General features: G+C 69.0%; 209 protein-coding genes and 2 tRNA genes (1 of these 211 running past the window's edge). 106 read left to right on the plus strand and 105 right to left on the minus strand.

Annotated features, from left to right (window positions below; genetic code table 11):
- Positions 1-519: 519 nt before the first annotated feature.
- Together FO470_RS00005 and FO470_RS00010 are read right to left on the minus strand one after the other, a co-directional pair.
- Positions 520-723, minus strand: a complete 204-nt coding sequence (locus FO470_RS00005; protein WP_144340891.1) for a DUF1737 domain-containing protein — start codon at positions 721-723, stop codon at positions 520-522.
- Positions 724-738: 15 nt separating this feature from the next.
- Complete coding sequence (locus FO470_RS00010) at positions 739-1638, minus strand: HpcH/HpaI aldolase/citrate lyase family protein (RefSeq protein WP_144340892.1); 900 nt, start codon at positions 1636-1638, stop codon at positions 739-741.
- 111 nt (positions 1639-1749) lie between these two features.
- Between FO470_RS00010 and FO470_RS00015 the strand changes: the two genes are divergently transcribed.
- Together FO470_RS00015 and FO470_RS00020 are read left to right on the plus strand one after the other, a co-directional pair.
- Entirely contained in the window at positions 1750-2919 is a 1170-nt protein-coding gene (locus FO470_RS00015) for an NAD(P)/FAD-dependent oxidoreductase (protein WP_144340893.1), read from the plus strand.
- Positions 2870-3694 (plus strand): DUF429 domain-containing protein, encoded by an 825-nt coding sequence (locus FO470_RS00020; protein WP_335880501.1) that lies wholly within the window; start codon positions 2870-2872, stop codon positions 3692-3694. Before FO470_RS00015 ends, FO470_RS00020 begins: the two co-directional genes overlap by 50 nt.
- 57 nt (positions 3695-3751) lie before the next feature.
- On the opposite strand, the gene cysC is transcribed toward FO470_RS00020, so the two are convergent.
- Positions 3752-5704: an adenylyl-sulfate kinase gene (gene cysC / locus FO470_RS00025; RefSeq protein ID WP_144340894.1), complete on the minus strand. Its 1953-nt coding sequence runs from the start codon at positions 5702-5704 to the stop codon at positions 3752-3754.
- Positions 5705-5713: 9 nt separating this feature from the next.
- Positions 5714-6520: a sulfate adenylyltransferase subunit CysD gene (gene cysD / locus FO470_RS00030; protein WP_144340895.1), complete on the minus strand. Its 807-nt coding sequence runs from the start codon at positions 6518-6520 to the stop codon at positions 5714-5716.
- Between the two features lie 140 nt (positions 6521-6660).
- Here cysD and FO470_RS00035 point away from each other — a divergent pair, with 140 nt between their 5' ends.
- From FO470_RS00035 to cysW, 7 genes are all read left to right on the plus strand, one after another.
- Positions 6661-6969, plus strand: coding sequence for a DUF2849 domain-containing protein (locus FO470_RS00035; protein WP_144340896.1), 309 nt, complete (start codon positions 6661-6663; stop codon positions 6967-6969).
- 29 nt (positions 6970-6998) lie between these two features.
- Complete coding sequence (locus FO470_RS00040) at positions 6999-8654, plus strand: nitrite/sulfite reductase (protein WP_144340897.1); 1656 nt, start codon at positions 6999-7001, stop codon at positions 8652-8654.
- Complete coding sequence (locus FO470_RS00045; RefSeq protein WP_144340898.1) at positions 8641-9147, plus strand: DUF934 domain-containing protein; 507 nt, start codon at positions 8641-8643, stop codon at positions 9145-9147. Before FO470_RS00040 ends, FO470_RS00045 begins: the two co-directional genes overlap by 14 nt.
- 2 nt (positions 9148-9149) lie before the next feature.
- The gene (locus FO470_RS00050) at positions 9150-9896 is read left to right on the plus strand and encodes a phosphoadenylyl-sulfate reductase (RefSeq protein ID WP_144340899.1); all 747 of its coding nucleotides are present in this window, start codon (positions 9150-9152) and stop codon (positions 9894-9896) included.
- Between the two features lie 372 nt (positions 9897-10268).
- The gene (locus FO470_RS00055; RefSeq protein WP_144340900.1) at positions 10269-11303 is read left to right on the plus strand and encodes a sulfate ABC transporter substrate-binding protein; all 1035 of its coding nucleotides are present in this window, start codon (positions 10269-10271) and stop codon (positions 11301-11303) included.
- A gap of 115 nt (positions 11304-11418) precedes the next feature.
- On the plus strand, positions 11419-12297 hold the full coding sequence (cysT, locus tag FO470_RS00060) for a sulfate ABC transporter permease subunit CysT (protein WP_186291847.1): 879 nt from the start codon (positions 11419-11421) through the stop codon (positions 12295-12297).
- Entirely contained in the window at positions 12294-13133 is an 840-nt protein-coding gene (gene cysW / locus FO470_RS00065) for a sulfate ABC transporter permease subunit CysW (protein WP_144340901.1), read from the plus strand. The genes cysT and cysW overlap by 4 nt, the downstream gene beginning before the upstream one ends.
- 12 nt (positions 13134-13145) lie before the next feature.
- Here cysW and FO470_RS00070 read toward each other — a convergent pair whose 3' ends face one another.
- Together FO470_RS00070 and hisE are read right to left on the minus strand one after the other, a co-directional pair.
- A complete protein-coding gene (locus tag FO470_RS00070) occupies positions 13146-13727 on the minus strand; it encodes a YqaA family protein (protein WP_144340902.1) in 582 nt (193 codons plus the stop codon).
- A 61-nt stretch (positions 13728-13788) separates the two neighbouring features.
- On the minus strand, positions 13789-14274 hold the full coding sequence (gene hisE, locus FO470_RS00075; protein ID WP_144340903.1) for a phosphoribosyl-ATP diphosphatase: 486 nt from the start codon (positions 14272-14274) through the stop codon (positions 13789-13791).
- 237 nt (positions 14275-14511) lie between these two features.
- On the opposite strand from hisE, the gene FO470_RS00080 reads away from it, so the two are divergent.
- Together FO470_RS00080 and FO470_RS00085 are read left to right on the plus strand one after the other, a co-directional pair.
- Positions 14512-15870: a D-alanyl-D-alanine carboxypeptidase family protein gene (locus FO470_RS00080; protein WP_244616786.1), complete on the plus strand. Its 1359-nt coding sequence runs from the start codon at positions 14512-14514 to the stop codon at positions 15868-15870.
- Between the two features lie 77 nt (positions 15871-15947).
- Positions 15948-17075 (plus strand): CobW family GTP-binding protein, encoded by a 1128-nt coding sequence (locus FO470_RS00085; protein WP_144340904.1) that lies wholly within the window; start codon positions 15948-15950, stop codon positions 17073-17075.
- A gap of 27 nt (positions 17076-17102) precedes the next feature.
- On the opposite strand, the gene FO470_RS00090 is transcribed toward FO470_RS00085, so the two are convergent.
- From FO470_RS00090 to FO470_RS00105, 4 genes are all read right to left on the minus strand, one after another.
- The gene (locus tag FO470_RS00090; protein WP_144340905.1) at positions 17103-17729 is read right to left on the minus strand and encodes a CAP domain-containing protein; all 627 of its coding nucleotides are present in this window, start codon (positions 17727-17729) and stop codon (positions 17103-17105) included.
- A 44-nt stretch (positions 17730-17773) separates the two neighbouring features.
- On the minus strand, positions 17774-20269 hold the full coding sequence (locus tag FO470_RS00095; protein WP_246659424.1) for a DUF3772 domain-containing protein: 2496 nt from the start codon (positions 20267-20269) through the stop codon (positions 17774-17776).
- A gap of 183 nt (positions 20270-20452) precedes the next feature.
- The gene (locus FO470_RS00100; protein WP_144340906.1) at positions 20453-21109 is read right to left on the minus strand and encodes a GNAT family N-acetyltransferase; all 657 of its coding nucleotides are present in this window, start codon (positions 21107-21109) and stop codon (positions 20453-20455) included.
- A 195-nt stretch (positions 21110-21304) separates the two neighbouring features.
- Positions 21305-22183 carry a trypsin-like peptidase domain-containing protein gene (locus FO470_RS00105; RefSeq protein ID WP_144340907.1) on the minus strand — a complete coding sequence of 293 codons (879 nt, stop codon included), beginning with the start codon at positions 22181-22183 and terminating at the stop codon, positions 21305-21307.
- A 339-nt stretch (positions 22184-22522) separates the two neighbouring features.
- On the opposite strand from FO470_RS00105, the gene zapE reads away from it, so the two are divergent.
- From zapE to lpdA, 7 genes are all read left to right on the plus strand, one after another.
- Entirely contained in the window at positions 22523-23743 is a 1221-nt protein-coding gene (gene zapE / locus FO470_RS00110) for a cell division protein ZapE (RefSeq protein ID WP_144340908.1), read from the plus strand.
- 99 nt (positions 23744-23842) lie between these two features.
- Entirely contained in the window at positions 23843-24559 is a 717-nt protein-coding gene (locus FO470_RS00115) for a DUF1003 domain-containing protein (RefSeq protein ID WP_144340909.1), read from the plus strand.
- A gap of 159 nt (positions 24560-24718) precedes the next feature.
- Positions 24719-25684 (plus strand): malate dehydrogenase, encoded by a 966-nt coding sequence (gene mdh, locus FO470_RS00120; RefSeq protein WP_144340910.1) that lies wholly within the window; start codon positions 24719-24721, stop codon positions 25682-25684.
- A gap of 335 nt (positions 25685-26019) precedes the next feature.
- Entirely contained in the window at positions 26020-28998 is a 2979-nt protein-coding gene (locus tag FO470_RS00125) for a 2-oxoglutarate dehydrogenase E1 component (RefSeq protein WP_144340911.1), read from the plus strand.
- A gap of 63 nt (positions 28999-29061) precedes the next feature.
- Entirely contained in the window at positions 29062-30300 is a 1239-nt protein-coding gene (gene odhB, locus FO470_RS00130; protein WP_144340912.1) for a 2-oxoglutarate dehydrogenase complex dihydrolipoyllysine-residue succinyltransferase, read from the plus strand.
- Positions 30301-30328: 28 nt separating this feature from the next.
- Positions 30329-30970, plus strand: a complete 642-nt coding sequence (locus FO470_RS00135) for a LysE family translocator (protein ID WP_144340913.1) — start codon at positions 30329-30331, stop codon at positions 30968-30970.
- A 40-nt stretch (positions 30971-31010) separates the two neighbouring features.
- Positions 31011-32414, plus strand: a complete 1404-nt coding sequence (gene lpdA / locus FO470_RS00140) for a dihydrolipoyl dehydrogenase (RefSeq protein WP_144340914.1) — start codon at positions 31011-31013, stop codon at positions 32412-32414.
- Positions 32415-32646: 232 nt separating this feature from the next.
- Here the strand turns inward: lpdA and FO470_RS19760 are convergent, their stop codons facing one another.
- The 3 genes from FO470_RS19760 to FO470_RS00150 all read right to left on the minus strand — a co-directional run bounded on the left by FO470_RS19760 (position 32647) and on the right by FO470_RS00150 (position 34336).
- Complete coding sequence (locus FO470_RS19760; protein ID WP_272482958.1) at positions 32647-32778, minus strand: hypothetical protein; 132 nt, start codon at positions 32776-32778, stop codon at positions 32647-32649.
- Between the two features lie 114 nt (positions 32779-32892).
- On the minus strand, positions 32893-33324 hold the full coding sequence (locus FO470_RS00145; protein WP_144340915.1) for a VOC family protein: 432 nt from the start codon (positions 33322-33324) through the stop codon (positions 32893-32895).
- A 25-nt stretch (positions 33325-33349) separates the two neighbouring features.
- Positions 33350-34336: a tyrosine recombinase XerC gene (locus FO470_RS00150; RefSeq protein ID WP_144340916.1), complete on the minus strand. Its 987-nt coding sequence runs from the start codon at positions 34334-34336 to the stop codon at positions 33350-33352.
- A 171-nt stretch (positions 34337-34507) separates the two neighbouring features.
- Between FO470_RS00150 and FO470_RS00155 the strand changes: the two genes are divergently transcribed.
- The 3 genes from FO470_RS00155 to FO470_RS00165 all read left to right on the plus strand — a co-directional run bounded on the left by FO470_RS00155 (position 34508) and on the right by FO470_RS00165 (position 38197).
- Positions 34508-36736, plus strand: a complete 2229-nt coding sequence (locus FO470_RS00155; protein ID WP_144340917.1) for a primosomal protein N' — start codon at positions 34508-34510, stop codon at positions 36734-36736.
- 219 nt (positions 36737-36955) lie between these two features.
- Positions 36956-37249 carry a hypothetical protein gene (locus FO470_RS00160; RefSeq protein WP_144340918.1) on the plus strand — a complete coding sequence of 98 codons (294 nt, stop codon included), beginning with the start codon at positions 36956-36958 and terminating at the stop codon, positions 37247-37249.
- 3 nt (positions 37250-37252) lie between these two features.
- A complete protein-coding gene (locus FO470_RS00165; RefSeq protein WP_144340919.1) occupies positions 37253-38197 on the plus strand; it encodes an AEC family transporter in 945 nt (314 codons plus the stop codon).
- Here the strand turns inward: FO470_RS00165 and FO470_RS00170 are convergent.
- From FO470_RS00170 to sdhC, 7 genes are all read right to left on the minus strand, one after another.
- On the minus strand, positions 38194-38892 hold the full coding sequence (locus FO470_RS00170) for a DUF2161 domain-containing phosphodiesterase (protein ID WP_186291849.1): 699 nt from the start codon (positions 38890-38892) through the stop codon (positions 38194-38196). The genes FO470_RS00165 and FO470_RS00170 overlap by 4 nt on opposite strands.
- Before the next feature lie 55 nt (positions 38893-38947).
- A complete protein-coding gene (locus FO470_RS00175; RefSeq protein WP_144340921.1) occupies positions 38948-39664 on the minus strand; it encodes a spermidine synthase family protein in 717 nt (238 codons plus the stop codon).
- Positions 39665-39757: 93 nt separating this feature from the next.
- Positions 39758-40654 carry a tRNA glutamyl-Q(34) synthetase GluQRS gene (gene gluQRS / locus FO470_RS00180; protein WP_144340922.1) on the minus strand — a complete coding sequence of 299 codons (897 nt, stop codon included), beginning with the start codon at positions 40652-40654 and terminating at the stop codon, positions 39758-39760.
- 19 nt (positions 40655-40673) lie between these two features.
- Positions 40674-41456: a succinate dehydrogenase iron-sulfur subunit gene (locus FO470_RS00185; RefSeq protein ID WP_144340923.1), complete on the minus strand. Its 783-nt coding sequence runs from the start codon at positions 41454-41456 to the stop codon at positions 40674-40676.
- A 73-nt stretch (positions 41457-41529) separates the two neighbouring features.
- Entirely contained in the window at positions 41530-43371 is a 1842-nt protein-coding gene (gene sdhA, locus FO470_RS00190) for a succinate dehydrogenase flavoprotein subunit (protein WP_144340924.1), read from the minus strand.
- A gap of 7 nt (positions 43372-43378) precedes the next feature.
- Entirely contained in the window at positions 43379-43777 is a 399-nt protein-coding gene (gene sdhD / locus FO470_RS00195; protein ID WP_144340925.1) for a succinate dehydrogenase, hydrophobic membrane anchor protein, read from the minus strand.
- A 3-nt stretch (positions 43778-43780) separates the two neighbouring features.
- Complete coding sequence (sdhC, locus tag FO470_RS00200; RefSeq protein WP_144340926.1) at positions 43781-44173, minus strand: succinate dehydrogenase, cytochrome b556 subunit; 393 nt, start codon at positions 44171-44173, stop codon at positions 43781-43783.
- Between the two features lie 309 nt (positions 44174-44482).
- On the opposite strand from sdhC, the gene FO470_RS00205 reads away from it, so the two are divergent.
- From FO470_RS00205 to FO470_RS00220, 4 genes are all read left to right on the plus strand, one after another.
- The gene (locus FO470_RS00205; protein WP_144340927.1) at positions 44483-45721 is read left to right on the plus strand and encodes a CE1 family esterase; all 1239 of its coding nucleotides are present in this window, start codon (positions 44483-44485) and stop codon (positions 45719-45721) included.
- A gap of 270 nt (positions 45722-45991) precedes the next feature.
- Positions 45992-47956, plus strand: coding sequence for a M23 family metallopeptidase (locus FO470_RS00210; RefSeq protein ID WP_144340928.1), 1965 nt, complete (start codon positions 45992-45994; stop codon positions 47954-47956).
- Positions 47957-47967: 11 nt separating this feature from the next.
- Positions 47968-48627 carry an alpha/beta hydrolase gene (locus FO470_RS00215; RefSeq protein ID WP_144340929.1) on the plus strand — a complete coding sequence of 220 codons (660 nt, stop codon included), beginning with the start codon at positions 47968-47970 and terminating at the stop codon, positions 48625-48627.
- A 164-nt stretch (positions 48628-48791) separates the two neighbouring features.
- Complete coding sequence (locus FO470_RS00220) at positions 48792-49349, plus strand: HNH endonuclease (protein WP_186291783.1); 558 nt, start codon at positions 48792-48794, stop codon at positions 49347-49349.
- 128 nt (positions 49350-49477) lie between these two features.
- On the opposite strand, the gene FO470_RS00225 is transcribed toward FO470_RS00220, so the two are convergent.
- Positions 49478-50005, minus strand: coding sequence for a disulfide bond formation protein B (locus tag FO470_RS00225; RefSeq protein ID WP_186291784.1), 528 nt, complete (start codon positions 50003-50005; stop codon positions 49478-49480).
- A gap of 114 nt (positions 50006-50119) precedes the next feature.
- A complete protein-coding gene (locus tag FO470_RS00230) occupies positions 50120-50947 on the minus strand; it encodes an alpha/beta hydrolase (RefSeq protein WP_144340930.1) in 828 nt (275 codons plus the stop codon).
- 285 nt (positions 50948-51232) lie between these two features.
- Between FO470_RS00230 and FO470_RS00240 the strand changes: the two genes are divergently transcribed.
- Both FO470_RS00240 and FO470_RS00245 read left to right on the plus strand, forming a co-directional pair.
- Positions 51233-52288, plus strand: a complete 1056-nt coding sequence (locus FO470_RS00240; protein ID WP_144340932.1) for a FecCD family ABC transporter permease — start codon at positions 51233-51235, stop codon at positions 52286-52288.
- Positions 52289-52308: 20 nt separating this feature from the next.
- Positions 52309-53085: an ABC transporter ATP-binding protein gene (locus FO470_RS00245; RefSeq protein ID WP_246659425.1), complete on the plus strand. Its 777-nt coding sequence runs from the start codon at positions 52309-52311 to the stop codon at positions 53083-53085.
- Positions 53086-53214: 129 nt separating this feature from the next.
- Here FO470_RS00245 and FO470_RS00250 read toward each other — a convergent pair whose 3' ends face one another.
- The 8 genes from FO470_RS00250 to FO470_RS00285 form a co-directional block, all read right to left on the minus strand.
- Entirely contained in the window at positions 53215-53991 is a 777-nt protein-coding gene (locus FO470_RS00250; RefSeq protein WP_144340934.1) for a 2,3-dihydro-2,3-dihydroxybenzoate dehydrogenase, read from the minus strand.
- Positions 53973-57935 (minus strand): non-ribosomal peptide synthetase, encoded by a 3963-nt coding sequence (locus FO470_RS00255; protein WP_144340935.1) that lies wholly within the window; start codon positions 57933-57935, stop codon positions 53973-53975. Before FO470_RS00255 ends, FO470_RS00250 begins: the two co-directional genes overlap by 19 nt.
- A 4-nt stretch (positions 57936-57939) precedes the next feature.
- Positions 57940-58227, minus strand: a complete 288-nt coding sequence (locus FO470_RS00260) for a phosphopantetheine-binding protein (RefSeq protein ID WP_144340936.1) — start codon at positions 58225-58227, stop codon at positions 57940-57942.
- Complete coding sequence (locus FO470_RS00265; protein ID WP_144340937.1) at positions 58227-58871, minus strand: isochorismatase family protein; 645 nt, start codon at positions 58869-58871, stop codon at positions 58227-58229. The genes FO470_RS00260 and FO470_RS00265 overlap by 1 nt, the downstream gene beginning before the upstream one ends.
- 2 nt (positions 58872-58873) lie before the next feature.
- The gene (locus tag FO470_RS00270) at positions 58874-60502 is read right to left on the minus strand and encodes a (2,3-dihydroxybenzoyl)adenylate synthase (protein WP_144340938.1); all 1629 of its coding nucleotides are present in this window, start codon (positions 60500-60502) and stop codon (positions 58874-58876) included.
- Positions 60499-61713: an isochorismate synthase gene (locus tag FO470_RS00275; protein ID WP_144340939.1), complete on the minus strand. Its 1215-nt coding sequence runs from the start codon at positions 61711-61713 to the stop codon at positions 60499-60501. The genes FO470_RS00270 and FO470_RS00275 overlap by 4 nt, the downstream gene beginning before the upstream one ends.
- Positions 61714-61765: 52 nt before the next feature.
- On the minus strand, positions 61766-62956 hold the full coding sequence (locus FO470_RS00280) for a YncE family protein (RefSeq protein WP_144340940.1): 1191 nt from the start codon (positions 62954-62956) through the stop codon (positions 61766-61768).
- A gap of 67 nt (positions 62957-63023) precedes the next feature.
- Positions 63024-64157: an ABC transporter substrate-binding protein gene (locus tag FO470_RS00285; protein ID WP_144340941.1), complete on the minus strand. Its 1134-nt coding sequence runs from the start codon at positions 64155-64157 to the stop codon at positions 63024-63026.
- A gap of 387 nt (positions 64158-64544) precedes the next feature.
- Here FO470_RS00285 and FO470_RS00290 point away from each other — a divergent pair, with 387 nt between their 5' ends.
- On the plus strand, positions 64545-65861 hold the full coding sequence (locus tag FO470_RS00290) for a UDP-glucose dehydrogenase family protein (RefSeq protein WP_144340942.1): 1317 nt from the start codon (positions 64545-64547) through the stop codon (positions 65859-65861).
- 121 nt (positions 65862-65982) lie between these two features.
- On the opposite strand, the gene FO470_RS00295 is transcribed toward FO470_RS00290, so the two are convergent.
- Positions 65983-66058 (minus strand) — tRNA-Ala (locus tag FO470_RS00295).
- Positions 66059-66228: 170 nt separating this feature from the next.
- On the opposite strand from FO470_RS00295, the gene FO470_RS00300 reads away from it, so the two are divergent.
- Positions 66229-66513, plus strand: coding sequence for a YggT family protein (locus FO470_RS00300; RefSeq protein ID WP_144340943.1), 285 nt, complete (start codon positions 66229-66231; stop codon positions 66511-66513).
- Positions 66510-66830, plus strand: a complete 321-nt coding sequence (locus FO470_RS00305) for a DUF167 family protein (protein WP_144340944.1) — start codon at positions 66510-66512, stop codon at positions 66828-66830. The genes FO470_RS00300 and FO470_RS00305 overlap by 4 nt, the downstream gene beginning before the upstream one ends.
- 36 nt (positions 66831-66866) lie before the next feature.
- On the opposite strand, the gene FO470_RS00310 is transcribed toward FO470_RS00305, so the two are convergent.
- From FO470_RS00310 to FO470_RS00320, 3 genes are all read right to left on the minus strand, one after another.
- A complete protein-coding gene (locus tag FO470_RS00310) occupies positions 66867-67376 on the minus strand; it encodes a GNAT family N-acetyltransferase (protein WP_144340945.1) in 510 nt (169 codons plus the stop codon).
- A 168-nt stretch (positions 67377-67544) separates the two neighbouring features.
- Positions 67545-69371, minus strand: a complete 1827-nt coding sequence (gene typA / locus FO470_RS00315) for a translational GTPase TypA (RefSeq protein ID WP_144340946.1) — start codon at positions 69369-69371, stop codon at positions 67545-67547.
- A gap of 116 nt (positions 69372-69487) precedes the next feature.
- Complete coding sequence (locus tag FO470_RS00320; RefSeq protein ID WP_144340947.1) at positions 69488-69721, minus strand: hypothetical protein; 234 nt, start codon at positions 69719-69721, stop codon at positions 69488-69490.
- Positions 69722-69917: 196 nt separating this feature from the next.
- Here FO470_RS00320 and FO470_RS00325 point away from each other — a divergent pair, with 196 nt between their 5' ends.
- A complete protein-coding gene (locus FO470_RS00325; protein ID WP_144340948.1) occupies positions 69918-70166 on the plus strand; it encodes a hypothetical protein in 249 nt (82 codons plus the stop codon).
- A gap of 12 nt (positions 70167-70178) precedes the next feature.
- Here FO470_RS00325 and FO470_RS00330 read toward each other — a convergent pair whose 3' ends face one another.
- Positions 70179-71294, minus strand: coding sequence for a site-2 protease family protein (locus FO470_RS00330; RefSeq protein WP_144340949.1), 1116 nt, complete (start codon positions 71292-71294; stop codon positions 70179-70181).
- 144 nt (positions 71295-71438) lie between these two features.
- Between FO470_RS00330 and FO470_RS00335 the strand changes: the two genes are divergently transcribed.
- A complete protein-coding gene (locus FO470_RS00335; protein WP_144340950.1) occupies positions 71439-71936 on the plus strand; it encodes a pyridoxamine 5'-phosphate oxidase family protein in 498 nt (165 codons plus the stop codon).
- Between the two features lie 104 nt (positions 71937-72040).
- Here FO470_RS00335 and FO470_RS00340 read toward each other — a convergent pair whose 3' ends face one another.
- The 5 genes from FO470_RS00340 to FO470_RS00360 form a co-directional block, all read right to left on the minus strand.
- Positions 72041-73270, minus strand: coding sequence for an argininosuccinate synthase (locus FO470_RS00340; RefSeq protein WP_144340951.1), 1230 nt, complete (start codon positions 73268-73270; stop codon positions 72041-72043).
- A 118-nt stretch (positions 73271-73388) separates the two neighbouring features.
- A complete protein-coding gene (locus FO470_RS00345) occupies positions 73389-73922 on the minus strand; it encodes a hypothetical protein (protein ID WP_144340952.1) in 534 nt (177 codons plus the stop codon).
- A gap of 2 nt (positions 73923-73924) precedes the next feature.
- Entirely contained in the window at positions 73925-74323 is a 399-nt protein-coding gene (locus FO470_RS00350) for a VOC family protein (protein ID WP_144340953.1), read from the minus strand.
- Between the two features lie 9 nt (positions 74324-74332).
- Positions 74333-75580, minus strand: a complete 1248-nt coding sequence (gene rlmN, locus FO470_RS00355) for a dual-specificity RNA methyltransferase RlmN (RefSeq protein ID WP_144340954.1) — start codon at positions 75578-75580, stop codon at positions 74333-74335.
- Positions 75581-75662: 82 nt separating this feature from the next.
- Positions 75663-76445, minus strand: coding sequence for a GyrI-like domain-containing protein (locus FO470_RS00360; RefSeq protein WP_144340955.1), 783 nt, complete (start codon positions 76443-76445; stop codon positions 75663-75665).
- 204 nt (positions 76446-76649) lie between these two features.
- On the opposite strand from FO470_RS00360, the gene dapF reads away from it, so the two are divergent.
- Genes dapF through FO470_RS00380 form a run of 4 tightly spaced genes read left to right on the plus strand, consistent with a single transcriptional unit; the run spans position 76650 to position 80388 of the window.
- Positions 76650-77549, plus strand: a complete 900-nt coding sequence (gene dapF, locus FO470_RS00365; RefSeq protein WP_144340956.1) for a diaminopimelate epimerase — start codon at positions 76650-76652, stop codon at positions 77547-77549.
- 3 nt (positions 77550-77552) lie between these two features.
- Complete coding sequence (gene mtaB, locus FO470_RS00370; protein WP_144340957.1) at positions 77553-78839, plus strand: tRNA (N(6)-L-threonylcarbamoyladenosine(37)-C(2))-methylthiotransferase MtaB; 1287 nt, start codon at positions 77553-77555, stop codon at positions 78837-78839.
- Positions 78836-79786, plus strand: a complete 951-nt coding sequence (gene ftsY / locus FO470_RS00375; protein ID WP_144340958.1) for a signal recognition particle-docking protein FtsY — start codon at positions 78836-78838, stop codon at positions 79784-79786. The genes mtaB and ftsY overlap by 4 nt, the downstream gene beginning before the upstream one ends.
- A 2-nt stretch (positions 79787-79788) precedes the next feature.
- Entirely contained in the window at positions 79789-80388 is a 600-nt protein-coding gene (locus FO470_RS00380) for a septation protein A (protein ID WP_144340959.1), read from the plus strand.
- A gap of 7 nt (positions 80389-80395) precedes the next feature.
- Here the strand turns inward: FO470_RS00380 and FO470_RS00385 are convergent, their stop codons facing one another.
- The 3 genes from FO470_RS00385 to FO470_RS00395 all read right to left on the minus strand — a co-directional run bounded on the left by FO470_RS00385 (position 80396) and on the right by FO470_RS00395 (position 84421).
- Entirely contained in the window at positions 80396-81442 is a 1047-nt protein-coding gene (locus FO470_RS00385; RefSeq protein WP_144340960.1) for an aldo/keto reductase, read from the minus strand.
- A 102-nt stretch (positions 81443-81544) separates the two neighbouring features.
- Entirely contained in the window at positions 81545-83584 is a 2040-nt protein-coding gene (locus tag FO470_RS00390) for an acyltransferase family protein (RefSeq protein ID WP_144340961.1), read from the minus strand.
- A 186-nt stretch (positions 83585-83770) separates the two neighbouring features.
- Entirely contained in the window at positions 83771-84421 is a 651-nt protein-coding gene (locus FO470_RS00395; RefSeq protein ID WP_186291785.1) for an arylesterase, read from the minus strand.
- 100 nt (positions 84422-84521) lie between these two features.
- Between FO470_RS00395 and FO470_RS00400 the strand changes: the two genes are divergently transcribed.
- The 6 genes from FO470_RS00400 (at position 84522) to FO470_RS00430 (ending at position 91586) form a co-directional block, all read left to right on the plus strand.
- Positions 84522-85250 (plus strand): ABC transporter ATP-binding protein, encoded by a 729-nt coding sequence (locus FO470_RS00400; protein WP_144340962.1) that lies wholly within the window; start codon positions 84522-84524, stop codon positions 85248-85250.
- Entirely contained in the window at positions 85247-87859 is a 2613-nt protein-coding gene (locus FO470_RS00405) for an ABC transporter permease (RefSeq protein WP_144340963.1), read from the plus strand. The genes FO470_RS00400 and FO470_RS00405 overlap by 4 nt, the downstream gene beginning before the upstream one ends.
- Before the next feature lie 160 nt (positions 87860-88019).
- Positions 88020-88802: a Bax inhibitor-1/YccA family protein gene (locus FO470_RS00410; RefSeq protein WP_144340964.1), complete on the plus strand. Its 783-nt coding sequence runs from the start codon at positions 88020-88022 to the stop codon at positions 88800-88802.
- Positions 88803-89163: 361 nt separating this feature from the next.
- The gene (locus FO470_RS00420) at positions 89164-89523 is read left to right on the plus strand and encodes a DUF1428 domain-containing protein (protein WP_144340965.1); all 360 of its coding nucleotides are present in this window, start codon (positions 89164-89166) and stop codon (positions 89521-89523) included.
- Between the two features lie 42 nt (positions 89524-89565).
- Positions 89566-90042, plus strand: a complete 477-nt coding sequence (locus FO470_RS00425) for a VOC family protein (RefSeq protein ID WP_144340966.1) — start codon at positions 89566-89568, stop codon at positions 90040-90042.
- Positions 90043-90143: 101 nt separating this feature from the next.
- Positions 90144-91586 (plus strand): NAD-dependent succinate-semialdehyde dehydrogenase, encoded by a 1443-nt coding sequence (locus tag FO470_RS00430; protein ID WP_144340967.1) that lies wholly within the window; start codon positions 90144-90146, stop codon positions 91584-91586.
- 73 nt (positions 91587-91659) lie between these two features.
- Here the strand turns inward: FO470_RS00430 and FO470_RS00435 are convergent, their stop codons facing one another.
- Complete coding sequence (locus tag FO470_RS00435) at positions 91660-92637, minus strand: SDR family oxidoreductase (RefSeq protein WP_144340968.1); 978 nt, start codon at positions 92635-92637, stop codon at positions 91660-91662.
- A 92-nt stretch (positions 92638-92729) separates the two neighbouring features.
- On the opposite strand from FO470_RS00435, the gene FO470_RS00440 reads away from it, so the two are divergent.
- The gene (locus FO470_RS00440) at positions 92730-93617 is read left to right on the plus strand and encodes a LysR family transcriptional regulator (RefSeq protein WP_144340969.1); all 888 of its coding nucleotides are present in this window, start codon (positions 92730-92732) and stop codon (positions 93615-93617) included.
- 33 nt (positions 93618-93650) lie between these two features.
- On the opposite strand, the gene FO470_RS00445 is transcribed toward FO470_RS00440, so the two are convergent.
- The 3 genes from FO470_RS00445 to FO470_RS00455 all read right to left on the minus strand — a co-directional run bounded on the left by FO470_RS00445 (position 93651) and on the right by FO470_RS00455 (position 97133).
- The gene (locus FO470_RS00445; protein ID WP_144341989.1) at positions 93651-95858 is read right to left on the minus strand and encodes a xanthine dehydrogenase family protein molybdopterin-binding subunit; all 2208 of its coding nucleotides are present in this window, start codon (positions 95856-95858) and stop codon (positions 93651-93653) included.
- A gap of 5 nt (positions 95859-95863) precedes the next feature.
- On the minus strand, positions 95864-96316 hold the full coding sequence (locus FO470_RS00450) for a (2Fe-2S)-binding protein (RefSeq protein ID WP_144340970.1): 453 nt from the start codon (positions 96314-96316) through the stop codon (positions 95864-95866).
- Between the two features lie 193 nt (positions 96317-96509).
- Positions 96510-97133 (minus strand): TetR/AcrR family transcriptional regulator, encoded by a 624-nt coding sequence (locus FO470_RS00455; protein ID WP_144340971.1) that lies wholly within the window; start codon positions 97131-97133, stop codon positions 96510-96512.
- Between the two features lie 138 nt (positions 97134-97271).
- On the opposite strand from FO470_RS00455, the gene FO470_RS00460 reads away from it, so the two are divergent.
- From FO470_RS00460 to FO470_RS00500, 9 genes are all read left to right on the plus strand, one after another.
- On the plus strand, positions 97272-98351 hold the full coding sequence (locus tag FO470_RS00460; protein WP_144340972.1) for a putative urea ABC transporter substrate-binding protein: 1080 nt from the start codon (positions 97272-97274) through the stop codon (positions 98349-98351).
- A 96-nt stretch (positions 98352-98447) separates the two neighbouring features.
- Positions 98448-99266 (plus strand): ABC transporter permease, encoded by an 819-nt coding sequence (locus tag FO470_RS00465; RefSeq protein ID WP_144340973.1) that lies wholly within the window; start codon positions 98448-98450, stop codon positions 99264-99266.
- Positions 99267-100103, plus strand: coding sequence for an ABC transporter ATP-binding protein (locus FO470_RS00470; RefSeq protein WP_144340974.1), 837 nt, complete (start codon positions 99267-99269; stop codon positions 100101-100103). It abuts the gene before it with no gap.
- Between the two features lie 5 nt (positions 100104-100108).
- Positions 100109-101422: an NtaA/DmoA family FMN-dependent monooxygenase gene (locus FO470_RS00475; RefSeq protein ID WP_144340975.1), complete on the plus strand. Its 1314-nt coding sequence runs from the start codon at positions 100109-100111 to the stop codon at positions 101420-101422.
- A 73-nt stretch (positions 101423-101495) separates the two neighbouring features.
- Positions 101496-102029, plus strand: coding sequence for a flavin reductase (locus FO470_RS00480; protein WP_144340976.1), 534 nt, complete (start codon positions 101496-101498; stop codon positions 102027-102029).
- A gap of 203 nt (positions 102030-102232) precedes the next feature.
- The gene (locus FO470_RS00485; RefSeq protein ID WP_144340977.1) at positions 102233-102466 is read left to right on the plus strand and encodes a hypothetical protein; all 234 of its coding nucleotides are present in this window, start codon (positions 102233-102235) and stop codon (positions 102464-102466) included.
- A gap of 224 nt (positions 102467-102690) precedes the next feature.
- Entirely contained in the window at positions 102691-103467 is a 777-nt protein-coding gene (locus FO470_RS00490; RefSeq protein WP_144340978.1) for an SDR family oxidoreductase, read from the plus strand.
- A gap of 80 nt (positions 103468-103547) precedes the next feature.
- Positions 103548-104192, plus strand: coding sequence for a TenA family protein (locus FO470_RS00495; RefSeq protein ID WP_144340979.1), 645 nt, complete (start codon positions 103548-103550; stop codon positions 104190-104192).
- Positions 104193-104602: 410 nt separating this feature from the next.
- Positions 104603-105067, plus strand: a complete 465-nt coding sequence (locus FO470_RS00500) for a Ros/MucR family transcriptional regulator (RefSeq protein WP_144340980.1) — start codon at positions 104603-104605, stop codon at positions 105065-105067.
- A gap of 133 nt (positions 105068-105200) precedes the next feature.
- Here the strand turns inward: FO470_RS00500 and FO470_RS00505 are convergent, their stop codons facing one another.
- The 6 genes from FO470_RS00505 to FO470_RS00530 form a co-directional block, all read right to left on the minus strand.
- Positions 105201-105962, minus strand: coding sequence for a glutamine amidotransferase (locus FO470_RS00505; protein ID WP_144340981.1), 762 nt, complete (start codon positions 105960-105962; stop codon positions 105201-105203).
- Positions 105963-106110: 148 nt separating this feature from the next.
- Entirely contained in the window at positions 106111-106572 is a 462-nt protein-coding gene (locus tag FO470_RS00510) for a tellurite resistance TerB family protein (protein ID WP_144340982.1), read from the minus strand.
- Between the two features lie 310 nt (positions 106573-106882).
- Positions 106883-107614: a GntR family transcriptional regulator gene (locus FO470_RS00515; protein ID WP_144340983.1), complete on the minus strand. Its 732-nt coding sequence runs from the start codon at positions 107612-107614 to the stop codon at positions 106883-106885.
- A 333-nt stretch (positions 107615-107947) separates the two neighbouring features.
- Positions 107948-109456, minus strand: coding sequence for a tripartite tricarboxylate transporter permease (locus tag FO470_RS00520; protein ID WP_144340984.1), 1509 nt, complete (start codon positions 109454-109456; stop codon positions 107948-107950).
- Positions 109457-109510: 54 nt separating this feature from the next.
- The gene (locus tag FO470_RS00525) at positions 109511-110005 is read right to left on the minus strand and encodes a tripartite tricarboxylate transporter TctB family protein (RefSeq protein WP_144340985.1); all 495 of its coding nucleotides are present in this window, start codon (positions 110003-110005) and stop codon (positions 109511-109513) included.
- Positions 110006-110261: 256 nt separating this feature from the next.
- The gene (locus FO470_RS00530; RefSeq protein ID WP_144340986.1) at positions 110262-111272 is read right to left on the minus strand and encodes a Bug family tripartite tricarboxylate transporter substrate binding protein; all 1011 of its coding nucleotides are present in this window, start codon (positions 111270-111272) and stop codon (positions 110262-110264) included.
- A gap of 731 nt (positions 111273-112003) precedes the next feature.
- Here FO470_RS00530 and zwf point away from each other — a divergent pair.
- From zwf to edd, 3 genes are all read left to right on the plus strand, one after another.
- Positions 112004-113479 (plus strand): glucose-6-phosphate dehydrogenase, encoded by a 1476-nt coding sequence (gene zwf / locus FO470_RS00535; protein WP_144340987.1) that lies wholly within the window; start codon positions 112004-112006, stop codon positions 113477-113479.
- A 211-nt stretch (positions 113480-113690) separates the two neighbouring features.
- The gene (pgl, locus tag FO470_RS00540; protein WP_144340988.1) at positions 113691-114383 is read left to right on the plus strand and encodes a 6-phosphogluconolactonase; all 693 of its coding nucleotides are present in this window, start codon (positions 113691-113693) and stop codon (positions 114381-114383) included.
- A gap of 69 nt (positions 114384-114452) precedes the next feature.
- Positions 114453-116291, plus strand: coding sequence for a phosphogluconate dehydratase (gene edd / locus FO470_RS00545; protein WP_144340989.1), 1839 nt, complete (start codon positions 114453-114455; stop codon positions 116289-116291).
- Positions 116292-116364: 73 nt separating this feature from the next.
- On the opposite strand, the gene FO470_RS00550 is transcribed toward edd, so the two are convergent.
- On the minus strand, positions 116365-117465 hold the full coding sequence (locus tag FO470_RS00550; protein WP_144340990.1) for a DUF2125 domain-containing protein: 1101 nt from the start codon (positions 117463-117465) through the stop codon (positions 116365-116367).
- A 241-nt stretch (positions 117466-117706) separates the two neighbouring features.
- Between FO470_RS00550 and FO470_RS00555 the strand changes: the two genes are divergently transcribed.
- On the plus strand, positions 117707-118249 hold the full coding sequence (locus FO470_RS00555; protein ID WP_144340991.1) for a gamma-glutamylcyclotransferase: 543 nt from the start codon (positions 117707-117709) through the stop codon (positions 118247-118249).
- A gap of 19 nt (positions 118250-118268) precedes the next feature.
- Here the strand turns inward: FO470_RS00555 and FO470_RS00560 are convergent, their stop codons facing one another.
- The 4 genes from FO470_RS00560 to ftsE form a co-directional block, all read right to left on the minus strand.
- Complete coding sequence (locus tag FO470_RS00560) at positions 118269-118595, minus strand: hypothetical protein (RefSeq protein WP_144340992.1); 327 nt, start codon at positions 118593-118595, stop codon at positions 118269-118271.
- Positions 118596-118690: 95 nt separating this feature from the next.
- A complete protein-coding gene (locus tag FO470_RS00565; RefSeq protein ID WP_246659426.1) occupies positions 118691-119362 on the minus strand; it encodes a YdcF family protein in 672 nt (223 codons plus the stop codon).
- Between the two features lie 10 nt (positions 119363-119372).
- Positions 119373-120401, minus strand: coding sequence for a cell division protein FtsX (locus FO470_RS00570; protein ID WP_244616791.1), 1029 nt, complete (start codon positions 120399-120401; stop codon positions 119373-119375).
- Positions 120394-121053 carry a cell division ATP-binding protein FtsE gene (gene ftsE / locus FO470_RS00575; protein ID WP_144340994.1) on the minus strand — a complete coding sequence of 220 codons (660 nt, stop codon included), beginning with the start codon at positions 121051-121053 and terminating at the stop codon, positions 120394-120396. Before ftsE ends, FO470_RS00570 begins: the two co-directional genes overlap by 8 nt.
- A 205-nt stretch (positions 121054-121258) precedes the next feature.
- On the opposite strand from ftsE, the gene hpt reads away from it, so the two are divergent.
- Positions 121259-121861, plus strand: a complete 603-nt coding sequence (gene hpt, locus FO470_RS00580; protein ID WP_144340995.1) for a hypoxanthine phosphoribosyltransferase — start codon at positions 121259-121261, stop codon at positions 121859-121861.
- A gap of 284 nt (positions 121862-122145) precedes the next feature.
- On the opposite strand, the gene FO470_RS00585 is transcribed toward hpt, so the two are convergent.
- The 10 genes from FO470_RS00585 to FO470_RS00630 all read right to left on the minus strand — a co-directional run bounded on the left by FO470_RS00585 (position 122146) and on the right by FO470_RS00630 (position 135703).
- Positions 122146-124980: a TIGR02302 family protein gene (locus FO470_RS00585; RefSeq protein WP_335880505.1), complete on the minus strand. Its 2835-nt coding sequence runs from the start codon at positions 124978-124980 to the stop codon at positions 122146-122148.
- Between the two features lie 165 nt (positions 124981-125145).
- Positions 125146-126414, minus strand: coding sequence for a diaminopimelate decarboxylase (lysA, locus tag FO470_RS00590; protein ID WP_144340996.1), 1269 nt, complete (start codon positions 126412-126414; stop codon positions 125146-125148).
- 10 nt (positions 126415-126424) lie between these two features.
- Entirely contained in the window at positions 126425-126637 is a 213-nt protein-coding gene (gene lptM, locus FO470_RS00595; RefSeq protein WP_144340997.1) for an LPS translocon maturation chaperone LptM, read from the minus strand.
- A 90-nt stretch (positions 126638-126727) separates the two neighbouring features.
- Positions 126728-127546, minus strand: a complete 819-nt coding sequence (locus tag FO470_RS00600) for an exodeoxyribonuclease III (protein ID WP_144340998.1) — start codon at positions 127544-127546, stop codon at positions 126728-126730.
- A 220-nt stretch (positions 127547-127766) separates the two neighbouring features.
- Positions 127767-128498, minus strand: coding sequence for an outer-membrane lipoprotein carrier protein LolA (locus FO470_RS00605; RefSeq protein WP_144340999.1), 732 nt, complete (start codon positions 128496-128498; stop codon positions 127767-127769).
- 142 nt (positions 128499-128640) lie between these two features.
- Entirely contained in the window at positions 128641-131280 is a 2640-nt protein-coding gene (locus FO470_RS00610) for a DNA translocase FtsK (RefSeq protein ID WP_272482959.1), read from the minus strand.
- A 26-nt stretch (positions 131281-131306) separates the two neighbouring features.
- Positions 131307-132572, minus strand: a complete 1266-nt coding sequence (locus tag FO470_RS00615; RefSeq protein WP_144341000.1) for an aminotransferase class I/II-fold pyridoxal phosphate-dependent enzyme — start codon at positions 132570-132572, stop codon at positions 131307-131309.
- 183 nt (positions 132573-132755) lie between these two features.
- A complete protein-coding gene (locus FO470_RS00620; protein ID WP_144341001.1) occupies positions 132756-134120 on the minus strand; it encodes an ammonium transporter in 1365 nt (454 codons plus the stop codon).
- 51 nt (positions 134121-134171) lie between these two features.
- On the minus strand, positions 134172-134510 hold the full coding sequence (locus FO470_RS00625) for a P-II family nitrogen regulator (RefSeq protein WP_144341002.1): 339 nt from the start codon (positions 134508-134510) through the stop codon (positions 134172-134174).
- 299 nt (positions 134511-134809) lie between these two features.
- The gene (locus FO470_RS00630; protein WP_144341003.1) at positions 134810-135703 is read right to left on the minus strand and encodes an acyl-CoA thioesterase; all 894 of its coding nucleotides are present in this window, start codon (positions 135701-135703) and stop codon (positions 134810-134812) included.
- 107 nt (positions 135704-135810) lie between these two features.
- Here FO470_RS00630 and FO470_RS00635 point away from each other — a divergent pair, with 107 nt between their 5' ends.
- A complete protein-coding gene (locus FO470_RS00635) occupies positions 135811-137079 on the plus strand; it encodes a ubiquinone biosynthesis hydroxylase (protein WP_186291786.1) in 1269 nt (422 codons plus the stop codon).
- Positions 137080-137100: 21 nt separating this feature from the next.
- Here FO470_RS00635 and FO470_RS00640 read toward each other — a convergent pair whose 3' ends face one another.
- Complete coding sequence (locus FO470_RS00640; RefSeq protein WP_246659427.1) at positions 137101-137328, minus strand: Trm112 family protein; 228 nt, start codon at positions 137326-137328, stop codon at positions 137101-137103.
- 138 nt (positions 137329-137466) lie between these two features.
- Here FO470_RS00640 and FO470_RS00645 point away from each other — a divergent pair, with 138 nt between their 5' ends.
- Positions 137467-138141 (plus strand): GntR family transcriptional regulator, encoded by a 675-nt coding sequence (locus FO470_RS00645; protein ID WP_144341005.1) that lies wholly within the window; start codon positions 137467-137469, stop codon positions 138139-138141.
- A gap of 145 nt (positions 138142-138286) precedes the next feature.
- Here FO470_RS00645 and FO470_RS00650 read toward each other — a convergent pair whose 3' ends face one another.
- Positions 138287-139090: a gamma-glutamyl-gamma-aminobutyrate hydrolase family protein gene (locus FO470_RS00650; protein ID WP_144341006.1), complete on the minus strand. Its 804-nt coding sequence runs from the start codon at positions 139088-139090 to the stop codon at positions 138287-138289.
- A 301-nt stretch (positions 139091-139391) separates the two neighbouring features.
- Here FO470_RS00650 and FO470_RS00655 point away from each other — a divergent pair, with 301 nt between their 5' ends.
- The 5 genes from FO470_RS00655 to FO470_RS00675 all read left to right on the plus strand — a co-directional run bounded on the left by FO470_RS00655 (position 139392) and on the right by FO470_RS00675 (position 144311).
- Positions 139392-140807 carry an MBOAT family O-acyltransferase gene (locus tag FO470_RS00655; RefSeq protein ID WP_144341007.1) on the plus strand — a complete coding sequence of 472 codons (1416 nt, stop codon included), beginning with the start codon at positions 139392-139394 and terminating at the stop codon, positions 140805-140807.
- Between the two features lie 13 nt (positions 140808-140820).
- The gene (locus tag FO470_RS00660) at positions 140821-141930 is read left to right on the plus strand and encodes an alginate O-acetyltransferase AlgX-related protein (protein ID WP_144341008.1); all 1110 of its coding nucleotides are present in this window, start codon (positions 140821-140823) and stop codon (positions 141928-141930) included.
- A gap of 97 nt (positions 141931-142027) precedes the next feature.
- Complete coding sequence (locus FO470_RS00665) at positions 142028-142567, plus strand: prolyl-tRNA synthetase associated domain-containing protein (RefSeq protein ID WP_144341009.1); 540 nt, start codon at positions 142028-142030, stop codon at positions 142565-142567.
- 76 nt (positions 142568-142643) lie between these two features.
- The gene (gene trxA / locus FO470_RS00670) at positions 142644-143573 is read left to right on the plus strand and encodes a thioredoxin (RefSeq protein WP_144341010.1); all 930 of its coding nucleotides are present in this window, start codon (positions 142644-142646) and stop codon (positions 143571-143573) included.
- A gap of 60 nt (positions 143574-143633) precedes the next feature.
- On the plus strand, positions 143634-144311 hold the full coding sequence (locus tag FO470_RS00675; protein ID WP_144341011.1) for an LON peptidase substrate-binding domain-containing protein: 678 nt from the start codon (positions 143634-143636) through the stop codon (positions 144309-144311).
- A gap of 57 nt (positions 144312-144368) precedes the next feature.
- Here the strand turns inward: FO470_RS00675 and FO470_RS00680 are convergent, their stop codons facing one another.
- The 11 genes from FO470_RS00680 to FO470_RS00730 form a co-directional block, all read right to left on the minus strand.
- The gene (locus FO470_RS00680) at positions 144369-147557 is read right to left on the minus strand and encodes an efflux RND transporter permease subunit (protein ID WP_144341012.1); all 3189 of its coding nucleotides are present in this window, start codon (positions 147555-147557) and stop codon (positions 144369-144371) included.
- A complete protein-coding gene (locus tag FO470_RS00685) occupies positions 147557-148816 on the minus strand; it encodes an efflux RND transporter periplasmic adaptor subunit (protein WP_144341013.1) in 1260 nt (419 codons plus the stop codon). Before FO470_RS00685 ends, FO470_RS00680 begins: the two co-directional genes overlap by 1 nt.
- Positions 148813-149550, minus strand: a complete 738-nt coding sequence (locus tag FO470_RS00690) for a TetR/AcrR family transcriptional regulator (protein ID WP_144341014.1) — start codon at positions 149548-149550, stop codon at positions 148813-148815. Before FO470_RS00690 ends, FO470_RS00685 begins: the two co-directional genes overlap by 4 nt.
- 415 nt (positions 149551-149965) lie before the next feature.
- Positions 149966-150478: an RNA pyrophosphohydrolase gene (locus FO470_RS00695; RefSeq protein WP_144341015.1), complete on the minus strand. Its 513-nt coding sequence runs from the start codon at positions 150476-150478 to the stop codon at positions 149966-149968.
- 98 nt (positions 150479-150576) lie between these two features.
- Positions 150577-151104: a hypothetical protein gene (locus FO470_RS19455; protein ID WP_186291787.1), complete on the minus strand. Its 528-nt coding sequence runs from the start codon at positions 151102-151104 to the stop codon at positions 150577-150579.
- A 146-nt stretch (positions 151105-151250) separates the two neighbouring features.
- Entirely contained in the window at positions 151251-152600 is a 1350-nt protein-coding gene (locus tag FO470_RS00705; protein ID WP_144341016.1) for a S41 family peptidase, read from the minus strand.
- Positions 152597-153907, minus strand: a complete 1311-nt coding sequence (locus FO470_RS00710; RefSeq protein ID WP_144341995.1) for a murein hydrolase activator EnvC family protein — start codon at positions 153905-153907, stop codon at positions 152597-152599. The genes FO470_RS00705 and FO470_RS00710 overlap by 4 nt, the downstream gene beginning before the upstream one ends.
- Before the next feature lie 156 nt (positions 153908-154063).
- Positions 154064-154546 carry a 23S rRNA (pseudouridine(1915)-N(3))-methyltransferase RlmH gene (gene rlmH, locus FO470_RS00715; protein WP_144341017.1) on the minus strand — a complete coding sequence of 161 codons (483 nt, stop codon included), beginning with the start codon at positions 154544-154546 and terminating at the stop codon, positions 154064-154066.
- 6 nt (positions 154547-154552) lie between these two features.
- Positions 154553-154966 (minus strand): ribosome silencing factor, encoded by a 414-nt coding sequence (gene rsfS, locus FO470_RS00720; protein ID WP_144341018.1) that lies wholly within the window; start codon positions 154964-154966, stop codon positions 154553-154555.
- Positions 154967-155230: 264 nt separating this feature from the next.
- Complete coding sequence (locus FO470_RS00725) at positions 155231-155812, minus strand: nicotinate-nucleotide adenylyltransferase (RefSeq protein ID WP_144341996.1); 582 nt, start codon at positions 155810-155812, stop codon at positions 155231-155233.
- Positions 155813-155877: 65 nt separating this feature from the next.
- Positions 155878-157233, minus strand: coding sequence for a glutamate-5-semialdehyde dehydrogenase (locus FO470_RS00730; protein WP_144341019.1), 1356 nt, complete (start codon positions 157231-157233; stop codon positions 155878-155880).
- Positions 157234-157463: 230 nt separating this feature from the next.
- On the opposite strand from FO470_RS00730, the gene FO470_RS00735 reads away from it, so the two are divergent.
- From FO470_RS00735 to FO470_RS00780, 10 genes are all read left to right on the plus strand, one after another.
- A complete protein-coding gene (locus tag FO470_RS00735) occupies positions 157464-158297 on the plus strand; it encodes a YihY/virulence factor BrkB family protein (RefSeq protein WP_144341020.1) in 834 nt (277 codons plus the stop codon).
- 145 nt (positions 158298-158442) lie between these two features.
- Entirely contained in the window at positions 158443-158898 is a 456-nt protein-coding gene (locus FO470_RS00740) for a baeRF12 domain-containing protein (protein WP_144341021.1), read from the plus strand.
- A 71-nt stretch (positions 158899-158969) separates the two neighbouring features.
- Positions 158970-159926 (plus strand): hypothetical protein, encoded by a 957-nt coding sequence (locus FO470_RS00745; RefSeq protein WP_144341022.1) that lies wholly within the window; start codon positions 158970-158972, stop codon positions 159924-159926.
- Positions 159927-160162: 236 nt separating this feature from the next.
- Positions 160163-160639, plus strand: coding sequence for a TspO/MBR family protein (locus tag FO470_RS00750; protein ID WP_144341023.1), 477 nt, complete (start codon positions 160163-160165; stop codon positions 160637-160639).
- Between the two features lie 31 nt (positions 160640-160670).
- Positions 160671-160874 (plus strand): twin transmembrane helix small protein, encoded by a 204-nt coding sequence (locus FO470_RS00755; protein WP_144341024.1) that lies wholly within the window; start codon positions 160671-160673, stop codon positions 160872-160874.
- 17 nt (positions 160875-160891) lie between these two features.
- A complete protein-coding gene (locus FO470_RS00760; protein WP_144341025.1) occupies positions 160892-161512 on the plus strand; it encodes a cob(I)yrinic acid a,c-diamide adenosyltransferase in 621 nt (206 codons plus the stop codon).
- 11 nt (positions 161513-161523) lie between these two features.
- Positions 161524-162243, plus strand: a complete 720-nt coding sequence (locus FO470_RS00765; RefSeq protein ID WP_144341026.1) for a rhomboid family intramembrane serine protease — start codon at positions 161524-161526, stop codon at positions 162241-162243.
- Between the two features lie 196 nt (positions 162244-162439).
- Positions 162440-163189 (plus strand): electron transfer flavoprotein subunit beta/FixA family protein, encoded by a 750-nt coding sequence (locus FO470_RS00770; RefSeq protein WP_144341027.1) that lies wholly within the window; start codon positions 162440-162442, stop codon positions 163187-163189.
- 13 nt (positions 163190-163202) lie between these two features.
- On the plus strand, positions 163203-164168 hold the full coding sequence (locus tag FO470_RS00775; RefSeq protein WP_186291850.1) for an electron transfer flavoprotein subunit alpha/FixB family protein: 966 nt from the start codon (positions 163203-163205) through the stop codon (positions 164166-164168).
- Positions 164169-164217: 49 nt separating this feature from the next.
- Positions 164218-165099 carry a 3-hydroxybutyryl-CoA dehydrogenase gene (locus FO470_RS00780; protein WP_144341029.1) on the plus strand — a complete coding sequence of 294 codons (882 nt, stop codon included), beginning with the start codon at positions 164218-164220 and terminating at the stop codon, positions 165097-165099.
- 32 nt (positions 165100-165131) lie between these two features.
- Here FO470_RS00780 and FO470_RS00785 read toward each other — a convergent pair whose 3' ends face one another.
- Together FO470_RS00785 and FO470_RS00790 are read right to left on the minus strand one after the other, a co-directional pair.
- Entirely contained in the window at positions 165132-165713 is a 582-nt protein-coding gene (locus FO470_RS00785) for a hypothetical protein (protein ID WP_144341030.1), read from the minus strand.
- Positions 165714-165906: 193 nt separating this feature from the next.
- A complete protein-coding gene (locus FO470_RS00790; RefSeq protein WP_144341031.1) occupies positions 165907-166803 on the minus strand; it encodes an SDR family oxidoreductase in 897 nt (298 codons plus the stop codon).
- A gap of 120 nt (positions 166804-166923) precedes the next feature.
- On the opposite strand from FO470_RS00790, the gene FO470_RS00795 reads away from it, so the two are divergent.
- Positions 166924-167853 (plus strand): AraC family transcriptional regulator, encoded by a 930-nt coding sequence (locus FO470_RS00795; RefSeq protein WP_144341032.1) that lies wholly within the window; start codon positions 166924-166926, stop codon positions 167851-167853.
- On the opposite strand, the gene FO470_RS00800 is transcribed toward FO470_RS00795, so the two are convergent.
- Positions 167850-168749 carry a DMT family transporter gene (locus tag FO470_RS00800; protein ID WP_418655036.1) on the minus strand — a complete coding sequence of 300 codons (900 nt, stop codon included), beginning with the start codon at positions 168747-168749 and terminating at the stop codon, positions 167850-167852. The two genes, FO470_RS00795 and FO470_RS00800, sit on opposite strands and share 4 nt — an antisense overlap.
- Before the next feature lie 217 nt (positions 168750-168966).
- On the opposite strand from FO470_RS00800, the gene FO470_RS00805 reads away from it, so the two are divergent.
- Entirely contained in the window at positions 168967-169269 is a 303-nt protein-coding gene (locus tag FO470_RS00805; RefSeq protein WP_144341034.1) for a hypothetical protein, read from the plus strand.
- Here FO470_RS00805 and tlpA read toward each other — a convergent pair.
- The gene (gene tlpA / locus FO470_RS00810; RefSeq protein ID WP_186291788.1) at positions 169266-170087 is read right to left on the minus strand and encodes a thiol:disulfide interchange protein TlpA; all 822 of its coding nucleotides are present in this window, start codon (positions 170085-170087) and stop codon (positions 169266-169268) included. The two genes, FO470_RS00805 and tlpA, sit on opposite strands and share 4 nt — an antisense overlap.
- A 27-nt stretch (positions 170088-170114) precedes the next feature.
- Between tlpA and argH the strand changes: the two genes are divergently transcribed.
- Complete coding sequence (argH, locus tag FO470_RS00815; RefSeq protein ID WP_144341035.1) at positions 170115-171500, plus strand: argininosuccinate lyase; 1386 nt, start codon at positions 170115-170117, stop codon at positions 171498-171500.
- 200 nt (positions 171501-171700) lie between these two features.
- On the opposite strand, the gene FO470_RS00820 is transcribed toward argH, so the two are convergent.
- Positions 171701-174076, minus strand: a complete 2376-nt coding sequence (locus tag FO470_RS00820; RefSeq protein ID WP_144341036.1) for a heavy metal translocating P-type ATPase — start codon at positions 174074-174076, stop codon at positions 171701-171703.
- 78 nt (positions 174077-174154) lie between these two features.
- Between FO470_RS00820 and FO470_RS00825 the strand changes: the two genes are divergently transcribed.
- The 3 genes from FO470_RS00825 to FO470_RS00835 all read left to right on the plus strand — a co-directional run bounded on the left by FO470_RS00825 (position 174155) and on the right by FO470_RS00835 (position 176803).
- Positions 174155-174628, plus strand: a complete 474-nt coding sequence (locus FO470_RS00825; protein ID WP_144341037.1) for a MerR family transcriptional regulator — start codon at positions 174155-174157, stop codon at positions 174626-174628.
- Positions 174629-174647: 19 nt separating this feature from the next.
- Positions 174648-175700, plus strand: coding sequence for an aldose epimerase family protein (locus FO470_RS00830; RefSeq protein WP_186291789.1), 1053 nt, complete (start codon positions 174648-174650; stop codon positions 175698-175700).
- A gap of 296 nt (positions 175701-175996) precedes the next feature.
- Positions 175997-176803, plus strand: a complete 807-nt coding sequence (locus FO470_RS00835; RefSeq protein WP_186291790.1) for a Bug family tripartite tricarboxylate transporter substrate binding protein — start codon at positions 175997-175999, stop codon at positions 176801-176803.
- Here FO470_RS00835 and FO470_RS00840 read toward each other — a convergent pair.
- On the minus strand, positions 176719-177693 hold the full coding sequence (locus FO470_RS00840; RefSeq protein ID WP_246659429.1) for a LysR family transcriptional regulator: 975 nt from the start codon (positions 177691-177693) through the stop codon (positions 176719-176721). The two genes, FO470_RS00835 and FO470_RS00840, sit on opposite strands and share 85 nt — an antisense overlap.
- Before the next feature lie 119 nt (positions 177694-177812).
- Between FO470_RS00840 and FO470_RS00845 the strand changes: the two genes are divergently transcribed.
- The 3 genes from FO470_RS00845 (at position 177813) to FO470_RS00855 (ending at position 180639) form a co-directional block, all read left to right on the plus strand.
- Positions 177813-179303, plus strand: coding sequence for a CoA-acylating methylmalonate-semialdehyde dehydrogenase (locus FO470_RS00845; RefSeq protein WP_144341040.1), 1491 nt, complete (start codon positions 177813-177815; stop codon positions 179301-179303).
- A 172-nt stretch (positions 179304-179475) separates the two neighbouring features.
- Complete coding sequence (locus FO470_RS00850; RefSeq protein ID WP_144341041.1) at positions 179476-180186, plus strand: helix-turn-helix transcriptional regulator; 711 nt, start codon at positions 179476-179478, stop codon at positions 180184-180186.
- A 78-nt stretch (positions 180187-180264) separates the two neighbouring features.
- A complete protein-coding gene (locus FO470_RS00855; RefSeq protein WP_144341042.1) occupies positions 180265-180639 on the plus strand; it encodes a VOC family protein in 375 nt (124 codons plus the stop codon).
- 21 nt (positions 180640-180660) lie between these two features.
- Here the strand turns inward: FO470_RS00855 and FO470_RS00860 are convergent, their stop codons facing one another.
- Genes FO470_RS00860 through FO470_RS00870 form a run of 3 tightly spaced genes read right to left on the minus strand, consistent with a single transcriptional unit; the run spans position 180661 to position 183663 of the window.
- Positions 180661-181596, minus strand: a complete 936-nt coding sequence (locus tag FO470_RS00860) for a prephenate/arogenate dehydrogenase family protein (RefSeq protein WP_144341043.1) — start codon at positions 181594-181596, stop codon at positions 180661-180663.
- Positions 181586-182713, minus strand: a complete 1128-nt coding sequence (gene hisC / locus FO470_RS00865) for a histidinol-phosphate transaminase (protein ID WP_144341044.1) — start codon at positions 182711-182713, stop codon at positions 181586-181588. The genes FO470_RS00860 and hisC overlap by 11 nt, the downstream gene beginning before the upstream one ends.
- A 47-nt stretch (positions 182714-182760) precedes the next feature.
- The gene (locus tag FO470_RS00870; RefSeq protein WP_144341045.1) at positions 182761-183663 is read right to left on the minus strand and encodes a chorismate mutase; all 903 of its coding nucleotides are present in this window, start codon (positions 183661-183663) and stop codon (positions 182761-182763) included.
- 132 nt (positions 183664-183795) lie between these two features.
- Between FO470_RS00870 and metX the strand changes: the two genes are divergently transcribed.
- Both metX and metW read left to right on the plus strand, forming a co-directional pair.
- Positions 183796-184995 carry a homoserine O-acetyltransferase MetX gene (gene metX, locus FO470_RS00875; protein ID WP_246659430.1) on the plus strand — a complete coding sequence of 400 codons (1200 nt, stop codon included), beginning with the start codon at positions 183796-183798 and terminating at the stop codon, positions 184993-184995.
- Positions 184995-185663 carry a methionine biosynthesis protein MetW gene (gene metW / locus FO470_RS00880; protein ID WP_144341047.1) on the plus strand — a complete coding sequence of 223 codons (669 nt, stop codon included), beginning with the start codon at positions 184995-184997 and terminating at the stop codon, positions 185661-185663. The genes metX and metW overlap by 1 nt, the downstream gene beginning before the upstream one ends.
- Positions 185664-185669: 6 nt before the next feature.
- Here the strand turns inward: metW and FO470_RS00885 are convergent, their stop codons facing one another.
- Positions 185670-186398 carry a class I SAM-dependent methyltransferase gene (locus tag FO470_RS00885; protein WP_144341048.1) on the minus strand — a complete coding sequence of 243 codons (729 nt, stop codon included), beginning with the start codon at positions 186396-186398 and terminating at the stop codon, positions 185670-185672.
- A gap of 296 nt (positions 186399-186694) precedes the next feature.
- Here FO470_RS00885 and FO470_RS00890 point away from each other — a divergent pair, with 296 nt between their 5' ends.
- Positions 186695-188401 carry a DEAD/DEAH box helicase gene (locus FO470_RS00890; RefSeq protein WP_144341049.1) on the plus strand — a complete coding sequence of 569 codons (1707 nt, stop codon included), beginning with the start codon at positions 186695-186697 and terminating at the stop codon, positions 188399-188401.
- Between the two features lie 135 nt (positions 188402-188536).
- On the plus strand, positions 188537-188818 hold the full coding sequence (gene infA, locus FO470_RS00895; protein WP_144341050.1) for a translation initiation factor IF-1: 282 nt from the start codon (positions 188537-188539) through the stop codon (positions 188816-188818).
- Between the two features lie 30 nt (positions 188819-188848).
- Here the strand turns inward: infA and FO470_RS00900 are convergent, their stop codons facing one another.
- The 9 genes from FO470_RS00900 to ccmA all read right to left on the minus strand — a co-directional run bounded on the left by FO470_RS00900 (position 188849) and on the right by ccmA (position 197045).
- A complete protein-coding gene (locus FO470_RS00900; RefSeq protein WP_144341051.1) occupies positions 188849-189577 on the minus strand; it encodes a GntR family transcriptional regulator in 729 nt (242 codons plus the stop codon).
- A gap of 72 nt (positions 189578-189649) precedes the next feature.
- Positions 189650-190339 carry a thiaminase II gene (gene tenA, locus FO470_RS00905; RefSeq protein WP_144341052.1) on the minus strand — a complete coding sequence of 230 codons (690 nt, stop codon included), beginning with the start codon at positions 190337-190339 and terminating at the stop codon, positions 189650-189652.
- Positions 190340-190417: 78 nt separating this feature from the next.
- A complete protein-coding gene (locus FO470_RS00910; protein ID WP_144341053.1) occupies positions 190418-190834 on the minus strand; it encodes a F0F1 ATP synthase subunit epsilon in 417 nt (138 codons plus the stop codon).
- A 68-nt stretch (positions 190835-190902) separates the two neighbouring features.
- Complete coding sequence (gene atpD, locus FO470_RS00915; RefSeq protein ID WP_144341054.1) at positions 190903-192336, minus strand: F0F1 ATP synthase subunit beta; 1434 nt, start codon at positions 192334-192336, stop codon at positions 190903-190905.
- Between the two features lie 25 nt (positions 192337-192361).
- A complete protein-coding gene (locus tag FO470_RS00920; protein ID WP_144341055.1) occupies positions 192362-193246 on the minus strand; it encodes a F0F1 ATP synthase subunit gamma in 885 nt (294 codons plus the stop codon).
- Positions 193247-193284: 38 nt separating this feature from the next.
- Complete coding sequence (gene atpA, locus FO470_RS00925) at positions 193285-194814, minus strand: F0F1 ATP synthase subunit alpha (protein WP_144341056.1); 1530 nt, start codon at positions 194812-194814, stop codon at positions 193285-193287.
- Complete coding sequence (locus FO470_RS00930) at positions 194814-195368, minus strand: F0F1 ATP synthase subunit delta (protein WP_144341057.1); 555 nt, start codon at positions 195366-195368, stop codon at positions 194814-194816. The genes atpA and FO470_RS00930 overlap by 1 nt, the downstream gene beginning before the upstream one ends.
- Positions 195369-195711: 343 nt before the next feature.
- Positions 195712-196383, minus strand: coding sequence for a heme exporter protein CcmB (gene ccmB, locus FO470_RS00935; RefSeq protein WP_144341058.1), 672 nt, complete (start codon positions 196381-196383; stop codon positions 195712-195714).
- Between the two features lie 35 nt (positions 196384-196418).
- Positions 196419-197045 (minus strand): heme ABC exporter ATP-binding protein CcmA, encoded by a 627-nt coding sequence (gene ccmA, locus FO470_RS00940; RefSeq protein WP_144341059.1) that lies wholly within the window; start codon positions 197043-197045, stop codon positions 196419-196421.
- A gap of 216 nt (positions 197046-197261) precedes the next feature.
- Here ccmA and acnA point away from each other — a divergent pair, with 216 nt between their 5' ends.
- The 5 genes from acnA to aguA all read left to right on the plus strand — a co-directional run bounded on the left by acnA (position 197262) and on the right by aguA (position 203839).
- Entirely contained in the window at positions 197262-199946 is a 2685-nt protein-coding gene (gene acnA, locus FO470_RS00945; protein ID WP_144341060.1) for an aconitate hydratase AcnA, read from the plus strand.
- A gap of 325 nt (positions 199947-200271) precedes the next feature.
- The gene (locus tag FO470_RS00950; RefSeq protein ID WP_144341061.1) at positions 200272-201099 is read left to right on the plus strand and encodes a DUF1223 domain-containing protein; all 828 of its coding nucleotides are present in this window, start codon (positions 200272-200274) and stop codon (positions 201097-201099) included.
- 372 nt (positions 201100-201471) lie between these two features.
- Complete coding sequence (locus FO470_RS00955; protein WP_144341062.1) at positions 201472-201813, plus strand: DUF2794 domain-containing protein; 342 nt, start codon at positions 201472-201474, stop codon at positions 201811-201813.
- A 24-nt stretch (positions 201814-201837) separates the two neighbouring features.
- A complete protein-coding gene (gene aguB / locus FO470_RS00960; RefSeq protein ID WP_144341063.1) occupies positions 201838-202728 on the plus strand; it encodes an N-carbamoylputrescine amidase in 891 nt (296 codons plus the stop codon).
- 19 nt (positions 202729-202747) lie between these two features.
- Positions 202748-203839 (plus strand): agmatine deiminase, encoded by a 1092-nt coding sequence (gene aguA / locus FO470_RS00965; protein WP_144341064.1) that lies wholly within the window; start codon positions 202748-202750, stop codon positions 203837-203839.
- A gap of 24 nt (positions 203840-203863) precedes the next feature.
- On the opposite strand, the gene FO470_RS00970 is transcribed toward aguA, so the two are convergent.
- The 4 genes from FO470_RS00970 to FO470_RS00985 all read right to left on the minus strand — a co-directional run bounded on the left by FO470_RS00970 (position 203864) and on the right by FO470_RS00985 (position 208888).
- Complete coding sequence (locus FO470_RS00970; RefSeq protein WP_144341065.1) at positions 203864-205906, minus strand: acyltransferase family protein; 2043 nt, start codon at positions 205904-205906, stop codon at positions 203864-203866.
- Between the two features lie 68 nt (positions 205907-205974).
- Positions 205975-207036, minus strand: a complete 1062-nt coding sequence (gene selD / locus FO470_RS00975; RefSeq protein ID WP_144341066.1) for a selenide, water dikinase SelD — start codon at positions 207034-207036, stop codon at positions 205975-205977.
- A gap of 137 nt (positions 207037-207173) precedes the next feature.
- Complete coding sequence (locus tag FO470_RS00980; protein ID WP_144341067.1) at positions 207174-208301, minus strand: transglutaminase-like domain-containing protein; 1128 nt, start codon at positions 208299-208301, stop codon at positions 207174-207176.
- 14 nt (positions 208302-208315) lie between these two features.
- Entirely contained in the window at positions 208316-208888 is a 573-nt protein-coding gene (locus FO470_RS00985) for a TlpA family protein disulfide reductase (RefSeq protein ID WP_246659432.1), read from the minus strand.
- A 274-nt stretch (positions 208889-209162) separates the two neighbouring features.
- Between FO470_RS00985 and fdnG the strand changes: the two genes are divergently transcribed.
- The 13 genes from fdnG (at position 209163) to FO470_RS01050 (ending at position 226312) form a co-directional block, all read left to right on the plus strand.
- Complete coding sequence (gene fdnG / locus FO470_RS00990; protein WP_144341069.1) at positions 209163-212249, plus strand: formate dehydrogenase-N subunit alpha; 3087 nt, start codon at positions 209163-209165, stop codon at positions 212247-212249.
- Positions 212250-212264: 15 nt separating this feature from the next.
- Complete coding sequence (gene fdxH / locus FO470_RS00995; protein ID WP_144341070.1) at positions 212265-213260, plus strand: formate dehydrogenase subunit beta; 996 nt, start codon at positions 212265-212267, stop codon at positions 213258-213260.
- Positions 213257-213976: a formate dehydrogenase subunit gamma gene (locus FO470_RS01000; RefSeq protein ID WP_186291791.1), complete on the plus strand. Its 720-nt coding sequence runs from the start codon at positions 213257-213259 to the stop codon at positions 213974-213976. The genes fdxH and FO470_RS01000 overlap by 4 nt, the downstream gene beginning before the upstream one ends.
- Before the next feature lie 228 nt (positions 213977-214204).
- A complete protein-coding gene (fdhE, locus tag FO470_RS01005; protein ID WP_186291792.1) occupies positions 214205-215116 on the plus strand; it encodes a formate dehydrogenase accessory protein FdhE in 912 nt (303 codons plus the stop codon).
- 7 nt (positions 215117-215123) lie between these two features.
- A complete protein-coding gene (selA, locus tag FO470_RS01010; RefSeq protein WP_144341071.1) occupies positions 215124-216566 on the plus strand; it encodes an L-seryl-tRNA(Sec) selenium transferase in 1443 nt (480 codons plus the stop codon).
- A complete protein-coding gene (gene selB / locus FO470_RS01015; RefSeq protein WP_144341072.1) occupies positions 216563-218572 on the plus strand; it encodes a selenocysteine-specific translation elongation factor in 2010 nt (669 codons plus the stop codon). Before selA ends, selB begins: the two co-directional genes overlap by 4 nt.
- A gap of 29 nt (positions 218573-218601) precedes the next feature.
- Positions 218602-218697: transfer RNA gene (locus FO470_RS01020), tRNA-Sec, on the plus strand.
- Positions 218698-218934: 237 nt separating this feature from the next.
- Entirely contained in the window at positions 218935-220182 is a 1248-nt protein-coding gene (locus FO470_RS01025) for a cupin domain-containing protein (protein ID WP_144341073.1), read from the plus strand.
- 56 nt (positions 220183-220238) lie between these two features.
- Positions 220239-222536: an FdhF/YdeP family oxidoreductase gene (locus FO470_RS01030; protein ID WP_144341074.1), complete on the plus strand. Its 2298-nt coding sequence runs from the start codon at positions 220239-220241 to the stop codon at positions 222534-222536.
- Positions 222537-222538: 2 nt separating this feature from the next.
- Positions 222539-223948 carry a cytochrome ubiquinol oxidase subunit I gene (locus tag FO470_RS01035; RefSeq protein WP_144341075.1) on the plus strand — a complete coding sequence of 470 codons (1410 nt, stop codon included), beginning with the start codon at positions 222539-222541 and terminating at the stop codon, positions 223946-223948.
- 2 nt (positions 223949-223950) lie between these two features.
- A complete protein-coding gene (gene cydB / locus FO470_RS01040) occupies positions 223951-225039 on the plus strand; it encodes a cytochrome d ubiquinol oxidase subunit II (protein ID WP_144341076.1) in 1089 nt (362 codons plus the stop codon).
- A 121-nt stretch (positions 225040-225160) separates the two neighbouring features.
- Entirely contained in the window at positions 225161-225346 is a 186-nt protein-coding gene (locus FO470_RS01045) for a hypothetical protein (RefSeq protein ID WP_144341077.1), read from the plus strand.
- A 129-nt stretch (positions 225347-225475) separates the two neighbouring features.
- Positions 225476-226312 carry an alpha/beta fold hydrolase gene (locus FO470_RS01050; RefSeq protein WP_144341078.1) on the plus strand — a complete coding sequence of 279 codons (837 nt, stop codon included), beginning with the start codon at positions 225476-225478 and terminating at the stop codon, positions 226310-226312.
- Between the two features lie 61 nt (positions 226313-226373).
- Here the strand turns inward: FO470_RS01050 and FO470_RS01055 are convergent, their stop codons facing one another.
- Positions 226374-227396 (minus strand): LysR family transcriptional regulator, encoded by a 1023-nt coding sequence (locus FO470_RS01055; protein WP_144341079.1) that lies wholly within the window; start codon positions 227394-227396, stop codon positions 226374-226376.
- Positions 227397-227636: 240 nt separating this feature from the next.
- On the opposite strand from FO470_RS01055, the gene pucL reads away from it, so the two are divergent.
- On the plus strand, positions 227637-227681 hold the 5' portion of the coding sequence (pucL, locus tag FO470_RS01060) for a factor-independent urate hydroxylase (RefSeq protein WP_144341080.1). 795 nt of this gene lie beyond the right edge of the window; 45 of the gene's 840 nt are visible here — the first part of the coding sequence; the start codon lies at positions 227637-227639; its stop codon lies beyond the right edge, outside the window.

Genomic DNA, 227681 nt, shown 5'->3' on the forward strand with positions numbered 1-227681 from the left:
AGCCGGAGCACGCAGGCCCCATGAGACCGAAGTCTCGAAACGAGGCCGAAGCCTCAATTCGCGCATCCGACCCGAAGGCCAGACGTCAGGGACTTGCGCCCCTTACCCTATGGGTTACACCCTTAGGGCAACCGACACCTCTTCGTCCGGCGACTTGCCGGTCGCTTGAACGACCATCTCGTCGAGAAGAACATCAGAGGAGCGCCGAACCCGCCGTTGCGGTGGCGCCGCGTCGATGGGCGCTTTATAGGGGGAGCCCCTCGGATCTGTCAACGGGCTTTTTTCAGAAAAATGACAGATCGGCGACGCTGTTCATAACTCGGCCAAGAACGAGAATAATAACTTACCTATCAATAGGTTAGAAGCACTGACCCAATTTCCGGGCTCGTTCGGACGGTCTCTTTTCGCCGGTCGCGGGCGACATTCCTGAGCCGCCCCGCATCCCCTCCCGGAAGGCCCCGCGAACCGCCCGAACGCCCCGAAACCCTTGCTCCCGCTCGCCTTACGGTCGCTCGTCCGTCAGTGGTCGGACAGCACCACCTCATCCGACCACTCGCCTTCCACCTCCTTCACGATGGCCTGGCCGCAGATCACGCGCCCCTTCACCGGGTCGAAAGTGAGGGTCGGATCGCCGTGCAGCTGCCAGCCCTTGTTCAGTGCGGCCGACACCCGCTTGCAGAAGGACACGTCGTCCGGTCCGGTCAGATAACGATAGAGCTTCATCCGCGTTCTTCCTCTTCAACCACGCGCCGCGATCGCATCCGCGAGCGCCACCGTCCTGCGGGCGATGTCGGCATGCATGCGCTCGACCATCCGCCCCTCGATCTGCACCACGCCCTTGCCGGCATTCTCCGGCCGGTCGAACAGCGCGATCAGCGCCCGCGCGGCCTCGACCTCCCCCGAGGGCGGCGTGAAAGCCGCGTTGCACGGCTCGATCTGGCCGGGATGGATCAGCGTCTTGCCGTCGAACCCCATCTCCGCTGCCTGCGCGCATTCGCGTGCGAAGCCGTCCAGGTCGCGGAACGCATTCCACACCGCGTCGAGCACCTCGACGCCGCCGGCCCGCGCCGCCAGCACGCAATGCGACAGCCATCCCATCATCGGCGCCCGCCCGGGCACGACACGCGCGCCAGTCTCCTTGGAGAGATCGTTCGTGCCGAGCACCAGCACCGCGAGCCGCGTCACCGGGTTGCGCGCGGCCAGCGCGATGTCGAGCGCCCGCAGCACGGCGAGCGGCGTCTCGATCATCGCCCACACCCGGAGCGCGGGCGCGGCGCCGAGCGCATCGAGCCGCCGCCCGATCGTCACCAGCGTCTCCGCGTCGCTCACCTTCGGGATCAGCACCGCGTCCGGGCCCGCGCCTTCCGCGCTCGCCCACGCCACCACGGCGAGATCCTCCTCGAACCACGGCGTGTCGACCGCGTTGGTGCGCACCACCACCTCGCGCGGGGCGAATCCGCCGGCGCGCAACGTCGCCGCCACCTGCGCGCGCGCATCCGCCTTGGCGTCGGGGGCCACCGCGTCCTCGAGATCGATGACCACGCCGTCGGCCGGCAGCGTGCGGGCCTTCTCCAGCGCGCGGGCATTCGAGCCGGGCATGAACAGCACGCTGCGGCGCGGTCGGACGATTGTGGACATGATTCGCTCGGCTAATTGGCAGGAAAGGGCGATGAGCCTATCCCGCTGAAGGACGGGCTGCCAATCGGGCACGCGCGTCCCTCGAGGCGGCGCTTCAGCGTGGAAGAGACCATGGACGAGACTTTCGATGTGCTCATCGTCGGCGGGGCGATCATGGGCGCGACGGCGGCCTATTTCCTCACCCTCGATCCGGCCTTCCGCGGCCGCGTCGCCGTCGTCGAGCGCGACCCGACCTTCACCTACTCCTCCACTACCCTCTCCGCCGCCTCGCTGCGCCAGCAGTTCTCCATCCCCGAGAACATCCGCATGTCGCTGTTCGGGCTGGAGTTCCTGAAGAGCGCGAAGGAGCGCTTCGGCGACGTCGACCTCGCCTGGCACGAGGGTGGCTATCTCATCCTCGCATCCGAGGCCGGCCTGCCGGTGCTCCAGGCCAATCACCGCGTGCAGAAGGCCGAGGGGGCCGATATCGACCTGCTCGATCCGGCGGCGCTGAAGGCCACCTTCCCCTGGCTCAATATCGAGGATCTCGCCGCCGGCGCCTATGGCCGCTCCGGCGAAGGCTGGTTCGACGCGCATGCGTTCCTGCAGGCCGTGCGCACGGCGGCGAAGGCGCAGGGCGCGCATTTCATCACCGGCGAAGTGGTGGCGATCACCCGCGAAGGGGATCGCGTCACCGGCGCCACGCTGGCGGACGGGCGGCGCATCGGCTGCGGTGTCCTCGTCAACGCCGCCGGCCCGCGCGGCGGCCGCGTCGCCGCCATGGCGGGGATCGAGCTGCCGGTGGAGGGGAAGAAGCGCTGCGTCTTCGTCGTGCATTGCCGCACGCCGCTGCCGAAGCTACCGCTGCTGGTCGACCCCTCCGGCTTCTACATCCGCCCCGAAGGCGCCTACCAGATCTGCGGCGCCCCGCCGGCGGAAGACAACGATCCCGACGCGGACGGGGATTTCGAGGTCGACTGGTCGATCTTCGAGGAAGGCATCTGGCCGCACCTCGCCCACCGCATCCCGGCGATGGAGGAACTCAAGGTCGTCCGCGCCTGGGCCGGGCATTACGAGATGAACCTCCTGGACCACAACGCCGTCATCGGCCCGCATCCCGAAGTGACGAACTTCTATTTCATGAACGGCTTCTCCGGCCACGGCCTGCAACAGGCCCCCGCCGCCGGCCGCGCCATCGCCGAATGGATCGTGCACGGCCGCTCCGTCTCGCTCGATCTCGGCGTGTTCTCCTATGAACGCATCGCCGCCGGCCGGCCGCATGCCGAACTCAACATCATCTGACCCCGCGCCCGTCACCGCTCCCCTGCGCGTCGCGGGCGTCGATGGCTGCAAAGGGGGCTGGGTGGCGGTGATCGTCGAGCCGGACGGCACCATGCGTGCCGAACGGGTCGCCGCCATCGCGGCGCTGTTCGAGCGCCCCCTCGCCCCTGATATCGTCGCCGTCGACATGCCGATCGGCCTGCCCGAGCGCGTGGAGGCAAGAGGCCGCGCGCCGGAGCGACTGGTGCGCCCGCTGCTCGGCGGGCGGCAGTCGAGCGTCTTCTCCATCCCCTCGCGCGCGGCGGTGCATGCCGGCGTCGATGCGGCAGTGCCCGAGGAGGAGCGCTATCGCCACGCCTGCGCGGTCTCGCGAGGGACCTCGCTGCCGCCCAAAGCCATCGCCAAGCAGGCGTTCCACATCTTCCCGAAGATCGTCGAGATCGATCGGCTGCTGCGGGGCGATCCCGCGCTTCAGTCGCGCCTCTACGAGTGCCACCCCGAGGTAGCCTTTTGGGCGATGAACGGCCGGACCGCGCTGGACCAGCCGAAGAAGGTGAAGAACGCCCCTCACCCGCCTGGCCTCGCCCTGCGGCGCCGTTTGCTCGAAGACGCCGGCTTCCCGCTCGAGCTGATGTCGCCGTCCAGGGCGCGCGAGCTGCGGGTCGGCGAGGACGACCTGATCGACGCCTGCGCCGCCGCCTGGACCGCAGGCCGCATCGCGCGGCACGCCGCGGTCAGCTTCCCCTCCCCGCCCGAGCGCGACGCCCACGGCCTGCCCATCGCCATCTGGGCGTAAGAATGAAATGGCCGGGACGAGCCCGGCCATGACGTCGTTCTGGGTGTGCAGGCGCGGTCAAAGCCCCGCGCCGTCCGCCACCGCCGTCTCCGGACGGTGGAACACGCCGGCCTGCGCCAGCATGGCCTCCAGCCGGTCGACGCCGGCCGCCGGGTCTAGCTTGTCGTTCTCGATCACCAGCTCCGGCGCAGAAGGCGCCTCATAGGGCGCGTCGACACCGGTGAAGCCACGGATCTCGCCGGCCCGCGCCTTGGCGTAGAGCCCCTTGGGGTCGCGCGCCTCGCACACGTCGAGCGGCGTGGCGACGTGCACCTCGAAGAAACGGTCGCCGACGATGGCCCGCACCCGTGCCCGCGCCTGCGCCGAGGGCGACACCGCCGCCACCAGCACGATGTGCCCGAGCCCCTTCAGCAGGTTCGCCACCTCCGCCAGCCGGCGGTTGTTCTCCGCCCGGTCGGCATCCGAGAAGCCGAGATCGCTGTTCAGCCCGGCGCGCAGCGTGTCGCCGTCGAGCAGCGTCGCCATGCCGCCGCGATGGAACAGCCGCCGCTCCAGCGCCCGCGCCAGCGTCGACTTGCCCGAGCCGGAAAGCCCGGTCAGCCACACCACCGCGCCGTCATGGCCGAAGCGGCCGATGCGCTCCTCGCTGGTCATGGCGGAGGAGACCGGGGTGATGTTGCGCGCGGCCGGCGCCGGCCGCGCGGCCTCCTGGTCAAGCACCGAAATGACGAGGCCGCCGCCGGCGATGCGCCCGCCGACTTCCAGCGCCAGGCGCCCGGTCCGCGGGTTCACCCCCTGCGGGTCGACCGCGACCGGCCGCGACAGCACCAGTTCCACCTCGCCGACCTGGTTGCGGCCGATGCGGTTCTCCTGCGACGTCGAGAGATGGCCGGGGTCGACGACCTGATACACCGTGCCGACATGGGCCCGCGCCTCGGAGGTGGCGAGCCGCACGATCACCGGCGTTCCCGTCTCCAGCGGCTCGTCGGCCAGCCAGAAAAGCCGCACCCTCAGGCGCCGCGCCGCGTGCGGGCGCGAGGCCGGCGTCGAGATGATCTCGCCGCGCTCGACGAAGATCTCGCGGTCGAGCGTGATCGCCGCCGCCGCGCCGGCACGAAGCGCCGTCCGCTCCTGCCCGGCCGGAGGCACGGGCCAGCTTTCGATGGTCTTCACCACGGCCGTCTTGCCCGAAGGCTGGAAGACGATCTCCTCGCCGACCTTCAGGCTGCCGGTCTCGATGCGGCCGGCGACGATGCGCCGGTCGTCGAACTTGTAGACCGCCTGCACCGGCAGGCGCAGCGAGAGGTCGCCCGGCGCGCGCGCCGGCTCGAAGCCGTCCAGCGCCTCCAGCACGGTCGGGCCGGCATACCACGGGGTGCGGGCGCCGCGTTCCGACACGCCGTCGCCCTCGCGGGCGGAGATCGGGATCACCGCGCTCGCCCGGACGCCGAGATCGGCGAGATAGGCGGAGATCTCGGCCTCGATGGCGCGGAAGACCGGCTCGGCGAAATCGACCCGGTCCATCTTGTTCACCACCACCGCCACCTGCTTCACCCCCAGCAGGTGCAGGAGGTAGCCGTGCCGGCGCGTCTGGTCGCGCACGCCCTCGGCGGCGTCGATCAGCAGCAGCGCGGCGTCGGCCTGCGCCGCGCCGGTGATCATGTTGCGCAGGAACTCCGCATGGCCCGGCGCGTCGATCAGGACGATATCGCGCGAGGCGGTGCGAAAGCGGATCTGGCTGGTGTCGATGGTGATGCCCTGGTCCCGCTCGGCCTGCAGGCTGTCGAGCAGGAAGGACCATTCGAAGGGCATGCCGCGCCGGGCGGAGATCGCCTTGAGCTGGTCGAGCTTCTGCTGGGGGATCCCGCCGGTCTCGTGCAGCAGGCGGCCGATCAGGGTCGACTTGCCGTGGTCGACATGGCCGACGATGACGATGCGCACCAGCGGGCGGTCGGCGGCCGCCACCGGCAGCGGCGTGACGTTGGAGGCGGTCGCTATATTAAGAGACATGGCGCGACCTCACAGATAGCCGGCGACGCGCAGTCGCTCGAAGGAATCCTCGGATTCATGGTCCATGGCGCGACCGGAGCGCTCCGGCACCTTTGTCGTCGCCAGTTCGACGAGGATGTCGTCGATCGTCGCCGCCTCGGACGTCACCGGGAAGGTGATGTCCTCGTCGCCCAGCGAGCGGTAGCGCTTGCCGTTCTTCGAGAAATACAGCGGAATGACGGGAATATTCTCGCGCTGGGTGTAGGCCCAGATGTCGAGCTCGGTCCAGTGCAGGATCGGGTGCACACGCAGATGCGCGCCCTGCGGCAGCGTCGCGTTGAAGTGATCCCAGAACTCGGGCGGCTGCTCGCGCACGTTCCAGTCGCCTTCCAGCCCGCGCGGGGAGAAGACGCGCTCCTTGGCGCGGGTGGCTTCCTCGTCGCGGCGGATGCCGGCGACCAGCGCGTCGAAGCCGTATTTCTCCAGCGCCAGCTTCAGCCCTTCCGTCTTGCGCGCCGCCGAGCGGGTGGCGGGCGGCAGGGTCGGGTCCATCTGCTCCAGCGGCGGGCACGGGTCGACCCGCAGATCCAGCCCCCACTCGACCGCGTAATGGTCGCGGAAGGCATACATTTCCTTGAACTTCTTGCCGGTGTCGACGTGAAGCACGGGGAAAGGTACGTGGCCGAGGAACGCCTTCCTCGCCAGCCAGATCATGACGTTCGAATCCTTGCCCAGCGACCAGAGCAGCGCCATCCGCTTCATCCGCGCGAAGGCCTCGCGGAAGATGTAGATGCTCTGGGCCTCGAGCTCGTCGAGCCGTTCGTCGGCAGTGGACATTGGTGAGAGACCCGTTCTGACCTCCCCGAGTATCGTCCGGGGACTAATTACACGTCAAATCCGTGCATTTATTTCTTTTGCACGTTCTAAATTGGTGTTATGCAGGCTCAACCCATCCGTCAACAGGAATTTGAGGACCCATGGCGGCCCCCCAGCAGCAGAAACTGAAGGTCAACGGCCCCGTCGCCGTCACCGCCAACCGCTTGACGGACGGCGCGGTGGTGTGGCGCACCAGCGGCGAAGGCTGGTCGGTCGACCTCGCCGAAGCCGCCATCGTCACCACGGCGGATGACGCCATCGCCCTGCTGGCGGCGGCACAGAAACGTGATCTCGACGCCGTGGGCGCCTATGTCGCCCCGGTGGTGATCGAGGCCGACGGCTCGGTGAAGCCGGGAAACCTGCGCGAGCGCATCCGCGTCGCCGGCCCCACTTTCGAGCTGCCGCACTGAACTGACGACATACAAGGCCAAGTTCGACGATGTATGCCTACGATGAATTCGACCGTGCCTTCCTGGCCGAACGTGTCGACGAATTCCGCGACCAGGTGGTGCGGCGCCTCTCCGGTGCCCTGACCGAGGACGAGTTCAAGCCGCTCCGGCTGATGAACGGCGTCTACCTGCAGCTGCACGCCTACATGCTGCGCATCGCCATTCCCTATGGCACGCTGAACGCCGATCAACTGCGCCGCATGGCCCATGTCGCGCGCACCTATGACCGCGGCTACGGCCATTTCACCACCCGGCAGAACATCCAGTTCAACTGGATCAAGCTGGAGGAACTGCCCGAGGCCATGGCCGCCCTCGCCGAGGTCGGCGTGCACGGCATCCAGACGTCGGGCAACTGCATCCGCAACGTCACCACCGACCAGTGGTCCGGCGCCACGCCGGAGGAATGCGACGACCCGCGCATCTGGGCGGAGATCCTGCGCCAGTACTCGACGTTGCACCCCGAATTCACCTACCTGCCGCGCAAGTTCAAGATCGCCATCACCGCCGCCGCGCACGACCGCGCCGCGACCAAGGTGCACGATGTCGGCCTGCGCCTGCACCGCAACGCGCAGGGCGAGCTGGGCTTCGAGGTGCTGGTCGGCGGCGGCCTCGGCCGCACGCCCTTCGTCGGCAAGTCGATCCGCCCCTTCCTGCCGGTGCGCGACCTGCTGAGCTACATCGAAGCCATCATGCGCGTGTACAATCAGTACGGGCGCCGCGACAACATCTACAAGGCGCGCATCAAGATCCTCGTCCACGAGATCGGCGCCGAGGCCTTCGCCAAGGCGGTGGAAGCCGAATGGGAAGCGATCCGCGGCGGTGCGCTGCACCTCACCGACGAGATGATCGCCGAGATCCGCGGCCGCTTCATCTATCCCGCCTTCCAGGCGCTGGAGGATGATCCGGCGGAACTCGTCGAGGCGCTGAAGGATGCGCGCTTCGCCACCTGGTACCGCAACTCCGTGCACAAGCATAAGGTGCCCGGCCACTCCATCGTCACCATCTCGCTCAAGCCCGTCGGTGCCCCTCCGGGCGACGCGACGGCGGACCAGATGGACGTGGTCGCCGACCTCGCGGACGACTACGGCTTCGGCGAGATCCGCGTCGGCCACGAGCAGAATCTCTGCCTGCCCAACATCGCGCAGAAGGACCTGCCGGAACTCTGGCGGCGGCTCGACGCGGCCGGGCTCGCCACGCCCAACGTCAACCTCGTCAACGACATCATCGCCTGCCCTGGCCTCGATTATTGCGCACTGGCCAATGCCCGCGCCATTCCGGTCGCGCAGGAGATCGCCAAACGCTTCTCCGACCTCGACCGCGCCCGCGGCATCGGCCGGCTGCACATCAACATCTCCGGCTGCATCAATGCCTGCGGCCACCACCATGTGGGCCATATCGGCATTCTCGGCGTCGAGAAGAACGGCCAGGAATTCTACCAGATCACGCTGGGCGGACGCGCCGACGAGCATGCCCAGCTCGGCACCCTGCTCGGACCAGCCGTGTCCTACGAGCAGGTCCCGGGCCTCATCGAGGACGTGGTGGATACCTATATGGAACTGCGCGCCGGCCCGCATGAACTCTTCATCGACACCGTGGCCCGGCTTGGCGTCGAACCCTTCAAGGAGCGCGTCTATGCCGCTCATTGAGAACGGAAAGATCATCGAGGACCGCTTCGTCCGCGTCGGCGACGACGAGGCGCTGCCGGAAGGGGCGGCCGTGCTCATCGGCGTCGATCGCTTCCTCAGGGAAGCCGAGACGCTGAAGGGCCGTCAGGCGCCGGTCGGTGTGATCTGGCCGAACGACCGGCCGATCGCCGAGATCGCGCCCTATCTCGACCGCCTCTCGCTGATCGCGCTGGTGTTCCCGATCTTCCGCGACGGGCGCGCCTACAGCCAGGCGCGGCTGCTGCGCGAGCGGCTGGGCTGGCGCGGCCCGCTGCGCGCCACCGGCAATGTGCTGCGCGACCAGTTCCTTTTGATGGAGCGCTCCGGCTTCGACCAGATCGAGGCCGTCAAGGGGGCGGATGCCGACGCCTTCGACGAGGCGGTCCACCGCTACACCGTCTTCTACCAGCCGGCCACCGACGAGCGTCCGAGCCTGCTGCGCCAGCGTCTCGGCCGCACGGTCCGGGGAGTCTGACCATGACCATCGCCCAGCGCGCCGATACCGGCCCCATCCCCATCGTCCCCTGCACGGACGATGTGAGCGGGCTCGCCTGCGCGCTGGCGGATGCCGGCCCGACCGAGATCATCGCCGAGGCGGCCCGCTTCGTCGGTTCGGGCAAGCTGTGCGTCGTCTCCTCCTTCGGTACGGAATCGGCGGTGCTGCTGGCCTTCGCCGCCGAGGTCGACCGTTCCATCCCGGTCGTCTTCCTCGATACCGGCTGGCTGTTCGAGGAAACGCTCGCCTATCGCGACTCCCTCGCCGCCCATCTCGGCCTCACCGATGTGCGCACCATCCAGCCCGACGCCGCCCGTCTTGCCGCGCTCGATGCGGATCGCGACCTCTGGTTCTCCGATCCCGATGCCTGCTGCCGCATCCGCAAGGTGGAACCCCTCGCCCGCGCGCTGGCCGGCTTCGACGGCTGGCTGAACGGGCGCAAGCGCTACCAGGGCGGCCTCAGGGCCAATATCCCGGTGGTCGAACGCGACGGCGCGCGGCTGAAGTTCAACCCGCTCGCCAATCTCGATCTCGCCGAGGTCGAGGAGGCGCGCAGGCGCTTCGCCCTGCCCGACCATCCGCTGGTGGCGAAGGGGTTCAACTCGGTGGGCTGCATGCCCTGCACCAGCCGCGCCGCTCCCGAGGAAGGCGTGCGTGCCGGCCGCTGGCGCGGCAAGGCCAAGACCGAGTGCGGCATCCATACCCTGCTGAACACGATCGACCGCTAAGCCGGCCGCGCCGGATCGGGCCAGGCCCAAAGGCAGGCCCCGTCGCCCCTCATCCACGCCGAGTCAACCGGCCGCCCCGCCGCATGCCCGTCGATCGAGCGCCGCGTCATGCCCGGCCCCGAGCCGGGCATCCACGCCTTCCCCCGGCACCGAAGAAACGCGGATGAGTGGCGCAAGGCCCGCCGCAACGCCGCGCGGTGCCGCGCTCTGTGCCAGCCCGGAAGCCCTGCGTCCCCATTTCACACGCCGATAATGTATCGAAACTCTATTTTCTATCTTTAATGTATTTTTATATTGACCACGACATATCGACGTGAAAACCTCCCTCCATGGAATTCATCGGCGCAGGAGCGCCGCCGGGGAGAAGTCGTCATGTCCTTCCATTTCAAACCTGCGGTCACGGCCGCGCTCATTGCCGCCCTCGCCGTGCCGGTCGGTCTGGCGCCTATCGGCTTCACGCCGGCCGCCCGCGCCGCCGACGTCTCGCTGCTCAACGTGTCCTACGACCCGACCCGCGAGCTCTACCAGCAGTTCAACAAGCTCTTCGCCGATAAGTACAAGGCCGACACCGGCAAGACCATCGAGATCAAGACCTCGCATGGCGGCTCGGGCAAGCAGGCCCGCTCGGTGATCGACGGCCTCGAGGCCGATGTCGTCACGCTGGCGCTCGCCTATGACATCGACGCCATCGCCGACAAGGGCTTCCTCGCCCAGGACTGGCAAAAGCGCCTGCCGGACAACTCGTCGCCCTACACCTCGACCATCGTCTTCCTCGTGCGCAAGGGCAATCCGAAGGACATCAAGGACTGGGGCGACCTCGTGAAGCCGGGCGTGCAGGTCATCACCCCGAACCCAAAGACCTCGGGCGGCGCGCGCTGGAACTACCTCGCGGCCTGGGCCTATGCGCTGAAGAAGGAAGGCTCCGAGGACAAGGCCAAGGACTTCGTCCGCAACCTCTTCAAGAACGTGCCCGTGCTCGACACCGGTGCGCGCGGCTCGACCGTCACCTTCACCGAGCGCGGCGTCGGCGACGTGCTGCTCGCCTGGGAGAACGAGGCCTTCCTGTCGAAGAAGGAATTCGGCGACGACAAGTTCGACATCGTCGTCCCCTCGCTCTCCATCCTCGCCGAACCGCCGGTCGCCATCGTCGACAAGAATGTCGAGCGCAAGGGCACCCGCGACGTGGCCGAGGCTTATCTCAAGCTGCTCTACAGCAAGGAAGGCCAGAAGCTCGCGGCCGAGAATTTCTACCGCCCGCGCGATCCCGAGGTCGCCAAGGAATATGAGAAGGTGTTCCCGAAGGTCGATCTCGTGACCATCGACGACGCGGCCTTCGGCGGCTGGCGCAAGGCCCAGAAGACCCACTTCTCCGACGGCGGCGTGTTCGATCAGATCTATTCGAACTGACCGCCCCGCCGGTCGCGCCACCCATCGACACTTCCCATCGACACCGCGCCGGGCCTTTCGCGAGGTCCGGCGCTCGCCGTAACATGACGTCTCCGGGAGCCGGGCCTTGAGCGATATGACCTTGGATCGAACCACGCTGGTGGGAACCGCGCCGCCGACAGCCGCCAGGCGTCAGCACAGCGTCATTCCCGGCTTCGGGCTGACGCTCGGCCTCACCCTGCTGTGGCTCTCGCTCATCGTGCTGATCCCGCTCGCGGCCCTGTTCGTGAAGACCGCCGAACTGTCGGTGGAGCAGATCGCCGCCATCCTCACGGCCCAGCGCACGCTCAACGCGCTGAAGATCTCCTTCGGCCTGTCGCTGGCCGCCGCGGCGATCAACCTCGTCTTCGGCGCCGTCATCGTCTGGGCACTGGTGCGCTACGATTTTCCCGGCCGGCGCATCCTCGACGGGCTGATCGACATTCCCTTCGCCCTGCCGACCGCCGTCGCCGGCATCGCCCTGACGACGCTCTACGCCGAAAACGGCTGGATCGGCTCGCTGCTGGCGCCGCTCGGCATCAAGGTGGCCTTCACGCCGCTCGGCATCCTTGTCGCCCTCGTCTTCATCGGCCTGCCCTTCGTGGTGCGCACCGTCCAGCCCGTGCTGGAGGATCTCGACCACGAACTGGAGGAGGCCGCCGCCACGCTCGGCGCCGGCCGCTGGACCACCATCCGCCGCGTCGTGCTGCCCGCCGTGCTGCCCGCCTTCCTCACCGGCTTCGCCCTCGCCTTCGCGCGGGCGGTGGGCGAATACGGCTCGGTGATCTTCATCGCCGGCAATCTGCCGAACATCTCGGAGATCGCGCCGCTGCTGATCGTGATCCGGCTGGAGGAGTTCCGCTACGCGGACGCCACCACCATCGCCGCCACCATGCTCGTCGCCTCCTTCATCTTGCTCTTTATCATCAATGGCTTGCAGCGCTGGTCGCAAAGCCGCACCGGGAGAACCGCATGAGCAACGCCTCGCCCGTGCGGGACGAGCCCGCCGCCGTCAAATGGACAGTCATCGGCCTTGCCGCACTCTTCATCGGCCTGTTCATCGTGCTGCCGCTGGTCAACGTCTTCGCCCAGGCCTTCGTGAAGGGCTGGCAGGCCTATCTCGACGCGCTGGTCGAGCCGGACGCGCTGGCGGCGATCCGCCTGACCCTGCTCGTCACCGCCCTGTCGGTCACCGCCAACACGGTGATGGGCCTCGTGACGGCATGGGCGATCACCAAATTCTCCTTCAAGGGCAAGAGCTTCCTCATCACCCTCATCGACCTGCCCTTCTCGGTGTCGCCGGTGGTCGCGGGCCTCATCTTCGTGCTGCTGTTCGGCGCGCAGGGCTATTTCGGGCCGTGGCTGATCGACAATGGCTGGAAGATCATCTTCGCCTGGCCGGGCATCACGCTGGCGACGGTCTTCGTCACCTTCCCCTTCGTCGCCCGCGAGCTCATCCCGCTGATGCAGGAGCAGGGAACGACGGAGGAAGAGGCGGCGGTCACGCTGGGCGCCGGCGGCTGGCGCGTCTTCTCCCGCGTCACCCTGCCCAACATCAAATGGGCGCTGCTCTACGGCGTGCTGCTCTGCAACGCCCGCGCGATGGGCGAGTTCGGCGCGGTCTCGGTGGTCTCCGGCCATGTGCGCGGCGAGACCAACACCATCCCGCTGCAGGTCGAGATCCTCTACAATGAGTACCAGTTCCAGGCGTCCTTCGCGGTCGCCTCGCTGCTGGCCCTGCTCGCCATCGTCACCCTGCTGGCGAAGACCGCTCTGGAAGCCCGGCTGGTCAGCCGCAGCGGGCGGCACTGAGGCGCCCGTTCCTCAGAACAGATAGACCGCCGCGATGAAGCCGCCGACCAGCACGATGACGAACACGGCGGTCACCAGACCCAGCCGCTCCTCGATGAAGCTTCGCGCCGACGGCCCGATCCAGTAGAGCAGGCCGGCGACCATGAAGAAGCGCAGGCCGCGGGTGATCAGCGACAGCACGACGAACCAGAACAGGCTGTAATGGGCGAAGCCCGAGGTGATCGTCACCACCTTGTAGGGAATCGGCGTCAGGCCCTTGATCAGGATGATCCAGTGGCCGTAGCGCTGATAGGCCTCGGTGAAGGCCTCGACCTTCGATCCGTAGCCATAGAGCTGGATCAGGAACTGCCCGACCGATTCGTACAGCAGCGCGCCGATCGCGTAGCCCGCGAGGCCGCCCACCACGGAAGCGAGGGTGCACAGCGTCGCGTACCACCAGGCGAGCTTGGGCCGCGCCAGGCACATCGGTACCAGCATCACATCCGGCGGCACGGGGAAGAAGGAGCTCTCGGCGAAGGAGACCCCCGCCAGCGCCCACGGCGCCGAGCGCCGCTCGGCAAGGTCGATCACCCATTGATAGAGGCGGCGCAGCATGATGGTCCGGTGGTTTGGTGGGAGATGAAAGGCGTAGCTTAGACAGGCCGATTGCGGCCGCTCAGCGGCGGCGGCCGGCGCCCTGGGCCTTGCCGGGGCCCCCGCCCGGGTCGGCCCCCTCGCGGCGGGCGACCGAAAGGAAATCGGCCGGCAGGTCGGTGTGCGACCGGCTGTCGCGCGAGCGGCTGTCCTGGAAGAGATCGCCGTTGAGGACGCCGGGGCCGTGCTTGCCGCCGCGCTTGGGCAGCTTCTCGGCCATGCCCATCAGTTCCTCGCGCCGGCGCATCTCCGCCCACACATCCTCCGGATCGATGCCGAGCTCCACCCACAGCACGACGAGATTGTAGAGGAGGTCCGCGCTCTCGCGTACCGTGCCGGCCGTGTCGCCGGTTACCCCGTCGAGCGCGACCTCGACGGCCTCCTCGGCCACCTTCTTGGCGATGAACGACCGCCCCTTGGCAAACAGCCGCGCGGTCCGCGGCGAGGGGTTCCGACCTCGGCGCGTCGCGACCACGGCAGCATGGAGGCGGCGAATCGAATCACTCATGCTGCGATCTTAAATCCACATTCATGAAGAGCTTGTAGCGAAAGTCGCCCCCGCGCCCGTCCCCCGGAGGATGGGCCGGCGCGGCCTTCGGGAAGCCCTTCCGCACCGGTGGTATCCGGTGCCGGTGCGGGTATTACGGATGGCTTTGCCTTTTGCGCCGCCGGGGGGATCGGAGTAAGTAGGGAGGTGATGAGGGGGGCTCATCGCCGGCCCATGCTGGAAACGGATGCTCGAAGCGTGTTGAACCTTCCCCTGTTCCGCACCCGCAATTGCCTTGCCTGGCTTACCGCGGGTCTCGTTGCGACCGCCTTGCTGGTTCCCGCCGCGGCGCGGGCCACGCCGTCGCTCGTCATCGAGGTCGAAAGCGGCAAGGTTCTGCTGGCCGACGACGCCACCAAGCCGTGGTACCCGGCCTCCGTCACCAAGCTGATGACGGCCTATGTGACCTTCAAGGCGCTCCGCAGCGGCCGCCTCACGCCGCAGACTCTGATCACGGTGTCGGAGAACGCGGCGGCGCAGAAACCCTCCAAGATGGGCTTCCGGGTCGGCACGCAGGTGACGGTCGACAACGCCCTCAAGATGATGCTGGTGAAGTCGGCCAACGACATGGCCGTGGTGCTCGCCGAGGGCGTCAGCGGCTCGCTGCCGGCCTTCATCGCGGAGATGAACGCCACCGCCGCCGAGCTCGGCATGACCGGCTCGCACTTCGCCAATCCCAACGGCCTGCCGGACCCGGACAACGTCTCCACCGCGCGCGACCTCGCGGTGCTCGCCCGGCACATCCTGCTCGACTTCCCCGATCAGTCCGACCTGTTCCGCATCCCGGCGATGAAGCTCGGGCCGTCGGTGATCCGCAGCTACAACAAGCTGATCGACCGCTATCCCGGCGCGGACGGCATGAAGACCGGCTTCATCTGCGCCTCCGGCTTCAACCTCGTCGCCAGCGCCAAGCGCGGCAACCGGCATCTCATCGCCGTAGTTCTGGGCACCAATTCCGGCCGCGACCGCACCGAGCAGGCCGCCCTGCTGCTGGAGCGCGGCTTCCAGCAGTCCTGGAACATTTTCGGCAACATGTCGCCGACGGTCGATTCGCTGCGCAACGAGGGCGGCGCCCCGGTCGACATGCGCAAGCTGGTCTGCGGCCCGCAGCGCAAGACGGTCGCCTCCGAGGCCGATGACGACAGCGGGCCCGCCGCGAGCGGCTATGTCGCCGCCGGCATGGCCAGCCTTGGCGACGGTGTGACCGGCGCCAGCCTGCTGCAGCAGCTTCCGCCCTCCATGGCCCCGGTCGAGGTCTGGGTCGGCCCGGTGCCGAGCGCCGAGGCGCTCGCCGCCGCCTATCCCCCGCCGCCGGAGAAGAAGAAGCCCGCCGGCACGAAGACGACGGTCAAGAAGAACGCCAAGGGGCAGACCACGGCGGTGATCGATCCGAACGATCCGGCGGCGAAGCCGACGCCGAAGCCCGCCGCCAAGCCGGCCAAGCCCGCCCAGAAGCCGGCCAAGCCGAGCGCCAAATCGGCGAGCGCGCAGCCCGCGCCATTGCCGAAGCCGGCTCCGGCGCCTAGCTATCCACTCGTTCCCCCGCCCCCGCAGTAGCGCCACCGGCGCGCGGCGCGGCGACCATTCTCTCTCGCGCGGCACGGCTGTTCCGCGCGACGGCCAGGATTTCGACCATGAGCGAGGAGCCCCGCCTCCCGCCGGAGCCCATTCCGGTCACGCTGCTCACCGGCTTTCTCGGCGCCGGCAAGACGACGCTGTTGAACGAGCTGCTCCAGCAGCCCGGCCTCGCCGACACCGCCGTGCTGATCAACGAGTTCGGCGAGATCGGCCTCGACCATCTGCTGGTCCAGCATTTCGACGACGCCACCGTGCTGCTCGCCTCGGGCTGCCTGTGCTGCACGGTGCGGGGCGATCTGGTCGAGGGGCTGGAGCAGCTCCTGCGGCGCATGGACAACGGCGTCATTCCGCCCTTCCGCCGCGTGGTGATCGAGACCACCGGCCTGGCGGATCCCGCGCCGATCCTGCACGTGCTGATGATGCACCCCTATCTGGTGATGCGCTTCCGGCTGGACGGCGTGGTGACGGTGGTCGATGCGGTGAACGGCGCCGCGACGCTGGACGAGCATCCCGAATCCGTGCGCCAGGCGGCGATCGCCGACCGCATCGTGCTGACCAAGACCGATCTCGTCGACACGCCGGAGCGCCGGGCCGGGCTCGATGCGCTGCTGGCGCGCCTTGCCCGTCTGGCGCCGGGCGCCCCGGTGCTCGACGCCGCGAAGGGCGAGGCCACGCCGGCCGCCCTGTTCGAGGCCGGGCTCTACGATCCCTCGACCAAGATCCCCGACGTCTCGCGCTGGCTGGCCGACGAGGCGGTGGCGGCGGCCGAGGAAGCCTCCCGCACCCACGCCCATGACGAGAACCGCCACGACGAGCGCATCCGCGCCTTCACCGTGGCGACGGACGCCCCGGTCTCCGCCGCGGCCATCGACATGTTCCTGGAGCTGGTGCGCGGCACCCATGGCTCCAAGCTGCTGCGCCTGAAGGGCATCGTGAAGCTCGCCGAGGACCCCGAGCACCCGCTCGTGCTGCACGGCGTCCAGCACGTCCTGCACCCGCCGAGCCAGCTTCCCGCCTGGCCGGACGACGACCGGCGCACCCGTCTGGTGATGATCGTGCGCGATGTCGAGCCGGCGGTGATCAAGCGCCTGTTCGACGCCTTCATGGGCCTGCCGGCCCCGGACCAGCCGGACGGCCGGGTGCTGGCCGACAACCCGCTGGCGCCAGCCACGATGCGGCGCTGAGACGCCGCCCGCGTGCCGCCGGCCGGGTCACTGGCCCGGCGCGGGCGCCCCGTTGATCAGCACCTGCGTCTCGCCGGAGGCGGGCGCTCCCGCCGGTGCGGCCGCGGTCGTCGAGGCCGCGGCCTCCGCCTTCGGGTCCGGCACGGCGAGCACCATCGCCCAGTAGACGCCGTACTTGCTGCGCGGCGCGCGCGCCGCCGCGATGCCGAGCCGGGTCGCGCCGGGCATCAGCATGTTCTTGTTGTGCGAGGGCGAATCCCGCCAACCGGAGAAGGCTTCGGCCAGCGTGTGATAACCGGCGCCGACATTCTCCGAGGCGCGCAGCCCGCTGAAGCCGGCCGCCTTCAGCCGCGCGGTCAGGCCGCGCCCGCCGATATTGTGGGAGAGCTGGTCGGCCGCCGCCATCGACTTCGCCTGCCGTTCCGCCACCGCCATCAATACCGGATCGATGGTCACCGCCGGCAGGCCGCGCCCGCGCCGGTAGTCGCTCAGCAGCGAGGCCGCCGCCTGCGGATCGAGCGCACCGCCCTTCGCGATATTGGCATAGAAGGTCTCGTCGACCGGCCCGCCGGAAGGCGGCGCCGCCGCGCAGCCGGCGAGCAGCACGGGCACCAGCAGGAGACCGGCGAGACGCTTCAGCAGGAAGGACTTCATGGGGTTTCTCGACTGAGAGGAGAGCGCCGGCGCCGCGCCGGACGCTACGAATCGGCGGGAGCGTCGTCGTCCTTGCTGTCGGCCGCGCCGATCGGGCCGCCGCGATAGATGCTCCACGGCGTGTAGGGAATGCCGATCTTCGCCGCCTTGAGCCGGTCCAGCACGGCGAAATGCAGGTCGCTCTTCACGGTGAGCGCATAGTCGACATTGGCCACCACGCAGCGCAGCTCGAACTGCAGATAGCTGTCGCCGAACCCCATGAGGAAGACGCGCGGCGGCGGGCTGCGCAGCACCTGCGGATGATCGCAGGCGCAGCCGATCAGGATGTCCCGGATTTCGTCCGCGTCGGCGTCATAGGCGACGTTGACCTTCACGATCACCCGGCCGGTGGTGTTGGCGTGGGTGAAGTTCTTCACCATGCCGGTGATCAGGTCCGAATTGGGGATCAGCACCGCCGCGCGGTCGAAGGTCTCGATCTCGGTGGCGCGCACGCTGATGCGCCGGACATAGCCTTCCTCGCCCTTCACCGAGATGGTGTCGCCGACGCGGATCGGCCGCTCGGCCAGCAGGATCAGCCCCGAGACGAAGTTCGAGACGATGGACTGCAGGCCGAAACCGATACCGACCGAGAGCGCACCGGCGACCAGCGCGATGTTTTCGAGGTTGAGCCCGATCTGTCCCATCGCCATGGCGATCACGGCGATGGAGCCGATATAGCCGATGATGGTGGCGATGGAGTTCTGCAGGCCCTGGTCGAACGCCGTCTTGGGCAGGATCGCCACCGCGAACCAGCGCTGCACCGCGCGGGCGATGACGATGCCGATCACCAGGAACAGCACGGCGCTCAGCACGTCGCCGATGGCGATGGTGGAGTTGCCGATGGTGAAGCCGAAGGTGACGCGGCTCACCAGGTCGCGCAGGTCCGCCGTCGAGGTGCCGAAGGTTCCCACGACGACGACGACGATCACGATCACCGCCATCGCCTTCAGCACGCCGGCGACCAGCACCGACAGCAGTTCGAGGCTGGCCGGGCGCACGCCGAGCGTCTTGGCGACGCTGCGCGCCCGTGGGCCGCTGGCGATGGCGTCGATGAAGAAGGCGTTGATCAGCGCGATGACGAGATAGAGCGTTCCCGCCATCACCACCGCGATGAGCGAGCGGGAGGACAGGAAGGCGGCGAAGCTCACATAGCCGCCGATCAGGGCGCCGGCGATGGTCAGGTTCAGCACCCAGAAGGGGAACCGGATCCATTGCAGCGCCGTGGAAGGGGCACCCGTACCCGCCTCCTTGGCCTCCGGCTTGCTCTCCGACACGGCGGGCGCGCCGTCGCGGGCGGCCGCGCCGTCGCCGTCATCGCCGTCCCCGTCGCCCATCTCGGCGTTGAGGGCGCGCATGGCGCGGGCGGCGACGAGAACGAGACCGATGGACATGGCGGCGCTGGTCGCCACCGTCAGCGGAACGGGCGCCACCAGCACCCGGTGCAGCGTGTTGAGCAGCGCCCCGGCGGCGAGGATCCACAGGCCGGTCGCGGCGTGGCCGTAGATCAGCCGCGCCATGTTCTCCGACAGCGGCACCGCCCGGCGCCGCGCCTCGCCCGGCGCCAGGGCGCCGGCGAGCAGGCCCCGGCCGATGGCGACGATGGAAACCGCCAGCAGCACGCCCTGCGCCAGCTCGTTGATGCGTTCGGGGACGAGATCGAAGGCATTGAACAGCGTCAGCACCGCGAAGGTCGCCACCGGCGCCGCGGCCATGCGCAGGATCGCGACCAGCGCCGACAGCGAGCAGGCCCTCAGCCGGGGCAGCGGTTCATCGTCGCCGCCGAGATCGGCGCGGCGCAGCGGCCGCGAGAACATGTTCTGCGCGGCGACGACCAGCCCGATGATGACGAGCGCGCCGAAGGCCACGCCGAGCTGGCCCCAGATCGACATGCGCGCGCCCGCATAGGCGTTCCAGTCGTTCATCAGATAGCGGACGCCGCGCCACTCCACCGGCACGGCCGCCGCCGCCTGAAGCCAGAGCGTGGGATCGAGCGCGCTGTAGGAGCGCGCGAACAGCGTGTCGGTGAACATCGCTCGCCGGCGGCCGGTGATGCGATCGGAGAGCTGGTCGGCGCGCACGTTCAGCAGCTTGGCCTGCTTCAACACCGCATCGAGCTCGCTCGCCCGCGCCGCCAGCGCCTCGCGCTCGCGGGTGATGGAGGCGTCCTCCGGCGGCGCGTCGTCCGCCGGCTTGGGGCCGATCTCCTTCACGCGATTGGTCATGTTGGCGAGCAGCGGCTCCAGCAGCGTGATCGCCGCGCCGAGCTCGGTGCGCACCGGGTCCAGCCGGTTGCGCAGCTCGTCCAGATCCACCGACCGCAGGCCGTCCCGGCCCAGCGCCGCCTCGACGCCGTCGACGATCGCCCGCTGGCCTTCCAGCTTCTCCTGTACCTGCGATTGCTCGGGGGGCGCCTGCGCATGGCCAGCTCCGGCCGGCAGCAGCACCATGAAGGCAATGAGAAGCGCGGCGAACCACGAGAACAGGGCGCGCGCCGGCATCATCGCGCGGCCCCCTGCGGCGGCGCCTGCGCGCCGCGCATCAAGGGGTTCGCCGATGGCAATATCGGTGACAATGGAATGAGAAAGCATCATCAGGGGGCGGATTCGAACCGGACCTCCCCTGTCTCAGGCCCGATAAAGGCCAAGTCAAGGCGCATCCGCCGCTTGCACCGGGCGAATGCCGCCTCAGTTGCCGCGCATGGTCGGCGGCAGCAGGCGCTCCTGCAGGTCGAACGCCGAGGAGAAGATGGCGAAGACGTCGCCGAGGAATTCGCGCGTCTGCGAGAACAGCGTGGCGCGGGGCGCGCGCATCCGGCCGATCATCTCCTCGTCGTCCAGCGACAGCTCGGCCGCGTGGTGGATGGCGAGGTTCTTCATCGGGCCGTTATTGGGCAGGAAGACCACCTGCAGTTCCTCGATGCCGCGGTTCTGCGCCAGCAGCACGAGATGGCGCATCAGCGCCGAGCCGATGCCCTTGCCCTGCCACGGCCGCTCGACGCTGAACGCCGCCTCGGCGGCGACCGGCTTGCCGGGCCTGCGGGTCAGCGGGTGCAGCTCGGCGACGGCACGCAGCTCGCCCTCGACGAAATAGCCGAGCGCGCTCGCCTCGCTGGAGACGACACGGGTAGCGTGGCGCGTCAGGGCGGCATCGGAAACGACACCGCCGAAACGCATGAAGCGGCTCAGCGGATCGAGACGCAGAAGATGATCGACGACAAGCTGCCGTTCCGCCGGCACCAGCTTGCGGATATGGCCCTCCAGCCGCTCGCCCGCATGCTCATGCGGAGCCGCGACGGCGGGGGCAAGGTCCTCCTTCACGGAGGTGGATACGGAATCGGTCATGGCGTCGGCCTCGTCTGGACCGCCCCTGTTGCGTTGCAGCAGAAATATGCGCACCGCAAAACAATACAACTCCCGCGACTGCATGGCTCGCATGCGGCGCGCGAGCCGGATGCCCGATGACTGCCCGACAACGCTCTTTTCTACGCCGCAATCGGCCGCCGGCCAATGCGTATCCTCGCCGAGGAGCGCCCTCGTTCAGCGGCTCACGCTCGCCGACTGGTTGCGGCCTACCATCTCGGTGATCGCCTGCCGCAGCGAGCCCTCGGCGGTGACGCCGAAATTGTAGTGGCTCATCGAGAACGGCCCCACCTTGCCCGGATGCGCCGACCGGAAGCCGACATAGACGCCGAGGAAGCCGCCATTCGGCGCCAGCAGCGCCGCGCCGGACACGCCGCCCTCCGCGTCGCAGTCGATCGCCACCTCGCGCAGGCCGCTCGGCGTCGTCGCCGTCACCTGCCGCGCGCGGCAGCCCTGCAGCGAATAATTCTCCTCGCCTCCCGCACGGGCGGCGGCGGCCAGCACGATCTCGCCCGGCACGCTCATCGCCTTCGCCGGCATGTAGGGCTTGGCGCCGATGACGGCGTTCGCCAGCGGCACCACCGCCCAGTCCTTCACCGCCGGCTCGGCATAAGGCTCGCGGGCGCCGCAGATCACCTCCTCGACGTCGATGGGCACCACCTGCCGGCTGCCGCCCGCCTCGATCTCGAAGGTGCAGCTATCCCCCGTGCCGCGCGGCTCGCCGCCGGGCGCGAACAGCACATGGGCGGCGGTCACCAGCACGTTGCTGGCGCCGACGAGCTGGCCGGTCCCCACCGCCGAGCCGCAGCGCACCAGCCCGGTGGCGCCGAAACGGGTGGAAACCGTAGACGCGGAGAGACCTTTCGACCGGGCATATTCATCCCGCGTCTGGCGTCCGTCCTCGTCGATGATGATGGCGGAGGAGGGAAGATCGCCGGCCGCCGCATTCTTGCGCTCCAGCGCACCGGCGGGCGTGGCAAGGTTGCAGGCGGCGACAAGGGTCAGGCACAGCGCGGGGAGTGCCCGGCTACTCTGGAACACACGCTGCAACTGCATACGGTCCCCGCTCCCGCTCGTGAGAGGGGAAACATTGCGGGAACGACTGAGGCCGCGTCAAGGCGGAAGACGGGTCGCGCCATGGCCGGTGGCGAATCGCGGCCTCGCGCGTCGCAGCCCTGCCATGCGAATCCCTCATCCGGCGCGCCGGCCTTGCGGGAACGTCGCCTCCCCGCCCCTTACGTTTCGGCAGATTCCGGCCTTCTCCGGCACCTTCCGCGGCCTCGGCCGCCGGCCTGGCACCCGGCCCCGACCTTCGCATGAGAAGGCCCCGTCGCGCTTGCTGCCGCGCGCCGCTCCCGCTAAGCGTGCGCTGCAATATGGCAGGAGTGGTCCGAGATGGCGGACATGGTGACGGCGGAAGCCGGCGGCTCGGTGCTCGCGGCGCGGTATGTCGCCCGCATGGCGGTCGGCGATCTGACGCCGGATTCCGGGCAGGCCCGGGTCGTCGCCGCGCTGGCGGCGCTGGAACAGCGCATCGCCGCCCGCCGCCTCGCCCGCAAGACCTCGGCGCTGGGCTGGCTCTTCGCCCGCCGCGAGGACACCGTGCCCCGCGTGCGCGGCCTCTACATCCACGGCGCGGTCGGCCGCGGCAAGACCATGCTGGTCGACCTGTTCTACGAATGCGTCGCGGTGCGCAAGCGCAAGCGCCGCGCCCATTTCCACGAATTCATGGCCGACGTTCACGCCCGCATCTTCCAGGTGCGCGCCGACATGAAGACCGGCAAGATCAAGGATGGCGACCCCATCGCCCTGGTCGCCGCCGCCCTCTACGAGGAGGCCTGGCTCCTCTGCTTCGACGAGTTCCACGTCACCGACATCGCCGACGCGATGATCCTCGGCCGCCTGTTCGAGAAGCTGTTCGACCTTGGCGTCGTCATCGTCGCCACCTCCAACGTCGCACCGCAGGATCTCTACAAGGGCGGCCTCAACCGCGCGCTGTTCCTCCCGTTCATCGGCATGATCGAGGAGCACATGGAGGTGGTGCGCATCGATTCCCCCACTGACTACCGCATGGAGAAGCTCGGCGGCGCGCGCATCTGGTACGTGCCCGCCGCGTACGAGAGCATGGCGGATGTCGACCGGGAGATGGACAAGGTCTGGCACCGCATCGCCGGCATCGACGGCGGCGCCCCGGCGACGCTGGTTTCCGCCGGGCGCACCATCCCAGTGCCGCGCGCGGGCGGCGGCGCGGCGCGCTTCTCCTTCCACGACCTGTGCGGCGTACCGCTCGGCGCTTCCGACTATCTGCGCCTCGCCCGCGCCTATCACACGCTGGTCATCGACCACATCCCCCGGCTCGACCAGGACCGCCGCAACGAGGCCAAGCGCTTCATCACGCTGATCGACGAGCTCTACGAGAAGGGCGTGAAGCTGGTCGCCTCGGCCGAGGCGGAGCCCGAGACGCTCTACACCGGCACCGAGGGGGCGGAAGCCTTCGAATGGGCGCGTACCGTCTCGCGCCTGCACGAGATGCGCTCGGAAGAGTATATTGCACGTCCGCATGGACGCGGTGATTCCGAGGCTAGCGGCGACACGACGGGCCTTGTCGAAACCTGATCGGGCGAAAGCGTGCCCAACGCCGTTTTCGGGGTTGATCGGCCGGGCGCGACGCCCAAATCTGGAGCCTGACCTCCCCCTCTCACGGACGCTCCCGGCATGAGCAGCCGCCTTCACAAGAACGACGCGCCGACACACACCTGCGCCCTCACCGGCCGCATCGTCTCCTCCCGCGACGGCGTGCGGCTCGACATGCTCCGCCCGGCGCTGGCGGACCACATCCGGGCGCTGCATCCAGCCATCCCGGCGGACGCCTATATTTCCCGCGCCGCGCTGGCCAAGGAGCGCGCCGCCTACATCGCCGCCACGCTTCAGGCCGAGCGCGGCGACCTGAGCCAGCTCGACCACGAGGTCATCGACAGCCTCGCGGCCAACGACATCCTGACCGAGAATGTCGAGCTGTCGATCGAGGGCAACCGCACCTTCGGCGAACGCGCGGCGGACACCATCGCCTCCTTCGGCGGCAGCTGGACCTTCATCATCTCCTTCATGGTGTTCATCAGCATCTGGATGGCGCTGAACATCGCCGGCCTGCTCGGGGCCTTCGATCCCTACCCGTTCATCCTGCTGAACCTGGTGCTGTCCTGCATCGCCGCCCTTCAAGCGCCCGTCATCATGATGAGCCAGAAACGGCAGGAGGCGAAGGACAGGCTGCGCTCGGAGAACGACTATCGCATCAACCTGAAGGCCGAACTCGAGATCCGCCATCTTCACGAGAAGATCGACCACATGCTCACGCGCCAGTGGGAGCGGCTGGCGGAGATTCAATCGATACAGATCGATCTCATGGAAGATCTCGCGCAGAGAAGGCGCTAGGCATCTTGTATTTCGTATACCAATACAGTGTCCGAAAGTCGTAGTGGCGGGGAAATACGCACGTGACCTTCATCGCTTGAACCCCACGACGATAAGGTTTATCGGAAGCCGCGCGCGGCGGACCGCCGCACCCTCCCCCTCGGAAAGTCAGGAAATCTCATGGCTCGAGCAAAGATTGCACTGATCGGGGCCGGTCAGATCGGCGGTACTCTCGCCCTTCTCGCAGGCCTCAAGGAACTCGGCGACGTCGTTCTCTTCGACGTGGCGGAGGGTGTTCCGCAGGGCAAGAGCCTCGACATCGCGGAAGCCGCGCCGGTTCTTGGCTTCGACGCCAAGCTGGTCGGCACCAACGGCTATGAGGCCATCGAGGGCGCGGATGTGGTGATCGTCACCGCCGGCGTGCCGCGCAAGCCGGGCATGAGCCGCTCCGACCTTCTCGGCATCAACCTGAAGGTGATGGAGCAGGTCGGCGCCGGCATCGCCAAGTTCGCCCCCGACGCCTTCGTCATCTGCATCACCAATCCGCTCGACGCGATGGTGTGGGCGCTGCAGAAGGCTTCCGGCCTGCCCACCCACAAGGTGGTTGGCATGGCCGGCGTGCTGGACTCCGCGCGCTTCCGCTACTTCCTCGCGGACGAGTTCAACGTCTCGGTCGAGGACGTCACCGCCTTCGTGCTGGGCGGCCACGGCGACGACATGGTGCCGCTGGTGCGCTATTCCGGCGTCGCCGGCATCCCGCTGCCGGACCTCGTCAAGATGGGCTGGACCACGCAGGAGAAGGTCGACGCTATCGTCGAGCGCACCCGCAAGGGCGGCGGCGAGATCGTCAACCTGCTCAAGACCGGCTCGGCCTTCTACGCGCCGGCCGCCTCGGCCATCGAGATGGCGACCTCCTATCTGCGCGACAAGAAGCGCCTGCTGCCGGCCGCCGCCTATCTCGCCGGTCAGTACGGCGTGGACAAGCTGTATCTCGGCGTGCCGGTGATCATCGGCGCCGGCGGCGTCGAGCGGATCGTCGAGATCAGCCTCGACGGTGCCGAGCAGGCCATGCTCGACAAGTCGATCGCCTCCGTCCAGGAGCTGGTCGCCGAGTGCCGGAAGATCGCTCCCGACCTCGGCAAGTGAGGCGGGGCCTCGCGCCGGCGGGCCGCCGAGGCGGTCCGCAAGGTCGCGAGGACGTGATGGCCTCCGGGCCGGAGAAAGACCGGCGGGGCTCGCCCCGCCGCCTGCGATGCCCGACAGTGGCGTCGATATTGCTTTGCGTATCCAGCGATGCGTTTTCGCATCCCGGTGCCGCATTCCTGCGGCATTCCTGACGTGAATACGGGACCCTATATAGAAGCCTACCGACTTTCGCTCCCGATCCCGGAGCACCGCAGGCAGCCCGACCCGCAGGTTTCGGGCGATCTACGGCAAGAAAGCACTGCCACCGGACCGCAACGGTCCCCCAGGAGCCGACTATGTCGCGCGCGGACGTGAACGAAGCTTTCCTCAACACCTCCTTCCTCTACGGCGCCAATGCGGCCTGGATCGAGGACCTCTATGCCCGCTACGAGGCCGACCCGGCCTCCGTCGATGCCGAATGGCAGGCCTTCTTCGCCGGGCTGAAGGACGTCCCGGCCGATGTGGAGAAGAGCGCCCGCGGCGCCTCGTGGAAGAAGCAGGGCTGGCCGATCCACGCCAATGGCGAGTTGGTCTCGGCGCTGGACGGCAACTGGATCGAGGTCGAGAAGGCGGTCGGCGACAAGCTCAAGTCCAAGGCTGCCGAGAAGGCGCAGAAGGCCGGCGTCGAGCTGACCAGCGCCGACGTGCAGCAGGCCACCCGCGATTCCGTCAAGGCGCTGATGATGATCCGCGCCTACCGCATGCGCGGCCACCTGCACGCCAAGCTCGACCCGCTCGGGCTGGAGCCGGTGCGCGCCGCGCCGGAGCTCGATCCCGCCTCCTACGGCTTCCGCGAGGCCGATCTCGACCGGCCGATCTTCATCGACCACGTGCTCGGCATGGAGTTCGCCACCGTCCGCCAGATGGTCGCGATCCTCCAGCGCACCTATTGCGAGACGCTGGGCGTCGAATTCATGCACATCTCCTCGCCCGAGGAGAAGGCCTGGATCCAGGAGCGCATCGAAGGGCCCGACAAGGAGATCACCTTCACCCGCGAGGGCAAGCGCGCCATCCTCAACAAGCTGGTGGAGGCCGAGGGCTTCGAGAAGTTCCTCGACGTGCGCTACACCGGCACCAAGCGCTTCGGCCTCGACGGCGGCGAGAGCCTGATCCCGGCGCTGGAGCAGATCATCAAGCGCGGCGGCAATCTCGGCGTGAAGGAGATCGTGTTCGGCATGGCCCATCGTGGCCGCCTGAACGTGCTCACGCAGGTCATGGGCAAGCCCCACCGCGCACTATTCCACGAGTTCAAGGGCGGCTCCTGGGCCCCCGACGAGGTGGAAGGCTCCGGCGACGTGAAGTACCACCTCGGCGCCTCGTCGGACCGCGAGTTCGACGGCAACCAGGTGCACCTCTCGCTCACCGCCAACCCCTCGCACCTCGAAATCGTTGACCCGGTGGTGCTCGGCAAGTCCCGCGCCAAGCAGGACCTGCTGCACGACAGCGAGCGCACGCAGGTGCTGCCGCTGCTGCTGCACGGCGACGCCGCCTTCGCCGGCCAGGGCGTGGTGGCCGAATGCCTCGGCCTGTCCGGCCTGAAGGGTCACCGCACCGGCGGCTCGATCCACTTCATCATCAACAACCAGATCGGCTTCACCACCTATCCGCGCTTCTCGCGCTCCTCGCCCTATCCCTCGGATGTGGCGAAGACCATCGAGGCGCCGATCTTCCACGTGAACGGCGACGACCCGGAGGCCGTGACCTTCGCCGCCAAGATCGCCACCGAGTTCCGCCAGCGCTTCAAGAAGCCGGTGGTGGTGGACATGTTCTGCTATCGCCGCTTCGGCCATAACGAGGGCGACGAGCCGGCCTTCACCCAGCCCTTGATGTACAAGGCCATCAAGCAGCACCCGACGACGCTGGAGCTCTACGCCAGGAAGCTCGAGGCCGAGGGCGTCATCGAGGCGGGCGAGATCGACGCGATGCGCGCCGACTGGCGCTCGAAGCTCGATACCGAGTACGAGGCGGGCCAGGCCTACAAGCCGAACAAGGCCGACTGGCTGGACGGCCGCTGGGCGGGCCTCAAGGCCGCCGCCGGCGAGGACGATCCACGCCGCGGCAACACCGGCGTCGAACTCGACACGCTGCGCGAGATCGGCGACCGGATCACCTCCGTGCCGGAAGGCTTCCACGTCCACCGCACCATCCAGCGCTTCCTCGACGCGCGCCGCAAGGCGATCCTTGAGGACGGCGCCGGCCTCGACTGGTCGACGGCGGAGGCGCTCGCCTTCACCACGCTCCAGATCGAGGGCAACCCGGTCCGCCTGTCCGGCCAGGACTGCGAGCGCGGCACCTTCTCGCAGCGCCACTCGGTGCTGATCGACCAGGAGAACGAGGACCGCTACACCCCGTTCAACCATGTCCGCGAGGGGCAGGCCCATTACGAGGTCATCAACTCGATGCTCTCGGAAGAGGCGGTGCTCGGCTTCGAGTACGGCTACTCGCTGTCCGAGCCCAACGCCCTCACCCTCTGGGAGGCGCAGTTCGGCGACTTCGCCAACGGCGCGCAGGTGGTGTTCGACCAGTTCATCTCCTCGGGCGAGCGCAAGTGGCTGCGCATGTCCGGCCTCGTCTGCCTGCTGCCGCACGGCTATGAGGGCCAGGGTCCCGAACACTCCTCCGCCCGTCTGGAGCGCTACCTGCAGATGTGCGCCGAGGACAACATGCAGGTCGCCAACCTGACGACGCCGGCGAACTACTTCCACGCCCTGCGTCGCCAGCTCAAGCGCGACTTCCGCAAGCCGCTCATCCTGATGACGCCGAAGAGCCTGCTGCGCCACAAGCGCGCCGTCTCCAGGCTCGACGAGATGGCCGCCGGCACCTCGTTCCACCGCGTGCTGTGGGACGATGCGGACGCCACCTCCGGCCACCGCACGCCCGAGGCTATCAACCTGAAGGCCGACGACAAGATCCGCCGCGTCGTGCTGTGCTCGGGCAAGGTCTATTACGACCTCTACGAGGAGCGCGAGCGCCGGGGCATCGACGACATCTACATCCTGCGCGTCGAGCAGCTCTTCCCGTTCCCGCTGAAGACGCTGGTTCAGGAGCTCTCGCGCTTCAAGCAGGCGGAGATCGTCTGGTGCCAGGAGGAGCCGAAGAACCAGGGCGCCTGGGCCTTCGTGCAGCCCTATCTGGAATGGGTGCTGGAACAGACCGGTTCCGCCTCCAGCCGTCCGCGCTACACCGGCCGCCCGGCCTCCGCGGCGACCGCGACCGGCCTGATGTCGAAGCATCTCGCACAGCTCAAGGCGTTCCTCGCGGACGCGCTGGGCTGACGTTTCACGAAACTCGAGGGAGTGCCGGCCACGAGGGTCGGCGAACGGTGAGGAAAAACGAGCATGGCCACCGAGATCCGCGTTCCGACGCTGGGCGAATCGGTCACCGAGGCGACGATCGGCAAGTGGTTCAAGAAGGCGGGCGAGGCGGTCGCCGCCGATGAACCCATCGTCGAGCTGGAGACCGACAAGGTCACCATCGAGGTGCCCGCTCCGGCGGCCGGCGTGCTCTCCGAGATCATCGCCAAGGACGGCGAGACGGTCGGTGTCGGTGCCCTGCTCGGCTCCATCGGCGAAGGCGCCGGCGCGAAGGCGGCCCCGGCCGCCGCGCCTGCGGCGGTCAAGGCGGAAGCGCCCAAGGCCGAGGCGCCCAAGGCGGCTCCCGCCCCTGCGGCTGCCGCCGCGGCCCCGGCCGGCGCCAACGGCCCGGCGGTGGCCAAGCTCGCCGCTGAATCCGGCCTCAACCCGGCCATGCTCGCCGGTTCCGGCAAGGACGGCCGCGTGACCAAGGGCGACATGCTCGCCGCCATCGCCACTGGCGCCGCCGCGGCTCCCGCCCCGGCCCCGGTCGTCGCCCGCGCGCCCTCCGCGCCGGACGATGCCGCCCGCGAGGAGCGGGTGAAGATGACCAAGCTGCGCCAGACCATCGCCAAGCGGCTGAAGGACGCGCAGAACACCGCTGCCATGCTCACCACCTTCAACGACGTCGACATGACGGCGGTGATGAGCCTGCGCGCGCAGTACAAGGACGTGTTCGAGAAGAAGCACGGCGTGAAGCTGGGCTTCATGGGCTTCTTCACCAAGGCGGTGATCCAGGCCCTGAAGGACGTGCCGGAGGTCAATGCCGAGATCGACGGGCAGGACCTCGTCTACAAGAACTTCTACCACATCGGCATCGCCGTCGGCACCGACAAGGGCCTCGTGGTGCCGGTGGTGCGCGACGCCGACCAGCTCTCGGTCGCCGGCATCGAGAAGGCCATCGCCGGCCTCGGCCGCAAGGCGCGCGACGGCAAGCTCGGCATCGAGGACATGCAGGGCGGCACCTTCACCATCACCAATGGCGGCATCTACGGTTCGCTGATGTCGACGCCGATCCTCAACGCGCCGCAGTCGGGCATCCTCGGCATGCACCGCATCGAGGAGCGTCCCGTCGTGGTGAAGGGCCAGATCGTCGCCCGCCCGATGATGTATCTGGCGCTGAGCTACGATCACCGCATCGTCGACGGCAAGGGCGCCGTGACCTTCCTCGTCCGCGTCAAGGAAGCGCTGGAAGACCCGACCCGCCTCGTGCTGGACCTGTGATCCGGGGGTCTTCCCGGCGGAGGACGCAATGACCTATCTGAGCGAATTCGCGGCCCTGATGGCCGTATTCGCGGTGGTGATCGTGGCGCCGGGGGCGGATTTCGCCCTCGTCGTCCGCCAGAGCGTGGTCCATGGCCGGCGCGCCGCGCTGGTCACCAGCTTGGGCATCGGCGCGTCGCTCCTGTTCCACATCAGCTACACGCTGCTGGGCATCGGCCTCATCGTCTCGCAGTCGCTGGCGCTGTTCGCGCTCATCAAGTGGCTGGGCGTCGCCTATCTCGTCTATCTCGGCGTGAAATCGTTCTTCGAGAAGCCGCTGGAGATCGACGAGGGCGAGCTCGCGGCCGGCGCGCATTCCCGCCGGCCCCTCTCCCTGCCGGCCTGCTTCGGCATGGGCTTCCTCACCAACGCGCTGAACCCGAAGCCCGTCCTGTTCTTCCTGTCCCTGTTCACCGCTCTGGTGAGCCATGAAACCCCGGCGGCCGTGTCGTTCCTCTACGGCATCGGCATGGCCACCGCGCTCGTCGCATGGTTCGCCGGCGTCACGCTGTTCTTCACCAATCCGGTCGTGCGCGCCCGTTTCAAGGCGTGCGGGCGCTGGTTCAACCGGGTGACCGGGGCGACCTTCGTGCTGCTCGGCCTGCGCCTCGCCGTCCAGAAGGCCGGCTGACGATCCCCGACATTTCCCGGAAGTCTCCAAGGAACCGCCCATGTCCTCCTACGATCTCGTCGTCATCGGCACCGGCCCCGGCGGCTATGTGTGCGCCATCCGCGCCTCCCAGCTCGGCCTCAAGGTCGCGGTCGTCGAGAAGCGCGCGACCTTCGGCGGGACCTGCCTGAACATCGGCTGCATTCCCTCCAAGGCGCTGCTGCATGCCTCGCACCTGTTCGAGGAGGCCGGCCACGGCTTCGCCAAGATGGGCATCGGCGTGGGCACGCCCAAGCTCGACCTCAAGGCCCTGCTCGGCTTCAAGGACCAAGCGGTGGAAGGCAACACCAAGGGCGTGGCCTTCCTGATGAAGAAGAACAAGATCGACACCTATCACGGCACCGCGTCGATCCCCGCCCCCGGCAAGGTCGACGTCGCCATGGCGGACGGCTCGCAGAAGGCGCTGGAGACCAAGGCCATCGTCATCGCCACCGGCTCGGACGTGGCCAAGCTTCCCGGCATCGAGATCGACGAGCAGCGCATCGTCTCCTCCACCGGCGCCATCGCGCTGGAGAAGGTGCCGGGCAAGCTGCTCGTGGTCGGCGCCGGCGTCATCGGGCTGGAGCTCGGCAGCGTGTGGCGGCGCCTCGGCGCCGAGGTGACGGTGGTCGAATATCTCGACCGCATCCTGCCCGGCATGGACCTCGACGTGGCGAAGTCCTTCCAGCGCATCCTCGAAAAGCAGGGCATCGCCTTCAAGCTCGGCTCGAAGGTTACCGGCGTCGACGGCAAGGGCAAGACCCTCAAGGTCTCGGTCGAGCCCGCCGCCGGCGGCACCGCCGAGGTCGTGGAGGCCGACGTCGTGCTCGTCGCCATCGGCCGCGTGCCCTACACGGAAGGGCTGGGGCTGGAAGCGCTCGGCGTCGAGAAGGACAAGCGCGGCCGCGTCGTCACCGACCATTACTACCGCACCAGCGTCCCCGGCATCTTCGCCATCGGCGACGCCATCGTCGGCCCGATGCTCGCCCACAAGGCCGAGGACGAGGGCGTGGCGCTGGCCGAGTTGCTCGCCGGTCAGGCCGGACATGTGAATTACGACGTGATCCCGGCGGTCGTGTACACCTCGCCGGAGGTCGCTTCGGTCGGCAAGACCGAGGAAGAGCTGAAGGAAGCCGGCATCGCCTACAAGGTCGGCAAGTTCCCCTTCCTGGCGAACGGCCGCGCCAAGGCGAACGACGAGACCGACGGCTTCGTGAAGATCCTCGCCGACGCGGCCACCGACAAGGTGCTCGGCGCCCACATCGTCGGCGTCGAGGCCGGCGAGATGATCCATGAATGCGCCGTGCTGATGGAGTTCGGCGGCTCGTCCGAGGACCTCGCCCGTACCTGCCACGCCCACCCCACCCGCTCCGAGGCGGTGAAGGAAGCGGCGATGGCGGTGGAAAAGCGCGCCATCCACATGTGAGGCGGCGCGGCAGAACCGCTGGTTCGCCGTCATGGCCGGGCTTGGCCCGGCCATCCACGCCCCCTCCTGCACATGCCGGGGCTACGTCATGCCCGGCCCAAGGCCGGCATGACGTAGCCCCGGCATGATGTAGCCTTGGACGCCAAACCTGAGATCTCAAATGAAACGGCCCGGAAGTCGCCTTCCGGGCCGTCGTCATGTTCGGGGGAAGAAAGCCTGCGAGCTCCGGGCGTCAGGTACCCTTGGAGTCGGTCTGCGTGGTCGGCTGCGCCGAGGCATGGCCCGGCGAGCAATCCGCGAGCGCGGCGCCGGAAAGCGCGGCGGCGAAGGACAGGGCACAGAGAGCGGTCACGATACGCTTCATCGAACGGTCTCCTCTCAGGGTGGATTCCCAAGGGGAAGTGTGTCCCAGCCCGGCCATGGTGAAAACCCCGGCAGCGGTTCCCCGGTGCCTCAATAGGCGGCAATCCCGGCGATCTCACGCACCCGTGTAGGTGAGAGCCTCGATCTTCCACCCGTCCGGATCGGACAGGAACGCCGCGTAATAGCCCTCGCCGTAATGCGGGCGCAGGCCCGGCGCGCCCTCGTCCCGGCCGCCCGTCCCAAGCCCGGCGGCATGGAACGCCTGCACGGCCCGGCGGTCGGGCGCCATGAAGCAGAAATGGCAACCGGCGGGCGCAACGACGGTATCGGCGCGGTGCTGGATCCAGAACGGCGCGGCGCCCGGCGTCCCCTCGGGCGAGGGCTTCTCCCCGGCCGGGCCCCAGCACGCGGACCCTTCCGGCTCATCGAAGGACGCCACCCGCACGAGGCCCAGCGGCGCCAGCACCGCGTCGTAGAAGGCGACCGAACGGGCGAAGTCCGAGACCCCGATCGACATATGCTCGATCACCGGGCGAATGAGCGTCATCGCGTTCCCCTTGGCGGCGGCGGGATCATCGGGCGCGCGGATGCGCCGCCTTCCAGGCGGCCATCAGCGCGGCCGAATCCACCGCCGCATAGATCTGCGTGGTGGAAAGCGAGGCGTGGCCGAGAAGTTCCTGGATCGAGCGCAGGTCGCCGCCGCGCCCGAGCAGATGGGTGGCGAAGGAATGGCGCAGCGCGTGCGGCGTCGCGCTGTCCGGCAGGCCGAGCCCGCCGCGCATGCGCTCCACCGCGAGCTGCACGATCCGCGGCGAAAGCGGCCCGCCCTTCGCCCCGCGGAACAGCGGCGCCGCCGGCTCCAGCTCATAGGGGCAGGCGCGGGCGTAGTCGTCGATCATCTCCAGCACCGGGCGGAGCACCGGCACCATGCGGGTCTTGCCGCCCTTGCCGTGAACGACGATCTGGTCGCCCCGCCCGGGCTCGGGCATGTCGCGGCGCGTCAGGCCCAGCGCCTCGGAGATGCGCAGGCCGGAGCCGTAGAGCAGCGCGAGCACCGCCGCGTCGCGGGCGAGGATCCACGGCTCGCGCGCCTCCCCCGCCCGCGTGGCCGGATCGGCGAGCGCGCGCGCGTCGCCCGGCGTCAGCGGGCGCGGCAGGGTGCGGGGAATGCGCGGCGCGCGCACCGCCGTCAGCGCCCCGACCTTGCCCAGCCCCTCGCGTTCCAGATGCCGGCCGAAGGAGCGCGCGGCGGCGAGGAAGCGCATCTGCGTGCGCGCCTCGATGCCCTCCGCCCGCCGCGCGGCGATCACCGCCCGCACGTCGCGCGGCTGAAGGGCGGCGATGTCGGCCACGCCGGGCTGCCGGCCGAGCTGGCGGGCGAGCAGGCCGAGAAAGCCCGCCACGTCGCGCGCATAGGCCTCACGGGTCTTGGGCGAGAGCCGGCGCTCATGACCGAGCCGGGCCAGCCAGTCGGCCAGCGCCTGCGCGACATCCGGCGCCGCCCCGGCGAGCAGCGCTATCTCCGCCCGCGCCGCCTTCTGCGCATCCGTGCTGGCCATGGCCGTGCTCCCGTCCCGCGATGACGCGCAATCGTGCCGCATCTTCCTTAAGTTTCGTAGACCGATGCTACCCCTTGCGCCGTCATGCCCCGGGCTTGGCCCGGCCATGACGTTGTCTTGCTCAACGGGCCGTCATCCCGCAAGGCGCCCCGATGCGCTATGAAGCCTCCCATGCCGGATACTCGCCCCGCCGATTCCCCCTCCCTCTTCCCGTCGCACGTGCGCGTCGTCGACGTCCTGCTGCCCGTGGCGGTGGGCTCGGCCTATTCCTACCGGGTGCCGGAGGGCATAGAGGTGGCGGTTGGCGATATCGTGGTGGTGCCGCTCGGCACCCGCCACATGCTCGGCTGCGTGTGGCCGCGGACGGAAGACCCCAGGGAAAGCCCGAAGCCCGTCGATCCGGCCAGGCTCAAGCCGATCCAGCGCAAATACGACGTCGCCCCGCTCCGACCCGCGATGATCGCCTTCATCCGCTGGATCGCCGATTACACCGTGACGCCGCCCGGCATGGTCCTGCGCCTCGCCCTGCGCCATGACGAGAGCGCCGGCATCGCCCGCGAGCGCACCGGCGTGCGCCTCACCGAGCGTCGCCCGGAGCGCCGCACCAGCGCGCGCGAGAGGGTCATCGCCGCGCTGCTCGACGGCTTCGTGCGCTCCAAGAGCGACGCCGCGCGCGAGGCCGGCGTGTCGCCCTCGGTGGTGGACGGGCTCGTCGACGACGGCGTGCTGGAGACCGTCGTGCTGCCCCCCGAGCCCGCCGCCGAAGCTCCCGATCCCGATCATTCCCGCCCCGAGCTGCTGCCCGCGCAGGCCGAGGCCGCCACCCGCCTCGTCGCGGCGGTGAAGGCCCGCGCCTTCCAGCCCTTCCTGATCGACGGCGTCACCGGCTCCGGCAAGACCGAGACCTATTTCGAGGCGGTGGCCGAGGCCATCCGCCAGGGCCGGCAGACCCTGATCCTGATGCCGGAAATCGCCCTCACCCAGGCGTTCCTCGACCGTTTCGCCCGCCGCTTCGGCGTGCGCCCGGCGGAATGGCATTCGGCGGTGTCGACCAAGCGGCGCGGGCGCGTCTTCAAGGGCGTCGCCTCCGGCGAGGTCCGCGTGGTGGCGGGCGCGCGCTCGGCACTGTTCCTGCCCTTCGCCGACCTCGGCCTCATCCTCGTCGACGAAGAGCACGACAACGCCTACAAGCAGGAAGACGGCGTGCACTACCATGCCCGCGACATGGCGGTGGTGCGCGCGCGGCTGGAGGCGGCGACCGTCGCCCTCGTCTCCGCCACCCCTTCCATCGAGACCGAGGTGAACGCCCGGCGCGGCCGCTACACCCGCCTCGCTTTGCCCGAGCGCTTCGCCGGCACGAAGGTGCCCCGCCTCGAGCCCATCGACCTGCGCCGCGAGGGGCCGCCGCGCGGCCAGTGGATCGCCCCGCGCCTCGCGCAGGAGATGGAGCGCACCATCGAGGCCGGCGGGCAGGCGCTGCTGTTCCTCAACCGGCGCGGCTATGCCCCGCTCACCCTGTGCCGCGCCTGCGGCCACCGCATCAAATGCCCCTCCTGCTCGTCCTGGCTGGTCGAACACCGCTTCCGCCGCCGGCTCGAATGCCACCAGTGCGGCTACGCCACGCCCGTTCCCACCGAATGCCCGAACTGCCACGAGCCCAATTCGCTCATTCCCTGCGGCCCCGGCGTCGAGCGGCTGCACGAGGAGGCGGCCAAGCTCATGCCGGAGGCCCGCCTGCAGGTGCTCTCCTCGGACCTCGCCGGCGGGGTGGAGCGGCTGCGCGCCGAGCTGAAGGCGATCGAGGATGGCGAGGTCGACATCATCATCGGCACCCAGCTCGTCGCCAAGGGCCACAACTTCCCCGGCCTCGCGCTGGTCGGCGTCATCGACGCCGATGTCGGGCTGGGGCACGGAGACCCCCGCGCGGCCGAGCGCACCTTCCAGCTCCTGCATCAGGTCGCCGGCCGCGCCGGCCGCCACGAGATGGAGGGCCGGGCCTTCCTGCAGACCTACATGCCGGAGCATCCGGTGATGCAGGCGCTGGTGGCGGGTGACCGCGACGCCTTCTACGACCGCGAGATCGGCGTGCGCGAGGAGGCGCATCTGCCGCCCTTCGCCCGCTTCGCCGCCCTCATCGTCTCCGGCACCGATCCGCACGCCGCGCAGGCGCACGCCCGCGCGCTCGCCGCCTGCTCGCCCTTCACCGGGGAGGTGCGCGTGCTCGGCCCGGCCGAGGCGCCGCTGGCGCTGGTGCGCGGGCGCCATCGCTACCGCCTGCTGGCGCGCTCGGCCCGCCTGTTCGACCTTTCCGCCTATGTCCGGGCGTGGATGGCGGGCGCGCCGCGCGCGACGGGAAATCTGCGCGTCGAGATCGACATCGATCCGCAGAGCTTCCTCTAGCCGGCGCCCGCCCTGGCCCCGTGCCCGCCCTGCCCCATACCCCTTGCCCGAAGCCATTGACGAACCGGCGGCCGGCGCCTAGCTTCCCCCTCCATGATGAAGGTCACGAACGAGAGCGCGCTCATTCGCGCGGGACGGCGAATTCGTCGCCCGGCCGACAGGCTCGGCCGGGATTTCTGAACGCACGCCTTCCCGAATTCTCGTCATCGGACGCTAGCCATGAACGCCGGCCTTTATCGCCATCGCCTCGTCGTCGAGGCCGATGCCCATCCCAATCTCATGCTCCGCCTGCTCGAACCCTTCGCCGTCCACGACGTCCAGCCGACCCGCATCCGGCTCGACGGTCCGCCGGACGGCAGGATCGACCCGGCCGATCTCGGCGACATGCGGGCGGAGATCGCCTTCGTCGCCTCCCCCGAAATCGCCGAGCGCCTGTGGGCGCGCATCGACGTGATGGTGCCGGTGCGCACCTCCCATCTCGTCTCGAGCGCCATTGTGGAAGCGGCAGCCTGAACCATGCTGACCCAGCTCGGCGCCATCGCCCTCGTCGTGGCGCCGGTCTTCGGGCTCATCGGCCTCGGCTTCGTCGCCTCGCTCTCCGGCCACCTGCGTGAACGCGCGGCGGAGGGCCTGTCCGAATACGTGTTCGGGCTGGCCGTGCCGGTGCTCATCTTCAAGACGCTGGCCGAGGCACGGCTGCCCGAGGAAGGCCAGCCCTGGGGCTACTGGATCGCCTATTTCACCGGCGCCTTCATCGTCTTCGCCATCGGCATGACGGTGGCGCGCCGCGTCTTCGGGCGCGCCCACACCGAAGCGGTGATCCACGGCTTCACGTCGGGCCAGGCGAACACCGTGTTCGTCGGCGTGCCGCTGATCCTCCAGGCCTTCGGGCCGGAGGGCGCGGTGCCGCTCTTCCTGCTCATCGCCATCCACCTGCCGATCATGATGGTGGTGGCGACCGTGCTGGCGGAAGGCGCCGCGGCGGGCGTCTCGCTCGCCACGCTGCGCCGGCTCGGCCGGATGCTCGCCTTCAATCCCATCCTCATCGGCATCTATGCCGGCGGCATCGCCAAGGTCGTCGGCTATGTGCCCGGCGGCGTGCTCAAGCAGACGCTGGACATGCTCGCCGCCTCGGCGGTGCCCTGCGCGCTGGTCTCGCTCGGCCTCGCCCTGCATCGCTACCCGATCCGCGGCGACATCGGCCCCGCCGTGGTCATCACCGCGCTGAAGCTCGTGGTGCACCCCGCCATCGTCTATGTGCTGACACGCCTGCTGCCCATGCCGCCGGTCTGGGCGGACGTGGCGGTGGTCTTCGCCGCCATGCCCTGCGGCATCAACGCCTATCTGCTGGCGCAGCGCTACAAGGCCGGCGTCACCGCCTCGGCCAGCGCCGTGTCGCTATCCACTGCCGCGAGCCTGTTCACCGTGACGGTCTGGTTCCTGATTCTCGGGGTGAGCTAGGTCGCGGAATCGTCGCGCGGGGGCGTGGCCGCCGTGAGCGCATCGTCCGGCTGCGGCCAACGCGCCAGCGCCTCATGTCCCGCCGGCGTAAGGGCATAGACGCCCCGCTCGGTGCGCGCGAACCAGCCATAGACGTTGTCGAGCAGGATTTTCCCGGCATCCGGCGCCTGCGCGCGCAGCTCACGCGGACGCCGCGGCCCCGCCGCCATGGCCGCCGCACAGGCCAGCGCCTGCTGCCGGTAGGCGGTCATGATCGGCGCGCGCGAGCCGCCGCCGGCAACCGGATCCCCCCGCCGCCGCCGATGCTCCTCCACCAGCCGCGAGCGGCGGCGCGGATCCTTGCGCGGCATCGGTGCGACCGGGCTGACGACGATCTCCACCTCGCCGGCGGGCGATACGGCGAGCATGCCGAACCCCAGCCGGCGGCACAGGTTGCGGAATCGCGAGTCGCTCTCGCGCCCCTTTCCGCGCAACGAGGCACGCGCCGCCAGCCACACCTCGTCGCAGGCGGCGGCCCGATCGACCGCCTGAAGCACCAGCTCCAGATTGAAGCTGAGCTTCATCTCGCCGATGACCACGAGCGGCGTGCCGTCCTGCGGGAGCGCGACCAGATCGCAACTTCCGATCTCCCCCTTGACGGAGAAGCCGAGCCCTTCGAGGAACCGTTTGACCGGCAGATAGAGAGAGGTCTCCAGGATCGGAACTCCGCTCGGGCCGGCCGGCAATCCGGCCGACAAGGATGAAGAGGCGTCAGCCGTGGGTCGGGGAGGATCTTCCGCGGCCCGCCGATGCGGTCTTCCGGGTGGCGAGCCAGATCACATGGCGCGCGCCGCCGCCCCGGCCATTGGCCCGCACGCGCGCCTCCTCCACGCCGAACCCCGCCCGCCGAAGCCGCGCGGTGAAATCATGGTCCGGCGCCGAGGACCAGACCGCCAGCACGCCGCCGGGGCGCAGCGCCGCGCGGGCCGCGCCGAGCCCGGCCGGGCTGTAGAGACCGTCATTGGCCGCGCGGGTCAGCCCGCCCGGCCCGTTGTCGACATCGAGCAGGATCGCGTCATAGGTCGCGCGGCCGTCGCCGATCAGGCCGGCGACATCGCCCTCGAACAGGCTGACGCGCGGATCGCTCAGACTTGTCCCGAAAATCTCCGCCATCGGCCCGCGCGCCCAGGCGACGACCGCCGGCACCAGCTCCGCGACCACGATCTGCGCATCGCCGCCGACCTCGTTCAGGGCGGCGCGCAGCGTAAAGCCCATGCCGAGCCCGCCGATCAGCAGCCGCAACGCCGGGCGCGGCCCCAGCCGCGCGCAGACCAGCGTGGCGAGCGCCTGTTCCGAGCCGCTGAGGCGGCTGTTCATCAGCTCCGTGGCGCCGGCCATGATGGAGAACTCGTCGCCGCGCCGCTTCAGGCGCAGCTCGCCGAACCCGTCCGGCACTTTCGCGGTATCGAGCAGGGTCCAGGGAATCATCGGGCAACCCGTTGCGGCATGGCCCGTCTGGGTAGCGCCGATCGGGGGGACCGGACAAGTCCATCCCACCCGCCCTTCCGGCCGGCGGCGCCGCTACCCGGAGCGAGAGCCGGCGCCGCTCGGGCAGACGTCCGCCAGCCGGCGCACCTCATCCGGCTCCATCCCGCCCTCCCGCAGCGCGCGCAGCGATTGCGAGCCGATCGACTTGGACAGCTTGCGCCCCTCGCCGTCGAGCAGCAGCCCATGATGGGTGTAAAGCGGCGCGGGCAGGCCGAGCAGGCTCTGCAGCAGCCGGTGCACGGACGTCGCCGCCCTCAGATCCGCGCCGCGCACCACATGGGTCACGCCCTGCAGCGCGTCGTCCACCACCACGGCGAGGTGATAGCTGGTCAGCATCTCCTTGCGGGCGATGACCACGTCGCCCCAGGCCAGCGGATCGGCCGCGACCGTCGTCTCACCCGCTTCCCGCCAGCCGATCTCCCGCCAGTCCAGCGGCCCGGCCAGCGCCGCCGCCCGCTTCATGTCGAGCCGCAGCGCATAGGGCTCCCCCGCCGCCTGCCGCCGCGCCCGTTCCTCCTCGCTCATCGTCGCGCGGGAGAACGGAAACAGCGGCGCCTCGTCCGGGTCGCGCGGCCAGCCCGGCCGCTCCGCCACCGCGCGGCGGATCGCGCTCCGGCTCTCGAAGCTCGCATAGACGAGGCCCATGCCGGCGAGCCTCTCCAGCGCCGCCCGGTAGTCCGCCATGTGCTCGGACTGCCGGCGCACCGGCGCCTCCCAGGCGAGGCCCAGCCAGGCAAGATCCTCAAGGATCGCCGCCTCGTATTCCGGCCGGCAGCGCGCGGCGTCGATGTCCTCGATGCGCAGCAGCAGCCGCCCCCCGGCGGCGCGCGCCATCGCGTCGTTGATCAGCGCCGAACGCGCATGGCCGAGATGCAGCAGCCCGTTCGGGCTCGGCGCGAAGCGGAAGGTGGGGCGGATGCTGTCGTTCATCGCCCGCTGGTGTAACGCCTCAGAACTGGCGCGCCACCATCATCTTCTTGATCTCGGCGATCGCCTTGGCCGGGTTCAGCCCCTTCGGGCAGGCCTTGGCGCAGTTCATGATGGTGTGGCAGCGATAGAGCCGGAACGGGTCTTCCAGGTCGTCCAGCCGGTCGCCGGTCGCCTCGTCGCGCGAATCGATCAGCCAGCGATAGGCCTGCAGCAGCGCCGCCGGGCCGAGATAGCGGTCGCCGTTCCACCAGTAGCTCGGACAGGAGGTCGAGCAGCACGCGCACAGGATGCACTCGTAGAGCCCGTCGAGCTTCTCGCGGTCGCCGCGCCCCTGCCGCCATTCCTTCTCCGGGGCCGGCGTCTCGGTGTGCAGCCAGGGCTCCACCGAGGCGTGCTGGGCGTAGAACTGGGTGAGGTCCGGCACCAGGTCCTTCACGACGGGCATGTGCGGCAGCGGGTAGATCTTCACCGCCGAGGCGTCCACGTCGTCCATGCTCTTGAGGCAGGCGAGCGTGTTGGTGCCGTCGATGTTCATCGCGCAGGAGCCGCAGATGCCCTCGCGGCAGGAGCGGCGGAAGGTCAGGGTCGGATCGACCTTGTTCTTGATGTAGATGAGGCCGTCCAGCACCATCGGGCCGCAATCGTCGCGGTCGACGTAATAGGTGTCGACGCTCGGGTTTTTCCCGTCGTCGGGGTTCCAGCGATAGATGCGGTACTCGGTCAGCCGGTTGGCGCCGGCGGGCTTGGGCCACACCTTGCCTTCGGTGATCTGCGAGTTCTTCGGCAGGGTCAGCTGGACCATGGCGGAAGGTGTCCTTCGAAGACGGCTCTCGAAAAGCGAAGTCCCGCCCGCGCCGGATGCGCGGGCGCTCGGGTCAGTAAACGCGCTTGCGCGGCTCGATGTACTGGATGTCGTTCGACAGCGTGTAGGTGTGCACCGGGCGCTCGTCGAGCGTCACCGCCTGCTTGTCGAAATCGACGAAGGCCAGCGTGTGCTTCATCCAGTTGGCGTCGTCGCGCTCGGGGAAGTCCTCGCGCGCATGGGCGCCGCGGCTTTCCGTGCGGGCGGCCGCGCTTTCCATCGTCACCGTCGCCAGCGCGATCAGGTTGTCGTACTCCAGCGTCTCGATGAGGTCTGAGTTCCAGATCAGCGAGCGGTCGGTCACGTCGATGTCGCTCGTGCCGGCGAACACCTCGGCGATCAGCTTGCGGCCTTCCTGCAGCACATCGCCGGTGCGGTAGACGGCGCAGTTGTTCTGCATCACCTTCTGCATGGAGAGGCGCAGCTCGGCCGTCGGCGTGCCGCCATGGGCGTTGCGGAAGTGGTCGAGGCGCGAAAGCGCCAGCTCGGCGGAGTTCGCCGGCAGCTCGGGCTGCTTGTCGCCGGGGGTGAGGATGTCGGCGCAGCGCAGCGCCGCCGCGCGGCCGAACACCACGAGGTCGGTCAGCGAATTCGAGCCGAGCCGGTTGGCGCCGTGGATCGACACGCAGGCGCATTCGCCCACCGCCATCAGGCCGGGCACCACATGGTCCGGGTTGCCGTCCTTCTTGGTGACGACCTCGCCGTGGAAGTTCGTGGGAATGCCGCCCATGTTGTAGTGCACGGTCGGCAGGACCGGGATCGGCTCCTTGGTCACGTCGACGCCGGCGAAGATCTTCGCGCTCTCGGAAATGCCCGGCAGGCGCTCGTGCAGGATCGCCGGGTCGAGATGGTCGAGGTGCAGGTAGATGTGGTCCTTGTTCTTGCCGACGCCGCGTCCCTCGCGGATCTCCATGGTCATGGAGCGGGAGACGACGTCGCGCGAGGCGAGGTCCTTGGCGGAGGGGGCGTAGCGCTCCATGAAGCGCTCGCCCTCGGCATTGGTGAGGTAGCCGCCCTCGCCGCGCGCGCCCTCGGTGATCAGGCAGCCCGAGCCGTAGATGCCGGTCGGGTGGAACTGCACGAACTCCATGTCCTGCAGCGGCAGGCCGGCGCGCAGCACCATGGCGTTGCCGTCGCCGGTACAGGTGTGCGCCGAGGTGGCGGAGAAATAGGCGCGGCCATAGCCGCCGGTGGCGAGGATCACCGTCTGCGCGCGGAAGCGGTGCAGGGTGCCGTCGTCCATCTTCAGGGCGACGAGGCCGCGGCAGCGGCCGTCATCGTCCATGATCAGGTCGAGCGCGAAATACTCGATGAAGAATTCGGCCGAGTGCTTCAGCGCCGCGCCGTAGAGCGTGTGCAGGATGGCGTGGCCGGTGCGGTCGGCGGCGGCGCAGGTGCGCTGCGCCGGGCTCTTGCCGTAGTCGATCGTCATGCCGCCGAAGGGGCGCTGGTAGATCTTGCCTTCCTCGGTGCGCGAGAACGGCACGCCCCAGTGCTCCAGCTCGTAGACGGCGGCCGGCGCGTGGCGCACGAGATATTCGATGGCGTCCTGGTCGCCCAGCCAGTCCGACCCCTTCACGGTGTCGTACATGTGGTAGCGCCAGTCATCGGTGCCCATGTTGCCGAGCGAGGCGGCGATGCCGCCCTGCGCCGCGACGGTGTGTGAGCGGGTCGGGAAGACCTTGGTCACGCAGGCGGTGCGCAGCCCGGCTTCCGAGCAGCCCACCACGGCGCGCAGGCCCGCGCCGCCGGCGCCCACCACCACGACGTCATAGGTGTGATCGGTGATCGGATAGGCGGCGCCGTTCACCGAGGCGCCGTCGGCGGCGCCATTGGCGGAGATGGTCTCGGCCATCGGTCCCTCAGCCTCCGAAACTAATCTTGAGGATGGCGAACGCCCCGGCGCTGCCAACCGCGATGGTGAAGAAGGTATTGGCGATGAGCGCGAGTACCTTCACGCCCTCGGAATGCACGTAGTCCTCGATCACCACCTGCATGCCGATGCGCATGTGGAACGTCACCGAAAACAGCAGCAGCAGCAGCACGATCGCGACCAGCGGGTGGCCGAGCGTCGCGACGGTCGCCGCGTGCCCCTGCCCCGCCACGCAGATGACGATCGGCAGCGCGATGAGGATCAGGATGAGATTGGACAGCGCGGTCACGCGCTGCAGCCAGAAATGGCCGGTGCCGGAGCGCGCCGAACCGAGGCCGGCAACCCGCCGGCGCGGGGTGCGCATGGAAGAACCGGAAGAGGTGCTCATGCTTCAGCCCTTCACCAGCCAGATGGCGATCCAGAGCAGCACGGTCAGCCCGATCGAACCGCCGATCGTCAGCTTGGCCATAAGCTCGCGCGCCTCCGGGCCGAAGCCCGCGCCGGTGTCCCAGATGAAATGACGTATGCCGCCGATCGCGTGATGGATCAGCGCCCAGCTGTAGCCGACCAGCACGATGAGGCCGATCCAGCTGCCGTAGATTCCGTTCACGAGGTCGAATGCCTCGGGAGAGCTCGCGGCGGCGATGAGCCAGATCACGAGCAACAAGGTGCCGAAATACAGCGCCACGCCGGTGATGCGGTGCACGATGGACATCATCATCGTCAGCATCGGGCGGTAGATTTGCAGATGCGGGGAAAGAGGCCGCTCGGCCGCTCCTGCCATGTCGGTGTCCCAGATCACTCAGGAATATGTTGTGTGCGTAGCGGAAACGATTGCAGTTCGCAATCATTCCAAAGGTGGCGTCTATCGTTCCTCCCGCAGCGCCCATTGTCCCGGTTGCGCCGCAGCAACCCACCCTAGCCCAACGGCCGGGTGCCGCGCATCCCCCTATCGTCGGTATTCGGACGCCGGGCCGGACCGGCGCCAACCGGTGCGATGACGGGGCGTTAACCATCTTCGCCATTTAATTGGCGAAAATCCGCCGTCTGAATGGGTTTCCGCGAAACCCGCCGTGTCGAGGTTGCGTAGCTTATGCATTTCGCGAAACCCAGCTTCCTGATCGGCGCATTGTTCGCGGCCTCCCTCGCGCTCGTCTGCGCCGCCGCCCCGGCACGGGCCGCCGACACGGTGCGCACCGTCGTCTCCGGCGGCATCAAGCGCGAATACATCCTGCACATCCCCAAGGGCGCGCCGGAGGGGCCGAAGCCGCTGGTGATCGCCCTGCACGGCGCCCTCCAGCCGGCCGGCATGATGCAGCGCTACCTCGACCTCGACGCGGTAGCCGACCGCGAGGGCTTCGTCGTCGCCTATCCCAAGGGCCTCAATCTCCTGTGGAACGACGGGCGCAGCTCCATCGCCGGCTTCCTGCCGCTGCTGCACCGGCGCGACGACGGCCGCTTCGTGCTCGACGTGCTGGACCGGCTCGCCGCCGAGGGCATCGCCGATCCCGGCCGCGCCTATCTCATGGGTTTCTCGAATGGCGGCTTCCTCACCGCCTTCGTCGCCTGCCGCTATGCCGAGCGATTCGCCGCCTATGCCGCGCTGATGATGACCGTGCCGGTCGGCTACGCGCAGTCCTGCAAGCCCTCGAAGCCGGTGCCGATCCTGCTGATGAACGGCACCTACGACCCCATCGTGCCGATGTTCGGCCGCCCGACGCCCGGCGCCCGGCTGATGTCGGCCTCGTCCACCGCCTCGCTGTTCGCCCGGCTCGACGGCTGCGCCGCCCCCCAGCAGACCAGCGCGCCGCATGCCCGCATCTGGCGCTGGGAGCGCTGCGCGCCGGGCGCGGCGGTCGCCTATTACGAGATCGCCGGCGGCCACCAGCCGCCCTCGCAGTCGACCGGCGCGGTCGACGCCCTCGCCAGCGTGCTGCTCGGCCCGCGCCGCAGCGGCCTCGACGCGCCGCAGGAGATCTGGGCCTTCTTCAAGCGCTTCGGCGCTCCCAGATCCGCGCCCGACCGGGCGCCCGAAGCCGCCGAGCCGCGGGTCGCCGCCACGGCTGCCCCGTCTGTGGCGCCCATGGCGTCCCCGCCCACTACCGCCCTCGCCATGGCGCCGACGCCGGCTCCCGCCGCCGATGCCGCGCCCATCCTGCGCAACCCGGATTCGCCCGCCACCGCCTGGCAGGGCATCGCGCCGCAGGATGGCGGCGAGCCGGCCGGCAATGGGCAGGCCGTCTCCCACACCTCTGCCGTCTCCCGCGTCGCCACCGCGGTACCGCTGCCGCCCCCTTCGCCCCTGCGCGAGCGCACCACGATCCCCCGGTAAAACCCCGCACACCCCGGTCAATCGCCCGTCCCGCCATGCTTTTGCCGTGAGCCGCGGTCTAGATCGCCGTCCCGTCACCGGCGCCGGGCGATTCGTCGTGCCGGCGGGTTGACGGCATCGGCCGTGGACGGCATCGTCGCCGCCCTGCCCCGCCCGGGGGTAAGACCGAACCACACATCGTCGCGTCCGCCCCGGCGGACGCCAAGTCGCACAGGCGCCCGGAGCCGGCATCGGCCGCCACCGGGACGTTGGGGAACGCGGGGAAGCTTGTTGGAGACCAGACGCGGACCAGCAGGCGGAAGACATTCGCATGTCGCGGCGTTCGACCTCGGCGACGAGCCCCCGCTCGGCGTCGACGGCGATGCCGAGGAGCCGATCAACCGCCGCCGCATCTCGATCCGCTGGCTGATGGCCACGCTGCTGACCGGCATCTGCGGCGCCGCCCTGATGGGTGGCGCGGTCTATGCCGCGCTCGACGGCGAGTACCGTTTCGCCCAGACGCCGGAAACCGTGCGCTCCGCCCTGCGCGGCGCGCTGGCCGCCGGCGAGCGCCCCTCCAACGTCGCCCGCAAGGGCGACCGTATGTCGATCCTCTCCGAGAGCTTCAGCGCCCGCCAGACGCTGCGCCTCGCCACCACGGCGAAGGACGGCGACCGCGAGGTGATCAAGGTCCGCGCCGTCACCAAGGTGGCGAGCAACCTCGCCCAGTCGGTCACCTCCGCCTCGGTCGACGTGCCGCGCTTCAACCCGGCCAAGCTGATCGCCGAATCCTCCGACGCCGGCGACGCCGATGCCGGGCAGGCCGAGCCGACCGGCGACCTCACCATCGTCGTGCGCGACATCTCCGACCTGCCGCCGAGCACCCGCTTCGCCGCCGAACTGCCGATGGAAGACGTGCTGATGAAGGTGCGCGAGAGCGCCGAATTCAGCCTGCCGGCCGCCGACAGCCGGGCGCCCGTCCTGCCCGGCCTCGGCGCCATGGCCTACGCGCCCTCGGGCGCCGCCGATCCGCTCAACGCGCTGCAGCAGCCCGAGAACGTCTCCTCGGTCGGCAAGTCGGCGGAGGACACCTCCGGCGGTAATGACTGGTCCGAGCGCACCGTCGTCGCCAAGGCGGGCGACACCGTCGCCTCCATCCTCGCCGATCTCGGCGTCTCCCGCGACAATGCCCGCGCCGCCGCCGCCGCCTTCGGCCCGCGCGAATTGCAGGGCCGCCTTGCCGCCGGCCTGCGCCTGAAGGTGCTGCTCGACAACACCAGCGGCGAGGTGATGCCGGCGCGCATCGCCGTGTTCGGCGACAGCGGGCATCAGGGCACGGTCGCGCTCTCCGATCTCGGCCGCTACCTGCCGGTGCAGGAAACCGCCGACATGCAGGTCGCCGACGTCGCCCCGGACGACGCCGACGAGGAAGGCGGCGGGCGCATCACCCTCTATGACAGCATCTGGGAGACCGCGCTGCGCCACGAGGTGCCGCGTCCCGTCATCGAGAGCATGATCCGCGTCTATTCCTTCGACGTGGATTTCGAGCGCCCGGTGCGCGCCGGCGATTCGTTCGAGGTGATCTACGAACCGGACGAGGCGGGCGGCGCCGGCGGCGTGCTGTTCGCCGGCCTCACCGTGGGCGGCGAGGAGCGGCGCTATTACCGCTACCAGACGCCCGACGACGGGCTGATCGACTTCTATGACGAGAACGGCAAGAGCGCGAAGAAATTCCTCGTCCGCAAGCCGCTCTCCGGCGGCATCATGCGCTCGGGCTTCGGCATGCGCCGCCACCCGATCCTCGGCTACAGCCGCCTGCATTCGGGCGTCGACTGGGCCGACCGCACGGGCACGCCGATCTACGCCGCCGGCAACGGCACCATCAAGAAGGCCGCCTGGACCTCCGGCTATGGCCGCCGCATCGAGATCCAGCACGCCAACGGCTACGTCACCACCTATTCGCACCAGTCCGGCTTCGCCAAGGGCATCCGCGAGGGGCTGCGGGTCCGTCAGGGCCAGCTCATCGGCTATGTCGGCTCCACCGGCCTCTCCACCGGCGCCCATCTGCACTACGAGGTGCTGGTGAACGGCCGCTTCGTCGATCCCATGCGCATCCGCCTGCCGCGCGGCCGCGCCCTCGACGGACGGATCCTCGTCGGCTTCGAGGACGAGCGCGAGCGCGTCGACACGCTGCTCAACCACGGCCCCGCCGCCCGCGTCGCTTCCGGCGGCTCGAGCGACGACGGCACCAACTGATCCGGCCGCCGATGCTCGACGGCCCGCGTGTCTCCCCCCGTTCCGGCAAGCCGGCAACGTCCCTCGTCGTGCTGCTGCACGGCTACGGCGCCGACGGGCGCGACCTGATCGATCTCGCGGACTACTGGGGCCCTCTGGTACCCGACGCCGCCTTCGTCTCCCCCCACGCGCCCGAGCCGCTCGCCATCGGGCCGGTCGGCCGGCAATGGTTCGGCTATGTGGAGCGCGACGACCGCGAGCGCTGGATCGGCGTGCAGGCCGCCCACCCCGCGCTCGACGCCTTCCTCGACGCCGAGCTGGCGCGCCTCGGCCTTCCCGGTTCGCGCCTCGCGCTGGTCGGCTTCAGCCAGGGCACGATGATGGCGCTCCACACCGGCCTGCGCCGTAAGGTCGCCCCCGCCGGCATCGTCGGCTTCTCCGGCATCCACGTGCTGGCGCCGGAGCGCGCCATGGCGGAGTTCGACGCGCAGATCACCAGCCGCCCGCCGGTGCTGCTGATCCATGGCGATCTCGATCAGGTCGTGCCGCCGGTGGCGCTGCCCCGGGCGGTGGAAAGCCTTCAGGCGCGGGGCATCACGGTCCGCGCGCACCTGTCCAACGGCCTCGCCCACGGCATCGACCGGACGGGGCTGACGCTCGCCGGCAACTTCCTCGCCGAAATCCTCGCCTGACCGGCGCCGGCGTCCCGCTGCGTCCCGCACGCCTCACCTCGGCGCGCATCGCGACGGAATGCATGCAGGCGCTTCACAAGATTGACACGCTACATATAGACTATCGCCGTGCGTCGAGCGGCGCCGATTCAGCCGTTGGCGGCGCTTCAAGCAGGGAGCGAGCGTTGACGGCGACTTTGTCTCCGGGTGCCTGGCCTGCCCTCGTGCTCAACGCCGATTACCGGCCGTTGAGCTACTACCCGCTGTCGGTCTGGTCCTGGCAGGACGCGATCAAGGCCGTGTTCCTCGACCGGGTGAACATCGTCGAATATTACGAGCGGCAGGTCTCCAGCGCCAATTTCCAGATGCGCCTGCCGAGCGTCGTCTCGCTCAAGGCGTTCATCCGACCGGCGCGCCAGCCCGCCTTCACCCGGTTCAACGTCTTCCTGCGCGACCGCTTCACCTGCCAGTACTGTGATTCGCGCGACGACCTCACCTTCGATCACGTCGTCCCGCGCTCGCGCGGCGGCCAGACCACCTGGGACAACGTCGTCGCCGCCTGCTCGCCCTGCAATCTGCGCAAGGGCAGCCTGATGCCGGCCGAGGCGCACATGATCCCGCGCCAGCGCCCCTTCCAGCCGAGCGTCTTCGACCTGCACCAGAACGGCCGCCACTTCCCGCCGAACTACCTGCACGACAGCTGGGTCGACTATCTCTACTGGGACACCGAGCTGGATCCGTGAGGCTCGCCGAGCCTCCCCGCGAAGGAACAACGTCATGGCCGGGCTCGTCCCGGCCATCCACGTCTTTCAGTCGCTGGCCAGTCCCTGATCGTGGATGCCCGGGACGAGCCCGGGCATGACGGCGAGCCTCAATCGCGCGCGGCGGCGCCCCACATGGCGACCACGGTCAGCGCGGCGGCGATGAAGGCGTTGTAGCCCGCCAGCGACAGGCCGAAGAGCCGCCACGGCGCCTCGTCGCAGCGCACCACGCGCGCCTGCTGGAGCTGGGAGAGCAGGTCGCCGGACTGCAGCGCCGGGCCGGCGCCGGAGCAGGCGGTCGGCCCCGCCCACAGCCCCCATTCGACGCCGGAATGATAGATGGCGAGGAACGTCCCGAGCGCCATCAGCATGCCGGCAAGGCCGAGCGCGACGCGCGCCAGCCCGGCCCGTCCACCGGCCGCCGCCAGCACGCCGAGCAGCGCGACCGGCACGCCGACATAATAGGGAATGCGCTGTTCGAGGCAGAGCGGGCACGGGGCGAGCCCGACCACGAGCTGGAAATACCAGGCCCCCGCCAGCGTGCCGGCACCCATCACCGCGACGATGAGCCCCGCCGTGACCAGCCGGTTGCGCACCGCGGACGAGGGAGGGGAAATGGCGGACGGCGTATTGGTCATGGCGGGCCCCGGTCTGGAACGTTCGCGCTACAACTAGCCGCTGCCGGCTTCGGCGCAAATGACGAAGATCATCACGTGTGAGCCATCTCCGGCCGGGCGCCGTCCCGGCAGCCGTCAGTCGGCCAGCGCGAAGCGCAGCGCCCGCGCCATCGCCGCCGGCAGGATGGAGGCGTGGTCCTCGCCCGCCATCAGCTCGAAGCACACCTGCGCTCCCGGCCCCAGTTCCTTCGCCGCCCGCGCGGAATAATCCCGTGCCCGGTCCACCATCGCCCGGCGCGCCCGGCGCGCCGCCATCTCGCCGGCCTCCGGCCGCGCCGCCTGCCAGGGCGAGAGCGCTTGTTCCCATTCGCCGACCATCACCGCGAGACGGGGCGGCGCCGCACGTTCCGCCGCGAGCCCGGCGACCAGCCGCGCCTCGTCCCACCAGATGGACGGGCTGACCGCGACGTAGTTGCGGAAGGCATGGCCGTCGCGCGCCATCACGTCGAGCGTGAACCAGCCAGCCAGCGAATGGCCGAACAGCGTGTATCGCGCCGGATCGACCGGCAACTCGCGCGCGATGCGCAGCTTCAGCGTGTCCTCGATGAAGGCGAGGAAGGCGTCGCGCCCGCCGGTCGCCCGCTCGCCGCCCCGTCCGCCCTCGGCCCCCGGCCCGGCCGTGTAGTCGAAGCTGCGGCGGGCGCGATGGTCCTCGCCCTCGGGATAGCCGATGCCGACGATCACCGCCTCGCCGATGCCGGTCGCCTGCGGACGCACCGCGCCGCGCCGCATCACCTCGGTGAAGGTGGCGAAGCCCGCATTGGCGTCGAGCATGACGACGACCGGAAAGCCCGCCGCCGGCGCCGCCCCGCGCGGCCGGGCGAGGAAGATCCGCCACGCCTTCCCCCCGCCCTCCGGCGCAAGGTCGAACCATTCGGCATCGGGCAGTGTGACGGGGTTCATCGGCTCGGGTCGCGCTGGGAGACGGAAGCTTCGGGCGGATCGACAGCAAACAGACGCACGTCATGGCCGGGCTCGTCCCGGCCATCCACGTCTTTGCCCCAATACCACGCCGCCGCCAAGGCGTGGATGCCCGGGACACGCCCGGGCATGACGGTGTTGATGCAGCTGCGGACCAAAGGACCGCAGCCGGACAGGAGACGTCCGCCAAAATGGAACCGCTCTAAGGAATTTCCTTTCCGTGGCAGGAACTTGACCCCTCCTCCGGGGTCATGCAGAACCCTTGTCATGAGCGAGCTTTCCCCACACGCGCAAGAACTCGCCGCCTATGCGCGGCTGGTGCGTCGGCGGGTCGCCATCGTCGCCGGGCTCGGCGCCCTCATGCTGGTGGCGCTGCTCTTCGACATCGCCACCGGTCCCTCAAACCTGCCGCTCGGCGACGTCGTCACCGGCATCCTCCACCCCGCCGCCCTCGACGCCCCCGCCCGCGTCATCATCTGGGACGTGCGCCTGCCCTATGCGCTGATGGCGGTGCTGGTCGGCGCCGCGCTGGCGCTCGCCGGGGCGGAGATGCAGACCATCCTCAACAACCCGCTGGCGAGCCCCTTCACGCTCGGCGTCTCCTCCGCCGCCTCCTTCGGCGCGGCGCTGGCACTGGTGCTCGGGGTGGGGCTGCCGCTGCTGCCGGCGGACTGGAACCTGCCGGCCTTCGCCTTCCTCTTCGCCTTCGGCTCGGTGCTGCTGCTGCAGTCGCTGGCCGGCCTGCGCGGCACCGGGGTGGAGACGCTGGTGCTGTTCGGCATCGCGCTGGTCTTCACCTTCAACGCGCTGGTGGCGCTGGTGCAGTTCGTCGCCAGCCAGGAGGCGCTGCAGCAGCTGGTCTTCTGGAGCATGGGCAGCCTGTCGCGGGCGAGCTGGGGCAAGCTCGGCGTGCTCGGCCTCGTCACGCTCGCCGTGGTGCCCTTCTCGCTCAAGGCCTCCTGGCGGATGACGGCGCTGCGCCTCGGCGAGGACCGGGCCCGCTCCTTCGGCATCTCGGTGGCGCGGCTGCGCTTCTTCTCGCTGCTGCGGGTGAGCCTGCTGGCGGCGACCTCCGTCGCCTTCGTCGGCACCATCGGCTTCATCGGGCTGGTGGCCCCGCACATCGCCCGCCTGCTGGTCGGAGAGGATCACCGCTTCTTCCTGCCGGCCTCGATGCTGGCCGGCGCGGTGATCATGTCGCTCGCCTCGGTGGCGTCGAAGACCCTCGTGCCCGGCGCGCTGCTGCCGGTGGGCATCGTCACCGCGCTGATCGGCGTGCCCTTCTTCATGGCCCTCATCTTCTCCCGGCGGGAGCGGCTGTGATGCAAGGAACTGGTGAAACCTTGCCGCAGCTCCACATCGGCGGGCTCCACGTGGGCTATGGCCGCCGCCGGATCATCGAGGCGCTCGACCTCCCCGCCCTGGAAGGCGGCACGGTGACGGCGCTGATCGGCCCCAACGCCGCCGGCAAGACCACGCTGCTGCGCGCGCTCGCCGGCCTCGTGCCGGCGAAGGGCTCGATCCGCCTCGACGACGTCGAGCTCACCGGCCTCTCGGTCGCCGGCCATGCCCGCCACGTCACCTACATGCCGCAGGCGCTGCCCCAGCGCGTAGCGCTCACCGTGTTCGAGGCGACGCTCTCGGCGCTGATGTCCTCGCGCGGCGGCGCGCTGTCGACGGCCGACGCCCATGCCCGCGCGCTCGACGCGCTGGCGCGGCTCGGCATCTCCGATCTCGCCATGCGCGGCCTCGACGAGCTGTCCGGCGGCCAGCGCCAGCTCGCCAGCCTCGCCCAGTCCATCGTGCGCGAGCCGGCCGTGCTGCTGCTGGACGAGCCGACCAGCGCGCTCGACATCCATCACCAGCTGCGCGTCATGCAGCTCGTCGCCGAGCTGGCGCGCGAGCGTTCGATCATCGTCGTCATCGTGCTGCACGACATCGCCCAGGCCGCCCGCTACGCCCAGCGCGTCGTCGTCCTGCAGAACGGCGCCGTCGCCGCCGACGGTACGCCGGAGGCGGCCATCACCCCGGAGACGCTGGCCCGCGTCTACCGGGTGGAGGCCCGCGTCGAGCGCTGCTCGCACGGCTTCCTGCAGGTGATCGTGGATCGCGCGGTGTAGGTTCAGTACAGCGCGCCTGGATGGGCATCCTTCGAGGCCCGGCAAAACGCCGGGCACCTCGGGATGACGGCGCTCGAGAAAACCCTGTCAGCCCTCTTCTTCCCCTCTCCCCGACGGGGAGAGGGCCGATCACCCCCGCAACGTCGCGCCGCCGTCGATATAGAGGTCGGCCATGGTGACGTGGCCGGCCCGGTCGGACAGCAGGAACACCACCGCGTCGGCGATGTCGTCGGGTGTCGCCAGCTTGGCCAGCGGGATGCCCGCCTTGAAGGTCTCCGGCGAGCCGGCGATCACCCTTGCCGCGCCGTTCCCGTCCGCCCACATGCCGGTCTGCATGGGCGTCAGCGTCGAGCCCGGGGCGACGATGTTGCAGCGTATGCCGAGCGGCGCCAGCTCCAGCCCGAGGCAGCGGGTGAACATGGTCGCCGCCGCCTTGGAGGCCGCATAGGCCGACATGGCGTGGCGCGGAATGCCCGCCGCGTTGGAGCTCACCGTCACCATGGCGCCGCGCTTGCGTGCCTGCATCGCCCGCGCCACCGCGCGGCTCACCCGGAAGACGCCGGCGGCGTTGATGTCGAACACCCGCTCCCACTCGGCGTCGGAGAGCCCCACCACCGGCTCGTAGGAGAGCACGCCGGCGACATTGGCGAGCAGGTCGATCGGCCCCACCTCGCGCTCGACGTGCCCCACCAGAGCGTCGACCGCCTCGGTCGAGCGCACGTCGAGAAGGGCCGGGACGACGGCATCGCCGAGTTCCGCGGCGAGCGCGCTCACGCCCGCCTCCGCCACGTCGCCGGCCACCACCCGCACGCCCTCGGCGTGGAGCTGGCGCACCACCGCGGCGCCGATGCCGCCCGCGGCTCCCGTCACCAGCGCAACCTTGCCGCTCAGACCGCTGTCGCGCATGTCGCGTCTTCCTTCCTGTCGGCGTCGTCGAGCAGGCCCGAGACGACCGGCGCGATGAGCGCCGTCGCCTCCGGCCCGGTAAGATAGGCGTGCAGCGCCGGCACCTCGACCACCTCGACGCGCCCCGCATAGGGCCGCCACTGCTCGGGCGTCAGGTCGCGCCCCTGATGGTCCAGCGCCGCGCGGAAATGGGTGAGCGTGCCGTCAAAGCGCCGGTGGAAATGCCCGCGCACCAGCCGGTTGTTGCCGGCCACCACCCGCACCACGCCGTCGAGCACGGCAGCCGGCAGCCGGCCGAGCGGGCTGTCGGAGGCGCGCAGGAAGGCGAGCACGGAGGCCCGGTTCAGCGCCAGCGCCGGCAGCCGGTCGGGGTCGTGGCCGGCAATGGCGAGCAGCGCCTTCAGCGCGCCGTCCTCGCCGGGGTCCGGCTCGCCCCGCCAGACGTCGGCGGGGTAGGAATCCAGCATCGCCACCACCCCGACCGCCGCGCCGAGCTCGCGCAGGCGCACCGCCATCGCCTGCGCGATGATGCCGCCGACCGACCAGCCGAGAAGGTGATAGGGGCCGTGCGGGCGCACCGCCCGGATGCGCTCCACATAGTCGGCGGCCAGCGCCTCCAGGCTTTCCGGCGTCGCGATATTGGGCGCCAGTGCCGGCGCCTGCAGGCCGTGGACCGTGCGCCGGGGATCCAGCGCCCGCGCCAGCCGTCCGTAGCACCAGGAGATGCCGCCCGCCGGATGGATGACGAAGAGCGGGGGCCGCGAAACATCGCCCTCCGCCAGCGTGACAAGCGGCCCGAGGCCGGCATCGCCGGCCCCCTCCTCGGCGTCGATCAGCCGGGCGAAGCCGGCCAGCGTTGGCTGGGCGAAAAGCGCCCCGAGCCCGGGGTCGCGACCCCATTCCTCGCGCACCCGCAGCAGCAGCGCGACCGCCGCCAGCGAATCCCCGCCGAGGGAGAAAAAATCGTCCTCGGCGAAGACCGGCGAGGCGAGGCCGAGCTGCTCGGCGAACAGTGCGGCGAGCCGCGTCTCGGTCGGCGTCTGCGGCACGCGCGCGCCGGTGCCGGAAAAATCCGGTGCCGGCAGGGCGGCGCGGTCGAGCTTGCCATTGGCGTTCACCGGCAGCGCGTCGAGCATGACGAAGGCCGCCGGCACCATGTAGTCCGGGACGCGCGCGGCCACATGCGCCTTCAGCGCGGAAAGGTCGGCGCCCGGCTCGGGCACGACATAGGCGACGATGCGCTTGGCTCCCCCATCCTCGCGCGCGAGGATGCCCGCCTGCCGCACGAGGCCGGAGGACATAACAGCCGCCTCGATCTCGCCCAGCTCGATGCGCAGGCCGCGGATCTTCACCTGATGGTCGGAGCGGCCGAGGAACACCACCGCCCCGTCCGGTCGCCACAAAGCGAGGTCGCCCGTCGCATAGATGCGCTCGCCCGGCCGGAAGGGATCGGGAAGGAAGCGCTCGGCGGTCAGGTCCGCCCGGCCAAGATAGCCGCGCGCGAGCTGCACCCCGCCGAGATGGAGATGGCCGGGCACGCCCGGCGGCTGCGGCCGGTTCCGCTCGTCGAGCACATAGAGCCGCGTGTTCCACACCGGGAATCCGATCGGCACCGGCAGCGAGCGGTCCCCCTCGCCCGCCGGCCAGTAGCTCACATCCACCGCCGCCTCGGTCGGCCCGTAAAGATTGTGCAGCTCGGCCGTGAGGGTGCGGTGGAAGCGGTCGCGCAGGTCCGCCGGCAGTTCCTCGCCCGAGCAGAAGACGCGTTTGAGCGACAGGCCCTGCACGCTCGGCTCGGCGAGGAAGGCGGCGAGCATGGACGGCACGAAATGCGCGGAGGTGATCGCCTCCTCGCGAATGATCCGCGCCAGCGCCACCGGGTCGCGATGCGCCTGCGGCGGCGCGACGACGAGGCAGGCCCCGGTGAGCAAGGGCAGGAAGAACTCCCACACCGAGACGTCGAAGGTGGCGGGCGTCTTCTGCAGGATGCGGTCGGCGGGGGAGAAGCCGTAATGCACCCGCATCCATTCCAGCCGGTTGACGATGGCCCGGTGCTCGATCACCACGCCCTTCGGCTCGCCGGTCGAGCCGGAGGTGTAGATCACATAGGCCGCGTCTTCCGGCGCGGGACCGGCGAGCGGCGTGCCGGCAAGCGAGGCGCCCGAGGGAGACGTCGGCCAGTCGCCGGGCGTCAGCATCTCGGCCTTGCCGGCGAAGCGGGCGGCGTCCTCCGCCCGCGCCAGCACGAGGCGCGGCCCGGCCGAAGCGAGGATGCGGTCGATCCTCGCGTCGGGCTGGGCGAGATCGAGCGGGAGATAAGCGAGCCCGGCGCGCAGGATGGCGACCAGCGCCACCACCAGCTCGAAGGAGCGCGGCAGTGCGACTGCAACGATGCTACCCGTCGCATTGCTACTGTCGCTGCTACGCTTTTTGCTACTGTTTTTGCTACCCTCCCGGAGCCGCTCCGCCAGCGCCCGGCTGCGCGCATCCAGCGTCGCATAATCCATGGTCGCGCCGGCGAAACGCAGCGCCGGCGCGTGCGGCGTCGCCCGCATCCGCGCCTCGATCAGCGCCGCCAGCGTCGTGTCGGGCACCGGGTGATCCGTCGCGTTGAGAGCGAAGATATGCCGGTGCGCCTCCTCCGGCGTCGCCGTCGGCACCTCGGCGAGCGAGCCTTCCGCAGCGCTCGCCGCCTCGATGAAATGCTTGAGCCGCAAGGCGTTGGCCTCGACGACCTCCCGCGGATAGAGGTCGGGATTGGCGTCCACCTCCAGCCGCAGCCCGTCCGCGCCGTGCAGGCGGAAGGTGAAGGTGATGTCCTCCACCGGCCCGGTCGAGAGCACCTCCAGCCGGCTCTCCAAGCCCTCGAAGCGCGGCGTCTCGTCGAAGGGCAGCAGGTTGATCAGCGGCCCGTGCAGCCGCCGCTGGCCGCCGATCAGCTTCAGGTCGCGGCGCAGCTGCTCGGAGCGGTACCGGCCATGCCGCCGGGCACGGGTGAGGCTCCTCGCCACCGAACCAAGATATTGATCTATATCGTCTTCTTGGGCATCGACGCGCAGCGGCAGCACGTTCATCAGCATCGCCGGCACCCGCGCCGCCGCGCTGCCGAGCCGCGCCATGAACGGCACGCCGAGGATCACCTCCGGCGTTCCGGCATGCCGCCGGACATAGGCGGCGGCGAGCGCGGTGACGACATCCGGCCAGGGGATGTTCGTCCGCTCTCCTATCGCCCGCAGCCGGGCGAAGGCGTCGGCGTCGATTTCCACCGCCCGGCGATGGAAGCTCGGCGCGCTCACTGGATTACCCGCGGCGAGGCTCGCCACCTCCGGCTTGTCGGCGAACAGTTCGCGCCAGTAATCGCCGTCCTTCACCCGCTTGTCGGAGGCCCGATAAGCCGCGTCCTCGGCGAAGGCCGTGGCGATACCGGGCAGCGGCGCGCCGGCCTCTCCCCCGCGCTGGCGGGCGTTGTAGAGGTCCGCCACGCGCTGGGTGAGCAGGATCATCCCGTAGCCGTCAATGGCGAGGTGATGGATGCGCTGCTGCCAGATGAAGCGCTCCGGCCCGAGCACGAAGAGCCGCTCGGCGGCCAGCTTCTCGCGCGTCGGGTCGAGCGGGGTGGCCATGTCGCGGGCGATGTCGGCTTCCGCCGCTGCGAACGGATCGGCAGCGCCAGAAACGTCAACGATTTCCAGCATCGGACGCTGCGCGGGATCGACGACCTGCAGCGGCCCGGACGGGTCGTCGACCATGCGCAACGCCAGCGCATCCGACTCCGCCACCGCCTGCGCCAGCGCCGCCTCGAAAGCCGGCCGGTCGAGCGGGCCCCTCAGCTCGATGTATTGCCCGGTGTTGAACAGCGGGTTCGCCGGATCGAGCCGCTGCGCGTACCACAGGCCCGACTGCGCCTCGGTGAGCGGATGCGCCTCGCCGGGCCGGTCACGCATGATGTCAGCCGCCCCGCGCGCTCTGCTTGGCGCTGACCAGTTCCCACCAGCCGTCGAGCGTCGGCTTCTCCGCAAACTCGGAGAATTCGAGGTCGAGCCCGCCTTCGCTCCAGGCCAGCACGAGGTTCATCGCCCGCATGGAATCGAGGCCGAGATCGATCAGGCTGTCCTCGCCGCCGATCTCCTCGGGGTCCTCGTGCAACATCCTTGCGATATCCGCGCGCATCTTCTCGCGCGTAACCGCCGCCGCAGGGGCGACAATGCGCTTGATGTCGCCGGGTTCGATGGCCATCACAGCACCTCCAGTATCTGCGCGGTGGCGAGCGGCACGCCGCACACATCCGCGACATAGGACAGAGCGAGGTCGTGCCGGGCGCGCGAGAAGTCGGCCAGCGCGTCCGCCGCCAGGAAGGGTTCGATGTCGCGCATGAAGGCGTCGGCCGCGGTGAGCGTGCAGCCGATATGGGCGTAGACGCCGCAGATGATCAGCTGGTCGCGGTCGCGCGCGCGCATCAGCGTCTCCAAATTGGAGCGCTGGAAAGCGCTGTAGCGGTGCTTCACCAGCGTGAAGTCGCCCGGCTCCGGCGCCAGCGCGGTGACGATAGGCTGGTGCTCGGGCGCCGCGCTCATGCCCGGTCCCCAGAGGTTGGCCTGAAGGCCGCGGTCACGGCGGTCCTGATCGCCTTCCTGCGCGGTGTAGAACACCGGCACGCCCGCCGCCCGCGCCGCTTTCGCCAGCGCCGCGATATTGGCGATCACCAGCGCGATGGGCGAGGCGTCCGGCGGGAAGACCCGCAGGAAATAGTTCTGCATGTCGTGGATCAGCAGCGCCGCCCGGTCGCGCTCCAGCTTCCACGGCGCACGCGGCTTCGGCAACTCGTCCGCACGCGGCAGCTCGTAGGGGGCAACTGTCGGCAGCCCCGGTTTGGCAGCCATGCTCACTTCTCCGCCTCGACGGCTTCGAGGAAACGGCGGCGCAGGCTGGCGCGCAACTCCTTGCGGCTCACCTTGCCCACCGCCGTGGTCTCGAAGGCGTCGACGAACACCACCTGGTCCGGCACCTTGAAATCGGCGAGCCCGCGCGTGCGCATCCACGCCTTCAGCGCCGCCGCCTTCGGCTTGTCGCCTTGCGGGATCACGAAGGCGCAGGAGCGCTCACCGAGGAACTCATCGGGGAGAGAGACCACCGCCGCGTCGAACACGCTCGGGTGCGCGAGGAGATGGTCCTCGATCTCCTCGGCCGAGATCTTCTCGCCGGCGCGGTTGATGTGGTCGGTCGCCCGCCCCTGCACGACGAGATAGCCCTCTTGCGTGCGCTTCACCACGTCGCCGGTGCGGTAGAAGCCGTCGGCGGTGAAGGAGCGGGCGTTGGCGCCGTCATTGTTGTGGTAGGCGCGGATCGTATAGGGCCCGCGCGTCAGCAGGTTTCCCGCCTCGCCCTCGGGCACGGGGTTGCCTTCATCGTCGAGGATCAGCACCTCGTCGTCGGCGCTGATCGGCCGGCCCTGCGTGGAGACGATGATCTCCTCGGGATCGTCGAGACGTGTGTAGTTCACCAGCCCCTCGGCCATGCCGAACACCTGCTGCAATGTGCAGCCGAGCACCGGCTTTACCCGGCGGGCGGATTCGGTGAGGAACTTGGCGCCGCCGACCTGCAGCACCTGCAAGGACGAGAGGTCATGCGTCGTGCTCGGCGCCGCCTGCAGCCAGAGCAAGGCGAGGGGCGGCACCAGCCCGGTAATGGTCACGCCCTCGCGCGCGATCAGCGGGAAGGCGGCTTCGGGGCTCGGCGAAGGCGAGAGCACCACACGCGAGCCGGCATGGAGCGCGCCGAACACGCCGGGCGAAGACATGGGGAAATTGTGCGCGACGGGGAGCGCGGCAAGATAGACGCTGTCAGTGTTCAGCTTGCAGATCTCGGCACTGGCGCGGAACGAGTAGATGTAGTCGTCATGCGTGCGCGGGATGAGCTTGGAGAGCCCCGTCGAGCCACCGGAAATCTGGAGAAAAGCCACGTCGGACGGATCGGCGTCTTCCGGCAGCGGCGCGGCGCTGTCGGGAAGGGCATCGAGCGCGGTGAACGGCCCGCCGTCGCCGACAACGACGATGTGTTCGACCTCCGGCACCTCGCGGCGCACCTCTTCGGCCAGCCCGCGATAGTCGAAGCCGTCATGCCGGTCGGCGACGATGTAGCCGCGCGCCTCGGCGGTGCGGGCGAAATGGACGATCTCGACGATGCGGTGGGCCGGCAGCGCGTAGACCGGGATGAGCCGGGCGCGGAACAGGCCGAACACCACGGAGAGGAACTCCGGGATGTTGGGGAGTTGCACGATTACCCGGTCGCCAGGCTTGAGGCCCAGCGCCAGCATGCCGCGCGCGACTTTTTCGGCGCGTTCCTCAAGCTCGCTGAACGTCCAGCGCTGTCCACCGCCGACCACGGCGATATGCTCCGGCAATTCCCGGCCACGCTCGCGCAGGAAGGAGGAGAAGGTCTCGCCACGCCAATAGCCCCTGGCGCGATAGCGGGCGGCGAATTCTTCCGGCCAAATCTGCGACAGCGGCTTCACGCCTGCTCCTCCGAACGCACGCGGCCATGCTCGTCGATGCCGAGCGCACCCAGCAGGGCGGTGAACTTGGCCGAGGTCTCCTCCCCTTCGGCCACGGGGTCCGAGCCGGCCACGATGCCGGCCCCGGCAAAGAGCCGCGCCTCGCGACCGGCGATCTCGGCACAGCGTATGGCGACGTGCCAGGCACCATCGCCCGCGGCATCGCACCAGCCGACCGCGCCGGCATAGAAGCCGCGCTTATAGCCTTCCAGCTCGGCGATGGCACGGGCGGCGGCGGCGCGCGGCGTGCCGCAGACGGCGGGCGTGGGATGCAGCAGCGCGGCAAGATCGAGGGCCGATGTGGCGGCGTCGCGCAGCCGGCCCACGATGCGCGTACCGAGGTGCCACATGCTGGCGGTGGCGGCGAGCGCAGGCGCCTCGGGCGCGGCGAGCTCGGTGCAGTAAGGGGCGAGCAGGTCGAGGATGGCGGTGACCACCTCCCGGTGCTCGCGCCGGTCCTTCTCCGAGGCGAGCAGCCCCTCGGCGGCGGCGCGGTCGGCGGCATCCTCACGGGCCCGCCGCGCCGAGCCCGCCAGCGGGTGCGAGACGACCCTCGCGCCTCGCTTGGACAGCAGCAGCTCTGGCGTCGCCCCGACCAGCGCCCGAGACGCTTCGCCGGAGCCCGCCGCCACCAGCGGCACGCAGAAGGCGGTGACGCTCGCATCCTCCGACAGCGCGCGCAGCAGGGCGCTGGCGTCGATCGCCCGGTCGGCCAGAAGCCGCAGGCTGCGCGAGAGCACGATCTTGCGTAGCCCTTCCTCCCGCCGCGCCATGCGCGAAAGGGCCTCGGCGACGGCGGACTCATAGGCCACGAGAGACGGTTCGGGCGTCACCTCCCAGCGTGGCGGCGGAGCCGCCCCACGCACCAGAGAAGGCGGCGGGAAGGCCGCGGCGAAGCAGGAGCGGCCGGCGCTGCGCGACAGCTCCGCCGGCCGGTAGAGATGGGGCGCAGCCGCTCGGTCGAAGGGCAGCGCGCCGACCACGAGGCGCGGACCGGCGCCCTCGGCCTCGATGAGGGCCCGCGCCCGCTCGCCGAGCGGCGACGGACCGTCCTCGACAAGGCCGAGGCAGCCCCGCCCGACGAGAGTCTCCTCACCGGAGACGAGCGCGAACGGCAGGGCGGGGGCGAACGGTGCCGCCTCGGCAGCCGCCTTCTCCGCCGCATCACACATCCGCATCGCTCCGTGGGGGACCGTCATCGGGCATCCGCGCTCCGGCCGGCCGTCAGGGCTTGATCAGCGTGACGGTGTCGCCGAAGGGATCGACCATCGGCACGGGGCGCGGGCGCTGCCCCTCGCCGCCGGGACCGGCCGGCGGGGCACCGGCAGGCGCGGCCGCCTGCGGCGCGGCGGGAGCCGGCGCGGCGCCGGGGGCGGCAGCGGCACCGGCGGGCGGAGCCGGCGGACGCGGGCGGCCGGCGGTCTTCAGCTTATTGGAGACATAGGCGTTGCCCGAAGCGGCATCGACGGTGACCGTCTGCGGCATCGAGCCGGTCACGACATTGGCGACCGGTTCCAGCGTCTTGGTGTCGACCAGCGTGACGAAGCCGCCCTGCCGGTTCGCGACATAGAGGATGCTGCGCCCGGAATCGATGGCGAGGCTGAGCGCGCCGGCGCCGGTCGGGATCTTCTTGACCACCTTGCCGTCCTTCGCATCGAGCACGGCGACCTCGCCGGAGCCCTGATGCGCGACGAAGATCTGATCGCCCGACGCGTCGTAGGCGAGATTGATCGCCCCTTCGCCGCCCGACGGGAAGGTCGTCACCTTCTTGCTGCCGAGATCGACGACATGGACCTCGTTGCTCTCCAGGGCGGAAAGGAACAGGCGGTTGCCCTTCGCATCGAGAGCGATGCCGGTGACGGCGCCGGGCAGATCGTCGATCGTGTCGACGATCTCGTTCTTGGCGCCATCGATCACCCACACGGAGGAGGACTTGTCGCGGCGGCCGGTGACGGTGACGTAGGCGCGGTTCGCCGCCTCGTCGACGGCCACCTCGCGCACATGCGCCTTCTCGCCCTTGGCGAGCTTGGTGACGACCTTGCCGCTGGCGAGGTCGATCACCGCGAGCGAGCCGTCGCGGGTCTGCGTGCCGTAGAGGGTCTTGGTCTTGTTGTTGATGCCGAGGCCGAAGACCGGGTCGTCGCCGAGCGCGATCGTCTCCTTGGTCTCCAGCGTCGCCGGATCGAGCGCGTAGACGAAGGTCTCGCTGGCACCGCGCGCGCCGGCGGCGGCGACATAGACGCGGTTCATCGGCGCGCTGAAGACGAGCTCGTAGAGCCCCGCGCCCGGCTTGGCCGACTTCACATATTCCGGATCGGCGAAAGCCGCGCCGGCAAGGCCGAACACCGCCACCGTGGCGAGGGCAATGGAGCGCAGGCGCAGGCGGGGCCGGGCAAAGGTCGCGTCGTTCGGCATGACGTTTCTCCGTTGATGAATGAGGTCGGGTTGCGATGCGCGGGCGGCCCCGGCTTGCCGCCGCGTATCAGTCGAGATCGATCCAGTTGGGCCCCTCGACCGGCACGGCGAGGAAGCGCGCGTTCACCTCCTCCACCGTCCGGCCGACATCGAGCCCGGCGAAGCGCTCGGGGTGAATCCATTTCGCCAGGATCTCGACGGTGAAGAGGTCGAGCGGCGAGTTGAGCATCTGGTGCGACAGGCCGTGGACGCGCTTGTCGCGCACCGCCGCCAGCCCGCCGAAGCCCGGCCGGGCGACGACGCGTGCCAGCGTCTCGCGCGCCCGCTCCAGGCTGTATTCCGGCCCGATCAACAGGCCGCCGGTGCCTTCCATGTGGCTGCCGCCGGTGGCGATGTAGACCTGTGGGTCCTGGGCGATGACATATTCGAGGTTGAGCTTGCCGAAGGCGCGCGGGATCACCGCCGCGCCGATATTCGTGCCGCCCACCGCCTCGATGATGTCGCCGACATTGCCCCGCCCCGGCGAATTGCAGCAGTCCGCGGTCATGGCGGCATGCGGCTCGAGGAAGACGCGCGGGCGCTCGCTATCCGTGAGTCCCTCGACCTTCGCGCGCACCGCGTCGATGCGGGCGCGGCGGAAGGCGAGGAAGTCCTCGGCCTGTGCCTGACGGCCGGTCGCCGCGCCGAGGAGGCGCAGGCTCGGTTCCAGATTGGCGAGCGGATGGGTGAAGAAGTCGATCACCACCACGGGGATGCCGGCCGCCTCGATGCGCGCGCGCTCCTCGTCGGAGGGCTGCGAGCCGAGAGAAAACACCGCGAGGTCCGGCCGCGCCGCCACCACCTGCTCGACCGAGAGCGAACCGGCGGAGCTCGCCACTTTGGCGAGGCTGTCGATGGCGGGGAACTTGGCCTTGTAGGCGTCGAAGGTGCGCTTACCGATACGGTTGATGTCGCGCGGCCAGGCAGCGAGCACGCTCACCGGGTCGGGATGGATCAGCGAAAGCGCGATCAGGAAGCGCCCGTCATCGATGAGCAGCCGGCTCGCCGGCCGGGCAAGGCGCACCTCGCGCCCGGTCACGTCCTTCAGCGCGATATCCGCCATCGCCGGATGCGCCATCGCCAGAAGAACGAACGCCAGCACCAGCAACGCGCTGCGGCGGACGGACCAGAGGACGGCATTATGGTGGAGGCCGAGGCGCATGGGCGGGAAGCACCGGACGGAAGACGATGTTGTCGCCGCCTAATCCCTCCCGGATGACCGATATGTCAACTAAACATTTTGTAATTGCTTGTTTTTAATTAGTCTAATGTATGATTATTGAATATCTGCATTCTGTTTTACTTGCTCATGAATGTTACGTCTTGACGTCAGGTCATCAATTCGCCGTGCGCGCGCCTCGGACGGCGTGTCGCGAAACCGACGCAGAACTCTGGCAAGGCACGGCATGTGCTCTCTGCCTCTCGCGCCGCTTTGCGCGCCCCCTCTCGAAATGGGACGCGCGATTGGATAAAGGGGGCACGAAGCCCTCGCCGAAGGCCCGGCGCCCCCCGCGCCGCGTGCTGCCGGAAGCCAGACTGAGAGTTCTCCATGCGCGTTGCGATGATCGGTACGGGCTATGTCGGTCTCGTCTCCGGCACCTGCTTCTCGGATTTCGGCCACGAGGTCGTCTGCGTCGACAAAGATGCCTCGAAGATCGAGCGCCTCGGCCGGGGCGAGATTCCGATCTTCGAGCCCGGGCTCGACGATCTCGTCCGCCGCAACGTCGCGGCCGGTCGGCTCCGCTTCGCCACCGACCTCACCCAGGCCGTCCGGCAGGCGGAGGTCGTGTTCATCGCGGTGGGCACGCCCTCGCGGCGCGGCGACGGGCATGCCGACCTCTCCTATGTGCACGCGGCCGCCCGCGAGATCGCCCGCGCGGCGAACGGCTTCACCGTCGTCGTCACCAAGTCGACCGTGCCGGTCGGCACCGGCACCGATATCGAGCACATCATCCGCGAGGAAGCGCCGGAGGCGGACATCGCGGTGGTCTCCAACCCGGAATTCCTGCGCGAGGGCGCCGCGATCGAGGATTTCAAGCGGCCGGACCGCATCGTCATCGGCACGGAGGATCCGCGCGCCCGCGAAGTGATGACGGCGCTCTACCGCCCGCTGTCGCTCAACGCCGCGCCGCTGCTGTTCACCGAGCGCAACACCGCCGAGCTGATCAAATACGCCTCCAACGCCTTCCTGGCGATGAAGATCACCTTCATCAACGAGATGGCGGACCTGTGCGAGAAGGTCGGCGGCAATGTCCAGGAGGTGGCCCGCGGCATCGGCCTCGACCGCCGCATCGGCCCGAAATTCCTGCATGCGGGCCCCGGCTATGGTGGCTCCTGCTTCCCCAAGGACACGCTCGCCCTCATGCGCACCGCGCAGGAGGCCGGCGCCCCCCTGCGGCTGATCGAGACCGTGACCACGGTGAACGAGAGCCGCAAGGCCGCCATGGGCCGCCGGGTGATCGAGGCCATGGGCACGCCGCCACGCGGGGCGACGGTGGCCGTGCTCGGCCTCACCTTCAAGCCGAACACCGACGACATGCGCGACAGCCCGGCGATCAACATCGTCCAGTCGCTGCTGGACCGGGGCGTGCAGGTGCGCGCCTACGATCCCGTCGGCATGGACGAGGCCCGCAAGGTGCTGCCGGCGGAGGTCGAATACGCGGCCAGTGCCTATGCCTGCGCCGAGGGCGCGGACTGCCTCGTCATCGTCACCGAGTGGGACGCCTTCCGGGCGCTCGACCTCGACCGGCTGAAGACGCTGCTGCGCCGCCCGATCGTGGTTGACCTGCGCAACATCTATCCCCCGGCCGACCTCATCGGCCGCGGCTTCAAATATGTCGGCGTGGGACGCCCCAACGGCGAGTGAGCTCCCGGAGCTTCGTTCTTACCGGGAGCGGGCGGTTCCATCACCGCCACGACGACGCGCGGCCCGGCCGGGAAACGTCCGGCAGGGCTGAATTTCAGAGGATTGGGGATTTTGGGAAGCCTGGTGGAGCCGAGGGGATTTGAACCCCTGACCTCTGCAGTGCGATTGCAGCGCTCTCCCAACTGAGCTACGGCCCCACGCTTCAGGCCGCGCCTTGTACGGTCGCCGCCCGCCCGCTGTCAAGGCGGCTCGACACCCCGAAGCGACCGGCCTGTGAATCAGGGTTGCCGCAATGCGGCGGCGCCATTAAGCATCTTTGCGGCAGGTCGTTTCCGCGCCGCCGCAGGCCCTTGTTCCGAGGCTCCCGATGTATTCGATACTCTGGCTGTTCGACACGCTGATCACCCTCTACGTCTGGATTCTCATCGGCTCGGCCATCCTGTCGTGGCTGGTGGCGTTCAACGTCGTCAACCCGCACAACCAGTTCGTCCGCAATGTCGGCGAGTTCCTGTGGCGGGTGACGGAGCCGGTACTGGCGCCCATCCGCCGGCTGCTGCCCAATCTCGGCGGCATCGACATCTCGCCGGTCATCCTGATCATCCTGCTCTACTTCATCCGCAACCTCGTCTTCGAGGTCGTGGCGGGTACGTGAGCGCGTCCCCGCCCTGGACCGTCACCGCCGACGCGGTGGTGGTGACGGTGCGCGCGACGCCCCGCGGCGGGCGCGACGCGATAGACGGCCTCGTCGAGCTCGGCGACGGCCGCTCAGCCCTGAAGGCGCGTGTCTCGGTGGCGGCGGAGGACGGCAAGGCCAATGCGGCGCTGGCGAAGCTGCTCGCCAAGGCCGGCGGCATCGCGCCGTCGCGGGTCGAGCTGGTGTCGGGCGCGACCGGCCGCACCAAGAGCTTCCGGCTGAACGGCGACGCCGCCGACATCGCCGCCCGCCTTCAGGCGTTGGTTATCACCTGACGAAGGCCGTCATCGAAGAATGTGAGGCGGCGGGTCTCAGCCGTTCCAGCCGAAGGCCAGCTTTTCCAGCGAGCGACTGCCGAAGGTCTCGGTGGAGCGGGCGACGCCGATGCCGCCCATGGCGCGGTAGAAGCCCAGTGCCGGCTCGTTGGCCGCCAGCGCCCACACCGCCAGCCCGTCGAAGCCGGCATTGGCCAGTTCCTTGCGCGCATCGGAGAACAGGCGGCGGCCGAAGCCCAGCCCCTGATATTCCGGCCGCAGATAGAGCTCGTAAATCTCGCCCTCATAGGGCAGGCCGCGCGCCCGGTTGCGCCCGACATTGGCGTAGCCGGCCACCGCGTCACCGAAGGTCAGCACGACCACGCGCGAGCCGCGCTTCAGGGCGGTCTCCCACCAGGCTGGGCCGCGACGCAGGACCATCTTCTCCAGCTCGGCGCCGGGAATGAGGCCGCGATAGGCGAAGCGCCACGCCGAGTCATGGATCTCGGCGATGTCGGCGGCATCGGCCGGTCGAGCCCGGCGCGTCTCGACAAGAAGCGTGCTCATGTTCCGATGGGAGCAAAAGCGCCCCGTCGGATCAAGGTCTTTCCGCGACAAAAGCACGATCGTTCCACCGGGGCGTGGCGCGGACGCCACGCCGGGCGCCCGCATGCCGTCGCGTCAGGGCTCCAGCGCCCTGACGACGGGAGGCCGCGCGGCCGCAACCCGGACGGCTCAGACGCCCTCGGCTTCCTTGCGGCGCTCCTCGCGCTTGCGCTCGTTGGGGTCGAGCAGGCGCTTGCGCAGGCGGATGGACTTGGGCGTCACCTCGACCAGCTCGTCGTCCTGGATCCAGGCCAGCGCCCGCTCCAGCGTCATGCGGATCGGCGGCGTCAGGCGCACCGCCTCGTCCTTGGAGGTGGTGCGGATGTTGGTGAGCTTCTTGCCCTTGAGGACGTTCACCTCGAGGTCGTTGTCGCGCGTGTGCACGCCGATCAGCATGCCCTGATAGACCTTCCAGCCCGGCTCGATCATCATCGGGCCGCGATCCTCGAGGTTCCACAGCGCATAGGCCACCGCCTCGCCCGCCTCGTTGGCGATCAGCACGCCATTGGTGCGGCCGGCGATCTCGCCCTTGTAGGGCGCGTATTCGTGGAACAGCCGGTTCATGATGGCGGTGCCGCGCGTGTCGGTCAGCAGCTCCGACTGGTAGCCGATGAGGCCACGGGTCGGGGCGTAGAACACGAGACGCACGCGGTTGCCGCCGGAGGGCTTCATCTCCACCATCTCGGCCCGGCGCTCGGACATCTTCTGGACGACGACGCCGGAGAATTCCTCGTCGACGTCGATCAGCACTTCCTCGATCGGTTCCAGCGTCTCGCCGGCCTCGTTCTTGGTGAACACCACGCGCGGGCGCGACACGGCGATCTCGAAGCCCTCGCGGCGCATGGTCTCGATCAGCACGGCGAGCTGAAGTTCGCCGCGGCCGGAGACGTAGAAGGAGTCCTTCTCGGTCGATTCCTCGATCTTCAGGGCGACGTTGCCCTCCGCCTCGCGCAGCAGGCGATCGCGGATGACGCGGCTGGTCACCTTGTCGCCCTCGGTACCGGCCAGCGGCGAATCGTTGACGATGAAGGTCATGGTGACGGTCGGCGGGTCGATCGGCTGCGCCTTCAGCGGGGTGTCGACCGACAGGTCGCAGAAGGTGTCGGCCACCGTGCCCTTGGAAAGGCCGGCAATGGCGACGATGTCGCCGGCGACGCCTTCCTCGATCGGCTGGCGCTCGATGCCGCGGAAGGCGAGGATCTTGGAGACACGGCCCTGCTCGACCAGCGAGCCGTCCTGCGCCAGCACCTTCACCGCCTGGTTCGGCTTGATGGTGCCGGAGGTGATGCGACCGGTGAGCATGCGGCCGAGGAAGGGGTTGGCCTCCAGCAGCGTGCCGATCATCTTGAACGGCGCTTCCTCGACGGTCGGCTCCGGCACATGCTTGAGCACGAGATCGAACAGCGGCGCCATGCCCTCGTCGCTCGGGCCTTCCGGCGAATGGGCCATCCAGCCGTTGCGGCCGGACCCGTAGAGGATCGGGAAGTCGAGCTGCTCATCGGTGGCGTCGAGCGCCGCGAAGAGGTCGAACACCTCGTTGATGACTTCCTGCGCGCGGGCGTCCTGCCGGTCGACCTTGTTGATCGCCACGATGGGACGCAGGCCGACCTTGAGCGCCTTGCCGACCACGAACTTGGTCTGCGGCATCGGGCCCTCAGCGGCGTCGACCAGCACGATGGCGCCGTCCACCATGTTGAGGATGCGCTCCACCTCGCCGCCGAAGTCGGCGTGGCCGGGCGTGTCGACGATGTTGATGCGGGTATCCTTCCAGACCACCGAGGTAGCCTTGGCGAGGATGGTGATGCCACGCTCCTTTTCGAGGTCGTTCGAATCCATCACACGCTCGGCGACGCGCTGGTTCTCACGATAGGAGCCGGACTGCTTCAGCAGCTCGTCCACCAGCGTGGTCTTGCCGTGGTCGACGTGGGCGATGATGGCGATGTTGCGCAGCTTCATATGAAAACAACCAAAAAGCGGGCCCGAAGGGCTTCGGACCCGCGATGAATTTTGCGGCGCACTATACTCAGAACGCCTCGAATATCAACGTTGCAAGGCGGATGCCCCGCCGAAACCTAGTCCGGCTGGCGCAACTCCCACAGCCGCCGGATCTGCGGCGGCTTGAGGATCTGGCCATCGGCGGTACGCAGCCACGCCAGCTCGCGGTTGGCGGGCGACTGGGTCATGGCGAAGGCGACGGCGTCCTCCACCGTGCCGAACTCGTATGAATCGGGCCAGCCGTCCGGGGCATCGACGGCATGGGATGGCGGCCAGTATTGCAGCCGGACGGGTTCGTGATCAGGCGTCATGAACCTACCTCCTCAGGATTCCGCGACAGGCAGCTTGGACCGCGCCCGCGCTTCCGACGGACGCGGCAACTGGTAGGAACGCTGCTGGCGAAAAAAGGTTCCGGCCTGTCGAAAACAATCGGGTCTTCAGGCGTTCGACACTTGAACGCGCCGCGCCGCCAGCCCAGTTTGAGAGAACGCACGAGGAGGGATCGAGATGGCGCAGAACAACGGCAAACCCGGTTCTCCCGAATACACGGAGCGCGAGGTCGACGAATCCGTGGAAGAGACCTTCCCCGCCAGCGATCCGCCGGCCCTGAGCGGCATCACCGGCAAGGTGCCCCCGCCCACCGCCGAGGAAAACCTGCCGCCGACCGAGGAAGAGGTCGACGAGACGCTGGATGAATCCTTCCCGGCGAGCGACCCGCCCTCCTTCACACCGGTCACCGGCGTCAAGGAAGGCTGACGCCTCGCCTCGTCAGGCGGTCGGCCGCTTTGCCCAGGGGCCGAAGCGCGCTTCCGGCTGGGCGGCGCGCAGCAGCATCATCTCGCCGACATTCTCCGGCGACAGCAGGCCGACCAGCCGGCCCTCGCCGTCCAGCACGCCCACCACCGGCGCGCCGCTTTCGGTGATCAGCTTGAGCGCCCGGTCGAGCGGCGAACGGGTCCCGACGGTCGGCACCTCCCCCTGCATGGCCTCGATCGCCGGAGCCGTCGGCCCCTGCGCCTGCAGCGCGTGGATCATGGCGTCGCGCGTGAGCACGCCACGCAGCTTGCCGGCGCTGTCGACGATGGGAAACTCCTTCTGCGTGGTGCGGATCAAAGCCTCGGCGGCGTCGCCCACGCTCGCCTGCGGCCCCAGCGTCTCGAACTGGGTGATCATCGCGTCCTCGACCAGCAGCCCCTGAGCCGCCTGCTTCATCTGCACCGCGCCCGCCTCGCTGGAGGCGGCGAGGAAGACGAAGACGGCGATGATGATCAGCATCGGGTTGCCGAAGATGCCGAGAATGCCGAAGCCGACGGCCAATGCCTGACCGATGGAAGCGGCGGTCTGCGTCGCCTGGGCATGGCTCATGTTCATCGCCAGGATCGCCCGCAGCACCCGCCCGCCATCCATGGGGAAGGCGGGAATGAGGTTGAACACGACGAGGAAGATGTTGGCCGCCGCCAGCTTGGCGGCGAGGCCGATCTGCGGGTTCTCGATGTTCTCGATGTGCTCGACGCCGACATTGCCGCCGAGGAAGAGCAGCAGCACCGCCGCGATCACCACGTTCACCAGCGGCCCGGCAATGGCGACGACGAGCTCTTCGGAGGGCTTCTCGGGGATGCGTTCCAGCCGGGCGATGCCGCCGAAGGGCCAGAGCGTCACTTCGGGCGTCTTCACCCCATAGTGCCGCGCCGCGAAGATATGGCCGAACTCGTGCAGCAGCACGCACAGGAACAGCAGCGCCACGAAGGCCACGCCCTCCCACGCCGCGCCGGTCCCTCCCTGCTGGTAATAGGCGGCCCAGATCCAGATCAGGAACAGCAGGAAGGTAACGTGAATGCGGACCGCGGTGCCGTAGACATGTCCGACGGTGAGCGACCAGGGCATGGGAATCTCCTCGGGCGGGCTTTCGCCAGCATACCTCCATCGTCATGACAGCACAGCGGATTTACCCGCATGGCTCCCAACTCCGGCGAGGACGGGAACCGCCGGCGCCGCGCCGTGTTGCCCCTTAAGACGAGGAGGTACACCATGGACGAGAAGACCACCGCCGGCGCCGTCGACCATGTCTGGGAGATGATGGACGCCATCCGCACCTGCATGCTGGTGACCAAGCAGGGCCTGACCCTGCGGGCCCGGCCGATGCACGCCTTCCCCTCGCGCGAGGAAAACTGCGTCTGGTTCCTTTCCGACCGGCGCGGCCACAAGGACGAGGAACTGCGACACGATCCGCAATCGGCGCTGGTCTTCTCGGACAAGACCGGCCGCGACTTCCTCTCGCTCTCCGGCGAGAGCGAAGTGATCGAGGACCGTGCCAGGATCGACCAATTGTGGAACGACGCGGCTGCCGTCTGGTGGCCTCAGGGCCGCAACGACCCGAACATCCAGGTGCTGCGCTTCCTTCCCGAGCAGGCGGAATACTGGGACGGCCCGTCGAGCTCGATCCTCGTCGGTCTCAGGCTCGCCGCCGCGCGCCTTGCCGGCCGCCCACCCGAGTTCGGCGAGAACCGCAAGGTGCCGCTGGATTGACGGTTTCATAGGTAGCCGGGCGCGCCGCCGATAAAGAAATATGGCCGGGCAGAGCCCGGCCATTCATCTCTTGAGCGTGTCCGGTCCCGACGCTGCGGGGGCTCTCACACGCCGATGCGCCGGGTGCGGTTGGCCAGCGTGCGCAGGCGCAGCGCGTTGAGCTTGATGAAGCCGGCCGCGTCGCGGTGGTCGTAGGCGACCGCGCCTTCCTCGAAGGTGACGAGGTCCTGGTTGTAGAGCGAGTAAGGCGAGGAACGCCCCACCACCTCGACATTGCCCTTGTAGAGCTTGAGCCGGACTTCGCCGGTGACGAACTCCTGGCTCTTGTCGATCAGCGCCTGCAGCATCTCGCGCTCGGGCGAGAACCAGAAGCCGTAATAGACCAGCTCCGCATAGCGCGGCATCAGGTCGTCCTTGAGATGCGCCGCGCCACGATCGAGCGTGATGCTCTCGATGCCGCGATGCGCCTGCAGCAGGATGGTGCCGCCGGGGGTCTCGTAGACGCCGCGCGACTTCATGCCCACGAAGCGGTTCTCGACGAGGTCGAGACGGCCGATGCCGTTCTCCTTGCCGAGTTCGTTCAGCCGGGTCAGCAGCGCCGCCGGCGAGAGCGAGAGGCCGTCGACGGAGACCGCGTCGCCCTTCTCGAAGCCCACGGTGATGTAGGTCGCCTTGTCGGGCGCCGCCTCGGGCGAGATGGTGCGCTGATAGACGTATTCCGGCGCTTCCTCGGCCGGGTTCTCCAGCACCTTGCCCTCGGAGGAGGAGTGCAGGAGGTTGGCGTCGACCGAGAACGGCGCCTCGCCGCGCTTGTCCCTGGCGATCGGGATCTGGTGGCTCTCGGCAAATTCGAGCAGCTTCGTGCGGGAGGTCAGGTCCCATTCGCGCCAGGGCGCGATCACCTTGATCTCCGGCTCCAGCGCATAATAGCTCAGCTCGAAGCGCACCTGGTCGTTGCCCTTGCCGGTGGCGCCGTGGGCGACCGCGTCGGCACCGACCTTGCGGGCGATCTCGATCTGCTTCTTCGAGATCAGCGGCCGGGCGATCGAGGTGCCGAGCAGGTACAGCCCCTCATAGAGCGCGTTGGCGCGGAACATCGGGAAGACGTATTCGGAGACGAACTCCTCGCGCACGTCCTCGATGAAGATGTGCTCGGGCTTGATGCCCAGCAGCTCCGCCTTCTTGCGCGCCGGCTCCAGCTCCTCGCCCTGCCCGAGATCGGCGGTGAAGGTCACCACCTCGCAGCCATAGGTGGTCTGCAGCCATTTCAGGATCACCGAAGTGTCGAGACCACCGGAATAGGCGAGGACCACCCGCTTGATGTCGTGAGCCATGATGCGTTCCGCACGAGAGAAGGGCCGAAGGCCGAGAAAGCGCGCGGACTATAGGCATGGCGCCGTCCGGCGCAACCCCGTCATCCCGTGCGCGCGTGCGGAATCCCCTCCTGCCGGCTCAGGCGGCCGGAGGGGGCGGGGACGGCGGAAGCGGGGGCGTCGGGGAAGACGGTGGCAGGGCGGCGGGTGGCTCGCCCACGCGAGCCGCGCCGACCGGCTTCCAGAAGCCCGCGCTCCACCCGGCCACCAGCCAGTAGACGAGCCCGCCAGCCAGCCCGGCGCCGACGATGTAGAGGTCGCCGTCGAACGGCACCGGCGTGTCGGGATAGGGCGTGAAGAGCGAGGCGGCGAGCCAGGCCGAGACCGCCCCGTTCGCCGCGTGGAAGATCCAGGAGCGCACCGCGAAGGCTTCGGCAAACAGGATCCCGACGAAGGCGATGGCCCACATGGTCATCGCCACCGCCGACAGCGCCATGGAGGCCGCCGAGAGCGTGTCCGCCAGCGCCAGCGCCTGCACTTCCGTCGCGCCGCTGATGAGGTCGCCGAGCTGCCAGTAGCCGAACACGACCACGACAAAGGTGGCGATGAAGCCGGCGATCATGCCGAACGGCACCACGACAAAGCGCAGCAGGAGACGCAGAAGGTTGTCCATCCTCACACCGGCTTGTGGCAGACCGCTTCGATGTTGTGCCCGTCGGGATCGAGCACGAAGGCGGCATAGTAATCCGGGTGATAGTGCGGGCGCAGCCCCGGCGGCCCGTTATCCCGCGCGCCGGCCGCCAGCGCCGCCGCGTGGAACGCATCGACGCTCGCCCGGTCCAGCGCGGCGAAGCACACATGCAGGTGCCCGTCACCGGTCGCCGCCAGCGCGCCGCCCGAGCCGATCCAGAAGAACGGCTTGCCGTTCACGCCGAAGCCGGCATGCGCCGCGCTGCCGGTCTCCTTCGCCGTCACCTCCATCACCACGTCGATGCCGAGCGGAGCGAGGGCGGCGCGGTAGAAGGCGCGCGAGCGTTCGAAATCCGCGACGGGGAAACCGACATGGTCGAGCATCGCCGTCCCCTATTCGGCCGATGCCGCCATGGCGCGAAGCGCCAGGCGCTCGCGGGCGGAGAGCTTCTCGGTCTCGCTCTTGAGCTGGCCACAGGCGGCGAGGATGTCGCGCCCGCGCGGCGTGCGCACCGGGCTCGAATAGCCGGCGCGGAACACGATGTCGGAGAACTGCTCGATGGTCTCCCAGTCCGAGCACTCGTATTTCGTGCCCGGCCACGGGTTGAACGGGATCAGGTTGATCTTCGCCGGTATGCCGGCGAGCAGCTTCACCAGCGCCTTGGCGTCGGCCGGGCTGTCGTTCACGCCCTTGAGCATGACGTATTCGAAGGTGATGCGCTTGGCGTTCGACGCCGCCGGGTAGTTGCGGCAGGCGTCGAGCAGCTCTCTCAGCGGATACTTCTTGTTGATCGGCACCAGCACGTCGCGCAGGTCGTCGCGCACCGCGTGCAGCGAGATGGCGAGCATCGGCCCGACCTCGCGCCCGAGCTTCTCGATCTCCGGCACCACGCCCGAGGTGGAGACGGTAATGCGACGCTTGCCGATGCCGAGCCCCTCGCCATCCGCCAGCACTTCGATGGCCTTGGCCACCGAGTCGTAGGCGTAGAGCGGCTCGCCCATGCCCATGAACACGATGTTGGTGACGAGCCGGTCACCCTCGGTCGGCAGGCCGGGGCCGACGGCGCGCTCCATGCCGGGATAATCGCCCAGGCGATCCCGCGCCACCATCACCTGCGCCACGATCTCGGCGGCGGAAAGGTTGCGCACGAGGCGCTGCGTGCCCGTATGGCAGAACGAACAGTTGAGCGTGCAGCCGACCTGAGAGGAGACGCACAGCGTGCCGCGGTCGCTCTCGGGGATGTAGACCATCTCGACGTCGTGCGGCTTGTCGCCGGCGATGTCCGGCGGCAGGCGCAGCAGCCATTTGCGGGTGCCGTCGTTCGACACCTGCTCGACCACCACCTCCGGGCGATCGAGGGTGAACGCACCCGCGAGCTTCTCCCGCAGGCCCTTGCCCACATTGGTCATGGCGTCGAAGGAGGCGACGCCGCGCAGGTAGATCCAGTGCCAGAGCTGTGCAACGCGCATGCGACGCTCGCGCTCAGGCACGCCGATCGCCGCCAGCGCCTCGGCGAGGCCCGCGCGGTCGAGCCCGGCGAGCGAACGCCTCACTGGCGTGCGCGTCGTGTCCGGGCGGTGCGCTTCGACGGCGGCACCCGCCCCGGCGGCGGTGGCCGCAGTGGTATCGATCAGGTTCATCGCTTTATCGAGGATATGTGTTTACGCGCCTCATAGCACAGAGCGGCGGGCGAGGCGAATGCCGGCTCCGCGCCCTGCCTCTTCACTTCAGCGGCACCCAGATGTCGATGACGAGATCGTCCGGCGAGGTCGTGCGCGGGTCGGAGCGGTATTCCTCGATATAGAGATCCTGCGCCTCCAGATCCTTGGCGTCGAGCAGGTTGGCGATCTGCTCATAGGTCGGGTCCATCGCGTCATAGGGGCCGCGATGGGTGAAGCGTAGCGCCTTGCCGGCCGGCGAGGCGGAGAAGACGACCTCGTTCTGCGGCTTGTCCGTCGTCGCTCCCTCGAAGGGCACCGCCGCCTCGAAATCGAAGCCCAGATCGTCCGTCGACGTGTAGATGATGAAGGGCGCGCCGTTCGGCTTCAGCTTCAGCCGCGCGATCTCGGCGTCGATCTGCTTGAGCGTGGCGACGATGGTGGCGAAGGCCTCGTCCCAGCTCGCATGCGCCTTCTTCATCAGCACAGGGACCGGCTTCAGCTCCGCCTCGTCGCCGAATCCGTCCGGCCGCTTGAGCGGATCGGTGGCGGGGGCGATCGACTGGGTATCGACGGCCTTCGGATCGACCACCGGGGGCGCCACCATATCGTCATCGTCGAGCGGCGCCGGATCGGCCGGTGCGCCGGCCGGCGGCGTGGTCGGGGCATCGGCCGGAGGGGATTCTGACGCAGCAGCAGGCGGGTTCGCGGCCGGCGGAGTTGCAGCAGGCGGTTCGGCGGGCGCCGTCTGCGCCAGAACCGGCGCCGGCACCGAAAAGGCCGCGAGCAGGAACAGCACACACAGCCGTCGCAGGAGGACGCGAGCGGTCGAGATCTCGAATGTCATCGGTTCACCAGCGCGGGCGCGAGTCGGGTATTGGCGCGGGTCGAGTACTAGCATTGTCCGCCCCCGCCCGCGACGGCCCGCGCCTCACCCCGGGAATGGACCGAGTTTGGCCATCGAGTCTGGCCAATCCTTGGCGCTTCGCCATATAAGGACGGCAACCCTGTCCCAACCCCCGTCCCACGGTCGGAAGCCGCGAACCGGATCATGGCAGCGCTGGAAAACCGCCCCTTCGTGAAGATGAACGGCCTCGGCAACGAGATCGTCGTGCTGGACCTGCGCGACGCCCCGCTCGCCGTGCCGGCGGAGGAAGCACGCGCCTTGGCCCGTCCGCAGGCCCTGCCCTTCGACCAGATCATGGCGCTCTATCCGCCGCGGAGCGAAGGCACGGCCGCTTTCGTGCGTATCATCAACGCCGACGGGTCGGAAGCCGGCGCCTGCGGCAACGGCACGCGCTGCATCGCCCTCTATGAGGCCGGCCGCACCGGCGAACACCACATCGTGTTCGAAAGCGTGGCGGGCCTTCTCGACTGCACGGTCTCGGCCACTCGCGCGGCCTCCGGAGCGACGGCCGCCGTCACCGCGGATATGGGCGTGCCGCATTTCGGCTGGCGCGACATCCCGCTGGCCGGCCCCGTCGCCGACACCCGCGCCATCGAGCTGCAGGCGGGCCCGGCCGACGCGCCGGTGTTGCGTGCCCCCTCGGTCGTCAATGTCGGCAACCCGCACGCCATCTTCTGGGTGGAGGACGTCACCAGCGTCGATCTCGGCCGCTACGGGCCGGAACTGGAGCATCACCCGGTCTTCCCGGAGCGGGCCAATATCTCCGCCGCGCAGATCGTCTCGCCCCAGCACATCGTGCTCAAGGTGTGGGAACGCGGTGCGGGCCTCACGCGCGCCTGCGGCTCGGCCGCCTGCGCCGCCGCCGTGGCCGCCGCCCGCAACGGCCTCACCGGCCGGCGCGTCACCGTCACCCTGCCCGGCGGCGATCTCGTCATCGACTGGCGCGAGAGCGACGACCACATCCTCATGACCGGTCCGGCCGAGTTCGAGTTCGAGGGCCGGCTCACGGCCGCCATGCTCGGCGCGCCGACCGGCGTCGCCTGACCCATGCCCGATTCCCGCTCCGTGGAGGTCGTGACCTTCGGCTGCCGGCTGAACGCGCTCGATTCGGCGACGGCGAAGGCCATGGCCGCCGCCGCCGGGCTGGAGCGCACCGTGGTCGTCAACACCTGCGCGGTCACCGCCGAGGCGGTTAAGCAGGCGCGTCAGGCGATCCGCCGCCTCAAGCGCGAGGATCCCGCGCGCCGCATCGTCGTCACCGGCTGCGCCGCCCAGACAGAGCCGGCCGCCTTCGCCGGCATGGCGGAAGTCGACCGTGTGCTCGGCAATGCCGAGAAGCTGCGCCCGGCGAGCTGGACAGCCACCCGCACCGCCTTCGAGGCCGGCATCGGGCCTGACGGCAAGATCGCTGTCGGCGATATCATGAGCCTGCGCGAGACCGCGCCACATCTCCTCGACGGCCCGGCGGACACCATCGAGGGCCACACCCGCGCCTTCGTGCAGGTGCAGGATGGCTGCGATCACCGCTGCACCTTCTGCATCATTCCCTACGGCCGGGGGAATTCGCGCTCCGTGCCGATGGGAGCCGTGGTCGAGCGCGTGCGCGCCCTCGTCGGACAGGGCTCGAACGAGGTGGTGCTGACCGGCGTCGACCTCACCTCCTATGGCGGCGACCTGCCCGGCGCGACGCGGCTCGGCACGCTGGTGCTCACGCTGCTGCGCCATGTGCCGGAGCTGCGCCGCCTGCGGCTCTCCTCCATCGATTCCGTCGAGGCGGATGACGAGCTTCTGCGCGCCATCGCGGAGGAAGAGCGGCTGATGCCCCATCTGCATCTCTCCCTGCAGGCCGGCGACGATCTGATCCTCAAGCGCATGAAGCGCCGCCATCTGCGCCGCGACGCCATCGCCTTCTGCGAGGAGATCCGCCGCCGCCGCCCGGACATGGTGTTCGGCGCCGACATCATCGCCGGCTTCCCCACCGAGACCGAGGCGCAGTTCCGCGCCTCCCTGGACCTCGTGGACGATTGCGGGCTGACGCATCTGCACGTCTTTCCCTTCTCGCCGCGCACCGGCACGCCCGCCGCGCGCATGCCCCAGGTGGAGGGCGAGACGGTGAAGGAGCGCGCCCGCCGCCTGCGCGAGAAGGGCGCGGACGCCCTGCTGCGCCACCTCGCCGGCGAGATCGGCGGGCGCCGCGAGGTGCTCGCCGAGCGCGGCGGCATCGCCCGCACCCCCGGCTTCACACCCGTGCGCCTCGCCCGCCCGCTGGCCCCCGGCACCCTGACCCACATACGCATCGCCGGCCATGACGGCGCGCGGCTGATCGCGGCATGAACGACATGAACGACACCACCGTCTCCCGCCCCGGCTTCTGGAAGCGCCTGACGCAGGGCCTGACCCGCACCGCCTCCGGCCTCTCCTCGGGCATCACCGACCTCTTCACCAAGCGCAAGCTCGACGCGGACACGCTCGAGGACCTCGAGGACGTGCTCATCCGTGCCGATCTTGGCGTGGAGACGAGCACCCGCATCGCCGAGGCGGTCGGCAAGGGGCGCTACGACAAGAGCATCGAGCCTGACGAGGTGCGCGCGCTCGTCGCCGACGAGATCGAGGCGGTGCTCAGGCCCGTCGCCCATCCGCTGGTGTTCGCCGCCGACATCAAGCCCTTCGTACTGCTGATGGTCGGCGTCAACGGCTCGGGCAAGACCACCACCATCGGCAAGCTCGCCTCAACCCTGAAGGCACAGGGCAAGAAGGTCGTGCTCGCCGCCGGCGACACCTTCCGCGCCGCCGCCATCGAACAGCTCAAGGTGTGGGCGGAGCGCACCGGCGCCTCCATCGTCGCCCGCGCACCGGGCGCGGATGCCGCCGGCGTTGCCTTCGACGGCCTGCAGCAGGCGCGCGCCGAGGGTGCGGACGTGCTCATCATCGACACCGCCGGCCGGTTGCAGAACCGCGCCGAACTGATGGCGGAACTCGAGAAGATCGTCCGCGTCATCAAGAAGCAGGATCCCACGGCGCCGCACGCGGTGGTGCTCACCCTCGACGCCACAGTGGGGCAGAACGCGCTTCAGCAGGTCGAGGCGTTCAAGCGGGTGGCGGGCGTCACCGGCCTCGTCATGACCAAGCTGGACGGAACCGCGCGCGGCGGCATCCTCGTCGCCATCGCCGCCCGGCATAGCCTGCCGGTGCATCTCATCGGCGTCGGCGAGGGCATCGACGACCTGCAACCTTTCGAGGCGCGCGACTTCGCCCGCGCCATCGTCGGACTGGAGGGCTGACCATGACCGACACCCCGTCCGAGACGCGCCTGCGCACCATGCATCCGCTGCTCAAATTCGCGCTGGAGCTGGGCCCGCTGGTGGTCTTCTTCATCGCCAACGGGCGCGGCGGCATCTATGTCGCCACCGGCGCCTTCATGGTCGCCACCTTCGCGGCGCTGGCGGTGATGTGGATCGTGGCGCGCAAGATCGCGGTCATGCCGCTGGTGTCGGCCGGCGTGGTGCTGGTGTTCGGCACGCTCACCATCGTCCTGCAGGACGACCACTTCATCAAGATGAAGCCGACCATGGTCAACGCGCTGTTCGGCCTCGCTTTGCTCGGCGGCCTGTGGCTCCGCAAGCCGCTGCTGCCCTATGTGCTGGGCGACGTCTTCGTGCTGACCGATCAGGGCTGGCGCGAGCTGACCATACGCTGGGGCGTGTTCTTTCTCGTCATGGCGGTGCTCAACGAGGTCGTCTGGCGCACGGTGTCGACGGATATGTGGGTCGCCTTCAAGACCTTCGTCTATCTGCCGCTGACGCTGGTCTTCGCCATGGCGCAGGTGCCGCTGATGACCCGCCACGGCGTCGAGCCGCCGGCCGACAAGCCGGCGGACCGCTGAACCGCCGTCAGGGGCAGGGATTGCCCCGCAGCTGGTGCACGGCGTCGATACGCTCCAGCACCTCGGGCGAGAGCGTGATGTCGGCGGCGGCGATATCGGTGACAAGCTGCTCCATGCTCGTCGCCCCGATGATCACCGAGGTGACGAAATCGCGCGACAGGCAGAAGGCGATGGCCATCTGCGAGGGATCGAGCCCCGCCTCGCGGGCGATGGCGAGGTAATCCTCGATCGCCGCCTCGGCGCCCGGCACCTGATAGCGGAAGGCCCGCTGGAACAGCGTGGTGCGCGCGCCCGGCGGCAGCACACCGTTTTGGTACTTGCCGGTCAGGTAGCCCTGCCCCAGCGGCGAATAGGCGAGCAGGCTCACCTTCTCGCGCAGACTGACCTCCGCCATCGCCGTATCATAGGTGCGGTTCAGCAGGTTGTAGGCGTTCTGCACGGAGGCCACGCGCGGCCCGCCCGTGTGCTCCGCCTCGGCCAGAAACTTCATGGTGCCCCAGGCGCTCTCGTTGGAGAGGCCGACATGGCGCACCTTGCCTTCCTGCACCAGTTCGCCGAAGGCGTCCAGCGTCTCGGCAATCGGCGTATCCTCGCCCGCCACCGTCTTCCAGCGGGTCGGGTTGGAGCCGAACTGCGGCACCGGCCGTCCGGGCCAGTGCAGCTGGTAGAGGTCGATATAGTCCGTCTGCAGCCGCTTCAGGCTCTTGTCGACCGCCTCGCGGATCTGCCCGCGGGTCGGACGGGCGGGCGAGCCGTCATCGCGGAACCAGGTCATCTCGGACAGCCCGCACACCTTGGTGGCGAGGATCACCTTGTCGCGGTTGCCACGCGCCTTGAACCACGTGCCGATGACGCGCTCGGTGGAGCCCTGCGTCTCGGGCTTGGGCGGGATCGAATAGAGCTCGGCGGTATCGATGAAGTTGATGCCGTGGTCGAGCGCGTAGTCGAGCTGCGCGTGTCCCTCGGCCTCAGTGTTCTGCTGGCCGAAGGTCATGGTGCCGAGACAGATGGAACTGACCTCGAGGCCGGTGCGGCCGAGCGGGCGATACTGCATGTCGATTGTCGGGGATTGGGACGCGGGGAGACCGAATGTTAGGCGGCCAGCCACCGGCCGGCAAGCCGTGCCGGTGGGTAAGCCGTTCCCGACGGCAGAAGCCTAGAGACCGCCCTCGGGACCGCGCAGGCGGCGCGAAATCTCCGCAAACACCTCCGTCATGGCCGGCTCCAGCAGCGTCCCGCCATAGCCCGACAGATGGTCGCGGTCCATGTAGAAGCTGCCGTTGCGGTCGCCCCACACATAGCGGCCGTCGCGCTTGAACACCTCGTCGAAGGACAGCACCCAGAGCTTCTCGCCCTTCAGCTGGCCGAAGATGCCCTGCACATAGGCCTGGCGGCCATCCTCCTCCTCGATGGTCGGCGAGGTCTGCCAGATCTCGGCCTCGAAGCGCTCCTCGGTAAGCGCCGTGCCGACCCCCAGCAGTGCCGCCTGCTGCAGGATCTTCTGCGGCAGCACCAGCTGTTCCGGCATCTGGTCGACGACCACCACCGCCACGCCGAGGTCGAGATAGTCCTGAACCGTCTGCGGCAGCAGCGTCGCGAAGGTCTCCTGCGAGGAGGCGCGCGAGGGATAGTAGCTGTCGCCCTCGCGCGACAGCATGAAATGGTTGTCCTTGCCTATGGGGTAGAGCGTCCACCGGGCCGCCAGCACGACCACGTCGAAGCCGCCCTTCTTCACCAGCTCCAGCTGGCGGCGCGCCAGTTCGGGGCAGACGCCGTCGTCGAACACGCCGCCGCGCACCGAGGCGCCGTTGATCGGCGGGCAGCTTCCGAGCCCCATGCGGTAGACGGCGTTTTCCTTGCCGATCTCGGTGAAGGCCGGAAGGATCGTGTAGGAATGGCTGTCGCCGATGATCAGGATCCGCAGCTTCGGATCCTTCGGCTCGAAGATCGGGCAAAGCTGGCCGCGCTCGTCGGCGTCCTGCAGGCTGCTGCCGGCATAGCACTTGTTGCCCAGCACGTTCGGCAGCACCGTCGCCAGAAGATAGGCCTGCCGGCTACCGAGCTCGGGATTGGCGAGGCGGCTCGGAATCCCCTGCGTGATGCTCGCATAGAGCCCGAAGGCGACGAAGGGCACCCCGGCGACAGCGCTGGCGGCGAACACCGCCCGCCGGCTCGGCATCAGAGGAATCGGTCGCCGGCGGAAGGGCTGCTCGACGAACCGCCAGCTGAGATAGGCGAGGACGAGCGACACCCCGGCCAGCGCCAGCATCAGCCAGGCGGGCGGTTCGCCCATGCTGCGGATGCGCGCGAAGGCGAAGAGCGGCTGGTGCCAGAGATAGGCGCTGTAGCTGATCAGCCCGATGCCGACGAAGACCCGCGCCGACAGTAGCCGGGCGACGAAGGTGCCCTTGTGCGCGAACAACAGGATCAGCGCCGTACCGACCACCGGAGCGAGCGCGTAGAGGCTCGGGAAAGGCGTGCTGCTGTCGTAATAGAGGATCGCGAACACGATCAGCGCGAGGCCGGCGAGGCTGAGCACCTGGTTCGGCCGTGGGGCACGGCCGGAGGCGAGGAAGCCGCAGATCGATCCGGCGAGCAGTTCCCAGATCCGGAACTGGGGCAGGTAGAAATTCGCCCGCGGCGCGTAGCGCCAGCCCCATTCGGTGGCGAGCAGGCTGGCAACCGCCGTGGCCACCACCAGCCAGAACACCCTCCGGCGACCGAAGCGCCAGAGCACGGCCAGCGAGAGCGGAGCGAATAGATAGTACTGTTCCTCCACCGCGAGGCTCCAGGTGTGGAGCAGCGGCTTGAGCTCGGCAGCGGCGGCGAAATAGCCCCCCTCCTCGCGCCAGAACAGGAAGTTCGAGACGAAGAACACCACCGCCACGAGGCTGCGGCCGAAGTCGCGCAGTTGCTCGGGAATCATCCAGAGCCAGGCGAAAGGCACGCAGGCAGCCATGACGAGAAACAGCGCGGGAAGAATACGCCGCGCCCGCCGTTCGTAGAATTTCTCGATGGAGAACGTGCCACCCTCGATCTCGGCCAGTAATATGGCCGTAATCAGGTAGCCACTAATAACAAAAAAAACGTCAACGCCGACGAATCCGCCGCCGAAAACGCTAAATCCCGCATGAAACAGAATAACGGGAACGACAGCGACGGCCCGCAACCCGTCGATCTCGCTTCTATACTTCATATTACCTCAGGTTAGGCAATAAGCACGTCAAACAATTTGGAACTGCCCCAATGTGTCAATAGCGCAACCGTCCGCGCGCGTCGAGAGCCATGCTCGCGCCGCGTCGATGCCACATTGTCGCCGCTTTGCGACAGCCGGCCGCTCGCCGGACGATGGTCGGACCCGAGAAGCGGATATGAACGGCAATCAGCCGGGCTTGCCGGTCGGCAGGGTCGCGATGAAAGCCTCGACCGTCGGCAGGATGCGCTCGACGATCACGTCGACTCCGGCGGCGGTCGGGTGAATGCCGTCAGCAAGGTTGAGCTTGGGCTGCCCGGCGACGCCGTCGAGGAAGAAGGGGTAGAGCGGCACGCCGTATTTCTGGGCGAGGCTCGGATAGATCGGGTCGAAACGCTCCTTGTAGGCCGCTCCCAGATTGGGGGGCGCCTGCATACCGATCAGCAGCACGGGAATGCCCCGCGCCTTCAGCCGGGCGAGGATGGCGTCGAGCGACGCCTCGGGGATCGCCGGATCGAGGCCGCGCAGCGCGTCGTTGGCGCCGAGTTCGAGGAGCACCGCATCCGTCCCGTCCGGCACCGACCAGTCGAGTCGGGCGAGGCCGGCACTCGTCGTGTCGCCGGAAACACCGGCATTCTCGATCACAACATCGTGTCCCCCGGCCTTCAGCGCGTCCTGCAGCCGGGCGGGAAAGGCCTGCCCGGCGGGAAGCCCGTAACCGGCCGTAAGACTGTCGCCGAACGCGACGAGGCGCAGCGGCTCGGCGCTGGCCGGGCCCGCCCCAACAAGGGCAAGGGCGCCGAGGGCGAACAGGAGGTGGAGCAATCGTGACAAGGCCATACCCTTTCGGAAGCAGTGCAGCGCAGCATATGTTGCCGCGAGCCCGCCCCGGAAGGGGCCGCCGCGTTTGACGCTGCGCACCGACGCGCGAAAGGACGACATGCCGCCGCATTCCCAGGCCCAGCCGGCCGCTTCCTCGCCCGCCATCCGTCTCCATGACGTGGAACTTTCCCTCGGCGCCGGCGCGGCGCGCGTCCACATCCTCAAGGGCGTGTCGCTGGAGATCGCCCAGGGCGAAGCGGTCGGGCTGATCGGACCGTCCGGCTCAGGCAAGTCGAGCCTTCTGATGGTGCTCGCCGGCCTCGAGCGCGCCGATTCCGGCCGGGTGACAGTGGCGGGACAGGAATTGACCGGGCTCGACGAGGACGCCCTAGCCCGCTTTCGCGGCCGCCATGTCGGCATCGTCTTCCAGGCCTTCCATCTCATCCCCACCATGACGGCGGTGGAGAACGTCGCCGTGCCGCTGGAACTGGCCGGCCGCAACGACGCCTTCGAGCGCGCTGCCGCCGAACTCGCGGCGGTCGGCCTCGGCCATCGGCTCGACCATTATCCGGCCCAGCTTTCCGGCGGCGAGCAGCAGCGCGTGGCGGTCGCCCGCGCCCTCGCGCCGGAGCCGCGCATCCTCGTCGCCGACGAGCCGACCGGCAATCTCGACGAGACGACCGGCCGGCAGATCATGGACCTTCTGTTCGCGGCGCAGGCACGGCATGGCTCGACGCTGGTGATCGTCACCCACGATCCCACGCTCGCCCGCCGCTGCGACCGCACGGTGCGGCTGCGCTCCGGCGTCATCGAGCCCGAGGCCGTGCTCGCGGGAACGCCCGCATGAGCACGGACCTCTCCTCCGCCGCGGATTCCGTGCGCCCGGATTCCGGCCCGATCCCGGCAAGCCGCCGCCCGGCGCGTTGGCCCGTACCTCTGCGCTTCGCGCTGCGCGAGCTGCGCGGCGGCCTGCGCGGCTTCGCCGTCTTCCTCGCCTGCCTCGCGCTCGGCGTCGCGGCCATCGCCGGCGTCGGTGCCTTCTCGCGTGCCCTCACCGACGGCCTCGCCCGCGAGGGCACCACGCTGCTCGGGGGCGACGCCTCCTTCACCCTCGTGCAGCGCGAGGCAACGCCGGAGGAATACGCCCTCGTCGCCGCCGGCGGACGGGTCTCCACCATCGCCACCCTGCGTGCCATGGCACGCGCCGGCGAAGGCGACGCGCTCAACGCCGCCCTCGCGGAGGTGAAGGCGGTCGACGGCGCCTACCCGATGGTCGGTACGCTCGATCTCGATCCGCCGAAGCCCCTGTCCGCCGCCCTCGCGGCGAACGGGAGCGCCTATGGCGCGGTCGCCGATCCCGCGCTCGCCGATCGCCTCGGCCTGAAGCCGGGCGACCGCTTCCAGCTCGGCGAAGCCCAGCTGACGCTCACCGACCTGATCGCCCGCGAGCCGGACTCGCTCTCCACCGGCATCGGCTTCGGCCCGCGCCTCATGGTCTCGCTCGACGCGCTGCGCGCCTCGAACCTGCTGCAGCCGGGGAGCCTCGTGCGCTGGCAGTACCGGGTCCGGATGAATGATCCGGGCAACCTCGCCAGCTTCGTGGAGACGGTGCAGAAGGACGCCCCGGACGCCGCCTTCGAGGTGCGCACCCGCGAGGCCGCCGCGCCGCGGCTGGAGAACAACGTCCGGCGCTTCACCGAGTATCTCACCCTCGTCGGCCTCACCGCGCTGCTCGTCGGCGGCGTGGGCGTCGCTAATGCGGTAAAAAGCCATCTCGATGCCAAGCGCGGCGTCATCGCCACCTTCAAGAGCCTCGGTGCGCCGGGCGCCACCGTCTTTGCCATCTACCTCACCGAGGTCGGGCTGATCGCGCTGGTCGGCATCGGCATCGGCGTCGCGGTGGGCTCTGCCCTGCCCTTCCTCGCCGATGCCGCCTTCGGCCACCTGCTGCCCATTCCCATCGAGCCGAGCCTCCAGCCGGCGGCACTGGCGCTCGCTGTCGCTTATGGCGTGCTCATCGCGCTCGCCTTCGCGCTCTGGCCGCTCGGCCTCGCCCATGACGTGCCGGTCTCGGCGCTGTTCCGCGAGCGGGTGGAAGGGGGACGGCGCCGGCCGCGCCTGCTCTATATCGGCCTGACAGCGCTGGCCGTGCTGGCCCTCGCCGCGCTGGCCGTCCTCGCGTCGGAAGACAGGCGCATCGCGCTCATCTATCTCGCCGCCGCCGCGAGCGTGCTGATCCTGCTGCGCCTCGTCGGAGCGGGCATCATGGCGCTGGCCCGCCGCCTGCCGCGCCCGCGCTCCACCGCGCTGCGCCTGGCGCTCGCCAACATCCACCGGCCCTCGGCGCTGACGCCGACCATCGTGCTGTCGCTTGGCCTCGGCCTGACGCTGCTGGTCACGCTGGCGCTGATCGACCGCAGCCTGACGCGCGAGCTCACCGCCAACCTGCCGGAACAGGCGCCGAGCTTCTTCTTCCTCGACATCCAGAGCGCCGATGCCGACCGCTTCGCCGCCTATCTCGGGCAGAAGGCCCCGCGGGGCGAGGTGGAGACCGTGCCGATGCTGCGGGGGCGGATCATCTCGCTCGGCGGCAAGCCGGCCGAAAGCCTCACCCCGCCGCCGGAATTCGCCTGGGTGCTCTCCTCCGACCGCGGCGTCACCTATGCGCAGACGCTGCCGGAGGGCTCGCGCCTCGTCGCCGGTGACTGGTGGGCGGCCGATTATGCCGGCCCGCCGGTGGTCTCCTTCGAGCGCGAAATCGCCGAAGCCTTCGGCTTGAAGATCGGCGACGAGGTGACGGTCAACGTGCTCGGACGCACCATCACCGCCACCATCTCCAACCTGCGCGACGTCGAATGGGAGCGGCTCGCCATCAATTTCGTGATGGTGTTCTCGCCGAATACCTTCGCCGGCGCACCCCACACCTCGCTCGCCACCCTCACCATGCCCAATGGCGGCGACGAGGCGGCGGAGCGCTCCATCGGCCGGGCCGTGGCGACCGATTTCCCCGCCGTCACCGCGGTGCGGGTGAAGGAAGCGCTGACGCAGATCGGCGAGATCGTCGCCAATCTGCTGACGGCGATCCGCGGCGCCAGCCTCGTCACCCTGCTGTCGAGCGTGCTGGTGCTGGCGGGGGCGCTGGCGGCGGGCCAGCATCATCGCGTCTACGACGCCGTGATCCTGAAGACGCTCGGCGCCACCCGGACCCGGCTCGTCGCCGCCTATGCGCTGGAATACGCGGCGCTCGGCCTCGTCACCGCCGTCGTCGCCATCGGTGCCGGCACGGCCGCGGCCTATGTGGTGGTGGTCTATGTGATGAAGCTCACCTTTGCCTGGTCGACGGGTGCGGCGCTCGGCGCGGTGGCGGTAGCGCTGCTGCTCACGGTCGGCTTCGGGCTGATCGGCACCTGGCGGGCGCTCGGCCAGAAGCCGGCACGCATCCTGCGCAACCTGTGAGGCGCACGGCAACCGCTGCGTGCTGCTACGGCATTCCTGTCGCAAACTTCACTTGCGGCAGGGCGATACGGCCCTCATATTCCCGGTGACTTCCCGCGAACCGCGCCGGCATTCCGCCTGCAGCGTGGCGGGACAAGGGGTTATCGGGAGAAGATCCGCCATGTCCGACTATGACCGCAACGTCTCCGTGCCGCGCTTCGGGGCGACCGCGGCGCGGACGCAGGCCGAGATCGACCAGGGCCTGCGCGCCTATATGCTGCGCGTCTACAACTACATGACGCTCGGCCTCGCAATCACCGGCGCGGCAGCGCTGGGCATCTTCATGCTCGCCGTCTCCGACGTGCCGACCCAGGCCGCCATCGCGCCGGGCGTCTACCTCACCGATCTCGGCGTCGCGCTGTTCTTCAGCCCGCTGCGCTGGGTGGTAATGCTCGCCCCGCTCGCGGCGGTGTTCTTCCTCAGCTTCCGCGTCGATCGCCTGAGCGTCAGCGCCGCGCAGGGCATCTTCTGGCTCTATGCCGCGCTCGTCGGCGTGTCGCTCGCCAGCATCTTCCTGGTCTACACGCATGAGAGCATCGTCCGGGTGTTCTTCATCACCGCAGCGGCGTTCGGTGCGCTGAGCCTCTACGGCTACACCACCTCGCGCAGCCTGTCCGGCATGGGCTCCTTCCTGATCATGGGCCTGTTCGGCATCATCATCGCGGCGGTGGTGAACATCTTCCTCGCCTCCTCGATGCTGCAGTTCGTCATCTCGGTGGCGGGCGTGCTGGTGTTCGCGGGCCTCACCGCCTACGACACCCAGCGCATCAAGGAGATGTACTTCGCCGGTGACGACGACGTGATCGCCGGGCGCAAGGCCATCATGGGCGCGCTGTCGCTGTATCTGGATTTCATCAATATGTTCCTGATGCTGCTCCAGCTCTTCGGCAATCGGAACAACTGACGCGGCTCCAGCCCTCACCGAATAAGGAAAGCCCCGGCGCGAGCCGGGGTTTTTTGTTTGTCTGCCCGCCGTCTCGCGCGGCGGCGATGTCCGCATCAGATATTTTGATTGGCGACGCCGGTTGTCTCAGCAGGCCGCCGCCCTTAATCCATTTACGCATGCCGTTACGGCAGGCGCGCCAGCGAGGTGTCCCTATGCCTGACAGCCCACGCAGCCTTGGCGGACCTCGGCTTCATGTATTCGCGCCGCTTCGAGGATCCCGAAGGACACATCTGGGAAGCGTTCTGGATGGATACGCAAGCCGCGGACACGGACACGGCCGAGACATTCTGATCCCAGCCAGGAACCGGAGGAGGAAAGCATGAGCTACGTTGACGGATTCGTCCTCGCCGTACCGACCAGCAACAAGGACGCCTACCGGGCAATGGCGGAGAAGGCGGCGCCGATCTTCTTCGACCACGGCGCCCTCCGCCTGATGGAATGCTGGGGCGACGACGTACCGGACGGCAAGGTCACCGACTTCCGCATGGCGGTGAAGGCGACCCCGGAGGAGACGGTGGTGTTCTCCTGGATCGTCTGGCCCTCCAAGGAGGTGCGCGATGCCGGCATGAAGTCCTTCATGGAGGATCCCCGCCTGAAGGAGATCACCGACATGCCCTTCGATGGCCAGCGCATGATCTTCGGCGGCTTCGCGCCGCTCGTCGACATGGCGAAGAATTAGCGTGGGCCGCAGCCAAACTCCGCATTCGGCAAGGAGACCGCGATGCACCCCATCCGCACCTGCCTCTGGTTCGACGGCAAGGCCGAGGAAGCCGCGCATTTCTACGTCTCGCTGCTCCCGAACTCGCGTATCGAATCCGTCAACGCCTCCCCCGTCGATACCCCCGGCAACAAGGCGGGCGAGATCATAACGGTGGAGTTCACGCTCAACGGCGTCGCCTATCTCGGGCTCAATGGCGGCTCGCACTACCAGTTCACGCCGGCCGTCTCCCTCATCGTCCCCTGCGACACCCAGGAAGAAATCGACCGGCTGTGGAGCGCGCTGTCGGACGGCGGTACGCCGGTGCAATGCGGGTGGATCACCGACCGCTACGGTCTGTCCTGGCAGATCACGCCGCGCGTGCTCCTCGCCATGATCAAGGACCCCGACACCGCCAAGGCCAAACGGGCGATGGAAGCGATGTTCGACATGGTGAAGCTCGACATCGCCGCGCTGGAGACCGCCTATCATCGAAGCTGATGCGCGCCGGCAGCGTTGTCCCCTCCCGGCGCGGGCGCTACATAGCCTCACCCGGCGCCGGCCATGAGGGCCCGCACCGTGCGTTGCGGAGGCAGGCCTACATGAACTGGTCGGATTTCAAGCGCGAGGCGAACTTCATCGGCGGCCAATGGGTGCCGGCCGACAGCGGCGGCGCCATCGACGTGACCAACCCGGCGACGGGCGACGTCATCGGCACTGTGCCGAATGCTGGCGCCGTGGAAGCGCGCCGCGCCATCGAGGCCGCCGACAAGGCTTTCGCGAGCTTCTCGCGCACCACGGCGGACGAGCGCGCCAAGCTGCTGCGCCGCCTCCACGCCGCCATCATGGACAACCAGCGGGCGCTGGCCGAGCTTCTCACCATCGAGCAGGGCAAGCCGCTCGCGGAATCGATGGGCGAGGTCGGCGCCAGCGCTGCCTATGTGCTGTGGTTCGCCGAGGAGGCGCGCCGGGTCTATGGCGACGTCATCCCCTCGCCCTGGGGCGAGCGGCGCATTCTCACCCTGAAGCAGCCGGTCGGCGTGGTCGCCGCCATCACCCCGTGGAACTTCCCCTCCTCCATGCTGGCCCGCAAGATCGGCCCGGCGCTGGCGACGGGCTGCACCTCGGTGGTGAAGCCGGCGACGCAGACGCCCTATTCCGGCCTCGCCTGGGGCGTGCTCTGCGAGCAGGCCGGCTATCCCGCCGGCGTCGTCAACATCCTCACCGGTTCCGCCTCGGCCATCGGCGGGGAAATGACCGCCAGCCCGGTGGTGCGCAAGATCACCTTCACCGGCTCCACCCCCATCGGCAAGATCCTGATGAAGCAGGCCGCCGACACGGTGAAGCGCGTCTCCATGGAACTCGGCGGCAACGCGCCCTTCCTGGTCTTCGACGACGCCGATCTCGACAAGGCGGTGGAAGGCGCCCTCGCCTCCAAATACCGCAACTCCGGCCAGACCTGCGTCTGCGCCAACCGCTTCTACGCCCAGGCCGGCATCTACGACGCCTTCGTCGAGAAGTTCGCCCAGGCCGCCGCGAAGCTGAAGGTCGGCCCGGGCCTGGAGGAAGGCGTGGTGCAGGGCCCGCTGATCGACGACAAGGCAGTCGCCAAGACCGAGAGCTTCGTCGCCGACGCGCTCGCCAAGGGCGGCAAGGTCGTCGCCGGCGGCCAGCGCCACGCGCTCGGCGGCCAGTTCTTCCAGCCGACGGTGATCGCCAACGCCACCTCCGAGATGAACTTCGCCCGCGAGGAGATCTTCGGCCCGGTGGCACCGGTGTTCCGCTTCGAAACCGAGGAAGAGGCGGTGAAGCTCGCCAACGACACCGAGTTCGGCCTCGCCTGCTACTTCTACACGCGCGACCTCGCGCGCGCCTTCCGCGTCTCGGAAGGGCTGCGCTACGGGCAGGTCGGCATCAATGCCGGCGTCATCACCACGGAAGTAGCGCCCTTCGGCGGCGTGAAGGAATCCGGCGTCGGCCGCGAGGGCTCGAAGTACGGCATCGACGAGTATCTCGACATCAAATACGTCTGCGTCGGCCTCTGAGCCGGCCGGAAACGGAAAGGGCGCGCCGACGGCGCGCCCTTTCTTCATCAACTGCCATGCCGCCGGACATCTCTCAGGTCGCCATGCCCATCGCCGCCGACCCCTCGAGACACCCCAGCCCGACGAGCGATGCGCGCACCGCAGCGTCGAGCGGGGTATGCGGTTCCCCGCCGAGCCTTTCGACCAGCCGGCGATTGTCGAGCCGCACCGGCTCCTCCCAGAGATAGCGCATCTCCGCCAGTTCGCGGAACAAGGGCACGAAGGGGCTGGCGAGGCGCATCGCGCCCCAGGGCAGGCGGCGCACCGGCAGGCCGGGTTCACCGAGGACACGGCGGAGCGCGCCGATCATCCGCCGGCCATCCGGATCCCACTGCCCGTCCATGTGGAAGCTCTCGAACGAACCAAGGTCGTCGCGCTCCGCCAGCCGGGCCATGGTTTCAGCCACATCCGGCACATAGGCCCATTGATGGCCGATGCCGTCCCGGCCGGGATAGGTGAGCACACGGGGGCGGCTGCCGGCCTTCACCAGCGCCTGCCCGAACCAGTTGTTTCCGGCGCGTGGACCGAAGAAGTCGCCGGCCCGCACGATCAGCACGCGGATGTCCCCGGCCTGCGCCGCGGTATGCAGCCGCTGCTCCATCTCGACGCGGATGCGCCCCTTGCGGGTAAGCGGGTTCTGCGCCGCCGCCTCGCCGATGCACGGAAAGGCGTCCGGTCCGTAGTTGTAGACCGTACCCGGCAGCAGCACCCGCGCCCCGACGGCTCGGGCGGCGCCGATGGTGCCGTCCAGCATCGGCAGCACAAGCCTGTCCCAGTCGCGATAGCCGGGCGGGTTCACCGCGTGCACGATGAGCGACGCTCCCTCGGCGGCCCGCTCCACGTCGGGCGCGTTCAGGGCGTCGCCGCGCTCCCATTCGACGCCGTCGCGCCGCCCGACCTCGCCCGAACGCGAAAGTGCCCGGACGGTCCAGCCGCGCCCGACCAGATTGCGCGCGACCTCGCCGCCGATCCCGCCGGTCGCTCCGAGTACCAGTGCCGTCTTCGCCATCATTTCAATCTCCTTCGTGCTGGTGAAGGGAAAGATGGCGTCACATCGAACTAAACGAAATTGCGCAATATCGTACATCCGATATACATGAATAGATGAACACGGAACCGAGCTGGGACCTTTACCGGAGCTTCCTCGCGGTGCTTGAGGAACGCTCGCTCTCCGGCGCGGCGCGGCGGCTCGGGCTGACCCAGCCGACGCTCGCGCGCCATCTCGACGCGCTGGAAGAAGCGGTGGGGGCGCAGCTTTTCCTGCGCTCGCCGCGCGGCCTCGCGCCGACGGAGACGGCGCTGGAGCTTGGCCCCTATGCCCGTTCCCTCGCGACCACCTCGGCCGCGCTGCTGCGCACCGCATCCGGCCGCGCGGACGAAGTGCGCGGCGTGGTGCGGGTCAGCGCCTCCGACGTGGTGGGAGCCGAGCACCTGCCCCCGATCCTCGTGCAATTGCGCGCGCAGCATCCCGAACTCGTCATCGAGCTGGCGCTGTCCAACGCGGTGGAAAACGTGCTGGAACGCGCGGCGGACATCGCGGTGCGCATGGTGGAGCCGGCACAAGAAGCTCTGGTCGCCCGGCATTTGCCGCCGATCCGGCTCGGCCTGCACGCGCACAGGCGCTATCTCGACCGGAAGGGCATTCCCGCGAGCCTCGACGCGCTGAAGGAGCACGACCTCATCGGGTTCGATCGCGAGACGCCGGCCATTCGCGCCGCAATCGGGCGTTACCCGATGCTGGGGCGTCCCGCCCTCGCGTTGAGAACCGACAGCGATCTGGCTCAGCTTGCCGCCATCCGCGCCGGGTTCGGCATCGGAATCTGCCAGCGGCCCATTGCGCGACATGAGCCGGATCTGGTCCACCTACTGCCGGACGACTTCGTGCTGGACCTGCCGGTCTGGATCGTGATGCACGAAGACCTGAAGACGAGCCGCCGCTCTCGCGCCGTGTTCGACGCGCTGGTCGAGGGCATGCGAACGGCCACCGCCTAGAAGAGAGGCCGGCTTTCGCCAGCCTCTCCATTCTCACGCCTTGAAGTCTTCCAGCCGGAACGGCAGCGAGCGCAGCCGCTGGCCGGTGGCGTCGAAAATGGCGTTGGACAGTGCCGGGGCGACGCCGGGGACGCCGGGCTCGCCGATACCGGTCGGCGCGTTGGCCGAGGGCACGATGTGGACCTCCACCTTCGGCATCTCCGACATGCGCAGCGGAATGTAGCCGTCGAAATTCGCCTGCTCGACCACCCCCTTGTCCAGGGTGATCTCGTCGTGCAGAGCCGCGCCGAGGCCGAAGCCCACGCCGCCTTCGACCTGCGCGGCGATCACGTCGGGGTTGACGGCGATGCCGCAATCGACCGCGCAGACCACCCGGTCGACCTTGATCTGGCCGTTCACCACCGACACGTCGATCACGCTGCCGACCACCGTGTTGAAGCTCTCGTGGAGCGCGATGCCGCGGCCCTTGCCGGCGCCTGCCTTCTCGCCCCAGCTAGCCTTCTCGGCCAGCAGCTTCAGCACACCGGTATGGCGCGGCTTGTCCTTCAGGAGTTCGAGGCGGAACTCCACGGGATCACGCCCCGCCGCACGGGCGAGCTCGTCGATGGTCACTTCCACCACATGGGCGGTGTGGGTGTGGCCGACCGAACGCCACCACAGCGTCGGCACCTTCACCTGCGTGGTGTGCAGGTCCACGGCGAAGTTGCCGATGTCGTAATTGGTGTCGGCCGCCCCTTCCACCGAGGTGCCGTCGACCCCTTCCTTGATGGCGAAGGCCTCGAAGGGCGTGCCGGCCATGAAGGACTGGCCGACGATCTGCTGCTCCCAGCCGGCGATCTTGCCGTCCGCCGTCAGGCCGGCACGGACCTTGTGGTAGAACATCGGACGGTAATAGCCGCCCTTGATGTCGTCCTCACGGGTCCAGACGAGATGGATCGGCGCCTTGCCGTCGGTCGCCTTGAGGATGGTGGCCGCCTCGGCGACATAGTCGGCGGGCGGATTGGCGCGCCGTCCGAAGGACCCGCCAGCCCAGACCGTCTCGATCTTCACCTGCTCCGGCTTGAGGCCGAGGACCCCGGCCGTCACCGCCTGCTCGATGGTCTGGAACTGCGAGCCGGCCCAGATCGTCACCCCGTCGCCGGTCTTCTCGATCACGCAGTTGAGCGGCTCCATCGGCGCGTGGGCGAGATAGGGGAAGGCGAACTCGGCCTCGACGGTCTTGGCCGCGCCGGCGATGCCCTTGGCCGCGTCGCCCTTGCGGGCGGCGGGCAGGCCGGCCGTGGCGGCGAGCTTCTTGTACTCGTCGAGCAGCTCGGCCGTGCCGCGCATCTCGGCGCTCGCCTCGTCCCAGACGATGTCGGCCAGCGCGTCGCGGCCCTGGATCGCCGCCCAGGTGTTCTGCGCGAGAACGGCGATGCCGGCCGGCACCGCCACCACATCGACCACGCCGGGCACCTTCTTCGCCGCCGCGGCGTCGAAGCTCTTCACCGTGGCGCCGAAGCGATCCGGCCGCCGGATCACGGCGGTCAGCATGCCCGGACGGCGGATATCGAGCGCATAGACCGCCTTGCCGTCGGTCTTCTCAGTCGAATCGAGACGCGGCAGGCGAGTGCCGATGAGCGTGAAGTCCTTCGGATCCTTCAGCTTCACGTCCTTCGGCACGTCGAGCCTGGCCGCCGCCTCGGCGAATTCGCCGAACGAGCCGGAGTGGTTGCCGCTCGTGAGCACACCCTTCTCGACGCTGATGCTCTCGGCCGGCACGCCCCATTTGGCGGCGGCCGCCGCGACCAGCATGTGGCGGGCGGCGGCGCCGGCCTTGCGAAGCTGCTCCCAGCTATTGGCGACCGAGGTCGAGCCGCCCGTGCCCTGCACCGGGCCGAAGAGCAGGTTGTTGTAGAGCTGCGCGTCGGCGGGCGCGAAGGCGGCGCGCATCTGGCTCCAGTCGGCGTCGAGCTCTTCCGCCACGATGGTGGCGAGGCCCGTGGTGACGCCCTGGCCCATGTCCAGGTGCTTGATCAGCACGGTAACGGTGCTGTCCGGCGCGATGCGCACAAAGGCGTTCGGCATCGGCCCGTCGGTCATGGCGGCGGCGAGCGCCTCCACCGGGCGCAGATGCACGCCGATGACGAGGGCGCCGGAAGCGGCGGCGATCCCTTTCAGGAAGCCGCGGCGGGAGGGCGCCACATCCTTGCTGAAGCGCGCGAGCATTACGCGGTATTGGTCAGGGGTGATGATGTGCATGGCGATCACGCGAGATTCGAGGCGGCTTCGTGGATGGCCGCGCGGATGCGCTGATAGGTGGCGCAGCGACAGACATTGCCGTCCATGGCGCTGTCGATGTCTTCGTCGGTCGGCTTGCGGTTCTCGCTCAGCAGGCCGACAGCCGACATGATCTGGCCGGACTGGCAGTAGCCGCACTGCACGACATCGAGCTTCCGCCAGGCCGCAACGACGGCCTCGCCGACCTCGCCCCCGACCCCCTCGATCGTGGTGACGTTCTTGCCCTCGACATCGGCAAGCGCCGTCTGGCACGAACGCACGGGCACGCCGTCGACATGGACCGTGCAGGCGCCGCACAGCGCGGCGCCGCAACCGAACTTGGTGCCGGTCAGACCGACAATGTCGCGAATCGCCCACAGCAGCGGCATCTGCCCGTCTGCCTCAAGGGTGCGTTCGCTTCCGTTGAGCGTGAATTTCATGTCTCGCCCTCTCCGTTTGCGGGATGAGGACACGCAAAGACGCACGGCCGGCGTTGCCCCCGGCAGCCGGCCACCCTTCTCTCTGCGCTCCCACGGGAAGGCTAGGCTTCATGACGGCCATCATCTAATCACCTATCCGTGACAGGCTGGCCGTTTCGCCAGAACTTTGCCGGGTGATATCTCCGCCGCCGGCTCAGGCCGCCGCCTCGGCGGGAACGCCCAGCGTGGTGCGCACGAAATCGGCAAGGTCGAGGATGTCCTCGACGATCCGGTCGTCACCACGGCTGGCCGAGGCGTAGAAGATGCCGTCCAGTATCAGCCCGATGCGCCGCGCGGTGCGCGCGATGTCGACGGGAGCGAATTCGCCGCTCTCCACACCGCGCTGCAGGGCCTCCTCCAGAAGCTGCTTCTCGCGGCCGTAGAAACCGGCGATGAGCGCGTCGACCTCCGCGTCGCGCAGGCCCGAGCTCGCATAGTCCGACATCAGCTTGACCATGAGGGCGAGCGTGGGCGCCAGTTCCACATGGGCGTCGAGCCAGGCGAGGATCTCCGCCAGCGGCGCCAGCCCGGCGGCGCGGCGCTGCTCATATCCGATCATGAGCTGCTCGATCGCGTGCCCAAGGGCGCGGCGCACGAGGTCGTCCTTGTTGTCGAAGTAGTGGTAGAGCAGCCCGACATTGATGTCGCAGACCAGCGCGATGTCGCGCACCGTGACCACGGAGAAGTGGCGCTCGGCGAACAATCTCAACGCTTCGTCGAGGATCATTCCCCGCCGCTCGGCGGGCTGGAGGCGCTTGCGCGCCGGTCGTGCTGCCATGCGTTTCCTCCGTATTTGTACGGAATTTTCTGCCTTGCTCATATGCTATGCGTGCCCATTTGTTGGGCTTGCCTAATCATATTAAGTCACCGTTTAATAATCCGGTCCAGCCCTTTTCAGCGACCGGAGCCACCCCTCATGAAGCGTATTTTCAGGGCCGCCGTCGTCTTCGCCGGCCTCGCCGCCGCCGTTCTCTCGGGAATGCCCGCGGCACAGGCCGCGCCCAAGAAAAGTTTCAAGGTCGCCTACACCGTCTATATCGGCTTCATGCCGTTCGCCTATCTGAAGTCGTCCGGCATCATGAAGAAATGGGCGGACAAGTACGGCATCGACGTCGAGATCATCCAGGCCAACGACTATGTCGGCAGCATCAACCAGTTCATCGCCGGCGAGATCGACGCGGTCGGCGTGGCCAGCATGGACGGCCTGACGATGCCGGCGGCCGGCGGCGTCGACACCTCCATCTTTCTCATCACCGACTATTCGAACGGCAACGACATCGTCGTCTCCAAGTCGGCCAAGGAGGTGAAGGAACTCGCCGGGCAGGACGTGTACCTGCTGCAGTATTCCGTCTCGCACTACCTGCTGAACCGGGCGCTGCAGCTCGCCGGCATCGACGATCCCACCGCCGCCAAGACGGTGAACATCTCGGATGCCGAGATCTCCGCCGCCTTCGTCTCGCAGGACGCGATGAAGCACGCGGTGTCGTGGAAGCCGCTGACCGAGGACATGCTCAAGGTCAAGGGCACGACCAACCTGTTCGACAGCTCCAAGATCCCCGGCGAGATCATGGACGTGTTCATCGGCAACACGCAGACGCTGAAGGACAACCCGGACTTCGCCAAGGCGGTGGTCGGCGCCTGGTATGAGGCGCTCGGCATCCTGAAGGCCGGCGGCGCCCCCGCCGAGGAAATGCGCGCGGTGATGACCAGCGCCATGGGCACGGATGCGAGCGGCCTGCAGGCCCAGCTCGACACCACCCACTTCTTCTACACCGCCGGCGAGGCCGCCAGCTTCCTGCTGTCGCCCGAGAACGCGAAGATCTGGAACAGCATCCGCACCTTCTGCTTCCAGCAGGGCCTGTTCGGCCAGGGCGCGACGAGCGTCGATTCCATCGGCATCGAGGTCGCCGACGGCACGGTGCTCGGCGACAAGGCGAACATCAAGCTGCGGGTGAATGCGAGCTTCACCAAGGAAGCCGCCGACGGGAAGCTCTGAGGCTTTCCCGCCCCCGATCCCCGGCGCGCCGGTTCCCTGCCGGTCCGGCGCGCCCTCCGCTCCAAGGCCCCCGCACCGTCCGCACGGAAGGCCCTCATGCGCCGCATCATCAATTACGTGCCCCGCCCGGGCGTCCGGCTGATCCTCGCCTCCCTGCCCTTCATCCTCGCGCTGGCGGTCTATCTCCTCGCCTCCAACGCCCGTCTCGCGGTCGAGCCGGCCGACAAGCTGATGCCGAGCCTCGCCACCTTCTGGGCGACCATGGTGCGCATGGCGACGACGCTCGACGTCGCCACGAAGCAATACTTGCTGTGGTGGGATACCTGGCTCAGCCTCTGGCGGCTCTTCCTCGGCCTCGGCATCTCAGCGCTGCTGGGGCTGGTGCTCGGCATCGTGGTCGGCTTCATCCCCTATCTGCGCTCGACCTTCGAGCCGTTCTTCGCCGCCTTCTCGCTGATCCCGCCGCTGGCGGTGCTGCCGATCCTGTTCATCCTGTTCGGCCTCGGCGAGGTGTCCAAGATCGTGCTGATCGTCTTCGGCATCGCGCCCTTCATCATCCGCGACGTGATGCTGCGGGTCTCGGCCATTCCCACCGAGCAGATCATCAAGGCACAGACGCTCGGCGCCTCGACCTGGCAGATGATCACCGGCGTGGTGCTGCCGCAGGTGATGCCGCGCCTGCTCGATTCCGTACGGCTTTCGCTCGGCGCCGCCTGGCTCTTCGTCATCGCCGCCGAGGCGATCACCGCCGAGGGCGGCCTCGGCTACCGCATCTTCCTGGTGCGCCGCTATCTCGCGATGGACGTGATCCTTCCCTACGTGATCTGGATCACCCTGCTCGCCTTTCTCATGGACTACGCGCTGCGCCGCCTCGCCGCCGCCGCCTATCCGTGGGACCGGATAAAGGCGGCCTGAATGACCACGATCGTCTTCGACAACGTCTGGAAGGAATACGACGACCGGGTCGTTCTCGAGCGCGTCAACCTTGCCCTCGACGACCACGAGTTCCTCGTCATCATCGGCCCCTCGGGCGTCGGCAAGACGACGCTGCTGCGCATGCTGCTTTCGCAGGAGCAGCCCACGCGCGGCAAGATCCTCATCGACGGCGAGCCCATCGCCGCCGAGCCCACGGCCGATCGCGGCGTGGTCTTCCAGCGCTATTCGGTGTTCCCGCACCGGACCGTGCTGGGCAATGTGATGATGGGCCCGCAATGGGCCGGCGCGCCGATCCTCGGCCGCTTCTTCGGTGCCCGCCGCCGCGCGCTGGAAGAGCGCGCCATGGCGCTGCTCGCCCGCGTCGGCCTCGCCGAGCACGCGCAGAAATACCCCGCCCAGCTCTCCGGCGGCATGCAGCAGCGCCTCGCCCTCGCGCAGGCGCTGATCATGAAGCCCAAGGTCCTGCTGCTCGACGAGCCCTTCGGCGCGCTCGACCCCGGCACGCGCAAATCCATGCACGAGCTGGTCGGCGAGCTGTGGGAGGAGAACCGCATGACCATCGTCATGGTCACGCACGATCTGCCCGAGGCCTTCCTGCTCGGCACCCGCGTGGTCGCGGTCGACAGGCCACGCAAGGACCCGCAGGCGCCTGAGCGCTTCGGCGCCACCATCGTCTCCGACTTCGAAGCCAAGTGCCGCACCGTGCGCGAATCCCGCCTGTTCGAGGCCGAGCGCGAGCGGATGCGCCTCACTTTGGTTTCCGGACATTCCCTGCCGCAGGACGCACTTCCCGTCCCGGCGCTCGTGAAGGACTGACTGCAATGGCCGACAAGCGCTTCCACCTCGCCTGGTTCATGAACTTCACGCCCGACGAGTGGCGCGAACCCTTCGGGCAGGGCGGCAATCCATGGGACGGCCAGTTCTACATCGAGATGGCCCAGGCGATGGAGCGCGCCTGCTTCGACCTCATCATGATCGAGGACAAGCTGATGGTGCCGGAGACCTATGGCGGGTCCCGCGACCTCTCGCTCAAGCACGCCATGATGGTGCCGAAGGCCGATCCCGCCCCCCTCGCCGTCGCCATGGGCATGGCGACGAAGCACCTCGGCGTCGTCGCCACCATGTCGACCATGGCCTATCCGCCCTTCATGCTGGCGCGCCTGTCCTCCACCATCGACAGCCTGACCAAGGGGCGCTTCGGCTGGAACGTGGTGACCAGCGCGGAAGACCTGATGGCGAAGAATTTCGGCATGGACCAGCTTCCTCCGCGTGAGGACCGCTACGCCATGGCCGACGAGTACATGGACGTCGTCGGCAAGCTGTTCGATTCCTGGGAGCCGGACGCCGTGGTGCTCGACCGCGAGAACGGCATCTATGCCGACGGCTCCAAGGTTCACACGGTCGACCACAAGGGCCGGTTCTACCAGGTACGCGGGCCGCTCAACACCGTGCCCTCGCCGCAGCGCCGTCCCGTCTACCTGCAGGCCGGTGCCTCGCCGCGCGGGCGCGATTTCGCCGCCCAGCACGCCGACGCCATCGTCTCGGTGGCGAACGGCGTCGAGGGCATGAAGGAGTTCCGCGCCGACATCCGCGCCCGCGCCGCGAAGATCGGCCGCGACCCGGACGACATCAAGGTGTTCTTCTGCATCACCCCGAGCCTGGGCGAGACCGAGGCCGAAGCGCGCGCCCGCTACGAGAACGTCACCATGTCGGACAATTTCGTCACCGACGTGCTGATCTCGATCTCCGCCATCACCGAGATCGACTTCGCCCAGTTCGAGCTCGACAAGCCGCTGCCGGAAAAGCTGGTGACGAACGGCGAATCCGGCACGCTCGACAAGTTCCAGCAATGGGGCTCGGGCAAGACCCTGCGCCAGCTCGCGGCGGATGGCGGCGGCGGCCTCGTCTCCTCTCTGGAGCTGATCGGCACGCCGGCGCAGGTCGCGCAGAAGATGGGCGAGGCCATGGCCGAGGTCGGCGGCGACGGCTTCCTCATCACTACGCCGGTGCTGCGCGTCTCCCGGCGCTACATCACCGAGATCGTCGACGGCCTCGTGCCGGAACTGCAGAAGCGCGGCCTCACCCGCACCGAGTACAAGCACCAGCTCCTGCGCGATAACCTGCGCGAATTCTGACGCGACACCGGGAGGCGCGGACGATTCCACGCCTCCCTTTGCCGGCTCATCATCCGGCGAGATGGAGATGCACATGGCACAATGCCGGCCGGCCGACGGCTCTCCCGAACCCTGCCTGCCTGCGGTAACGCGGCAGGGCTATCGCGACGCCATGGCCCGGCTGGGCGCGGCGGTGAACATCGTCACGACGGACGGTCCCGCCGGACGCCACGGCTTCACCGCCTCCGCGGTGTGCTCCGTCACCGACAGCCCGCCGACGCTGCTGGTCTGCCTCAACAAGGGCTCGTCCGCGGCAGGTGCCGTGCATGCCAATGGCGTGGTCTGCGTGAACACGCTGGCCGCCGGCCATGAGGATCTTTCCAACCTTTTCGGCGGCCGCACCCCGGTCGAGGAGCGCTTCGCCGCTGCCCGATGGTGCCGCTCCGCCACCGGCGCGCCCATGCTGGCCGACGCGGTGGTCGCCTTCGACTGCCGCATCGTGCGCACCGTGGAGGTCGGCACGCACGACGTGCTGTTCTGCGAGGTCGTGGGGCTGGCCGAGGGTGGCGCGCAGGAGGGGCTCATCTATTTCAGCCGCCGCTATCATGCGGTGACCGGCACCTCCTGAGCCCGGCGACGCCGAAAAGCCCTGCCGCTCGCGTATATGTGCGGGATCCCCGCCTCGACCAAACGGCTTACACCGCCCTAAGCTACCTTCCGACCCATCCCCTTAAGGATGATCACCTTGGGGATTACATGGAAGTGCGTGCCCGCGTCGGACGACCGTGTATGATCACGTCCGCTGGGGTGCGTGTTTGTTGAGGCACGACGATGGTAAACCACAGCAGGATCATCGCGCTTGCCGCGCTCGGCACGGCACTCGCCACACCACTTGCAACACCGGCCGCGGCGCAGGCCCAGGCGCAAGGCCAGTTCGTTCCCCCCACCTTTCCCTGGCTGCAGCAGCACACGGCGACGACCGGCCCGATGAACCAGGCCGCGCTGAACGGCGATGCGGCCATTCGCTGGCAATCCACGATCAATTCCTATGCGCGCGGGCACTGAGGGCGGAATCCGATCCCACCGCGCAGATGCACGAGAGGAGGCGTAGCCTGGCAGGGCTGTGCCTTTTCGCGCCGGGGGCGGTCGCCCACCCGGCCCGAATGCCTTGTGGCGCGGGAGTGCGGACTCGCATCCCGGCCCCTTTTCCGCGTTGCTAACGGGTGGCACCCGGCAACACGCCGCGCCAGAGTGACGGCGATTCGCCCCTCCGCACTCCAGGCGTCCCCATGAACGACACCACCGCTCCCTTCCGTCTCGACGGCCGTGCCGCTCTCGTCACCGGCGCCGGTCGCGGCCTCGGCTTCGAGATGGCGCGATCCCTGGCCGCCGCCGGCGCGCAGGTGGTGATCAACGGACGCGATGCGGGGCGATTGCAGCAGGCGGCGCAGGCCATCGAGGCGGCGACGGGCCGCCCGGTCGCCATCGCCCCCTTCGACATCGCCGACATCGCCGCCGGCCGCGAGGCGATCGCCGCCATCGTCCGCGATCAGGGCCGTCTCGATATCCTCGTCAACAATGTCGGCGCTCGCGACCGCCGGCCGCTGAAGGATTTCTCGCCGGAGGAGGCGGGAGCGCTCGTCGCCACTGACCTCGTCGCCCCGATGATGCTGGCCCGCGAGGCCGCCGAGCGAATGGTGGCCCACCGGCATGGCCGGCTGATCACCGTCACCTCCATCGCCGGCCATGTCGCCAACCGGCACGACCCCGTCTACACCGCCGCCAAGGCCGGACTTACGGGGCTGATGCGCGCGCTCGCCGTGGACTATGCGCGCGAGGGCATCACCAGCAACGCCATCGCGCCGGGCATGTTCGCCACGGAAACCAACCAGGGCCTCGTCGACAACGCGGATTTCTCGGCCTTCGTCGACATCCGCGTACCGGTCGGCCGCTGGGGCCGCCCGCACGAGATCGGCGCCGCCGCCGTCTTCCTCGCCTCCGACGAGGCCTCCTTCGTCAACGGGCATGTTCTCGTGGTCGATGGCGGGCAGACCGTGCGCATGTAGCGCCGCCCGCTCTCGACGTGGCTTCCCTCGCGCCCTAGAACGCCAGCCGATTCGGAAAATCGGCCGTCAGGGAGGACGAGATGGGCTTCAGCGAGCGCCTGCGCGACGAGAACGCGGACGACTGGAACGCCGCCGTCGGTCATCGCTTCGTCGACGAGATATTCCGGGGCACCGTGGCTCCCGACGTCATGCGCCGTTACCTGACACAGGACTACCAGTTCATCGACGGCTTCGTCGCTCTGCTCGGCATGACCATCGCCACGGCCGATCGCTTCGAGTCGCGCATCCGGTTCGCCCAGTTCGCGGCAATGATCACCAGCGACGAGAATACCTATTTCCAGCGCTCCTTCGACGCGCTGGGCGTTCCCGCGGCCGAACGCGAGCATCCCGTCCTGACCGCGCCGACGACCGGCTTTCAGGCGCTGATGAAGGAAGCCGCCGCCAGCCGCCACTATGCGAGCTGCCTTGCCGTCCTCACCCTGGCGGAATGGCTCTATCTGTCCTGGGCCGACCGTCCCGGCGCCCTGCCTCCGGCGGATTTCATCCATGCCGAGTGGATCACGCTGCACAACAATGACGGCTTCCGGGGCTTCGTGACCTGGTTGCGCGGCGAACTGGACCGCGTGGGTGCGGCAGAGGACGAACCGGGCAGAGCGGTCGCCACGGCCTTCTTTCGTCGCGCCGTCGTGCTGGAACGCGCCTTCTTCGATCACATCTACGACTGATTCGAGCAAACCACTTCCGACGTCCTTGCCCTGGCTGTGCAGGCATCCACTGCCCCGAGGGGCGCAAGAATGCGTTTCTGATAATCCCCGCGTTTTATTATCAAATAGCGAGCTTTTGCACCTACCCGGGACGCCCTGCAAATTATTCAAAACCTCCTATATTTTGGCAACATGTCGTCATCGAGGGCCTTCGAGCCGTTGATATGCCTGAATTCGTCCCGCACTTCCCACTGATCGTCCCGCTAGCCTTCATCCGCCTGCCAAGACCGCTCGAACACAGCAGATGAGGTGGTATTTTTTGCTTCCAAGCGAGAATTTGATCTACTATCCGGCGCAACTGCTTGACGATTGCTGATTGACCTTTTCCAATTTGGTGCTAAATCGCAGTAGGTTCTCGATGGAGGAAATAAATGTCGGAGCAGGAAAGCTCGTCGGTCGACTATCTCGGCCTCACCGCTGATGTCGTTGCTGCCTTTGTCGGCAACAATTCGGTTCCCGCCGCCGAGCTTCCCGATCTGATCGCCAAGGTGCACGGCGCCCTGCTTCGACTGTCCGCCCCGGTCCCGGCCGTCGTGGAAGAGGTCCTGAAGCCGGCGGTTCCGGTCAAGAAGTCGGTGACGCCGGAATATATCGTCTGCCTGGAAGACGGCCTGAAGTTCAAGTCGCTCAAGCGTCATCTGCGGACGAAGTACAACATGACGCCCGAGGAATACCGCGCGAAGTGGGGCTTGCCGAACGACTATCCGATGGTCGCTCCGAGCTATGCTGAGGCGCGCTCCAACCTCGCCAAGAAGATGGGCCTCGGCCAGCAGCGCAAGAAGCCCGTCGCTCCCGCTCCCGCCAAGGGTCGCGGCCGCGCCAAGAAGGTGGCCTGATCGGGTGATCCGGACGTCCTGAGGACGTCCGGCAGCTTGTGAGTTGAAGAAAAGCCGCGCTGATCGCTTCAGCGCGGCTTTTTCATGCCGTCGACAGCGATCTGCTTCGGATGCTTGCCAATCCCGGCCATCGTCAGCGCGCGGCGACGGGGCCACCGGCGAGCCAGTGATCGATGAAGGCGTCGAGCCACAGGCGGATGCGCCCGTCGTGCTGCAGCCGGTCAAGGAAATGCGCGCGCGGCGGGCGGGCGCCGGGCAGGTCCAGCCGCTCGCTGCCCCGGACCGTCCAGCGGCACATCATGTGATGCGTCACCTCGGGGTGGAACTGTATGCCATAGGCCGACGGCCCGAAACGGAAGGCCTGGTTCGGGAAAGTCGGGCCTTCCGCCAGCAGTTCTGCGCCGGTGGCGAGCTCGAAACCCTCACGGTGCCAGTGATAGACGTGATCGGGCCACAGGCAGGCCAGCCCCTCTCCATCCGCCGCGCCCTCGGTGCGCCCGAGCAGGGCGGTGCCGGCGGCTGTGGCGCGGATCGGGTAGTAGCCGATCTCGACGAGCCCCTCCGGGTGCGGGGCGACGCGGGCGCCGAGATGGCGCGCCAGCATCTGGGCGCCGAGGCAGATCCCGAGATAGGGCTTGCCCTCGCTGAGCGGAACGCCGATCCAGTCGATCTCTGCCCGCACATAGTCATGGCAGTCATTGGCGCTCTGCGGCCCACCGAACACCACCGCGCCGGCATGCTTCTCCAGCGTCTCCGGAAGTTCGTCGCCCAGGCAGGGACGCCGGATGTCGAGCCGATGCCCGCGCTCGGCCAGAAGCCTCCCGACCCGACCGGGGGAGGAATGCTCCTGGTGGAGCACGATCAGCACGGGAAGCGGAGGAGAAGCGGAAGCCATGGCGTCAGGGTGAGGCACGTTGCCGGGAAGCGGTTGCGATTCGTCTCGTAAATCCGGCAAGCAAGGATGACGCCACGGATTGGCAACAGGTTCAAGCCGTCGCTTCGCCGGCCGGGCTTTGAGCCCACCGGCGTGCGGAGGCGGAACCTCAATCGTCCGCTTCGTCGCGCACCCGCTTGCGGATCGCCACCCGATCCCGCGAGCTGACATTGAGCAGCTCGGCCGCCCGCCAGACCAGATTATCCTCGAATTCGGTCAGCCCGCCATCGGCATAGGCGACCTCGAACATCATCTCGACCACGCGCTTGCGGCCTTCCTCGTCCATCGCCCGGTTGAGCACGCTGGTGAAGGCATAGAGGTCGACCGCCTCGGCGTCGCGCGCGATCGCCGCTTCCAGCAGCCGTTCGGCCTCGTCTTCTGTCAGGCTGAAGCGGGTGGCGAGGATGCCGCGCAGCTTGCTCATCTCGTCGGCGCCGATCACCCCGTCGATCGTCACGACGTGCACCAGCAGGGCGGCGGCCGCCAGCCGGTAGTCGTTCTCCGCGAAGCTGACGGCCTCGCGGCCGCCTCCGGCGATCTCGGCGATGAAATCGGTCAACGAGCGCAGCATGCCGACGGGCTCCCCTGCGGCGTGGCGGATGAACCAGAGAGTGGGATAGGGCCCGGCAGAGGCCCTTGAAAGGTGGGTAACGTAAACGTTCCCGTCGCGCAACGGCCGGCCTCTCGCGCGCGATACATCACTGACAGCCGGTGCAGCGACGCCACAGTCGCGAGGACGGCTTTTCCGGAGCGGAAGTCGAACCGCGCCGCGCGCGTTCCCAGACAAAAAAGACCCGGCGGGGTCGAGGAACCCGCCGGGGACGAGGTTGGGGAACTGAACCTTGACGCACGGTCCGGGGCTCGCGCCCGCGGGATGGCGCCTATTCGAGATAGTCGGCGAAGCGCGCCACGTGGTCGGCAAGGCCGAGCGCGTGGTTGCGCACCAGCACCTCGGCGCCCGCCGTATCGCGCGCTTCAAGTGCCTGGATGATGGCCAGATGATCCTGGATCGAGCGGTCGGCCCGGTCCTCCTCGCCGATGGTCTTGCGGCGGATCATCCGCATATGGGTGAACAGGTTCTCGGCCAGATTGACCAGGATGCCGTTGCCGCCCATGGCGATGATCGTCTGGTGGAACTGGATGTTCACCTCGGAATACTCGTCGAGCTTCGCGTGGGGCGCGTCCTGCCCCTCCTCGAAGGAGGCGAACATCTGGCGCAGCCGGGCGATCTCCTCGTCACTGGCGTGCATCGTGATCAGCCGGGCCGCGAGGCTTTCGAGCGCGGCCCAGACCTGGATCATCTCGATCACTTCGCGCTTGGTCTTGCGCACCACATAGATGCCGCGGCGCGGCACCGAGTGCACGAAACCCTCGCGTTCGAGCTGCGCCATGGCCTCGCGCACCGGCGTCCGGCTGACGCCGAGGCTCTGGGCGAGCTGGCGCTCGTCGAGCCGCACCTCGTTCGGCTGATCGTAGATGTTCAGCGAGACGATCACCTCCTTCAGCGCGGCATAGGCGCGGTTCTTGAAGGTGGAGGTGTCCTCCAGCGGCGCCACCGAGAGCTTGGCGGCACCGCCATTCACCCGGCGGATGGTGCCCTCGACGCTCATCATGACGCTTCCGTCCCGTGCCCCGTGGCGGGCCTTGGGCCCCCGTGTCGGGAATGAAGCCTGATATCGGCATAGAACATTGGCGTTGCCTCCCGTCCCCCGAAACACCGGTTCGCGTCCCGCATGCCGGCCACCTTCTGCTGCGTGGCTCGGACGGCGGTTTTCCTCGCGACCGCTGATGGCCCGATCTCCCTCTCCGGGGGTGAGGGGCTCGGCGGAAGGGCGATTGACCCCGCCCTTCGCCTGGGCGCCGGAAAGACATCGCACGCAGCAACGCCCTCTCGGCTTAAAGCCCGCCGCACGGATGGCGCGCGGCGGGCGATCATTGGGCCGACCTCACGCGGGCTGGGCGGTGACGCGCAGCTTGCTGAAGAGGTGGGCGATAAGCGGCCACAGGCCGGCGACGATGCCGATTCCCATGATCGACGACACCAGCGGGTTCGACCAGAAGATGGCGAGCGAGCCACCCGAGGCCAGAAGCGACTGGCGGAAGGCCTCCTCGGCGCTGTCGCCGAGCACGATCGCCAGCACCAGCGGAGCGAGCGGGTAGTTCGTCTTCTTCAGCAGATAGCCGAGGACGCCGAACACCATCATCATCAGCACGTCGAACACGTTGTTGTTCACCGTGTAGGCACCGATCGCGCAGATCACCAGGATCACCGGAGCGATGATCGAGAAGGGGATGCGCAGGATCGAGGCGAACAGCGGCACGGTCGTCAGCACCAGGATGAGGCCGACAATGTTACCGAGATACATGGAGGCGATAAGGCCCCACACGAATTCGGCCTGCTCGACGAACAGCATCGGGCCGGGTTGGAGACCCCAGATCAGCAGACCGCCGAGCAGAACCGCGGCGGTCGGCGAACCGGGAACGCCCAGCGCCAGCATCGGCAGCATGGCGGCGGTGCCGGCGGCATGTGCGGCGGTCTCGGGGGCGACGACGCCCTCGATCTCGCCATTGCCGAAGTTCTTGCCGTTCTTCGACACGCGCTTGGCGATGCCATAAGCCATGAAGGAGGCGGGCGTCGCGCCGGCCGGCGTGATGCCCATCCAGCAGCCGATGATGCAGGAGCGCAGCGACGTCATCCAGTAGCGCGGCAGCGTCTTCCAAGTCTTCCACACCACCTTCGGGTCGATCTTCGCCGCCTTGCCGCGGAACTCCAAGCCCTCCTCCATGGTCAGCAGGATTTCGCCGATGCCGAAGAGACCGATGACCGCGATGAGGAAGTCGAAGCCGTTGAGCAGCTCGGTGATGCCGAAAGTCAGGCGCAGCTGGCCGGTCACCATGTCGAGGCCGACCGCCGCAAGGGCGAAGCCGATCATCATCGACACGATGGTCTTGGCGGGAGCTTCCTTGCTCATGCCGACGAAGGAGGCGAAGGCGAGGAAGTACACCGCGAACTTCTCGGCCGGGCCGAACTGCAGCGCGAACTGGGCCACTAGCGGCGCGATCATGGTGATCATCACGATCGCGAAGAAGGCGCCGACGAAGGACGAGGTGAAGGCGGCGGTAAGCGCCTCGCCCGCCCGTCCCGACCGCGCCATGGGATGGCCGTCGAAGGTCGTGGCCACCGACCACGGCTCGCCCGGGATGTTGAATAGGACGGAGGTGATGGCGCCGCCGAACAGCGCGCCCCAGTAGATGCAGGTCAGCAGGATGATCGCCGAGGTCGGCGACATGGAGAAGGTCAGCGGCAGCAGGATCGCGACGCCGTTGGCACCGCCGAGACCCGGCAGCACGCCGATGATCACGCCGAGCAGGATGCCGATCACCATCAGCAGGATGTTGAACGGATCGCCGGCTATGTAGAAGCCGTGATAGAGATTGATGAAATTGTCGAGCATGGGCGCTTTCCCTGGCAGGCGGCCTCGGCCGGACCCGCCCCTATCTTTCGGTGATCACAGTCCGAGCATCGCCTCGATCGGCCCCTTGGGGAGCGGGATCAGGAACCAGCGCTCGAGCGTCATGTAGAAGAAGGCCGGCACGCCGAAGCCCACCGCGAGAGAGAGCGGCCAGCCATACTTGCCGAGCCAGGTCATGAACACGACGATCAGCAGCACCGACGGGAGATAGATGCCGAGGAACGGCACCAGCGCGACGTAGATGCAGGCCGGGATCAGAACCTTGAGGACCTGGCCGAGCTGGCCCCACTCGGCGAAGAGCGCGTCCCCGTCCTCGCGCAGCGCCTGCAGCAGGTTGATCACGCTGCAGCCGGCAATGGCGAGGCCGATATAGAAGGGAAAGAAGCCGGCCTGCGGGCCGTCCGATCCCCAGCCGACGCCGACGAGATAGCTGCCGTACAGCACGACGAAGCCGAACAGCAGGGTCAGCAGCGCCGTGCCGACCTCGACGGCACGCTGCTTCGGTCCCGCTCCTTGATGAGCCTGTTCCATCACGATGTCTCCGAAAAATCCGCGCAAAGGCAAACCCGCCCAAGGACCACCGGCGGGAGAAGCCCGTCGGTGGCACGCTTGACGCCAGCCCGCTCAAACGTTCGTTCGATGTCGCCCGGCGGGGACACTCCCGGCCCCGCCTCCCGCGGCACATGCCGCTCCCTCAGTCCGCGATCCGCTCGGGGATCGCGCGGCCGGCGGTGCCGTCCATGGCATCCGGCCGGCCGTGCTCGGGCTCACGCCGTCATGGGGCGCATCAGTTGCCGGCGATGAAGCCGGCTTCCTGCATCAGGCCCTTGTGGTTCTTCTCGGCCCCGTCGAGCCACGCCTTGAACTCGTCGCCGGCCATGAAGGTCTGGTTGAAGGCGCCGTCCTTCATCAGCTGCTGCCACTCGGGGGTCTCGCGGACCTTCTTGAACAGGTCGACGAAGTAGGCCACCTGCTCCTCGCTGACGCCCGGCGGCATGAAGATGCCGCGCAGCATCAGGTATTCGACGTCGAGGCCAGCCGACTTGCAGGTCGGGATCGACGACCAGGACAGGTCGCCCTGGATCTTGTCGGTGTACGGGAGCTGCTTGGAGTCGAACACGCAGAGCGGGCGCACCTTGTCGCCGCGCCACTGGGAGACCGCCTCGATCGGGTTGTTCACGGTGGAATTGATGTGACCGCCGACGAGCTGCACGGCCACTTCGCCGCCGCCCTTGTAGGGGATGTAGGTCAGCTTCTTGCCGAGCGCCTTCTCGACGGCGACGGTGATGATCTGGTCTTCCTGCTTGGAGCCGGTGCCGCCCATCTTGAAGGTGTTGTCCGGCGCGGCCTTGATCGCCGCCTCGTATTCCTGCGCGGTCTTGTAGGGCTCCTGGGCGTTCACCCACAGCACGAACTCGTCGAGCGCCAGCATGGCGACCGGGGTCAGTTCCTTCCAGTTGAAGGGAATGCCCGTCGCGAGCGGGGTGGTGAAGAGATTGGAGAGCGTGATGACGATCTTGTGCGGATTGCCCTTGCTGCTCTTCACGTCGAGGAAGCCCTCGCCGCCGGCGCCGCCCGACTTGTTGATGACCACGAGCTGGGTGGGCATGAGGTCATGCTTGGCGATGATGCCCTGCAGGGTGCGGGCCATCTGGTCGGCGCCGCCGCCGGTGCCGGCCGGAACGATGAACTCGACCGGCTTGTTGGGCTGCCACGCCGCGGAAGCCGGCAGCATGGACAGCGCCGTCATGCCGAGGGCGGTCACCGCTCCAAGGCCGAGAGCATGGAAGTGTTTCATTTGGCGTTTCCTTCCCAAAGGGTTTGGCGAACGGCCGACTCGTTTTCTGGTCGGCTTTCTGGTTGGGCCACGCCTCTCATCCATGGACGGGGCGAGACCTCGATAGCCGGCGACTTTGTTGTGTCTCTCCGCCGGATATTCTGTGGAATAACTTGTACCAAGACAGCAGCAAAGCCAAGAGATAATTCTAAAGTTGAATGTTGCGTCGCAATGTAAACTGGTATTACGTATTTACATTATTAAGTATCTGGCATACCAATTCTGGTATGCATTATTATTCATAATGTACGTACGCATATCTTATTAAGCAAACCATTGACGGAAAAGCCTTTTCCTTCAAGCTTCCGCCGCGATCGTCGACGGACCGTGGCTGGGGAATAAGGCGCGCCCTCCCCTCCGGTATCCCGCAACGTAAAAAACGGAATCCTGTTCCGAATACTTTGCGCCTGCCGCCGCCGCCCGATTTTGCCCGCCTCGCGTCCACTTTCTCGCCTTATTGCTGCGTCGCAGCGTGTCGGGAACGCCGCCGGAAGGCGACCGTGGAAGGGCGGCTCCATCATCGGCCCGTCGCACTCCCCCGCGAACATCGGCATCTGCCGTTGCGGGAGCGCTCGCGGCCCGGAATCGTTTTTGCTAGGAGTTCCCCGACGATGGCGCCCGCGTCCGCAATCCGGCCGCGATGCGGGCCGATATCTGCCCGACACCCCGCCCGGAAGAGGAGACACTGCTTAATGACCAGTCGCGTGATTCCGGTGGCTCCCTTTACACTGACGGTCTTCGGAGCGACCGGCGACCTGTCCCGCCGCAAGCTGATTCCGGCGCTGTTCCATCGTGATCTCGACGGCCAGCTTCCCGACGAGGCCACGATCATCGGCGTCTCGCGCCGGCCGATGAGCGACGAGGAGTTCCGCTCCTTCGCCCGTCAGGCGCTGAACGACCACATCCCCGCCAGCGAGCTTCAGGGCCCAGAGGTGGAGCGCTTTCTCACCCGCCTGTCCTATGTCGCCGTCGATGCCGATGCCGATTCGGGCTGGTCGGAGCTGGCGAGCCGCGTCGTCGCGGCGGGGGATCGCATCCCGGTCTACTACCTCGCCACCGCCCCCCACCTCTTCGGGCCGATCTGCGATCGCCTCGGCAAGTACGGCCTTGCCGAACAGGGCCGTGTCGTCATCGAGAAGCCGATCGGCAAGGATCTGAAGTCCGCCATCGCGCTAAACGAGCAGGTCGGGCGCATCTTCCCGGAAGAGCGCGTCTACCGCATCGACCACTATCTCGGGAAGGAGACGGTGCAGAACCTGATGGCGCTGCGCTTCGCCAACGCCCTGTTCGAGCCGCTCTGGAACAACGCCCATATCGACCACGTGCAGATCACCGTCGCCGAGGCGCTCGGCGTCGAGGAGCGCGCCGGCTATTACGACACCGCCGGCGCGATGCGCGACATGGTGCAGAACCACATCCTGCAGCTCCTCTGCCTCGTCGCCATGGAGCCCCCCTCCTCGCTCGACGCCGACGCGGTGCGCGACGAGAAGCTCAAGGTTCTGCGGGCGCTCAAGCCCATCGACGACCACAACATGGCCTCCGTCACCGTGCGCGGCCAGTATCGCGCCGGCGCCTCGGCCGGCGGGGCGGTTCCCGGCTATCTCGAGGAACTCGGCTCCTCCACCAGCCAGACCGAGACCTTCGTCGCCGTGAAGGCGGAGCTGGAGAACTGGCGCTGGGCCGGCGTGCCCTTCTACCTGCGCACCGGCAAGCGCCTCGCCTCCCGCGTCTCGGAGATCGTCGTCGGCTTCCGCCCGGTGCCGCATTCGGTCTTCGGCGATACGGTCGGCGCGATCGAGCCGAACCGGCTCGTCATCCGCCTGCAGCCGGACGAGGGCGTGAAGCTGTGGCTGATGATCAAGGATCCCGGCCCGGGCGGCATCCGCCTCACCCATGTGCCGCTCGACATGAGCTTCGCCAAGGCGTTCAAGGTGCGCAACCCGGATGCCTATGAGCGCCTCATCCTCGACGTGGTGCGCGGCAACCAGACCTTGTTCATGCGCCGCGACGAGGTGGAGGCGGCATGGAAATGGGTCGATCCCATCCTGGAATCGTGGCGCAACGCCAAGGAGCCGCCGCGTCCCTACACGGCCGGCACCTGGGGCCCTTCGGCCGCCATAGCGCTCATCGAGCGCGACGGCCGCACGTGGCTGGAGGACGGCGCGTAAGCGCGCCGGCCGCCGGCAGACGGGCGCCGGCCCCCTCCGCCGGCCCGGCCTCGCGCGCATGTGCGGCATGGAAGATGCAGGCTGATACGGTATCGCGCGGCGAAGGCCGCCGATGGCCTATACTCCCGTGGCGGACGATGCTTCGGCCTCGCCCGCCATCGGCAGGGCCGGCATCGTCCGGCGCAGGGAGAGGCAAGGAGTTCAGGTAAGCATGCCGGGAATGCATGAGTTCAAGGACGGCACCGAGCTGGCACGGGCGCTGGCCGATTTCGTCGGCGCGGCGCTGGCGGCGCGCGTGGCGCGCGACGGCATGGCGAGCCTCGCCGTATCCGGCGGCCGGACCCCGACCCGCTTCTTCGAGGAACTCTCCACCCGCGACCTGCCGTGGGAGAAGATCGCCGTCACCCTCGTCGACGAGCGCTGGGTGCGCGAGACCTCGGACCGCTCCAACGCCCGCCTGGTGCGCGAGCACCTGCTGAAGGGCAAGGCCGCGGCGGCGAAATTCATCGCGCTCGCCAATGACGCCCCGACGCCGGAGGACGGCCTGTTCGCCGTCAACGAGGCGCTGGAGGAGCTTTCCTGGCCGCTCGCCTGCGTCGTGCTCGGCATGGGCGACGACGGCCATACCGCGTCCTTCTTCCCCGGGGGCGACCATCTGGAAGAGGCGCTGGACCCGGAGGGCGCGCTCGGCCTCCTGCCCATGCGCGCGCCCAATGCGGGCGAGCCGCGCATCACCCTCACTTTGCCGGTGCTGCTGGCAGCCGACGCGCTCGCGCTCCATATCGAGGGGGCGGCCAAGCTGCCGGTCCTCGAGGCGGCGCTGGGCGAGGGAGCCGAGACGGAAATGCCGATCCGCGCCGTCCTGCGGGCCTCGCGCCCGCTCGATATCTTCTGGTGCCCCTGATCTTCCACGGGCACCGCCACCGACGACCGGCCGGGATCGCCGGCCGCTGACGCTTCTGAGGAGAGCCGCATGGCCGACGCCATTCCATCCAGCGTGAACGCCCGCATCGGCGAAGTCACGGAACGCATCGCCCGGCGCTCCCGCGACACCCGCTCGCGCTATCTGGAACGGATCGCGGCGGCCGCCGAGCGCGGACCGGGCAGGGCCAAGCTCGGCTGCGCCAACCAGGCGCACGGCTTCGCCGCCTGCGGCCCTTCCGACAAGGCGATGCTGCGCGAGGGTTCGGGCGCCAACCTCGCCATCGTCACCGCCTATAACGACATGCTCTCGGCCCACCAGCCCTACGAGAGCTATCCCGAGCTGATCCGCGCCGCCGCGCGCCGCGCCGGCGGCGTCGCACAGGTCGCCGGCGGCGTGCCCGCCATGTGCGACGGCATCACCCAGGGCGAGGCCGGCATGGAGCTGTCGCTGTTCTCGCGCGACGTGATCGCGCTGGCCACCGCCGTCGCCCTCTCGCACCAGACCTTCGACGCCGCCGTCTTCCTCGGCATCTGCGACAAGATCGTGCCCGGCCTCGTCATCGGCGCGCTCAGCTTCGGGCACCTGCCGGCGGTCTTCATTCCCGCCGGCCCGATGACCTCCGGCCTGCCGAACGACGAGAAGGCGAAGATCCGCCAGCTCTTCGCGGAAGGAAAGGTCGGCCGCGACGCCCTGCTGGAAGCCGAGAGCCAGTCCTATCACGGGCCGGGCACCTGCACCTTCTACGGCACCGCCAACACCAACCAGATGATGATGGAGATCATGGGCCTGCACCTGCCCGGCGCCTCCTTCGTCAACCCCAACACGCCGCTGCGCGAGGCGCTGACAACCGCCGCCGCCGAACGCGCCATGTCCATCACCGCCCTCGGCAACGACTATGTGCCGGTCGGGCGCATGCTGGACGAGAAGGTGTTCGTGAACGGCGTCGTCGGCCTGCACGCCACCGGCGGATCGACCAACCACACCATGCACGTGGTCGCCATGGCGGCGGCGGCGGGCATCCACCTCACCTGGGATGACTTCTCCGACCTCGCGGACATCACCCCGCTGCTCTGCCGCGTGTATCCGAACGGCAAGGCGGACGTGAACCATTTCCATGCCGCCGGCGGCATGGGCTTCGTTATCCGCGAGCTTCTCGGCGAGGGGCTCCTGCACCGCGACGTCGAGACCGTCTGGGGCGGCGGACTGGATGCCTATACGCGCGAGCCCGGCCTTGCCGAGGATGGCTCGCTGACCTGGCGGGCCAGCACCTCCACGAGCGGCGACGAAGCCGTGCTGCGCGGTGCCAAGGCGCCGTTCCAGTCCACCGGCGGCCTCAAGCTGCTGTCGGGAACGCTCGGCCGCGCCGTCATCAAGACCTCGGCCATCGCGCCCGAGCGCCACATCATCGAGGCGCCGGCCCGCGTGTTCCACTCGCAGGAAGAACTTCAGTCCGCCTTCAAGGCCGGCGATCTCAAGGGCGACTTCATCGCCGTCGTGCGCTTCCAGGGACCGAAGGCCAACGGCATGCCGGAGCTGCACAAGCTGATGCCGCCGCTCGGCGTGCTCCAGGATCGCGGCAACAAGGTCGCGCTGGTAACCGACGGGCGCCTTTCCGGCGCCTCGGGCAAGGTGCCGGCCGCCATCCACGTCACGCCGGAAGCCGCGGATGGCGGCGCCATCGCCCTGATCCGCGACGGCGACCTCATCCGGCTGGACGCGGTGGCGGGCACGCTGACCGTGCTGGTCGATCCGGAAGTCTGGGCCGAGCGCGCGCCGGTTCCGGCCAATCTGGCGGCCTCGCATGTCGGCGTCGGGCGCGAACTCTTCGCCTCCTTCCGGGCCGCCGTGGGCACGGCGGACACCGGCGCAACCATCTTCGCGATGTGAAGAGGGCCCGACGTCCCGGCGCGGGCGCTACGGCGGCCCGGCGCCGGGACGTCGCCCTTTCGGGAAACGCCCGTCAGTAAAGCGGGCCGATCTTGCCGAGCGGCAGCACGCCGAGGGAAACACGCCCGTCGCGGAAGCTGAACGGGAACGCCGCCGCATTCGCGCCGTCGACCGTGGTGGGCAGCCCGGCCATCATCATCGCCGGGGCGAGATTGGCGGCGAAGTCCGGAAGCAGCCGCGCCGCCGCCATTGCGGTGAACAGCGCCTGCGCCTTCACCACCGTGACATCGAGCTTGCCGTCCGGCCGACGCAGTGCGTCGAGACCGAGATCGCCGGAAGCGTTCAGCGCGCCGCCACCCCCGGTGACGCGGGCCTGCAGGAGGTTCACCCGCCCGCCGGCCTGCTGCCACAGCGCCAGGCGCTCCTCCGGCGGCATGGAGCGGAAAGGCGGGACGCCGGTCACGGTTGCCTCCAGCTCGGCGTCGACTGTCGGAGCCGGAGCGGCCTGCGCCGCGCCGTCCGTGGAAGCGGGCGCGACCGCTGCGTTCAGCCCCATGCCGGTGGCGCCGTTGACCCCCAGCGCGACGTCCAGCGTGCCCGCCGCCTCTCCGGCGCGGTGGCGTACGTGCAGTTCCGCCCGGCTGGCCGAAAAAAGCCGCGTGCCGCCCTCGGCGAGGGAATAGTCGTCGGCGGCGACGGAGACGCGCTCCAGTTTGCCGTCATTGCCGACACCGCTCACCTGGAGCAGCTTCCAGTTCGCCGTCAGTTCGCGGCCGCTCGCCGTCTCGATGAGAGTCGCGGGCGACTGGAACTCGGCGATGATGTGATTGGGGTTCCAGACCTGCGCTACCGCATGGGCGCGGCCCAGCCGTGCCGTCCACTGGCCGGCGCCGGTGAAGCTCACCGTCGGCTCGGCGCAGATCAGCTCGAAGCGAAAGGGAAAGCCGCCGATCTCGCGGCTGGCGCAATTCCAGTTGCGTCCTTCCTGCGCCTCGCGGGCGATCCAGGCATCGATCTCGGAGGAGGCGCGCCCCGCCGCATAATACCAGGCCACCGACCAGCCCACGCACAGGAGGGTCAGCAGCCCCGCCGGCAGCGCCACCAGCCAGGGGCGCCGCCTGGTGGGCACGGCGCCGGCGGGGGTCGGAGGGGTCGAGGCATCGGGAAGGCTCATGCGGCAACTCCGGGAATCAGGCGGCGCACGCTCGTCCGCCGATACGGCAGGCTTAAGGCATGGCACCCTACAAGTCGCGCCGCAGCTTGCAAGCCGGCGCGGAAGCGGCACGAGCGCGGCCGCGAAAATCCGCGCCGGCCCCTTGCGCGGCGCGCCTGCGATGGGCGATGGCTTTGCATCCTCACCCACGATTTGCATCCTCGCCCATGACGCGCGTTCCCACCGATCACAGGCCCTTCCCATGACCGCCCGCCCGCCCGCCGCCTCCGACCCGCTCTGGGTCTTCGGCTATGGCTCGCTGATGTGGAATCCCGGCTTCGACTATGAGGAGCGGGTGCCCGGCAAGCTCATCGGCGCGCACCGGTCGCTGTGCGTGAAATCAGTGCACTGGCGCGGCACGCCGGAAAAGCCGGGGCTGGTGCTAGGGCTGGACCGGGGCGGCGCCTGCGTCGGCGTCGCCTTCCGCATCGCGGCGGCACAGGCCGAGGTGACGCTCGCCTATCTGCGCGAGCGCGAGCAGGTGACCAACATCTATCACGAGGCCGTGCGCCGGGTCTGGCTGAAGGACGGCAGCGAACGCGCCGTGCCGGCGGTCGTCTTCCTCGTCGATCGCGGCCATGCCCAATATTCCGGGCGTCTCACCGCCGAGGAGCGGCTGCACCTCATCCGCCAGGGCCACGGCATCGGCGGGCCGAACGCCGACTATGTGCTGGCCACCGCCCGCCACCTCGCCGAGCTCGGCATACGCGACGAGGAGCTGCGCTGGCTGGTGGAGCGCCTCTGACGGCGGGGAACCCCGCCCCTCAGAAGGGCGCGAGCGTTCCGCTCTCCGTCTCGGGAAGGATGCGCAGGTGGATTTCCTGCGCCCCATTGGCCATCGCCGCCGTGCGCGCCTTGGCACCGGCCGGGCCGGTCCAGACCGGCACGCGCCGTCCGCCTTCCATGCGCACGGCGATCGCTACCGCGTCGGGATAATCCGGTGCCTCGTCGGCGGCGTAGACCGAATAGACCTGCCGCCGCCCGTCGGGGCCGCGCCAGAGCCGGAAGCGCCGCGCCAGCAGGCCGCCGGCGGCACTGAGCGGGCCATCGTCCCGCAGCGAATCGGCAAAGAGCATGTCGCGAGTCATCATGAGAACAAATCTAGAACATTCGTACATAACGTCAACTCGCCCCGCAGAAGGAATCCGCGAAGATGCTGAATGTTCCGTTGACGGCCGTCAGGCGCTCAAGGCGTGGCGGACCTTGCGGGCTCGTCGAGCTGCGAGGTGAGCGCCGGCCATAGCCGCACGCCGGCATAGGCGGCGAGGAACTTCACATATTCGACGAACAGCAGCCGCGTATTGGCGAGCCGCTCTTCCCAGCCGGCCTCCACCGCCTGTTTCGGCACCACCGGATAGGGTACGAGCTCGATATCCGGCAGGGTGCGCCGCAGCTCCACCAGCGCGCGCGGCATGTGCCAGGCGGACGTGACCACCAGCAGCGAGCGGAACCGGTTCTCGCGGGCCCATTGCGCCGCCTCGATGGCATTGCCGCGCGTGTTGAGCGCGGAACGGCCGAGCTCCACGCAGCATTCGAGCGCCTCGCGGGTCGCCGGCACGGTGCGCACGATCTCGCTCAGCGTGGTCTCCGGGTGCACGCCGGTGATCAGCAGGCGCTTGCCGACCCCCTCGGCCAGCAGGTTGGTGGCGTCGACGATCCGCTCGGCGCCGCCGGTCAGAACGACGATGCCGTCGACGCGCCGCTTGGTCTGCGCCTCACGGCCCTGGATGCCCGCGATGAAGAGCGCGAACCCCGCCAGCAGCGTCGCCGCCAGCACCAGCAGGACAAGCGCGAGCCGGCGCAGCACGCGGCCGGACCGGCGCGCCGAAGGGCTCTCGGAAGAACGCGTCTCGGTCACGGCAGCCCACCTAATTGATGCCGCGAAGGGTACGGTAGACGGTCATGCGCGAGGTGAGTGTCGTCACCAGCGCCACCAGCACCGATACGCCGAGAATGCCGCCATAGCCGCGCGGGTCAATGGTCAGCGCTCCGACCAGCGTGTCCACCGCCTGGTCGAACGCGAACCAGGAGGGCAGCGTCGAGCCGAGGAAGAACAGGGCGACCGCCGCGCCGCCGCCGATGGCCGCACCCTTCAGCCCCACGGTGAGGAAGTGGTGCTGGAATTCCGAGACGATGAAGGTGTCGCGCGCGCCGACGAAATGCAGCACCTCGACGATGGAGCGGGCCGCATCGACCGCCGCGCGCGTGGCGACCGTCACGCACAGGATCGTGGCGATGGCGACGAGGGCGAGGATCGACAGGCCGATCGCCATCGCCGTGCGCGCGGTGGAGGAGAGCCGCTTCGACCATTGCCGGTGATCGTCGAGGCTCGCCGAGGGCACCTGCTCGGCAAGCGCGGCGCGCAAGCCGGTCATCGTCTCCGGGCCAGCGCCGGAATCGAGGCTCACCACCACGAGGCGCGGCACCGGCAGGTTCGCCACGTCCACCCCCTTGCCGAGCCAGGGCTCCAGCAGGGCGGCCGTCTCGGCCTCGTCAAGCGCCCGCGCCCCCGAAACCCCCGGCGTCGCCTTGGCCACCTCGACCGCCTTGGCGAGCGCGGCGGCCACGTCGAGCCCGTCCCCCGGCTTGATCTGGATGGTGGTCTCGCGCGCGATGTCGGAGGTCCACTCGCTCGCCACGCCGCTCACCGCCGAGACGGCGCCGATGGTGATGCCCGCGAGGAAGGTCATGATCGCGATCACCGCGATCAGCGCCTGCGTCGTCACCGTCGCGCTCGGCACGATCGGGCGCATCACGGCGGACTTCTCGGCGGCCCGCGCCGCCCGCGTGGCGGGGTCCTGCCGGCGGAAGCCGCGGGCATGCGCGCGCACCGACCGGCGCAGCCGGACGACGATGGCGGACAGCCCCCCGGCCGCGATGTTCCGCTTCTCAGTCATAGACCGTCAGACGTCCCTGATTGATGACCAGCCGGCGCGCGTCGAACTGGTCCATCAGCGCGATGTCGTGGGTGGCGATCAGCACCGAGGTGCCGCTCTTGTGCAGTTCGAGGAACAGCCGCAGCAGCCGGCGCGCGAGGCTGGGATCGACGTTGCCGGTCGGTTCGTCGGCGAGCAGGATCTCCGGCCGGCTGATCAGCGCCCTCGCGATGGCCGCGCGCTGCTTCTCGCCGCCGGAGAGCACGGGCGGCAGCACATGCATGCGCTCGCCGAGCCCGACCCACTGCAGCAGCTCCGTCACCTCGGCACGGTAGCCCGCCTCCTCGCGCCCCTGCACCCGCAGGGGGAGGGCGACATTCTCATAGGTGCTGAGATGGTCGAGCAAGCGGAAATCCTGGAACACGATGCCGATGCGCTGGCGAAGCACCGCCGTTTCATCGGGCGCGAGTTTGGCGGCATCGCGGCCGAAGATGCTGATCAGCCCGCGTGTGGGGCGCAGGGACAGGAAAAGCAGCCGCAGCAGCGTCGTCTTGCCGGCGCCGGACGGCCCGGTGAGGAACTGGAAGGAGCGCGGCGGAATGCCGAAGGTGACATCCCGCAGCACTTCCGGCCCCATGCCGTAGCGCAGGCCGACATTCTCGAAACGAACCAAGACTCAATCCTTCAGGGCTGGCCCGATGCGCCACTGATTCTGGTGGCGCAGCCTCCCTAACATAGCGTGTGCGCCGCCGGGCAAAAGACGGCGCGGGCACCTCGCCGAAGGGATGAGCCCGCCCCCGGCTGGACGCGGACCGGCCAGCCGGTCCATTCTGGCGGGCCGGGTGACACGGCGCGCCGGCGCCGCGCGAGGAGACAGGATGACGCAATCGACCGCCACGCCCCCGACCGAAGACGCAGGCGGGTCCGCCGACGCCAATCCCTATTGCAACGCCCATGTCGAGGTGCTGTTCGACGCCGCAGCCATCGCCGAGCGCAATCGCGAGCTCGCGGACGAGATCGTGGCCGCCGAGCCGGAGAAGCTGCTGGTCATCGCGGTGCTCAAGGGCAGCTTCGTCTTCGCCGCCGACCTCATCCGCGCCATGCACACGGCCGGGCTGGCACCGGAGGTGGAGTTCATCAGCCTCTCCAGCTACCGCGACGCCCGCGTCTCCTCCGGCCAGGTTACGGTGCTGCGCGACGTCGAGACCGACGTGCGCGGGCGCGACGTGCTGCTGATCGACGACATCCTGGAATCCGGCCGCACCCTTGCCTTCGCCAAGGACCTGCTCGCCGCCCGCGGTGCGCGGCGCGTCATGGTGTGCGTGCTGCTGGACAAGCAGAACAAGCGCGCGGTGCAGATCGAGGCGGATTTCGTCGGCTTCGAGTGCCCGGATTATTTCGTGGTGGGCTATGGCATGGACGTGTCGCACGCCTTCCGCCAGCTCCCCTTCATCGGCCACATCCCCGACGCGGAGACGTGAGCGGGCAGCTCGCCCTCGAGGCCGTCATCCTGAGATGCGAGCGCCGCGAGCCTTGAAGGATAGGTCGCTGACGCCCCCGGAAGAGCGTCCTTCGAGGCCCGGGCCGTGTCCGGGCACCTCGGAATGACGATCCTCAGGGATGAGGCGCAGGCCAGCCGCTTATAATCCAACCACGTCATGGCCGGGCTTGGCCCGGCCATCCACGACGTCTGCGTGCGATCCCAAAACGTAGAGGCCGCACGAGCCCTGCGCATGCGTCGTGCCTCGGAGAGGGCGGCACGCCCTCAGAAGTCCCGCAGCAGACGCTCCAAATAGTCGAGTTCGAGGCGCGGGCGCTCGGGCTCGCCGAAGCGGCGGCGCAGTTCCTCCAGCACCCGGCGGGCACGCTGCATGTCGATCTCGTCCGGCACCTTCACCGTGACGTCGTCGCCATAGTCGCGCGAGCGCATCGGCCGGCCGAGCGGGTCGTTGCGCTCGGCGGTCTCGCCGGAAGGGCCGCCCGGCTGCTGGCCCGGCCCGCCCTGCTGTTGCTGCATGGCCTCGGCCATCTGCTGGGCACCCTTCCGCAGCGCCTGCAGGGCCTCGCTCTGCGCGTCAACCGCGCCGGTGCCGTCGCCTTCGCCCAGCGCCTGCTCGGCCTCGCGCATGGCCTGCTCGGCCTCGCCCAGACCTCCCTCGCCGGGCATGCCCTGCCCCTGCTGGCCGCGTCCCTGCTGACCTTGGCCCTGCTGGCCCTCGCCCTGTTGCCCCTGGCCGTTCTGGCCCTGCTGCTGGCCTTCGCCCTGCTGACCCTGTTCGCCCTGCCCCTGCTGGCCCTGTCCCTGCTGCTGACCGCGCATGGCCTGCTGCATCTTGTCCCGCAGCTCGCGGAGCTGCTCGCGCAGCTGCTCCTGGCTCTGCTTCAGGTCGTTGAAGGCCTGGTCCTGCTGGCTGTCGCGGCCTTCTTTGAAGGTGCGGTCGCGCAGCTGCTGCTGGCGGCGGATCATGTCGCCGAGCTGGTCCATCGCCTGCGACATCTGGCTCTGGCCCTGCTGGCGCTGCTGCTGGCGGCCGGCCTGCAGGCCATTGAGCATGTTCTGCAATTCGCTCAGCATCTGCCGGGCCGCGTCGCGAGAGCCGTTGCGGGCCATGTCCTCGATGCGGTCGAGCATCTTCTGCAGGTCCTGCGGGCGCACCGTGCGGGTGTTCGGGTCCATGGGCTGGTTGCGGTCCGCGCGGTCGCCGTTGCGGCGCGCCTCCTCGGCCAGTGCCTGCATGAATTCCTGCATCGCGTCGCGCAGTTCCTGCGTGAGGCGCTTGATCTCCTCGTCGCTGGCGCCGTTCTCGAGCGCGTTCTGCAGCGCCTGCTGGGCGTCGCGCAGCCGCTTCTCGACATCGGAGAGATCGCCGTCCTCGATGCGCACGGCGATTTCCCAGAGATAGTCGACCACCCCGCGCAGGTCCTCGTCGCTCCGGGCGTTGGCAAGGCGCCAATAGGCGCTGCGCAGGCCCATGTAATGGGCCGGGTTGGGCGTGAAACGCTCGGGCGCGATGGCCAGCGCGTCAAGGCCCGCGGCGACCCGCTCGCGCTGGTTGGCGTCGAAGGCGAGCCGGCGCCGCTCGTCGATCAGCGCGCGGGCCAGCGGATTGGAGAAGCTGCGCTGCGGCAGGGTGAAGCTGCGCGCGCGGGACTGGCCGACATTGCCGGCCTCGTCGCGCACCGCCAGCGTCAGCATCACGCGCGAGCCGGCCCACGGGCTCTCGGTCAGGTCCTTGGTGGTCTGCCCGGTCGCCGCTTTCGCCCGGCCGCCGGTGAGCGGCAGCGGGAAGTTCGGCGCCTCGACCAGCGGACGCGCGGCCGGCGGCTTCGGCGCGTTCTTCAGCGCGTGCAGCGGCGGCGGCGGCGGCAGGGCGGCGAAGCGCGCCTCGGCGCCGGCGACGCCATAGTCGTCCTCGGCCTTGTAGCTGAGCGCCAGCCCGCTATTGCCGGAGGCCTGCGGTTCCTTGGTCAGTTCGATGGTCGGCGACTGGTCGGGCTGCGCGCGGAAATGCCAGGCCACCGAGCGCCCGTCCGGCCCCTCGATGCGCGCCGAACCGTCGGCGGCGATGACGTAGCGCCGCTCCTCGCCATTGGCGCCGCGCGGGGCGGATGCGGTCGAGGTGGACGCAGACGAGGACGAGGCCGTCTGCGGCGCGTCCTGCTTGTCGCCCGCCTGCTTGTCCCCCGCCTCAGCGTCCCTGGCGACGGCAACACCACCCTGGGTCACCAGCCGCGCATCGTCGAGCCCGATGACGCGCACCACCAGCTCACTGCCGGTGGGCACCGTCAGCGCCGCCGCCTCATAGGGCGTCTCCGCCGGCTCCGGCGCCCCGGCGCTGCCGTCGGCGTTCTGCGCGGTCTCCTGCGAGCGCAGGCCCGGCAGCATCACCGGCGCGCGGCGGGTATAGCCGGGAGGCGTCACCCAGGCATCGACGCGATAGGGCTTGGCCGGCACCAGCGTGTGCCAGTCGAAGGCCGAAGCGATGCGGCGCACATGGTCGCCCGGCACCATGAAGAAGGTGGCGACCACGCCGAGCAGCACCAGCGCGCGCAGCGCCTTGCGGTCGACGGCGGCGAGGCGCGGCGAGGGCAGCCCGGCGCGCAGGCTGCCGAGCTGGGCCGACATGCGCGCGACATGGGCGCGCCACAGCGCCGCGCCGACCGGATCGTCCGGCCGGCTGGCGAGCTGGTCGGCGAGCGCCGTCGCCGGGCGGTGCGGCAGATGGCTCTCGCGGTCGAGGCGCGACAGGGCCTCCGACGCGGAGGGCGAACGGATGCGCAGCGCCGGCACCAGGGCGAGCGCGAACAGGGCGGCGAAGAGGGCGAGGCCGACGATGCGGCCGAGCGGCGGCAGCACCAGCCACAGCCCGAGCCAGGAAACGATCAGGAAGATTCCTGCAGCGGCACCCACGGCAGCGATGGCCGGCCAGACTCGCTCCCACATGAGCGAGGCCCAGGCGCGCTGCAGCGCGGCACCCATGCGTTGCCGGATGCGCCGCTCGACGCGCTGCGCCTCGGCGCGCGCCTTCTCGGCACGCGGGTTCGCGCCCGCCTCGACGGGCGTCTCGCCGCCGTCCATTCCATCCGGTGTTGCCGTCACGCGGTCGAGCCTCCGACGCACTCCGTCCCACACCAGCCCCAGGGTCACCTTAACATGGCCGACCCGGCACGCCACCCCTGCCGCCGGATTGGGCGCGCCCAATCCATCAGCAGGCCGTGAGGGGGTATCCGGGAGAAATGTGGCGGGCGGCCCGCGCCCCGGCTGTCAGGCCAGCCAGTCGGGGACGCGGTCGAGCGCGATCAGCGCGTCGGTGTCGACGCGCGGACGCACCACGGCGAAAGCGTCGCCCTTCGCCAGCACTTCCGGGATCAGCGCGCGGGTGTTGTAGGTCGAAGCCTGCACCGCGCCATAGGCGCCGGCCGTCATCACCGCGACGAGGTCGCCGGCCTTCAGCGCCGGCAGCTGCCGCCCCAGCGCCAGGAAATCGCCGGATTCGCACACCGGCCCGACCACATCCGCGACGATCCGCCCCGCGCCCGGCACCGCCTCGCGCACGGGCAAAATTTCGTGATGAGCGTCGTAGAGGGTCGGTCGGATCAGGTCGTTCATCGCCGCGTCGACGATGACGAACTTCTTCCCCTCGCCTTCCTTCACATAGAGCACGCGGGCGACGAGCACGCCGGCATTGGCGACCAGCATGCGCCCGACCTCGAAGATCAGGCCGAGCCCGAGATTATGCGTGTGCCGCTTCACCAGCGCCGCATAGGCGGAAGGCAGCGGCGGCTCGGGCTCGCCGGCGACATAGGGCACGCCGAGACCGCCGCCGAGGTCGAGATGGGTCAGCCTGTGCCCGTCCGCCATCAGGTCGCGCGCCAGCTCCACCAGCAACGCGGTGGCGTTGTCGAACGGATCGAGATCGGTGATCTGGCTGCCGATATGCATGTCGACGCCGGTGATCCGCAGCCCCGGCAGCGCCGCGGCGTGGCGGTAGACCTCCCGCGCGCGGGAGACCGGAATGCCGAACTTGTTCTCGGACTTGCCGGTCGAGATCTTGTGGTGGGTCTTGGCGTCGACGTCCGGGTTGACGCGGATCGAGATCGGCGCGGCCACCCCGTGGCTCACCGCGACCTCGGAGAGCGTCATCAGCTCCGGCTCGCTCTCGACGTTGAAGCACATGATCCCAGCGTCGAGCGCCGCCGCCATCTCCTCGCGCGTCTTGCCGACGCCCGAGAACACGATCTTGTGCGGGGCGATGCCGGCCGCCAGCGCGCGCTTGAGTTCGCCGCCCGAGACGATGTCGGCGCCGGCGCCCAGCTTGGCGAAGGTGCGGATCACCGCCTGGTTGGAATTGGCCTTTACCGCGTAGCACAGCGTCGTGCGCATGTCGGCGAAGGCGTCGGTGAAGACGTGGTAGTGCCGCTCCAGCGTCGCCGTCGAATAGGCGTAGAACGGCGTGCCGACCGCCTGGGCGATGTCGACGAGGCTCACATCCTCGGCATGGAGGATGCCGTCGCGATAGGCGAAATGGTGCATGGCGTCAGCTTCAGAGCAGGCCGTCGAGGATGAAGGGCTGCTTCGGCTTCACCGGCCCGGTGTCCTTCGGCATCTTGCCGTCCGGGCCGGGCGTGCCGAGGGCGGTGCCCGGCGGCGGCTCGAGCGGGCCTTTCACGCCGCATCCGCCGAGCGCCAGCGCGCCGCCGAGGGCGAGCGTGACGGCGAGGGTGCGGGCGAGGCGAGGCAAGGGGCGACGGGACAAGGAGGCTTCCTCGGCTTGGGTCACTGAGTTCTGGCGCAACCTATAACGACACCTCCGGAAAGGCGAGCCCGCAAAGCGGCGCAGCGCCGTTCAGGCGTCGAATGTCACCAGCACCGGCACATGGTCGGATGGGCGCTCCCAGCCCCGCGCCTCGCGCAGCACCGTCATGGCCCGCGCCGTCGGCGCCAGCGCCGGCGTCGCCCAGACGTGATCGAGCCGGCGTCCGCGGTTGGACGCGGCCCAGTCGGCCGCCCGGTAGCTCCACCAGGTGTAGAGCTTTTCCTCCGGCGGGACGAAGTTGCGCATCACGTCGACCCATTTCCCCGCCGCCTGCAGCCGCCCGAGCCGCTCCACTTCGACCGGCGTGTGGCTCACCACGTCGAGCAGCTGCTTGTGGCTCCACACGTCGGCCTCCAGCGGCGCGATGTTGAGGTCGCCCACCAGCACCGAACGGGCGTCGGAGGCCGTCGGGTGGAGATGCTCCCAGGCGGTCGCCTCGTCGAGGAAGGCCAGCTTGTGGCGGAACTTCTCGTTCACTGCCGGGTCGGGAATGTCGCCGCCGGCGGGAATGTAGAAATTATGGATGGTCAGCGGCGTCGCGAGCCCGGCCTCGCGGCCGAGCACCACCGAGATGTGGCGCGCGTCGCCCATGTCGCAGAAGCCCTGCCGGCTCACCGCCTCGAAGGGCCGCTTCGAGAGGATGGCGACGCCGTGATAGCCCTTCTGGCCGTGGATGGCGGCATGGGGATAGCCGAACTTCGCCGCGTCCTTGAGCGGGAAGCGGTCGTCCGGCGTCTTGGTCTCCTGAAGGCAGATGACGTCCGGCTGCTGTTCGGCGGCGAGCTTGGCGACGAGACCGATGCGCAGGCGCACCGAATTGATGTTCCAGGTAGCGATCGTGAGCGGCAAAGCGGGGAACCTGTGCGGCGAGTCTGCGGAATTTCGGCCGCGACCCTAGAGCATGTTCCGCCGAAGGTGAACGGGTGCCGCGCCCGCCGCTGCCGCCAAAGTACGCCGTCATCCCCGGGCTTGGTCCGGGGATCCACGAATCGGACTCACTCCGCGACCAGAAGACGTGGATGGCCGGGTCGAGCCCGGCCATGACGGCGCGTGAAGAGGGTGCCGCCGCTCAATCGCGGTTGATGACGAACAGCATCGGATCGGGCCGCTCGCTCGTGTCGAGGTTGGAGACGGCGACCGTCGTGTCGTAGCCCTGCGGGTCCGTCACCGTCCATTGCTTGAGCTGCATGGTCTTGGCGTCGAACATGATCATCAGGCGGAAGGTGCCGGTCATCGGCTGCTTCTCCTCGATCACCACGGTGGCGAAGATGTCGTCCTGATAGACGCCGGTGACGTTGGTGTTGCGGGCGAGGTTGAAGTTCTCCGACAGCAGGAAGCGCAGCGGCGTCGCCGACAGGGGGGAGATGTCCTGCGTCTTCAGCCGCTTGTCGCGCACCGCGACCGAGCGTCCGTCCGCCACCAGCTCGATCCGGCTCGGCGGATCGTACTCGAACAGCACGCGGCCGGGCTTGAGGATGTAGAACTGCCCCTTGCGGCGGGTGCCGTCCGGGTCGACCTGCACGAAGTTGCCGGTCATGTTCTTGAAGCTGTTGAAGTACTCGTTGATGCGCTGGACCGTGTCCGCCGCCGCGCGCTGGTTCGCGGCCGCGGCGACCTGGATCTTCGGGTCGGAGGACGGAGCGGGGGCGGCCGCCGCCGGCGCGGCCTGCGCGGTCCGGATCATCGGCGGCTTCTTCGGCGGCACGGGCACGAAGGACGGCGGCGGCACCTGCGCTAGGGCGACGCCCGCCGGCAGGACCAGAAGGGCGGAAGCGGCGCAGATGCGGATCAGATGGCGCATGAAGCACGTCTCGCTGGGCGCACGACGCCGGAGAAGGGCGCGCGGCATGGATTTCTGTCTCGACGACGCAGCTAGCGCGCCGCTGTGGCGATCCTGTGGCCCTGACCTTTCGTAAGCGCTTCCGGCGGAACGGTTCATCGGCTCAGAAGCCCTCCGCCCGGTCCGCCTCGATCAGGATCTCGCGCTTGCCGGCATGGTTGGCGGGGCCGACGATGCCCTCGTTCTCCATCCGCTCGACCAGCGAGGCCGCGCGGTTGTAGCCGATCTGCAGGCGACGCTGGATGTAGGAGGTCGACGCCTTCTTGTCGCGCATGACCACCGCCACCGCCTGCTGGTAGAGGTCGCCGCCCTCCTCGCCACTGAGAGCGCCCTTGTCGAACACGGCGCCGTCCTCGCCCTCCCCGTCGAAGTCGATGGTGACCTCGTCGAGATAGTCGGGGGCGCCCTGTGCCTTCAGGTGCTCGACCACCCGCTCGACCTCCTGGTCGGAGACGAACGGTCCGTGCACGCGGGAGATGCGCCCGCCGCCGGCCATGTAGAGCATGTCGCCCTGGCCCAGCAGTTGCTCGGCGCCCATCTCGCCCAGAATCGTGCGTGAATCGATCTTCGACGTCACCTGGAAGGAGATGCGGGTCGGGAAGTTGGCCTTGATGGTGCCGGTGATGACGTCCACCGAGGGGCGCTGCGTCGCCATGATCAGGTGGATGCCGGCGGCGCGGGCCATCTGGGCGAGGCGCTGGATGGCGCCCTCGATGTCCTTGCCGGCCACCATCATCAGGTCGGCCATCTCGTCCACAACGATCACGATGTAGGGAATGGGCGAGAGGTCCATCTCCTCGCGTTCGTAGATCGCCTCGCCGGTCTCCTTGTCGAAGCCGGTCTGCACCGTGCGCACGATAGCCTCGCCCTTGACGATCGCCTCCGCGACGCGGGCGTTGAAGCCATCGATGTTGCGCACGCCGACCTTCGACATCTTGCGGTAGCGCTCTTCCATCTCGCGCACCGCCCACTTCAGCGCCACCACCGCCTTCTTCGGATCGGTGACGACGGGGGTCAGGAGGTGCGGGATGCCGTCATAGACGGAAAGCTCCAGCATCTTCGGGTCGATCATGATCAGCCGGCACTGTTCCGGGCGGTGCCGGTAGAGCAGGCTCAGGATCATGGTGTTGATGGCGACCGACTTGCCCGAGCCGGTGGTGCCGGCGACCAGCAGGTGCGGCATGCGCGCGAGATCGACGATCACCGGCTCGCCGCCGATGGTCTTGCCGAGCGCGATGGCGAGCTTGTGCGCGGCCTCGCTGAAATCCTTGGCGGCGAGGATCTCGCGCAGCAGCACCTTGTCGCGCTTGGGATTGGGCAGCTCGATGCCGATAGCGTTCTTGCCCGGGATCACCGCGACGCGCGCCGAGATGGCGCTCATCGAGCGGGCGATGTCGTCGGAGAGGCCGATGACGCGGCTCGACTTGATGCCGGGCGCCGGCTCCAGCTCGTACAGCGTCACCACCGGGCCGGGACGGGCGTTCACGATGGCGCCGCGCACGCCGAAATCGTCCAGCACGCCTTCGAGGTCGCGGGCGTTCTGGTCCAGCACCTCCTTGGAGAGGGCGGGACCGCCGCGCGGCGGCGGCGGCGCCAGCAGGTCGAGGCCCGGCAGGGCGTAGCGGCGGCGCTGTTCCTCCAGCGCGGCCCGTCCGCCCCGGATCGAGCGCAGTGGCGGCCGGCGGGCCCCGCGCGAGGGCGCCGGCGCCGGCTCGTCGTCCATCTCCGGCAGATCGTCGCCCTCGGCGCTTTCGAAGCCGGCCACGTCGTCCTCGTCGTCGAACGCATCGCGCCCGCCGAAATTCGGCTCGTGCCGGCCGTGCCGCAGGCTCGGCAGCTCGTCTTCTTCCTCGTCGAGGCCGACGAAGCCGCGCAGCCGATCCATCAGCCCGCGACGCGGCTCCTCGCGGGAGCGGCGGGGCGCCTCCGAGCCCATCCGCGCCTTCAGCGACAGGACGGCGTGGGTCATCATGCCCAGCACGAAGGCGAAACGGCCGGGCTCGTCGTCCTCGAAGCCCGGATCCTCGTCTTCGTCGGCGTCGACGGGCTTCTTCAGGCCGATGCCGACGGCGATCGGCAGGGCGACCACCGAGCCGAGCAGGCAGATCGCACCGACCACCGCGTAGTCGATGGCGCTGAGCCAGTTGGAGCGGAACACCCCCGGCACGGTGAGCATGCCTTCGCCCAGCACGCCGCCGAGCCCGCTCGGCAGCGGCCAGCCGCCGAAACGCGGCAGGCACGCGGCAAGGCCCGAGGCGAAGATCACGCCGGCGATCCCGGCGACCAACCGCGCCCGCTGCCGGTGCGGGCGGCGATGCGTCAGCATCAGCCAGCCCCAGACGCCGACCGGCAGCACCACCGCCAGCGAGGCGATGCCGAAGAGCTGCATCATCAGGTCGGCGAACACCGCCCCCGGCAGGCCGAGCCAGTTGGACGGCGCCGCGGCGCTGGAGCGGCTGAGGCTGGGATCGTCCGCCGACCAGGTAGCGAGGGCCAGCAGCATGAGCGCGCACAGGGCGAGCAGCGCGAGGCCGATCAGCTCGGCGGTCCGCCGACCGAGCGCGCCCTTCACCTCTTCCGGCAGAAAGGCGCCGGGCGTGCCGCGCCCGCGCCGCACCTTGGCCCGGCCGCTCGCTGCCCCCCCCTTTGCGGGCAGGTCGGCACGGGAACGGCCCCTCTCGCCTCTGGAGGATCCCGCCTCCAGCCGAGGCGCCCGCATCGTCGTCTGCGTCTGCCGGCCCATATGTCGCCCCGTTGCCCTTTTCCCGCTCACGACAGCCCGGCGAGCAGACGCGGCAGCGCCGCCTCCGTCGTCGCCAGGTCCTGCACCAGCGCGATCCGCAGATAGTCCGCCCCCGGATTGCGGCCGTCCGCGCCGCTCCGGCACAGATAGCCGCCCGGCACGGTGCGCAGCCCCTCGCGCTGCCAGAGCCGGCGCGCCGCCGCCTCGCCGCCGCCCCGATCCTTGCTGCCAAGGTGGGCGACGTTCAGCCAGAGGAAGAAGCCGCCATCCGGCCGCTGATAGTCGAAATGCCCGCCGAGCACGCGGTCGGCGACGTCGAACTTCGTCTTGTAGAGGTCGCGGCTGGCGCTCACATGCGCCTCGTCCGCCAGCGCGGCGATGCCCACCCATTGCAGCGGCTCGGGCACCTGCGGCGCCGCGACGTTGCGGAATTCGGCAAACGCCTCGATGAAACGCGCATCGCCGGCGCAGAAGCCGCAGCGCAGCCCCGGCAGGCTGGAGCGCTTGGACAGCGAGTTGAAGGCCACGACGCCCGAGAAATCCACACCGCCGACCTCCAGAATGCCGGTCGGCGGCTCCTCGCCGAGCCAGATCTCCGAATAGCACTCGTCGGCGAACACCAGCACCTCATGCGCCCGGCACAGGGCGACGAGGCGCTCCAGATAGGCGCGCGGGGCGATGGTGCCCTGCGGGTTGGCCGGCGAGGCGAAGTACAGCGCTACCGCGCGGTCGAGCAGATCGGGGGTGAGCGCGTCGAGATCGGGCAGCCAGCCCCCGCCCGCCGGCAGCGGCAGGTCGGCGCTCTCGCAGCCCGCCGCCTCGGCGCCCGCGCCATAGGCGGCATAGAAGGGGTTGGGCAGCAGCACCACCGGCGGACGGGCGCCGATGCGGGCGCGCTTCTGCGGCGAGGCAAGGCGGCGCGCCATCAGCGCGGCGAAGAACAGGCCCTCGCGCGAGCCGTTCAGCACCAGCACCTCGCGTTCGGGATCGGGCGCGCGCGCCAGCGCGTAGCGGCGGGCGAACCAGTCGGCGGCGGCGCGGCGGAACTCGGGCAGCCCCTTGCCGGCGGGGTAGCGGCCGAAGCCGTCGAGATGGGCGGCGAGCACGTCCCCCACGAAGCCGGGCATGGCGTGGCGCGGCTCGCCGACGGCAAGGCTCAGCGGCGGGCGCGACGGCGTGATGTCGGCGAGCAGTTCGGTCAGGCGCACGAAAGGCGAGCGCGCCGCCGGCCCCGGATCGGAGACCGGGGGCGTCGGGTCGGTCGCTACGCCTTGGAAGCGGGGATCAGGCACGGAGGAACGTCTCGCCACGGGCCGCGGGATGCGGCGTCTCGGTCCAGAATAGGGCCCTCGCGGTAAAGGCGTTCTTAACCATGCGGAGAACGGCGCCGAAAGAAAAAGACCCCGGCGCGAGGCCGGGGTCCGGAGGCAGCGGGACGCTGCGGAAGACGGCGGATGCGTGGGCGATGCCCGCGATCAGCTGTGGTAGGCGCGCTCGCCGTGCTCGACGATGTCGAGACCCTCGCGCTCCTTCTCCACCGACGGACGCAGGCCGACGATGATGTTGACGATGTAGTAGAGGATCGCCGAGCCGACGCCGCACCACACGAGGGTGAGCAACACCGCCTGGATCTGGATCCACACCTGCTTGCCCATCTCGTAGTCGGCGATGCCGGGGCCGCCGAGCGCCGGGGCGACGACGATGCCGGTGCCGATGGCGCCGACGATGCCGCCCACGCCGTGGACGCCGAACACGTCGAGGCTGTCGTCATAGCCCAGCGCGTTCTTCACGGTGGTGCAGAAGAAGAAGCAGACGATGGCGGCGATGAAGCCGAGCACGATCGCGCCGAGCGGGCCCGAGAGACCGGCGGCCGGGGTGATCGCGACGAGACCCGCGACCATGCCGGAGATGGCGCCGAGCATGGAGGGCTTGCCCTTGGCGAGCCACTCGATGACGACCCAGCCCACGATCGCGCCGGCGGTGGCGACGAAGGTGTTGATCACGGCGAGCGTGGTGCCGGCATTGGCTTCGAGGTTGGAGCCGGCGTTGAAGCCGAACCAGCCCACCCACAGGACGCTGGCGCCGACCATGGCGAAGGGCAGCGAGTGGGGCGGCATCAGCTCCTTGCCGTAGCCGGTGCGCTTGCCGACGATGATGGCGCCGACGAGGCCCGCGAGGCCGGCATTGATGTGCACCACGGTGCCGCCGGCGAAGTCGAGGGCGCCGTGTTCGAACAGCAGGCCTTCGGAGAACCACACCATGTGGGCCATGGGGTAGTACACGAAGGTCACCCACAGGATGCAGAACAGCACGATCGCCGAGAACTTCATGCGCTCCGCGAAGGCGCCGACGATCAGCGCCGGGGTGATGGCCGAGAAGGTCATCTGGAAGACGATGAAGATGTATTCGGGGATCTTCACATTGGCCGAGAAGGTGTCGGCCAGGCTGTCCGTGCTCACGCCGGCGAGGAAGGCCTTCTCGAAGCCGCCGATGAAGGCGTTGCCCGAGGTGAAGGCGAGCGAGTAGCCGTAGAAGACCCACAGCAGCATCATCACCGCGGCGACGACGAGCACCTGCATCAGGATCGACAGCATGTTCTTGGCGCGCACGAGGCCGCCATAGAACAGCGCGAGGCCCGGCACGGTCATGAACAGCACCAGGATGGACGAGACCATCATCCAGGTGATGTCGCCCTTGTCCACGGTGGCGACCGCCGCGGCGGCCTCGGCGGTGGCTTCCGCCCCGGTCTGCGGCGCGTCCTGCGCGAAAGCGGCGGCTGCGACCAGCGCCGTCGTCGCCAGCACGGGAAGGCCCGCGCGTATCCAATTCTTCGTCGTCATGGGTTCAATGCTCCGTCGCAATCGGAAAATGTCGGGATCAATGACGCGGGCTCACAGCGCGTCGGCGTCGGTCTCGCCGGTGCGGATGCGCACGGCCTGGTCGATCGCGTAGACGAAGATCTTGCCGTCGCCGATCTGGCCGGTCTTGGCCGAGGTGGAGATGGCGTCGATGACCTTGGAGACCTGGTCGGTCGGCACGGCGACCTCGATCTTGAGCTTCGGCAGGAAGCTCACCGCGTATTCCGCGCCGCGATAGATCTCGGTGTGGCCCTTCTGCCGGCCGTATCCCTTGACCTCCGTGACGGTCAGTCCGTGCACGCCAATGCCAGTGAGCGCATCCCGGACCTCCTCAAGCTTGAAGGGCTTGATGATAGCCATGACGATCTTCATGGGTTCCTGTCCCCGCTTGGCCCCGAACCGCTGGCGTGGGTTCCGGGCGTTTCATGTCGGACTCGGCCAGGCGGATTTTTCCGACCCTCCGGTCAAGCCGGGAGACAGGGAATCAATTCGCGTGCCAACCTTGGCGGAAGAAGGGTTCGGAGCCGGAATTCGCGCCCGGATGCCACTCGCGAAAGCGTGAAGCGGCCTTGATCGGCGCGGTCGGCCGCCCTGCCGGCTGCCCAAATCTTCATCGGCCGCGCAACCTCCCGTCGCGCGGCGCCCCAGATTTGCCACAACGAGATTAATTTTTAGGCAGATGCCTGCGTGCTGGGCGTTGCCGCCGGCGGCGCGACCGGGCGGATCAGCCCTTCCTGCGCCACCGAGGCGATCAGCCGGCCGGCCCGGTCGTAGATCAGCCCGCGCGCCAGCCCGCGCGCGCCGGAGGCGCTCGGGCTGTCCTGCGTGTAGAGCAGCCACTCGTCGGCGCGGAACGGCCGGTGCAGCCACAGCGCATGATCGAGGCTCGCCGCCTGGATGTCCCCGCCGAGCACGCTCGTGCCGTGCACCAGCGTCGTCGCCTCCAGCAGCGTCATGTCGGTGGCATAGGCCAGCACCGCCCGGTGCACGCCGGCGTCGTCCGGCAGCGGGCCGGTGGTGCGGAACCACACCGCGCGGCGCGGGGCGGCACGCCGTTCGCCGAGCCCGATCGGCTTCAGCTCGATGGGGCGCGGGCGCATCCAGTAGTCGCGCACCGGCGCCGGCAGCCGGTCGAGGACGCTCGCCGGCAGCTCACCGAGGCCGGGCACCTCCTCCGGCGAGGGCACCACCACCTCCAGATCGAGCTGGTGGTCGAGCCCCGCCTCCTCGCGATGGAACGACACCGACATGATGAAGATCGGCCGGCCATGCTGGATCGCCACCGTCCGCCGGGTGGCGAAGCTGCGCCCGTCGCGCACGCGCTCGACGTCGTAGACGATCGGCACCGCCGGATCGCCGCCGAGCAGGAAATAGGCGTGCATGGAATGGGCGGCCGAGCCCTCCACCGTGCGCTGGGCCGCCACCAGCGCCTGCGCCAGCACCTGCCCACCGAACACCCGGGTGCGGAACGGCCAGGATTCCGGCGGGTTCAGCCCGCGGAAAAGATTGTCCTCCAGCGTCTCCAGATCGAGCAACTGGACGAGTTCGGCGGCGGTGGTCGTCATCGGCTTCCGGCTCCCCGCTCCCGGCGCGCGAAGTGCCGGGCCTTGATCGCGCTCATTGTTCCCCATCCGTAGCTAAGGCATATGATGCCCCGCGCACAATGCGCGGAATGGACGAGCGAGGGACGGCGGCCGTGAAGCAGACCACGGAACAGGCGCGGCGATACGACGTGGTGATGGCGGGCGGCGGCCTTGCGGGCCTTTCTCTCGCCCTGGCGCTGCGGCAGGGGCTGGGCGAGGGCGCGCGCCTCGCGGTGGCCGATCCTGCCCTCGCCGCCGCCGAGCCGCGCAGCGCCGACATGCGCGCCTCCGCCATCGCGGCCGGCGCCCGCCACCTGTTCGAGGCGCTCGGCGTGTGGGAGCACATCGCCGCGCAGGCCGAGCCGATCCTGTCGATGGAAATCACCGATTCCAAGCTCGGCGATGCCGCGCGGCCGGTGTTCCTGTCCTTCGCCGGCGAGGTCGAGCCGGGCGAGCCCTTCGCCCATATGGTGCCCAACGCCGTGCTGCAGGACGCCATGACGGCGCTGGCCCGCGCGCGCGGCATCGATTTCCTGCCGACCACCGTCGCCGGCTTCACCGCCGAGCCGGGGCGGGTGACGCTGAGCCTCGCCGACGGCACCACGGCGGATGCGGCGCTGCTCGCCGCCTGCGACGGAGCCCGCTCGAAGCTGCGCGCCCTCGCCGGCATCGGCGTGGTCGGCTGGCCCTACGGGCAGTCCGCCATCGTGCTCACCGTCGGCCACGAGCGCCCGCATGAGGGCAAGGCGGTCGAGCACTTCCTGCCCGCCGGGCCCTTCGCCATGCTGCCGCTCACCGGCAATCGCTGCTCGATCGTCTGGACCGAGACGGCGCAGACCGCCGCCCGCCTGCTCGCCCTGCCGCGCGTGCTGCTGCAGGACGAGCTGGAGCGCCGCTTCGGGCTGGAGCTGGGCGAGATCGAGATTCTCGACGAGCCCAAGGCCTTCCCGCTCGGCTTCCAGATGGCGCGCGCCTTCGTCGGCACGCGCCTCGCGCTGGTGGGCGACGCCGCCCACACCATCCATCCCATCGCCGGGCAGGGCATCAATATGGGCCTGCGCGACGTCGCGGCGCTGGCCGAGGCGATCACCGACGCCGCCCGGCTCGGCCTCGACGTCGGCACGCCTGACGTGCTGGAGCGCTACCAGCGCTGGCGCCGCTTCGACACGCTCGCCATGGGCGCGGCGACGGACGGGCTGAACCGGCTGTTCGGCATGCGCGCGGATGCGGTGCGGCTGGTGCGCGACGTCGGGCTCGGCATCGTCGAGCGGATGCCGGGGCTGAAGTCCTTCTTCATCCGCGACGCCGCCGGCATCGGCGGAAAGGCCCCGAAGCTGCTGCGCGGCGAGGCGCTCTAGGCGCCGCCGCGCACCGCCCGCCTACCGCGCCACCTCTTCCTCGGTGAGCGGACGGGCCTCGTCGGCCAGCATGATCGGGATGCCGTCGCGGATCGGATAGGCGAGGCGCGCCGCGCGCGAGATCAATTCATGGCCCGCGCGGTCATAGTCGAGCGGACCCTTCGTCACCGGGCACACCAGCAGCTCCAGCAGCTTCGGATCGATCTCGTAGCCGGAGCGGGCGACGGGCTTCTCGGATTTCTCGGCCATGGGGCGGCTCTCTCAATCTCGGCATCGGACGGGACGGATTCCGGCTATATAGCGCAGCGAGCTGACATTCTCACGTCACCGTTCCGACTCACGCCGTTCCGATACCCGCCGTTCCGACAGCCACTATCACCAGGGACAATGGACGCACCCACCCTCGACCTCGCCCTCGAACCGCGCCTTGATGGCGAGACGCTGCAGCAATGGGTGTTCCGCCGGCTGCGGCGCTCGGTCATGGCCGGCCGCTTCCCGCCCGGCAAGGCGGTGACGATCCGCGGGCTGGCGGACGCGCTCGGCGTCTCCTCCATGCCGGTGCGCGAGGCACTGCGCCGGCTGGTGGCCGAGCGCGCGCTGGTCTTGCTCGACAATCGCCGCGTGCGCGTGCCGGAGATGACCGCCCGGCGCTTCGAGGAGCTGATGACGACGCGCACCCTGCTGGAGTGCGAGGCCGCCGCGCGCTCGCTCGGCGTCGCCGACGGCGCCTTCATCGAGCGGCTCGACGAACTGAACCGGGCCTCCGACGCCGCCGTCGCGGCCAGCGACACCGAGGCGATGATCGAGACCAACCTCGCCTTCCACGCCGCCCTCTATGGCGGGCGAGCGGACAATGTGCTGCTGCCGCTGATCGAATCGGTCTGGCTGCAGATCGGCCCGTTCATGCGCATGGCGCTGGCCGATCTGGAGACCCATTACCCCGTCGACCGCCACGCCGAGGCGCTGGCTGCGTTGCGGAGCGGCGACGAGGCGGCGTTGCGCCGCGCCATCGAGGCCGACATCCGCGACGGCATCGGCCACCTGCTGGCGCAGCTGGGCTGACGCGCCCCACCGCGGATGGTCGTCATGCCCGGACTTGATCCGAGCATCCACGACTTCATGCCGCACGGAGCCCAAAGACGTGGATGGCCGGGTCAAGCCCGGCCATGACGACACTCATGAGGGATGGCGACTTTGGAAGGACGCCTCAGCCCACGGCCTTGAGCCGCGCCCCGCCGCGCCGGCGCTCGGCCGCCAGCCGGGCGGCGGCGCCGAAGGCGGTGAAGATGCCGGTGGACAGCCGGTCCTGCCAGAAGCGCCATTCCGGGTGCCACTGGATCGCCATGTTGAAGCCCGGCGCGTCGGGCACGCGGAAGGCCTCGATGGTGCCGTCCTCAGCCCGCGCCTCGACCGCGACGCCCGGTGCCAGCTTCGCCACGCCCTGCCCGTGCAGCGAATTCACCCGCCAGGTCGAGGCGCCGGCGATCCCCGCCAGCAGCCCGCCCGGCTCCAGCGCGACGTCGTGCGCCGGGCCGTACTGGGTCTCGATGTCCTGCGTCGAATCCTCGCGATGGTCGAAGCGCCCCTCCTGCTCGTAGAGCTTCTGGAACAGCGTGCCGCCCAGCGCGACGTTCATCTCCTGGAAGCCGCGGCAGACGCCGAAGATCGGCACCCCGCGCTCCAGCGCGCCGCGGATCAGCGGCAGCGAGATGTCGTCGCGGTGCGGGTCGGCCGGCAACGGCGGATCGTAGGGCGCGTCGCCATAGTGCTGCGGCCCGACATTGGACGGACTGCCCGGCAGGAAGATGCCGTCGACCAGATCGAAGATCTCGTCGATCACCGCCCGCTCCGGTGCCATGTCGGCGTCGACGGCCGAGATCGTGCCGGGAATGAGCACCGGCATCGCCTGCGCGCCGCGCGCCACCGCGTAGATGTACTTTTCCGTGACACCGTGGACGACATGGCCGTTCGAGGCCTTCACGTCACTGATCACACCGATGACTGGCCGCATGATATCTCCCGACACGTGCTGGCGAAGATGTGGGCCCGCCCCCCGCCGGCTGTCAACGGCGCCGCCGACGCGGCGGCCATGCGTGAAAGGAAGGACGGCGTGAAAGGAAGGACGGCGCGGAAGGAAGGACGGCCCAGACGAGGAATGGAGCCGAGCGCGGATCGGGCCGGGCTCCTTCCCCTCCGCCACCACACGCGAAGTTTGGTGGGCGCGATGTTGCCGAAGGTTTCCGAAGGCGCGCCTTCGTGTATGAAGGGGCCTGATTTTCATCGGTAGCAGGGCGCCATACCGCCAGGGCCAAATGGTTTTCTCGTCCGTCTCCTTTCTGTTCTATTTCCTGCCGGCCTTCCTGATCTGCTATTTCGCCGTGCCGGGCCTGCGGGCGAAGAACCTCGTCCTGCTCGCCTTCTCGCTGGTCTTCTACGCCTGGGGCGGCCTCGCCAACGTCGTCGTCCTCGCCGTGTCGATCGTGGCGAACTACTTCTTCGCGCTGCTCATCGACACGCGGCTGGAGCGCTGGCGGCTGCGCATGCTGGGGCTCGCCGTGGCGGCGAATCTCGCCGGCCTCATCGCCTTCAAATATGCCGGCTTCCTGGCGGAGAACCTCAACCTGCTGCTGCCGGAGGGAGCCCAGCTCCCCGTGGTCCATCCGGCGCTGCCGCTCGGCATCTCCTTCTTCACCTTCCACGCCATCTCCTATCTGGTCGACGTCTACCGCCACAAGGCGCGGGCGAACGGCCGCTTCGAGGAGATCGCGGTCTACATCACCATGTTCCCGCAGCTCGTGGCGGGTCCGATCGTGCGCTACTCCACCATCGCGCACCGCATCCGTGCGCGCCGCACCACGCTCGGGCGGATATCGGCGGGGCTGCGCATCTTCGTCATCGGCCTCAGCTGGAAGGTGCTGATCGCCGACGAGGTGGCGCCCATCGTCTCGGCGGTGTTCGACAGCACCGGCACGCCCAATCTCGGCGAGGCGTGGCTCGGCGTCAGCGCCTATGCGCTGCAGATCTATTTCGACTTCGGCGGCTATTCGAACATGGCCATCGGCCTGGCCATCGCCATGGGGTTGAAGTTCCCGCGCAACTTCAACCTGCCCTACGGCGCGCTCTCGATCACCGATTTCTGGCGCCGCTGGCACATGAGCCTGTCGAGCTGGTTCCGCGACTACGTCTACATCCCGCTCGGCGGCAACCGGCGCGGCCATGTCAGCACGGCGGTCAATCTGTGGACCGTGTTCCTGCTCTGCGGCCTCTGGCACGGGGCGAGCTGGACCTTCGTCATCTGGGGCGTCCACCACGGCACCTTCCTGGTGCTGGAGCGCACGCGCCTCGGCGCGACGCTGCGGGCATCCCCGCGCATTGTGCGCCACGCCTATGTGCTTCTCGTGGTGCTGACGAGCTGGGTCTGGTTCCGCGCCAACAGCCTGCCCGACGCGCTCGACCTGTTCGCCGGCCTCGCCGGCCTCAACGGCGCGGGGCCGCTGTCGGTCAACCTCATCACCGAACTCACGCCCATGGCCGTCACCGTCATGGTGCTCGCCTGGCCACTCGCCATGTTCGGCCTGCCGCAGCCCGGCGCCCGCCGCCTGGCGACGAAGCTGCGGCTGGCGCTCTACGGGGCGGTCGATACCGTGGTGGTGGCGCTGCTGTTCGGCCTCTGCGTCCTGTCGGTGGGAGCGGCGACCTATTCGCCCTTCCTCTATTTCCGGTTCTGAGGGAGAGCGGACGATGCCCTTGCTCATGGCCTTCCGCCGCTGGTGGGCAATCTTCTTCGTCGCCGTCCTCGCCTTGCCGACCATCGGGCTGGTCACTCCCGACCTGCCCGGCCCCATGCGCACGGTGCTGGAGCCGGAGGAGCACTGGTGGGAGGACGCCGCCCGGCGCCTCGACCCCTACATCAACAACGCGTTCGGCTTCCGCGGCGCGGTGCTCGCCGCCCATCGCCGCTATCTGCGCTTCATCGACGCGCCGCAGGGCGAGCGCGTCCTGCAGGGCGAGAACGGCTCTCTGTTCATCCGCGACAACAACGCGCTCGAGCAGTCGATCGGCCAGCTCGTGCGGCCGGAGGCCATCGCCGACTTCGTACGCATCACCGCCGCGCTCGACGCGAAGATGAAGGCCCTCGGCGGGCACTTCGTCGCGATGATCCCGCCCAACGCGCACACCGTCGAGTTCCAGGACCTGCCGTCCTATGCCCGCCGGCAGAAGAAGGCACCGACCGAATACGACCTCGTGGACGAGCGCATGAAGGCGGCGGGCATCCCCTTCGTCGACCTGCGCCCGATCCTCGCGGACGGCAAGAAGGATGGCCGGGTCTATTTCCGCTACGATACCCACTGGAACGAGCGCGGCGCGCTGCTGGCCTTCAACGCCGCGATGGCGGCGGCAGGCCGCCCCGATCTCGCCGTCACGCCCGAGGAGGCCTACGGCGCGCCCGTCGACAAACCCAGCGGCGACCTGCTGCGCCTCGGCGGGCTCGACGCGCGCGACCCGCCGGACCAGAAACTCCCCTGGAAGGAGCCCTTCGCGGAGCGCGAGGAGGGCCTCACGCCGCTCACCGGCGTCATCGAAGGCGGCAAGGAGAGCAATCTCTTTCCCTCCCAGGCCTTCGAGACCGGCCATGCCGGCCCGCGCATCATGGTGATCGGCGATTCCTTCACCCACGGCTTCTGGCCGGGCCTGCTGGCGGCCCGAAGCTCCGCCTTCGTCTGGACGCATCACCAGCTCTGCAATTTCGATCAGGGCGTGATCGATCGCTTCCGGCCGGACATCCTCATCTACGCGCCGACCGAGCGCTTCTTCCTCTGCGCGGGCAAGAAAAGCGGCGCGGCGAAGTAGCAGAACGCCCATGCGCCGCTCAAGCGCCTTGCCCCCGGTCCGCCGGCGGCATTAGAAGGCCGGCAGTCGCTTTTTCCGCCCAGGACGCCGAGCCGCCATGTCCGCCCCCCTATCCGTCCCCCTTTCCTCGCAGGATCTCTTCGCCCGCCTCGCCGAACTCGGCATCGAGACCCGCACGGTCGAACACCCCCCGCTGTTCACCGTCGAGGACTCGCAGGCCCTGCGCGGCGACATTCCCGGCGGCCACACCAAGAACCTTTTCCTCAAGGACAAGAAGGGCAACCTCTTCCTCGTCGTGGTGGAGGAGGAGGCGCGGGTCGATCTGAAGAGCCTCCACGGTCCCCTCGGCGCCGCCAGCCGGCTGTCCTTCGGCAGCGCCGAGCTGCTGGAGGAGGTGCTCGGCGTGAAGCCCGGCGCGGTCACCGCCTTCGGCCCGGTCAACGACACGCAGGGCCGCGTGACCGTGGTGCTCGACGCCGAGCTGATGGCGCACGCGGAGATCAACTGCCACCCGCTGGTGAACACCGCCACCACCACCATCCGCAGCGACGATCTCCTGCGCTTCCTGCGCGCCACCGGCCACGAGCCGCGGGTGATGGCGGTGCCGCGGCGGAGCGAGGCGGCGGACGAGGCCTGACCATCCCGCCCGTTGCATTCGCGGCGCGGCGGGCCATCTTAACGGCGAGCACGAGCGAGTATTGCGAGGACGCCCCATGTTGCTGAACCAGCCCTCTTCTCCGGCCCAGAACGGCGCCGACGCGCCCGCCGGCGACGATGTCGTGATCGACGTCACGACCCGGAGCTTCATGAAGGATGTCGTCGAGGAATCGCGCACCCGCCCGGTTCTCGTCGATTTCTGGGCGCCGTGGTGCGGCCCCTGCAAGCAGCTTACCCCCATCATCGAGAAGGTGGTGCGCGAGGCCAAGGGCAAGGTGCGCCTCGCCAAGATGAACACCGACGAGCACCCCGCCGTCGCCCAGCAGCTCGGCATCCAGTCGTTGCCCACCGTCTACGCCTTCGTCAACGGCCAGCCGGTGGACGGCTTCATGGGCGCCCAGCCGGAAACGCAGGTGAAGGCGCTGGTCGACCGTCTCGTCGCCGGCGCCGGCGGGGCCGACGACATGGCCGAGGTGGTCGCCTCCGGCGAGGCGGCGCTGGCCGAGGGCGACCTCGTCGGCGCGGCGGAGATCTTCGCCGCCGTGCTCGCCGAGGAACCGGCCAACCTCAAGGCCATCGCCGGCCTTGCCCGCACTCAGCTTTCCGCCGGCAATGCCGAGCAGGCCAGGGCCACCCTCGCCCTCGCCCCGGAGACGGCCGCGAACGACGGCGCCATCGCCGCCGTGCGCGCCGCCATCGAGCTGGAGGAGGCCGCGAGCGCCCTCGGCGACGTGAAGGAGCTGGAGGCGAAGGTCGCCGCCAACCCGCTCGACCATCAGGCCCGCTTCGACCTCGCCGTGGCGCTCGCCGCGCATGACAAGCGCGAGGAGGCGGTCGACGAACTGCTCGCCATCGTGCGCAAGGACCGCAACTGGAACGACGACGGCGCCCGCAAGCAGCTGGTGCAGTTCTTCGAGGCCTGGGGCCCTACCGACGAGCACACGATCGCCGGCCGCCGGCGCCTGTCCTCCATCCTGTTCGCCTGACACGCCGGCGGGGCCCGCCCCGCCGCGCAACGCCGCCGGAACGCGCGGCAAGGAGCGCCGATGGCGATCAACCGACCCTATACCGGGCCGTCCGAACTGGCGCCGATCATCCCGCTGTTTCCGCTGGAAGGCGCGCTGCTGCTGCCGCGCTGCCAGCTTCCCCTCAACATCTTCGAGCCGCGCTATCTCGCCATGGTGGATGCCGCGCTGGCGGGCAGCCGGCTCATCGGCATCGTCCAGCCGGCGCTTGACGCCGCCGGCCATGCCATGGCCGGCGGGGCGGCGCTGCTGCCGGTCGGCTGCGTCGGCCGCATCACCGAGATCGCCGAGAGCGGCGACGGGCGCTACGTGATGAATCTCAGTGGCGTCGCCCGCTTCCGCATCGTGGCGGAGGTCGATGCCGGCACGCCCTACCGCCAGGCCCATGTCGACTACGAGCCGTTCCGCAACGACTTCACGCCGAATCTCGGCGCCGAGGCGGTCGATCGCGGCACGCTGCTGCGCACCCTCGCCGAATATCTCGACGCCAACCGGCTCGAGGCGGACTGGGAGAGCATCAAGGACGCGCCCAACGAGGCGCTGGTGAACGCCCTCGCGATGATGGCGCCCTTCGGCCCGCGCGAGAAGCAGGCGCTGCTGGAGGCACCCAGCCTCGCCGCCCGCGCCGAGATGCTGATCGCCGTCACCCAGATGTCGATGGCCCGCACCGGCGGCGAGGGCGACGGCTCGCTCCAGTAGGCCTGCACTCTGCCCCTGCGCTTCCCTCTTCCTCGCGAGGAAGAGGGAACAGGTTCCTCACTCCGCCGCGATGGGCGGGCGCGGGGTGGCGTGCGGCTCGGCATGCACCACCGCGTGCATGGCCGCCGGCCGGTGTTCCTCGGGCTCGTCGCGCGCGCCGATGAAGCGGCCGAAGACCCGGGCGAGGAAGCGGCCGAGATCGTCCATCAGCGTGAACACCGCCGGCACGAAGACCAGCGACAGCACCGTCGAGGCCAGCAGGCCGCCGATCACCGCGATCGCCATGGGCGAGCGGAAGTCGCCGCCCTCCCCCAGCCCCATGGCGGAGGGCACCATGCCCGCCGCCATGGCGATGGTGGTCATCACGATCGGCTGGGCGCGCTTGCGACCGGCCTCGATCAGCGCCGTCGTCCGGTCGATGCCGGAATGCACCGCCTCGATGGCGAAGTCGACCAGCAGGATCGCGTTCTTGGTCACGATGCCCATCAGCATCAGGAAGCCGATCACCACCGGCAGTGTCATCGCGTTGTTGGTGAGGAGCAGGGCGATGAAGGCGCCGCCTACCGACAGCGGCAACGCGACCAGGATGGTGATCGGCTGCAGCACGTTGGCGAAGAGCAGCACCAGCACCGCCAGCACCATCATCACGCCGGCGCCCATGGCGGTGGCGAAGCCGCCGAACACCTCGCCCATGATCTCCGCGTCGCCGGTCTCCTTCAGCGTCACGCCGGCCGGCAGGTTCTTGGCCACCGGCAGCGCGTAGACCTCGGCCAGCGCCTCGCCGAGCTGGGTGTTGCCGGCGAGGTCCGCCTCGATGGCGATGCGCCGGGCGCGGTCGTAGCGGTCGAGGCTGGAGGGCCCGGTGCCGAAGCTGATGTCGGCCACCGCCGACAGCGGCACCGAGGCGCCGGCGGCGGTCCGCACCTTCAGCGTCTCGAAGGTCGAGAGGTCCGCGCGCGCCGCCTCGTCGAGCTGCACCCGGATCGGCACCTGCCGGTCGCCGGCGGAGAACTTGGCGAGGTTCTGCGACACGTCGCCGATCGTGGCGATGCGCACGGTCTGGGCAATGTCGGCGACCGAGACGCCGAGTTCGGCCGCCTCCGCCAGCTTGGGCACCACGCGCAGCTCCGGCCGGTCGAGCGCAGCGCTGGTCATCACATTGGTGAGGCCCTTCACCTTCTCGCGCACCTCGCGCTCCAGCTCGAGCGCCGATTTCTCCACCGTCGCGCCGTCCGAGCCGGACAGGATGACGGTGAATTCGCGCTGGCCGGGCCCCGCGCCGCCCGAGGCGCCGAAGTTGAAGCGCAGGTCGGGAACCTGCGCGATCTCGTCGCGCATGCGCATCTCGAACTGCTTCTGCGTCGCCTTGCGGTCGGCGCGCGGCACGAGATTGATGATGATCGTCGCCTTGCGCACCTCGCCCGCGCCGGTCACCGCGCCGCCGGTCGCGCCCGAGCCGGCGGTGGCGAAGACGCTCTGCACCTCCGGCTGCGCCTTCAGCCGGTCGGAGATGTCGTCGACCACCTGCTGGGTGGCGTCCAGCGTCGCGCCGGGCGGCAGCTCCAGCGCCAGCACCGAGCGCGAGACGTCGGAGTTCGGGATGAAGCCCGAGGGCAGCAGGGTCGAGAGCCACATCGAGCCGATGAACAGCGCGATGCCGGCCGCCACGGTGACGAAGCGGTGGCGGATCGAGCGGTGCAGCAGCCCGACATAAAGCCGCATCAGCCAGCCGTCCGGCTTCTCCCGGTGCCCGTGGTCGCGCAGGAAATAGGCCGCCAGCATCGGGGTGAGCAGGCGCGCGACCAGCAGCGAGAACAGCACGGCCACCGCGACGGTGATGCCGAACTGGCGGAAATACTGGCCGGCGATGCCGCCCATGAAGCTGACCGGCAGGAACACCGCCACGATGGTCAGCGTCGTCGCCACCACCGCGAGGCCGATCTCGTCGGCGGCGTCGATGGCGGCGCGATAGGCCGACTTGCCCATGCGCATGTGGCGCACGATGTTCTCGATCTCGACGATGGCGTCGTCGACGAGGATGCCGGTCACCAGCGTGACGGCGAGCAGGCTCACCCCGTTCAGCGAGAAGCCGAGCAGGTCCATCACCCAGAAGGTGGGCAGGATCGACAGCGGGATCGCCAGCGCCGAGATGATGGTGGCGCGCCAGTCGCGCAGGAACAGCATCACCACGATGACCGCCAGCACCGCGCCCTCGATGAGGGTCTGCATGGCGGATTCGTAGTCGGCGTTGGTGTACTTCACCGTCGAGTCGATCATGGTGATCTGCACCTCGGGGTGCTGCGCTTCCAGCTTGCGCAGCGCCTCGTCGGCGCGCTCGGCCACCACCACGTCGGAGAATCCCTTGGCGCGGTAGACGCCGAAGGCGACCACCGGCTTGCCGTCGAGCCGGGCGAAGATGCGCGGCTCGGCCGCCCCGTCCGTCACCGTGCCGAGATCGGCGAGGCGCACATGGCGCGACGACGCCCCCGCGCTGGCGGGCAGCGCGATGCGGGTCTCGGCGAGCTCCGCCACCGTCGTGGCGCCGCCGAGCGTGCGCACGGACTGCTCCTGCGTGCCGATCTCGCCCCGCCCGCCGGCGAGGTCGACATTGGTCGCGGCGAGCTGGCGGTTCACGTCCGCCGCCGTCACGCCGAGCGCGGCCAGCTTGTCGGGGTCGAGCGAGATGCGGATCTCGCGGTCCACGCCGCCCTCGCGGGTCACCTGCGCGACGCCGCGCACGCCCTGCAGGGCGCGGATCACCGTGTCGTCGACGAACCAGGACAGCTCCTCCGGCGTCATGCCGGGGGCCGAGGCGGCATAGGTGACGATCGCCATGCCCTCGACGTCGACGCGCTGGATCAGCGGCTCCTCGATGTCCTGCGGCAGGTCGGAGCGGACCTTCGTCACCGCGTCGCGCACGTCGTTGACGGCGCGGTCGACCTGCGTCTCGAGCTGGAACTCGACCACCGTCAGCGACATGCCCTCGGTGATGGTGGAGGTGATGTGCTTCACCCCCTGCACGCCGGCGACGGAGGTCTCGACGACCTTCGTCACCTGCGTCTCCAATTCGCTCGGCGCCGCGCCCGGCTGGGTGATGGTCACCGAGACGATCGGCAGGTCGATGTTCGGCATGCGCGTGATCGGCAGCCGGTCGAAGGTGAACAGGCCGATCGCGGTCAGCACCACGAACAGGACGATGGAGGGGACCGGCTTGCGGATCGCCCAGGCGGAAATGTTGAGAGCCATCAGGCGCCGCCCTTTTCCCCGGCGGCGAGCGGCACCGGCGTCACCCGGTCGCCGTCGCGCAGGAAGCCGCCGGCGCGGGCCACCACGCTCTCGCCTTCCTTCACCCCTTCCACGATCTCCACGAAGCCCTCGCCCTTGAGGCCGGTCTTCACCGCCCGGCGGCTGACCAGATCGCCCTCCACCACGAGAATGAAGGTGCCCTCGGGGCTGAACTGCACCGCCGACTGCGGCAGCGCCACGCCCTCGTGGCGGGCCATCTCGATGATACCGCGCCCATAGGCGCCGGGCCGCAGCCGCTCATCCTCCGGCAGCGCCACCGCCACCCGGGCGAGGCGCGTCGCCGCGTCCACCTTGGCGCCGACGAGGCGCACCTTGGCGGCCACCGGCGCGTCGAAGCCGGCGGGCGTCACCGCCACCGGCAGGCCCGGCGTCACGCGCGGCAGCGCCGATTCCGGCACCTCGGCGTCGAGGTCGATGGCGCCGTCCTTCACGATGCGGAACAGCGGCTCGGCATTGGCCGAGAGCACGATGGCGCCGAGGCGCGCCGAGCGGACCGAGACGATGCCGGCCTCCGGCGCCGTGATGGCGGTGCGGGCGAGGCGGACCTCGATCTCGTCGCGGTTCGCCTTGATCTGTGCCGCGTCGGCCTCGGCGGCGCTCACCGCCTCCTCATTGGCGGTCACCTGCGCGGCCGCGACCTTCACCGCGCGCTCGCGCTGGTCGAGCACCTCCTGCGAGGTGGCGCCGGTCTTGATGAGCGTGCGCGCGCGCTCCACCGCGGCTTCCGCCTCGGTGCGCTGGGCCAGCGCCTGCTGGAGCTGCGCCTTCTGCTGGGCGATGGCGGCCTGCGCCCGCGCGGCGTTGGCGGTATTCTGGGCGAGCAGGGTCTCCAGCGTGTCGCGCGACAGGCGGGCGAGCACCTGGCCCTTCTCCACCCGGTCACCTTCCTCGACGAGGATGTCGGTGATCCGGTAGCCGTCGATCTCCGGCCCGACCATGATCTCCTCGCGCGCCACCAGCGTGCCGGTGACGGGCAGCGTCTCGATCACCTCGCGCCGCGACGCCGGCACCACCGAGATGGTGATGCCGCGCACCTGCGCGGGATCGGGCGCGGCGACGTCGGCCTGCGCGGGATCGCTGACGCTGAAGCCGGCGGCGATGCGGTCGCGGAACGCATAGCCGGCGATGCCCACGACCACGGCGGTCATGGCGAGGGCGAGCGTCACCCGCCCGCGGAAGGATGGCAGCTTCACGGTCATGATTTCTCTTCCGGGGAAACGGTTCGCGGCGTGCCGGCGGCGGGCGCCGGCGCCAGCATGCGTCCGATCAGGCTGGTGAGTGCCGGCATCAGGCCGGCAAGCCCGAGATCGGGCTCGAAACTGTTGCGCAGCACTAGCCCGTCGCCAATGGCGCCGATCACCAGCAGCACGGTGTCCGGGTCCAGCGCCGCGTCGATCTCGCCGCGCTCCTGGGCGGCGACGAAGCAGCGGCGGATCGCCTGGTTCATCTCGTCTTCCACCGCGTCGAAGGTGGGCTTCAGCGCCGGGTTGCGGGCCGCCTCGGCATAGATCTCGGGGCCGAGCTTGAGGCACATCATCGGCACCTCGCCGGAGAACAGCGCATCGCCCATGCGCGACAGCCCCTCGATGAAGCTCGGCGCCGTCTCCAGCATCTCGACACAGCTCGCGCGCAATGCCCGCTCCTCCTCGACGATGGCGATGATGATCGCCTCCTTCGAGGGGAAGTAGCGGTAGAGCCCGCCCGGGCTCATCCCGGCCTGGGCGCAGATCTCGTGCATCGAGGTGCCGTGGAAGCCGTTGCGGCTGAAGCAGGTGGCCGCAGCGTCCAGCACGCGCCGGCGCGGGTCCGGCCGGGCGCCGGAGGTGGAGCCAGACGTGGAACCGGGCGCCGGCGTGCCGGCGGCAGCGGCGCGCGGACGGCCGGTTTCCTTCTTCGGCACGGCGGCGCGCGGGCGCTTGGCAATGGCGGTCATGCACGGTTCCAGAATGAGAGCGAACGTTCGTTCGCATTTATGCCGGCGCCTCGCGGCGAGTCAAGAACGAACGTTCGTTCGCATGACATTCCCCCACGCCGCGCCCGCGATCACTGCCGGGGAAGTTCCCTGCCACCTATGGCGCCAACATGGCTGACGGATGGCATCATTGGTGGGATATATGTCAGCTCTTGTCGGGCCCGCGCGTCGACCCCCGCCCGCACGGCGGGGAGCGCGCCACCATAGACCTGGGCGCCCGCGGGAGGGCGCCCGAATGGGATTATGATTAAGGAACGAGGCGGGTTCGCCGCGCCTGGAGCATTTTCGAGCGAAGTGGGCACCGGTTCGCGTAAAGAAAATGCGACAACTCAAAGATCTAGAGCGTTTCAATGCTTCCGCTAAACCATGAAACGCTCTAGCCCGCCTTGGCGACGAGCGGGAGAAACTCGGCCACCACGCGGTCATAGACCGGACGCTTGAACGGGATGATCAGCGCCGGCGTGCGCTCCAGCCGCTCCCAGCGCCAGCCGGTGAATTCCGGCTTGTGGTGCCCGCCGCCGGGATGGCGCACGTCGATCTCCGCCTCCTCGCCGGTGAAGCGCAGCGCCACCCATTTCTGCTTCTGGCCACGATAGCGCCCCTTCCAGGCCTCGCGGGCGATCGGCTCGGGCAGGTCGTAGGCGAACCAGTCGGACGCCACCGCCAGCGGCTCGACGGAGGACACGTTGGTCTCCTCGTAAAGCTCGCGCAGCGCCGCCTCCTCCGGGCTCTCGCCCTCGTCGATCCCGCCCTGCGGCATCTGCCAGGAGTGCAGCGCGTCGACATGCTCCGCTCCGCCGACACGCTGGCCGAGGAAGACGAGCCCGTCGCGATTGACGAGCACCACCCCGACGCAGGGGCGGTAGGGGAGCTGGTCGAAGGGGATCATGGGTGCAACCGACAGATGGAAGGCTCAGAGGGAACCATCATCCTAGGCGATGATGACACCCGCGCGTAGGGCTCCCGAGCGGCGGCCTGCGCGCGCGGTTAACGCAGCGGCGGCACTGCCGCGCCAACCGCAGGCGTCGCGCCAAACGCTGTCGCCGTCTCGGCAGATGCGGCCTCGCCGCGCGCCGGGGCGGCGGTGTCGAGCGCGCCCTGCACGTTCATCACCGCGCCCACGGGCGCGCCGGTATCCTCGCCATCCGCCGCGGCGATGCCCGCCACCCCGAAGCCGGGGCGCAGCATCGGCGCGTCGGCGCCGACGCCGGTCGCCGAAAGCCCGACGGCGGACAGCCCGTCCGTCAGCAGGTCGGAGGCGGTGAGCATTTCCCTCGCGGGGCCGAAGGGGGTTCGCGCCGAATCGTAGGCATCGGCGCCGCCGAAGGCATAGGCACCGACCGCCACGCCCAGCACGGAGAGCACGGCGAGGCTGAAGATGCCGACCGCCGCATAGTGCCGCGCGCTGTCGCAGCGGGCATCATGGCCCGGCAGGGCCTCGCCCTCGGTCAGGGTCATCGCCTCGCGGCGGAAGGCCCGTTCCGGGGCGGCATGATTGAACGTCACGCGATTCATGAGCGGCTTTGTCGGCGCCGACCAAGGCGGGATCGGGGCAAAATCGGGCAGAGGCGACGGCGGTGGTAAAAAAAGACCCCGCTCTCGCGAAAGAGCGGGGTCCGTTGCTCATCCGCCACAGCCGGCGCGGGCCGGCCGGGCGCGGGTCAGTTCGGCACGGCGGCCTTGGGATCGGCCGGATAGGCGGCGTTCTTCTGCACGCCGTGCATCAGGTCGATGGCCAGCTTGAGCTGCGTGTCGTCCTTCGGATCCGGCGGCACATAGGCCGGCGAGCCGGTCTGCTCGTCCTCGCCGTTCTTCAGGTGGCCCTTCAGCGAAGCCTCGCCGCGCGTGGTCTCCACGCCCGCGGCTTCCGCCTTCTCCTTGACGTCCTGCGGCACGTCCTGGACCAGCTCGATGTCCGGCTGGATGCCCTTGGCCTGGATCGAGCGGCCCGACGGCGTGTAGTAGCGCGCCGTGGTCAGCTTGATCGCGGCGTTGCCGGAGACCGGGATCACCGTCTGCACCGAGCCCTTGCCGAAGGAGAGCGAGCCGAGGACGGTCGCGCGCTTGTGGTCCTGCAGCGCGCCGGCCACGATTTCCGAGGCCGAGGCCGAGCCGCCATTGACCAGCACGATGATCGGCTTGCCCTCGGCGAGGTCGCCCGGCCGCGCGTTGCGCCGCTCGGTCTCCTCGGGATTGCGCCCGCGGGTCGAGACGATTTCGCCGCGGTCGAGGAAGGTGTCGGAGACGTCGATCGCCTGGTCGAGCAGTCCGCCCGGGTTGTTGCGCAGGTCGATGACGAAGCCCTTGAGCTTGTCCTCGCCGATCTGCTTGGTCAGGTCGGCGATCGCCTTCTTCAGGCCCTCGCCGGTCTGCTCGCTGAACGAGGTGATGCGGATATAGCCGATATCATCCGCCTCGACGCGCGAGCGCACCGACTTGATGTTGATGATGTCGCGCGTGAGCGTCAGCTCCAGCGGCTTGTCCTGGCCCTTGCGGATGATGGTCAGCTTGATCGGGGTGGCGACCGCGCCGCGCATCTTGTCGACCGCCTGGTTCAGGGTCATGCCCTTCACCTCTTCGCCGTCGAGCTTGGCGATCAGATCGCCGGCGAGCACGCCGGCCTTGGCGGCGGGAGTGTCGTCGATCGGCGCGACGACCTTCACCAGGCCGTCCTCCATCGTCACCTCGATGCCGAGCCCGCCGAACTGGCCGCGGGTCTGCACCTGCATGTCGCGGAAGTCCTTCGCGTCCATGTAGGTCGAGTGCGGGTCGAGCGAGGAGAGCATGCCGTTGATCGCCGCTTCGATCAGCTTGCCGTCCTCCGGCTTCTCGACATAGTCGGCGCGCACGCGCTCGAACACGTCGCCGAAGAGATTCAGCTGGCGATAGGTGTCGGAAGCCGCTGCCACCGCCTGGCTCGGCTGGAGCAGCAGCCGCGGCTGGGTGGCGCCGACCGCGATCAGGGCGCCGGCCGCCGCACCGAAGAGAAATACTGACGTCCTACGCATCATCCGCGTACCTTCTCGCTTTCGCTCGTCGCCCACCATGGCGTTGGATCGATCGAGTTTCCATCCTTACGGAACTCGACGTAAAGAATAGGTTGGGCGGTTCCAAGGCTGGCCGACGAAACAAGTTGCGGTCCTCGCCCCATGACCGCCACCGGCTCGCCGGAGAGCACGAACTGACCCAGTTCCACGGTGATCTTATCCATTCCCGCCAGAAGAATATGGTATCCGCCGCCGGCGTTGATGATCAATAGTTGTCCATAAGAGCGGAACGGGCCGGCATAGACCACCCAGCCGTCGCTCGGAGAGGCCACCTGGGCCTCCACCCGCGTGGTCAGCGACATGCCCTTTTCCTGGCCGCCATAGCCGTCGTCGGTGCCGAACGCCTTCAGCACGGCGCCGCCCGCCGGCAGCGGCAGCATGCCCCTGGCCTCTGCGAAGGGCATCCCGGGCGAGAGGCGGCCGGGGTCCTTCAGCGCCGCCAGCCGGGCCGCGGGGCTTTGATCGGACTGCGTTTGCGCGGCCTCCTGCGCCGCCTTGCGGGCGGCGGCGATCTCGGTCTCCATGCGCTCCATCAGCTCGCGCACATTGCCCGCCTCGGCGGCGAGGGCGGCGGCCCGGTTCTTCTCGTTGACCAGCGCCGCCTCGCCCGCGTCAAGGGACTTCTTCTTCTCCTCGATCAGCGCCGCGGTGCGCAGCCGCTCGTCGGCGAGGGAGGCTTTCAATTCTGCGAGAGCGTCACGCTCGCGCGCCGTCTCCTGCCGCACCCGCTCCTGCGCCGCGAGTTCGCTGGCCAGAAGGTCGGTCTCGGCCTTCAGCTCGGGCAGCACCGCGCCCAGCAGCATGGCGGAACGGATCGACTGCAGCGCGTCGTCCGAGCGGACCATCAGCGCCGGCGGCGGGCGGCGGCCGAGCCGCACCAGCCCGCCCAGCACCTCGGAGAGCACCTGCCGGCGCGAGTCGAGGGATTCGCGGATATCGGCGGCCTCGCGCCCGAGCTGGAGCAGCCGCTGCTCGCTGGCGTCGAGCTTGCTCTCCACGTCGCGCACCCGGACGGCGGTGTCGAGCAGCGCCGCGTTCAGCTTCGCCCGGTCGCCCTTGATGTCCTCGATCTCCCTGACGAGGCGCTGCTGCGCCGCCGTCGAATCCTTCAGCTCCGCGTCGAGCCGCTCGATGCGCTGCTTCTGCTGGGCGGTGGCGTCCGGCTGCCCGCTGCCGGGCTTCGCCAGATCCTTCGCGGCGGCATCCTTCGGCGCGGGACTCTGGGCAAGGGCCGGCCGGATCGCCGTCCCCGGCGCCGGCGCGAGCGCCATCGACAGGGCGCCGGCGAGCACGAAGACGCGCCGGCCCGCCCGGCGAGGCGGGAGGGGGGAGGAAGGCGAAGCGGTGCGACGGACGGGCATCGGCGCAGAGGAGGGTCGACGTGGTTAATCTTCGGTTAGCGCGGGTCGGCCCGCGTCGCCCGTCCGTCAGGCCTTGTGATAGGGATGGCCGGACAGAATCGTCGTCGCGCGGTAGATCTGCTCCGCCATCATGACGCGGACGAGCTGATGGGGAAAGGTGGCCCGTCCGAAAGCGACGAGCCGGTCGGCCCGCCCCCGCGCCGCCTCGCTCAGCCCGTCCGCCCCGCCGATGAGAAAGGACAGCGCCCGCACGCCGCGGTCGCGCAGCGCCGCGATGTCGGCGGCCAGTTCCTCGCTGCTGGTCTCGCGCCCGCGCGGGTCAAGGGCGATCACCGCGCCGGGGTCCGGCAGGGCGCCCAGGATCCCCGAGCCCTCGTCCGCCATGCGGTCCTCGGGGCGGCGTGCGGCGCTTTCGGCGATTTCGATCACGTCGGGGCCGGACAGGCCCAGCACCCGTCCGCTCTTGCCCGCGCGGTCGAGATAGCGCGCGCAAAGCTCCCTCTCGGGCCCGGCCTTCAGCCGGCCCACGGCAACGATCACCAGCCGCAAAGCGGTCTAGCCGCGCGTCATCTTGGGCGAGCCGCCCGGAAGCGCGCCCGACCACATCTTCTCGATGTTGTAGAACCCACGCACTTCCGGCTGGAAGACGTGGACGATGACGTCGCTCGCATCGATCAGCACCCAGTCGCAAGCCGGCATGCCCTCGACGCGTATGCCCTTGACGCCCTGCTCCTTGAGCGCCTCGACGAGGTGCTCGGCAATGGCGCCGACATGGCGCTGGGATCGGCCGGACGCAACGACCATGTAGTCGGCGATGGTCGTCTTGCCACGAAGTTCGATGGAAACGATGTCCTCGGCCTTGTCGTCTTCCAGACGGGCGAGAACGAGGGCTAGCATCCCCTCGGCGTCGAGACGCGCTTCGGAGACAGGTGCAGTCGCCGGGCTGGAGGCAGCTGCGGAGAGCGCCATGATGGACAGGGGTCCTGATCCTCTCGTCATTACGGCAGATCCGGGCGGACATTCCGCACCGTTCATGCCTTTTCAAGATAGTGCGGAACCCCGGTCCTTTTCAACCGGGGCCGGCCGGGGAACCGCTTCCGAAGGCGGCGTCGGCTCCCGAAGCGGCGAAACGCGGCCGGATTCCGCAGGCGCCGGCAGGCTCTACCAGTCAAAGATGACAGCTCCAAGGGCCGGGCGGCGACAATCGCCAGGCCGGACCGGGCCTTCCCATGCCTATTTTCGCTTCGTGGCCGCCCCGGCGCCTTCGCGCAGCTGCGTCGAGGACATCGGCGACTTCAGCCCGTGCAGGAACACCCAGGCGGGCGGTGCCATCCGGGCCAGCCGGCCCGCCGCGCTCTCGGGGCGCCGCCAGCGGGCGAGCGCGCCGGCGGCCGGCGCCGCCATGGCGGGAAAGGTGCAGCCCGGCCGGTCGATCACTGCCATCGGCACCAGCGCCGCCAGCTCGTCCCAGCGCTGCCAGCGGTGGAAGGAGGCTAGGTTGTCCGCCCCCATCAGCCAGACGAAATGCACCTGCGGGAAGCGCCGCACCAGCGCCGCCACCGTGTCGAAGCTGTAGCGCGTGCCGAGCCCGGCCTCGAGCCCGGTCGGCACCAGCGCGGGATGGCGCGCCACGCCGCGCGCCTGTTCGAGCCGCGCGGCGAGCGGCGGCAGGCGGTGATTGTCCTTCAGCGGGTTGCCCGGCGTCACCAGCCACCACACCCGGTCGAGCTTCATCCGCCTGAGCGCGAGCAGGCTGGCGGCGCGGTGCGCGGCATGGGCGGGGTTGAAGCTGCCGCCATAGAGCCCGATGCGCATGCCCGGCGCGAGCGGGGGGATGCGCAGATCCGCCGCCCGCGGCCCGGTCGCCGGCCGTCGGTCGCTCACGGCCGGATCTGGCCGGTGCCGCGCACCCGGTACTTGAAGGAGGTGAGCTGCTCGGCGCCCACCGGCCCGCGCGCGTGCATGCGCCCCGTCGCGATGCCGATCTCGCCGCCGAAGCCGAACTCGCCGCCATCGGCGAACTGCGTCGAGGCGTTGTGCACCACGATCGCCGAATCGACCTCCGCGAGGAACGTCTCGGCCACCGCCGCGTCCTCGGTCAGCACCGCGTCGGTGTGGTGCGAGCCGTAGGTCTCGATATGGTCGATGGCCGCCTTCACGCCGTCCACCAGCTTCACCGAGATCACCGCGTCGAGATATTCGGTGCGCCAGTCCTCGTCGCTCGCCGGCTTCACGCGCGCGTCGACCGCCTGCGCCTGCGCGTCGCCGCGCACCTCGCAGCCCTCGTCGAGCAGCATGGTGACGAGCGGGGCGAGCAGCCGGCCGGCATCGGCGCGGTCGACCAGCAGCGTCTCCGCCGCTCCGCACACGCTGGTGCGGCGCAGCTTGGCGTTCTTCACGATGGTCAGCGCCTTGGCGAGGTCGGCGCCCTTGTCGACATAGACGTGCACGATGCCTTCCAGATGCGCGAAGACCGGCACCCGCGCCTCGCTCTGCACGCGGGCGACGAGGCTCTTGCCGCCGCGCGGCACGATCACGTCGACATTGCCGCCGAGCCCGGCCAGCATCTCGCCCACCGCCGCCCGGTCGCGGGTCGGCACGAGCTGGATGGCGTCGGCCGGCAGGCCGGCCCCCGTCAGCCCCTCGACCATCGCGGCGTGGATGGCACGGCTGGAATTGAAGCTGTCCGAGCCGCCGCGCAGGATCACCGCATTGCCCGCCTTCAGGCACAGGCTGCCGGCGTCGGCCGTCACGTTGGGCCGGCTCTCATAGATCACGCCGACCACGCCGAGCGGCGTGCGCACGCGCTCGAGGCGCAGCCCGTTCGGCCGCTCCCAGCTCTCCGTCACCTTGCCGACCGGATCGGGGAGCTCGGCGATCTCCTCGACGCCGCGCGCCGTGGCGTCGAGCCGCGCCTCGTTCAGCGTCAGCCGGTCGAGCATGGAGACGGTCATGCCGGCCTCCCGCGCGGCGGCGACATCTTCCGCATTGGCGGCGAGGATGGCGGCGGCATGGGCGCGGATGGCGGCGGCGGCGGCCTTCAGCCCGGCGCTCTTGGCCTCGGCGGAAGCCAGCGCCAGCGTGCGGGCGGCGGCGCGGGCGCGGGCGCCGATCGCCAGCATCACCGTATGCACATCGCCCGCCGGCGGCTCATGTCCCGGCCCCTGCGCGCGCGGCGCTTCCGCGCCGAGACGGGTCTCGGTGACGGGAACGGCGCGCAGGGAGGAGGCGGTCATGGCTTCACTCGCAGGTCATGAAAGGGGCGCCCTATCTACCACAAGCCGGCGGCCGGGCGCCAAAGCGAAATGGGGGGCGCCTCCCGGCTCCGCCAGAGGCGCTTCTCCGGCCGCTTTACCATATGTGGCCGCAAAGGCTTGCCTTTTGGCGCCCGACATCCGATGTCACGCAGGGATTCGTTCGCCGTCCGCCCGCCTGCCTGCCCGCTTCCGCGAGGAGACCGGAACCGTTGCTGCGCGCCTTCGACATCGCCTGGGACGCCTTCTGGCGCTTCGTCGAGGACGACGGATGGGCGATTTCCAGCCACATCGCGCTCTCCGCGCTGATGTCGCTCTTCCCCTTCCTCATTTTCGTCACCGCTTTGGCCGCGTTCTTCGATTTCAAGAACCTCGCGGACGAGACGGTGCAGCTCATGCTGGAAGCCTGGCCCGCCCAGGTGGCCGAGCCCATCGGCCGCGAGATCCGCAACGTGCTCACCCAGGTACGCACCGATGTCCTGACCATCGGCGTGGTGCTCGCCATCTACTTCTCGTCCAACGGCATCGAGAGCCTGCGCATCGGCCTCAACCGCGCCTATGGCGTGCGCGAGGGCCGCGCCTGGTACTGGCTGCGCCTCGAATCCATCGGCTATGTGCTGGTCGGCGCCGCCGGCCTGCTGGCGCTGTCCTTCCTCGTGGTTCTCGGCCCGGTACTGTGGCTCACGGCGGTGCGCTACGTGCCGGCGCTGGCACCCTTCGGCTGGGTCATCACCTTCCTGCGCTACGCGGCGACCTCGGCCATCCTGATCGTGGCGCTGGTGGTGGCGCATATGTGGCTGCCCTCGGGCCGGCGCACGCTGGCGGAAGTGGCGCCGGGCATCCTGGTGACGCTCGGCCTGTGGCTCGCCGCCGGCGCCGCCTTCGGCCGCTATCTCGCGGAATTCGCCAACAACTACGTCACCACCTATGCAGGCCTCGCCTCGGTGATGGTGGCGCTCGTCTTCCTCTACACCACGGCCTCGATCTTCGTGTATGGCGGCGAACTCAACGCCGCGATCAAGCGGGCCCGCGAGGGCCGGCTCTAGGTCTTCCGCCCAGCTCTTCGGCCCCGGCTCTTCGGCCCTCGCCGCGCCCGGCGGGAACTTCCGCCCCTCTCCTCCGCTTGACCAAGGTCAAGGCATCCGGCCCGCCGGCCGTGTGCACTGGCACGAAATGACGGAGGAGGCTCGCATGACGAGTTACGACAAGATCAAGATCGACGCCGGCGCCTGGGTGGTGGTCTGCGATGGACGCAAGGCCCTGATCCTGCGCAACGAAGGCGACGCTACCTTCCCCAACCTGCGCACCCACGAGACGCACGAGCACGAGAACCCGCCGACCCGCGAGCAGGGCACCGACGCCCCCGGCCGGGTGCACGAATCGGTCGGCACCGCCCGCTCGTCCGTCGAGCCGACCGACTGGCACGAGGAGGCCGAGCGCGCCTTCCTGCGCAAGCTCGCCGCCCGCCTCGACGCCGCCGTGGCGGCGGGGGAGGCGCGCACCCTCGTCGTGGTCGCCGCGCCCCGCGCGCTCGGCGCGCTCCGCCCGCTGCTCGGCAAGGCGGCGCGCGAGGCGATCGCCGCCGAGGTCGATCGCGACATGGTGAAGCTGCCGGTCTACGAGATCGAGAAGCATCTCGCCGCCTGAAGCGCGGCCCTTCCCCTTCGGCCCGAAAGGGTTCTACGCTACCCCCGCCGCCGGAGCGGGGGTGGAACGACATGTGGGATTTCTCGATCGCGACGACGCTCGGGCTGGTGCTGCGCACTTGGCCCTTCGTGCTGTTGCGCCTCGCCGTCTACACCCTCATCGCCGCCGGCTTCGTGTTCGGCACCGTCCTCGGCCTCGTCATCGGCTGGATCGTCGGCAATGCCCTCAGCGGCGAGAGCGGGCTCGTCGGCGCGACGATCGGCGGCCTGTGCGGCCTCGGCCTCGTCTTCGGCGTGCTCTGGTGGGTGCGTCAATATCTCGTCTATCTGGTGAAGGCCGGCCATGTCGCGGCGATGGACACCCTGCTGCGCGGCGGCAAATTACCCAGTGGTCTTCCGCAGATCGCCCACGCCGTCGCCACGGTGAAGGCCCGCTTCCTCGAAGTGAACGTGCTGTTCGGCATCGACATCCTGATTCGCGGCGGCGTGCACGCCCTCGTCGGCCTGCTCGACATTCTGACCTTCTGGATTCCCGGCTTCAGAGCCGTCAACAACCTCATCAACGCCGTGCTCACCATCGCGCTCGGCCTCGTCGACGAGATCGTCCTCGCCTACATCATCCGTCGCGAGGACGAGCCGCCGGCCGACGCGGCGCGCGACGGGCTGGTGCTCTACGCCCAGAACGCCGGCCCGCTGATCCGCAACGCGGTCTGGATCGTGCTGTTCAGGCTGGTCGCGCTGGCGCTGATCTTCCTGCTGGTGCTCGGCCCCGCCATCGCCCTCGCCTATGCCCTACCCGACGGGCTCGCCGGTGCCGGCGTGATCTTCGCCGCCATCTTCGCCTGGGGGCTGGCCGCGGCGCTGATCGAGCCGCTCGCCATCGCCGCGCTGCTGCAGGCCTATGACCGCGCCATTCGCGGGCAGACGCCCGACCCGGAATGGACGGCGAAGCTCGACGAGGCCTCTTCCGCCTTCCGCGATCTCGCCCGTCACGCGCCGGTGCCCGGCGCCGCGCCGCAGCCGACGTGAAGACCAGCTTCTCTTGGCCGGTCCTGGCCGGGAACCGCTCCAGGGGCCGTCATGGCCGGGCCTGGCCGGCCATCCACGACCTCGGATACGGCCATGCGCCCGGCCCAAAAGCGCGGATCCCCGGGACAAGTCCGGGGATGACGGCCGGATACGGCGCATACGCCGATGCACTTGGCGACCGGATCGCGGCATAGTGGCGGCATAGTGCAGGTCTGTTGCATCGCCGAAGGAGCCGCATGAAAACCCTCTCCTTCTTCCGCCTCGTGCTGGCGGTCGGGCTGTGCCTCGCCGTCGGCGCCGTCGGCTCGCTCGTCACCGCCCCGAAGATCCCGACCTGGTACGCCGCCCTCGCCAAGCCGGCCTGGACGCCGCCCGACGCGCTTTTCCCCATCGTCTGGACCACACTCTACGTGCTGATGGCGGTGGCGCTCTGGCGGCTCTGGCAGCTCCACGGCCCCTCCCCGCGGCGGCGCGCCGCCATCGGGCTCTGGTTTCTCCAGCTGGCGCTCAACGCCCTGTGGTCGCCGGTCTTCTTCGGGCTGGAGGCGGTCGGCGCGGCGTTCCTGGTCATCCTGGCGCTCTGGCTGGCCATCGCCGCCACCATCGCCGCCTGCGCGCGCATCGACCGCATGGCGGCGTGGCTCCTGGCCCCCTATCTCCTGTGGGTGTCCTATGCGACCGCGCTGAATGCTGCCATTCTCGCGCTGAACTAGATCGGTCCCGCAGGGGCCGCCGGAGACCTCGATGGACCTCGTCACCATCGCCAAATTCATGGTGCTGCCGATCGCCCTGGGCTCGGTCGCCTTGGTGCTGATTCTCGGCCTGGCCAACATGGCGCGGGGCGGCTCGCCCCTCGTCTCGCAGAAGCTGATGCAGTGGCGCGTGATCTTGCAGGCGGTGGCGCTCTGCTTCGTGCTGCTGACCATCATCCTGATGAACCGGGGCTGAGGCGAGGCGCATCTGCCATGGTCGTGCTGAACCGCATCTACACCCGTACCGGCGACGACGGCACCACCGCGCTCGGCACCGGCGAGCGCCGCGCCAAGCACGATCTGCGCGTCTGCGCCTACGGCACGGTGGACGAGACCAACGCCGCCATCGGCGTGGCGCGCCTGCACGCCGCCGCCCTGCCGGATATCGACGCGATGCTGGCCCGCATCCAGAACGACCTGTTCGACCTCGGCGCCGATCTCGCCACGCCCGACACCGGCGCCGATCTCGGCTACGAGCCGCTGCGCATCGTCGGCACGCAGGTCGACAGGCTGGAGCGCGACATCGACACCCTCAACGCGCCGCTGAAGCCGCTGCGCTCCTTCGTGCTGCCGGCCGGCACGCCGGCGGCGGCGCATCTGCACGTCGCGCGCACCGTCTGCCGGCGCGCCGAACGGCTGGCGGTCGAGCTCTCCCAGACCCCGGGCGAGATCGTCTCGCCGGCGGCGGTGAAATATCTCAACCGGCTGTCGGACCTGCTCTTCGTCATGAGCCGCGTGGCCAATGCCCGCGCGGCGGACCAGACGGGCGGGCAAACGGGCGGCCAAATGGGCGGCGACGTGCTGTGGGTCCCCGCCGCCGGGCGCGGCGACTGAAGGCGCGGGCCATGCTCATCCCCTTCAACGACGACAACCCGCTCGAAGGCATCACCCACGCCTATGTCACCTGGGCGCTGATCGCGGCCAACGTGCTGGTCTTCCTGCTGCTCCAGCACGGCTACCGGCCGGAGATCGACGTCGCCTCGGCCTTCGGCTACGGCGCCATCCCCGCCGTGGTGACGCACGCCGCCGTGCTGCCAGACGAATATGCCCGCCTGCCCTCCGAGCTGACGCTGATCAGCTACATGTTCCTGCATGGCGGCTGGATGCATCTGGCCGGCAACATGGCGTTCCTCTGGGTGTTCGGCGACAATGTGGAGGACGCGCTCGGCCATGTGCGCTTCCTCGCCTTCTACCTGCTCTGCGGCATCGCCGGCGGCCTTGCCCATTCGCTCGCGGTGCCCGATTCCGCCTCGCCGCTGGTCGGGGCCTCCGCCGGCATTTCCGGGCTGGTCGGCGCCTATCTCATGCTGCATCCCAACGTGCGGATCTGGGTGCTGATGTTCATGCGCATCCCGCTGCGCATCCCCGCCGTCTGGCCGCTCGGCGCCTGGATCGCCTTCCAGCTGTGGAGCGTCATCGCGTCGGGCGACCAGGACACCGCCTGGTGGGCGCATATTGGCGGCCTGCTCGCCGGCGCGGTGCTCATCGTCTTCATGCGCCGCAAGGGCGTGCCGCTCTGGGTGATGACGCGCGACGGCACGCCGGACGGGCGTCCCCCGGTGTGAAATCGGGTCGCGCTCCGGCGTTGACAGGGCATAGGCCGAACCATAGTTTCGCGGCGTTTTCCGCGGGCCGATGCCGCTTCCCAGCCTCGCCTTCAGGCGCCCCTCCAAGACGCCCTGCTCGGCCTGCGGCGGCATCGCCTTCCCCGAATGCGGCTGCCAAGGGCGGACCCCTCCTCCGCCCGGCGGGAGAAGTGTGATGAAGATCCTGGTGCCCGTGAAGCGGGTGGTCGACTACAACGTCAAGATCCGCGTGAAGCCGGACGGCTCCGGCGTCGAGCTCGCCAACATCAAGATGTCGATGAACCCCTTCGACGAGATCGCCGTCGAGGAGGCGCTGCGCCTGAAGGAGGCCGGCAAGGCGAGCGAGGTCGTCGCCGTCTCCATCGGCCCGGCGAAGACCGACGAGACCATCCGCACCGCGCTCGCCATGGGCGCCGACCGCGGCATCTGGGTGAAGACCGACGAAGCCGGTATCGAGCCCCTCACCGTCGCCAAGCTGCTGAAGAAGGTCGTCGAGGCGGAGGGCCCGACCCTCGTCATCCTCGGCAAGCAGGCGATCGACGACGACTGCAACCAGACCGGCCAGATGCTGTCCGCCCTGCTCGGCTGGCCGCAGGCGACCTTCGCCTCGAAGGTCGTGCTCGGCGACACCGGCGTCGAAGTCACCCGCGAGATCGACGGCGGCCTGCAGACCCTGCGCCTCGACCTGCCGGCGGTGCTGACCACCGACCTGCGCCTCAACGAGCCGCGCTACGCCAGCCTGCCCAACATCATGAAGGCCAAGAAGAAGCCGATCGACGAGAAGTCCCCGGCCGATCTCGGCGTCGACCTCGCGCCCCGGCTCGAAATCCTCTCGACCTCGGAGCCGGCCGGCCGCACGGCGGGCATCAAGGTCGGCTCGGCCGCCGAGCTGGTCGACCATCTCAAGAAGGCGGGAGTGCTCTGACATGGCCGATAGCTTGCCGACCCTGCTGCTCGCCGAACATGACGACGCCAGCCTGAACCCCGTCACCGCCCGCGCGCTCACCGCCGCGAAGGCGCTGGGCGCCCCGGTCCATATGCTGGTGGTGGGCGAGAACGCCCGTGCCGCCGCCGAGGCCGCCGCGAAGCTCGACGGCGTTGCCGAGGTCCTCCTGGCCGACGCGCCCGCCTATGCCCACCGCCTCGCCGAGCCGGTCGCCGCGCTCGGCGTCGCGCTGGCGAAGGAATACGGCGCCGTCGTCGCCCCCTCCACCGCCGTGTGGAAGAGCGTGATGCCGCGCATCGCCGCCCTGCTCGACGTGATGCAGGTCTCCGACGTGATCGCCGTCGTCGCGCCGGACATCTTCGACCGGCCGATCTACGCCGGCAACGCCATCCAGCGCGTGCGCGCCACCGACGGCAAGAAGGTGCTGACCATCCGCACCGCTTCCTTCGCCGCCACCGGCGAGGCAACGGGCGCATCCTCGGCGCCGATCCGCGCCGTCGAGCCCGCCGGCACCGCGGCCGGCAACGCGGCCCGGTCGAGCTTCGTCGGCGAGGATATCGCCGCCAGCGCCCGCCCCGAGCTCACCGCCGCCCGCATCATCGTCTCCGGCGGGCGCGCCGTCGGCTCGGCGGAGAACTTCCACGCGGTGATCGAGCCGCTGGCCGACGCGCTGGGCGCGGCGGTCGGCGCCTCGCGCGCCGCCGTGGACGCGGGCTACGCGCCGAACGACTGGCAGGTCGGCCAGACCGGCAAGGTGGTGGCGCCCGACCTCTACATCGCGCTCGGCATTTCCGGCGCCATCCAGCATCTCGCCGGCATGAAGGACTCGAAGGTCATCGTGGCGGTGAACAAGGACGAGGAAGCGCCGATCTTCCAGGTGGCCGACTTCGGCATCGTCGGCGACCTGTTCGAGGTGGTGCCGGCTCTGAAGACCGAAATAGCTAAGGCAAAAGCCTGACGGGGCACTATACTGCCACCTGTCGGCGTGGGGCAAAACGGACGTTGTGATGGCTTTCGAGATCAAGCGAGTCGGCATTATCGGTGCCGGCCAGATGGGCAACGGCATCGCGCATGTGTGCGCGCTCGCCGGCTATGACGTCGTGCTGAACGACCTCGAGCTGGACCGCATCAAGTCGGGCCTCGCCACCATCAACGGCAACATGGCCCGGCAGGCCGCCAAGGGCCTGTATGGCGAGGACGAGAAGAAGGCCGCGCTCGGCCGCATCCACGGCACCGACCAGACGGCGGACCTCGCGGACGTCGACCTGGTGATCGAGGCGGCGGTGGAGAAGGAGGAGATCAAGCGCAAGATCTTCTCCACGGTCTGCCCGTTCCTGAAGCCGGAGGCGATTCTCGCCACCAACACCTCGTCCATCTCGATCACCCGCCTCGCCGCCTCGACCGACCGGCCGGAGCGCTTCATCGGCATCCACTTCATGAACCCGGTGCCGATCATGCAGCTCGTCGAGCTGGTGCGCGGTATCGCCACCGAGGATGAGACCTTCGAGCTGTCCAAGGCCTTCGTCTCGCGGCTCGGCAAGACCTATGCGGTGTCGGAGGACTTCCCCGCCTTCATGGTCAACCGCATCCTGCTGCCGATGATCAACGAGGCGATCTACACCCTCTATGAGGGCGTCGGCTCGGTGGACGCCATCGACACCGCCATGCGGCTCGGCGCCAACCACCCGATGGGCCCGCTGCAACTTGCCGACTTCATCGGCCTCGACACCTGCCTGTCGATCATGCAGGTGCTGCACGAGGGGCTGGCCGATTCCAAGTACCGCCCCTGCCCGCTGCTGGTGAAATACGTCGAAGCCGGCTGGCTCGGCCGCAAGACCCAGCGCGGCTTCTACGACTACCGCGGCGAGAAGCCGGTCCCGACGCGGTGAAGAACGAATCTCATTGACGGACAATTGGCGGATTACATCTGGGTAGACTGAAATTTAACAATGGCGGCGGCAACTTCATCCTTCATCTTTTGGTTTATCTCTTGCAACTGCCCGGCAGAAATGCCAATCACGGGCGGCGTCGCGGGCCAATCGATATAGCGATCTTGATCGAGGAAAACTCTCCGCAGGACGTCCGGATTGCCACTCACCCTATCAATGATGCGGGCTACCAAGAGCAAAGCGGCTTCCTCTACCAATAGATATTTAGCCTCCCCTCCGACAACATTTTCGGAGCCATATCGATAGAAGTGATCTGAATGAGACAGTCCGAGCACGCAAAGATCACCAGCCTCGTCAATGGAGATCAGGAACCCTCTATCAACGGACATTTTCAATAGTTCAGCAATATTGTGACGCACCTTATATTTCCGAAGGTCATCACCATTCACCCCATTGTCAATTAAAAAACTCTTGAGAGCCAACTCAACAGACATAGACAAAAGATAGCTAGTGGGCTCGCTCATCATATCCTGTCTATTGACATCTACCCAAACAGCTCTTGCGCCACGCCAATAGCGAGCAGCCACAAAGAGCAGCTGCTTTCCGTTACCCATATCTTCTCTCCAAAAAATACATAGTACTTACAAAAAATCACATACCCGGACAAATTGCCAATTTATAGCTTTTGATCAATACAATAATCACATCCTATATAAACTATAAGCGACGTACTAAGATATTCCTGTCGATCAGACATGACGATACGGAATCGCGGATAGCCCTAATATACCCCACCCCTAATTTGCCTCACCCCTCGAAATAGGCCGGGCCGTCGAGATCGGCGAGCAGTCCCGGCCCGGTCGGCCGCCAACCGAGCGCGTCCTGCGTCCACCGGCTGACGGACGGCACGTCCATCGCCGCGAAAGGGGCGAACCAGCCGAAATGCGCCTCCGCCTCCTGCGGGCCGAGGCCCCTGACCGGCACGCCGAGCCGCCGGCCGATCACCTGCGCGATGTCGCGGAAGGCGATGCCCTCCTCGGCGACCGCGTGATAGCGTGCTCCAGCCTCGCCGCTTTCCACCGCCCGCCGGTAGAGCCGCGCCGCATCGAGCCGATGCACCGCCGGCCAGCGGTTCAGCCCCTCCCCGATATGGGCGGAGACGCCGCTCGCGCGCGCCAGACGAACGAGATGCGGCACGAAGCCGTGATCGCCGGCGCCGTGCACGGAAGGCGGCAGCCGCACCACGCTGGCATGGCCGCCGCGCGCGGCGATCCGCTCCGCCGCCTGCTCGGAAGCGGCGCGCGGGTGAGCGGCCGGCCCGCTGGCCGCCCGCGTCTCCTCGGTGGCGACGCCGCCCTGCGACAGCACGCCGATGCCGGAGGTCACGACCAGCGGCCGGCCCGACCCGGCGAGCGCCTCGCCGAGCGCTTCGATGACCTGGCGGTCCGCCTCGCAATTGGCGCGGAAGGTCGAGAAGTCGTGGTTGAAGGCGGTGTGGATCACGCCGTCCGCCCGCGCCGCGGCGACGCGCAGCCCGGGAAGATCGTTGACGTCGCCGCGATGGACGGCGGCGCCTTCCCGCGCGAGTGCCTCCGCGCCCGCCTCCGAGCGGGCGAGGCCGGTGACCCGGTGGCCGGCGTCGAGAAGCTCGCGGACGACGGCGGAGCCGACGAAGCCCGTCGCACCGGTGACGAAGATATGCATGTCGGTTGTCCCTGGAAGCCGGCGGCGCGGCGGATGGCCGCCACATGGGACGGTGATAGGCGCGCGACGCGATACGATCTATCATCCGACGTCCTTATTTCCTCCGGGATCGTCCAGACGTTGGACCCGCTCTCCGACATCCTCTCGCTGATGAAGCCGCGCAACCTGCTCGCCGCCGGGTTCGAGGCAGGTGGCGACTGGGCCGTCCGCTTCCCCGAGAGCCGCGGCAACATCAAGAGTGGGGCGGTGGTCTCCGGCGCCTGCTGGCTTTCCGTCGACGGCCTCCCCGACCCCGTGCGGCTGGAGACCGGTGACTGCTTCCTGCTGCCCACGGGCCGCAGCTTCAGCCTGGCCTCCGACCTCGCCATCGGCTCCGCCATCGAGCCGATGGACGCGCAGCACGTCTTCCCGCGCGTGCGCCGGGGCGGCGTGGCGGCGCTGAACGAGGGCCGCGACGTCTCGCTCGTCAGCAGCCGCTTCGCGCTGGAGGGACCGCAGGCCGGCATGCTGCTCCGCCTGCTGCCGCCACTGGTGCATATCCGGCGGGGCGCGGAAACCGCGATGCTGTGCTGGTCGACCGAGCGGATGATGCAGGAGCTGCGGGACGGACGGCCCGGCAGCTTCCTCGTCGTCCAGTACCTCGCCCACATGATGCTCGTGCAGGCGCTACGGCTGCACCTCTCCGGGGCCGGGCAAGGCGTCGGCTGGTTCTTCGCGCTGGCCGACCGGCAGATGAACACGGCGCTGGAAGCCATGCATGCCGAGCCGGCGCACCGCTGGTCGGTGGAAGAACTCGCCGCCCGCGCCGGCATGTCGCGTTCCGCCTTCGCCGCCCGTTTCCGCGCGACGGTCGGCACGCCGCCGATGGAGTATCTGACCCGCTGGCGGATGCATCTGGGCGCCGACCGGCTGGCACATTCGCGCGAATCCATCGCCAGCGTCGCGCTGGCGCTGGGCTATCGGTCCGAGAGCGCCTTCAGCATCGCCTTCAAGCGGGTGATGGGCTCCTCCCCGCGCCGCTACGCCGGCACGACGTCGAACGGCGCCTAGCGCAGCCTCCGCCCGATCCACCGCGCCGGCCGCCCGTCGATCGCCGCCAGCCCCAGCGCGATCACGCCGAAGCCGAGGAATTCGCGCGGCTCCAGCGCCTCGCCGAGGAACAGCGCCCCGAGCAGGATCGCGCTCACCGGCACGAGGAAGGTGACCAGCGAGATGTTGGTCGCCCCGTTCCGCGCCAGGATGCGGAAGAAGATGACATAGGCGATACCGGTGGAGAGCACGCCGAGCCCGGCGAGCGCCCCCAGCACGTGCGGCGAGGGTACCGGCAGCAGCCACGGCCGGTCGATCAGCAGCGCCACCGGCGCCAGCAGCAGGCTGGAGGCCGCGAGCTGCGCCATCGCCACGCCGAGCGGCGGCAGGTGCCGGAAGCGGCGGCCGTACACGCTGGCGAAGCCGTAGGAGACCGTCGCCCCGATCGCCGCGAGCTGCGCCGGCAGCTGGTGCCCGCCGAGCTGGCCGAGCAGCGCCGGCCCCATCATCACCGCGACGCCGGTGAAGCCCAGCGCGACGCCCACCAGCTTGCCGGCGGTGAACTTCTCGTCGCGCGTGAAGGCCTGTGCCACCAGCACGGTGAAGAGCGGCGTCGCCGCGTTGAGAATGGAGGACAGCCCGCTCGGCATGTGCTGCTGCGACCAGGCGATCAGCCCGAAGGGAATGATGTTGGCGATCAGCGCCAGCACCGCGAACTCCGCCGCCAGCCCCCGGTTCAGCGGCAGCCGGACGCCGCGCGCCCGCGCGATCACGAACAGCGCCAGAGCGCCGATGGCGACGCGGCACAGCACCATGGTCAGCGGCGGGATCTCCTTCACCGCCACCTTGCCGAAGAAGAAGGAACCGCCCCAGATCAGCGCCAGCAGCACCAGCGCGCCCCAGTCGGCGGCGGCCATCGGCATCGGTCCGGCGACGGAAGTGGCGAGCCCGGTGCGGGCAACAGGCTTCGAAGCGGGCTCCGAAGCGGACATGGATGGCTCCTGCGGCGCGTGAAGCCGCCTCTTAGTCCTTCCCGCGACGCCACGCCACCCGTTTCGCGCCATCGCATCCAATAGATGTATTGTTATACAATACAACCTATAGTCATCGCAGCGACGGGGTCGGGGGGCGGGAATGGCGGTCTTGATGGTTTCCTTCCGCGTGGGCGACGCGGGAAATCAGGCCGAGCGCCGGCATTCCATCGTGCAGCACATCCGCGAGGCGGCCCTCGGGGCGGTGCTGCAGGAGGCGGGGTCGCTGTTCATCATCGAATCGGCCTGCGGCGCCTCGACGCTGGCGACGCTCATCCGCACCCGCTCGGCGATGGAGCCCCTGTGGGACGGGCTGCTCGTCATCGATCTCTCGGAGAAGGACTACCAGGCCTGCGGGCAGATCAGCTACCCCCTGACTCTCCACCGCCTCATGGTGCGCCGCTAGGGCACCGGCGAGGCGGCGGCGGGCTCCCCGCCGGCCAGCGCCGCCTTCACCAGCGCCACCGCGTCCGCGCTCGCCCATTCGGCGGGGCCGGCGATATGGCCGATCTCGCAGCCCTTGGCGTCGATCAGCATCGTGGTCGGCAGGCCGAAGCCGCGCCCCACCGCGCGCAGGTCCTGGAAGGCCTGCGCCTTCGGGTCGGCATAGAGCGCCAGATTCTTGATGCCGATCTCGTCGAAGAACGCCTTCGGCTTGTTCGGGTCGCGCGTGTCGATGTTCACCGCCACCACCTCGAAGCCCGGCGTGCCCGCGCCCCCCTTGGCGCCGAGGCTCGCCTGCAATGCGTCGAGCGCCGGCATCTCCTTGCGGCACGGCACGCACCAGGTCGCCCAGATGTTGACGAGCTTCAGCCCGTCGCCGCCCACCGCCGACAGCGTCGTCGGCGCGCCGTCCGGGCCGAGGAAGGCGAGATCGGGAATGCGGGTGGGCTTCAGCGTCGGCGCGAAGGCGGCAAGCTCGCCCCTGGCGAGGCCGGCGATGCGCCGGGCGGTGTCGCTCGCGGCGCGGCAGGCCTCGTCGGGCGCCCCCGCCACGGCCGGCGCCGGCTCTTGCGCCACCTCCGCGCCGCCGTCCGGCGCGCTCTGCGCATCAGCTCCGACCGCAACGGCGTTGCGCCCGCCGCCCCCGATCCCGTATACGCCTGCCAGCCCGGCGATGGCGCCCAGCAAGACGGCGGCGGCCACGATCAGGGCGAACCGGCCGCCGGACCGCCCCGAACCGCTGCCAGCGGGCTCGACGGTGTCCTCAGGTCGTTCAGTCATGGCCGTCCTCGCGGAGAAAAGTCTAACATGAGCAACAAGATGTGGGGCGGCCGCTTCGAGACCGGGCCCGATGCGATCATGGAGGAGATAAACGCCTCCATCGGTTTCGACCAGCGCCTGTACGCGCAGGACATCGCGGGGTCGAAGGCCCATGCCTCGATGCTGGCGGCCCAGGGGATCATCGACAAGGCTGATGCCGAAAAGATCGTCGCCGGTCTAGACACGATCCTGTCAGAGATCGAGAAGGGCGACTTCACCTTCCAGCGGGCGCTGGAGGACATCCACATGAACGTGGAATCGCGCCTGGCGACGCTGATCGGCGCCTCCGCCGGCCGCCTCCACACCGCCCGCTCGCGCAACGACCAGGTGGCGACCGACTTCCGCCTCTATGTCCGCGACACCGTCGACACGCTCGACACCCAGCTCAGGGACCTCCAGCAGGCGCTGGTGGAAAAGGCGCTGGCCCATGCCGATACGGTGATGCCCGGCTTCACCCATCTGCAGACCGCCCAGCCCGTCACCTTCGGCCACCATCTGCTCGCCTATGTCGAGATGCTCGGCCGTGACCGCGGCCGGCTGGCGGATGCCCGCGCCCGGCTCAACGAGTGCCCGCTCGGCGCCGCCGCGCTCGCCGGCACCTCCTTCCCCATCGACCGCTTCGCCACCGCGAAGGCGCTCGGCTTCGACCGGCCGACGGCGAACTCGCTCGATTCCGTCTCCGACCGCGACTTCGTGCTGGAGACGCTGGCCGCCGCCTCGATCTGCGCCATGCACCTCTCCCGCTTCGCCGAGGAGATCGTGATCTGGACCTCGCCGCTCACCGGCCTGCTCAAGCTGTCCGACCGCTTCACCACCGGCTCGTCGATCATGCCGCAGAAGCGCAACCCGGACGCCGCCGAGCTGGTGCGCGCCAAGATCGGCCGCATCGCCGGCGCGTTCTCGGGCCTGCTGATGGTGATGAAGGGCCTGGCACTCGCCTACGCCAAGGACATGCAGGAGGACAAGGAAGGCGCCTTCGACGCCCTCTCCACCCTGTCGCTGATGATCGCGGCGACCGCCGGCATGGTGCGCGACATGGTGCCGGACGCCAAGCGCATGAAGGAAGCGGCCGGCGGCGGCTATTCCACCGCCACCGACCTCGCCGACTGGCTGGTGCGCGTGCTCGGCCTGCCCTTCCGCGAGGCGCACCACGTCACCGGCCGCATCGTCGCGCTGGCGGCGGGCAGGGATGTGCCGCTGCACAAGCTCTCGCTGGCCGAGATGCAGGCGGTGGAGCCGCGCATCAACGAGGACGTGTTCGGCGTGCTCTCCGTTTCGAAATCGGTGGCGAGCCGCGTCTCCTATGGCGGCACCGCCCCGAAGAACGTGCGCACGCAGGCGAAGCGCTGGCTGAAGCAGCTCGCGAAGAAGTAGTCGAGCCGGCCGCACTCCCTCTCCCCGGCGGGGAGAGGGTTGGGGTGAGGGGTCTTGGACGCTCCGCAAGCGTGTCTCCCCCTCACCGACCCGCGGAGCCATTCCGGGATGACGATGAAACCCACCACAACGTCATCCCCGGGCTTGGCCCGGCCATCCACGCCTTCCCTGCGCTCCCGGGATCGGCCGAATCCCCCCGGTCAGCCCTCCCGCCGGCCCAGCAATCTCAGCGCATTCGCCGTCACCAGAACGGTCGCGCCGGTATCGGCGAGGATGGCCGGCCACAGGCCGGTGATCCCGGCGATGGTGGTGACGAGGAACACCGCCTTCAGCCCGAGAGCGAGGGTGATGTTCTGGTGGATGTTGCGCATGGTCGCCCGCGACAGCGCGATCATGCCGGCGACATCCGCCACCCGCCCGTGCAGCACGGCGGCGTCCGCCGTCTCCAGCGCCACGTCGGTGCCTCCGCCCATGGCGATGCCGACATCCGCCGCCGCCAGCGCCGGGGCGTCGTTGATGCCGTCGCCCACCTTGGCGACGGTCAGCCCCTCGGCCTTCAGTTCGCCGACGATGCGCTGCTTGTCGGCCGGCATCAGCCCGGCCCGCACCTCGATGCCGAGGTCGCCGCCGATGGCCTTCGCGGTGCGCTCATTGTCGCCGGTGAGCATCACCGTGCGGATGCCCGCCGCCTTCAGCGCCGCGAGGCCGGCGCGGGCATCGGCGCGTGGCTCGTCGCGCATGGCGATGACGCCCTCGGCGCGGCCGTCCGCCAGCAGCACCGAGACGGTCTTGCCGGCATCGTTCAGCGCGCCGATGGCCGCCTGCTGCTCGGTGGTCAACGGCGCGCGCGCGGCCGCCGCCTTGGGTGAGCCGAGGAACAGCGCCACCCCGTCCACCGTGCCGCTGACGCCCTCCCCGCCCAGCGCGCCGGCGTCGCGCGCCGCCGGATAGGCGAGCGAGCGGGCTTCGGCCTCGGCGAGGATCGCCACCGCCAGCGGATGGGTGGAGCCCGCCTCCAGCGCGGCGGCGCGGGCCAGCAGGGCCGCCTCGTCGCCGTCGAAGGCGATGAGATCCGTCACCTTCGGCTTGCCCTCGGTCAGCGTGCCGGTCTTGTCGAGCGCCACCGCATTGACCGTGCGCAGCACCTCCAGCACCGCGCCGCCCTTGATCAGCAGGCCGCGCCGCGCGCCGGAGGCGAGACCGGCCGCGATGGCCGCCGGCGTCGAGATGACCAGCGCGCAGGGGCAGCCGATGAGCAGGATGGCGAGGCCCTTGTAGATCCACTCGTCCCAGGCCGCGCCGGCGACGAGCGGCGGCACCACCGCCACCAGCGCCGCCAGCACCATCACGAAAGGCGTGTACCAGCGCGAGAAGCGGTCGATGAAGCGCTCGGTCGGCGCCTTGCTCTCCTGCGCCTCCTCGACGAGACGAACGACGCGGGCGATGGTGTTGTCGGACGGCTCGGTGGTGGCGCGGACGGTGAGCGCCGCCTCGCCGTTCACCGTGCCGGCGAAGACCGTGTCACCCTTCTCCTTGCCCACCGGCACGCTCTCGCCGGTCACCGGCGCCTCGTTCACCGAGCCGGCGCCCTCCAGCACCTCGCCGTCGGCGGGAATGCGCTCGCCCGGCCGCACGAGGATGACGTCGCCGATCCGCAGGTTCTCGGCCGGCACCTCGCGCGTGCCGCCCGCCTCGACGATCCGCGCGGTCTTCGGCACCAGCGCCGTGAGGGCGCGGATGGAATCGCGCGCCCGGCCGGCGGCGACGCCTTCCAGCAGCTCGCCGACGAGGAACAGGAACACCACCGCCGCCGCTTCCTCCGACGCGCCGATGATCACCGCGCCGACGGCGGCGATGGTCATCAGCGTCTCGATCGAGAAGGGCGTGCCGGCCAGCGCCGCCATCACCGCGCGCCGAGCGATCGGCACGAGGCCGATCAGCAGGGCGGCGATGAAGATCCACGGATCGAGCGCGGGGAAGAAATGCCCGACGCCATAGGCCGCCGCCAGCGCCGCGCCGCAGACCACCGTCAGCCGCGCCTTGCCGCTCCGCCACCACGGTCCGTCGCCCGGCAGATGGGTATGGTCGTGCGCGTGGCTACCAGTGCTACCCGTCGCTACTCCATGGGCCTCGTCTGCTACTCTCCGGGGCCCGTTTGCTACGGTTTTTGCTACTCCCTCTGCTACCCTCCCGGCGGGGGTAGCGGCGCCGGCGGACGGCGCATACCGATGGCCCGCATGATCATGGTCCGCGTGGTCGTGGTCCCCATGATCGCGGTCCCCGTGGTCGTGCCCGCCGCATGCCCCGTGGTCATGATCATGCCTTGCCTCATCGGCCGGCGCGGGCCCCCGCACGGCGGGCCGGAGCAGCGGCACGATGCCGTAGCCGAGGCCGGAGACGCGCTTCTCCACCAGCGCGAGATCGGCGCCGTCATGTTCCACCGTCATGGTCCCGGCCGTCACCGAGACCGACACGTCCGCCACCCCGTCGAGCCGCCGGACGGCGGTGTCGATCTTGCTGGCACAGGACGCGCAGTCCATGCCGTCGATGCGGTAGCGGGTCTTCACGGCCGACATGTCGCGGCTCCTCTTCCTGCCTTGCCTTCACGTCGTCAGCACACTAATTCCTCTAGTGACTAGAGGAGCAAGCGCGAAATGAAGGGTCATTTCAGCATCGGGGAGGCAGCCCGCGCGAGCGGCGTGAAGGTGCCGACCATCCGCTACTACGAGGAGATCGGTCTCCTCCCCAGCCCGCCCCGCACCGAGGGCGGAAGGCGCTCCTACGGCGCCGAGGACATGCGCCGCCTGGCCTTCATCCGCCACGCGCGCGAGCTCGGCTTCGAGATCGACGCTATCCGCACGCTACTGCAATTGCAGGACAATCCGAATCAATCCTGTGCCGCTGCGGATGCTATTGCCCGGGATCATCTCGTTGCCGTGGAGCGCCGCATCGCCAGCCTCACGGCGCTGCAGGCCGAGCTGATGCGTATGGTGGAGGGCTGCTCCCACGGCCATGTCGCGGGTTGCCGGGTCATCGAGATCCTTGCCGACCATGGCGAGTGTCGGCACCATCACGGCCCCGCCGAGACGACGGCCGGCAGCGCGCCGGCCTTCGCCGACCGGCTCTGAGACCTACCGACAGGGCGATATGATGAGTGGCACGGTCATGCAGATCGGCGCGGCGCCGGATGGCGATCCGATCCACGAGATCGTCCTGACCGGCCCGGACGGAACGCGGGCGCGGGTGCTGAGCTGGGGAGCGACGCTGCGCGACCTCGAGGTTCCCGGCTCGGGTGGCGTGATGCGTCGGGTCGTGCTCGGTTATGACGACCTCTCCTCCTATCTCGCCAACCCCGCCTATCTCGGCGCCACCTGCGGACGCGTCGCCAACCGCATCCGCAACGGCCGCTTCACCCTGAACGGGCGTGGCTACGAGCTGGCGCGCAACGAGCGGGGCGTCACCCACCTGCACGGTGGCACGCGCGGCTTCTCGCACCGCCCGTGGCGGGTTGAAACAGCCGCGGGAAACGCCGTCACGCTGGCCTATCGTTCGGCCGACGGCGAGGAGGGTTATCCCGGCACGCTCGACGTGCTCTGCACCTACCGGCTTGTCGCGCCGTCCACGCTGGAAATCGAAATGACGGCCCGAACCGACGCGCCGACGCCGGTCAGCCTCGCCCATCATTCCTATTTCACCCTCGACCCCGGCCATTCGGTGCGCGAGCTGGAGGTCGCGGTGGCCGCGCGGCACTACACGCCCGTCGATGCGGACCAGATCCCGACCGGCGAGATTGCACCCGTCGACGGGACACCGTTCGATCTGCGCAGCTTCCGGCGCCTCGCCGATCAGGGGATCGGCTTCGACACAAACTTCGTGCTCGATGACGCCGGCCCTCCTGCCGGCGATCCCGCCGCGCCCAGGCTCGTCGCCCGGGCCCGCTCGTCACGCAGCGGCATGGCGATGGAGGTGCGCACCACGGCGCCGGGCCTCCAGCTCTATGACGGCGCGCATCTGCCCGTCACGAACCATGGAATCGGTGCTCTGACGCATGGAGCGCATGCGGGAATCTGCTTCGAACCGCAGTATTTCCCGGACGCGGTGAACCGGCTCGGCCTCCCCCCGCCGTGGATCACGCCCGACGCGGGCTTCCGACAAGTAACGGCGTACCGTTTTTGCACGGATAACGTGTCCCGACGGTAACAGGTCTGGCCGAAGCGACCTGATAGCCGCTTCGTCAGCTTCCCGCGCTCCGTGCAAACAATTATGTCGATATTGAAATCATCTTCGTGGCAAATCCCTCGCAGGCTGGCCGCGCAGAACCCATGCACCGTCGTCGCTTCATTGCCGGACTTGCCGCGGGCTGTCTCGGGCTCCCTGCAGCTTACGGTCAATCCGAGAACGGAACTCGCGCAACGGACACATCCGGGGCCGGCGAGCCGCTGACCCTGTTCGTGCCCGGTCCTGAGAACAGCGGCCTTGCGGCGCTGGGCCGAAGCATGGCCGCCAGCCTCGACGCGGAAGGCTTCGCTTCGACGCTCGCCTACGATCCGCGCGGCTCGGGCGCCGGAATAAGGAGCTTCGCCGACCGATTCTCTTCGCACGGCAATGCCCTGATGGCCGGAAGCTTCGGCATGATCGGCGCCTCCATACTGGCGCGCCTCCCCCTCACGCTCGACAATCTCACCCCGGTGGCGCGGCTCACCACCGAATACGCGGTGGCCGCCGTGCGACCGGATTCCCCCTATGTGTCGCTGCGCTCTTTCCTGACCGCGCTGAAGACCGATCCGGGCGCGATCCTGTTCGGCGGTGGCACCGTGGGCACGGTCGATCACATCCTCGCCGCGATGATCGCAAGGCAGGCGGGGCTCAAGGCCGGCCAGCTCCGCTACAAGTCGATCATCGGCGGCACCGGGGCCATCGATGCGGTGCTTCAGGGCGAGTTCACCTGCGTGCTCGGCGGCCTGAGCGAGTTGCAGCCGCGCCTCGCGCTCGGGCAGCTCAGGGCACTGGCCGTCTCGGCGCCACAGCGCCTTCCGGGCATCGCCATACCGACCTTTCTCGAGCAGGGCGCGCCCATCGAGCTGGCCAACTGGCGCGGTGTGTTCGCCCCGCCCGGCATCGACGCCCCGCGTCTCGCCCACCTCACCGCGCTGACCGACCGGATGGTGACCGGCGCGACCTGGAAGGCCATGCTCTTCCGCTACAACTGGACCGGCGACTATCTCGCGGGACCGGGCTTCGGCGCCTTCGTGCGCAGCGAAACCTCGCGCGTGCGGGTGCTGCTCGCCGAACTCGGGCTGTAGCCGGCCTCGGGCGTGAAGCCTGCCCGCTCCTCGCGCACCGCGCCGGCGATGAAATCCTCTACTATGCGGATGCGCCGCAGGTCGTGGATGTCGGCATGGGTGACGAGCCAGTAGGAGCGGCGGAAGCTCAACTCCGGAAGCACGCGGACGAGCCCCTCATGCCCCAGCGCGGCGTAGTCGTGCAGGATGCCGACGCCTGCCCCCGCCCGCACCGCCTCCATCTGGCCGACCACGCTGGCGCATTCCAGCCGGCGCGCCTCCACCTCGCGGAACGCCTCGAAATAGTCCAGCGCCGGGCTGTAGACGAGGTCGGCCACATAGGTGACGAGCAGCCGTCCATTGAGGTCCTTGAGACTGGCGATCGCGCCGGTGCGCTCGAGATAGTCGCGCGCCGCATAGACGCCGAGCGTGTAGTCGGTGAGCTTGCGCGCCACGAGCCGCCCCTCCGCCGGCCGCTGGAGGGTGACGGCGATGTCGACCTCGCGCTTGGGCAGCGAGAAGCTGCGCGGCAGCGGCGCGAGCTGGATGTTGAGCCCCGGATGCTCCTCCGCCAGCCGGCCGAGGCGCGGGGCGAGGAAATAGGTGCCGAAGCCGTCCGGCGCGCCGATGCGCACCGTGCCGGCAAGCGCGAGGTCGACATTGCCCAGCGCCGCCTGCGCCTGCAGCATCTCGGTCTCGATGCGTTCGGCATGGGCAAGCAGCCGCTCGCCGGCCGGCGTCAGCTCGCTGCCGGTGGTGCGCCGCTCCAGCAGCTTGGTGCCCAGGCCCGCCTCCAGCGCGCCGAGCCGGCGTCCCACCGTGGCGTGATCGAGCCCAAGCTGCCGCGCCGCCGCAAGCATCTGCCCGGCACGCGCGACCGCGAGAAAGATGCGGAGATGGTCCCAGTCCATGGCCTCCCGTTCCGATGTCTTTTTGTGTGATTCTGCACAACGGATGCGGAAACATCGTCGTTGAAGTGAAGTCTTTCGACAAGCACAACCATCGAAGGACAAACTGAGGGGAGATCGCCATGGCGGTCATCGGTCATTACATCGGCGGCAAGGTCGTCGCCACGGCGGGACGTTCGGCGCCGGTCTTCGATCCGTCCACCGGCGCCCAGTCGGGCGAGGTGCTGCTCGCTTCCACCGCCACGGTGGGCGAGGCGGTCGCCGCCGCCGCCGCCGCCTTCCCGCGCTGGGCCGACACGCCGCCGCTGACCCGCGCGCGCATCCTCTTCAAGTTCAAGGCGCTGCTGGACCGCGACATCGACGCGCTGGCCGCCGCCATCACCCGCGAGCATGGCAAGACCTTCGAGGACGCCAAGGGCGAAGTCACCCGCGGCATCGAGGTCGTCGAGTTCGCCTGCGGCATCCCGCACCTGATGCGCGGCGATTTCACCGAGCAGGTGGCGCGCGGCGTCGACGTGTTCTCCGCCCGCCATCCGGTCGGCGTGGTCGCCGGCATCACCCCATTCAACTTCCCGGCCATGGTGCCGATGTGGATGTTCCCGGTGGCGCTGGCCTGCGGCAACAGCTTCGTGCTCAAGCCCTCCGAGAAGGACCCGACCCCTTCGCTGATGCTGGCCGAGCTGCTGACGGAAGCCGGGCTGCCGGCGGGCGTATTCAACGTCGTGCAGGGCGACAAGGAGGCGGTCGACACGCTGCTGACCCACCCGGACGTCGCCGCCGTCAGCTTCGTCGGCTCCACCGCCATCGGCGAGTACGTCTACAAGACCGCCGCGGCGCACGGTAAGCGCGCGCAGGCGCTGTGCGGCGCCAAGAACCACCTGGTGGTGATGCCCGACGCCGACCTCGACAAGACCGTCGACGCCCTGATGGGCGCGGGCTACGGTTCGGCGGGCGAGCGCTGCATGGCCGTGTCGGTCGCGGTGGCCGTGGGTGGCGTCGGCGACGCGCTGATGGAAAAGCTCGTGCCGAAGGTGCGTGCGCTCAAGGTCGGTCCCGGCCTCGACCCCGACAGCGAGATGGGCCCGCTCGTCACCAAGGAACATCTCGCCAAGGTGCGCGGCTATGTCGACGCCGGCCTCGCCGAGGGCGCGGAGCTCGTCGTCGACGGGCGCGGTCTCAAGCTGCAGGGCTATGAGGACGGCTACTTCATCGGCGGCTGCCTGTTCGACCGGGTGACGCCCGAAATGAAGATCTACAAGGAAGAGATCTTCGGCCCGGTGCTCTCCGTCGTGCGCGTCGACCGCTTCGACGAGGCCTTGAGGCTGGTCAACGACCACGAATACGGCAACGGCGCCGCCATCTTCACCCGTGACGGCGACAGCGCCCGCGCCTTCGACCGCGACGCCAAGGCCGGCATGATCGGCATCAACGTGCCGATCCCGGTGCCGGTGGCCTTCCATTCCTTCGGCGGCTGGAAGCGGTCGATCTTCGGTGATCGCAACGTCTACGGCATGGAGGGCGTGGGCTTCTACACCAAGATGAAGACCACCACCGCCCGCTGGCCGACCGGCATCCGCGAGGGCGCCCAGTTCGTCATGCCGACGACGGGCTGAAGCCTCGCGCATTCCTGGAGATCGACGTCATGCCCGGCCTCGCGCCGGGCATCCACGACGCGCTTCTTCGCGCCGAGCTCCAAGGCATAGAGATGGCCGGGCCAGGCCCGGCCATAACGGCTGTACCCCTGCTGCCATTATCTGACAGCAGGGCTCGCGCTATGATCGGCGCATGTCGCGATCCGAACGCCTCTTCGATCTCCTGCAGGTGCTGCGCCGCCATCGCCGTCCGGTCAGCGGACGCGTGCTGGCCGGAGAGATCGGCGTGAGCCTGCGCACCCTCTATCGCGACATCGCCAGCCTGCAGGCCCAGGGAGCGACCATCGAGGGCGAGGCCGGCGTCGGCTATGTGCTGCGTCCCGGCTTCCTGCTGCCTCCGCTGATGTTCCCGCCGGAGGAGATCGAAGCGCTGGTGCTCGGCTCGCGCTGGGTCGCCGAGCGCGCCGACGGCCGCCTCGCCGAAGCCGCGCGCTCCGCGCTCGCCCGTATCGGCGCGGTGCTGCCGCCGGACCTGCGTGAGGAGATGGAAGGTTCGGCGCTATTCATCGCGCCGGGCGCCCCGATCCCCGCCGACGCCATCGACCCGGCGATCCTGCGCAAGGCGATCCGCACCGAGCGCAAGCTCGCGTTGCGCTACAGCGACGCCAACGGAACGGCGAGCGAGCGGGTAGTCTGGCCCTTCGCGCTCGCCTTCTTTGATCAGGTCCGGCTATTGATCGGTTGGTGCGAACTGCGCGACGATTTCCGCAGCTTCCGCACCGACCGGATCGCCACGGTCGAGATGACGGAGACGCGCTACCCGACCCGGCGGGCGGACCTGCTGCGCCAATGGAAGCAGGTGAAATACGCGCAGCACGCGCAGGAATCGTTCAGCGCCGAATGATGCAGCGCCCGATCATGCTGACGAAAACTGGCAGCAGATCCGGCTAGCTTCCCTCCGAACAATCGATCGGGGGCGATCATGATCGACGCAAGCAAGATCCTTCTCTACGTCAACGACCCCGCCGCGAGCGCGCGCTTCTACGGGTCGCTCCTGGAGCGCCGACCCATCAAGGAAACCGCCAGCGTGGCCGTGCTGGAGCTGGCGCCCGGCATGTCGCTCGCCCTGTGGCGGCGCGACGGGGTGAAGCCGCTGCCGCATCTGCGCTCCGGCGGCAACGAGATCGGCTTCCGCGTGGCGGACGCCGCCGCCGTCGACGCCCAGTATGAATGCTGGGCCAACAAGGGCGTGCCGATCGCCCTGCCGCCGACCGACCTCGATTTCGGCCGCAGCTTCGTGGCGCTCGATCCCGACGGGCATCGCCTGCGGGTCTACGCCTCCGACAAGGACATGTGAGGGGGACGCTCGTCCCCCCGTTCAGTCGTGGGCGCGGCCGAAGTCCGGCGCGTCGGTCTCCTGGCCGATCTCGATGATCGAGCGGCGGATGGCGCGGGTGCGGGTGAACAGGTCGAACAGCTTGTCGCCCTCGGCCCAGCGGATCGAGCGCTGCAGCGCGATCAGGTCCTCGGTGAAGCGGCCGAGGACCTCCAGCACCGCCTCGCGGTTGTTGAGGAACACGTCGCGCCACATGGTCGGGTCGGAGGCGGCGATGCGGGTGAAGTCACGGAAGCCGCCGGCCGAATACTTGATCACCTCGGACTGCGTGACAGCTTCCAGATCCGCCGCCGTGCCGACGATGTTGTAGGCGATGAGGTGCGGCACATGCGAGGTGATGGCCAGCACCAGATCGTGGTGGTCGGCCGTCATGGTCTCGACATTGGCGCCCATCGCCGTCCACAGCGCGGTGAGCGTCGCCACCGCGCCCTCGTCCGCGCCTTCGGGCGGGGTAAGGATCGACCAGCGGTTCTTGAACAGCGTGGCGAAGCCCGCGTCCGGGCCGGAATATTCCGTGCCCGCCACCGGATGGCCGGGGACGATATGCACGCCCTCGGGCAGGTGCGCGCGCAGGGCGGCCAGCACCGCGCCCTTGACCGAGCCGACATCGGAGACGATGGCGCCGGGCTTCAGGTGCGGGCCGATCTCCGCCGCCACCGTGCCCATGGCGCCGACCGGCACGCAGAGGATGACGATGTCGGCATCGCGCACGGCCTGCTCCGGCGTCGAAGCCACGAGGTCGGCGAGGCCGAGCGCCAGCGCCCGCTCGCGCACCGCCGGCGAGGCATCATAGGCGACCCGCGTGCCGGCAAGCCCGCGCGCCCTGGCGGCGTGCAGGATGGACGAGCCGATCAGGCCGATGCCGATGACGGTGAGCCGGCCGACGATGGGGCTGGCGAGCGGCGGATCAAGCACCATGGCCGGTCCCCGTTTTTCCCAGGAACTCGGCCAGCGTCGCCACCAGCAGCCGGTTGGCCTCCTCGGTCCCGACGGAGAGGCGCAGCGCGCCGGGGATGCCATAGGCGTCCACCCGGCGCAGGATCAGCCCACGCTGCATGAGGAAGGCGTCGGCCTCCCTGGCGCGCTTGCCCGGCAGGTCGGGGAAATGCACCAGCAGGAAGTTGGCGACGCTCGGCGTCACGGTGAGGCCGAGCGCGGTCAGTTCGCTGGTCAGCCAGGGCAGCCAGGTCTCGTTGTGCGCCACCGACGCTTCCAGGTGGCCGACGTCACGAATGGCGGCGGTCGCCGCGGCGATGCCGGGCGCCGAGACGTTGAAGGCGCCGCGGATGCGGTTGACCGCGTCCACCACCTCCGCCGGTCCGTAGAGCCAGCCGACGCGCAGCGCCGCAAGGCCGTGGACCTTGGAGAAGGTGCGCAGCATCACGACGTTCGAGCAGGTGGCGACCAATTCGATGCCGGATTCATAGTCGTTGCGCCGAACGTACTCCGCATAGGCCGCGTCGAGCGCGAGGAGCACGTTGGGCGGCAGGCCGCGCTGCAGCCGCTTCACCTCGTCGAAGGGCAGATAGGTGCCGGTCGGGTTGTTCGGGTTGGCGAGGAAGACCACGCGCGTCCTCGAAGTCACCGCCGCCAGCAGCGCGTCGACGTCGGAGCGGTAATCCTTCTCGGGAGCGACGACCGGCGTCGCGCCGGCCGTGAGCGCGGCGATGCGGTAGATGAGGAAGCCGTATTGCGAATAGAGCACCTCGTCGCCCGGTCCGGCATAGGCATGGGCGATGAGGTTGATCAGCTCGTCCGAGCCGGTGCCGCAGACGATGCGCGCCGGATCGAGGCCATAGGCGGCGCCAATCGCCTCGCGCAGCCCGGTCGAGGAGCCGTCGGGATAGATCTCCAGCGCGTCGGCGGATTGGAAGGCTTCGAGCGCCTTCGGGCTCGGGCCGAGCGGGCTCTCATTGGAGGAGAGCTTGTGCACCTTCACGCCCTCGCCCGCATGCGCCTTGCCCGGCACATAGGCCTCGATCGCCAGCACGTTGGCGCGCGGGACGGGACGGGTCGGAAGGGCGGCGGACGACATGACGGAGCTCCGATCGACGGAAGGACGGCGATTTGCCAGGGGAGGTATCAGCCTTGCGGCTGGTGGGTATAGCGGCTCGCGTGGCTGCCGACGAGAGCCGCCGCGCGCACCGAGGCGCCAGAGGCGCGCAGCGCCGCCAGCACGGCGTCGAGGCTGACCGTGCCGCCGACCGGGATCGAGGCGAGCAGCGCCGCGCCGTCGAGGCCGCGGTCGGGCACGGCGATGATTTCGGCCAGCGGGGCGAGCGCCCGCGCCGCCTGCGCGTTCCAGCCGGAGACGTGCAGGCTCCACGCCTCCACTTCCGTCACCGCGCCGTCGGTCACCGGATGGGCGATGCAGAACACCGGCAGCCCGGCCGGATGGTCGGCGCGCTCGACGAAGGGCAGGCGGGCGATGACCTTCGGCGCGTGCTCGCCTTCCAGCGCGGTCCACCAGGCGCCGGCGCTCGGCGCGGCGAAGGCCGGCACCAGGCCAAGGTCGCCGCGCGAGCGGGCCACCGCCGCCACCACGCCGGACGCGCCCATATGGCCGATGAACGGCACGGTGAAGCCGAAATGGAAGCGCGAGGCATCGCGCATCGCCGCCTCGCCGGAAGCGAGGTCGGCGTGAACGGCGTAGGGCGCCTGCACATAGGTGAAGGTGGAGATGATGACGCGCCAGATACCCTCCACCGTGTCGAGCGGCAGGATACCGCGATGCCGGTCGACGAGGCGGCGCATCATCGAGGCCTCGCGCGCCGGACGGAAAGCAGAGCCACCCTCGGCGCCGCGCGAGCGCTTGACCGCGACGAGCCGGTCGATGATCTGCCCGCGCTCCATCAAAAGCGCGTGCATCGAGGCATCGATGCGGTCGATCTCCGCGCGCAGCGTCGCGAGGTCCGTCCCGGAGTCGGCGGACGCCGGAGCGGTGGCGGATTGCGGCGCGGCCGGTATGTTGGCGATCTTGTCCATCGGCGGATGTCGTAGCGCCGCGCGCGGCCCGCGCAAAATAAAATCTGCCGGGCCCGCATATTGACAAGTCGCGGCTGTGGGATCATCCGATCGTCCGGTATAACGAACTCTTCGTCCGGTATGACGGTTCCCATGACGGCTTCTACCTCCGACAGCACGGCCAATGGCGACGTCCGGTCCTTCGAGCCGGCGCGGGGCGAGGCGGATCATCCGCATTCGGCGCTTGCGCGCTTCGGCGCCGACAAGCCGCTGCGCCTCGATTCCGGCGCTGTGCTGAGCCCGTTCCAGATCGGCTACCAGACCTACGGCACGCTGAACGCGGCGCGTACCAACGCGATCCTCATCTGCCACGCGCTCTCCGGCGACCAGCATGCAGCCAATGTCCATCCCGTCACCGGCAAGCCCGGCTGGTGGGAGACGCTGATCGGCCCCGGCAAGCCGGTCGACACGGACCGCTTCTTCGTCATCAGCTCGAACGTCATCGGCGGCTGCCTCGGCAGCACCGGTCCCTCCTCGACCAATCCCGCGACGGGCCAGCCCTATGGCCTCGACTTTCCCGTCCTGACCATCGGCGACATGGTGCGCGCGCAGGCGATGCTGGTCGATCATCTCGGCATCGAGAAGCTGCTCGCCGTGGTGGGCGGCTCCATGGGCGGCATGCAGGTGCTGCAATGGGCGGTGAGCTATCCCGAGCGGGTCTTCGCGGCCATGCCCATCGCCACCGCCGCGCGCCACTCGGCACAGAACATCGCCTTCCACGAAGTCGGCCGGCAGGCGATCATGGCCGATCCGGACTGGCACGGCGGGCGCTATCTCAGCGAGAATACCAGCCCGCGCCGCGGCCTCGCGGTCGCGCGCATGGCCGCGCACATCACCTATATGTCGGACTCCTCGCTGCACCGGAAGTTCGGCCGGCGATTGCAGGATCGCGAGGGGCGTACCTTCTCCTTCGACGCCGACTTCCAGGTGGAAAGCTATCTGCGCCATCAGGGCGAGGCGTTCGTCGACCGCTTCGACGCCAACTCCTATCTCTATGTCACCCGCGCCATGGACTACTTCGACCTCGCGGCGGACTATGACGGCGTGCTGGCCAACGCGTTCAAGGGCTCCAAAACGAGGTTCTGTCTCGTTTCCTTCACCTCCGACTGGCTGTTCACCACGGCGGATTCGCGGGCCGTCGTGCACGCGCTGAACGCGGCCGGCGCCTCGGTCTCCTTCGCCGAGATCGAAAGCGACAAGGGCCATGACGCCTTCCTGCTCGACGAGCCGGAATTCTTCGCCATCACGCGCGGCTTCATCGACGCCGCCGCGCGCACGGTGGGAGTGAACTGATGTCGCCGCGCGATCTCGCCGTCCACGACCTCACCATGAAGGAAGCCGCACGCGCCGCCTCCGGCGCGCGCGTCGATCTGCTGCTGATCGCCGACATGGTGCAGCCTGGCTCGCGCGTCCTCGACATCGGTTCGGGCGACGGCGAACTGCTCGAGCTGCTCGCCACCACGCGCGGCTGCGACGCGCGCGGCATCGAGCTCTCGCGTGAGGGTGTGAATGCCGGGGTCGCCCGCGGCCTCCCCATCATCCAGGGCGACGCGGACGTCGATCTCGCGGACTATCCGGACAACGCCTTCGACTATGTGATCCTGTCGCAGACCATCCAGGCGACGCGCCGGCCGAAATGGGTGCTGGAGCAGATGCTGCGGGTGGGCAGCCACGCCATCATCTCGTTCCCCAATTTCGGCTTCTGGCGCATGCGGCTCGACCTGCTGATCAACGGCCGCATGCCGAGCACGGAAAACCTGCCCTATAGCTGGCACGACACGCCGAACATCCATTTCTGCACCATCCGCGACTTCGTGGACCTGGTCCAGGAGGTCGGCGCGCGCATCGACCGCGCCACCGCCCTCAATGCCTCCGGCCACCCGGTGCGCTTCAACCTGCCCTGGGCGGTGTGGAACCTGCTCGGCGAGCAGGCGGTATTCCTGCTGTCGCGGAAGGGCTAAGCCGGCCTACCCGCCCACCGGCTGCGGCGCGAGGACCGGCTGCAGCACGCGCAGGCGCGAGCGGCGCTTGGTCGACACCGGCTTGTAGACCTGCTTGGTCGCCTCGACGATGTGCACGCCGGCGAAGGGCAGCGCCAGCGTGGCCCCCGCCCGCTCCCACGCCACGGCCGAGCGCAGGAACCAGTTGCGCGCCACCGGCGGGATGAACAGCGCCTCGTCCCAGCCTACCGGCGTGAACAGCGCGCCGCGCAGCAGGTCGGTGATCTGGGTGCGCGAGAAGGGCCGGCCATGGCCGAAGGGGTTGTTCTCCGTGCGCGCCCAGATGCCGCGGCGGCTCGGCACCACGCAGAGCAGCCTTCCGCCCGGCGCCAGCACGCGCCAGACCTCGCGCAGCACCTCCCCGGCGTCCGGCGTCATCTCCAGCAGGTGGACCGCGATGACGCGATCGATCATGCCGTCGCGCAGCGGCAGCTCGGTCTCGTCGACGAGGGCCGCCAGCGTCGGCGCGGCGGAAGGCCAGCGCGTCACCCCCTGCGCACCGGGCATGAAGGCGAGCGAGCGCTCGCACTCCTCGCGGAACATGCCGAGATAGGGCGTCGCATAGCCGATGCCGAGCAGCGACAGTCCGCGCACATTGTCGAAGCGCGCGCGGACGGCGCGCCCGACCAGCCGGCGCGTCACCACACCGAGCGGCTGGGCATAGAAGCTGCGAAGGCCGACGACATCGGGATACATGGCCCGATTATATAGCCGGGCCGGTGACGCCTTGAAATCACCACCCTTTTAGGCCACATAGGCAGGGCATACGGGCAAGCGTCCGTATCGGGGCCGCGTCGCTCGATGTCCGCTTCGGCTGGGAGCCGGATCCTTTCAGGTCAAACTGACCGGAAATTCCGTCTCCATCTTGCAAGCCGCGGCAGTCTTCGGCCCCTCATCATCGGAAATCGCCGACGTCCCAGGCCACGCGGGGTGTCTCACCACCCCCGTGATTCGCGGTTCGTGCCCTTTTGTGCGCGCGGACGCAATCGCCCATGAAAGAACGTTACTTGACCAGTTTCGCCGAACTCGGCCTTGCCGAGCCCATTCTGAAAGCCCTCGCGGAAGCGAACCACACCACCCCCACCCCGATCCAGTCGCAGGCCGTGCCGCAGGTTCTCGCCGGCCACGATCTGGTGGGCATCGCCCAGACCGGCACCGGCAAGACCGCAGCCTTCGCGCTGCCGATCCTCCATCACCTCGTGACGCACCGCTTCCGGCCGGAACGCCGCTCGGCCCGCGCCCTTGTGCTGAGCCCGACCCGCGAGCTCTCCGGCCAGATCCTCGAGAGCTTCCGCCTCTATGGCAAGCACGTGCGTCCCTCGACCGCGCTCGCCATCGGCGGCGTGCCGATCGGCCGTCAGGCCCGCACGCTGGCCAATGGCGTCGACGTGCTGGTCGCCACGCCCGGCCGCCTCGTCGACCTGCTTGAGAACAACGCGGTCCGCCTCGACATGGTCGAGGTCTTCGTGCTCGACGAAGCCGACCAGATGCTCGACATGGGCTTCATCCACGCCATCCGCGCCATCGTCGCCCGGCTGCCGAGGAAGCGCCGCAACCTGTTCTTCTCCGCCACCATGCCGCGCGAGATCGAGAAGCTCGCCGAGGCGCTGCTCACCGATCCGGTGCGCGTGGCGGTGACGCCGGTCGCCAAGACCGCCGACCGTATCGAGCAGAAGGTGTTCCTCACCGACCGCGCCGGCAAGCCGAACCTGCTGATCGAGGTGCTCTCCGAGCCCACGCTCGACCGGGCGCTCGTGTTCTCGCGCACCAAGCACGGCGCCGACCGTGTGGTGAAGGGGCTGGCCGGTGCCGGCATCGCCGCCGAGGCGATCCACGGCAACAAGTCCCAGCCGCAGCGCGAGCGCGCCCTCGCGGCCTTCCGTCAGGGCACGGTGAAGGTGCTGGTGGCGACCGACATCGCCGCGCGCGGCATCGACGTGCCGGGCGTGAGCCATGTGATCAATTACGACCTGCCCAACGTGCCGGAGAGCTATGTCCACCGCATCGGCCGCACCGCACGCGCCGGCCGCGAAGGCATCGCCATCTCCTTCTGCGACGGCGAGGAGCGCGCCTATCTGCGCGACATCGAGCGGCTGATCAAGCTGACCATCCCCTCGGTCGACCGCCGTGGCGAGACCCGCCGCGACGGCACCACCCGGCCGGTAGCCGGCCGCGAGGACAACAGCTTCCGCGAAGAGCGTGGCCCGCGCGAGAACCGTGGCCCACGCCGTGAGGGCGAGCAGCGTCCGTTCCATCGCGGCCCCCGCCCGGATCACCGTGGCGGCGAGGCGCGGAGCGAGGAACGCGGCCCGCGCCGCGAGGAAGAGCAGCGCCCGTTCCATCGCGGCCCCCGCCCCGACCAGCGTTCGGGCGAAGGGCGCGGCGAGGAGCGTGGCGGTTTCCGTCCCGAGCGCGCCGCGCATGACGCGCCGCGCAAGGAGGGACACCGTCACGAAGGCTCCCGCCCGGACGGACGTCATCGTGACGGCCAGCGTGCCGAGGGCGCGCACCGTTCCGAGGGTGCCCGCCACGAAGGTTCGCGCCACGAAGGTCCGCGCCACGAGGGCGCTCGTCATGAGGGACACCGCCACGAGGGCCATCGTCATGAGGGCGGCCGCCCCGATGGCGCCCGCCGCGAGGGTCCGGCGCGCGAGGGTCGTCGCCCGCCCCGGCGCAAGTCCTTCCGCGCGGCGCCCTGAGCGCCACGCCGTCATAACGACACGCGAAGCGGGACCATCGGTCCCGCTTCGTACATCTAAGCGAGACAAAAGCCTGCCGTCAGGGTATTTGCCTAGCGGCGAAGCCGGCAGCAGCCTGTACGAGGAGAGCCATTAATGGCGAAAGAGGAACTGCTCGAGTTCGACGGCACCGTGACGGAAGTCCTGCCCGACGGCAACTTCCGCGTCGTGCTCGACAATGAACACGAGATACTCGCCTACGCGGCGGGCAAGATGAAGAAGAACCGCATCCGCACCATCGTCGGCGACCGCGTCGTCGTCGAGATGTCGCCCTACGACCTGGAGCGCGGACGCATCAACTTCCGTCACAAGACCGGCGGGCCGACCCCGCCCGTGGGCAGCGGCCAGCGCCGTCCGCCGCCGGGCCGTCGCCGCTGATTCGTCCGCCGCCTGCCGGCCTGCACGCGCTCAGCGCGGCGGCCGCCGGCGTGGCGTGACACCGAGCACCTGCGCCAGCCCTTCCGGTCGCTCGGCCGGATCGCTCACATCCATATCGGCCGCCACATGCGCGATATGCGCGCGCATCAGCCGGGCGGCTTCCTCGGCGTCGCCACGGCCGATGGCGTCGACGATGGCGCCATGCTCGTCCGGCGGGCAGGCGGCGCGCTCGCCGCGCGCATAGAGCAGGATGGAGAGCGAGCTCAGCGCCTGCAGTTCGGTGAGGAGCCGGACGAAGACGGGGTTGCCCGCCACTTCCGCCAGAACGACGTGGAACTCGCCGGTCAGCCGCACGAGGGCGGCACGGTCCTCGGCCACGCGGACCTCGTTCTCCTGCGCGATGTGACGGTGCAACCGTTCGAGCCCGTGACGGTCGCAGCCACACGCCGCCGCGCTCGCCACTTCCGGCTCGACAACCGCGCGTGCCGCCAGCACATGCCGTGCCTCCGCCCGGCTGGGGGCGGCGACATAGGCGCCGCGATTGGGCCGCTGCTCGACGATGCCGTCCTGCGCCAGCCGCGCCAGAGCCTGACGCACCACCGTGCGGCTCACCCCGAACAATTCCCCGAGCCGATCCTCGGTCAGCTTTTCACCGGGCGGCAGACGCCGCTCGAAGATAGCTTCCAGTATGCGGCCACGGATACGCCGCTCCGACTGGCCGCGCGTCGTCTCGCCGGTGTGGATCGTCTGGACGTTCATATGTCAGCCGGAAAAATGCCCCGGCCATTCATGCATGTTTCGGGCCGGCGCGCCTAGTCCAGGCACGGGCGCTTACACTGGCCAATCGGCCAGCCTCCAGGCGGAATCCCAGAACATCCATTCGAGCTGCGTCGCCCGGCGGTAGGCGACGTGCATGCGCGCCAGCACATCCGGAGAGGCGCCGCTCGCCGCTCGGTCGGTCGTGGCGATCACCGCCCGCACCGCCTCGTGGAACTCCTCGCCGGCATAGGTATCGATCCACGCATCATACGGATTGGGACGCGCGGCCCGGCCAAGGATATCGCGACCGATCTCGGCATAGATCCAGAAGCAGGGCAGCAGGGCGGCCAGCACCACCGGATAGGGCTCGGCGTAGGCGGTGGCGATCAGGAAGTTCGAATAATGATGGCAGACCGGCGACATCTCGGTCCGAGAGAACTCTTCCGGGCCGATGCCGAATGTCTCGAAGAAGTCGGCGTGCAGCGAGCGCTCGACCACGACGGCGACCTTGGCGGCTTCCGCGAACTGCACCAGCCCGTCCGGATCGTCGGCCTTGGCGGCGGCGATCGCAAGGCCTCGGCCGAAGGCGATGAGGTAATGCGCGTCCTGCACCATGTAGTGGCGGAAGCGTTCCAGCGAGAGCGTGCCGTCCGCCAGCGCGTCGTTGAACGGCATGGCGCGGATCGCCTCGTAGGTCGGCAGGTTGCGGCCCCAGGCATGCGCGCTGAAGGTCGAGGCGCTGAAGCTCGTGGCGTCACTCATTCGCGTCTCCTGCGAAAATGAAAAGGGCCGCTGTAGCAGCGGCCCGAATCACAAGCATCTTATGGTCCGCAACGAGGCTCAGTGCGCGCCGCGCGCATCGGCCTCGATGGCGGCCGCGGACGACTTGAGCTGCTCGAGGAACAGCAGGCGGCGGGCGCGGGTGGCCTCGTCGCGGGCGTCCTCGACGTCTTCCTCGGCGTCCTTGATCATCTGCGCCAGCTTCTCCGGCCGGAATTCGGCCAGCGGAATGGCGGTCTCGGCGAGCACCGTCAGGCCCTGCGGATTGGCCTCCGCAAAGCCGCCGCGCACGAAGAGCTTGCGCGGCGCGCCCTCGCCCTTGATGGTCAGGACGCCCGGCTGCAACGTCGACACGAAGGGCGAATGGCCGGCGAGGATACCGAACTCGCCCTCGGTGCCCGGCACGATGACTTCCGTCACCTGGCCCGAATAGACCAGACGCTCGGGCGAGACGAGTTCGAACGGGAAGGTGGCCATGTGTCCTCCAGGGGATGCGTCAGCTCAGTGATCGACGCCCCGTGCCGTCACCGGCCGGGGCGCGCGGATCACGCCGCCTCGGCAGCCAGCTTCTTGCCCTTCTCGATCGCCTCTTCGATGGTGCCGACCATGTAGAAGGCCTGCTCCGGGAGGTGATCATACTTGCCTTCCACCAGGCCCTTGAAGCCCTTGATGGTGTCGGCGAGGTCGACGAGCTTGCCGGGCGAACCGGTGAAGACTTCGGCGACGTGGAAGGGCTGCGACAGGAAGCGCTCGATCTTGCGGGCGCGGGCGACGGTGAGCTTGTCCTCTTCCGAGAGTTCGTCCATGCCCAGGATCGCGATGATGTCCTGCAGCGACTTGTAGCGCTGCAGCGTCTGCTGCACCTGACGCGCCACGTTGTAGTGCTCCTCGCCGATGATCAGCGGCGAGAGAATGCGCGAGGTCGAGTCGAGCGGGTCCACCGCCGGGTAGATGCCCTTCTCCGCGATCGAGCGCGACAGAACGGTCGTCGCGTCCAGATGCGCGAAGGAGGCGGCGGGCGCCGGGTCGGTCAGGTCGTCGGCCGGCACGTAAATGGCCTGCACCGAGGTGATCGAACCCTTGGTCGTGGTGGTGATGCGCTCCTGCAGCGCGCCCATGTCGGTGGCCAGCGTCGGCTGATAGCCCACCGCCGAGGGAATGCGGCCGAGCAGCGCCGACACTTCCGAACCCGCCTGGGTGAAGCGGAAGATGTTGTCGACGAAGAACAGCACGTCCTGGCCCTGGTCGCGGAAATGCTCCGCAACGGTGAGGCCGGTCAGCGCGACGCGGGCGCGGGCGCCCGGCGGCTCGTTCATCTGGCCGTAGACGAGCGCGCACTTGGAACCCGTGGCCGAGCCGTTGTTCTCGTGCGGATCGATGTTCACCTTGGACTCGATCATCTCGTGGTAGAGGTCGTTGCCCTCGCGGGTACGCTCGCCCACGCCAGCGAACACGGAGTAGCCGCCGTGCGCCTTCGCGATGTTGTTGATGAGCTCCATGATGAGCACGGTCTTGCCGACCCCGGCGCCGCCGAACAGGCCGACCTTGCCGCCCTTGGAATAAGGCGCCAGCAGGTCCACCACCTTGATGCCGGTGACGAGGATCTCGGCCTCGGTCGACTGCTCGGCATAGGTCGGGGCCGGCTGGTGAATGCCGCGGGTGGCCTCGCCAACCAGCGGACCCGCCTCGTCCACCGGCTCGCCGATGACGTTCATGATGCGGCCGAGCGTGGCTTCGCCGACGGGCACCGAGATCGCGCCGCCCGTATCCTTCACCTCGGCGCCGCGGACCAGCCCCTCGGTCGAGTCCATCGCGATGGTGCGCACGGTGTTCTCGCCCAGGTGCTGGGCAACCTCGAGCACGAGGCGAGCACCGTTATTGGTGGTCTCCAGCGCGTTCAGGATCTCCGGGAGGTGATCCTCGAACTGCACGTCCACGACGGCGCCGATGACCTGCGTGATGCGTCCGACCTTAGCCATGTTCGTCGTCCTTCCGGGTCCTGCCTCACAGCGCCTCGGCGCCGGAGATGATCTCGATCAGTTCCTTCGTGATCATCGCCTGACGGGTGCGGTTGTAGGTCAAAGTCTGCTTCTTGATCATTTCACCCGCGTTGCGGGTGGCGTTGTCCATCGCGCTCATGCGCGCGCCCTGCTCGGACGCGCCGTTCTCGAGCAGCGCCTTGAAGATCTGCACCGCGAGGTTGCGCGGCAGCAGGTCGGCAAGGATTTCGGCCTCGCCGGGCTCGTATTCGTAGACCGCCGCAGCACCCTTGTCGGCGGCGGCAGCCGGAGCCTCGAAGGTGGCGGGAATCAGCTGCTGCGCCGTCGGGACCTGCGAGATCACCGAGTGGAAGCTGCTGAAGAACTGGGTCGCGACGTCGAACTCGCCGGCCGAGAACATGGTGCCGATCTTCTCGGCGACCGCCTGGGCGTCGGCAAAGGTGACGCCCTTGTTCGCGCGCAGCTCGACGACCTCGATGATCTGCTTCTCGAACTGGCGGCGCAGCGCCTCGTAGCCCTTGCGGCCGACGCAGAAGATCTTGACCGTCTTGCCCTGCCCCATGAGCGAGAGCGCACGCTCGCGGGCGAGGCGGACGATGGACGAATTGAAGGCGCCGCACAGGCCGCGCTCGGCGGTCAGCACGAGGAGCAGATGCGTCTGCTCCTTGCCGTTGCCGGTCAGCAGCAGCGGCGCATCCGGCCCGCCGGAGATGGCGCTGGCGATGTTGCCGAGCACGCTCTCCATGCGCTGCGCATAAGGACGTGCAGCCTCGGCGGCCTGCTGGGCGCGCCGCAGCTTGGCGGCGGCGACCATCTGCATCGCCTTGGTGATCTTCTGCGTCGCCTTCACCGAAGCGATGCGATTGCGCAGTTCCTTAAGGCTGGCCATCTACCCTTGGCTCCCGTCCCCTCGTACCACCCGACCGATCAGGCGAAGGTCTTCGCGAAGGCGTCGAGCGCCTTGACGAGCTTCTCCGTGGTCTCCTTGGAAAGCTCCTTGGAGGTGCGGATGGTGTCGAGGATGTCGGCATGGTTCGAACGCAGGAACAGCAGCAGACCGGACTCGAAGGCCCCGACCTTGGAGATCGGCAGGCTGTCGAGATAGCCGTTGGTACCGGCGTAGATCACCACCACCTGCTCCTCGACCTTCAGCGGCGAGAACTGCGGCTGCTTCAGCAGCTCGGTGAGACGGGCGCCGCGGTTCAGCAGCTTCTGCGTCGAGGCGTCGAGGTCCGAGCCGAACTGGGCGAAGGCAGCCAGCTCACGGTACTGGGCGAGCTCGCCCTTGATCTTGCCCGCGACCTGCTTCATCGCCTTGATCTGCGCCGCCGAGCCGACGCGCGACACCGAGAGACCGACGTTCACCGCCGGGCGGATGCCCTGGAAGAACAGATCGGACTCGAGGAAGATCTGGCCGTCGGTGATCGAGATCACGTTGGTCGGGATGTAGGCCGAAACGTCGTTGGCCTGGGTCTCGATGACCGGCAGAGCGGTCAGCGAGCCGGCGCCGTTCTCGTCGTTCAGCTTCGCGGCGCGCTCGAGCAGGCGCGAGTGGAGATAGAACACGTCTCCGGGATAGGCTTCGCGGCCCGGCGGGCGGCGCAGCAGCAGCGACATCTGGCGATACGCCACGGCCTGCTTGGACAAGTCGTCATGGATGATGAGCGCGTGCATGCCGTTGTCACGGAAGAACTCGCCCATGGCGGTACCGGCGAACGGCGCCAGGAACTGCATCGGCGCGGCGTCCGAGGCGGTGGCGGCGACGACGATGGAATACTCCAGCGCGCCCTGCTCCTCGAGCACCTTCACGAACTGCGCGACGGTCGAGCGCTTCTGGCCCACCGCGACGTAGACGCAGTAGAGCTTGGCCTTCTCGTCGGTGCCCTGGTTGATGGGCTTCTGGTTCAGGATGGTGTCGAGCGCGATCGCGGTCTTGCCGGTCTGGCGGTCGCCGATGATCAGCTCGCGCTGGCCGCGACCGACGGGGATCATCGCGTCGATGGCCTTGAGGCCGGTCTGCATCGGCTCGTGCACCGACTTGCGCGGAATGATGCCCGGCGCCTTCACGTCGACGCGGCGACGCTCGGTGAACTCGATCGGGCCCTTGCCGTCGATCGGATTGCCGAGGGCGTCGACGACGCGACCCAGCAGGCCCTTGCCCACCGGAACGTCGACGATGGCGCCGGTGCGCTTGACGGTCTGGCCTTCCTTGATCTCGCGGTCGGAACCGAAGATGACGACGCCGACATTGTCGATTTCGAGGTTCAGCGCCATGCCGCGCGTGCCATTCTCGAACTCGACCATCTCACCGGCCTGGACCGTGTCGAGGCCGTAGACGCGGGCGATACCGTCACCGACGGAGAGGACCTGACCCACCTCGGAGACTTCGGCTTCCTGGCCGAAGTTCTTGATCTGCTCCTTGAGGATCGCGGAAATTTCAGCGGCGCGGATATCCATCAGCGAACCTCTTTCATCGCAGTGCGGATCGAATTGAGCTTGGTCTTGAGCGAGGCATCGACGAGCTTCGAGCCAAGCTTGACCTTGAGCCCGCCGAGCAGCGAGGGATCGACCTCGACGGCGAGCTTGACGTCCTTGCCGGTCATCGCATCAAGCGCCTGCTTGAGCGTCGCGGCGTGAGCATCGGAAAGCGGCTGGGCAACGGTGACGTCGGCCACCACTTCGCCCTTGTAGGCCGCCACCAGCGCGGCGAAGGCGCGGATGATCGTCTCGACCGTGAACAGTCGGCGATTGGCCGCGACCGTCTTGAAGAAATTGCCGGCGAGACCGCTGATCCCGGCCTTGTCGAGGATGGCGGCAACCGCCTTTTCCTGCTCCTCGGAGGTGAAGACCGGACTGCGCACGAGGCGCTGAAGGTCGCTGCTCTCGGCGATCAGGGCGCCGAACCTGTCCAGGTCCGCCTTAACCGCATCGACGGCATTGGCGTCGCGGGCAAGCTCGAAGAGCGCCGTCGCGTAACGTCCTGCCACTCCGGATACGTAGGTCTCGGCCACTGTGCCTCTCTCGGGGCTTGTCCGGAGCGATGCCCGCCGCGGCGGGGCCGGCTTCCGGACTGGAAGGGTTCAAACTCAAGGCGGAGCGGGAGTTTCCCTCACCCGCCCTTGAGATCGGCGGTTCCCTAACACGGCTCCGGGCGTGCTGCAACACGAGGACGTGAGGGATGTAGGGGGTCAAATGACGTAGCGGCCTCGCAGCGGCCGACAACGCCGGGACTCACGGCAAATCAAGGCTTTTGCCGACCTGCGGCGCATTGCTGCACCAACTGGGGACACCGTGCCCGGCGAGGGTTTTCCACCCCTGCGCGGGGATGTCGCGCATTTCCGGAGGGAGCGACGCTCAGTCGCGCGTCACCCGCAGCGCCGCCGCCGCCGCGATCGGCCCCAGCACCAGCGCGGCGAGAGACAGACCGACCAGAACGCGGAACGGCGTGCCGAACGGCACCGTGCCACCGATCGCCGCGCCGGTCGCCGCCACGGCGAAGATCAGCACCGGAATGGTGAGCGGCATCACCAGCACGGCCACCAGCAGGCCGCCGCGCCGGAAGGCGCTCGCAAAGGCCGCGCCGATGAGGCCGAGGAAGGTGATCGCCGGGGTGCCGACCAGCAGCGTCAGGGTCAGCGCGCCGATCGACGCCGGCTCCAGATTGAGCAGCAGCGAGAACACCGGCGCGGCGATCACCAGCGGCAGGCCGGTGGCGATCCAGTGCGCCAGCCCCTTGGCGGCGGCGATCAGTTCCATGGGAAGCGCCAGCATCGACATGACATCGAGCGAGCCGTCCTCGGCATCGGCGGCGAACAGCCGGTCGAGGCCGATCAGCGAGGCGAGCAGCGCCCCGATCCAGAGGATCGCCGGCCCGATCCGCGCCAGCAGCGCGAGATCGGGGCCGATGGCGAAGGGGGTGATGACGACCACCGCGAGGAAGAACACCACGCCGAGCCCCGCCCCGCCGCCGGCGCGCATGGCGAGCCGCAGATCGCGCCGCAAAAGGGCGAGGAAGGCCCCGCCCATGCCGCCTCGTTGCTTCCCGCCGCCGTCGCTCCGACTCATGCCGCCACCGGCCGCGCAGGGCGCCACGCGTCGAGGTCGAGCGCCTGCGAGGGGCCGAAATCGAGCGGGGCATGGGTCGCCGCGACGATGAGCCCGCCCTTTTCAACATGCGCGCGCGCGAGCGCGCCGAAGCGGGCCTGGGCGGACACGTCGAGCGCCGTCGTCGGCTCGTCCAGCAGCCAGAGCGGGCGCGCGCTCACCAGAAGGCGCGCCAGCGCCAGCCGGCGCTTCTGCCCGGCGGAAAGCACCGCGACCGGCAGGCGGCCGAGACCGCCGAGCCCCACCGCCTCCAGCGCCTCGTCCACGGCAAAAGCCGGACGGCCGAGCATGGCGCGCCAGAAGGCAAGGCTTTCCTCGGCGCTCAGCGCCGCCTTGTGGGCGTCGAGATGGCCGAGATAATGCACCTCCTCGGCAAAATCCTCCGGCTCCGGCGCGCCCTCGAGGCGAACCTTCCCGGCGGACGGCGCGGCGAGCCCCGCCAAAAGTCTTAGAAGCGAGGATTTGCCCGTGCCGTTCGGCCCGGTGACGATCAACGCGCGGCCCGCCTCGAGCGTGAAATCGAGGCGTTCGAACAGCTGGCGCGCGCCGCGCCGGCAGGCGAGCCCTTCAGCCACCAGCCGCATCGATGGTCTCCCTTCCCTTACCGGAGCCATCGCGTTGCACAATTTTTCGATGCATCGCGTGAGGCCACTAGGATCGGTGTTTGAAATGGCTCTATATAGAAATCCGAACGATGCGTCCTCGCCTCGGCGCAAGGCCGCGCGAGCTATAGCCCGCAAGGCCCTCTCCCTCCAAGGCCCACGCATCGGCGCCACATCGTTAGCGGGGATCAGTCAGCCGTGACGTCGCTCGACAGCTTCAAATGCCGTAAGGTTCTCACCGTCGGAAACAAGACCTACACCTATTACAGCCTGCCGGATGCCGAGAAGAACGGCCTCGGCGGCGTTTCCGCCCTTCCCTTCTCGATGAAGGTGCTGCTCGAGAATCTCCTGCGCTTCGAGGACGGGCGCTCCGTCACCAAGAACGACATCGTGTCGATCAAGGACTGGCTGGTGAACCGCGGCAAGGAAGAGCGCGAGATCGCCTACCGTCCCTCCCGCGTGCTGATGCAGGACTTCACCGGCGTGCCGGCGGTGGTCGACCTCGCCGCGATGCGCGACGCCATGGTGCACCTCGGCGGCGATCCCAAGCGGATCAACCCGCTGGTCCCGGTCGATCTGGTCATCGACCATTCGGTGATCGTGAACTTCTTCGGCGACAACGCCGCCTTCGGCAAGAACGTCGAGGAAGAGTACAAGCAGAACCAGGAGCGCTACCGCTTCCTGAAGTGGGGCCAGTCGGCCTTCGACAATTTCCGCGTCGTGCCGCCCGGCACCGGCATCTGTCACCAGGTGAACCTCGAATATCTGGCGCAGACCGTGTGGACCAAGGAAGAGGACGGGACGACCGTCGCCTATCCCGACACCTGCGTCGGCACGGACAGCCACACCACCATGGTGAACGGCCTCGGCGTGCTCGGCTGGGGCGTGGGCGGCATCGAGGCCGAGGCGGCCATGCTCGGCCAGCCCGTCTCCATGCTCATTCCCGAGGTGATCGGCTTCAAGCTCACCGGCGAGCTGAAGGAAGGCATCACCGCCACCGACCTCGTACTCACCGTCACCCAGATGCTGCGCAAGAAGGGCGTGGTCGGCAAGTTCGTCGAGTTCTTCGGCTCGGGCCTCCAGCACCTCTCCCTCGCCGATCGCGCCACCATCGGCAACATGGCGCCGGAATACGGCGCCACCTGCGGCTTCTTCCCGGTCGATTCGGAAACCATCGCCTATCTCGACGAGACCGGCCGCGCGGATGACCGCATCGCCCTCGCCGAAGCCTATTCCAAGGCGCAGGGCATGTGGCGCGAGGCGGGCACCGCCGATCCGGTGTTCACCGACGTGCTGGAGCTCGACCTCTCCACCGTCCTGCCCTCGCTCGCCGGCCCGAAGCGTCCGCAGGACCGCGTGCTGCTCTCCGACACCAAGACCGGCTTCCTCACGGCGCTGGAAGGCGAGTTCAAGAAGGCGGGCGAGGCGGCCAAGCGCGTGCCGGTGGAAGGCACCGACTACACGCTCGGCCATGGCGACGTGACCATCGCCGCCATCACCTCCTGCACCAACACCTCGAACCCCAGCGTGCTGATCGCCGCCGGCCTGCTCGCCCGCAACGCGGTCGCCAAGGGCCTGAAGTCGAAGCCCTGGGTGAAGACCTCGCTGGCCCCCGGCTCGCAGGTGGTGGAAGGCTATCTGAACGCCGCCGGCCTGCAGGACGACCTCGACGCGCTCGGCTTCAACCTCGTCGGCTTCGGCTGCACCACCTGCATCGGCAATTCCGGCCCGCTGCCGGAGCCGATCTCGGAAGCCATCAACAAGAACGACCTCGTGGCCGGCGCCGTCATTTCCGGCAACCGCAACTTCGAGGGCCGCGTGAACCCGGACGTGAAGGCGAACTACCTCGCCTCCCCGCCGCTGGTCGTCGCCTACGCCATCGCCGGCTCGCTGCAGGTCGACCTCACGACCGAGCCGCTCGGCACGGGCGCGGACGGAAAGCCCGTCTACCTCAAGGACATCTGGCCGACCAACCAGGAGATCGCCGCCTTCATCCGCGAGAACGTCACCAAGAAGATGTTCCAGGAGAAGTACGCCGACGTGTTCAAGGGCGACGAGAACTGGCAGAAGATCTCCGTTCCGCTGGGCGAGACCTACGCTTGGGACAACCGCTCGACCTATGTGCAGAACCCGCCCTATTTCGAGGGCATGGAGATGAAGCCCGAGCCGGTGACCGACATCATCAACGCGCGGGTCATGGGGCTTTTCCTCGATTCGATCACGACGGACCACATCTCGCCCGCCGGCTCGATCAAGGAAGCCAGCCCTGCCGGCGTCTACCTGCGCGACCATCAGGTCCGCCCCGCCGACTTCAACCAGTACGGCACGCGGCGCGGCAACCATGAAGTGATGATGCGCGGCACCTTCGCCAATATCCGCATCAAGAACCAGATGCTGGGCGGCAAGGAAGGCGGCTTCACCAAGCACTGGCCGGACGGCGCGGAGATGCCGATCTACGACGCCGCCATGCTCTACAAGCAGGAAGGCGTGCCCACCGTCGTGTTCGCCGGCAAGGAATACGGCACCGGCTCCTCCCGCGACTGGGCGGCCAAGGGCACCAAGCTGCTCGGCATCCGCGCCGTCGTCGCCCAGAGCTTCGAGCGCATCCATCGCTCGAACCTGGTCGGCATGGGCATCGTGCCGCTCGTGTTCCAGAATGATGATTCCTGGCAGTCGCTCGGCATCAAGGGCGACGAAATCGTCACCATCCGTGGCATCGAAGGCGACCTCAAGCCGCGCCAGACGCTGGTCGCCGAGATCGTCTATGGCGACGGCTCCGTGAAGAACGTCCCGCTGACCTGCCGTATCGATACGCTGGACGAGCTGGACTACTTCCGCAACGGTGGCATCCTGGCCTACGTGCTGCGCAACCTCGCGGCATGACGCCATCAAGGGCCGGCGCGGGGACATCCCCTCGCCGGCCTTTTTCCATCCTCTGCCGGCTTTCGGCGGCCGCGGCGGGCATCGCCCGCAGCACGCGGGGAATCACCTTTCCGTGCGCCGCGACACCCGAATGTGACTGGTCCCGGCAGGCGCGCCGTCCTATTGCCTAGGGCGGTCCCGGTCGGGTCCAACCCGATCGGCGGCGTTCCCGCGCCATGTGACGAGGTTGTCGCCGTCGGATGCCGGAAGCGCCGACCAGGGCCGGTCAAACCGCTCCGTTTGAGCTCCTGCCAGCCGAGCTCGTGCCAGGGACGACCCGCTCGACATGTCCGTTCACGCCGCAGCCTCCACCTTCCGCCTTCCCGATCTCATCGACCCTTCCTGTCGGGACCGGGCTACGCGGATCGGCCTCGTGCGGCTCGTGCAACTGCTTGTGCCCGTGCTGGTGCTGACGATGCCGGGGACCGGCCGCGCCGAGGAGGCGCCGCCCAAGCCGGTGACCGCACCGAAGGCGATCATCGAGCTTTTCACCAGCCAGGGCTGCTCGGCCTGCCCGCCGGCCGACAAGCTGCTCGGCGAGATGGCGGAGCGCCCGGACGTGATCGCCCTCACGCTGGCGGTGGATTACTGGGACTATCTCGGCTGGAAGGACACGCTGGCCAAGCACGGCCATTCGCAGCGCCAGAAGGCCTATGCGCGCGTGCGCGGCGACGGCAAGATGTTCACCCCGCAGGCGGTGGTGAACGGCCGGGTCATGGCCATCGGCTCGGACCGCGCCACGCTGGAGCGCACGCTTTCCGCCATCGCCCGGCCGGCCGTGCCGGTCACGGTCGAACATGAGGGCGAACGGCTCAAGGTGAAGGTCGGCGCCGCCCCGGGCTCCGAAGCGGGCGAGGTTTGGCTGTGCCCCGTCGCCAGCAGCATGAAGGTGGAGATCGGCCGCGGCGAGAACGAAGGCAGCACCATGACCTACCACAATGTGGTGCGTGGCTGGGTCAAGCTGGGCGACTGGAACGGTAGCGAGGCGAGCTTCGACGCAACGTTGCGCCGGCTGCCGGGCGACCCCACCGACGCGGTGGTGGTGTTCATCCAGTCCGGCTCCTCGGCCGAGCCCGGCGCCATACTCGGCGCCAGCTTCCAGCCCCTGCCCTGATAGAAGCCTTCCCCGCCTGAAAAGAAAAAGGGCCGGCAACGTAGCCGGCCCAAAGGGCAATTCGGGGATTGAACCTAGAACATAACGTCAGGCCGGCCCACGAACGCCGCGGGGGGCTGGGGGGCTGGGAAACCGATGCGCCACGCGAACCGGCCCAACGCTATGGTGGAGAGATTGGAAGCCCCGCAAGGCATGGCAATGGTTGAATTCGGGCGGCTGTGTGTTTTTGGTTAACGAGCCCGTGAACAACCCCGCCCCTGGCGCGAGAAAGGCGCTTGAAGCCGTCGGCCGGCCGGTGGATCATGACGGACGGATGACGCGACCGAGTCGGCGAGCCGGGCACAGCCCGGCCGTCCAAGCCGGAGGAACCGCGTGGCGGAAATCGACCCCATAGTCTTGCCGGTCGGCGGGCGTACCGATCTCGTCACCTTCGACCGGCGTGAGCTCGATCGCATCCTCGACCTCTACGGACGCATGGTGGCGCTGGGCGAATGGCGCGACTACGCCATTGATTTCACCAGGGACAAGGCGATCTTCTCCATCTTCCGGCGGTCGGCCGAGGTGCCGATCTACCGCATCGAGAAGGATCCGCGCCTTGCCCGCCGCCAGGGCGCCTACACGGTCGTGTCGCAGACCGGCCTCATCCTCAAGCGCGGCCACGAGCTTCACCGGGTCATCGCGGTGCTGGAAAAGCCGCTCCGCGCCGTCAACTGACCGATTTCTGTACCGGAGACGAGAATGCGCAGCCTGACCGTTGCCGCCACCCAGATGCGGTGCGACTGGGACATTGCGGGCAACATCGCCCGCGCCGAGGCGCTGGTGCGCGAGGCCGCCGGGCGCGGCGCAAAGCTGATCCTGCTGCAGGAATTGTTCGAGACCCCCTATTTCTGCCAGGACCAGCTCTACGAATTCCTCGAGCTCGCCTCCCCCTTCGAGGGCAACCGGCTGATCGGCCATTTCGCGGCCCTCGCGCGCGAACTCGGCGTGGTGCTGCCCATCAGTTTCTTCGAGCGCGCCGGGCAGGCCGCCTTCAACTCCATCGCCGTGATCGACGCCGACGGTTCCATCCTCGGCCTCTACCGCAAAAGCCACATCCCGGACGGACCGGGCTACACGGAGAAATTCTACTTCTCGCCGGGCGACACCGGCTTCCGCGTGTGGGACACCGCGGTCGGGCGCATCGGCGTCGGCATCTGCTGGGACCAGTGGTTCCCCGAATGCGCGCGCTCGATGGCCCTGCTTGGCGCCGAGGTGCTACTCTATCCGACCGCCATCGGCTCCGAGCCGCACGATACGAGCCTCGATTCCTCCGGCCACTGGCAGCGGGTGATGCAGGGTCATGCGGGGGCGAACCTCATGCCGCTCATCGCCTCCAACCGCATCGGCACCGAAGAGGGCCGCAGCGGCACCTCCATCACCTTCTACGGTTCCTCCTTCATCGCCGGCCCCACCGGCGAGAAGGTCGCGGAAGCCGGCCGCACCGAGGAGACGGTGCTCACCGCTACCTTCGATCTCGACGGCATCGCCCGCCAGCGCCAGAGCTGGGGTGTGTTCCGCGATCGCCGCCCGGAACTCTACGCGCCGCTTCTGTCGCTGGACGGACGCGCGCCCACGCGCCCGATCGGCTGAGCAGGAGGTAGCTGCCATCATGAGCGAGACGCTGATCACCCTGCCCGCCGCCGACGGCTTCCGTATGCCCGCCGAATGGGAGCCGCATGCCGGCACCTGGATGATCTGGCCGGAGCGGCCGGACAACTGGCGGGAGGGTGCCGAGCCGGCGCAGAAGGCCTTTGTCGCCGTCGCCAGCGCCATTGCCCGCTTCGAGCCCGTCACCATGCTGGTCTCCGCCCGCCAGTGGCGGAACGCGCGCGAGATGCTGCCCGCCGCGGTGCGCGTGGTCGAGGCTTCCTCCGACGATTCCTGGTGCCGTGACTCGGGCGTGACCTTCGTCACCGATACCGGCGGCCGGCTGCGCGGCGTCGACTGGCAGTTCAATGCCTGGGGCGGTCTCTACAGCCCCTATGACCAGGACCAGCTCATCGCCGGCAAGATGCTGGAGATCGAGCGCGCACCCGGCTACGCGGCGCCGCTGGTGCTCGAGGGCGGTTCCATCCATGTGGACGGCGAGGGCACGGTGCTGACCACCGAGGAATGCCTGCTCAACCCAAACCGCAATTCCGACCTGTCGCGCGAGGAGATCGAGCAGCATCTCAGGGATTACCTCGGCGTCTCCAAGGTGCTGTGGCTCGGCGCCGGCCTCGTCGATGACGAGACCTCCGGCCATATCGACAACCTCGCCTGCTTCGTGCGCCCCGGCGTGGTGGCGCTGACCTGGTGCGAGGACCCGTCCGATCCGCAATACGCCATCTCGCGCGACGCCCATGAACGGCTGTCGCGGATGACCGACGCGCGCGGGCGCAGCATCGAGATCGTCAAGCTGCCGCTTCCCGGACCGCTGTTCCGCACGGTCGAGGAAGCCATCGACATCGGCTCGCCTACCGGCACCATGTCGCGCGGCCTCGGCGAGCGGCTCGGCGCCTCCTATGCCAATTTCTACATTGGCAACGGCTTCGTGCTGATGCCGCTGCTCGACCCCGCACATGACGGGGAGGCGCGCGCCATCCTCGCCCGGCTGTTCCCGGATCGGGAGGTGGTCGGCGTGGCGACGCACGAGATCATCCTCGGCGGCGGCAATATCCACTGCATCACCCAGCAGCAGCCGGCCGGGACGCCCGGCTAGGCGGCGACAACCACACGTCGCTCACTATTCGCCGGCTACGGAATGACCGGCCGGCGGCGACGCCATCGCCCGACGGATCTGCTTCACCAGTTCCGGGACGATCAGCCGGGCACCGGCGCTCGAGAGATGGTCGTCGTCGAAATAGAACGACACGTCGCCCTCGGCATTGCGGCAACGGCCCTGCTTCGCGTCGCACAGAAGGTCGTACGGCCGGACGCGGAAGACATTGGGCCGGTCCACCGCATCGAAGACCGCCAGCACGGCGCCATTGCGCCTGATGAAGGCGTCATACGACGTGGAGAGCGCGCCGCCCGGCTCTCCCTGCATCGCCAGCCGGGCGGCGCGCTGCGGCACGTTCCAGCCGGCTTCGGGAATGGGATAGACCAGCACGACGCTCATCCGGTCGGCGACGGATTCCACCGCGCCCTTCAGCGCCCCCATGACACGGTCGCGACGGCCGGCCTCGGGCAGCCCGCCGTCACGAGCCTCCAGCACATCGAGGCGCGCCGCCATGTTGGTCTCCACCCCGCCCTCGCCATTGTCGAAGCCGGCCGCATCGACATAGGCGGCAAAGCGCGAGGTGAGCACGACAGCCTTCGCGCCGATCGCCTGCGCGAAATCCAGCATGGCGCGGTTGTACTCGTCGCAGGCATGCCACTTCGTCCGGTCGGCGCGGTAGAAACCGGGAAGGCCGATGCAGCCGGTGTAGGAGACGGCGTAGGAAGAGATGCCCGCGCGCCGCAGCGCCTCCTGCGCCTCCTGCGAGATCGCCCCGGAATGGCTGTCGCCGATGAACACGACATCGGCCTTGCCGCCGACCATGTAGTCCGCGCAGCCCGGCGCGGGCTGGACCTCCAGCCGGTGCAGCTCGTTGAAGGAGCAGGTGCCGGAAACGTCATAGCCGTTCCAGTCGGTCTCGTAGCGCAGCAGCGCCACTGCCCGTTCCGGCAGGCGGAAGGGCGCGCCGTCCGCGAAATAGCCGAACGCCCCGAAGGCGACGAGCAGGGCGGAAGCCCCGGCTGCGGCGCCGAAGAGGCTCCTGCGCGGGATGCTCCGCGCGACATTGCCGGAGCGGAACGGTCTCTCGACGAACCGCCAGCTCAGATAGGCGAGGCCGAGCGTTGCGATCGACAACATCAGCATGAGCCCCGGCCCCGGCGCGTCGAGGCTGCGGATGCGCGCGAAGGCGAAGAGCGGCTGATGCCAGAGATAGGCGCTGTAGCTGATCAGCCCGAGCCCCACGAGCGGCCGGGAGGCCAGCACACGCCCGGCGGGGGTGGAAGGCGCGGCGAACAGGATGATGAGCGCGGCCCCGCCGACCGGGACGAGAGCGTAGAGCGAGGGAAAGGGCGTCGTCGCGTCATAGGCGAGGACCGCGAAGACGATCATCCCCAACCCGAGAAGCGACAACGCCGCATTGGGCCGGGGCGCCCGCCCGTGCATCGCCAGCGCGCACAGCGCTCCCGCTCCCAGCTCCCAGGCGCGCGACTGGATGAGATAGAAATTCGCCTCCGGATGATTGCGCCAGCCATGCTCGGCAAGGCCCAGGCTCACCAGCGAAATCACCGCGACGCCCGCCACCGCCCGTCGCCGGCCGAGGCGCCAGAGCAGAAGCAGCAACAGCGGGAACAGGATGTAGAACTGTTCCTCGACCGCCAGGCTCCAGGTGTGCAGCAGCGGCTTGTCCTCCGCCACCGCCGAGAAATAGCCGGTCTCGCGCCAGAACAGGATGTTCGAGACGAACAGTGCCACCGCCCCCACCGACAAGGCGAAGCCCTCGAACTGCGAGGGCAGCATCCACATCCAGGCGAAGGGGATGCAGGCCGCGACCACGAAGAACAGCGCCGGAAGGATGCGCCGGGCGCGGCGCTCGTAGAAGCGCGCGAGGGAGAAGGAGCCCTGCTCCAGCTCGCCGGCAAGGATGCTGGTGATGAGATAGCCGCTGATGACGAAGAACACGTCGACGCCGACGAAACCGCCGGAGAAGCGCGAGAACCCCGCATGGAACAGGATAACGGGGAGAACCGCGACGGCCCTCAGGCCGTCGATCTCGGGTCGGTATCGCATGAACGAGGTCATCCGGCGGCGCGCTTCGGGCGGACCTTATTGCGCCGCGCGCGCCCCGCCAACCCGCCCTAGGCGACCGTGATCGACGGCTCGCCGGCGCGCGCGCGCCCGATGATGGCGGCCTTATCGTAGCCGGCGGCGCGGATCTGCTGGAGCACGCGCGTTGCGGCTTCGGGAGCGCAGGCGACGAGCAGGCCGCCGGAGGTCTGCGGGTCGGTGAGCAGATGACGGCGCCAGTCCGGCAGGTCGGTCGGCAGGCGCACCGCCTCGCCATAGCTCGCCCAGTTGCGGTGCGAGGCCCCGGTCACGTGGCCGGCCCGCGCCAGCGCGCCGGCCTCGTCGAGCAGCGGCAGCGCCTCCGCCTCGATCTCAAGCGCGAGGCCGGAGCCACGCGCCATCTCCAGCCCGTGGCCGAGAATGCCGAAGCCGGTCACGTCGGTCACGGCGTGCACCTGCGCGTCCTTGCCGAGCTCGGTGCCGATGCGGTTGAGCTTCGTCATGGAACCGATCATCTCCGCATAGGCGGGCGGAGGCAGCGCCTCCTTCTTGAAGGCGGCGGAATAGATCCCGACACCCAGCGCCTTGGTGAGGATCAGCACGTCGCCGGCCTCGGCCGTGCTGTTCTTGCGGATGGTTTCCGGCTTCGCCGTGCCGATGACCGCGAGGCCATAGATCGGCTCGGGCGCGTCGATCGAATGGCCGCCCGCCACCGGAATGCCGGCCTCGGCGGCGATCGAGGCGCCGCCCTTCAGGATCTCGCGCACCATCGCCGGCTCCAGCTTGCCGAGCGGCATGCCGAGAATCGCCAGCGCCAGCAACGGCTTGCCGCCCATCGCATAGACGTCGGAGATCGCGTTGGTGGCGGCGATGCGGCCGAACTCGAAGGGATCGTCCACCATCGGCATGAAGAAGTCGGTCGTGGCGATCAGGCAGGTCTCGTCGTCGAGCTGCCAGACCGCCGCGTCGTCGCCGGTCTCCGTTCCGACCAGCAGACGCTCGAACGGCGAGCCCGGGGGCTGCTCCGACAGCAACTCCCGCAGCACCGAGGGCGCCAGCTTGCAGCCGCAGCCGCCGCCATGCGCAAGGCTGGTCAGGCGGAAGGGGGTGGGTTCAGCGGGCTTGTCGAGCATGGAAGTCTCCTGCTGGGCGGCCTCTCTTCGGAACGCCGTCATGCCCGGCCTGATGCCGGGCATCCACGACTTGGCCGTTGCCGAGAGAAGGCGTGGATGGCCGGGACAAGCCCGGCCATGACGACCGTAGAGATGGCTTACGCCGAAATCTCGCTGGCCTTGATCGTGTACTTGAACGTGTCCGGGTCGAGGCAGTCATGGCGCAGGCTCGCCACCTCGGCCTGCGGATACATGAGAAAGCCGAGCTTCGGCCCGTTCGAGCCCGGCAGGGCGATGTCATGGCCGTCATTATAGGCCAGCCAGTTGCCCTCCCAGGAGCCGAACAGCGCCTTGCGCGCGGCCAGCACCTTGGCGTCGTCCATCGGGTTCTTCCCCGGCGGCTCCTCCAGCACGACCTTGCGCACATCCGCCGGATCGGTGGCGACCCAGCCGAAGCCGTCGAGCCACACCTCGGCGCGGCAGTGCTGCGCCTTGGAGATGGTCGGCGAATTCGCGCCGAGGCTCTTGTAGCCGAAGGCGGAGGGGGCGACGCGGATGCCGTAGAGGTCGCGCGCGGGAATGCCGGCGGCGCGCACGAGGCCGACGAACAGCGCGTTCAGATCGGCGCACTTGCCGCCGAGGTTGCCGCTCGCCAGCAGCGAGGCCACATCGCCAGTACCGCAGCCGCGCGTGGCGGCGTTGCGATAGGTGTTCTCCACCACCCATTCGTAAATGGCACGCGTCTTCTCGACATCGCTCGTCTTGCCGGCGGTGATCTTGTCGGAGGTCACCTTCACGATGCCGTCAACCGGGATGAGGTCGGTCGCCTTGAGGAAGGCGGCGCGCTCCTCGGCGGAAAGCGGAGCCGGCGTGCCGGGCTTGGAGAAGTCGGTCGCGCGGTCGCGGGTGGAGAATTTGGAGACGATCTCCACCGTCGGGCTCGCCTCGCCCTCGGCCCATACGAGATGCAGCATCTCGGCCCCGTAATGCGGGTCCTTCTCCACCTTGGCGGTGGCGGCGTTGGTCTTCCAGGTGCTCTCGCCCGGCTTGAACCAGTCGGCCGCCGTGTAAGACGGCAGCGGCACCCAGGCCTGCGCCGGGCCGGCCTTGCCGTCGACCGGCGCCACATCGAGCGTGGTCACGACCTCGAAATTCCGCCACTTGCCGGGCGAGGGAGCGAAGACGGCAACCGGCGCCGCCGCCTGCGCAAACGCCTGATGCGGAACCGCGGCGGCGACGGCGGCGAGCGCCGCGCCGGCTTTGAGGAATTCTCGGCGAGAGGTCATGTTGTTGTTCCCGATCATTCGTTGAGAGGCGGCAGCGTGCCCGCAACGGGCGCATCCGCCGGGTTGGCGAGGCTTTCGATCAGCGACAGGGCGGCCGGGTCGTTCCAGTCGACCGGCCCGCCGGCATAGAGGCGCACCGCATGCGAGGCGTCGAGCACGAAGCTGGCCGGCAGGACCGACACCTTCCATGCCTTCATGGCGCTCCGGTCCTCGTCCAGCAGGACGGGGAAGGGAACCGGGCTCGCGTCGAAGAAGCGCCGGACGCGCAGTTCCGGCTCGCCGACATCCACCGCGAGCAGGGTCGCCGGCAGGCTGCCCGATGCCCCGTCCTTCCAGGACCCGACGAGGCGGGACAGGCCGGCCATCTCCTCGCGGCAGGGCTCGCACCATGTCGCGAAGAAGTGAACGACGACAACCCTGCCTTGCAGCGCACCAAGCTCCGCCGGACCGCCGCGGAGCGTCGGCAGGGCGAGCGCCGGCGCCGCGCTCCCGATCGGCAGAGGCGGGTCGGAGGCGGCCGACGCCGCGCCTCCCGGCGCCAGCGACGCAAGGGAAGAGAGCGCGATCGCGGAAAGGTGGCGGAACATGCCCCGGCACGCGGGAGCTTGATGCACAAACATCGTGCGCGATGCTGCGACGAGCCCGCGAAATCGTCAATCGGCCGATCGGCGAAGCAGATGGCTATTGCGGCGCAGCATTTCCAAACCGCACGGCATCATGCCGAATGGCTTGGAAAGACACGGTTTTTTGTCCGCCCTCCACCTTTCGTCGGTTTGACATTGGACAAGCTAAAAAATAGCCTAGCGATTGGAGAAGCCTATCGGCCGATGGGCTTCGCGGAGGTAGTTTCGGAGGGCCTCGATGAATATGGAGCTCTCGCGCCGTACGTTCCTGAAAACGTCGGGTGCGGGGATCGCGGGTACGACGCTGGGAGCCTTCGGGTTCGGCGAGGCGGAGGCGGCGGTGGCCTCCTTCATCAAGCCGTTCCATCTGGTGAACACGACGGAAGCGCGAAACACCTGCACCTACTGTTCGGTGGCCTGCGGCATCATCATCTATTCCAAGGGCGACCTGAAGAAGGGCGAGAAGGCCGACATCATCCACATCGAGGGTGACGCCGACCATCCGACCAACCGCGGCACTCTGTGCCCGAAGGGCGCGGCCCTGCGCGACATCGTGAAGTCCGAGCAGCGCCTCACCCAGCCGATGGTGCGCAAGGCCGGCTCCGACAAATTCGAGCCGATCTCGTGGGAAGCCGCGCTCGACAAGATCGCCCGCGCGATGAAGGACGACCGCGACGCCAATTTCGTCGCCACCAACAAGGACGGCGTGACGGTCAACCGGTGGACCACCACCGGCATGCTGGCGGCCTCCGCCACGACGAACGAGACGGCCTTCGCCACCTACAAGGTGGTCCGAAGCACAGGAATGCTGGTCTTCGACAACCAAGCGCGTGTCTGACACGGCCCGACGGTGGCGAGTCTCGCCCCAACTTTTGGCCGTGGAGCAATGACCAACTCGTGGACCGACATTCGGAACACGGACCTCGTCGTCATCATGGGCGGCAATGCCGCCGAAGCACATCCGTGCGGATTCAAATGGGTCACGGAGGCGAAAGCCAACCGGGGCGCGAAGCTGATCGTCGTCGATCCGCGCTACACGCGCTCGGCGTCGGTGGCGGATTATTACGCGCCGATCCGCCAGGGCACCGACATCGCCTTCCTGCTGGGCGTGATCAACTACTGCATCCAGAACGACAAGGTGCAGTGGGAGTACACCAAGGCCTTCACCAACGCGGCCTACCTCGTGAAGGAGGGCTTCGCCTATCAGGACGGCCTGTTCACCGGCTATGACGAGGGCAAGCGCGACTACAACAAGGACAGCTGGGACTACGAGATCGGGCCGGACGGCTATGCCGTGGTCGACGAGACGCTGCAGAATCCGCGCTGCGTGTGGAACCTGCTGAAGCAGCACGTCGCCACCTACACGCCCGAGCTGGTCGAGCGCATCTGCGGCACGCCGAAGGACAAGTTCCTGAAGGTGGCGGAGATGATCGCCGAGTGCTCCTCGCCCACCAAGGCGATGACCTCGATGTATGCGCTCGGCTGGACCCAGCATTCCAAGGGCTCGCAGAACATCCGCACCATGGCGATGCTGCAGCTCATCCTGGGCAATATCGGCATTCGCGGCGGCGGCATGAACGCCCTGCGCGGCCACTCCAACATCCAGGGGCTGACCGACGTCGGGCTCATGTCCAACATGCTGCCCGGCTACCTCAACCTGCCCACGGAGAAGGAGGCGGACCTCGCCACCTACATGTCGACCCGCGGCTTCAAGCCGTTGCGGCCGAACCAGATGAGCTACTGGCAGAACTATCGGAAATTCTTCGTCAGCTTCCAGAAGTCCATGTTCGGACCGGCGGCCACGGCGGAGAACGACTGGGCCTACGACTACCTGCCGAAGCTCGATGTCGCCTTCTACGACATCCTGCGCGCCTTCGAATTGATGAACCAGGGCAAGATGAACCTCTACATCTGCCAGGGCTTCAATCCGTTCCAGGCCTTCCCGAACCGGGGCAAGCTCGCCAAGGGCCTCGCCAAGCTCAAGCTGCTCGTGATCATGGACCCGCTCCAGACCGAGACGGCCCGCTTCTGGGAGGACCACGGCGTCTACAACAAGGTGGATCCGTCCGACATCCAGACGGAAGTGCTCCAGCTGCCCACGACCTGCTTCGCGGAGGACGAGGGCTCGCTGGTCAATTCCGGCCGCTGGCTTCAGTGGCACTGGCCGGGTGGCTCGCCTCCGGGCGAGGCCCGCACCGACGTGTGGATCATGTCGCAGATCTTCCTGCGGCTGAGGGAAATGTACCGCAAGGAAGGCGGCCCCTTCCCCGACCCGATCCTCAACCTGCACTGGCCCTACAAGGACGAGAACGAGCCGACCGCCGAGGAGCTCGCCAAGGAGCTCAACGGCTACGTCGTCTCGGACGTCGCGGACCCGAACGACCCGACCAAGAAGCTGCTCGAGGCCGGCAAGCAGGTGTCCGGCTTCGGCGTGCTGCGCGACGACGGCTCCACCGCGTGCGGCTGCTGGATCTATTCCGGCTGCTTCACCGAGGCCGGCAACATGATGGCGCGCCGGGACAATTCCGACCCGGACGACACCGGCGCCTACCTCAAATGGTCGTTCGCCTGGCCGGCGAACCGGCGCATCATCTACAATCGCGCCTCCTGCGACCTCGACGGCAAGCCGTGGGATCCCTCACGCAAGCTGATCGAGTGGGACGGGTCGAAATGGACCGGCTACGACGTGCCGGACATCGCCCCGACCGCCAAGCCGCGCGACGTCGGCCCGTTCATCATGAACCCGGAGGGTGTGTCGCGCCTCTTCGCGCGCAAGATGATGCGCGACGGGCCGTTCCCGGTGCACTACGAGCCGTTCGAAAGCCCGGTCGCCAACCTGATCGCCCCGAAGATCGTGGGCAACCCGGTGGCGCGCGTGTTCCCGGACGACTGGAAGCAGTTCGCCGAGACCGCCTCGCCGGACTTCCCCTACGCGGCGACCTCCTACCGTCTCACCGAGCATTTCCACTACTGGACCAAGAACAACCATGTGAACGCGGTCCTGCAGCCGGAACAGTTCGTCGAGATCTCCGAGGAACTCGCGAAGGAGAAGGGCATCGCGCTGGGCGGCTGGGTGCGGGTGTGGTCGAAGCGCGGCGAGATCCTCGCCAAGGCGGTCGTCACCAAGCGCATCAAGCCGATGACGATCGACGGCAAGACGGTCCACGTGGTCGGCATCCCCATCCACTGGGGCTTCATCGGCGCCGCGCGCAAGGGCTTCCCGGCGAACGTGCTCACCCCCTTCGTGGGCGACGCGAACATCGAGACGCCCGAGTTCAAGGCGTTTCTCGTCAACATCGAAGCGTCCACCGGTCCGGTGGCTTAAGAGGGAGGCGGCACGATGTTTCCACCGATTCCGAACCCGTCCGTCTCCCCCGACGCCGCCGTCCAACGTTTCGGCGAGAAGGACATCATGCGGCGTTCCGCCTCCGAGGTGACGCCGCCAGCCGAGCGGCTCACCGAGGTCGCGAAGCTGATCGACGTCACCAAGTGCATCGGCTGCAAGGCCTGCCAGGCGGCGTGCCTCGAATGGAACAACCTCCACGAGGAGATCGGCTTCAACCACGGGGTCTACACCAACCCCATGGACCTGACGCCGGACACCTTCACGCTGATGCGCTTCACCGAGTGGGTGAACCCCGAGACCGACAATCTCGAATGGCTCATCCGCAAGGACGGCTGCATGCACTGCGAGGATCCGGGCTGCCTCAAGGCCTGCCCGGCGCCCGGCGCCATCGTGCAGTACTCGAACGGCATCGTCGATTTCCAGCACGAGAACTGCATCGGCTGCGGCTACTGCATCAAGGGCTGCCCCTTCAACATCCCGCGCATCTCGAAGGTCGATCACACGGCCTACAAGTGCACGCTGTGCTCGGACCGCGTGGCGGTGGGCCAGGGCCCGGCCTGCCAGAAGGCGTGCCCGACCCAGGCCATCGTCTTCGGCACCAAGGACGAGATGAAGGAGTGGGCCGACTTCCGCATCAAGGACCTGAAGTCGCGCGGCTTCGAGAACGCCGGCCTCTATGATCCGCAGGGAGTGGGCGGCACCCACGTCATGTACGTGCTGCACCACGCCGACACGCCGTCCATCTATGCCGGCCTGCCCGACAATCCGCGCATCTCGCCGATCGTCGATGCATGGAAGGGCGTGACGAAATATGTCGGCCTGGCGGTGATGGGCTTCGCCGCGGCGGCGGGCTTCCTGCATTATGTCGTCGCCGGACCGAACAAGGTCTCGGAGGAGGACGAGGAGAACGCCGAGAGGCTCACCGAGGGCAAGGCGCCCCCGCCGCCCGAGCCGACGCAGGGCCATACGCAACACGGGAGTACGCCATGACGGCCTACGACCAGAAGCCCGAGACGCCGGATGATGTCGAGGCCGGCGATGCGGTACATCCCGGCCATCCGGTGACGGTGGACCGCTACACGCTCGGCGCGCGCATCAACCACTGGATCACCGCCACCAGCCTCGTGCTGCTGGCGCTGTCCGGCATGGCGCTGTTCACGCCACGGCTGTTCTTCCTCACCGGCCTGTTCGGCGGCGGACAGTGGACGCGCGCCATCCATCCGTGGATCGGCGTCGTCCTGTTCTTCTCCTTCCTGATCCTGTTCGTGCGCTTCTTCAGGGCCAACCTGCCGGCGCGGGAGGATGTCGACTGGGTAGCGCACTCGGCCGACCTGCTGGCGGGGCGCGAGGAGAAGATGCCGGAGGTGGGCAAGTACAATGCCGGCCAGAAATTCGTCTTCTGGTCGATGTCGGGCCTCATCATCGTGCTGATCGCCAGCGGCGTGGTGATGTGGGACCAGTACTTCTACAACCTCACCACCATCGAGCAGAAGCGTATCGCCATCCTCGTCCATGCGGTGGCGGCGGTGTGCATCATCTGCGTGTGGATCATCCACGTCTACGCGGCGATCTGGGTGAAGGGCACCATCGGCGCGATGACGCGCGGCCAGGTGACGGGCGGCTGGGCCTGGCGGCACCACCGCAAATGGCTGCGCGAGCTGGTCGGCAAGGGCAACCCGCGCGGGCCGCACGCTCCGGCCGAATGAAACCTCGCTCCCGGCTCGCGGAGCGAGACTCTGTTCTTCCATCGCAGCCATCCCGGACGGCCCGGCCGTTCCGGGGTGGCGCTTTCGTTTATGCACCCGCCTTGTCGGCAACCCGCCGGTCGCGTCAGCGTGAGTTGACTTGACGTCCGTCCTGCTTCGACGTCCACCTTATCAAGACGTCCAATCTGCTCGACGTTCACGTGGCCCGTGCGGTTCGTGAGGAAACTGATGTCCGCTGATCTGCAGCCCGATCCGACGGCGATCGGAAACGTCTCGACCCCGCCTTTCGCGGTCACCCCCGATCCCTCGACGCTGTTCGGCGTGCGGGCGCGGCGCCTGCGGACCTACGCGGCAGTGAGCCCGCTCAAGCCCTATCTCGATTTCGTCGCCGGCATCGTCGACGCTCAGCAGGCCATCGTGCCCACGCTGCCGCCGGTGGAGATGCCGGACGAGGAGGCGCTGGAGCGTGCCCGCGCCTTCCAGATGCCACCGCTCGACCGCGTCAGGACGACGCTCGACGACACGCTGGAGACGACGCTCGACGCGCTGTTCGACGCCGCCCGGCACGTCGGCATGACCCGTGAAGCGGGCGAAGCCCTCGCCCGCGTGCGGCAGGTCGATGGCGCCGAGCGCGCCCGGATGGTGCAGGATGTGCTCTCCCACGACATGCCGGTCGAGACGCTGGCCGAACATGTCTTTGTCGCGGCCGCGCTACAGGTGCATTTCGCCCGCCTCGCCTCCCGGCTCGACGCCAAGAAGCTGGTTCCCGTCGGCGACGGCGCCTGCCCCGCCTGCGGCGGTCCGCCGGTCGCCTCGCTGATCGTCGAATGGCCGAACGCCCACGGCAACCGCTTCTGCGCCTGCTCGCTGTGCTCCACCCTGTGGAACTATGTCCGTATCCGCTGCTGCTCCTGCGGCACCACCAAGGGCATCGGCTATCAGGAGATCGAAGGCAGCCCCGGCACGATCAAGGCCGAGACCTGCGACGAGTGCCGCACCTATGTGAAGGTGATGTACCAGAACAAGGACGTCACCATCGAGCCGGTGGCGGACGACATCGGCACGCTGGCGCTCGACATGATGATGCGCGAGGGCCCCTATCGCCGCGCCGCCTTCAATCCCTTCCTGCTCGGCTATTGAGGCGGCCATGGACGCGGAATCCCGCCTTTCCGAAAACCGCCCCTCCCTCCGTGACCTGCCCTCGGTCGATCTGGTGCTGAAGACGCCGGCCGGGCTGCTGGCGGCCGAGCGCTTCGGCCGTTCGCGCGCCACGCTGGCCGTTCGCGCGGCGCTGGAGGAAGTGCGCGCCTGCGTGCTGGCGGGCCAACTCGCCGCCCTGCCCTCGCCCGATCACGTGGCGCTGGCGGCCGGGGATGCGCTCGCCCGCGAGGCCCTTCCCAGCCTCCGGCCCGTCTTCAACCTCACCGGCACCGTGCTGCACACCAATCTCGGCCGAGCCCTGCTGGCCGAGGAAGCGGTGGAAGCGGCGGTCGCGGCGATGCGCTCTACCGTCGCGCTGGAATTCGACCTCGCCACCGGCACGCGCGGCGAGCGCGACGACCATGTGCGCGACTTGCTGGTCGAGCTGACCGGGGCAGAGGATGCGACCGTCGTCAACAACAACGCCGCCGCCGTGCTGCTCACCCTCAATACGCTGGGAGCCGGGCGGGAGGCGGTGGTCTCGCGCGGCGAACTGATCGAGATCGGCGGCGCCTTCCGCATGCCGGACATCATGGCCCGCGCCGGCGTGACGTTGATCGAGGTCGGCACCACCAACCGCACCCACCCGAAGGACTATGCCGGCGTCCTCAGCGAGGCGACCGGGCTGGTGCTCAAGGTGCACACCTCGAATTACCGCATCGAGGGCTTCACCCGCGAGGTGCCCGCGCGCGAGCTGGCAACCATCGCCCATGCGCGCGGCGTGCCGCTGGTGAACGACCTCGGCTCGGGGACGCTGTTCGACCTCGCCCGCATCGGCGGCGCCCAATCAGCTTTGGCCCACGAGCCGACCGTGCGCGAGACAGTGGCGGAGGGGGCCGACATCGTCACCTTCTCCGGCGACAAGCTGCTCGGCGGGCCGCAGACCGGCTTCATCGTCGGCCGCGCCGCGCTGATCGAGAAGATCAACAGGAACCCGATGAAGCGCGCCCTGCGGGTCGACAAGATCCGCCTCGCGGCTTTGGAAGCGACGCTGAAGCTCTATCGGGATCCGGAGCGGCTCGCCGCCCGCCTGCCGACGCTGCGGCTGCTCGCACGCACCCGCGCCGATCTCGCCTCGCGCGCGCGGGCACTGGCCGATCCGGTGGCGACGCGGCTCGGCGACGGCTTCGACATCGAGGTGGTGGACTGCGCCAGCCAGATCGGCTCCGGCGCCCTGCCGCTGGAGACCCTGCCGAGCGCGGCGCTCGCCATTCGCCCGGCCGGGGATGCTTCCGGCGGACGGCTCAACGCCCTCGCCGGCGCGCTGCGCGAGCTGCCCGTCGCGATCATCGGCCGCATCGCCGAGGGTGCGCTGCTGCTCGACCTGCGCTGTCTGGAAGACGAGGCGGGCTTCCTTGACAGCCTCGGCCACATCCGGGTGCCGGCATGATCATCGGCACGGCCGGCCATATCGACCACGGCAAGACCGCCCTCGTCGGCGCGCTGACCGGGGTCGATACCGACCGGCTGAAGGAGGAGAAGGCCCGCGGCATCTCCATCGATCTCGGCTTCGCCTACCTTCCCACCGAGGCCGGCACGCTCGGCTTCATCGACGTGCCCGGCCACGAGAAGTTCATCCACACCATGCTGGCCGGCGCCAGCGGCATCGACTTCGCGCTGCTGATCGTCGCCGCCGATGACGGGGTGATGCCGCAGACCCGCGAGCACCTCGCCTTGCTCGACCTGCTCGGCATCTCCCGCGGCGTCGTCGCCCTCACCAAGGCGGATCTCGCGGACGCGGCGCGGCGGGCCGAGGTCGAGGCCGAGATCGCCGCGCTGCTGGACGGCACCGGGCTCGACGGCGCCCCGGTCGTCCCCGTTTCCGCGCTGACCGGCGAGGGCATCGACGACCTGCGCGTGCAACTGATCAAGGCCGCCCGCGCCTTCGCTGCCCGCGCAACCGATGGGCGCTTCCGCCTTGCCGTCGACCGCTCCTTCAGCCTCGCCGGCGCCGGCACGGTGGTCACCGGCACGGTGCTCTCCGGCCGCGTGGCGGTCGGCGACGCGGTGACGGTCAGCCCTGCCGGCCTTTCCGCGCGCGTCCGCTCCATCCACGCGCAGAACCGCAAGGCCGAGGAAGGTCGTGCCGGCGACCGCTGCGCGCTCAATCTCGCCGGCGACGACGTGACGGCGGACGCCATCGCCCGCGGCGACATGGTGCTCGCCCCCTCGCTGCACGCGCCAACCGAGCGCATCGACGCCACGCTGACGGTTCTGGCGGGCGAGCCGAAGCCGCTCGGCCAATGGTTCCCGGTGCGCTTCCATCACGGTTCGGTGGAAGTGGGTGCGCGCCTCGTGCCGCTGTCGGCCGACACGCTCCCGCCCGGCGGCGGCGGGCTGGTGCAGATCGTGCTGGAGCAGCCGATCGCGGCGGCGGCCGGAGATCGCTACGTGATCCGCGACACCTCTGCCCAGCGCACCGTCGGCGGCGGACGGCTCATCGATCTGCGCGCGCCCGCCCGCAAGCGCCGAACACCCGAACGCCTCGCCCAGCTCGCCGCCCTCGGCGAAACGGAGCCCGAGGCGGCGCTGGCGAGGCTGCTCGCCGTCGAGCCCTGGCATCTCGACCTCGCCGCCTTCGCCCGCGACCGGGCGCTCGGCAGCGAGGCCGGTGCCGGCCTCGCGGAAAGACTCGGGCTCGTCACCTTCGCAGCGGCCGGCACGCTCATCACCCTGTCCGCCGAACGCTGGGCACTCTATTGCGATGCGCTGACTGCCGAACTCGCCCGCTTCCACGACGCCAATCCCGACCTGCCGGGCATGGGGACAGAAAAGCTGCGCCTCGCCCTCATCCCCCGCCTACCCAAGCCCGTCTTCACGGAAGCCCTGCGGCGCATCGCCGGCGGCGGCACGCTGATGCTCGACGGCGCCTGGGTCCGGCTCTCCGGCCACGAGGTGCGCCTCACCCGCCGCGACGAACTGCTCTGGGAGCTGATCGAGCCGAAGCTCGACGGCGCCGAACGCTTCCGCCCGCCGCGCGTCCGCGATCTCGCCGGCATGACCGGGGAAGCGGAGCCTGACATCCGCCGGCTGATGAAACTGCTCGCCCGCATGGGGAAGGTCGACGAGGTGGCGCACGACCATTTCTTCCTGCGCAGCACCGTGGGCAGCATGGTCGCCATGATGCGCCAACTCTCACAGGCCGCGCCAGACCGGCAATTCGTCGCCAGCGCTTTTCGCGACCGTGTGGAGCGCGACGGATCGGGAAGCGGCGAGCACACGGTCGGCCGCAAGGTGGCGATCCAGATCCTCGAATTCTTCGACCGCCACGGCGTCACGCTGCGCCGGGGAGACCTGCGCCGGGTGAACCCGCACCGGCTGGACCTGTTCGGCGCGATCGACGACAATGTGTCGGTGCCCGGAGACCTTTCCGGCCGCACGGAACAGGCCCGCTGACAGGGCCGATCCGCGCGGCAGCGCATTTTGGAAGAGCGTCCCATCCGGTGATGGGGCCGGACTTCAAATCCGGTAGGGGCCGCGAGCCGGTCCTTGGTGGGTTCGACTCCCACTCTCTTCCGCCACTCCCTTCCGGAAGCGAAGGCGCCCGTTTCGCCGGCGCGCCATTATTCCAGGCAGACAGCCGGATCATACCAAGGTCTGGGGCCCACCACCCATTATCGAGATGCTTTCCGAACCGCCCGCGAAACCGGCCTTCGCCGCCATGCGGGTACGGAAGACTTTGCCCTCCCCTCCTCCGAATTTAGGCGCACACGGCCGCCGCCGAGCGACGGCCTCGACGCCAATCGAGGAGAGCGAAAATGGAAGATCTGTCCCGACGGACCGTGCTCGCGCTGAGCGCGATCGGCGGTGCCGCCGTCGCCAGCGGCGCGGCCAGTGCTGCGACCTTCGGCAATCCGGACGAGCCGGCGGAAGGCGCGATCAATTCCACCCCCGGCGCCCTCTCCAATCCGGGCCCGCAGAACCCCGCGCTGGAAGCGCAGATTCCGGCCTTCCAGAACCCGCCTCCCACCGATGTCGGCAACATGCCGATGATGTGGTCGTCCTTCAACATCATGCCCAAGCGCGTGCAGGCCGGCGGCTGGGCGCGGCAGATCACCGCCACCGAATTCCCGGCCGCCAAGGAAGTCTCGGGCGTCAATATGCGCCTCGGCCCGGGTGGCGTCCGCGAGATGCACTGGCATCTCGCCGGCGAATGGGCGCTGATGACCAACGGCCGCTGCCGGATCACCGTCCTCGACAAGGAGGGGCATCCCTATGTGCGTGACGTCGGGCCGGGCGACCTGTGGTTCTTCCCCGCCGGCTACCCCCATTCGCTACAGGGCCTCGGACCGGATGGCTGTGAATTCCTCATCGTCTTCGATGACGCCTTCCAGTCCGAATACAACACGCTGCTGCTGACCGACTGGATCGCCCACACCCCGCCGAACGTGCTGGCGCAGAATTTCGGCGTGCCGGCCGAGACGTTCAGGAACATCCCGCTGCACGACCTCTGGATCTTCCAGGGTCAGGAGCCGCCCCCGCTTTCCATCGATCAGGCGGCCGTCGCCTCGGGCGGCGCTCCGGCCGAGCCCTTCACCTTCTCGCTCACCGCGACCACGCCGGTGAAGCAGAACGAGGCGGGCGAGGTTCATCTCGCCGACAGCCGCACCTTCAAGGCCTCCAAGACCATCGCCGCCGCCATCGAGACCATCCGGCCGGGCGCGCTGCGCCGCATGCACTGGCACCCCAACGCCGACGAGTGGCAGTACTGGATCAAGGGCAAGGGCCGCATGACGGTGTTCAACACCGGACCGCGCGCGCAGACCATCGACTTCCAGGCGGGCGACCTCGGCGTCGTGCCGAAGAGCCAGGGCCACTTCATCGAGAACACCGGCGACGAGGACGTCCAGGTCCTCGCGGTCTTCCGGGCGCCCGAATATCAGGAGGTCGACCTCTCCGACTGGCTGACCCACGCCCCGCCGGAGCTTGTCGCCCAGCATCTCAACATCGACCCCGCGGTCATCGCGCGGTTCCCGAAGGGCCAGGTCGGCATCCAGCCGCGCTGAGCCCGGCGCCGACCTTTCGCCGATCCACGACAGCCGAAAGCCAACGGGAGACCGCCATGGGCATCGTCAAGACCATACGTCCCTATCACGAGCCGGCGGGGGGCTGGGGGGCCCTCAAGGCGATGGGTACCGCCCTCGCCAGGCAGGACATCCCCGTCTCCGGCATGGCGCTCCTCGCCCACATGAACCAGCCGGGCGGCTTCGACTGCCCCGGCTGCGCATGGCCCGACCCCAAGCAGACCTCGCCCTTCGAATATTGCGAGAACGGCGGCAAGGCGGTCGCGTGGGAGGCGACGGCCAAGCGCTGCACGCCGGAATTCCTCGCCGCGCATACGGTGACGGAGCTGGAGGGCTGGTCGGACTACGACCTCGAAATGGTCGGCCGCCTCACCCACCCCATGCGCTACGAGGCGGCCTCCGACACCTATGTGCCGGTGAGCTGGAACGACGCCTTCGCGCTCGTGGCAAGGCACCTCAACGCGCTGGCCGACCCGAACATGGCCGATTTCTACACCTCGGGCCGGGCGTCGAACGAGGCGGCGTTCCTCTACCAGCTCTTCGCCCGCGAATACGGCACCAACAATTTCCCCGACTGCTCCAACATGTGCCACGAGGCGACCAGCGTCGGCCTGCCGCCGTCCCTCGGCGTCGGCAAGGGCACCGTGCTGCTGGAGGATTTCGAGAAGGCCGACGCCATCTTCATCTTCGGCCAGAACCCCGGCACCAACTCGCCGCGCATGATGACCGAGCTGCGCAACGCCTCGCGGCGGGGCGCCGTCATCATGTCGTTCAATCCGCTGCGCGAGCGGGCGCTGGAGCGTTTCCAGGCGCCGCAGAACCCGGTGGAGATGGCGACGCTCACCTCCACGCCGATCTCCTCGCGTCTGTTCCAGGTCAAGGTCGGCGGTGACGTCGCACTCATCAAGGGCATGATGAAGTGGCTCGTCGAGGCCGACCGGCAGACACGCCGCGAGGAAGGCGCCCCCATCCTCGACTGGGACTTCATCAAGGGCCACACCGCCGGCATCGACGCGCTGGTCGCCGACCTCGACGCCACGCGCTGGGAGGACGTCGAGCACAAGTCCGGCCTGTCGCGCACCGACATCGCGGTAGCCGCCGAAGCCTATGCGAAGGCCGAGCGCGCCATCCTCGTCTTCGGCATGGGCATCACCCAGCACCGCCACGGCGCCCACAACGTCCAGCAGCTCGCCAATCTCGCCCTGCTGCGTGGCAATGTCGGCCGGGAAGGCGCCGGCATGTGCCCGGTGCGCGGCCATTCCAACGTGCAGGGCGACCGCACGGTCGGAATCACCGAGATTCCGAGCGACGCCCTGCTCGACGCGATCAAGGCGCGCTTCGATTTTGAACCGCCGCGCAAGCACGGCCACAACGTCGTCACCTCGCTCGAGGCGATGGTGCGCGGCGAGGCGCGGGTCTTCATCAGCCTCGGCGGCAACATCGCCGCCGCGATCCCGGACTGGGAGACGACGCAGGCGGCGATGCGCCGGCTCGACCTCACCGTCCACATCGCCACCAAGCTCAACCGCAGCCACCTCGTGCATGGCCGCGAGGCGGTGATCCTGCCATGCCTCGGTCGCACCGAGGTCGACATGCAGGCGACCGGCGTCCAGTCGATCACGGTCGAGGACTCCATGTCGATGGTGCATGCCTCGACCGGCGTCCGCGCGCCGGCTTCCGAGCATCTGCGGAGCGAGCCGGCCATTATCGCCGGCATGGCCCGCGCGACGCTCGGCGCCCGCTCGAAGATCGGGTGGGAACGTCTGGTCGGCGACTACGCGCTGATCCGCGAGGACATCGAGGCGGTGTTCCCCATCTTCGAGGGTTACAACGCCCGCATCCGGCATCCCGGCGGTTTCCACCTCACCTCGCTGGCCCGCGAGCGGATCTGGGCGACGCCCTCCGGCAAGGCCAACTTCCTCGTCTGCGAGGGCCTGTGCGAGGACCCTGCCATCCGCGATCCCGACGCGCTGTGGCTCACCTCGATCCGCAGCCACGACCAGTACAACACCACGCTCTATTCGCTCTCCGACCGCTACCGCGGCGTCTACGGCCAGCGCGACGTGCTCTTCCTCAACGAGGAGGAGATGACGAAGCGCGGGCTGAAGGCCGACGACCGCGTGGACATCGTCACTGTCTCCACCGACGGGGTGGAGCGCGCCGTGCGGGGCTTCAAAGTGGTGCCCTACGCCTTCCCGGAGGGCGGCTGCGCCGCCTACTACCCGGAGATGAACCCGCTCGTGCCGCTCTATGCGCACGACCCGATGAGCTTCACTCCCTCCTACAAGGGCGTGCCGGTTCGTCTCGTGAAGACCGTCGGGCAGGGAGCGCGCTGACCATGGACGCCGTCGACCTCGCCCGCGCGCAGTTCGCCTTCACCGTCGGCTTTCACATATTGTGGCCGACCTTCTCCATCGGCATCGCCTGGTTCTGCACCCTGCTCAGCGTCCTGTGGTGGCGCACCGGCAAGCCGGTCTACCACGACCTGCTGCGCTTCTGGACGCGCATCTTCGCCCTCGGCTTCGGCATGGGCGTCATCACCGGCATCGTGCTGAGCTACGAGATCGGCACCAACTGGGCCGGCTATTCACGCGCCGTCGCCAACGTGCTCGGTCCGATGTTCATGTACGAGGCGCTCACCGCCTTCTTCCTGGAGGCGGGCTTCATCGGCATCATGCTGTTCGGCGAGGGGCGGGTCAGCAGGGGCGCGCATGCCTTCGCCTGCCTGATGGTGTCCTGCGGCGCGCTGTTCAGCGCCACCTGGATCATCGCCGCCAACAGCTGGATGCAGACGCCGGCGGGCGCCGTGGCGGATGCGAACGGCATCTATCACGTGGTCGACTGGTGGCAGGCGGTCTTCACCTCCTCCTTCCCCTATCGCCTTGCCCACATGGTGTGCGCCAGCTTCCTGACCGGCAGCTTCATCGTGGCGGGCGTGTCGGCCTTCCACCTGTGGCGCCGCCAGCACGTGGCGGCCTCCCGCACGGCCTTCTCGATGGGGCTGTGGCTGGCGCTCGTCCTGGCGCCGACGCAGATCTTCCTCGGCGACCTGCACGGCCGCAACACGCTGAAGGAGCAGCCGACCAAGCTCGCCGCCATGGAGGGCCTGTGGGACACCACGAAGGGCCCGGCGATGACGGTGATCGCCTGGCCCGACATGCAGGCGCAGAAGAATCTCTACGCCGTCGACATTCCCCACCTCGCCAGCCTCTACCTCACCCATAGCTGGGACGGCGAGGTCGAGGGCCTGAAGGCGGTTCCGCCCTCCGACCAGCCGAACGTGCCCGTGGTGTTCTTCGCCTTCCGCATCATGGTCGGCGTCGGCCTCGCGCTGCTCGGCCTGGCGCTCACCGGGCTGGTGCTGCGGCTGCGCGGCCGGCTCTACGAGACGCGCTGGTTCCAGTTCCTCGCCATGGCGGCAACGCCGCTCGGCTTCGTCGCAGTGCTGGCGGGCTGGACGGTGACGGAGGCGGGGCGCCAGCCCTGGGTGATCTACGGCCACCTGCGCACGGCGGACGCGGTCTCGCCGGTCAGCGCCGGCGCGGTGACGACCAGCCTTCTCATCTTCTTCGCCATCTACAACGTGCTGCTGCTGACCTTCCTGTGGTTCGCCGCCCGCGTGGCGCTGAAGGGTCCCGCCGACACCTCCCTGCCCATCCGCGAGCGTCGCGGGATGGACCGTGCCAACGCCCAATCGCTCGGCGGCCCCTCGCCGGCCATCGGCAACCCCGAACAGGCAGGAGCCTGACCATGATCGAGCTCATGCAAGGCCCCCATGTCCCGCTCGTCTTCGCGGCGCTCGCGGCCTTTTGCGTCACCGTCTACGTGCTCGCCGACGGCCTCGACCTCGGCGTCGGCATCGTCTTCCTCGTCGCCCCGCGCGAGGCGGACCGTGACCTGATGATGGCGTCCATCGAGCCGGTCTGGGACGCGAACGAGACCTGGCTGGTGATGGGCGGCACGCTGCTCATCGCCGCCTTCCCGGCGGGCTACTACGTGCTGCTGCCAGCCTTCTACCTGCCGATCATGTTCATGCTGTTCGCGCTGATCTTCCGGGGCATCGCCTTCGAGTTCCGGCTGCAGGCCACGCGCTTCCGCTTCCTGTGGGACATCGCCTTCTCGGCCGGCTCCATCGTGGCGACGCTGTGCCAGGGGCTGATCCTCGGTGGGCTGATCAACGGCGTGCCGATGGAGAACGGCATGTTCGCCGGCGGGCCGTTCAGCTTCTTCAGCCTGCTCGGCCTGTTGTGCGGCGTCGGCCTCGTCGGCGGCTACGCGCTGATCGGAGCGGGATGGCTGATCTGGAAGACCGACGGACCGACGCAGATATTCGCCCGTGAGATCGCCCGCGCCGCGCTCATCCTCACGGCGGTCATGATGGCGCTGGTCAGCGCGTGGAGCGCGCTCTCCGTGCCGGAGGTCGCCGCGCGCTGGTTCGCCCTGCCGAACCTCTTCCTGCTGGCGCCGGTGCCGCTGGTCACGCTGGGCCTGTTCGTCGCCATCGCGCGCGGCATCTGGGAGGGCGCGGAACCGCGCACCTTCATCCTCGCCCTGCTGGTCTTCGCGCTCGGCCTCGTGGGACTGGTGGTCAGCCTCTGGCCCTATGTCGTGCCGCGCCAGGTGACGGTGTGGGACGGCGCCGCCGATCCGCAGACGCTAGCCTTCATCGCCGTCGGGCTGGCGGTCATCCTGCCCATCGTCCTTGCCTATCAGGCCCATGCCTACTGGGTGTTCCGCGGCAAGACCGTCTTTCTCGAAGGAGCCTATGGCGACGGAGAGCCGACGGCGCACGGGGCGCGGATCATACCTGCGTATGATCCTTCCATGCGCAAGGCATAAGACCCGAAACGCTTGGCTGAATTGAGAAAATCCGTTCCGCCGGTAATTTCCTGAGTACCGGCGGACAGGGAGCGGAACGGCTTCCTCCCCTACCGATCACCGGCGCAACCGGAGCATGGCGATGAGTCTTACCCTTGCGGTGGTCAATCTGATCGCCGGCCTCCTGCTCCTGTCGATCGGCGGGGCGCTGATCGCCAGCCTGCCCTCGCCCCGGCGCTGGGCGATCGTCGCCTTCCTGCTTCTCGATGCCGGAATGCTCGGCGGCGGCCTCGTCATGCTGCCCTTCGCGCTGCGGCTCGGCACCTGAGATGCCGCGTCCAACAAGTGACGCACAACTCGCCTATCACACCGCAGGCGCGGGATGTCCCACGCCTTCGGGCCGGCCCACCAGACTTCCCTGAAACACGACCTTCCCCACACCCGAAAGGACAGGACCATGGGTTACGTCACCACCAAGGACGGCGTCGACATCTTCTTCAAGGACTGGGGTCCGAAGGACGCACAGCCGATCGTGTTCCATCATGGCTGGCCGCTGTCCTCCGACGACTGGGACGCGCAGATGCTGTACTTCCTCGGCAAGGGTTTCCGCGTCGTTGCCAGCGACCGCCGCGGCCATGGCCGTTCGGCGCAGGTCAGCGATGGCCATGACATGGACCATTACGCCGCCGACGTCTCGGCTGTGGTCGAGCATCTCGACCTGAAGAACGCCGTGCATATCGGCCACTCCACCGGCGGTGGCCAGGTCGCGCGCTATGTCGCCAAATTCGGCCTGCCGCAGGGCCGCGTCGCCAAGGCGGTACTGGTCGCCGCCGTGCCGCCGATCATGCTGAAGACCGAAGCCTATCCCGGCGGCCTGCCGCTTGAGGTGTTCGACGGCTTCCGCGCCGCGCTCGCCGCCAACCGCGCCCAGTTCTACATTGATGTCGCCGCCGGTCCGTTCTACGGCTTCAACCGCGATGGTGCCAAGGTCTCGCAGGGCGTGATCGACAATTGGTGGCGCCAGGGCATGATCGGCAGCGCCAAGGCGCATTACGAGGGCATCAAGGCCTTCTCCGAGACCGACCAGACCGAGGACCTCAAGGCGATGACCGTCCCGACCCTCGTTCTTCAGGGCGATGACGACCAGATCGTCCCCCACAAAAACGCCAGCGCGCTGCAGGCCGAGCTGCTGCCGGACGCCACGCTCAAGGTCTATCCCGGCTTCCCGCACGGCATGCTCACCACCCATGCCGACGTCATCAACCCGGACATTCTCGCCTTCATCAAGGGCTGAGCCTGCATCCGGGCCACCGCATGCCGGCCGCTCCCCAGAGCGGCCGGTTTCGTTTGGGGCCTCAGGCCTCGATCGCGCCGGGCAGTTCGAGCTCGCTGAAATGATGCTTGGCGTGCTCGTAGAACACCGCCGGCGCGAAATGCAGGCTCGCTCCGGCGCGCACCATCAGCCCGAAGCGGTTGGTCGGCAGGCCCGCATCCTCCAGCGGCCGGAACAGCAGCGTACCGCTGCGGATCTCGTTCTGCACGCCGATGGGCGTCATCACCGACGCGTAGCCGCCGAGCAGGGCGAGCTCCACCAGCATGCGGATGGAATCGACCTCGATCAGCGGCGGCAGCACCAGCGCCGATTTCTGCAGGAACGGCTCGATCACGTTGCGGATCGAGATTTCCGGCTTCGCCACTGCCATCGGATGGGCGATGGCTGCCGCCAGCGTCAGCCGGGGCACGCTCGCCAGCGGATGGTCGGGGCGCATCACCACGCCGATGCGCACATCCCGCCGCACCGCCACCTCGACCTGCTCATTCGGGCGGGCGACGAAGCCGAAGCCGATATCGGCGCGCTCATCGGCCAGCCGCGCAATCACCTCCGTCGAGGGGCCGACGGAGACGTCGAGGTGCAGGCGCGGATAGCGCCGGCCGAAATCGGCCAGCAGCCGGGGCAGGAAGGCAAGGCCGACGCTTTCCACCGTCGCGACGCGGACCGAGCCGGTCTTCAGGCCGCGCAGCATGTCGAGCTCGGAGACCGCCGCCTCGATCGGCAGGATCAGCCGGCGGGAATGGCGGTAGAGAATCTCGCCCGCCGGCGCGAGCTTGAGGCGCCGCCCGTCGCGCTGGAACAGCTCGAGGCCGAGCGCGTCCTCCAACTGGGCGACCTGTCGCGTCACCGCCGACGACGCGATGTTCAGCCGGCGCCCTGCCTCGCGTACCGAAAGGCATTCGGCCACGGCGTTGAAGTAGATCAGCGAGGGCTGATGGAAAACGCGCGCCAGGAGGGCGGGAGACAGCGCGTGGTCGCGGGGGCGGCTCTGGCCAGCGGTCTTGGTGAGAGACGTGGCATCAGGCTTCGGACCTGTCTTGGTCATTCGGTGATCCCGGTCGGCAGGGCCTGCTGCCGAATTAGCAACGTATCGCTCTGCATTCGGAAATTTCAAGAACCTCGGCGATCCGTACAATCATACTCGCCGTCACGAAACCATTACCGGCCGCAGACCGGAACGAGGCGGGGTCCAAGGATCAGGCATTATCGGTCTTCACTTCGCCGGGAACGTCCCGGGGGATAGTGTGGATACGTGCCCGCGGCCGATCAAACCAGCAGGTCTTTCATGCCCCTCATCCGCAGTACTTATGGAAAAGGCCGTGTCCGCATC

The organism is Ancylobacter moscoviensis (assembly GCF_007559435.1).
Classification (GTDB): domain Bacteria; phylum Pseudomonadota; class Alphaproteobacteria; order Rhizobiales; family Xanthobacteraceae; genus Ancylobacter; species Ancylobacter moscoviensis.

Coding starts and splice junctions, on each gene's coding strand:
- FO470_RS00005 (WP_144340891.1), bottom strand. CDS start 723: ATGAAGCTCTATCGTTATCTGACCGGACCGGACGACGTGTCCTTCTGC.
- FO470_RS00010 (WP_144340892.1), bottom strand. CDS start 1,638: ATGTCCACAATCGTCCGACCGCGCCGCAGCGTGCTGTTCATGCCCGGC.
- FO470_RS00015 (WP_144340893.1), top strand. CDS start 1,750: ATGGACGAGACTTTCGATGTGCTCATCGTCGGCGGGGCGATCATGGGC.
- FO470_RS00020 (WP_335880501.1), top strand. CDS start 2,870: ATGAACGCATCGCCGCCGGCCGGCCGCATGCCGAACTCAACATCATCT.
- cysC (WP_144340894.1), bottom strand. CDS start 5,704: ATGTCTCTTAATATAGCGACCGCCTCCAACGTCACGCCGCTGCCGGTG.
- cysD (WP_144340895.1), bottom strand. CDS start 6,520: ATGTCCACTGCCGACGAACGGCTCGACGAGCTCGAGGCCCAGAGCATC.
- FO470_RS00035 (WP_144340896.1), top strand. CDS start 6,661: ATGGCGGCCCCCCAGCAGCAGAAACTGAAGGTCAACGGCCCCGTCGCC.
- FO470_RS00040 (WP_144340897.1), top strand. CDS start 6,999: ATGTATGCCTACGATGAATTCGACCGTGCCTTCCTGGCCGAACGTGTC.
- FO470_RS00045 (WP_144340898.1), top strand. CDS start 8,641: ATGCCGCTCATTGAGAACGGAAAGATCATCGAGGACCGCTTCGTCCGC.
- FO470_RS00050 (WP_144340899.1), top strand. CDS start 9,150: ATGACCATCGCCCAGCGCGCCGATACCGGCCCCATCCCCATCGTCCCC.
- FO470_RS00055 (WP_144340900.1), top strand. CDS start 10,269: ATGTCCTTCCATTTCAAACCTGCGGTCACGGCCGCGCTCATTGCCGCC.
- cysT (WP_186291847.1), top strand. CDS start 11,419: ATGACCTTGGATCGAACCACGCTGGTGGGAACCGCGCCGCCGACAGCC.
- cysW (WP_144340901.1), top strand. CDS start 12,294: ATGAGCAACGCCTCGCCCGTGCGGGACGAGCCCGCCGCCGTCAAATGG.
- FO470_RS00070 (WP_144340902.1), bottom strand. CDS start 13,727: ATGCTGCGCCGCCTCTATCAATGGGTGATCGACCTTGCCGAGCGGCGC.
- hisE (WP_144340903.1), bottom strand. CDS start 14,274: ATGAGTGATTCGATTCGCCGCCTCCATGCTGCCGTGGTCGCGACGCGC.
- FO470_RS00085 (WP_144340904.1), top strand. CDS start 15,948: ATGAGCGAGGAGCCCCGCCTCCCGCCGGAGCCCATTCCGGTCACGCTG.
- FO470_RS00090 (WP_144340905.1), bottom strand. CDS start 17,729: ATGAAGTCCTTCCTGCTGAAGCGTCTCGCCGGTCTCCTGCTGGTGCCC.
- FO470_RS00095 (WP_246659424.1), bottom strand. CDS start 20,269: ATGATGCCGGCGCGCGCCCTGTTCTCGTGGTTCGCCGCGCTTCTCATT.
- FO470_RS00100 (WP_144340906.1), bottom strand. CDS start 21,109: ATGACCGATTCCGTATCCACCTCCGTGAAGGAGGACCTTGCCCCCGCC.
- FO470_RS00105 (WP_144340907.1), bottom strand. CDS start 22,183: ATGCAGTTGCAGCGTGTGTTCCAGAGTAGCCGGGCACTCCCCGCGCTG.
- zapE (WP_144340908.1), top strand. CDS start 22,523: ATGGCGGACATGGTGACGGCGGAAGCCGGCGGCTCGGTGCTCGCGGCG.
- FO470_RS00115 (WP_144340909.1), top strand. CDS start 23,843: ATGAGCAGCCGCCTTCACAAGAACGACGCGCCGACACACACCTGCGCC.
- mdh (WP_144340910.1), top strand. CDS start 24,719: ATGGCTCGAGCAAAGATTGCACTGATCGGGGCCGGTCAGATCGGCGGT.
- FO470_RS00125 (WP_144340911.1), top strand. CDS start 26,020: ATGTCGCGCGCGGACGTGAACGAAGCTTTCCTCAACACCTCCTTCCTC.
- odhB (WP_144340912.1), top strand. CDS start 29,062: ATGGCCACCGAGATCCGCGTTCCGACGCTGGGCGAATCGGTCACCGAG.
- FO470_RS00135 (WP_144340913.1), top strand. CDS start 30,329: ATGACCTATCTGAGCGAATTCGCGGCCCTGATGGCCGTATTCGCGGTG.
- lpdA (WP_144340914.1), top strand. CDS start 31,011: ATGTCCTCCTACGATCTCGTCGTCATCGGCACCGGCCCCGGCGGCTAT.
- FO470_RS19760 (WP_272482958.1), bottom strand. CDS start 32,778: ATGAAGCGTATCGTGACCGCTCTCTGTGCCCTGTCCTTCGCCGCCGCG.
- FO470_RS00145 (WP_144340915.1), bottom strand. CDS start 33,324: ATGACGCTCATTCGCCCGGTGATCGAGCATATGTCGATCGGGGTCTCG.
- FO470_RS00150 (WP_144340916.1), bottom strand. CDS start 34,336: ATGGCCAGCACGGATGCGCAGAAGGCGGCGCGGGCGGAGATAGCGCTG.
- FO470_RS00155 (WP_144340917.1), top strand. CDS start 34,508: ATGCCGGATACTCGCCCCGCCGATTCCCCCTCCCTCTTCCCGTCGCAC.
- FO470_RS00160 (WP_144340918.1), top strand. CDS start 36,956: ATGAACGCCGGCCTTTATCGCCATCGCCTCGTCGTCGAGGCCGATGCC.
- FO470_RS00165 (WP_144340919.1), top strand. CDS start 37,253: ATGCTGACCCAGCTCGGCGCCATCGCCCTCGTCGTGGCGCCGGTCTTC.
- FO470_RS00175 (WP_144340921.1), bottom strand. CDS start 39,664: ATGATTCCCTGGACCCTGCTCGATACCGCGAAAGTGCCGGACGGGTTC.
- gluQRS (WP_144340922.1), bottom strand. CDS start 40,654: ATGAACGACAGCATCCGCCCCACCTTCCGCTTCGCGCCGAGCCCGAAC.
- FO470_RS00185 (WP_144340923.1), bottom strand. CDS start 41,456: ATGGTCCAGCTGACCCTGCCGAAGAACTCGCAGATCACCGAAGGCAAG.
- sdhA (WP_144340924.1), bottom strand. CDS start 43,371: ATGGCCGAGACCATCTCCGCCAATGGCGCCGCCGACGGCGCCTCGGTG.
- sdhD (WP_144340925.1), bottom strand. CDS start 43,777: ATGAGCACCTCTTCCGGTTCTTCCATGCGCACCCCGCGCCGGCGGGTT.
- sdhC (WP_144340926.1), bottom strand. CDS start 44,173: ATGGCAGGAGCGGCCGAGCGGCCTCTTTCCCCGCATCTGCAAATCTAC.
- FO470_RS00205 (WP_144340927.1), top strand. CDS start 44,483: ATGCATTTCGCGAAACCCAGCTTCCTGATCGGCGCATTGTTCGCGGCC.
- FO470_RS00215 (WP_144340929.1), top strand. CDS start 47,968: ATGCTCGACGGCCCGCGTGTCTCCCCCCGTTCCGGCAAGCCGGCAACG.
- FO470_RS00225 (WP_186291784.1), bottom strand. CDS start 50,005: ATGACCAATACGCCGTCCGCCATTTCCCCTCCCTCGTCCGCGGTGCGC.
- FO470_RS00230 (WP_144340930.1), bottom strand. CDS start 50,947: ATGAACCCCGTCACACTGCCCGATGCCGAATGGTTCGACCTTGCGCCG.
- FO470_RS00240 (WP_144340932.1), top strand. CDS start 51,233: ATGAGCGAGCTTTCCCCACACGCGCAAGAACTCGCCGCCTATGCGCGG.
- FO470_RS00250 (WP_144340934.1), bottom strand. CDS start 53,991: ATGCGCGACAGCGGTCTGAGCGGCAAGGTTGCGCTGGTGACGGGAGCC.
- FO470_RS00255 (WP_144340935.1), bottom strand. CDS start 57,935: ATGCGTGACCGGCCCGGCGAGGCGCATCCGCTCACCGAGGCGCAGTCG.
- FO470_RS00260 (WP_144340936.1), bottom strand. CDS start 58,227: ATGGCCATCGAACCCGGCGACATCAAGCGCATTGTCGCCCCTGCGGCG.
- FO470_RS00265 (WP_144340937.1), bottom strand. CDS start 58,871: ATGGCTGCCAAACCGGGGCTGCCGACAGTTGCCCCCTACGAGCTGCCG.
- FO470_RS00275 (WP_144340939.1), bottom strand. CDS start 61,713: ATGTGTGATGCGGCGGAGAAGGCGGCTGCCGAGGCGGCACCGTTCGCC.
- FO470_RS00280 (WP_144340940.1), bottom strand. CDS start 62,956: ATGCCGAACGACGCGACCTTTGCCCGGCCCCGCCTGCGCCTGCGCTCC.
- FO470_RS00285 (WP_144340941.1), bottom strand. CDS start 64,157: ATGCGCCTCGGCCTCCACCATAATGCCGTCCTCTGGTCCGTCCGCCGC.
- FO470_RS00290 (WP_144340942.1), top strand. CDS start 64,545: ATGCGCGTTGCGATGATCGGTACGGGCTATGTCGGTCTCGTCTCCGGC.
- FO470_RS00300 (WP_144340943.1), top strand. CDS start 66,229: ATGTATTCGATACTCTGGCTGTTCGACACGCTGATCACCCTCTACGTC.
- FO470_RS00310 (WP_144340945.1), bottom strand. CDS start 67,376: ATGAGCACGCTTCTTGTCGAGACGCGCCGGGCTCGACCGGCCGATGCC.
- typA (WP_144340946.1), bottom strand. CDS start 69,371: ATGAAGCTGCGCAACATCGCCATCATCGCCCACGTCGACCACGGCAAG.
- FO470_RS00320 (WP_144340947.1), bottom strand. CDS start 69,721: ATGACGCCTGATCACGAACCCGTCCGGCTGCAATACTGGCCGCCATCC.
- FO470_RS00325 (WP_144340948.1), top strand. CDS start 69,918: ATGGCGCAGAACAACGGCAAACCCGGTTCTCCCGAATACACGGAGCGC.
- FO470_RS00330 (WP_144340949.1), bottom strand. CDS start 71,294: ATGCCCTGGTCGCTCACCGTCGGACATGTCTACGGCACCGCGGTCCGC.
- FO470_RS00335 (WP_144340950.1), top strand. CDS start 71,439: ATGGACGAGAAGACCACCGCCGGCGCCGTCGACCATGTCTGGGAGATG.
- FO470_RS00340 (WP_144340951.1), bottom strand. CDS start 73,270: ATGGCTCACGACATCAAGCGGGTGGTCCTCGCCTATTCCGGTGGTCTC.
- FO470_RS00345 (WP_144340952.1), bottom strand. CDS start 73,922: ATGGACAACCTTCTGCGTCTCCTGCTGCGCTTTGTCGTGGTGCCGTTC.
- FO470_RS00350 (WP_144340953.1), bottom strand. CDS start 74,323: ATGCTCGACCATGTCGGTTTCCCCGTCGCGGATTTCGAACGCTCGCGC.
- rlmN (WP_144340954.1), bottom strand. CDS start 75,580: ATGAACCTGATCGATACCACTGCGGCCACCGCCGCCGGGGCGGGTGCC.
- FO470_RS00360 (WP_144340955.1), bottom strand. CDS start 76,445: ATGACATTCGAGATCTCGACCGCTCGCGTCCTCCTGCGACGGCTGTGT.
- dapF (WP_144340956.1), top strand. CDS start 76,650: ATGGCAGCGCTGGAAAACCGCCCCTTCGTGAAGATGAACGGCCTCGGC.
- mtaB (WP_144340957.1), top strand. CDS start 77,553: ATGCCCGATTCCCGCTCCGTGGAGGTCGTGACCTTCGGCTGCCGGCTG.
- ftsY (WP_144340958.1), top strand. CDS start 78,836: ATGAACGACATGAACGACACCACCGTCTCCCGCCCCGGCTTCTGGAAG.
- FO470_RS00380 (WP_144340959.1), top strand. CDS start 79,789: ATGACCGACACCCCGTCCGAGACGCGCCTGCGCACCATGCATCCGCTG.
- FO470_RS00385 (WP_144340960.1), bottom strand. CDS start 81,442: ATGCAGTATCGCCCGCTCGGCCGCACCGGCCTCGAGGTCAGTTCCATC.
- FO470_RS00390 (WP_144340961.1), bottom strand. CDS start 83,584: ATGAAGTATAGAAGCGAGATCGACGGGTTGCGGGCCGTCGCTGTCGTT.
- FO470_RS00395 (WP_186291785.1), bottom strand. CDS start 84,421: ATGGCCTTGTCACGATTGCTCCACCTCCTGTTCGCCCTCGGCGCCCTT.
- FO470_RS00400 (WP_144340962.1), top strand. CDS start 84,522: ATGCCGCCGCATTCCCAGGCCCAGCCGGCCGCTTCCTCGCCCGCCATC.
- FO470_RS00405 (WP_144340963.1), top strand. CDS start 85,247: ATGAGCACGGACCTCTCCTCCGCCGCGGATTCCGTGCGCCCGGATTCC.
- FO470_RS00410 (WP_144340964.1), top strand. CDS start 88,020: ATGTCCGACTATGACCGCAACGTCTCCGTGCCGCGCTTCGGGGCGACC.
- FO470_RS00420 (WP_144340965.1), top strand. CDS start 89,164: ATGAGCTACGTTGACGGATTCGTCCTCGCCGTACCGACCAGCAACAAG.
- FO470_RS00425 (WP_144340966.1), top strand. CDS start 89,566: ATGCACCCCATCCGCACCTGCCTCTGGTTCGACGGCAAGGCCGAGGAA.
- FO470_RS00430 (WP_144340967.1), top strand. CDS start 90,144: ATGAACTGGTCGGATTTCAAGCGCGAGGCGAACTTCATCGGCGGCCAA.
- FO470_RS00435 (WP_144340968.1), bottom strand. CDS start 92,637: ATGATGGCGAAGACGGCACTGGTACTCGGAGCGACCGGCGGGATCGGC.
- FO470_RS00440 (WP_144340969.1), top strand. CDS start 92,730: ATGAACACGGAACCGAGCTGGGACCTTTACCGGAGCTTCCTCGCGGTG.
- FO470_RS00445 (WP_144341989.1), bottom strand. CDS start 95,858: ATGCACATCATCACCCCTGACCAATACCGCGTAATGCTCGCGCGCTTC.
- FO470_RS00450 (WP_144340970.1), bottom strand. CDS start 96,316: ATGAAATTCACGCTCAACGGAAGCGAACGCACCCTTGAGGCAGACGGG.
- FO470_RS00455 (WP_144340971.1), bottom strand. CDS start 97,133: ATGGCAGCACGACCGGCGCGCAAGCGCCTCCAGCCCGCCGAGCGGCGG.
- FO470_RS00460 (WP_144340972.1), top strand. CDS start 97,272: ATGAAGCGTATTTTCAGGGCCGCCGTCGTCTTCGCCGGCCTCGCCGCC.
- FO470_RS00465 (WP_144340973.1), top strand. CDS start 98,448: ATGCGCCGCATCATCAATTACGTGCCCCGCCCGGGCGTCCGGCTGATC.
- FO470_RS00470 (WP_144340974.1), top strand. CDS start 99,267: ATGACCACGATCGTCTTCGACAACGTCTGGAAGGAATACGACGACCGG.
- FO470_RS00475 (WP_144340975.1), top strand. CDS start 100,109: ATGGCCGACAAGCGCTTCCACCTCGCCTGGTTCATGAACTTCACGCCC.
- FO470_RS00480 (WP_144340976.1), top strand. CDS start 101,496: ATGGCACAATGCCGGCCGGCCGACGGCTCTCCCGAACCCTGCCTGCCT.
- FO470_RS00485 (WP_144340977.1), top strand. CDS start 102,233: ATGGTAAACCACAGCAGGATCATCGCGCTTGCCGCGCTCGGCACGGCA.
- FO470_RS00490 (WP_144340978.1), top strand. CDS start 102,691: ATGAACGACACCACCGCTCCCTTCCGTCTCGACGGCCGTGCCGCTCTC.
- FO470_RS00495 (WP_144340979.1), top strand. CDS start 103,548: ATGGGCTTCAGCGAGCGCCTGCGCGACGAGAACGCGGACGACTGGAAC.
- FO470_RS00500 (WP_144340980.1), top strand. CDS start 104,603: ATGTCGGAGCAGGAAAGCTCGTCGGTCGACTATCTCGGCCTCACCGCT.
- FO470_RS00505 (WP_144340981.1), bottom strand. CDS start 105,962: ATGGCTTCCGCTTCTCCTCCGCTTCCCGTGCTGATCGTGCTCCACCAG.
- FO470_RS00510 (WP_144340982.1), bottom strand. CDS start 106,572: ATGCTGCGCTCGTTGACCGATTTCATCGCCGAGATCGCCGGAGGCGGC.
- FO470_RS00515 (WP_144340983.1), bottom strand. CDS start 107,614: ATGATGAGCGTCGAGGGCACCATCCGCCGGGTGAATGGCGGTGCCGCC.
- FO470_RS00520 (WP_144340984.1), bottom strand. CDS start 109,456: ATGCTCGACAATTTCATCAATCTCTATCACGGCTTCTACATAGCCGGC.
- FO470_RS00525 (WP_144340985.1), bottom strand. CDS start 110,005: ATGGAACAGGCTCATCAAGGAGCGGGACCGAAGCAGCGTGCCGTCGAG.
- FO470_RS00530 (WP_144340986.1), bottom strand. CDS start 111,272: ATGAAACACTTCCATGCTCTCGGCCTTGGAGCGGTGACCGCCCTCGGC.
- zwf (WP_144340987.1), top strand. CDS start 112,004: ATGACCAGTCGCGTGATTCCGGTGGCTCCCTTTACACTGACGGTCTTC.
- pgl (WP_144340988.1), top strand. CDS start 113,691: ATGCCGGGAATGCATGAGTTCAAGGACGGCACCGAGCTGGCACGGGCG.
- edd (WP_144340989.1), top strand. CDS start 114,453: ATGGCCGACGCCATTCCATCCAGCGTGAACGCCCGCATCGGCGAAGTC.
- FO470_RS00550 (WP_144340990.1), bottom strand. CDS start 117,465: ATGAGCCTTCCCGATGCCTCGACCCCTCCGACCCCCGCCGGCGCCGTG.
- FO470_RS00555 (WP_144340991.1), top strand. CDS start 117,707: ATGACCGCCCGCCCGCCCGCCGCCTCCGACCCGCTCTGGGTCTTCGGC.
- FO470_RS00560 (WP_144340992.1), bottom strand. CDS start 118,595: ATGATGACTCGCGACATGCTCTTTGCCGATTCGCTGCGGGACGATGGC.
- FO470_RS00570 (WP_244616791.1), bottom strand. CDS start 120,401: ATGACTGAGAAGCGGAACATCGCGGCCGGGGGGCTGTCCGCCATCGTC.
- hpt (WP_144340995.1), top strand. CDS start 121,259: ATGACGCAATCGACCGCCACGCCCCCGACCGAAGACGCAGGCGGGTCC.
- lysA (WP_144340996.1), bottom strand. CDS start 126,414: ATGCACCATTTCGCCTATCGCGACGGCATCCTCCATGCCGAGGATGTG.
- FO470_RS00605 (WP_144340999.1), bottom strand. CDS start 128,498: ATGCGCCATCTGATCCGCATCTGCGCCGCTTCCGCCCTTCTGGTCCTG.
- FO470_RS00610 (WP_272482959.1), bottom strand. CDS start 131,280: ATGGGCCGGCAGACGCAGACGACGATGCGGGCGCCTCGGCTGGAGGCG.
- FO470_RS00620 (WP_144341001.1), bottom strand. CDS start 134,120: ATGACGACGAAGAATTGGATACGCGCGGGCCTTCCCGTGCTGGCGACG.
- FO470_RS00625 (WP_144341002.1), bottom strand. CDS start 134,510: ATGAAGATCGTCATGGCTATCATCAAGCCCTTCAAGCTTGAGGAGGTC.
- FO470_RS00630 (WP_144341003.1), bottom strand. CDS start 135,703: ATGACGACCACCGCCGCCGAACTCGTCCAGTTGCTCGATCTGGAGACG.
- FO470_RS00635 (WP_186291786.1), top strand. CDS start 135,811: ATGGACGAGCGAGGGACGGCGGCCGTGAAGCAGACCACGGAACAGGCG.
- FO470_RS00640 (WP_246659427.1), bottom strand. CDS start 137,328: ATGGCCGAGAAATCCGAGAAGCCCGTCGCCCGCTCCGGCTACGAGATC.
- FO470_RS00645 (WP_144341005.1), top strand. CDS start 137,467: ATGGACGCACCCACCCTCGACCTCGCCCTCGAACCGCGCCTTGATGGC.
- FO470_RS00650 (WP_144341006.1), bottom strand. CDS start 139,090: ATGCGGCCAGTCATCGGTGTGATCAGTGACGTGAAGGCCTCGAACGGC.
- FO470_RS00655 (WP_144341007.1), top strand. CDS start 139,392: ATGGTTTTCTCGTCCGTCTCCTTTCTGTTCTATTTCCTGCCGGCCTTC.
- FO470_RS00660 (WP_144341008.1), top strand. CDS start 140,821: ATGCCCTTGCTCATGGCCTTCCGCCGCTGGTGGGCAATCTTCTTCGTC.
- FO470_RS00665 (WP_144341009.1), top strand. CDS start 142,028: ATGTCCGCCCCCCTATCCGTCCCCCTTTCCTCGCAGGATCTCTTCGCC.
- trxA (WP_144341010.1), top strand. CDS start 142,644: ATGTTGCTGAACCAGCCCTCTTCTCCGGCCCAGAACGGCGCCGACGCG.
- FO470_RS00675 (WP_144341011.1), top strand. CDS start 143,634: ATGGCGATCAACCGACCCTATACCGGGCCGTCCGAACTGGCGCCGATC.
- FO470_RS00680 (WP_144341012.1), bottom strand. CDS start 147,557: ATGGCTCTCAACATTTCCGCCTGGGCGATCCGCAAGCCGGTCCCCTCC.
- FO470_RS00685 (WP_144341013.1), bottom strand. CDS start 148,816: ATGACCGTGAAGCTGCCATCCTTCCGCGGGCGGGTGACGCTCGCCCTC.
- FO470_RS00690 (WP_144341014.1), bottom strand. CDS start 149,550: ATGACCGCCATTGCCAAGCGCCCGCGCGCCGCCGTGCCGAAGAAGGAA.
- FO470_RS00695 (WP_144341015.1), bottom strand. CDS start 150,478: ATGATCCCCTTCGACCAGCTCCCCTACCGCCCCTGCGTCGGGGTGGTG.
- FO470_RS19455 (WP_186291787.1), bottom strand. CDS start 151,104: ATGAATCGCGTGACGTTCAATCATGCCGCCCCGGAACGGGCCTTCCGC.
- FO470_RS00705 (WP_144341016.1), bottom strand. CDS start 152,600: ATGATGCGTAGGACGTCAGTATTTCTCTTCGGTGCGGCGGCCGGCGCC.
- FO470_RS00710 (WP_144341995.1), bottom strand. CDS start 153,907: ATGGCGCTCGCGCCGGCGCCGGGGACGGCGATCCGGCCGGCCCTTGCC.
- rsfS (WP_144341018.1), bottom strand. CDS start 154,966: ATGGCGCTCTCCGCAGCTGCCTCCAGCCCGGCGACTGCACCTGTCTCC.
- FO470_RS00725 (WP_144341996.1), bottom strand. CDS start 155,812: ATGCGCATCGGGCTCTATGGCGGCAGCTTCAACCCCGCCCATGCCGCG.
- FO470_RS00730 (WP_144341019.1), bottom strand. CDS start 157,233: ATGACCGCCTCCTCCCTGCGCGCCGTTCCCGTCACCGAGACCCGTCTC.
- FO470_RS00740 (WP_144341021.1), top strand. CDS start 158,443: ATGACGAGTTACGACAAGATCAAGATCGACGCCGGCGCCTGGGTGGTG.
- FO470_RS00745 (WP_144341022.1), top strand. CDS start 158,970: ATGTGGGATTTCTCGATCGCGACGACGCTCGGGCTGGTGCTGCGCACT.
- FO470_RS00750 (WP_144341023.1), top strand. CDS start 160,163: ATGAAAACCCTCTCCTTCTTCCGCCTCGTGCTGGCGGTCGGGCTGTGC.
- FO470_RS00755 (WP_144341024.1), top strand. CDS start 160,671: ATGGACCTCGTCACCATCGCCAAATTCATGGTGCTGCCGATCGCCCTG.
- FO470_RS00760 (WP_144341025.1), top strand. CDS start 160,892: ATGGTCGTGCTGAACCGCATCTACACCCGTACCGGCGACGACGGCACC.
- FO470_RS00765 (WP_144341026.1), top strand. CDS start 161,524: ATGCTCATCCCCTTCAACGACGACAACCCGCTCGAAGGCATCACCCAC.
- FO470_RS00770 (WP_144341027.1), top strand. CDS start 162,440: ATGAAGATCCTGGTGCCCGTGAAGCGGGTGGTCGACTACAACGTCAAG.
- FO470_RS00780 (WP_144341029.1), top strand. CDS start 164,218: ATGGCTTTCGAGATCAAGCGAGTCGGCATTATCGGTGCCGGCCAGATG.
- FO470_RS00785 (WP_144341030.1), bottom strand. CDS start 165,713: ATGGGTAACGGAAAGCAGCTGCTCTTTGTGGCTGCTCGCTATTGGCGT.
- FO470_RS00790 (WP_144341031.1), bottom strand. CDS start 166,803: ATGCATATCTTCGTCACCGGTGCGACGGGCTTCGTCGGCTCCGCCGTC.
- FO470_RS00800 (WP_418655036.1), bottom strand. CDS start 168,749: ATGGCCGCCGCCGACTGGGGCGCGCTGGTGCTGCTGGCGCTGATCTGG.
- FO470_RS00805 (WP_144341034.1), top strand. CDS start 168,967: ATGGCGGTCTTGATGGTTTCCTTCCGCGTGGGCGACGCGGGAAATCAG.
- tlpA (WP_186291788.1), bottom strand. CDS start 170,087: ATGACTGAACGACCTGAGGACACCGTCGAGCCCGCTGGCAGCGGTTCG.
- argH (WP_144341035.1), top strand. CDS start 170,115: ATGAGCAACAAGATGTGGGGCGGCCGCTTCGAGACCGGGCCCGATGCG.
- FO470_RS00820 (WP_144341036.1), bottom strand. CDS start 174,076: ATGTCGGCCGTGAAGACCCGCTACCGCATCGACGGCATGGACTGCGCG.
- FO470_RS00825 (WP_144341037.1), top strand. CDS start 174,155: ATGAAGGGTCATTTCAGCATCGGGGAGGCAGCCCGCGCGAGCGGCGTG.
- FO470_RS00830 (WP_186291789.1), top strand. CDS start 174,648: ATGATGAGTGGCACGGTCATGCAGATCGGCGCGGCGCCGGATGGCGAT.
- FO470_RS00835 (WP_186291790.1), top strand. CDS start 175,997: ATGGCCGCCAGCCTCGACGCGGAAGGCTTCGCTTCGACGCTCGCCTAC.
- FO470_RS00840 (WP_246659429.1), bottom strand. CDS start 177,693: ATGGACTGGGACCATCTCCGCATCTTTCTCGCGGTCGCGCGTGCCGGG.
- FO470_RS00845 (WP_144341040.1), top strand. CDS start 177,813: ATGGCGGTCATCGGTCATTACATCGGCGGCAAGGTCGTCGCCACGGCG.
- FO470_RS00850 (WP_144341041.1), top strand. CDS start 179,476: ATGTCGCGATCCGAACGCCTCTTCGATCTCCTGCAGGTGCTGCGCCGC.
- FO470_RS00855 (WP_144341042.1), top strand. CDS start 180,265: ATGATCGACGCAAGCAAGATCCTTCTCTACGTCAACGACCCCGCCGCG.
- FO470_RS00860 (WP_144341043.1), bottom strand. CDS start 181,596: ATGGTGCTTGATCCGCCGCTCGCCAGCCCCATCGTCGGCCGGCTCACC.
- hisC (WP_144341044.1), bottom strand. CDS start 182,713: ATGTCGTCCGCCGCCCTTCCGACCCGTCCCGTCCCGCGCGCCAACGTG.
- FO470_RS00870 (WP_144341045.1), bottom strand. CDS start 183,663: ATGGACAAGATCGCCAACATACCGGCCGCGCCGCAATCCGCCACCGCT.
- metX (WP_246659430.1), top strand. CDS start 183,796: ATGACGGCTTCTACCTCCGACAGCACGGCCAATGGCGACGTCCGGTCC.
- metW (WP_144341047.1), top strand. CDS start 184,995: ATGTCGCCGCGCGATCTCGCCGTCCACGACCTCACCATGAAGGAAGCC.
- FO470_RS00885 (WP_144341048.1), bottom strand. CDS start 186,398: ATGTATCCCGATGTCGTCGGCCTTCGCAGCTTCTATGCCCAGCCGCTC.
- FO470_RS00890 (WP_144341049.1), top strand. CDS start 186,695: ATGAAAGAACGTTACTTGACCAGTTTCGCCGAACTCGGCCTTGCCGAG.
- infA (WP_144341050.1), top strand. CDS start 188,537: ATGGCGAAAGAGGAACTGCTCGAGTTCGACGGCACCGTGACGGAAGTC.
- FO470_RS00900 (WP_144341051.1), bottom strand. CDS start 189,577: ATGAACGTCCAGACGATCCACACCGGCGAGACGACGCGCGGCCAGTCG.
- tenA (WP_144341052.1), bottom strand. CDS start 190,339: ATGAGTGACGCCACGAGCTTCAGCGCCTCGACCTTCAGCGCGCATGCC.
- FO470_RS00910 (WP_144341053.1), bottom strand. CDS start 190,834: ATGGCCACCTTCCCGTTCGAACTCGTCTCGCCCGAGCGTCTGGTCTAT.
- atpD (WP_144341054.1), bottom strand. CDS start 192,336: ATGGCTAAGGTCGGACGCATCACGCAGGTCATCGGCGCCGTCGTGGAC.
- FO470_RS00920 (WP_144341055.1), bottom strand. CDS start 193,246: ATGGCCAGCCTTAAGGAACTGCGCAATCGCATCGCTTCGGTGAAGGCG.
- atpA (WP_144341056.1), bottom strand. CDS start 194,814: ATGGATATCCGCGCCGCTGAAATTTCCGCGATCCTCAAGGAGCAGATC.
- ccmB (WP_144341058.1), bottom strand. CDS start 196,383: ATGGGCGGGGCCTTCCTCGCCCTTTTGCGGCGCGATCTGCGGCTCGCC.
- ccmA (WP_144341059.1), bottom strand. CDS start 197,045: ATGCGGCTGGTGGCTGAAGGGCTCGCCTGCCGGCGCGGCGCGCGCCAG.
- FO470_RS00950 (WP_144341061.1), top strand. CDS start 200,272: ATGTCCGTTCACGCCGCAGCCTCCACCTTCCGCCTTCCCGATCTCATC.
- aguB (WP_144341063.1), top strand. CDS start 201,838: ATGCGCAGCCTGACCGTTGCCGCCACCCAGATGCGGTGCGACTGGGAC.
- aguA (WP_144341064.1), top strand. CDS start 202,748: ATGAGCGAGACGCTGATCACCCTGCCCGCCGCCGACGGCTTCCGTATG.
- FO470_RS00970 (WP_144341065.1), bottom strand. CDS start 205,906: ATGCGATACCGACCCGAGATCGACGGCCTGAGGGCCGTCGCGGTTCTC.
- selD (WP_144341066.1), bottom strand. CDS start 207,036: ATGCTCGACAAGCCCGCTGAACCCACCCCCTTCCGCCTGACCAGCCTT.
- FO470_RS00980 (WP_144341067.1), bottom strand. CDS start 208,301: ATGACCTCTCGCCGAGAATTCCTCAAAGCCGGCGCGGCGCTCGCCGCC.
- FO470_RS00985 (WP_246659432.1), bottom strand. CDS start 208,888: ATGTTCCGCCACCTTTCCGCGATCGCGCTCTCTTCCCTTGCGTCGCTG.
- fdxH (WP_144341070.1), top strand. CDS start 212,265: ATGTTTCCACCGATTCCGAACCCGTCCGTCTCCCCCGACGCCGCCGTC.
- FO470_RS01000 (WP_186291791.1), top strand. CDS start 213,257: ATGACGGCCTACGACCAGAAGCCCGAGACGCCGGATGATGTCGAGGCC.
- fdhE (WP_186291792.1), top strand. CDS start 214,205: ATGTCCGCTGATCTGCAGCCCGATCCGACGGCGATCGGAAACGTCTCG.
- selA (WP_144341071.1), top strand. CDS start 215,124: ATGGACGCGGAATCCCGCCTTTCCGAAAACCGCCCCTCCCTCCGTGAC.
- selB (WP_144341072.1), top strand. CDS start 216,563: ATGATCATCGGCACGGCCGGCCATATCGACCACGGCAAGACCGCCCTC.
- FO470_RS01025 (WP_144341073.1), top strand. CDS start 218,935: ATGGAAGATCTGTCCCGACGGACCGTGCTCGCGCTGAGCGCGATCGGC.
- FO470_RS01030 (WP_144341074.1), top strand. CDS start 220,239: ATGGGCATCGTCAAGACCATACGTCCCTATCACGAGCCGGCGGGGGGC.
- FO470_RS01035 (WP_144341075.1), top strand. CDS start 222,539: ATGGACGCCGTCGACCTCGCCCGCGCGCAGTTCGCCTTCACCGTCGGC.
- cydB (WP_144341076.1), top strand. CDS start 223,951: ATGATCGAGCTCATGCAAGGCCCCCATGTCCCGCTCGTCTTCGCGGCG.
- FO470_RS01045 (WP_144341077.1), top strand. CDS start 225,161: ATGAGTCTTACCCTTGCGGTGGTCAATCTGATCGCCGGCCTCCTGCTC.
- FO470_RS01050 (WP_144341078.1), top strand. CDS start 225,476: ATGGGTTACGTCACCACCAAGGACGGCGTCGACATCTTCTTCAAGGAC.
- FO470_RS01055 (WP_144341079.1), bottom strand. CDS start 227,396: ATGACCAAGACAGGTCCGAAGCCTGATGCCACGTCTCTCACCAAGACC.